The following is a 223185-nucleotide window of genomic DNA, read 5'->3' on the forward strand; positions in this document are numbered from 1 at the left end:
CATCGGAGACGGCGTTGTAATGCGAAAGCGCGGCCTGGTCCGCTCCGGTGGCACCGGCGGCGTGCAGGTTGACCACCAGCCCCGTCGGGCTCTGAACACCTGCGGGCACGTGCACGGTGTAGGTCCGGGGCACGCCCCCGAAGTCGAATTGGGCGGCCTGTGCAGGTGCAGGCCATGCCCACGGGGCGAACGAGGCGAGGAGGCCCACGATGGCAACCATCGCGAGTCGGCGGCAACAGATCAGCACGAGAGGCACCGGCGGATGGTAGGGACGGCAGAATAACTCGAGACGAACGCGAGGTGTCGGGCAGAACTCGACGACCGCCAGTTGCGCTCCCCCTGTCTCACCACGCCGACGCTACGCGCAGTCGTCAGGGTCGGGTCCCACCGTGTGCCTCGGCGGTCGCATTGGGGAGGATCGGCGTGTGACCGAAGCCCGACCCACGATTCCCGCCCTCATCGAGCGCAGCGCGCGCGAGTTCGGCGACCACGACTATGTCGTCACGCCGACCGACCGGCTCACCTACCAAGGCGCTGAACGGCGTTCGGCGGACATCGCGTGCTGGCTGCTCGGTCACGGTGTCGGCAAGGGCACCCGCGTCGGATTGTTCTTCCCCAACGGCATCGACTGGATCGTCTGGTGGCTTGCGGTGTCCCGCATCGGCGCGCTCGCGGTCCCGCTGAGCACGATGTACACCCCGGCGGAGCTCGCCAAGGTGCTCAGGCTGGCCGACGTCGGGCTGCTCGTCGCTCCGACCGAGGTGTTGACCATCGACGTCGCGGAGCGGCTCGAAGCGGCCCTGCCGCAGCTGTCCGGCCAGCGGGCCGGGCTGCTCGCCATGCCCGCGGCCCCCTATCTGCGTGCCATCGTCCTCGAGGGTGGTTCGGATCGCCGTTGGGCGACGCGGTTCGCCGACGAGGCGAACGGCGTGTCGCGCGACGTGCTGGCCGCCGTCGAAGCCGAGGTCTCCCCCGCCGACCTGGCGATCATGGTGCACACGTCGGGGTCCACCGCCGACCCGAAGGGCGTGCTGCACACCCACGGCACGCTGGTCCGGCAGACGTCGACGTGGCCCGCGGCGATCCGATCCGTCACGGGCTCGGGCGCCGAACCCCGGATCCTGTGCGCGATGCCGTTCTTCTGGATCGGTGGGGTGCTCGCCGCGACCGGTGCTCTGCACGAGTGCGTCACCATCCTGGTCATGCCGCGGCTGGACGCTGCGACAGCACTGGACATGGTCGAGCGGGAACGGGCCACCGGCCTCGTCGGGTGGCCCGCCTTCACCCAACGGCTGCGCGACCATCCCAGCTTCGCCGACAGGGACCTCACCAGCGCGCCGATGCTGCGCGAAGGTCCGCTGGACATCGCGATGACCGACGTGCCCGACGGATTTCCCGTGCACCGCACCATGTCCGAGACCGCGGGTGGATTCGCCTTCACCGAACTCGAGATCACCGACGAGGACGGCAATCCCGTGCCCGACGGGACCACCGGCGAACTCCTCATCCGCGGAATCGGCGTGATGGCCGGCTACAACAAGCGCGAGCGCGCGGAGACCTTCGACGAAGCGGGCTGGTACCACACCGGCGACCGGGTCTACCGCCGAACGGGCGACCCGCGCTTGTTCTACGTCGGTCGGACCAGCGAGCTCATCAAGACCTCAGGGGCCAACGTGTCGCCGCTCGAGGTCGAGGCCGTCGTCGAAGGGCTCCCCGCGGTGGCGCAATGCGTGGTCGTCGGCCTCGACGACGCCGAACGGGGCGAAGCGGTCTGCGCCGTCGTCGTAGCGTCGACTACGGAGCTCGACTTTGGCGCGGTGGCCGCTCACGCCCGGGCTCAACTGTCCGCCTACAAGGTTCCGACGCGGTGGGTGTTGGCGACCAGCGACCAGATACCGACGTTGGCGAGCGGCAAGCTGAATCGGAAGGCGTTGCGACAGATGGTCATCGACGGTTCCTTGGATTCGTGAGTCCGCGCTCGCCCACTCGCCCTACAGTCATGACGTGGCGAGTACCAGCCCGGCCGGCGACAAGGTCCAGCTCGTAGCTGACCACGTCGGCGCGACGGTGGCACACCTCGAACGCCGCATCGACGCACGCTTCGGCGAGCGGGGGCTGACCAAGGTGGCGCGCGACCTCGGCCAGCTGGTCGAGCTGGTCGAGAGCGAGGCCGACCGCTCCCGCGACCGCCTTCGCCGCGCGACGCTGACCGCGCGCGTCGTGGGCGTCGCGATCGTCGCGGCCACGGTCGTTCTGCTGATCTTCAGCCTGCGCTCGGCCGTCACCGACGGGCTCGCCAAGACTGCAGACTGGGTGCCCCTGGTCGAAAGTGCCGTCAACGACGTCGTGTTCGCCGCGATCGCAGTGCTGTTCCTCTGGCTCTTGCCCGAGCGCCTGGAGCGACGTTCGTTGCTGCAGTTGCTTCATCGGCTGCGCTCGCTGGCCCACGTCATCGACATGCACCAGTTGTCCAAGGATCCGGAGCAGGTCAGCCCGAATTATGTGGCGACGGCGGAGAGTGTCGGGCACGGGTTGAACGCCGACCAGCTGCACCACTACCTCAGCTACTGTTCGGAACTCCTGAGCCTCACGGCGAAGACTGCGGCGCTGTGTGCCGAACACAGCGCCGACGGCGTCGTCCTGGAGACCGTCTCCACCATCGAGACGCTGACGACCGAACTGTCCAACAAGATCTGGCAGAAGATCTCGCTGCTCCCCCGCGACTAGCCGGCCTACTTGAGCTCGCCGTACTGGCTGGCGATGGTGAATCCGTGCTCGCCGATCGTGCAGCTCACGGTGCCCTGGTATCCCACGCTGCAGGTGGCGTTTCCGTTGTCGATGCGGTGCCCGCCGAGCAGGACGTCGACGTCGCGGGTGAAGGTCGTCGTGTCGGAAGCCACGTAGCGGGCGGGTGCTCCCGAGTCGTCCACGACGGTCTGATTGGTGCCCTCGGGTGCCTCCGCGGTGGCGTCGTCGCAACCGGCGACGGTTCCGTTCGGGCCGATCCCGCAGTTCTGCCCCGAGTCGGTCGTGAAGTAGACCCAACCGGGATCGTCCGGACTGGTGTAGTTGCCGCGGCCGAGCGGATACGTGTCGGGGCCCAGTCGCGTTCGGGTGTCCTCGGCGACCGGTGATCCGTTGAGCGCAGTGATGATTCGGAAGAAGGCGTCCTTCGCCGGTTCCTGCACCGTGGCCTGATCCAGTACGTGAAGCTCGCTGAGCGGGGTCAGGTAGCCGATGGCGACGTTCGGTCCGCGAGCGTAGGCGTAGCCGTCGGCGCCGTCGGCGAGGACGAAGTGCTCGACGACTTCCCCACCGAGCGTGACGGTTCCGTTGCGGGCGTCGGGGCCCAATCGGCGCAGGAACGCGTCGACGAACCCGTCGCTGCCGGTCTCGGCCTTGCCGACGAACACGCGCATGAACGGGATTCCGTCCGGTCCGGTCGGTTCGGGGCTGATCTGGAGGTCGGTGAGACCGAGCACGGCGGCGGAGAAGTCGGTGAGGCCTGTGGTGGCATCGGGACCGGCGAGGGCGGCGCCGACGTCGGCCGGGCACACGGCCGTGCTCTTGACGTCGGGGAGGTGCTCGAAGACCCCGCTCAGGGGGTTCGCTGCCTCGATGCCGCAGTCGGGGCCGGACGCCGTCGGGGTGGGCACAGACGAACTGGTCGCTGGGCCCGACGACGGAGTTGCGCTGCTGCTGGAGCCGGTCGGCGTGGCGGCCTCGGACCCGCAGCCCGAACACAGTGCGGCCAGCAGCCCGGCGATGACGAACGATGTGCCGGTACGGGTGAAGGCGGTCACGAATCGCGTCCCTTCGAGTCTCGATCGATGTTTGCTACGGACAGCGTCCGGCTACGATCTTGAAGGATTCTTGGGGCGTGCGGAGGCTGATCCGCCGGAACGGGTTCGCCCGACGCCGCCCCGCCCGTTAACGCGACACGTGCCCACCGTCCACCGACACGACGCTTCGGCCGGTTATCGTCCGCCGGGCCAAACACATCGGGGGAACGTGATGACCACGACTGAGCACCAGGCGTCGACGACGTCGGTGCGGCTGCCGCCGGGACCCGCGCTGCCCAAGGCCGTCCAGGGTGCGTTGGCGCTGACCGACCGACGGGTCGCTCTGCGGGTCGTGCGCAGGCGCTACGGGTCGGCTTTCTCGCTGAATCTGCCCATCTTCGGGCACATGGTCGTACTGAGCGATCCGAACGACATTCGCCAACTGTTCCGAACCGGTGCCCGCGTCGCCGACACGACCGATGCCAACCTTGGCCGCGTCATGGGGCCGAACTCGTTGTTCGCGCTGTCGGGCGATCGGCATCGGGCGCAACGCAAGCTGCTCACTCCTCCGTTTCATGGGCGGCGGCTCGCCGCCTACGAGGCGATCGTCGAACGCGAGGCGGTCGAGGAGTTCTCGTCGTGGCCCGCCGATGAGGAGTTCGCGACGCTGCCGTCGATGATGCGCATCACGCTCAACGTCATCCTGCGCGCGATGTTCGGTGCCGACGGTGTCGAGTTGGAACGCCTGCGGGAAATGTTGCCCGGCGCAATCAAACTCGGATCGACCCTGTCCTTGGTGCCAGTGCCGCAGTGGGATTGGGGCCGGTGGAGCCCATGGGGCCGCTTCTACCGGAACCGACGGGAATACGACGCGATCGTCGACCGCCTTATCGACAAGGCGCAGGCCGACCCGAACCTCCCCGACCGCGACGACGTTCTGGCGTTGATGTTGCAGAGCGTCCACGAGGACGGTGCACCGATGACGCGCGCCGAGATCGCCGATGAACTGCTCACCATGCTCGCCGCCGGCCACGAGACGACGGCCACGACGCTGGCCTGGGCCGTGGAGCGGCTCGCTCGTCACCCCGAACTGCTCGAGCGGCTCGTCGCCGACCTCGACGCCGGATCCGAAGACCTCCTGCACGCCACCATCCTCGAGGTGCTGCGCACCCGGCCCGTCATCGACGTCACCTTCCGGCAGGTCAAGGCCCCGACGTTGGAGATCGGCCCGTGGACGCTGCCGCAGGGGCAGACCATCGTCGCCAGCATCGGACTGCTGCACGCCGACGAGGCCGTGTTCCCCGATGCCCGCCGCTTCGACCCGGACCGGTTCCTGGCCCGGCCCCCGGACCCCGCGGAGTGGATCCCCTACGGCGGTGGCGTCCGGCGCTGCATCGGCGCCGCCTTCGCGACGATGGAGATGCGCGTCGTATTGCGAACCCTGTTGCGGGACTACGTGATCAGCCCGTCGCGCGCTCGCGACGAAGGCTTCCGATCCCGCGGGGTGGCCATCGCCCCTGCCCGCGGAGCCCGGCTGACCGTCGCGCCAAGACGGCCTTAGGAGATGATCCGACTGAGGTACGGCGCCATGCCGTTGGTGCGCACCGGTGACACCTTGACGGCTGGCGTGGTGGCCTCCAGCATCTGCCCGTTGCCGAGGAACATCGCGACACTCTGGGTGCCGTCGGGCCCGTAGAAGATCAAATCGCCGGGAAGCGCCTGGTCGGGTGCGACCTTCCAGCCGACCTTGTACTGCTCGCCGGACGAGCGTGGCAGCTTGAGCCCGACTCCTGCGAACGCGTAGACGATGAGCCCCGATGCGTCGAAGCCGACGACGTTGGCCGTCGCGTCCGGTGCGGCGATGCTGGGGGCCGCGAGGCCGGGCACCGGGGTGAGGCCGAGGCCAGGGGTGGTCTGGTCGAGTGGCACGACGTCGGGTGCAGGCGTGGGCACGCTGGCCGGTCGCCGTGTTGGACCCGTCGCGTCGCCGCCACCGTAGGTGTAGGGCACTCCGCGTTGGGCGAGGGCGCGAGCGATCACGGCGTCGACGGCCTGTTGGTGGCCGGCCGGCCGGGAAATCGGGTCGGCCATCGCGACACCAGGGGTGGCCGCCATCATGGCAAGCCCGATAACGAGGGCGATCATGCGTTTCACACGACCATTGTGGCGTCGCGTACGGGTGCCGATCCAATTGCGCCCTGGTACAAGGTCAATGAGTTGCCGTACCGTGGCCGAACGGTGACCCGCGGGGCCTGAATTCGGCGTTACGAGTACGACTGGGCCCTCCGCAAGAGCGCCCGCCACCATGCGACCCGCTCCGGGTCGGTTTGGGTGAATGGGGCCATCTGATCGGGATCCGGCGCGGGCGGCATGGGTGCGACGGGCAGCCATCCGTCGACGGGCCGCAGTGACCGGGCCCTCGCCACGAGGTCGCCGGTGAGCAACGCGATGGTGCCCAGCCCGCAGGCGAACGGCAGTTCGGGGAGCGCGCCGGCGAGCGCAAGGCCACCGGCCAGCCCCACGCTCGACTCCCGCGACGACGACACGACGCACGGCAGTCCGCTGAGCTCGGCGACCCGCAGCGCGCGACGGACCCCACCCAACGGGCCGGACCTGAGCACCACGACGTCGGCGGCGTCGGTGAAGGGAACGCTGAGGGGGTCGTGGGCGTGGCGCGCCGACACGTCGAGCGCGATCCTCGTGTCGACCTTGCGGCGGACGGCGGCCAACTCCTCGACCGTGAGGCACGGTTGTTCGACGAATTCGAGCCCACCTGCGGCCTTCTCGAGCGCGGCGATCGCGGCCACGGCGGTGTCGACGTCCCACGCCCCGTCGACGGTGCACCGCACGGCGCCGTCGGGCCCGATCGCGTCGCGCACGGCCTCGACTCTGGCGATGTCGTCACCAAGCGCCCCATGGGCGCCGACGGCGACCTCCACGGTGCGGCCGCGCGCCTCGGAGGCAAGCGCGTGTGCGCGGTCCGCCGCGATCGCGGGCACGGTGACGGCGACTGGAATTCGACCGCGCACCGGGTCTGGCCACCCGACGGTGCCCGCCTCGGTCGCCGCGGTGAGCCAGCGCGCGACGTGACGGTCGTCGTCGCCGAGCGGGCTGAACTCACCCCAGCCCTGCGGACCCTCGATCAGCATGCCTTCGCGCGGGCGGCCATCACCCGCGCCGCTGACCATTGGAATGACAAAGGTCAACGCGCCTTCGAAGTCGGGCAGTGTGCTCACCGTCGGTGAACGCTAGCGGCCGCCGCCCCCGCGGGAATTAGCCGGATGCGTTCAGCGCGGACAGCGCGGCGTCGTAGTCGGGCTCCTGCGCGATCTCGGGTACCAGCTCGGTGTACGCCACGTTGCCATCGGCTCCGATGACCACGACGGCCCGCGCGAGCAGCCCGGCGAACGGCCCGTCGGCGATGGTGACGCCGTAGTCCGTGCCGAACGCGTCGCGGAAGGCCGATGCGGTCGAGACGTTCTCGATGTCCTCTGCGCCACAGAATCGCTTCTGCGCGAACGGCAGATCCTTCGACACGCACAGCACCGACGCGCCGCTTCCGGCCGCCCGCTCGTTGAACGTCCGGATGCTCGTCGCGCAGACCGGGGTGTCGACCGACGGAAAGACGTTCAGGAGCACGGCCTTGCCGCGGAACTGGTCGGCGGTGACCTCGCCAAGGTCGGTGCCGGTCAGCGTGAAGCCGGGGGCGGGCGACCCGACGGCGGGTAGTTCGCCGACGGTGTTGATCGGGTTTCCGCGCATCGTTATCTGTGCCATGGGCACAGTCTGCCAAGGGGGGCGCGGCTGCGCTGCCTCAGGGTGGTTCGGACTCGGATACGGGCCGGGACGCCATCGACATTCGTCACTTCGGCACGTTGCCGGGCGCACGCTGGATATCCTCCGTGCCGTGCCGACCTTCGATCGACGGACATTGCTCAGTGCCATCGCGTTGGGTGTGCTGGCGACGGGTGAAATGCCGCGAGCGGCCGGAGATCCGTTGCGGCCGGTTAGTTCTCGGCGGGTACCGGCACCCAGTGGGCTGCTCGAACGCCTGCCCGGAAATGGTCGCCAGGTGGCGTTCACCGTCGACGACGGCATCAGCACCGAGGTCGTCGCCGCGTTCGCTCGGTTCTGCCGCGACACGGGCACCCGGATGACGTTCTTCGTCAACGGGGTCAACGCGTCGTGGACGGTCAATGCGCCCGCGCTGCGGCCGATGGTGGAGTCGGGCCAGGTCCAGCTCGGCAACCACACCTGGTCGCACCCGTATCTCACCAAGCTCGCCGACCGCGACGTCGCCGACCAGATCCGCCGCAACGCAGAGTTCCTGAAGCGCACCTACGGGGTGGACGGCACCCCGTTCTTCCGCCCGCCGTACGGGCGTCACACGCCCGCTTCCGACCGAGTCGCCACCGACCTCGGGTACCGCACCATCACGAAGTGGACCGACCAAGTCGGAGATGCGAAGCCCGTCACCGAGCGCGAGCTCATCGCCGGAGCTGCCCGCGTGTTTCAGCCACAGAGCATCGTGCTGGCGCACGCGAACCTTCCGACGATCACCCGGTGCTACGGCGCGCTGGCGGAGCTCGTCCGGGCGCGCAACCTGCAGACGGTGACGCTCAACGACGTCTTCCGCTAACCCCGCCCGGCCAGCTGCGCCGCGATGAGGGGCGCGATCCTGTCCGCCATGAAGGCGTGTCCGGCGTCGGTGGGGTGCACGCCGTCCGGCCCGATCAGTTCCGGCCGTCCGACGAACCATCGCTCGGCGATCGGGTCGATGAACGTCGCGCCGACGGCGCGCGCGTCGGCGGAGAGCACGTCGCGAATCGTCGTGACGGACGGGGGTACGTCGGCGGTCGGCCACGGCGGCCCGATCACCAGCAGCGGTGCCGACGGTGCCACGCGGCGGGCCACGTTCAGTGCCCCGAGCGCCGCCCCGAAGTAGGTGGCGGGGTCGACGCCCTGATCGTTGCGGGAGCCGTAGAACACGACGAGGGCGTCGTCGGGCCGGACGACGTTGTTGGCGAGCCCCTCGAAGACGCTGCCGCGGTTGCCGGGGACGACGTAGCCCGCCCCGCCCTCGGCGCCGACGTCAGCCGTGATCGCAACGCCCTGGCGCGCGAGCTGCTGCCAGGCCGTCGTCGTCCAGCCCTTGCTGCCGAGACCGCCTTCACCACCGCCGGTGGTGTAGGAGTCGCCGACGACGGCGATGCGGAACATCGGCGTCTCACGGGTTGCGAGCTGATAGTCGAATGTCCCGTGCTGCGGTGCCCAGGCGATGGTCACCAACAGGCCAAGCGCGACCACGAGCGCGGCTACCCGACTCACTACGACCTCCATCAAGAACAAGTACGAGTACGCCGACGCGACGATTCGTGTTCGAACACAGCATAATTGGCCCGCCTGGACCCCGGTGTCATCCGGCGCGCGCGGAGATGGTCTTGGTTGGCCTTGCGCCCTCGATGGGCGTCGGCTTGGCGTCGGCGGGCTCGTCGACGTCGTCCACGCGTGAGCTCGGCGGTGCTTCTCGGACGTCGACCATCCTGCGCATCCACCGCCGGGCCGGCTCCTCGACGCCATGGTAGAGCAGCGCGGCGGCGAGCACGCTCGCCGTCAGTAGCCCGGCGACGATCCACGGCCCCGCCGTACCGGCCAACGTGAGCTCGAACTGCTGCGCGGCCCAGTTCCACGCGGTGTGCACTAGCTCGTGCACCATGTAGAGGCTGAACGAGATCTGCCCGAGGTAGACGAGCGGCCGGATGGAGAGCAGCGCGGGCAATGTGCCCGCACCCACCGCTAGCGCGATCACCAGCGGCACGAACAGCACGTCCACGACGCCGCCGCCGTCGATCACGTCGGGTATCGGATGCGCGTCGAACCAGTAGAGGATGCCCACGATCGCGCCGCCCAGTACCAGCGCCAACACGCCCGCGCCCACTCGGGTGCGGTCGCTCGGTCGGAGTCGTCGAACCGCCAGGCAGGCGATCGCCCCGGCGGTGAACTGCAAGATGATGCGCGGTAGCCAACTCCACGGCATGTAGAAGTGCCCGGTGGCCAGCAGGAACATGATCGGTGGCAGCGTGACGGCGATGGACAGCAGCACCAGGCTGCGCGCCCGCGTCGCCCGCCCAACGCGGAAGAGCACCAGCACCAGCACGCCGAACATCAGATAGGCGAGCCACTCTGCGCTGATCGACCAGGCCGGTCCGTCCCAGCTCGATCCGTCGAAGTACGGCTGGAACCACAGCTGCACCAGGAAGAGTTGGCGAAGGTAGCTGGTCGCCGTCAGCGTGTCCTCGACGTGCTCGGCGGGCACGTGACCCACGTTGAGCGTGAAGACGATCCACAACGCGGCGAAGTGGAGGGTGACGAGGTACACCGGCCACACGCGCGCCAACCGCAGCCACAGGAAGCGCAGCGTCTCCCGCGTGGACCACGACCGGCCCATCTTGTCGATGTACGTCCACGTCAGGACGAAGCCACTGAGGATGAAGAACAGGTCGACGCCCTGGGCGCCCCGATCGAGCAATGGCGCGAACGCCGCGGTGACGTCAGGGGCGGCTTGATAGAGCAGTGGCCGGAAGTGGAAGAGGACTACCCAGAGGGCGGCGAAGATGCGAAGCCCCGTGAGGGCCTTGATCTCTCCCGTGCGCACAACACTCTTTCCGCGATCACTTCAGTTTCGTTCGCCCCACTGCGTCGGCTCGCCGGGCGGTCCAGGTGTTCGAGACCGAGCAGCCGGCAGCTTTTGCAGGGTAACAGCGTCGGCCTCGCATCGACGCCTCGGGAATGCTGTGTCGTTCCTGCAGAAGGCGGAAATTCGTTTCTTAGCAAAGCATTACTCACTACTCCCACGCGGCTTAGGTTTGGCGAATAACCTGCTGAACAGGTCAGGGGCAATATCGTTGCCGTTGTTGAAGCAACACGGTTGAAAGTGGGCCCGCCATGGCACTCGCCATTCACGAAGCGCAACTCGGCGTCGTGCCTTGCTACGGAAATCCCGCGGTCCGCTGCGGTCGCGCAGACATCAGTGCGCAGAGCCGCCACGTCGCCACCGTGCTGACCATCAATGGCGTCGTCGACGCCGACAACGTCGACGAACTCTTCGCGCGCAGCGGGTGCTTCGCGCTTTCCGGGACGGGATTCGTGCTCGACCTGAGCGGCGTGACGTCGTTCGACGCGGAGGGGGCGCGCCTGGTGAGCCAGGTCGATGCCGCCTGTCGCGCCGCGGGCATCGAGTGGGCGCTGGTGGCCAGTCGCGCGGTCGCCGACCGGCTCGGCGCGGGTGACGGCTTGCATCCGTTCGCCGCCACCGTTCCCGAGGCGCTCCACCGCTTCGCCGACGGCATCTTCGCCCGCCGCAGGCTGCTCCTGCCGCTGCTCACCAAGAGCGCATAGCCGCGGGGCTCGGCTGGGTGGACGGAGCCGTCCGTTCCGGCGAGCGGGCGGCGGCCGAGGTGATGAAACACGAAGGCATGAGTGCCACTCGCTGATTCGCTAGCACCAGATCTCCACACAACCTCCATGCATTCTTCATGCAATGCGGTCGGCGGCGGATCATGCTGGTCGCATGCAAAAGAACAAGATCGGTCCGTTGCTGACCCTGGGCGCGGTGGCCGTGCTCGGCGGCGGCATCTGGTTAGCCAACGTCTCGCAGGAGCCCGAATCACCTGCACCCGCCGCGCCCGTCGCGCAATCCACCACCACGACTGCGGCATCGCCTACTCCCCCGCCGCCGAGCACCCCGCCGCCCGTCGCGTTCCCCGCCAAGGCGAGTTACGTCGGCAAGATCCCGACGGCCGCCGGGGTCATCACGTTGGACGTGGTTATCGACGGCCAGAAGGCCATCGCGTATGCGTGCGACGGCAATGCCGTCGAGGTGTGGCTGCGCGGGAGCGCCACCAACGGCGCGCTCACGCTGGCGAGCAAGGACGAGACCAGTCGGCTCACCGGCCGACTCGACGGGAACTCGATCGCGGGCACCCTGACGATCGGGGCGAAGTCGTGGGACTTCACCGCCGCGCCGGTCGATCCACCGGCCGGGCTCTACGTCTACGAGAAGGACGGCGTCCGCAGCAGCTGGATCGTCGACTCCGGCGGCGGCGTCACCGGTGTGCAGCGCCGCGCAGACGGGTCGACCGGCCCGGCAGCGGGACTGGGGAAGGACGGTACGGCCCTCGTGGACGGGGTGACCGTGACCGCGACCAAGGTCGAGGGTGACGACGATGTCAACTGAAAGAATCGAAACCCGTTCGGCCGGCACGGGTGCCGCCGTCGCAGTGGTGATCGGCGCCTGCGTCGCAGTGGGACTCGGGGTTTTCGGCAAAGTGCATGATCCACAGTTCTTTTCGATCAACGTCGCGGGCTTCTCCAGCGGCCTTGCCGTGAAGACGTGGCTGGCGACGCTGGCGGTAGTGCTCGCGCTGTTCCAGTTCGGGTCCGCCTTCGCGATGTACGGCCTGCTCGGCGGGCGGGCCCCGGCGTGGATCAGTACCGCGCACGTCTGGTCCGGACGGCTCGCCGTGCTGGCCAGTGTGCCGGTGGCGGTGCACTGCCTCTATGCGCTCGGCTTCGAGGCCACCGACAACAGGGTGCTGTTCCACTCCCTGTTCGGCTGCTTCTTCTACGGCGCATTCGTGACGAAGATGCTCCTGCTCACCCGAAAGGGCCTTCCCGCATGGGTGATCCCGATCGCAGGTGGCCTGGTGTTCTTCGGGCTGGTGTTCATCTGGCTCACGTCGGCGCTGTGGTTCTTCCAGACGAGCGGGATCACTTTCTAGATTCGGCGACGCCCCCCAACCCCGCAGCCCACAATCGCACTACAGCCCAACGCAGTACAGCCCAACGCACAGCCCACCCCGAAAGGGTCCTCCATGCACCTCGAAACCTTCCGTTCGCGACGCCGGACGGTCATCGTCGGCGCGAGTCTCGGCGCCGTCACCGCCGTGCTCGCGGCCTGTACCACCTACGGCAAGAAACCGGCCGCCGAGAGCAGCACGTCGGCACCCGCGCAGGGCACCGCATCAACCGCGACCCCAAGCGGCCCAAAGGAGTTGGCCAAGACGGCCGACGTGCCCGTCGGTTCGGGCGTGATCGTCGACGACGTCGTGGTCACCCAACCCGCCGCCGGCGACTTCAAGGGCTTCTCGTCCGTCTGCACCCACGCCGGATGCAACGTGTCCGAGATCGTCGACGGTGTCATCGTGTGCCCGTGCCACGGTAGCAAGTTCAACCTCGACGGATCGGTGGCGAACGGCCCGGCGACCAAACCGCTGGAAGCGAAGGCGGTTGCCGTACAAGGTGATTCGATCGTCGAAGGCTGACGGTGGGGACGCGCTGGCAGAATGCCGACGCACCCCGCGGCGACGACTACGACGCGCGCTGGGCGGCCTTGGCCGCCAACGGGGTCGACGTCCATGGCGAGGCGGACCTGGTCGCGTCGCTGCTGTCCGAGTCCGGCGGCACACGGGTGCTCGACGCCGGGTGCGGAACGGGCCGGGTGGCCATCGAGTTGGCGCGCCGCGGGTTCTCCGTCACCGGTGTGGACGCCGACGCGGGCATGCTGGCCGGGGCGCGCGCGAAGGCTCCGGAACTGCGCTGGCAGGAGGCGGATCTAGCCGACCCGCCGGATGACCTTGGCGACGGTTTCGACGTGGTCGTGCTGGCCGGGAACGTGATGATCTTCGTCGCGCCGGGCACCGAGGCGCGGGTGTTGGTGAACCTCGCCCCGCTGTTGGTCCGCGGCGGCCTACTGGTCGCGGGGTTCCAGCTGCGCTCGGGCCGACTGTCCCTGGACGAGTACGACCGGCTAGCCGCGGACGCCGGGCTTTCGCTCGCGCACCGGTGGGCGACCTGGGACCGGGAACCCTTCGAGGGCGGCGACTACGCGGTGTCGGTGCACCGCAGCGGAGCTCAGCCGTAGAGCTCCACGAACTTCGCGATCGAACGGTCGATGTCGCCCTTGACGGCCCGCGCCGCCGCCATGCCGATGGGTCCGAACAGCGGTGCGCCGCCGAGGTCGATCTTCACGGTGAACTTGGACCCCGACTTGGTCGGCGCCACGGCCATCTTCAGCGCGTACTTCGTGCCGCCCACACCGTCGCCGGTGATCTCGAGAAGCCTCGGCGGATCGACGCGGCGCACCGTCCACGTGACGCGATTGCGCATGCCCTTGGCGCCCGCCACGCCGACGATGGTGGTGCCCTCGGCGAGCTCGGTGGGCAGCTCGCTGCGCCAGCCCTGATGCATCGACAGCCAGTCCCCCAACTCCTCGAGATTCGACGCGTGGTCCCACGCCTGTTGGGGACTGATCGTCAACTCGCGCGACAACTCGACCTTGGCCATCGAACGATGCTATCCGCGCCGGGGGCGTGGCAGGATCGAAGGAGTGGAGCTGCCAAGGCTCGATCCGAACTTGTCCCACCTGGCCGACGTGGTGCCATCGGTGTTCGCGGCGCTGGGCGTGCCCGGCTTCGACGCGCGAATTCCCTTGCGGGGTGGGCTCACCGGCGCGTGTGTGCTGCTGATCGACGGCTTGGGGGCGGAGCTGCTCGACACCTACGCCCAGGAGGCGCCGGTGTTGGCCGGGATGCGCGGTGCGACTCTTCAGGTCGGCTTCCCGTCGACGACGGTCGCGGGACTGGCGGCGATCGGTACCGGCTGTACGTCGGGCGAACACGGGATGGTCGGCTACACGTTCCGCATGCCTGGCGCCGGAGTCGTCAACGCACTGCGCTGGCGGCCACACCCATGGGGTGACGACTTGCGCGACGCCGTGCCGCCCGAGCGCATCCAGGCCCGGCCGACGGCGTTCGAGCGCGCGACCGCGGCCGGAATGGCCGTCACGGTCGTCAATCGCGCCGAGTTCGTCGACTCCGGGATGACCCGTGCCGTGCTGCGCGGCGGCCGCTACGTCGGCGTCCAAGGGCTCGGCGACTTGGCCGCAGGCGTCCGCGCCGCCGTCGCGGCGGGCGGCTTCTGCTACGGCTACCACGGCGACCTCGACCTGCTCGGGCATCTGTACGGGCCGGGGTCGGAGGCCTGGCGCATGCAGCTGCGGCAGGTGGACCGGCTGGTGGAGTCGGTGCTGGACGGGCTCCCGCCGGGCGGACTGCTCGTCGTGGTCGCCGACCACGGCATGGTCGCCGTCGACCCCGCCGAACTCGTGGACGTCGACGGCTCCGCGTCGCTCAAAGCCGGTGTCGACGGCATCGGTGGCGAGGCCCGCGCGCGGCACGTCTACACCGCGGACGGGGCCGTTGCTGACGTCGTCGCCGCGTGGCGCGCGGAGCTTGGCGACCGCGCATGGGTGGTGACGCGCGACGAGGCCATCGACGCGGGGTGGTTCGGCGAGCGTGTCGCCGACCACGTACGCCCACGCATCGGTGACGTCGTCGCCGCCGCGCGGGGTTCCGCCGCGATCGTGCGGCGCACGGTGGAACCCATCGAATCGGCGTTGGTCGGCCAGCACGGGTCGCTGACCACGGCCGAACAACGCATCCCCCTGCTGATCGCGTATGGCTGAGCGGTCGGTTACCGTCTCCGCGTGATCGTGCTGCTTCCGCCGTCGGAGACCAAACGCATCGGCGGCGACGGGCCGCCGCTGCGCGTCGACGAACTGGGCTCCCCTGCGCTTCACCCGTTGCGCGCGGAACTGCTCGGCGAATTGGTGACGCTGGCCGCCGACCGCGAGGGCAGCCGCCGCGCGCTGGGCCTCTCGGCGGCCCAGGACGCGGAGATCGAGCGCAACGCGGCACTGCACGGCGCGCCGACCCTGCCTGCGATCGTCCGCTACACCGGCGTGCTCTACGACGCGCTCGACATCGAATCGGTCAGTGGCGCAGCAGCTTCGCGGGCCCGGGCCAGGCTGGCCATCGGCTCGGCGCTCTTCGGTCTGTTGCGCGCCGACGACGGCGTACCCGGCTACCGGCTTTCCGCCGGGTCGAAGCTACCCGACCGCCCCACGCTGGCCGCCCGTTGGAAGCCGGTGCTGGAACCCGAGCTGGCGCGGCTCGCCGAAGCCGAGCTGATCGTCGATCTCCGCTCGGGCTCCTATGCCGCGCTCGGCCGGGTGCCAGGGGCGGTCGAGGTGGACGTGCTCGCCGAGCACGCCGACGGACGCCGCACCGTGGTCAGCCACTTCAACAAGGCCCACAAGGGTCGGCTCGCGCGGGTGCTCGCCACCAGCCGGGCGGAGCCCGACGATGCGGCGTCCGTCGCGGCCATCGCCCGCCGGGCCGGGATGCGCGTGGAGCGCCGCGGCAACGAACTGACCGTCGTCATCCCCGCTTAGAGGCTCGCCGAAAGTACGGTTGTTTACGGCGCTACTCGAGCGATCTGTACAACAACCGTACCTTCGGCGTTGGACCCCTAAGCACTCGGCGCCGCGGCCTCGATCTCGGGTGCGGGTTCGCCCCAATGATCGAGGTTGACCGCGTCCTGCCACGGTCTGCGACGTACCGGACCGTGCCTGCCCTTGGGCCAGCCGACCACGACGTGGCCCGCCAGCATCCAGTCGTCGGGCACGCCGACGGCAGAGCGGAGCAACTCCTCGCCGCCGTAGGAGGCCCAGCTGGTCAGACACGCGCCGAGGCCCTGCGCGCGGGCGGCAAGCAGGAAGTTCTGCATCGCCGGGAAGATCGAACCCCCAAGCAACATGTCGGAGGCCATGCGTAACCGCTTCTGCGCGAACAGAACGGACGTGAATTCTCCTGCGCGATCATGTAATTCGTATGTCGCCCGGTTGTCGCGGGCCCGCCGGCTGACATCGTCGGCCGCCGGCCGGGTCAACGAGTACGCCACTTCGATGACCTTCAGCGCGCGCGCCGCCGCCTCCGCGACCACCTCCCGCTGTTGCGGTGAGCGCAGCACGACGAAGCGCCATTCCTGGGCGTTGGCTCCCGAGGGCGCCCACGTGGCCGCCTCGAGGCACCGGGCCATCGTCGCGTCGTCGACCGGGCGATCGTCGAACCGCCGGATCGTGCGGGCCGTCGACATCACTTCCCAGACGTCCGTACTTGCTCCCGTCATGCGGGTCCCTTCGTCTTTCGATTCGGTGCCACGCCTGCTGGCGTCACCACCAGCGGATCGTCGTGGACGCCGCCGGTGCCCGCACACACTCCGTCACCGCGGTCGAGCTCCGTGATCACCCTGTTCCCGACGAGGGTTCCGTCGGCCCCGGGCCGCAGTACCCACGCGACCGACAGCGGCACGACCGCATCGGGGACCGCCAGGCAGGGCGACGTGTCGTTGAACGGCGTGCCCACCCACCGCCCCTGCTCGAAGGTGAACTCGAGAGTGCGGCCCTCCGGATGCCGAAGTCCGTGGTTCGCGTTGTCCAACTGGGTGGCCTCGGCGGTGCAACCCGCGGGGGTACACGTCGAGGTGATCGAGTACCACCGCACCGAATCACCTCGAGGGCGGGGCTGTCCGTTGAAGGTCCCGCGCGAACCAAGCACGTCGACGCGGTAGGTCCCGTCCAACGGGAGCGGCGCTGAATCGGTGGACGTTCGTCGCAACGACGCGACGGCGTTCACGTCGCCGGTGATGGCCAGTCCGGCGACCAGTGCCGCGCCCGCGAACGCCACCGCGCGCGCCTTCCCGGTCACCTCCATCGAGCTCAGCTCACCGACGGAGCAGTCAACACGTCGCCCCGGCCGAGTTGTTCGCGCTCCGCGCCCCTGAATAGGACTCCGATGTTGTCTCCCGGATTGGCCTCGTCGATGCTTTTTCGGAAGGCCTCGATGCCGGTCACGGTCAGGCCGAGCCCGCCGTTGACGCGCACCTCGTCGCCGACGCGCAGCTGGCCCGACTCGACGCGTCCGGTGGCCACGATGCCACGACGCTGGATGACGAACACGTCCTCGACGACCATGCGAAACATCGCCCCTCCTTGCGGGTCCCGCCCCGACTAGAGGGTGCCGAACAACTCGATCGAGTTGCCGTCGGGATCGGCGATGAACATCCAGCCCATTCCGGGGACCGGCACGAACTCGGTGGGCGGTTCGACGAGCTCGTATCCGGCCGCCTCGACCTTCGCCGCCACCTCGCGCAGGTTCGTGACGCCGATGGTGAAGTACCGCAACCCAGCCTGAGCGTGTCCCCCGCCCGGGGTCGGTGGCAGTGGCGGAGCCGACGTGAAGGTGACGAGCTTGAGCACGCTCGACCCAAGTGCGTAGCGGCGCTGCGAACCGTCCTCGAAGTCGATGACGCCCTGGAGCTCCAACCCGAGGAAGCCCTCGTAGAAGTCGACCATCGCGTCGAGGTTCGTCGTCACCAGCCCGAGTTCGATACTCGGCGTGAGCAAGTCCAGGGTCACCGTCACCTCGCGTCGTCGGGGCTATCGCCGCTCGCAGCCTAGCGATGCGCGGGACGCGAATGCGAGGTTGCTCACAATATGCTTACCCCGACGTCCACCGGCCCTGATCGGAGAGCCCCCCGTGTCGACCTTCTGGCGGTATCTGCGCGTGCAGGCGTTCGTGTTCGTCTGTGGCTGTGTGGGCCCCATCTTCCTCATCGCTTACTTTGCCTCACAACCGGATCCGACGGTCAAGTGGATGTACTGGGCCGGCCTGTTGGTGACCGCCGCCGACGTGCTCATCGCGTTGTCGCTCACCAAGGCCGCCGAACAGACCCCGAAGCAGCCCCGAGGTCGCGACTAGGCCCGAGCGGGCACCGGCTTCCGTCGGCGCGCAGTCATCTGACAGACTGGACTGCGAGGGGAGTATTCCTTCGCCGCGGTGTCGTCATCACGTTGTCCAAGGTGGGCAGCCGGTGCCGTGGGCCGCAGTTGCGGCGGCAGAGACCTCGGCCGTTTTTTCGACGTCCGGAGGCAGTGCACGTGCAAGTTTCTTCGCTGGAGTGGGCCATCACCCTTGGGGTGACGATGGCAGTCCTTCTATTCGACGTCGTGGTGATCGGGCGTCGACCACACGAGCCATCCAAGCGCGAGCTAGTGACTGCGTTGTCGATCTACATCGGGCTCGCGGTGGCATTCGGGGTGTGGGTGTGGTTCTTCCACGGCAGCCAGTTCGGGGTGGAGTTCTTCGCAGGCTGGCTCACCGAATACAGCTTGTCCGTCGACAACCTGTTCATCTTCTTGATCATCATGGCCAGCTTCAGCGTGCCCAAGAAGTTCCAACAGCAGGCGCTGCTGGTCGGCATCATCCTTGCGCTGATCTTCCGCGGCATCTTCATCGCGCTCGGCGCCGTGGCGATCAACCAGTTCTCCTGGGTCTTCTACATCTTCGGCGCGTTCCTGGTCTACACCGCGATCACGCTGGCCCGCGACACCGAACACGACGACGACGCGGACAACTTCGTGGTCAGGTTCGCCCGCACACACTTGAGCCTCACCGACAAGTGGGATGGCCTCAAACTGTGGATCCGCGAGGACGGCAAGCGGCTGATGACGCCGATGTTCCTCGTCATCGTCGCGTTGGGCACCACCGACCTGCTGTTCGCGCTCGATTCCATTCCCGCGATCTACGGACTCACCCAGCAGCCGTACCTGGTGTTCACCGCGAACGTGTTCGCGCTGATGGGCCTGCGGCAGCTGTACTTCCTGCTCGGCGATCTGCTCAAGCGGCTGGTGTACCTGTCCCAGGGGCTGGCGTTCATCCTGTTCTTCATCGGCGTCAAGCTGGTGCTGCACGCCTTGCACGAGAACGAACTGCCGTTCATCAACGGCGGCGAGCACGTCCCGGTGCCGCAGATCCCGACGCTGTTGAGCCTGGGCGTGATCATCGTGACGCTCGTCATCACGACGGTTGCGAGCCTGTACAAGACCCGCGTCGTCGACAAGCGGGCCGAGCCGAATGCCGTGGCGCCTGATCCCGAATAGCGGCGAGATGTCCGACATGTTCGACTACGACGCGGAATTGCGCCTGTACAACGCACACTTCCGCGCCGCTGCCCGGGTCGGCTCTCGCGACCGCGTGCTCGACATCGGCTGTGGCACAGGCCAGTCCACGCGCGAGGCCGCCCGCGCCGCCGTCGCCGGAAGCGCGGTCGGCGTCGACGTCTCCGCGCCGATGCTCGAACGGGCCCGTCAGCTCAGCGACGACGAGGGACTGACCAACGTCACGTTCCAGCAGGCGGACGCTCAGGTTCACCGCTTTCCGCCAGCACATTTCGACGTCTGCATCAGCAGGTTCGGCACGATGTTCTTCGCCGACCCGGTCGCCGCGTTCACCAACATCGGGAGCGCTCTGCGCCCCGACGCGCGCCTGGTGCTGATGGTCTGGCAAGAGCGCGACCGCAACGAGTGGGCCACGGTCCGCCAGACTCTCACCGCAGTACCAGCTGCACCCGGCGGTCCGAACGCGTTCTCACTCGCCGCCCCGACCGTCACGGAAGGCATCCTGGCGGCGGCCGGCTTCACCGACGTCGGCTTCTCCGACGTGCACGAGTCCGTCTACTACGGCCCGGACAGCGCCATCGCCCTCGATGCCATGCTTCGCCTCCTGAAATACGAAGACCTGCTCGCCAACCTCGACGCCGCGGCGGCCGAGCAAGCACGCACGCGGTTACGCACCACCCTCGACGCCCACGAGTCCGGCGGCGGCGTGTACTTCGACTCGCGCGCCTGGATCGTCACGGCTCGTCGTAGTCACTGACCCGCGTTGGTCGGGTTGCCGATCCGCGCCGGACCCCGCAAGATCCGAACCAATGGACTCCCACTCGGCCCAAACCCTCGCCGGCGTCGACGCGATCGGTCAGGCCCGACTCGTCGCGTCGGGTGAACTCAGCGCCGTCGAACTCCTCGACGCGGCCATCATCCGACTCGAGGCGGCCCGAGGGCTCAACGCCGTCATCGCCGACTTGTTCGAGCGCGGCCGTGCGCAGGCCGCTGCGCTCGACGACTCCGGGGTGCTGCGCACCGGGCGAGCGGGCCCCCTGGCGGGAGTTCCCTTCCTGCTCAAGGACCTCGGCGCGTCGCTGGAAGGGGCACCAGAGGCGATGGGGTCGCGGGCGCTACGCACTCACGTCGCCACCGAATCGGCGTGGATCGTCGACCGCTACCTCGCCGCCGGGCTGGTTCCGTTCGGCAAGACGAACACCCCCGAGTGGGGCAACCACTGCACCACCGAGCCAACGTTGTTCGGCGCCACCGTGAATCCCTGGTCACCCGCGATCACGCCGGGCGGCTCCAGCGGTGGGTCGGCGGCGGCGGTGGCAGCTGGCGTCGTGCCCGCCGCATCCGGCGGTGACGGCACCGGCTCGATCCGGGTGCCCGCGTCGTGCTGCGGCCTGGTCGGGCTGAAGCCGCGGCGCGGCCGAACGTCGTTCGCGCCGAACGCAGGCCACGGCCTCGAGGGACTGGTCAACGAGCACGCGCTGACCCGCACCGTCCGAGACAGCGCCGCACTGCTCGACGCGGTCACCGGGTCAGCGCAAGGCGACCCGTACTCGGCGCCACCGCCCGCCAAGGTGTTCCTCGATGTGATCGCCGAACAGCCTGCGGCGCAACGGATTCTGACCACTTCCGCGTCACCGTTTCCCGGCACACCCACCCATCCCGAGGTTTCGGCCGCCGTCGACGCCGTCGCGAATGTGCTGGCCGGGCTCGGTCACCACGTCGACGCGGGCGCCCCGACGATCGATCCCGACGCCGTCGCCGACGCGATCGCCGTCCTGCACACGGTCAGCAACGCCGAACTTCACGCGTTCGCCACCGCCCACCTGGGCCGTGCGCCCCGCGAGGACGAGTTCGAGCCCAGCACGTGGGTGATGGTTCGCGAGGGGTTCGAGACGACGGGCGTGGCGTACGCCGCGGCGATTGGTGCAGTGCACGCGCAGACCCGCCGGTTCGCCGCGGGGATGACCGACCACGACGTGCTCCTCGTGCCGACTCTGCTCACTCCGCCCCCGCCCTATCGCCTGCTCGATCAGCCCCGCGGCACCACCCGCAGGTTCTTCGACGTCGAGTTCGCCACGACGGGTTGGACCACGCTGGCCAACGTCACGGGATGGGCCGCGATCTCGCTTCCGCTCGGAGTCAGTTCGACCGGCCTACCCATCGGCGTTCAGCTCGTGGCACCGGACGAGACGATCCTGCTGCAGCTCGCGCGCCAACTCGAGTTGGCCACGCCGTGGATTGAGCGGTTGCCGCCCGGCTGGATCGGTAATTAGCTCATCTAGCTGCATAAATGCTTCACGAAGCGGAATGATCCCGACGATGTCGGCGTTCCTGCACGTATGGGACGTACGCGAATGGAGGTCGGCGTGAAGCTCGCACTCGCTGAACTCACTGCCCTCGCGATGGCAGCGGTCGCCCTTCTCGTCATGTTCTCGCCTAGTGCCGCGGCCAGCGGGCTGTGTCCGTACGCCACCGCGCCCGCAGGGCAGTGCCAGACCGACGATGGCCCATCCGGCAACGGCAGCGGCCCCTCCCCGTTCGAGTATCCGGCGGGGTTCCCCGGAGCGCTCTGAGCTCACTCAGTGCCCAGACCGCGCCGCGAATCGGTTGAAACCCTCGTCGGCCAACGCGTGAACCTCGACGTCGCGGTCCGTGGCCGTGATCAGCCTGCTCAGCACGTGGCCCGGCGGTAGTTCGATCGCGCGATCGACGCCCAGCTCTGGCATGAGTCTTGCGATGTCGTACCACCGCACCGGTTTGGTGACGGCCGCGCTCAGGTCGGCGAGCACCGCCCCTGCGTCGTCTCGGATCCGGCGCGCACCGACGTTGGTGAGATAGTCGGCACGCTGCGCACGCAGCGGAATGCCGGAAAGTCGTTCGCGCACCGCAGTTTCGCACGCCCGCTGCACGGGACCGTGTGACGCCACCGCGACGTCCAGCAGTTCGAACCGTCGGGCCCCCGCCTCGCGCGCCGCGTCACGCGCGAGCTCAAGGGCCGCGACCGTCCCGCCGAGCACCAACTGGTCGGCGGCATTGACGTTGGCGATCCAGAGCTCGGAGTCGTCTTTCGCGACGGTCGCGACGAGGTCGGCGACTGCGCGGTTGCTCAGTCCGGTCACTGCGGCCATGCCCCACCGCCCCGGTGGACACGCTCGCGCCATGTACTCGCCGCGCACCCGTACCGCGTCGACCGCCTCGGGGAGGGTCAACACCCCCGCGGTGACGGCGGCGGCGAAGGCGCCGACCGAATGGCCTGCCACCACGTCCACGTGAAGCCCGTAGTCATCCGTCAGCGTGCGGGCGGCGGCGACTCCGCAGATGAGCAGGGCCAGTTGAGCATTCGTTGTCGACGTCAGGCTCGCCACCGTGTCAAGCGCGTCGATCGAGCCGAGGACGCCGACGGCCTCCTCCAGGACGGACCGGGTGGAAACGGAATCTGGAAGTGCGCCAAGCATTCCGGGGTGTTGGGCACCCTGGCCGGGAAACACGAACGCAGTGATCACTAGCGCAGCTGGGATCGGTCGACGAGGCGCGGGCCCGTCGCGGTGCGCAGCAGGACGCGCTCGGACGGTCCGAGAAGTTCGGCGAGCGCGACTCCCCCAAGCGGCAGGTCGAGTTGGCAGTCGACGCGGGCGGGCAGTCGACTCAAACCGTCGTACCAGCAGCCGAGTTCGGCTGCTTGCGGCAGCCGTTGCAGTCTGATCACCAGGTCGAGATCGCTGTCGGCGGTGACGACGGAGACTCCGGACGCCAGGCTGAACCCGGTGCTGCCGCCGGGACCCCACTCGACGCCCGTCGGGTTCAAGACGTCGACGGCACAATGCAGCGCCGCGGCCGCGGGCACGTCGGGCAGCTGACCGATGCGGGTGAGCAGCTCGGCGGGCGCGAGGGTTTCGACGACGTCGTCAGCGCGGATGAGCCCAGGATGGCGCTCGCCGCGGGACGTGCCGCGCACCCCCACCGGGACGAAACCCGGGCGAGTGGCGTCCCGCCGGACCACCACCCACGGAGCCCGCTGTAGCGCCTGCTCCAGCCAGCCCGGGCCGCCGTGGATCAACGACTCCGAAGGTGAGATCCGCAGCAGGTCGTGCGGACGCACGTCCGTCAAGACTTCCACTGCTCGGCCATCATCGCGCGGATCATCCTGGAGGCCTTGCGATTCCGCATCGCTCCGGGCGAGTCGAGCCGGTTCGAGAGGTCCCGCGGCCCGGTGCGTGCGGCCGCGATGGACTCGTGAACCGCGTCGCGGACGACCGTGACGTCAGCAGCCGTCGGGTGGTCGGCGTCCGACACCGTCAACAACCCGTCGCACATCCCGAGTTGAGCCCAGTCCCGCACGTCGAAGCTCAGCGGCAGGATCGTCTTGGCCAGCCGCTCGAGTTCTTCGACGGTGCGCTGCGTGATGCGCGCAGCGGCCGATTCGTGCATCGCATGGATCTGGACACCGGGATCGTCGAGCGCGAGAATTCGTTGCGCCTGCAGGCCGTGTGCGAGGAACCCGCCCGAGAGTGCTGCGCCGACCACGACCGCGACGATCGGATGGCCGGCGTTGCGGGCCCGGTGGTAGGCGTCGACGGTGACCGCGATGGCTTGATGCAGTCCCGCCGTCTCCTCGATGCGCCCGTAGGCCTGGCTCGGAAGATCGACGACGGCGACGATGGCGCGCTTGGTTTCGGCCGCCGCGTCGACGCGCACGACGTCGTCGATGGCGACGGCCAGCGCCCACGCCTCGGTCAGCCCGACCTCGCCGTGCCGGGCCCGGTGGAACGCGTTGCGCGGATCCGGCACCACCGCAAGGAAAGTGGCGTCGGGATCATCGGCTCGCAGCACCGACGGGGCCACCTCCGTCGGCGCGCAGTGTGCCAGGGACTCCAGCCAGGTGCGGCCCCTGGAGTCGTTCGTCGCCGTCGCATCGACGGGCGCGGGCGGCTGCGGCCGAGCGGCAGCGATGCGGGCAGCTAGTGCATCGGGGCGTCGGCTCCGATAGGCGTCCGCTGCGGGGACCCCGGCGGCGACGGCCGCACTGACGGCGGCGCGAAGCTGATCGGTGTCGTCGGGCACCAGTGTGTCCGCCAACCCGGACTCGGTGCGACGTTCGCCGCCGTCGACCGTCCAGATCAAGGCGCGGTCGGACGAGTCGAACTCGTCGACACCTGCCTCCTGCTCGATGACGGCGGGCCCGTTGAGTCCGATCCGGGCTTGCGGGGTGACGATGAGCCGCGTGCACAGGCCGGCCGCGATGCTCATGCCGCCGAAACAGCCGACCTGACCGGCCACCACTCCGATCACCGGCGCAACGCTGCGCAGTTCGAGTACCGCGGAACAGATTTCGCTGACGGCGTTGAGTCCCAGGTTGGCTTCCTGCAGCCGGACCCCTCCGGTCTCGAGCAGCAGCACCGTGGCGGTGGTTCGTCCGTTGCGGGTGTCGACGCCGGCCAGATGCAACGCCTGGCTGATCTTGGCGCCCGACACCTCTCCGGTGCCGCCACCCTGGAAACCCTGCTCGATGGATGCGACCACGACTGGGTGGCCGTCGATGGTCCCCCTGGCGATGACGACGCCGTCATCCGATTGCGGGACGATGCCCTGGGGTTCCAGCCACGGGGATTCGATCCGGTCGAACGGGCCGCAGAGCACCTGCACGTCGTCGGGATCGAGCAGCGTGCGGGCCCGGGCCAGCGCGTCGCCTTCGAGGAAGCTGCGCCGATGCAGCACGGCCTGCCAATCCAGGGTGGTCATGTCCGTTCCTCCGTTGCGGCTTCAGCGGTTTGGCGCAGCCGCAGCGTGACGACGGCGGGTGTCGCACCGAAGTCGTTGAGCTGCCAGCGGCCACCCAGCGGTGTGTGGGCGAAGAATCGCTCAAGCGTTTCGCGCCACACGGTGTCGAAGCCGTCCACGCTGGTGCGCACCCGCACCTCGGCGAGCTCAGGTGTTCCGTCGGCGGCGTCCAACAGCACCTCGAGATCGCCGGATGCGACGACGCCGATGTGGACACGCGTTATCGGTGTCTGACTCGCCGCGAAGTGGAACGTCAAGGTTTGCATGGTCAGGCTCCGTTCGACAGCGGTAGCAGGTCACAGAACAAGGTGGCCGAGAGCAGGTCGGCGCTTCCGCCCATCGACAGCCGGCGCCAGTCGGCGCGCACGCAGAACCACTCGAGCTTGCGCCTACCCGTCGCGGTGGCGCAGCCGCCGGCTTCGAGAATCCCTGTCGCGGAACGGTGCACGAAGTCCAGCGCCCGTGGCCCGCCGCGGTGCAGCACGCAGGTGTCGTCGAGGCTGGCCATGATCGCGATCAGTGCGTTGAGCGCCGCACACTCTTCGCCCTCGCCCCGGCGCCGGCTGGCCCACAACGCCGGCAGTCCGACGTGCACGACATGAGGGAAGCCGCTTCGCGCCTCGCTCAACGCTCCGCCAGTGCCGTACCGCAACCAGGCGCGTTGTCCGTTGGTCATCACCCGGTCTGGTGCTCCGATGTCCGGCACGGCGGCCAGTTCGCCTGCGTACGCGGCTGCGGCATGGATGGTGTCGACCCGGCGAGACGGGACGCAGTAACCCGACGAGGTCACGTTGGCAGCGCCCGCGGCCAGCAGACCGAGCGCCCACAGCGCGCCACGGTGTGTGTTGACGCCACCCGTAACTGAGCGCATTCGGCGCTCCCCCGTGCGGCCGATCACGCCCACCTGGGCGCGCAGGTTGAGTCCGAGCGGATGCTCCCGCGCGGCATCCGCACACTCACGCAACGCACCGCGCAGGGACTCCGCCGACGCCTCCAACAGCGCGACGCTCATGTCCGGATGCGAGCGGTTGCCCCTGGCGTCGACCAGACCTGGCTTCGGGGTGAGCCCGGCCTCGGTGCGGATGGCGCGCACCGCGGCCGCGGCGATCCACGCGGTGGGCAGCGCGGGTGCCGAACGTCGTAGCGGCAGCGTGTCGACATGAATCGCCATGGCACTCACCAATCCTTGAACCGGGCAGGCGGGTCGTACAGTCCGCCCGACCACGCGACGAGGTCGGCGATGCTGCGGGCCGCGAGCAATGAACGGTCGGCCGCCATGGCGCTGATGCCGAGATCCTCTGGGAACGCCACCAATCCGTCGCGACGGAGCCGCTCGGTGCGACGCCCGTCGGCGGTGCGGCCGACGGGTGTCACGCCCGCGATCGCCGCCAACGCCGCGCGGCGATCGTCGAGCGACGGCGCCTTGAAGAGGTACGCGACGCCCTCCTCGGTGACGACATGGGTGACGTCGTCGCCGTAGATCATCACCGGGGGCACGGGCATGCCCGCGTCCTTGCCAACGGAGACGGCGTCGAGCGTCTCGACGAACGTGGGAATGCCGCCCTTGGTGAACGTTTGGGCGATCTGCACCACGAGCTTGCGCCCACGGACGGCCGCGCCCTCGCCGTGGATCATGCTCAGCCAGGCCGGCGACGCGTGCCTGCGGCCGTGGGGATCGTGGCCCATGTTGGGGGCACCGCCGAACCCGGGCAGCCTGCCGTCGGTGACGGTGGACGAGTTGGCGTCGCGGTCGATCTGCAGCGACGAACCGATGAACATGTCGACCGCGTACTGTCCCGCGAGTTGGCACAGCACCCGGTTGGACCGCAGCGAGCCGTCCCGTCCGGTGAAGAACACGTCGGGCCTGGCTGCGGTATAGCGCTCCATCCCCGCCTCGCCGCCGAAGCTGTGGATCGACTCAACCCAGCCGGATTCGATCGCCGGGATCAGCGTCGGATGCGGATTCAGCGTCCAGTGCTTGGCGATCCGCCCCTTGAGGCCCAGCTGATCGCCGTAGGTGGGCAGAATCAATTCGATTGCGGCCGTGTCGAACCCGATGCCGTGGTTGAGCGAGGTCACCTCGTGGCGCTGGTAGACGCCGCGGATGGCGATCATGGCCTTGAGGATCTCGACCGGCCCGATGTGTCGCGGGTCGCGGGTGAACAGTGGTTCCAGGGCGAACGGACGGTCGGCCTCGACCACCAGGTCCACCCAATCGCCGGGGATGTCCACCCGGGGCAGGTCGTCGCGCTCGACGATCCGGTCGGCCTGCACGATCACCACTCCGTCGCGGAACGCCGCGGCCTCGGCGATGGTCGGGGTGTCCTCGGTGTTGGGGCCGGTGTACAGGTTGCCGTCACGGTCGGCGGCCGAGGCGCAGAGCAGCACGACGTCCGGCGCCAGATCGGTGAACATCCTGGCGTACAACTCGACGTAGGTGTGGATCGCGCCGATGCGCACCGTGCCGTCTTCGACGAGTTGGGCGATCCGGACGCTCTGCGGCCCGGCGTAGGCGAGGTCGAGTTTGGTGGCGATGCCGCGCTCGAACAGGTCGAGGTGCTCGGGCCGCGACACCGACGAGATCAGCATGTGGAGATCGTGTATGCGGGTGGGGTCGCATGCGGCCAGCGTGCGGGACAGGAAGTCGGCTTGTTTCTGATTGTCGCCCTCGAGCGCGACGCGATCGCCTGGGTGGATGACGGCCTGCAACAGCTCCGGCAGGCTGCCGGGCTGCACCACCTTGCCGTCGCAGTACGGCGCGCCGTCGGTGATCCGGCCGGCCTTCGCCTGGCGGCGGGTGTCCCACCGCGTGCGGACGGCCGGCGTGCTCATCGGACGGTCTCCGCGGCGGACTCGATGACGGCCGTGACGGCGTCGGGATGGCTGATCAGCGTCAGATGCGAGCCGCCAGGGAACAGGGTGACCGTGGAGTGTGCCCGCTGCGCCATCGCTTCCTCGGACGTGGGCGTGATGATCTGGTCGCCGCTGCTGATGAAGTACCACGACGGGATGGTCTTCCACCCCGCTGCGGTGGCCGGGGTTTCGAAGGCCGCGGTGGAGGCGGCGCGCTGGGTCGCCCACAGCCGGGTCGCGACATCGGCGGGCAGGTCGTTTCCGAAGTGCTCGAGGAAGACGTCCTTGCGCAGGTAGAGGTCGGTCGCCCCGGCTGGTGCGCCTGGGTAGGGCACCTTGTCGAACAGCTGCTCCTCAGGCAGGTGCTTGAGCACCGAGTCGGCGCCGCTCAGGGAGCCGTTCGTCTCGCCGACGTCGGGTGCGGCGGCGTCCACGTAGACGAGGGCCTTGACGTTCGGGCTGCTCGCGGCGGCCTCGGTGATGACGGATCCGCCGTAGGAGTGGCCGACGAGCACCACCGGACCGTCGATCGTGTGAAGGAAGGACGCCACGGTCGCGGCGTCGCTGGTGAGGTCTTCCAAGGGGTTGGCGATGGCCCTGACCTGATAGCCCTTGTGCTCGAGGGCCGTGACCTCGCCGTTCCAACTCGACGCGTCGGCCCATGCGCCGTGCACCAGGACGACGGTGACGTCACTGGCCGGTGTCGCGGGCGCGGCCTCGGCCGGCGAGCAGGTGAGCACCATTGCGACGGTGACGGAGGCCAGGGTGACGAGTCCGGGGCGGAGCCATTTCTTCATGGCGATGACCTTGCTCCTTGGCGGTGCTCGTGTCATTGCCGCTGACGACACCTTGGCGATACCGGCTACCCGGTATCGCGACTAGCTGGGGTCGGGCACGGGGATCCGGGCCGACACCGTCGTCCCGCTGCCGTTCGCGCTGGTGACCTTCAGCCGCCCGGCGACCGCCTCGACCCTGTCCTTGAGTCCCAGCAGCCCGCTGCCACCGCCGGAGCCCGCCCCGCCGACTCCGTCATCGGTCACCTCGAGTCGAAGTTCGTCGTCGTCGCAGTGAGCTCGCACGGTCACCACTGACGCCTCGGCATGCTTGGCGACGTTGGTCAGAGCCTCGGCGATCACGTAATAGGCTGCTACCTCGATGGATTCGGGCAGCCTGCGGTCGACTGCGAGCTCGAGTCCGACGGGCACTGTCGAGCGTCGCGCCAGCGTCTTGATGGCCGGCCCCAGGCCGCCCTTCGACAGGATCGCCGGATGGATGCCTCGAGACAACTCCTGCAACTCGGTGTACAGGTCGGCCATGCCGTTGATGAGATTGTCGACCTGCTTGTGGACGGCGGCGTCGCCTTCGGGGATCGATGACTCCAAGGCCCGCAGTCCGAGGCCCAGCGACACGATGCGCTGCTGTGCGCCGTCGTGTAGGTCGCGTTCGATGCCGCGGCGGGCCTGGTCGGCCGCAGCGACGATGCGTGCTCTGGACGCCTGCAGTTCGGCGCGTGTCTCCGCATTGCCGATGGCGGTGGCCACCAGATCGGCGAAATCGCTTACCCGCGTTTCCGTTTCGGCGGGCATCGGCCCCCGAAGCGCGGAGCCGACGATGAGTGCGCCCCTCGGTTCGCCGTTGACGGTGACGGGGCTGCCAACCCCGGAGTGCAGTCCAAGGTCAAGTAGCCGGTTCGCGACCGGTCCGTCGATGGTGGTGTAGTCGTCGATCCTGGCCGGCTCGCCGGTGTCGCGGATTCGGACGGTCAGGCTGTCGCCTTCCAGCGAGAGTTGCTCTCCGACCGTCAGTTTCGCCTTGCCGGGGCCGTCGTGTGTGGCCAGCACGACGCAGTGATCGCCGGGTTCGAACTTGGTCAGCGTGACGTGCTCGACGTCCAGTCCGCGGGCGAGCTCGGCGACCGCAAGTGGATACACGTCGGTCGGGTCGGCGCCCCGCGCGACCAACGTCGCGACGCGGCGCAACGCCGTCTGCTGGCGGGCCAAGGCGGCGGCCTCGCGGCGGCGTTCCTCCGATTCGGCTGCGCGCACCCTGGCTTGACTGGCGAGCACGCTGGCCAACAACGCCAAGGGAACGAACACGAACAACGCGGGTATCAGGCTGTCGCCGTCCTCGACGTGGAAGTACGTGTAGACCGCCGCGCTGGCCAGCGACGTGGCCAACGCCAACCCGAAGTTCCACCCGGCCGCGATGATCAGCACGCCGAACAGGAAGATCGCCCCGTACGAGTTGTCCGGTGCGGTGCGCTTCAGCAGCAGCACCAGCAGCGACTCGGCTGCGATGAGCCCGACCGCCGTGAGGATGCCCCAGCCGAGGGGGCGCGCCGTCGGGCGCAGCACCAGCGCCAGCAGCCGACTTCGCAGCCGCCGACCGTCCGCGGGCGCCGAACGCTCATTCATTGCACGGGATGCTAGTGCGTACGCAACGTGACACGGATTCCTGCTAGCAGCAATGCCACGCCTTCGAGGTTCTGCCAGTATCGGTCAATGTGCTACCTGGACCGTTTTCCGTGCGCTGTCTGATCGTCGACGACAGCGCCAACTTCCGTGATGCCGCGCGTCTCATGCTCGAGCGCGCGGGCATCGACGTGGTCGGGATGGCCTCCACCGGCGCGGAAGCGCTGGACCGTTACCGCGAGCTGCGGCCGGACGTCACTCTGGTGGACGTCGACCTCGGTGCGGAGAGCGGATTCGACTTGGCTCGAGAACTGCACGACGCGAATTCACCCGCACCGTCGGTGATTCTGATCTCGACGCACTCCGAGCAGGATTTCGCCGACATGATCGCCGACAGCCCGGCGCTCGGTTTCCTGCCGAAGTTCGCGCTCTCCCCCAACGCGATTCGGGACCTGGTCGCCCAGCGCGCGTAGCTGGCGTCAGAGCGCGTCGAGGTACATGATGACGGCCCGCACCCTGCGGTGATCGTCGCCAGTCTCAGGCAGATTGAGCTTCGTCAGGATGCTGCGCACGTGCTTCTCGACGGTGCCCTCGGTGACCCAGATCCGGCGCCCGATCCCTGCGTTGGACAGGCCCTCGGCCATCAGCGTCAACACCTCCCGCTCACGGGCGCTCAGCGCGGCCAGCGGATCGTCGCGCCGCCGCGCCGTTACGAGCTCCTGCACGAGGGCGGGGTCGATCACCGAGGCGCCGTTGGCGATTCGTCCCACGGTGTCGACGAAGTCGGCGACGTCGGTGACGCGGCTCTTGAGCAGGTAGCCGATGGAGTGCCCACCTGCGAGCAGCTCCATCGCGTGTTCGACGTCGACGTGAGCTGACAGCACCAGAATCGCGGTCTCGGGCCACTCGGTCCTGATGGTCTTCGCCGCGTCAAGCCCTTCGGTCTCGTGCGTCGGCGGCATCCGGATGTCGACGATGGCCAGCTGAGGCCGCTCTCCGCGCACCAAATCCAGCAGCGCTTCGGCGTCGCCCGCCTGTCCGACGACGTCGAAACCCGAACGCACCAGAAGGCTCGCCAAGCCCTCTCGCAGGAGGACGTCGTCGTCGGCGACGACCACGCGCACAGCATTCATTCAGTGGATTCTCGCATCCGCACGTCGTGGAATACCGGCGAGCAGGCATCTCGGTATGGGGGATAACCCCCACTCGGAATGGCGGTCAACGCCGTCGACACCGGGGTGGCGACCGGCAAGGCTTACAAGCATGTGCCGATCAGCGGATCAGACGGAGCTAGCGGTCTGCGTTCATCGAGACATCGAGGTGCTTGCAAGCGACCTGCCGGCAATCGTCGAGCAGCTGTGTCAACTGTCCGACCGCGAGTGCCGGACCGCCGGTGGCCCGGTCGTCGACTGCCCGATGCGCGGCTACACCGCAACAATGGACGTGTTCGACGTCGACACCGAACGGGTCTTGGTCACCTGGACGGCGACGTTTCCGGTACCCGACCTGCGGACCGAACTGGTGCAGGCCATGAGGGACGCGGTGTTCCGCGACTTCGTCGACGAGCTTCGTCGCACTGGGTGCGCCGCTGCCAGTTAGCGCCGCGATAAGCGTGAAGCCGGCTAACTGCGGGTGGCGCCCGTGCGAGACTCTTGCGCATGGCCGTGTCAATCGAACGCCCCAAGCTGGAGGGCAACGTCGCCGTCGGGAACGACCGGCAGCTCGGATTCGCTGAGTTCGGCGACCCGCAGGGGCGCGCCATGTTCTGGCTACACGGCACCCCGGGCGCCCGCCGCCAGATCCCGGTCGAGGCGCGCGCGTACGCCGAGCGCAAGCACATCCGGCTCATCGGCGTCGACCGGCCGGGCATCGGCTCGTCGACCCCCCATCAGTATCCGAACGTGCTGGCCTTCGCCGACGACCTGCGGACCATCGCCGACGTGCTTGGCATCGACCAGATGGCCGTCATCGGACTGTCCGGCGGAGGTCCCTACACACTGGCCTGCGCGGCGGCAATGCCAGACCGAGTCGTGGTCGCGGGCGTGCTCGGTGGGGTCGCCCCGACGGTCGGCGAAGAGGGCATTGGCGGCGGCCTGATGGGATTCGGTTCCAAGGTCGCGCCCGCGCTACCGATCATCGGACTTCCGCTGCGGCTGGCCGCCGTCGGCCTCGTCCAGCTACTCCGCCCCATCGCCCCGCTCGGGCTCTACGCCTACGCCTTGATCTCACCCGAGGGCGACCGGCGGCTGCTGGAGCGGCCCGAGTTCGGCGCGATGTTCCTCGACGACCTACTCAACGGGAGCCGCAAGCAGCTGTCCGCACCGTTCGCCGACGTCGCCGTCTTCGCCAAGGACTGGGGTTTCCGGCTCGACGAGGTCAAGGTTCCGGTGCGCTGGTGGCACGGCGACAAGGACCACATCGTCCCGTTCGCACACGGCGAGCACGTCGTATCCCGGCTGCCCGACGCCGAGCTGTACACCCTGCCTGGCGAGAGTCATCTCGGTGGACTTGGTGTGGCCGAGGAGATTCTCGGTTCCCTCGTCGAGCTCTGGGACAGTGTCGACAAAGAGCACTGAGCCGTGATCGTCCCTCCGCGGCCCGTGAAGCCGCCCGTTTCGGCCGTGGATCTCGTCGTGTCGATCCTGGCGATCGTGCTGACCGCGGCGTTCGGCGTCGTCGCCGCCGCGATGGGGGTGTTCCTGCTGGCGTTCCTCGACCACTGCCCGCCGGAGACGTGCAGCGCCGAAGGTGCGGCCACCGCCGTCTGGGGCGCGATCCTGGTGGCCCTGGTGGTCGGTGTGCTCGTCTCGGTGGCGACGATCGTCGCGCTGGTGCGCCGCAAGCCCGGGTGGCCGTGGGCCGTCGGCTCGATGGTGTCGTGCGGGGTGATCTGCGTGCTCGGCCTCGTCGGCTACTTCAGTGCCGTCGGCGCGTGACCAGTCAGCCTCGCCGGCCCAGCACTCCGTCGAGCCAGTCGAACACGTAGCCCTCGAACAGGGTCGCGCCGTACCCCTCGCAGTGTCCGCCGCCGCCCTCGGCCGCGGTGAACGTCTTGAGCCGCTTGGGGCAGGTGAGTTCGTCGTAGAGCACCTGGCTCTGTGAAGCGAAGTCACCCTCGCCCTCCGTGACGAGGGTCGGGCACCGAATGTCTTCCGCCAGCCCGTCGAGGCCGAACTGCAGTTGCCTGCGGATGAAGTCGCCGACCGTCGTGCGGCCCATGGCAGCCATGCGCGACCCGTACCACTCCCGATTGCGCGAACCCTCCAGCAACGTTTCGAGCTGCGCGTCCAGTTCCGGGTCGGCCGCGGCCACCCGGACGAGGAAGTCGTCCCCGAATCCCTTGGCGAGCACTCCGATCCGCGACGCGAAGTTGAACTGGCCAGGGTCGGCAACCAGTGCGGCCACCCGCGGGTCGAACGCTGCCGCGCGGGGGCCGAGATACCCGCCGAACGAGCGACCGATCACCGTGACCGCCTGAGGATGGACGCCGTCCTGAGCCACCAGCCAGTCGAACGCGACGCGGAACGGCACTTCGAAGTCCGGGCGGAACGGCTTGCGGTGCTCGAACAGCATGCCGCCCTGGCCGGGGCCCTCGAACACGAAGAAGTTGTAGCCGCGTGGCAACGCCATGTAACCCGTCGCGACGTAGCCCGCTTCCGCCGTCGAATCGAATCCGCAGGGTGTCAACACAGTTGGCCGTGGAACTCCGTCGTCGGCGGCAGCCCGGAAGAGGTAACCCGTCATCGTGGCGCCGTCGAACGGGAGTTCCACCGTGACGACACGCCATCCCAGCAGGGGCAGCGCCGCGCGGAACGCCAGCCGGTGCTGGCGCCACGCGTGCTGAAGCCGTTCGTCGTCCAAGTCGTGGCGAAGGAAGAAGAACGACTGCCGCCAATACTCGGACGCACGCAACAACGCCTTGCGTGCCGTCACCACCTGGCCGCGAGCCAGCGCCTTGTCGCCCACCGAACGTGCTGTCTCGGCGGTGGCGGACCACTCCCGGTACCACGCGTCGTAGTCCCCCGCCGGGACGCGGCCCGCGGTGGCCAGCGCCTCGCCGAGATCGGCCGCCTCGGCCGCGATGGCGATCAGCGTTCGACTCAGTTGCGCGTCCAGATCCGGGTCTTCGAGCAGCGCCTTCACGAGCAACGACCTCCTATCGCAGGACCTCGATCAAAAGCACCCAGGTGGTCAGCATCGAGATGACGACCGCGGCGATCATTCCCGCCGAAACCCAGTACATGCCGTTGGGGTCGTCGAGCGTCAACAGCACGCCACCGACCACGAAGGGCAGCACGCTGACCTGGTAGAGCAGGACCTCCTGGACGATCTCCCAGCGCGGCCGCGTCGTCTCGCGGCGCATCGCCAGTTTCGCCCACACCGTCCGCGCGGTGATCAACCAGGTGATCGCGGCGAAGGCGATGGTCTCGATGCCGAACCATAGCAGCGGCTGCGGCCGCATCAGGCCCGCGATCGAGACCACGAGGATGAGCACCAGTAACCCGATCGAGGTGGCGGCCCGCGACGGCAACCATGGGAATTTGAGGATCTCGGAGATGTTCGTCGCAATCGCGACCGTGACGAGCCCGGCCAACGCGGCGGACGCGCCTGCCGAGGCAACGAGCAGATCCTTCCACGGCTCGAGCGCTTCGTAGAGCGTCATTGCGACCAACCTTCCACGGTGTTGAGGGGCATTCGTATTCGACCACAGGCTCAGCGGATTCTGGCGTTGGTCGGGTCGTAGATGGCCTTGAGTGTCACCGTGATTGGGTAGCGCGTTCCTCCCACGTTGACCTGATACTCGCCTGCCCCGATCCACTGGGCGGTGACGGGTGAGTCGTCGCTCGACCGCAGGTACGCCAATCCGACGCAGCCGCCCATCGTCTCGCCCCAGGCCGCCGACGTCACCTGGCCGGCGACCACTCCGTCGCGCAGCACGAGCTCGCCGCCCCACAGCATCGGGTCTGCTGATGAAACCGAGAAGCCGACGAGCCGTCGCCGCGGCCCGTCGGCGCGGGCTTTCTCCACTGCTGCGCGGCCGAGGAAGTCGACATCGGTCTTGAGCTTGCAGGCGAACAGCAGTCCGGCCTGGACCGGGTCGTCGTTGGGCGTCAGTTCGCGGCCGAAGGCGCGGTAACCCTTTTCCAGGCGCAGGGATTCGATGGCGTAGTAGCCGCCGCGGGCCACGTCGAACACGGCGCCCGCGGCCATCAGGTCGTCGTAGACGCCGACGGCGAACTCCGCGGGGACGTACAGCTCCCATCCGAGTTCGCCGACGTAGGTGATCCGCGTGGCGCGAACCGTCGAGTAGCCCAACCCAATTCGTTGGCTGGTGCCGAACGGGAACGCCGAATCGCTGAGGTCGGCGTCGGTGAGGGTGCTCAGCAGCTCCCGCGAACGCGGCCCCATCACACCGAACACGGCCAGCGACGACGTGACGTCGACGAGTTCCGCGCGGGTGTCCGCGGGCAGGTTCTTGCGGATGTGGTCCTTGTCGCGCTCGGTGGTGGCCGCGCTGCTGACTATCAAGAATTCGTCGTCGGCGGTCCGGGTCACGGTGACGTCCGACTCGTAGGTGCCGCGCTCGTTGAGCATGCCGCTGTACACCGTCTTGCCGACGTCGACGGCCATGTCGGCCGTGCACAGCCACTGCAGGGCGGACTCGGCGTCGGGGCCGACGAGTAGGTACTTCGAGAACGACGTTTGGTCGAATACCGTGACCGCGGTTCTGGTGGCGGTCTGCTCGGCGGCCGACCACGGTAGCCAGTTCTGCTTGCCCCACGAGTACTCGATGGTCGGCTCCGCGTCGGGTGGGGCGAAGAAGTTGGCGCGTTCCCAGCCCATCCGGCTGCCGAAGTTCGCATTGGCGGCGACGAGCAGGTGGTGTACTGGCGAACGCCGGAACGGTCGCGCAGTCGTGAGTTCCCGGTTGGGCCAAGGCACTTCGTAGTGCAGGCCGAGGATCTCCGACACCCGGTCGTGCAACCATCGGTTGTTGCCGTTGAACGGGGCGAACCTACGGACGTCGACGCTCGTCAGGTCGGTCGTCGCAGCGCCGTTGACGATCCACTCCGCGAGCGCCCGGCCCGCGCCGCCTGCCGATGCGATGCCGACCGAGTTGAAGCCCGCGGCCACGAAGAAGTTCGTGCACTCGGGTGCCTCGCCGAGGATGAACTGATTGTCCGGGGTGAAGCTCTCCGGTCCGTTGTATAACTTCTTCAGGCCGGTGTCCTCCAGGGCGGGGATGCGCAGCAGCGCGTTGTCCATGAGGATTTGGAAGTGCTCCCAATCCTCTTCCAGCAGTTGGAATTCGAAGGGATACGGGATGTCGTCGGGGCCGACCCACGGCTTGGCCTGTGGCTCGAAGCCGCCGACCACCAGTCCGCCGACCTCTTCCTTGAAGTACGTGTATCCGTCGGGGTCGCGCAGGATCGGCATGTCGGTGTGGACGCCGTCGATGGCCTCGGTCACGACATAGAAGTGCTCGGCGGAGTGCAGCGGCACGTTCACGCCCGCCATCGCCCCGACCTGTTTGGCCCATTGGCCGGCGCAGTTCACCACGACTTCCGCCTCGACGTCGCCGGTGTCCGTACGGACCCCCGTCACCCGACCCTTGTCCGTCATCACCCCAATGACCCTGGTGCGTTCGACGATTCGGGCTCCGCGCAGCCGGGCACCCTTGGCGAGGGCGAGCGTCAGGTCCGTCGGGTTGGCCCGCCCGTCGGCGGGCAGCCAGATGGCCCCCACCAGGTCGTCGACCCGCATCACCGGGTAGTGCTGCTGCGCCTGCTCCGGGGTGAGCAGTTCGCACTCGAGGTCGAACGCGGCGGCGTTGGCGGCCGTGCGGCGCAACTGGATCATCCGATCCTCGGTGCGCGCGACCGTCACTCCCCCGCACTGTCGGTAGCCGGCGGTCAGGCCCGTCTCGGCCTCGAGTTCGGTGTACAGCTGCGTCGAGTACTGCACCAGCCGGGTGCCGCTCTCCGACGCCCGCAGCTGACCGACCAGACCCGCAGCGTGCCAAGTAGTCCCGGACGACAGTTGGCCCTGCTCGAGCAGTAGGACGTCGCGATAGCCGAGCTTCGTCAGGTGGTAGGCCACGCTGGTTCCGATGACGCCGCCGCCGACGATGACGACCTGCGCGCGATCCGGAACGGGTGTGGTTGCCATGTCAGTCCTGCGCCCGCACGTCGGCAAGCAGCCGGTCGAAGTCTGGTCCCCTGAATTCCTCGACGGCGTTCTCGTAGCGCTCCATTGCCCACTCCCAGAAGTCGAATTCCAAAGCGCTGGCACCGTTTTGAATGCAGCCCCACAGCGTCCACCCGTACTGCGAGACGGTGCCCTGCAGCCGGGCCCTTGCGAGCTTGTGGCGCAGCGGCCGCCCGTAGTAGGCGCCGACCAGCTCCTCCAGCTGATCCAGGGTCAGCCGGCATTCGCGCCAGACGTTGCCGAGTTCGAAGCACGGGTCGTTGTTGCCCGAGTACTCGTAGTCGATCAACCAGACCCGGTCGCCGTCCTCGACGAAGTTGGCGGCCAACAGGTCGTTGTTGCACGGGACGGTGGTGTCGTCCGCGGCAAGGGCCGCCCGGATGGCGGCGAACTGATCGGCGTAGCTCGAGTAGTCGTCGGGGATGCGGAAACCGTTGTCCTGGAGCACCTTCAGATAGCGGGGTTGCAGTGCGAACATGTCGAAGTCGTCGCGGAATCTGGGACCCGAGTGCAACGTGCGGCATCCGGCGGCCACCTTCGCGATCACCCCTGGCCTGGCAAAGTCCTCGTTGGCGAGCGTCGTGCCAGGGACGAACCCGATCAGCAGGATGCCGAGGTCGGGTCGATAGTCGATGACCGGAGGCCCGACGCCGGCCTCTTCTGCAGCCTTGCTGTTGGCGTACTCGTTGTCGCGGTCGATGCCGAGCAGGCTCGTCGAGGTATCGCAGCAACGCGCGACGTAAACCCCCGCGGACGTCGTGATCTTGACGTTGCGGTTTGTCAGGCCGCCCGAGAGGTCCTCCAGCCGACGGGGTTGCCCCGCGAGCGCGGGGAGCTGATCGAGCACCGCATCGAGCTCTGCGTCGGTGAGCTTGAACGACTGTGTTGCCACGCGCGCTCAGTCGGTATCGGAGCCGACGAGGGCTCGACGCAGCAGATGCATGGCGACGGTCGTCGACCGTTCCCGGATGTCGGAGCGGTTGCCGGGCAACAACAGCGTGCGGGTGGTCGTCTGCCCGTCATCGAGCTTCACGCTGAAACAGACCGTGCCGACCGGCTTCTCGGCACTCCCACCGCCTGGGCCCGCGATTCCGGTGATTGCGATCGCGGTATCCGCGCCGAACCGCTTCAGTGCCCCTGCGGCCATCGCCTCGGCGACCGGCTCCGACACCGCACCATGGACTTCGATCAATTGCGGATCGACGCCGAGCAACTCGGCCTTGGCCTCGTTGGAGTACGACACCACGCCGCCTGCGACGTACGCCGACGAGCCGGGGCGCTCCGTCAAGCGTGCCGCGACCATCCCCGCGGTGCACGACTCCGCCGTGGCGATGGTGCGGCCGGACAGCAAGTCGGCGACCTGGTCGTCGACGAACGCGCCGTCGGTGGAGAAGAGCTCGCGGCCGTGGCGATCGCGGAGCAGCGCGACGAGCTCGTGATACGTCGTCGCGGCGTCGGGCTCGTAGCGCGTGACGATTTCCAGTTCACCCCGGCGAAGGCACGTGGTGATCTCCAGTCGTTCGAATCCAGACACCGCCTGCTCGGCGTCGCGCAGCGTCTCCGCCAATCCGGACTCGGGCGGCCCGAACATGCGGATCGTGTCCTGTCGGTACACGGTGCGGCCGGCGATCGCCTGCTGCACCGCGGCGGTCTCCACTGCCTTGGGCCACATGGGTTGCAGCTCGCGCGGCGGTCCCGGCAGGACGACGACCGTCGGGTTGCCCGGCACCACGACGCCAGGGGCCGTTCCGACCGGGGTGAGCACCTGCGCGCCAACGGGCACCATGGCCTGCTTGCGGTTGGCAGCCATCACGGCGTCGAAGTCAACACCGTCGAACCGTTGCATCAGCCTCTTCAAGATGTTCGCGATGGTGGCTTCGAGCTCCGAGTCCAGCACCAGCTCGCGGCCGCAGAACTGAGCGACCATCGCGACGGTCATGTCGTCGGCGGTCGGGCCCAGTCCCCCACTGGTGACGATCAGGTCCACCCCCTCCGACGCGAGGAAGCGCAGCTGAGCCTCGATGTCCTGGGGGCGGTCGCCGCAGATCGTGATGTGCGCCAGCTCGACACCGAGTTCGAGCAACTGATCGGCGAGCCACGGCCCGTTGCGATCCTGAACTCGGCCGGTCAAGACCTCGGTTCCCGTGACGACGATGCCTGCGCGTGCACTCACGGGATATGACACTACGACGCCACGTGCGACCAGTTCATCCGGTCGGAGCACATGCCCGACGCGACGTCGAATTCGATTGATTCTTCCGACGATCCACGTGTCGTTTGCCAGTTCGCAACGTAGGCGGGCTAGTTTGCGGCCGTGACCACCGGCGCGATGGCTCTGCCCGCCGTGATGGATCCCATGTACTGGCTGGGCGCCGGCGGCCTGTTTGGTTCTGCGGTGTTGCCAGGCGTCATGATCATCGTCTTCATCGAGACGGGCCTGCTGTTCCCGTTCCTGCCCGGCGACACCCTACTGTTCACCGCGGGCCTGATCGCGGCCCAGCCAAACGCGCCCGTGGACGTCTGGACGCTCGCCCCGTGTTCGGCCATCGCGGCGGTCGCCGGAGGCCAGTTGGGCTACGTCATCGGTTGGCGGCTGGGGCCCGCGCTGTTCAAGAAGGAGGACGCGCGGTTCTTCAAGAAGCACTACCTCGAGTCGTCGCACGCGTTCTTCGAAAAACACGGCCGCAAGACCATCGTCATCGGACACTTCGTCGGGGTGGTGCGGACCTTCACCCCCGTCATCGCGGGCGCGTCGGGAATGCGGTATCCGGTGTTCCTGGCCTACGACATCGTCGGTGCGACCGCGTGGGGCGTCGGGTTGACGGTGCTGGGTTACCACCTCGGCGGGGTGTCGTTCGTCAACGCGCATCTCGAGTGGATGGTGTTGGCGATCGCCATCTTGTCCACCCTCCCGGTCGTCGGGTCGGTGTTGCGCGCCATGGCGGTCCGCCGACGCGGTGATGCCGACGCGAGCGACCCGCGCGCCACTTCGGCTGCAGATCGCTAAGGCCAGCCCGGTTTCGCGCGTAGGTTCGCCCATGTGGGAACCGTCCTTGCCGTGTTGATGGCCTGCAGCGGGTTCCTGGTGGCAGTGCTATGGATGGACCTGATGTTCGACGTCCAGGTACTCGCCCATCGCGGCGCGCCGACGCTTCCAGAACCGGTGCTGGCTTCCATCGCGAACTACTACCACCGCGCCACCACGACGGCTCGCCCGATGGGCCACGTTATCGCGGTCGTCATGGCGGTGACGCTGGTGTCGTTGGGGATTCGCGCAGCGGTCGGAGGTGACCCGCCGTGGTTGTTGGGGGTTGCGGCGGTCCTTGCGGTGGGGCCGGTCGCGCTCGCGCTGGCGCGGACGGTGCCCAACGCGGTGCGGCTCGGCAGGCGCACCGACACGGCCGCCGAGCAGACTAGGCTGGCCCGCTCGATCTGCGCCCAGCACCTCGTGTGCCTGATGAGCCTCGCCGCCTTCCTGGCGGTGTGGCTGTTCGCCGCGTGAAGATCGGCAACACGCTAGCTCGGCTGCAGATCGGTGAGGGCCAACCCGGTTTCGACGTCGAACGGGACGGACTCGTGGTCGTGCACGATCAGCCACCGCCCGGCTATCCGCTTGCACACCAGGGTCGCCCGCACGGCCATGCTGACCTCAGTGCCGTCCTTGAGAATGCCGGTGACGTGATAGACGAACGCGCAGTAGCCCAGGTCGCCGTCGGCGTCGACCCGTAGGTCGTGCACCGCGTAGTGCGGGCCCTCCCGGTAGCCGCCGAACCAGGCGCTCATCTGCTCCTCGACGGCATCGTTGCCCGTCGCTTGAAGCGCCCCGAGCACACCGTAGGTCAACACCTCGGGGTGTTCGCGAGCCATGAGCGTCTCCCCGTCGCGAGCCTTGACTGCGGCTATGCGTTCGTCGACGAGGGCCTTGAGTTGGTCGATGGCTGACTGGGTCACGGTGTTCCTTCTCGTGGTGTTACGGATAATGACCAGCGGTGGCAGGAAAACTCATCGCGTCCAGCCTTGAGCCGGGTCACCGAACAGAGGTGCCAAATGGCGCGTGACCGCGACGCAACGGGGCGGGCCCGCAATGCAAGAGCTCGCGACGAGCTTGGTCGTCCGCTCCCCAAGGGGGCTCCCGGTGTGCCCCGCATCCCCGAGGATGCCGTCTTCACCCCGCGGGAGGCGCTCACCGTCGGCCAGGACCTCATCGACCGAGGTCGGGCCTTCCACGCCCATGAAGTGTTCGAGGCGATGTGGAAACAGGCCGATGAACAGGACCGCGTGCTGTGGCGCGCACTCGCGCAACTCGCAGTGGCCATCACGCATCTGCAGCGCGGAAATCGCACGGGCGCCCTGGCGTTGCTGCAGCGCGCGACCGAAGCCATCGGCCCCCTCGGTGCGCGCTACGACGTCGACACCACCGGGCTCGCCGGTTATGCAGACGCGCTGATGGCCGACGTGAGGGCGGGCGTGGACATCGGCGCGGATCGACTACGCCCCCGCGTGTTGATCCGACACCCGTGATCGTCGGGCACGACCCCGCTTAGCGGGAGAGCCAGCCCTTCACGGTCTCCAGCTCGCGTGAGTACGACTCCATGACGTCGTCCTGGAATCGGGATCCGCCGCTGATCGCGTCGTCACCACGCCAGATCACCCGAATTCGGGTCGCCCCGCGCAGGTAGACATCGACTCGGTCGTCGACCCGGCGCTGCCAGCCGACGGCTTCGGTGGCCTGGGCAAGCGTTGCCCGCTCGTTGGGCTCGGTCATCGTTGTCCTCATATCTTTCGGCGTCCCGCGGGGACCTTCGTCGTATCCTGCCCGGTCACGTCACCGGCACGACGACCGGTGGCGTGTTGTACCCGGTGACCCGCACCCAGTTCGCACTGGCGAACGGGCTCGGGACCACGCCTTGAAGTTCGGCCGTCTCGCCAGGGAAGACGGTTATGTAGTTGTCGCTGTACTCGATCGGCAGGATTTCGTCGCCGTCCCGTGTCGAGATGAGCTCCGCGCGTTCGAAGAACGCGATCTTCCTGGTCGCGTTGCGCAGCCTGACGGTGACCACCTGCTGGCCCGCGCCGTTGGTCGACCGCTGCGCGGTGACCCCCAACGGTACGCGGGTCAGATAGTTCAGCGGAGTCATGTCCGCCCAAGTGGCCTGGTTCGCGTCGAAGGCGAAGTCGCCGTTGGGATCTCCGACGTCGTCGTTGCGTTGTGATTGCCAGTACACGTTCTCGCCTATGACGTCGCCGTCATCGCTCAGCAATTGGCACCGCACGAAGAACACCCGCGAGTCCCTGGCCTCCCGAGGCAGCGTCAGCGCCGCGGCGACGCCGCCCGAGGGCACGGTGAGCGGGCCGGTGGTCCTGTCGTCGCGCACCGTGCCCGCCAGGTCGTAGACCCGCACCCGCACCCGCACGTCCCGCGCCTCGCTCGGCGTCTGATTGACGACGGTCACGTTTGCCTGGCTGTGGTCGCCCGTCGCATACGAGTCGAAGACGACCGACAGTGGCCGCAGGCCCTTCTTGGCGCCGTAGTACGCCCCACCCGGACGCAGGTAGTAATCGAAGACGTTGCCGAAGAACGACGGCCAGTGGTTGTTGAGCATCCAGTACAGCGTCATCTTGTGGCCCGCCCACCCGAGCGCGGCGAACGACTCGAACTGCGCACGCGTCGACTCGTAGTGCGACAGTTGCGCCTTGCGTGCGAATTCCTCTGCGCCACTTGACGGTCCGTAGCGCCGATTTATGACGCGCTGGGCGCTGGTCAGGGCGGCGTTGCCGGGATTGGACCCGGAGTGGAAGTACCAGGTGTCGTTGATCGGCCAGAGCTTGTCCGGCGGAATGAACTCCTTCAGGCTGGCAAAGGGCGGGATGTGCTCGTTGTCGCCCTGCTCGGCCGATGCGCCTCGCGCCGCGCGATACTGCCCCGAGAACCAGTAGGTCGGCGGTCGCCAGGTGTACGGGCCCGCCATCTGAATGCCATCCCACAGGCGTTCGCCGTCGGCCGTCGTCGTGTAGGACGACACCGAATCCACGATCGCGTTCTGCCAGTGCAGGTTACCGAGCGCCGAGCGGTAGGCGGCCAACACCGGCGCGGGTGGGCGACCATCGCTGGCGTTGGCCCACACGAATGCCGAGGCGTGCGAACGCAACATCGCGACCTGCGACCGCAGACTCTCCAACGCGACCCGCATGTCCTCGTTGTCCCACTGCGGCCACTTCTCCCACTGGTTGCAGCACATCCAACCGACCATCAGCGGAATGCCGAGCTCGTCGGCTGCCTCGACGAAGCCCTCGGTGGGAATCTTCGACTCCAGCCTCACCATGTTCAGGCCCAGGTCCCTGACGTATCCGAGGATCGCGCGCTCGCGGTCGGGGTCGTATCTGAAGAGCAGATCCGGCGTGTACGTCGCCCCGCGAACCAGGAAGTCGCGGCCGTTCACCTGTAGATAGAAACTTCCACCCCGACCGAGCTCGGGGAATCGTTCGTCGTCGTCGCGGCCCTGGGTGATGGTCCGCACGCCGAAGCGCAGCCCCTTCTCGTCGACGGGTCTGTCGAACTGCAGGAACTGCAGTCGCAGGTCATATAGGTTCGGCGCACCCATCGTGTACGGCCACCAGAGGTCGGGTCGCTGCAGCGTCAGGGAGCCGAAATCATCTGGGCTGAAGGTGATCTCGCGTTGCTCGTCGGGTCGCAGGGTGACGGGCTGTTCGACCTCGACGTCGGGCTTCCCCGGCCGGGTGATGGTGGCCCGCAGCACCCCGCCCACCGGGCGATCCGAGAAGTTGTGCAGGTCGCTGCGGATCGTCAGGCGTGCACTGTCGATGGCCGGCAGCGGCAGTTCGGAGTTCACCGCCGAGTCGCCGATGGCCACCGCGCCGGACATCCGGAGGTAGACGGGCTTCCAGATCCCGGCGTTGCGATCGGGAACGAAGGAATTGCCGTTGAACGGATTCTTGTTGGGGCCCCGGTACCCGAGGTAGTTCCAGTTGATCCAGTCGAACCAGCTGTCGGCGAGTTCGACCCCGTCGACGTCCTGCATGGCCCGTTCGGGCGTCACCTTGACGGCGAGCACGTTGGCGCGCCCCCGCTCGATCCACCGGGACACGTCGAGGTCGTGGTCGACGTACATCCCGACGAGCTGGTCGCTTCCCGCGACGAGGTGCCCGTTCAGCCACACCTCGGCGCGATAGTTGATGCCGGGGAAGTTCAGTTGATAGGCGCTATGTCCCGCGGGGGCGTCGAACGTGGTGCGGTACCACCAGTCCTGTTGGTAGAGGTCCTGGGGCACGCGGTCGAGCAGGTTCGTGCCGTAATACGGGTCCGGGTACGTACCGTCGGCCCGCAGCGCCTCCAACACCGTCGCCGGCATGCTGCGGATCTGGTGCCAGTCCGAGTCGCGGAACCCCGCCGACGAGACGACCGCACCGTCGGCCTCGACGTCGCGCGCCGACGAGAGCGTCCACCCGTTCGCAAGTTCGACCTGGGCGGCCGGGGCCTCGGGCCTTGCGAAGCGCGGCAGGTCTCCACCGCAGAGCAGAAGCAGGAGCAGTAGCGCGAGGACGGTGCCCAAACCCGCGGTTCGGCGCAGCGCGGTCGCTATTGCCCTACCTCCTCCGGTGGTCGTGAAGGCACCATTCTGCCTGTCGCCCCGAAGCGCGCGCTCAGCTGGAGGCGATCCCGGTGATCACGCGGTCGCAGACGGCGAACATCTGTGTCAGGGCCGTCGCTGCGTCATCGGCCCGGGAGACGTAGAGCGCCGCCTCGTCGAGCGCGCCGAGCAGCACGTGCGCCGCGGGCCTCGTCGGCTGGTCGGGAATGACGCCGTCGGCGATCGCCTGCGCCAGCATGGCCTCGATCACGCCAAGCCCGTAACGCATGCCGACCTCGCGCCAGCGGTCCCAACCGAGCACCGCGGGGGCGTCGATGAGCACGATCCGCTGAACCTTCGGCGACGAGCACTCCTCCAGGAACAGCCGGGCGCCGAGGCGCATCGCGTCCAGGTGGGTCTCGGGCGCGGCCGAGGAGATCCGGTTCGCGATCGCGGTGACGAGGTCGCTTTCGACCTGCTCGTACACCGCTGCGAAAAGCCCTGCCTTGTCACCGAATTGGTGGTACAGCGCGCCGCGCGTGACTCCGGCCGCGTCGACGATCGCCTGCGTCGACACGGCTGCGAACCCGGCGGTGGCGAACAGTCTGCGCCCAGCCTCGAGCAACCGCGCCTGTGTCGCCGCGGTGCGCTCCGCCTGGGTCCGGCGGGTTTCGGACTTGCCATTGACTTTCATACAGTCTGCACGTAACTTTCATACCGAGTGTTCGGAAGTTAACCAGGAAGGTTAGTCGAGATGCCAGAGGTCAGGTTGGAACAAGCGACGATCCCCTACCGCGTGTTGGGCCCGGACGACTCGTCGCATCCGCCCGTGCTCTTCGTCCACGGCATCCTCGTCGACCACCGGCTATGGCTCAAGGTGGCAGAGGAACTGGCCCGCAACGGCTTTCGGTGCATCCTGCCGGACTGGCCCCTTGGTTCGCACACGCTGCCCGTGGCCGAGTCGGTGCCGCTGAGTCCCGGACTGGTCGCGGACATGGTCGCTGAGTTCATCGACGCGCTCGAACTGCAAGACGTGACCCTCGTCGGGAACGACACGGGCGGCGGCATCTGCCAGCTCGTCGTCGACCGCCATCCCGAGCACGTCGGCCGGCTGGTGCTGACGAACTGCGATGCGTTCGAGAAGTTCCCACCGTTCCCGTTCAACGTCGTGTTCGCGACGATGCGCGGGCCCCGATCGATCCAGGCCCTGTTGCGGCTCATGAAGGTGCCCGCGTTGCGACGTTCCCCGCTGGGCTACGGGCTGCTGCTGCGGCGTGACGACGCGTTGACGGCATCCTGGGTGCAGCCCAGCGGTACCGATCGGCGGATCGCGGCGAACCTCGCCACGTTGTTGCGCGCCGTCCGCGCAACGGATCTCACCGACGTGGCGACCCGGCTCCCCCGGTTCGCCAAACCCGTCACGCTGGTGTGGGGCATGGCCGACCGGGCCTTCACGCCCGCACTGGGACGCCGGCTCGCCGCGGTGTTCCCGAACGCGACGATGGTGGAAGTGCCTGGTGCGCGCACGTTCGTCGCGCTCGACGCCCCCGGCGCCGTCGTCGACGCCATCGCGACCGTTGGAGCAACCCGCTAGAACAGGTCCCGGTGCGGGACGTCGGTCACCAGGCCGCCGTCCATCACGAACTCGGCGCCGGTCGAGAACGACGACTCGTCGCTGACCAGGAACACCACGAACGACGCGACCTCCTCGACCTGTCCGGGACGGCCGAGCGGTGCGGTGACCATGTCGTCGGGAAAGTGTTTGGTCATCGGCGTGCGGATGAAGCCGGGGTGGATCGAGTTCACCCGGATGTTCGACGGACCGAGCTCGATCGCGGCCGACTTGGCCAGCCCGCGCACCGCCCACTTGGACGCGACGTACGGGTGCACCATGGGCGCACCGCGCAGTCCCTCGATGGACGACACGTTGATGATCGAACCGCCGCCAGCCGCCTTCAGCTGTTCGACGACGGCCTGCATGCCGAGGAACGTGCCGGTCAGGTTGACGTCGATGACCTGTTGGAACTTGACCATGTCGAACTTGCCGATCTTGCCAAGTGCGACGATCCCGGCGTTGTTGACGAGCGCCGTGAGCCGCCCGAAGGCCTCGACGGCGACGTTGACGGCGGCATCCCACTGCTCGGCGTCGGTGACGTCGAGATGGACGTACCGGGCCGCGTCACCGAGCTCGTCGGCGAGGGTCTTGCCCTCCTCGTCGAGGATGTCGCCGATGATCACTTTTCCGCCCTCGGCGACGAGAGCCCGTGCGTGAGCGGCCCCCATCCCCCGCGACCCGCCGCTGATCAGTGTTACTTTTCCGTCCACGCGTCCCATGACGGGTCAGGCTACCGTACGCAGATTTCGAACTAGAACCTGTTCCAATTCTGAGGTGCAGCACGCATACTGCTATGCGTCTCGGCGGAGCCGGACGGAAAAGGGGCAAGCATGGCGATACGTGTCGCGCTCATCGGCACCGGCAACTGCGGCAGGCTCGCGCTGCGCCAGCTGGTGAACGATCCGCGGTTCGAACTGACCGGCGTCTGGGTCTCGTCCGAGGCCAAGGTCGGGACGGACGCGGGCAAACTCGCCGGCCTGGACGTGCACACGGGCATCGCCGCGATAAACGACCTCGACGCCATCGTCGCAGCCAAGCCCGACTGCGTCATCTACTGCGCGATGGGCGATACGCGGCTGCCCGAGGCGATGGCCGACATCCGCCAGCTGCTCGCCGCAGGCATCGACGTGGTCGGTTCGGCGCCCGGGGTATTGCAGTTCCCGTGGCAGGTGATCCCAGACAAGTACATCCAGCGCATCGAAGATGCTGCGCGGGAAGGTGATTCGACCGTCTTCATGACCGGCGTCGATCCCGGTTTCGCCACCGATCTGCTGCCGTTCGCGCTCGCAGGCACCTGCCAGAGCATCAAGCAGGTACGCACGATGGAGATCGCCGACTACGCCACCTACGACGGTGCGACGGTGATGTTCGACGTGATGGGATTCGGAAATCAGTTGGGAGACTTCCCGATTCTGTTCCAGCCGGGTGTGCTGAGCATCGCCTGGGGCACCGCGATCCGGCAGTTGGCGGCTGGCCTCGGCGTCGAGGTCGACGAGATCAGGGATTCCGTCGAACAGGAACCGGCACCGGAGGACTTCGATGTTGCGGTCGGAACCATCAAGAAGGGCACCGTCGCCGCGCTGCGCTTCCAGATCGAGGGTCTGGTCCAGGGTGAGCCCGTCATCGTCGTCGAGCACATCACGCGGCTGCGCGGCGACCTTCGTCCCGACTGGGCGCAGCCCGCGCAGGAAGGCGGCTCGTACCGGGTCGAGATCACCGGGGAACCGTCATACGTCATGGACGTCTCCCCAACGAGCCGCAACGGCGACCACAACTACGCCGCCATCCTTGCCGCGGCGGGTCGGATCGTGAACGCGATCCCGGACGTGCTCGCCGCCGAAACGGGCATCCGGAGCACCCTGGACATGCCGTTGGTGACCGGACGTGGGCTCTACGGATTGCCGTCCTAAAACCGGTTAGCGACGTGCGACGTTCGTCCAGGTCATCTTGACCGCAGTGCCGTCGATCGACGTCTCGATGGCGGCGCGGTCCGACAGCGCACGAATCAGCGGGATGCCCCGCCCACGGGTTCGGGTGTCCGGCTGGGTGTCGGACATGCGCCACTCGCCGCGGTCGGCGACGACGACGGTGATGACTGATTCGGCGGGGTCGTGCCAGGCCTGGAGATCCATGGTGCCCGCATCACACGAGTCGGCGTACGCGTACTCGGCGCTGTTGGCCAACGCTTCGTTGATGGCCAGCACCAGGTCGCTCGATCGAGCTGCGTCGAGGTCGAAGAACTGCTTGAGCCATCCGGCGAATTCGTCACGGGTGCGCGCGGCGAGCTGCGGCGTGGCCGCGACTCCGATGCGCTCGAAGCGCTCGGCGTTGGCGACGTCAGCAGTGGGCATTGGGTCGATCATGACAAAAGCTACGTACCCGGTCGAACGATTGCCTAAGCGTGTCTACCCAGTGAATGCGGCGAGGGCATCGTCGAGCGTCGCGTAGAGCGGGACGATGTCGGCGATTCCCACCAATTTCAGCGGCCGGCTCGTGGCAGGGCCGTCGGCAACCACACAGAATCGGGTGCCGTCATCCTTCGCGTCGTGCGCCGCGACCAGCACGCCCATGCCGGCCGAGGCAAGGAACTCGACATCGGTCAGGTCGACCACGAGCCCCTCGGGTTTGTTGGCCACTGCGGTGCGCAACGCGCCTTCGAGTTCGGGTGCGGTCAGCATGTCGACGACGCCTGCGGCCGTCACGACGACGACTTCGCCGACCCACTTCTCGGTCACCTCGCACGTCGATGCCGACGAAGCGGTCGCACCATCAGCGGATGATTCGCGGTGTTCGTTCAAGGCCCAACTTCCCTCTTTTGGCCGTGTTCGCTGCCTGCGAGCCGGCGTTACTCGCGTGCTCGCCGGGCTGAGGCTGAACCATGCAAACACGAAACTGCTGAGGTCGAACCTATCCGATGGCTGCGTCTTCGCGCCCATCGGCCGCTGCGTTGATCGATTCGACGACGTCGGACCGAGCTGCCCCGCGGGTGGGCGATGTCGGTGACCCGAGGCAAACTGGATTCGAGCGATGACAGCGTCGCCGCCGAATCGGGAGTGAGGCCTTGATGAATGCCCAGGCGACCGTCGCGCGGCTGCTCGCCGAAGTGGCGTCGGGTCCGTCGGGTCCGCAGGTCGGCGCGTACTTCGACCTGGACGGCACGCTCGTCTCGGGTTTCACCGCGACGGTGCACGCGGGTCACCGCATCCGCAACCGTCAGGCGAGCATTGGCGAGGTGCTCGGCGTTGTCGAGGCGTCGCTGCGCTACCGGTTGGGTCGCATGGAGTTCGAACGGTTGATCGTGCGCGCGGCCGGCTACCTCCGCGGCGAGTCGCTGGCTGAACTCGACGAACTCGGGGAATTGCTGTTCCGGCAGCGCATCGAAGCCAGGCTGTTCGCGCCCATGCGGGACGTGGTGCGGGCTCACCAGGACCGTGGTCACACCGTGGTGCTCAGTTCGTCGGCATTGGCAATTCATGTCGAGCCGGTGGCCCGCCACCTGGGCGTCGCGAACGTCATATGCAACCACTTCGAGGTCGACGAGCGCGGCCTGCTCACTGGCGGAATCGTGGATCCGATCGTGTGGGGGCCCGCCAAGGCCGCGGCCGTCGAGCGGTTCAGCACCGCCAAAGGCATTGACCTGCAACGGAGTTACTTCTACGCGGACGGTGATGAGGACGTATCCCTCATGCGCCTGGTCGGCCATCCCCGCCCGGTGAACCCGCGGCCCGGATTGGCCGCCGAGGCCGCCAGTCGGGGCTGGCCGAGCATGCAGGTCAGCGCCGTGGATCGGCGGGGGCCTGCGCTGCGTCGCCGCGCCGGGCGTCGATGATGGCCCGCACCGTACGACGGCAGCGTCCGCACTCTCCGCCCGCCCCACACGCCGCGGCCACCTGCTTCGACGTCGTGGCGCCCCCTGCCACCACGTCGGCGACCATCTGATTGGTGACGCCGACGCACAGGCAGACGTACATCAGTCCGCGCCCGTCGGCTCCGCCTCGTTGACGCGAAGCGTGCTGCGCAGCCTGCCGACGAAGACCGGCGGATATGCGCCGATCCCCGCCTTGCCCATCCACTCCGTGGACAGCTCGGAATCGCGCAGCCAGTGGCGCGCGTGGTTCTCGTCGTCGATCTGGAACAGCATCATGACTTCGCGCGCGTTGTCGAACGCGTCGAAGATCAACAGCGAGCGCACGCCTGCGGCGCGGAGGTCGTCGACCGTCTCGCGTACGTGGGTGATCAGATTCGTGACGTCGTCGACGGTGGTCACCACGGAGACCATGACCTCGGGGGCCGACGGTGTCGACTGCCCAGCGAGGTCCAACCGCTCGACGAGTTCACCAGCGAACACGGCGGGGATGTCGTCCACGCCGACGGCGTCGAACCAGTCGAAGAAGACCCGCGACCGCAGGAGTTCGATGACCGATTCCCTGGTGTGGATGGCGATCAGCACCATGACCCGACCGGGATCGTTGTTCGACGTGTAGACCAGCACGTGGTGGGCGCCCATCGCGGCGAGCGCGTCCTTGCGCCGCTCGAGGAACGGCCACACGCGCTCGGGGTCGGGAACCCGATAGTCCGACGAGAGCACCAGCGATTGGCTGAGCCAGTGCGTCACGTGCTGAGCTCCTTCGCCGACACGACCACGGGTGCCAATCGTATTCGTAAAGAGGCCGCCGAGCGCGGTGTTGTGCGGCGAAAAGTCGACCATTGGCCGACGTCGTTACGTCCGGGTACTAAACTAGAACACGTTTCAATTTCACGTCCCCTCGCTGGCGTCCCATCCAAGGAGCAGGCATGCATACCGTCCTATGCGACCAACTCGGCATCGAGTTTCCGATCTTCGCCTTCACGCACTGCCGGGACGTGGTCGTCGCGGTCAGTAAGGCCGGCGGGTTCGGCGTGCTCGGCGCCGTCGGATTCACGCCCGAGCAGCTGGAAATCGAGCTCAACTGGATCGACGAGCACATCGGCGACCACACGTACGGCGTCGACATCGTCATCCCCAACAAGTACGAGGGCATGGATTCGAACCTGTCCGCCGACGAACTGGGCAAGATGCTGGCCGACATGGTGCCGCAGGAACACCTCGACTTCGCCCGCAAGATCCTCGTCGATCACGGCGTGCCGCTCACCGATGAAGACAACGAGAGCACGTTGCGGCTGCTCGGCTGGACCGAAGCCACCGCCACCCCTCAGGTCGAGGTAGCGCTCAAGCATCCGAAGATGACGCTCATCGCCAATGCGCTCGGCACCCCGCCGAAGGACATGATCGACCACATCCACGCCGAAGGCCGGAAGGTCGCCGCGCTGTGCGGGTCGCCGAGCCAGGCGCGCAAGCACGCGGACGCGGGCGTCGACATCATCATCGCCCAGGGCGGCGAGGCCGGAGGGCACAGCGGCGAGGTCGGCTCGATCGTGCTGTGGCCGCAGGTGGTCAAGGAGGTCGCGCCCGTCCCGGTGCTCGCGGCGGGCGGCATTGGTAGCGGCCAGCAGATCGCGGCCGCCCTGGCGCTGGGTACGCAGGGCGCTTGGACGGGCTCGCAGTGGCTCATGGTCGAGGAGGCCGAGAACACCCCGGTGCAGCAGGCGGCCTACGTCAAGGCGGGCAGCCGGGACACCGTCCGCAGCCGCTCGTTCACCGGCAAGCCGGCCCGCATGCTGCGCAACGACTGGACCGACGCGTGGGAGAACCCGGACAATCCGAAGCCGCTCGGCATGCCGCTGCAGTTCATGGTCTCCGGACTGGCGGTGTCGGCCACTCACAAGTACCCAGACGAGACCGTGGACGTCGCGTTCAATCCCGTCGGGCAGGTGGTCGGCCAGTTCACCAAGGTCGAGAAGACCTCCGCCGTGATCGAGCGGTGGGTCCAGGAGTACCTCGAGGCGACGACGACGCTCAACGAGCTCAACGAGGCTGCCTCCGTCTAAGCGCGAGCAGACGCAAAATCCCCTCATTCCTCGCGAATGAGGGGATTTTGCGTCTGTTTGGCGGCCTTGACGGCTATGTATGATGCTCTACATAGTGCCGACGCCCCGCGAACGAATGGTCATCTCGACCGCGCTGCTCATCAGAGAACGCGGCGCACACTCGACGGCCATCTCCGACGTCCTCGAACACAGCGGCGCGCCACGCGGTTCCGCGTATCACTACTTCCCCGGCGGTCGCACACAGCTCCTGTGCGAAGCCGTCGACTACGCGGCCGAGTACACCGCGGCCCGGGTGGCCAAGGCGGCCGACAGTCTGGCCGCCGTCGACGTCATCATGGACGGCTTTCGTGCGCAGTTGATCGAGTCCGACTACCGCGCGGGCTGCCCGGTCGTGGCCGTGGCCGTAGAGGCGGACAACCAGCCCGTGATCGACAGGGCCGCAGCGGCATTCACCCGCTGGACCGAACTCATCGCCCAGCGGCTCGAGAGCGACGGAGTCACCGGCGAGCGCGCCGAGGAACTGGCCATGTTGCTGATGACGTCGATCGAGGGCGCCATCGTCGTCGCACGCACCGCACGCGACCCGAAGCCGATCGACCTCGTCCACCGACAACTGCGCGCCATCGTGGCGGCGGCAACCGAGCACGGGAGCACTCGCGATGACCGATGAGCACGACGACTGGCACTCGACGGCCTGCATCCTCTGTGAATGCAACTGCGGCATCGTGGTTCAACTCGACGACCGCAAGATCGCCAAGATCCGCGGCGACAAGGCGCATCCCGCGTCGCAGGGTTACACCTGCAACAAGGCGTTGCGGCTCGACCACTACCAGAACAACCGCAACCGGCTGACCTCTCCCCTGCGGCGACGCGACGACGGCACCTACGAGGAGATCGACTGGGACACGGCGATTTCCGAGATCGCCGAGCGGTTCATGGCCATTCGCGACGAGCATGGTGGCGACAAGGTCTTCTACTACGGCGGTGGAGGCCAGGGCAACCACCTGGGCGGTGCGTACAGCGGCGCGTTCCTCAAGGCGCTCGGTTCGCGATACCGGTCCAACGCGCTCGCCCAGGAGAAGACGGGCGAGTACTGGGTCGACGCCCAGTTCTACGGTGGCCACACGCGTGGGGAGTTCGAGCACGCCGAGGTCTCGGTGTTCATCGGCAAGAACCCGTGGATGTCGCAGAGCTTCCCGCGCGCCCGCGTCGTGCTCAACGACATCGCCAAGGACCCCGCCAGGTCGATGATCGTCATCGATCCGGTGATCACGGACACCGCCAAGCTCGCCGACTTTCACCTGCGGGTCCGGCCCGGCACCGACGCTTGGTGCCTCGCGGCGATGGCGGCGGTACTCGTGCAGGAGGACAGGTGCGACGAGGAGTTCCTCGCCGCACACGTCACCGGTGTGGACGGCGTCGTGGCCATGCTGCGGGAGGTCCCGATCTCCGACTACGCGCGGCACTGCGGCGTCGACGAGGGGCTGCTGCGCGCCGCGGCACGCCGAATCGCGAGCGCGGAGAGCGTTTCCGTCTTCGAGGACCTCGGCATTCAGCAAGCGCCGCACAGCACTTTGTGCTCATACCTGAACAAGTTGCTCTGGATCCTCACCGGAAACTTCGCGAAACGCGGTGCCCAGCACCTACATTCGTCGTTCGCGCCGCTGTTCAGCGTCGGCGGGGTCGGACGTACGCCCGTCACCGGAGCGCCGATCATCGCTGGCCTGGTGCCGTCCAACGTCGTGCCCGAAGAGATCCTGACCACCCATCCCGACCGGTTCCGGGCGATGATCGTCGAGAGCAGCAACCCGGCGCATTCGGTGGCCGACTCCGCGCGGGTGCGCGAGGCACTTCGCGCACTGGACCTCCTCGTGGTCATCGACGTGGCGATGACCGAGACGGCGCGGTTGGCGCACTACGTGCTGCCCGCCGCGAGTCAGTTCGAGAAGCCCGAGGCCACCTTCTTCAACCTCGAGTTCCCGCACAACACCTTCCACCTTCGCCATCCGCTCCTCGAACCGCTGCCCGGCACGCTGGCCGAACCGGAGATCTGGGCGCGGCTAGTGCGCGCGCTCGGTGTCGTCGACGACGAGGACCTCCGCCCGCTGCGCCACGCGGCGCGCGAGGGGCTCGATGCCTATGCGATGGCGTTCCTCACCGCAGTCAGCGCGAATCCCGCTCTGGGCCGGGTGCTTCCGTTCGTGCTGTACGAGACACTTGGCCCGACGATGCCCGACGGGCTGGCCGGGGCGGCGGCCTTGTGGGGACTCGCCCAGAAGGCGGCGATGGCGTATCCGGACGCCGTCCGCCGGGCTGGCCATGCCGATGGCAACGCGCTGTTCGAGGCGATCCTGACGGGTCGCTCGGGGGTGACCTTCACCGTGCACGAATACGCCGATGACTTCGCCCTCATCACGCACGCGGACCGCAAGATCGCACTCGACATTCCCGAAATGCTCCAGGAGGCAATGGCCTTGGCCGGCGACCGAACGGAGTTCACAAGCACGGAGTTCCCGCTGGTGCTCTCGGCGGGTGAGCGGCGCGCCTACACGGCCAACGACATCCTTCGCGATCCGTCGTGGCGCAAGCGCGACCAGGACGGCGCACTGCGCATCAGCGTGGAGGATGCGGCCGCCATCGGCGTCGAAGACGGTGACCGGGTGCGCATCACGACCGCGGCGGGCTACGCCGAGGCCGGTGTCGAGGTCAGCGACGCGATGCAGCCCGGCCACGTGTCACTGCCCAACGGGTTCGGCGTCGATCACGTCGAGGCGGACGGGCGGGCGGTCGTGCCTGGGGTTGCGCCGAACGAGCTGACCTCGACGCAGTGGCGCGACGCGTTCGCAGGTACGCCGTGGCACAAGCACGTCCCCGCCCGGATCGAGCCGGTGCCGGTCGCGGTCAGCTGAAGAGCCGCTGCGCGGCGCGCTGCATCACGTCGAGGCGGCTACGGCCGGGATGGTCGGCGGCGATGAAGTGATCGCCGATGAGCAACGAAAAAGCTAGTAGGGCAATGGCTTCCACGTCGTCGGGATCGTCGCACAGTTCGGCGAGGAGCGTCCGCAGGTAGTCCATTCTCCGGTTGTCGACGCGCCGCAGCCTGGCCGCGACTTCTGCGTCGTGGCGGGCCCAGTTCCGGATGGCCAGGTCGACGGGCATCAGCTCGTCGGAGAACGTCAGCAGACCGGCCTTGGTGGCCTTGGTGCGGGCGTCGCCGCCTTCGCGTTCCACGCGGTCGAGTACCTCGTCGGTGCTCCTGGTCTCCCACGTGTCGAGGAGCGCGTCGAGCAGCGCCCGCTTGCCGTCGAATTGGTGATAGAAGCCGCCCCTCGTCACGCCTAGCGTCTGCGCCAGCACGTCGACGCGGACCGCGTCCGGTCCCCCGTCGGCCAGCGCCGCCAACCCAGCATCGATCCACGCCGCTCGCGTGGTCCGGGTTGGGGCGGGCATCGGTTCTCCCTTGGTGGGGGCGGCTCGTGGACGGCCATTGACAATACGACCGAAGCATACATACAGTAGTGTATGGTTCAAGCGACGACACTCCCCAAGCGTGAACACACCCGGATGCCGTGGCGAATTCACGCCATTGCCAACGACTTCCGCGTCGAGGACGTCTGGGCACTTCCGACGCCCGGCGGCCCGGGTGACTTCGACCGGCTGCTCCAGCTGATGGAGTCCTTCGACCCGGCGCAGTCCTCCCCCGTCGTCGGGGCGCTGTTCGCGATTCGGTGGCGACTGGGCAGCCTGCTGGGCCTGGACCGCGCCGACACGGGGTTGGGCACGCGCGTCGCGTCACTGCGCGACCGGCTACCGGATGACCTTCGGACCGACGGCGACCTCGCCATGCGGGACGACCAACCGTTCCGCCTCGTGTACGCGACCGATCGCGAGGCGGCGCTGGAGATCGCCAACGAGACGATGCACGGCGTGCTGCACCTCGGTTGGGTGGCCGATGGCACCGGCGGCTACCGAGGCCAGATGGCGGTGCTCGTCAAGCCGAACGGATTGCGGGGCCGCGCCTACATGGCCGCGATCGCCCCGTTCCGCCACCGCCTCGTCTACCCGATGATGCTGCGGACCATCGGGCGACTGTGGCGGTCCAGTGCCCGGCAGGTGACGGTGCCGGAGGGCGTGCGGGAATCGAGCACGCTGTCGAGGGTCGACTACGCCGACGCCTTCCTCGTCGACCCAAGCGCACATCCGGACTGGACGGCCAGGCGCTGGGCCGAGGCGGTGCTCGACGAAGCGCCTGAGGCGATGCGCGCGCGCCTATCGGCAGGCTGGGTGGCACTTGGCCTGAAGAACGCAGATGACGCCCACGAGACGGTGCTCGGATGGGAGGTGCGGCGCAGTTCCGCCGACACCGTTCTGCTCGGACGGGACTCGCGGATCGGGATGCCCGGCGAGCTGCTGTTCGCACTACGCCCGGAAGGGCTGCTATTCGCGACGTTCGTGCATCACCGCACGCTCGCCACGCACGCGGTGTGGGCGGCGGTGGAACGCACGCACGTGCGCACGGTGCTCGAGCTTCTGCAGCGGGCGACGGCCGCCGATCTCACGGAGTCGGCGGGAGCGGCGGGCTGATAGGCCATGAGTAGTGGCTGGACGGATTCTCTATGGAGGTCCGGTTCAGAGGAGGCTGCTTATGTCGGTGTTGGGGATTGCGCTTGATCCGTCGACGGTGATCGTCGCCGTAGATCCAGGTAAGGCATTCAATCGGGTGTGGATCAGTGACGGCTCGGGGATGCTCGCTGATCCGATGTCGTTGGCCGTCTCGCGAGAAGGCGTTTGCCAGCTGGAGCTGGCGCTGAACAAGCATGGTCCAGATGCGCCGGTGATCGCGATCGAGGCGACGGGCAGTCTGCACCGGCCGTGGGTGACCGAACTGGAACGTCGCCATCCTGGTTCGGTACGGCTGTTCGCTCCGTCGGAGACGAAATCGGCTCGTATTCAGCTGGGTTCGGGCCGGTTCAAGACCGATGATCGTGACTGCGCGGCCTTGACGTACATGGCGCGTCAAGGTGGCGGTCGGCGCTACGGCGAGCAGTCGTCGGTGGAGGCGCTGCGTGCCGCAGTGCGGCATCGTCGTGGGTTGGTCGCTGACCGCAAGGTCGCTCAGCAGCGGTTGCACGACCAGCTCAATGCGCTGTGTCCTGGATTGTCGGCGCCGGCTGGTCATGGGCGCTCCCTGGCGGTGGAAACCCCGACTGGTCTGGCTGTGCTGGCGTGCGCTGCGGCATTCTCGGGACGGGCACCGCAACTGCGGTCGCTGATGTGCCGGGCCCCGGGGCGGTTGACGGCTACTACCGCCGAGTACTGGCTGCAGCGGTGGCGCACCTGTCTGCCGCCGCCGGCAGACGCCGACCAACGCGCTCGGTGGCTGGCGCGCGATCTGGACCGCTATCGCCGTCTGCGCGACGATATCGAGGCCATCGACCTCGAAGTCATGGCATCGCTCGCCGACACCGACGGCCAGATCCTGACGACACTGCCCGGTGTCGCCGCGATCCGCGCGGCGGCATTCGCCGCCCACAGCCTTCCCATCGAACGCTTCCCTGATGCCGAACATCTGTACTCGGCAACGGGTTTGGCCCCGGCGCTCTATCAGTCGGCGACGCTCAATCGGCGCGGTCGTATCTCCCGTCAGGGCCTGGCCGAGCACCGCGACGCTCTGATGGGCATTGCCTGGGGACTCTCGCAGTGCTCAACATCGTTCGTTGAACGAAATGCCGAACTGCGGGCCCGTGGGATGGCACCCATGCAGGCACGGGTAGCCCTGGCTCGCCATGCCTGCCGGCTGGCCTTCCGGCTACTGCGAACTCAACAACCTTTCGATGAACAGCGCTATCGTCGAGGAAGGCTCGGTCGCGAGCGGTGACGGCCATCAGGGCTATGCCGCACGACGGCGCAACCTAGCTTGCCGCCCGCTCGCGCTGGGCCGCCTACGGCGCACATGAAAGCCTGCCGACTCAACGGCGACTATCAGCCTGCCGAACCACCACGGCCCAAAGCCAGACCTCGCGATCAACTCTTCATCGCGCACGAACCGAGGCCAACACCCCGGGCGATGGCGGCTGACAATCAACCACCTTGACTAACCGCGGGAAAGCTAGCGGGCGGCAGCCACGGAAGCGCTGGGGCAGGCGGCGGTGGCGGAGGTGCCAACGCGGGGTCGACGGGTGCGGTGGGCACGTTCGGGCCGGGCGCCTGATCCGGGTACGGCGTGTTCATGCCGCGCTGTGCGAGGCCCATGATCAGCGCTTCCTTGCCGCTGATCTCCTGGTTCTGCACGGCATGCCACAAGTCCTTGAGGTAGCTCGTGTTTGGACCTTCGTTGCCCATGACGCTGGGGTCCATCGTCGCGCCTGGGGGCAGTGCGTCGGGGCTGGCGAGGTGCGGAATGCCATTGGGAGGCGGCGTGGGCACCGCGCCTGCCGCCAGCGGGTCGGCTGCGTCGGGTGCGACGGGTACGTCGGGTGCCGGCGGCGGAGCCACGCCGTTGAGCTGCGCCAACGGGCCAGGAGGGGGCGGCACGACGATGGGACCAGGAGGCGGCGGAGGTACGGGCGGCACGGGATCTGCGGACGCCGACGACGCGACGAAAAGCGCAACGGCGGGTGCAGATGCGCCAACGATGAACGTGGTCAGAAACCTGCGGATGTCGACTGTCAACGCGGTGGCCTCTCCGTGTTACTCCAGGGACTCATGGTACCGCTGGGTCAATCTGTGTTCATTAGAGTTTCGTTACAGATCGCGAAACGGGAACAGGTTCCACTTGGGACTTCAGCAGAGTTTCTCCAACCGGCTCCTTGCAGCCTGGCTGTGGTGTACCAATGCTTTTGAAGCCACTAGACCACGTCGTCATGAGGAGTACCTCAGCCCATGTCACACAGCGCGCAGACGCCCAATCTCCCCCACGGATTCGACTTCACCGATCCCGACATCTACGCCGAACGCCTTCCGGTCGAGGAGTTGGCCGAAATGCGCAAGGTCGCACCGATCTGGTGGAACGAGCAGGCGTTGGACAAGGGCGGCTTCGGTGACGGCGGCTACTGGGTCGTCACCAAGCACAAGGACGTCAAGGAGGTGTCGCGGCGCAGCGACGTCTTCTCCAGCCAGGAGAAGACCGCCCTGCCGCGCTACGCCGAGGGTGCGTCGCGCGACCAGATCAACTCCAGCCGGGGCATCGTGCTGCTCAACATGGACGCACCGCACCACACCCATTTGCGCAAGATCATCTCGCGGGCCTTCACCCCGCGTGCCATCGAGACGCTGCGTGTCGACCTCGCCGCTCGCGCCCGCGACATCGCCGCCAAGGCCGCGGCTGAGGGTTCCGGTGACTTCGTCGAGCAGGTGTCCTGCGAACTCCCGCTACAAGCGATTGCCGGCCTGATGGGTGTGCCGCAGGATGAGCGCAAGAAGCTCTTCCACTGGTCCAATCAGCTTGTCGGCGACCAGGATCCGGAGTTCGCCTCCAACGACGGGATGACCGCTTCGGTCGAACTGATCACCTACGGCATGCAGATGGCAGCCGAACGCACCAAGAACCCAACGGACGACCTGGTCACCAAGCTCATTCAGGCCGACGTCGAGGGGCACAAGCTCACCGACGACGAGTTCGGCTTCTTCGTCATGATCCTGGCGGTGGCAGGCAATGAGACCACCCGCAACTCGATCACCCAGGGCATGATGGCCTTCACCGAATTCCCCGACCAGTGGGAGCTGTTCAAGCGGGAGCGTCCCGGTACGGCGGCCGACGAGATCGTCCGTTGGGCCACCCCGGTCACGTCATTCCAGCGCACTGCGCTCGAGGACACCGAACTGTCGGGCGTACAGATCAAGAAGGGCCAACGCGTCGTCATGATGTACCGCGCCGCGAACTTCGACGAGGACGTCTTCGACGACCCGTATACCTTCAACATCCTGCGCGACCCCAACCCGCACGTCGGTTTCGGCGGCACAGGTGCGCATTACTGCATCGGCACCAGCCTGGCTCGGATGACCATCGACCTGATGTTCAATGCCATCGCCGACGCGATGCCCGACATCACTTCGCTGGCCAAGCCGGAGCGGCTACGGTCCGGCTGGCTCAACGGCATCAAACACTGGCAGGTCGACTACACGGGCGCGGCAGCCGGCCAACCGGCTTAGCTCCGCTTGTAGTCGATGATCGACCGCCAGTAGTCCTCGGGTATCTCGGCGCCGGTGCGCAGCACCATGGCCAATCCCGTCGCCATCGCGATGCCCAGCAGCCCCAGCCACAGTCCGGCCAGAGCGATGACCACCCACAACGCGGTGGTGAGGCCCGGCCACGGTGACACGATCGCAAGCGCGGGGGCGAAGAAGAACCCGAGGCCGACGTACCAGGCGGATCCGGTCCGGTCCGACTTCAGCACGAACGTCAGCCACCGCGGGATCTCCGGCGTGGCCTGCGCTCGCTGACGGGACTCCATCGTCGCCTCCTCGGGTCGCCGGAACTCTCCGGACCACTCAAGCGTGCACCTAAGAGGTAAGCGAGCCAATTACCTGGCAGGTAGTGGATCGGCGCGGCCGGCTGCGCAAGACTGAGCCGGTGACCAGCGTGCACACCCAACACCCGCCGTTCGGCTCGTTGATGAAGCACTGGCGTCAGCGGCGCCGCCTATCGCAACTCGACCTGGCCAACGAGGCCGACGTGTCGTCGCGCCACGTCAGCTTCATCGAGACCGGGAGGTCCGCGCCCAGCCGGGCCATGGTGCTGCGGCTCGCCGCGGCGCTCGACGTGCCGCTGCGCGAGCGCAATCAGCTGTTGATGGCCGCGGGGCTGGCGCCGGTCTACGCCGAACGGTCGCTCGACGACCCGGACATGGCGCCAGTGCGCGACGGCGTCGCCGCGGTGCTGAAGGCCTACGAGCCGTTTCCGTGTCTGGCCGTCGACAGGGGCTGGAACATCGTTGCGGCAAACTCCGGCGCGGGTGTGATGTTGCAGGGTGTCGCCTCGCACCTGCTGGACCCACCCAACGCGCTGCGCATCTCGCTGCACCCGGAGGGGTTGGCGCCGCGCATCCGCAACCTCGGGCAGTGGCGCCATCACGTGATCGGCCGGCTGCGCCGAGAGGTCGTGGTCAGCGGGTCTGTCGAGCTTGCCGCACTGTTGGCCGAAATCGATTCCTACCCAGGTGGATTCGACGACGGCACCGACCTCGGTGGCGTGGTGGTACCCCTCGAGTTGGACGGTCCGGACGGAAGCGTGCTGACGTTCCTGTCCACGGTGACGACGTTCGGCACCGCACTCGACCTGACGGCAGCCGAGTTGAGCATCGAGGCCTTTCTGCCCGCCGACGAGCAGACCGCGGCCGCGCTGCGCTGAGTCGGCAACTGGTAAGACCACTTGACCTCTGACCGTCAGCCTGCCATCGTTGGGTCATGGCGCTGCAACCGGTCAACCGTCGCTCGGTACCCGAGGACGTCTTCGAACAGATCGTCTCGGAGGTACTCAGCGGGGACATGCGACCTGGTGAGGCACTGCCAAGCGAGCGGCGACTCGCCGAGGTGCTCGGCGTGTCGCGCCCTGCCGTGCGTGAGGCGCTCAAGCGGCTGATCGCCGCCGGACTGGTCGAGGTACGCCAAGGTGACGCCACGACCGTGCGCGACTTCCGTCGCCACGCCGGCCTCGACCTGCTCCCCCGGCTGCTGCTGCGCGACGGCCAGGTCGACGTCGCGGTGGTGCGCAGCATTCTGGAGACGCGGTTGCACAATGGCCCGAAGGTCGCCGAACTCGCCGCGCGAAGGGCCGGTTCCGGCGCCGCCGACGCACTCGATACCACCGTCGAGGAGTTGGCCAGCGCGGACGACGCCGTCGAACGCCAGCGGCACGCCCTGACCTTCTGGGACCAGGTGGTCGACGGCGCCGACTCGATCGCCTTCCGGCTGATGTACAACACCCTGCGCGCCACCTACGAGCCCGCGCTCGACGCCCTCGCCGTCATGATGGCCGACGAGGTCGGCCGTCCCGACGCCTACCGTCGCGTCGCCCAGGCGATCCGCTCGGGTGATCCCGAACTCGCCGAACGCGCGGCCCGCGAGCTTCTCGAACCCGCCACCACCGCGCTGCTGACGGCGCTCGACGCCCTGGAGGACAACGCATGACTGCCACACCGACGAGCGCTCGCGCGAGGAGCCAACGGGTGGTGACTCGCGGGGATCGGCGCGACTTCACGCTTTCCGACGCGCTGCGCGAGTTCCTCCGGCACCCATCCCCGTGGATGATCGGGACCGCGCTGGTCGTATCGCTGACGGCCAGGGTCGTCGTCGGAGGCTGGCAGCTGACCGACCTGCTGGTGCCCGTCGCGATGCTCGCGGTGTTCCCCTTCTTCGAGTGGATCGTGCACGTCTTCGTGTTGCATTGGCGGCCAAAGCGATTGGGCGCGGTGACCATCGACCCGCTGCTCGCGCGCAAGCACCGCGAACACCACGTCAACCCGCGCGAGGTTCCGCTGATCTTCATTCCGTGGCGCGCGCTGCTGTGGGTGATACCGGTCTCGGTCGCGATCGCGTTGTTCGCCTTCCCGCGCACCGGACTCGGCCTGACCTACCTGGTGTTCGTGACGGTGCTCGGCCTGGGCTACGAGTGGTGCCACTACCTGATCCACAGCGACTACAAGCCGAAATCCGCGCTGTACCGGTCAGTGTGGACGAATCACCGTCAACACCACTACCGCAACGAGCACTACTGGTTCACCGTGACGACGTCGGGAACCGCCGACCGGGTGCTCGGCACCTATGCCGAACCCAGCTCGGTGGCGGTGTCACCGACGGCGAAGAACCTTCACGCGGTCACGCCTGCACGATGATCGGGTCACCGATGCTCACGGTGTCGTAGTACCAGGCAGCGTTGTCGGGGCTCAGGTTGATGCAACCGTGGCTGACATTCGAATTACCTTGCGACGCAACAGACCACGGAGCGCCGTGCACGTACACCCCGCCCCACGTGACGCGAACGGCGTTGTACACGGTGAGCTTGTAGCCGTCGGGGTCACTGAGCGGAATCCCGATCGTGCGGGAGTCCATGATCACCGGCGACTGCTTCTCAAGGGCGGTGAACGAGCCGATCGGCGTGGGGTTCCTGGACTTCCCCATCGACGCGGGCATCTCGCGAGCCACCTGCCCGTCGATGCTCACCGTGAACGTGTGCGCGTCGAGATCGGCGACCCCCACCACCGCGGCACCGGTCTCGAAGTCGGTCTTGAACCCGCCAACGGACATCGAGATCGTCGAGTGCGCAGGCCAGAAGCCGGACGGCGTCCACTGCACCGTTCGGTCGTCGAGCCAGGCGAAACTACCCGATGGGCTCCGCGCCGAGGTGAATTCGATCGAGCGCTCGGTGCCCGCACGGTCGACGACGGGCCTCGCGAACGTCACCGTGACCGGCATGCCGACGCCGACGACGTGGCCGTCGCCTGGCGAAACGTTCGCGACGGAGAGTGCACCGGGCGTCGCGGCGAGACCGGGTGTTACCGATCCCATCGAGAGCAGCGCTGCCACTGCCCCTACTGCCAGCACGAACCGCATAGCTCTTGGCAAGTGTCCATCCTTCACGCTCGGGTTTGGATACATGCTAATTCGGTTTGTCGCCGCTACGCGTTAGCCCGCGACACGCGCGTCAAGGCCAGGAGCGCGTAACCGAGCCCAAGGATGCCGATGGCGAGCAAACCGAGGTTCGCCACCACCGTGGCGATTCCGACGCTCGCGGGGTCGAGGAAGTAGTACGGCGCCCGCCGGCCCACCCGATTCAGCACCACGAGCGCCACCAGGCCGTAGGCGGCTGGATACGCGAGCCAGGCGAACGGTTGCCACCACCGCAGCACCGCGGAGCCGCTAGCGCCGAGCAGCCAGTCGGCGACGGCCAACACGGGCACGACGACGTGCAACAACAGGTTGGCCGTGGTGTAACCCATGCTGTGCCCGGTCAGGAACAGGTTCCAGATCACGCCTGCCACGACGACGTAGAGCACGACCGCGCCGCGCAGGCCGACGCGGTTCTCCGCCCGCGGTGACAGCAAGGCCCACGTGTAGTACGCCGCCGCGAGCAGATTCGCCTGGTAGGTGAAGGTCACCAGCCGCCACGAAACCCCGGAACGCGAGGTGAGTTCGACCGCCACCACGGCGACCACCACCGAGGTCACCAGCGCGACGCGCAGCGCCGTCCGAAACGCGTTGCGGCCCCGCGAAGTCGAGAGGTCCGGCCCGCTACTGGACAGGTGGCACCGGTGGCACATCGCCGGGAAGGATCGGCGGCGCGGGCTCGATCGGTGGGGCTAGCTCGGCCGGATCGGGATCGTTGACACCCCGGATCCGATCCATGATGCGCGAGCGAATCGACGGCTTCTTCGTAGGCAGCGGCACGGTGTACGCGGGCGGAGCGACTGCGGGCGGCGGGGCCGCGGGACCCGGCAGGGTTGCGGGATCCGGGGGCAGCGCGGCGTCGGGTGAGGGCGCCTCTTCGAGGTACGGCCCTTCGGCGGGCACGTCGGCGGCGGGTGCTTCGACGTCGACCGGCGGCGCCTCGGGCGGCGGAGCAACGGGGGCGGCGGGCGGCGGCGCGGGAATGACGGGTGCGGCGCGGCGCTCCGACTGGCGCACCGCGGGGGCAGCGGGGGCTTCGGGCGCCTCGACGGTACCCGCGGGGGCGACTGAACCCGACTGTTCGCGCGGGCCCAGTTGGAGGCTGATCGCGACCGACACCGACACGACGAAGGTCAGCACCCCGGCCACCAGCATCGTGAGTGCGCCCACCTGCGCAAGGGGGCGGCGTTGCGCCCTGGTCCGGGGCGCACGGGCGGTGGTCACCGGTGAATGGACGAAGGCGGCGAACGGAAGGTCGGAAGCGGAGGTCGATGCCAGCGCAGCGCCGCGGGCCAGCGCGAGTTCGGCCTCTGCCGGGCAGAACACCGGGACCGAAAGGGCCTCCTCGAGCTCCGGCCGGAATTCATCGAAGCCGCCAGCCGACCCGACGACCACCAACGCCTCCGGCTGCCAGTCGGCCTTGGTGAAGACCGTGCTCAGCCAGCTGATGAGGCTTTCCTCGGTGTCGATCGCGTGGTTGAACGCCGTCTGCACCGCACCGTCGCCGGTGTGGACGATCAGCGCGATCACCGTCTCCGGCTCGATCACGCACACCGCAGTGGTCTCGTAGCCGATGACGTCGGCCATGCCGCGCGCGAGGGCTTCGGTGGCCTCCGGGAGGCGAATGGGAACGATGTCGAAGCCCGACTCCGACAGCGATCGGATGAGCTGCGACGCCTGGTCGCCTGCGTCCTCGCTCCAGGTCAGGCCGATGGAGTGAAGGCGGACTCCGCGGGTGGCGGCGATGGCCTCGGTCCGAAGCACCGCCGCGGTGGCCTGCTCGGAGGTGTGGACGGCCCCGTGCTCGACATCGAATGCGTCGCGGTCCATGGTGGCGCCGTCGGCGTCGGAACCTTCGACGAGGACCAGCCCGAAGGACGTGGGAGTCACCGACAAGCCGAGCACTGCGTCCACATACACCCCTTCGCACGGACGAGGGACCACGCACATACACCCGAGCGCACCAGCTGGCATTCTCCGACGCGCGGTCAGCGTGGCATCCACCTTTCGGGTGACCCTACCCGGCGAACACGCCGTGGGCTCGCCGGGGCGGGTCACCCGCCGGTTGCCAGCTCCGGTTGGCCTTGGCCGATTTGTGACCTGTCGTAAACCGATTTCGGCCTGCGCCGGCGGGATGATCGAGGGGTCGGAACGGCGAAGGAGCATCTCATGGTGGCAACCGCACCCCTGCTTGACGTCGGGGTTCACGCACCTGCCCGAGTCAACACCGATGGGATCGTGGCCGTGCACAACCTCGGATTCGGCCGTTCGACGGCCTCCTGCTCGTGCGGATGGGCGGGCCGACGCAGGCATCTCAAGGCCGCCGCCGAGCAGGACGCCTGGGAGCACTCGATGCGGGATGGCTGCGACGTGTCCTGCCCGCTGGTGCTCGCCTGGTAGCGCGAATCCGCTAGCCGCTCAGTATCTCCCGCAGCAACGCAGGCTCGATGTTCCCGCCGGACAGGATCAGCACCGTCGGCCCCGGCGGTAGCGCCGCGTTGCGATAGGCGGCTAGCGTGACCGCCCCGCTGGGTTCGGCGACCAGCCGAGCCTTGAGCGCGAGTTCGCGTACGGCATCGCGAATCTGGTTTTCGGACACCGTGATCAGCTCGTCGAGTACCCGTTGCAGGTGTGCGAACGTGAGCTCGGACGGCTGCGACCGCAGGCCGTCGGCGATGGTGCGGTTGCGGTCGGCGATGGGCCAGTCGACGCGATGACCGACCCGCAACGACTCCACCGTGTCCGCCGCCAACTCCGGCTCGACGCCGTAAACCCTTGCCCGCGGACACAAGGCCTTGATCGCAGTGCCGATGCCGGAGGCCAGCCCGCCGCCGCTGACCGGGACCAGGACGTTGGCGACGTCGGGCAGCTCGTCTGCGATCTCGAGGCCGATCGTGCCCTGTCCCGCGATGACGTCGGGATGGTCGAAGGGCGGCACCAGCACGCCGCCCGTCCGGGCCACCACTTCGTCGGCGACCCGCTCGCGCTGCCCGGCCGCACACAGCACGACTTCGGCACCGTGGGCGCGAGTGGCCGCGACCTTGATCCCAGGCGTCTCCTCGGGCATGACGATCCAGGCGGGCACGCCGAACTTCGCAGCCGCGTAGGCGACGGCCTGGGCGTGATTGCCGCTTGAGTAGGCGACCACTCCCCTTGCCCTGGTGTCCTCGTCGAGTCGCCCGATCGCGTTGAACGCGCCGCGCACCTTGAACGCGCCGATGGCCTGGAGGCTCTCCGGTTTGATCCAGACCTGTCGTTGCGGGTCGGCCCACGGCGCGGGCACTAGTGGTGTGCGCACCACCGACCCGTTGATGCGCTGCGCCGCGGCGCGGATGTCGTCGACCGTGACGAGTTCCACGCTATTTCCGCCGGGCCGTGAAGCTGCTGGAGTTCGACGCCGCCACTTCGAAGCCCCGCACCGCAAGCAGCCCGGTGAAGAACTCCGCGCTCAGCTCGGGCTTCAGGCGAGCGCCGTTCTCCCGACAGAACACCCGGGCCTGCGGCAGCGTCACCGCGGGCGGACCGTCCGGCGGTGGGGCGAAGGCGATGGTGCTGCCGTCCGCCGTGACCGACGAGTACTGGTACTCGAGCAGCGGTTCCCAGCTGTCGCGCAGTCGGACCATCACGGAGCCATCCGCCTCGACGCGGAATTCGGCGCCCCGCTTGAGCAGTGGAACGAGATTGATCCACACCATGATCAACCCGGGGATGAGCAGCAGGAAGAGCGCGTAGGCGTGGGTCTTCTCCAGTTCACCGTCGAAACCGCCCCGGGTCATCGTCTCGACGATCCAGCCCTCGATGAAGATCGCGATGTCGTGCGCCACCTCGCCGAACGTGGCGCGCCCCGTCGCCAAGTCGTACACCGCGGCGCCCGCGCCGCCAACGCCGCCGATGGTCAGCACGGTTCCGAAAAGCAGCAGGCCCCAGCTGGTGCGGGATACGAACGTGCCGAGCAGATGCGCGGGTTTGGTCAGTTCGACCTTCGGTCCGCCCAGCGGCCTGGCCATGCACCAGATGCTGAACCCGATCGCCGCGGCGAGTGCGAGCCATTCGAGCCCGGAGAAGTAGACGGTCTGCGACTTCCACACCGCCACGCCGAGGAACGTCAGCCACAGCACCCAGCGCACGGCGCGCTGCCAACCGGTCAGCCTGCGCTCGCTCGTCTCCTCGGGCTGTTGCCGTGCGCGTGAGGAGCCAGGCTCAAGGGAGCTCACGCACAGGATCCTAAGGTGTCCGACATGAACCAACCCGCGAGCGAACCGTTCGCACTGCCGATCGTGCCGCGCTATGCCGAGGTCGATCAGCAGGGCGTGGTGTTCAACGGTCACTACCTCACCTGGTTCGACGAGGGGTCGACCGCCTTCTTCGACCACATCGGCCTTCCGTATCCGGTGCTGGTGTCGTGGTGTCTCGACGTTCAGGTGGTGCACGCGGAACTCGACTACCTCGCGTCGGTGCGGTGGCGGGACGCGGTCCGCGTTGCGGTCGTGTGCGAGTCGGCGGGGACGACGAGCTTCACCCTGCGATTCGAGGTGCTGCGCCGCGGCGACGACGGGACCGAGGAGACGGCAGTGCGCGGGCGAAACGTGTACGTCGTCGTATCGACCGAGGACTGGACGAAGCGAGCGCTTCCCGACGCGTTCCGCGCTGCACTCACTTCCGTTGCGGGTCAAGGGCGGCCGATCGACGGTACTGTCAGTCCATGAGCCACCAGCACGACCACGGTCCGCAGCGCGACCTACCGCCAGGCATGGCTGAGCAGCTCGATCTGCCGTATTCGGGAATGGTGTCCTTCGGGCATCGACCGTTCCTCACCGAACCCGAGCAGCTCGACTCCTGGCGGCCGGACGTCGCGATCGTGGGCGCGCCGTTCGACGTGGCAACCACCAACCGCCCGGGAGCCCGCTTCGGGCCGCGGGCGATCCGGGCCACCGCGTACGAGCCGGGGACCTACCACATGGATCTCGGACTGGAGATCTTCGACTGGCTCGAAGTAGTCGACTTCGGCGACGCGTTCTGTCCGCACGGGCAGACCGAGGTGTCGCACGCCAACATCAAGGAACGGGTGGCGACCGTCGCGTCGCGCGGCATCGTGCCCGTCGTGCTCGGCGGGGACCACTCGATCACGTGGCCGTCCGCGACCGCGGTGGCGGACGTGCACGGCTACGGCAACGTCGGCATCGTCCACTTCGACGCCCACGCCGACACCGCGGACATCATCGACGGGAACCTGGCCAGCCACGGCACACCGATGCGGCGGCTGATCGAGTCCGGCGCGGTGCCGGGTACGCACTTCGTTCAGGTCGGACTGCGCGGCTACTGGCCGCCGCAGGACACGTTCGAGTGGATGCTCGAGCAGGGCATGGTGTGGCACACCATGCAGGAGATCTGGGAGCGGGGCTTCAAGGCCGTGATGGTCGACGCCGTCGGTGAAGCGCTGGCCAAGGCCGACAAGCTCTACCTTTCAGTCGACATCGACGTGCTCGACCCGGCTCATGCGCCCGGCACGGGAACGCCGGAACCCGGCGGGATCACGAGCGTCGACCTGCTGCGCATGGTCCGTCAACTCTGCTACGAGCACGACGTCGCCGGCGTCGACGTCGTGGAGGTGGCACCTGCCTACGATCACGCCGAACTGACGGTCAACGCCGCGCACCGCGTCGTGTTCGAGGCGCTCGCGGGCATGGCGGCCAGGCGCAGGGATGCGGCGGGTGGTGTCATGGGGCCTCCCGGGCGGCCACCGGTTCCGGGAGGACAATGAAGTCATGAGCGGTGTCCTGTACTTCGACGGAGTGTGCGGAATGTGCACGCGGGCGCGCAACATCCTGGTGCGACTGGATCGGACCGGTGCTCTCGACACCAGACCCTTTCAGGAGGCGACCGCGGCCGAACGGCTCGGCCTCGACCCCTCGCGAATGCTTGAGTCCGCATGGTGGCTGGACTCGTCCGGAGCTGTGTACGGCGGAGCCGAGGCCGTCAATGCCGCGCTGTCTGCCGCGTTGGGTACTCGGCTGCCGCTCTTCGTCTACCGGGTCCCAGGCATCGGGGCACTTCAGGAGCTCGCGTACCGCTGGGTCGCCACGCACCGCTACCGCTTCCCCGGCACCACCCCGTACTGCGAATCACACCCGGTCGCCTGCTGACCGCTCACTTGGGTGCGCGCAGCCGATCGGTGAGCTCGATCCAAGCCGGGTCGTCGGCGCGGTGGTCGCTGACCACCCGGCATTCTCCGGTGACGCCCATCGTCGCGACGTCGGTGCGCTCGGTGTTGCGGTAGAAGACCGCCGTCAAGCCTGCTCGGGTCAGCTTCCTGCCGAAGTGCTCGGCGTGGGAGTCGACATTCGTCCAGCCGAGCCCGACCATCGCCGATGCGACGCCGTCCAGGTAGCTGACCGAATTACCTTGTGGCACAGTGAAAGTCATTTGGAAGGTGGCTTGGTAGGGCGGGCCGTCGGCGGTGTTGCACGAGCGGAAGGCGTAGCCACCCGCGGGATTGCGCAGCCCGGCGGCGTCGGTGAGCTCCAGCACCGCGTCGATCACCTCGGCGCTGGCCCGTTCGTCGGTCAACGGATTCGCCGGATGGGCTCGGGCGTCGGTGGCGCGGGATCGCGAGTGATTGACCACCAGCACGACCACGCCCAGCGTCAAGGCCAGGACCAAGGCCGCGGCCAGCAGGCTCCTCGCCCCGGAGGTTCGGAGCCAGGTCGGTGGCGGGCGGTTGGACGCTCTGGTCAGCCCTTCTTCAGGGTGAACTGAGCGATGTCGGTGTAGCCGTCGCGGAAGAGTTCGGCGCAGCCGGTCAGATACTTCATGTACCGGTCGTAGACCTCTTGGGACTGGACCGCGAGGGCTTCGTCCTTGCGAGCTTCGAGGGTCGCTGCCCAGATGTCGAGTGTGCGCGCGTAGTGCAGCCGCAGCGGCTGGACCTTGGTGACCTCGAAGCCGGCCTCCCGGGCATGGTCCTCGAGGTTCGCCGCGTACGGCAACTCACCGCCCGGGAAGATCTCGTCCATGATGAACTTGAAGAACTTGAGCTTCGTCATGGTCAGCGGCAGGCCGCGGGCCTCGATCTGCTCGCCGCTGGGCTTCATGATGGTGTGCACCATCATCACGCCTTCGGGGGGCAGCGCCGCGTAGGCGAACTTGAAGAAGTCGTCCCAGCGGGCGCGGCCGAAGTGCTCGAACGCGCCGATCGAGACGATCCGGTCGACCTGTTCGTCGAACTGCTCCCAACCCTCCAGCAGTACCCGCTTGTCCCGAGGGCTGTCGGACTTGGCGAACAGTTCCGTGACGTGGGCGTGCTGGTTCTCGCTCAGCGTGAGGCCGACGACGTTGACGTCGTACTTCTCGAGTGCCCGGTTGAGGGTCGCGCCCCAGCCGCAGCCGACGTCGAGCAGGGTCATTCCCGGTTCGAGTCCGAGCTTGCCCAGCGACAGGTCGATCTTGGCGAGTTGGGCTTCTTCGAGCGTCATGTCGTCGCGCTCGAAGAAGGCGCAGCTGTAGGTCTGGGTGGGATCCAGGAAGAGCCGGAAGAACTCGTCGGACAGGTCGTAGTGGGCCTGCACGTCCTCGAAGTTCGGCTTCAGCTGCTGTGTGTCGCTGGTTGTGTCGGGCAAGTCGTAGCCTTTGGCGTTCGGTGATGAGATGGACTGAGGCTCCACACGGGCTGGAGAGCCGACCCCGTACGTCTGCGCAGTTTACGCACAGTACCCGAATTCTGACCGCTACAGCGAATCGATCCGGGGCTGCGCAGGGGTGTGTCACCAACCCGTAATCGGCCCTTGGCGTGCAGGCCAACCCCTTCCTTGTGCCATGTTGCTGAAACTCCTGGGAAATTGCTGAGCAGCGATTTGCTAGCGCTCGATCGGGCGAGGAAAGCCGGCATGGCGATCACTTCCGCACCCTGGCAGCCAGGCTGGTCCACGTCAGCGCCGCAACCGTCAACGCCCCGAGTGCGATCACCCACGGCCAGGGCCCGTTGGCGTGAACCCAGCCGGCCAGCGTGCCTTGAATCCGCGCGGCGACGGCGATGAGCGGGTCATCGGGATTCGCCACGGGTGAGCTCAGTCGGAGTTCGTACCACCCGTAGTAGCCCACGTACGCCCCGACGACCACGAGCAGGGCGCCGCTGATCCGGTTGAGGTGCGGTGCGATCCGCCGGAGCCGGTCGACCAACGCAGAACTCGCCAGCGCGGCGGCCAGTGACAGGGTGCCCACGATCAACGTGAACCCACCGGCATACGCGAGCAGGGCGGCCGCCCCACCCGAGGACTGGGCGGCGCCGATCCCCGTGACGGCGAGGAAAGGCCCGATCGTGCACGACAACGACGCAAGCGCGTAACCGAGCCCATAGAGGAACATCGACCCGAGTCGGGTTGTCGGTGCCCAACGGGTGCTGCCGGCCAAGGGATTTCGAATCGGCGATGCGACGTTGCGGCCGGACAGTAACCACACGCCGAGCGCGACGAGCGCCACCCCGATCGCCAATGTCACGTACGGCAGGTGACGTTGCAGGGTGTTGGCGGCGGATGTCGTGAGCAGTCCGAAGACACCGAACACCGTGACGAAGCCGACCGCCATCGCCGCGGTGGCGGTCAGCGCGCGACCGAGCGCGGACACCTTGCCGGTCGCCTCATCGCGCACGACGAGGGTCAGATACGCGGGCAACATGGCGAACCCGCACGGATTCAGCGCGGCGACGAGGCCGGCGGCGAAGGCGAGCGCAAGGACGTCCGACCGCACGGGGGCGCCGCCCCTACCCGCTCAGGGCGGCCACGCGGTCGGCCAGCTCCTGTTGCGACATGGCCGAAGTCGGGTTGTTCACGAACGTCGACGACCCGTCCGCGCGATAGAACACGTACGCGGGCTGCCACGGCACGTTGTACCTCGCCCAGATCGAGCCGTCGGCGTCGTCGAGGTTGGTGAACCGCAGGTTGTACTTGTCCACGAAGTTCTGCATGGCGCCGACGTCGGAGCGGGCCGCCACGCCGACGAACGTCACGCCGGGATTGGCGGCGGCGACGGCACTCACGGCCGGTGCCTCGGCGTTGCAGAACGGACACCACGGCGTCCAGAACCAGAGCACGGCAGGTTTGCCGGCGAGGCTGGATCCGTTGAACGGGGCCCCTGCGAGCGTGGTTCCGGTGAACTGCATGCGGTCGTCGGCGAGCGCGGTGGGCGGATTGCTGCACACCAGTGCGGCGAGCACCGCAACGATCGCGACGAAGAACGTCGCCCTCGATCCAACTCCGTGACGTGTCATGAGTGGGGCCTCCCTCTGGGTCGTCCGGCACCGGCGGCTGACGGCTCGAACTCGCGCCAGTACACACTCGTCACACGACGGCGGGGGCCGAACGGTTCACCGCGTCGGGGCGGCGTCAGTTCTCCCTTGGCAACAGTTCGGCGGCGAACCGCTGCGTGAACATCGGGAGGTCGGCTGAGCCGGCCGGCCGCACCACGAACTTGGTCAGCCCGGCGGCTACGTACTCGTCGATCTTGCGGTGCAATGCGTCCCAACCGTCGGCCACGAGTTCGCGTGCGTCGACGTCGGGCCGTCGTCGCCGTACGGCGGCCACCAAGTCGTCGGTCAGCCCGTCCTCGCTCACCGCGAGGTTGATGCCGAAGTGGTCGGGCTCGATGGCGCGGCCCGCGTCGGCGGCGGCCTGCTCGATCGCCTCCCGCCCACGGCGCGCTTCGGCGGGGGTCAGGAAGCTGCCCAGCCAACCGTCGGCGAAGCGGCCGATGCGCTCGAATGCGGCCGGCGCGGAACCGCCGAGCCAGATGTCGAGCGGCTTGGCGGGCCGGGGTGCCACGGCGGCCGACGTCACGGTGAAGAAGTCGCCAGAGAACGCCCCGTCCGTTTCGAGGCTGGCTCTCAGCAGGCGAAGCGACTCGTCGAACACCGCGGCGCGCCTGCCGTCGGGCACCGGAAAGAGCTCGCGTTCGGCCACGATGGCCGACCGAAGGCCGAACACGGGGAGCACGCGACGCGGCGCGAGCGCGGCCAGCGACGCGAGTTGCTTGGCGACCAGGACGGGATGGCGTCCCGGCAGCACCACCACCGAGGTCCCGACCTTCAGCCGCCGGGTGCGGGCCAGCGCGTAGGCCATGCCGACGATCGGGTCGACGGCCTTGGCGTACACCAACTCCGACAACCAGAGCGAGTCGATGCCCAGCTGCTCGAGTCGGTCGACGAGGTCACCCAACTCGTCGGGCCCGGTATCTGCGCCGAGGCCGACGCCGAATCGGATCTTCATCGGCGCAGCACCGCCCGCAGCTGGGTGAAGCGGAACAGGCCCGGCCGACCGGCGATGGGTTCGTAGGCGCTGACTTCGTCGGACACGAAGCGGGACCGTTCGGACTCCGGCAGCCGGTCCGTCCACGCGGTCGAGCCGACGGCGCACCAGCGTTCGAAGACCTCCCGCGAGCCGAAGTCCCATTCCCGGTCGACGACGGTGACGTCCTCGACCGTGAGGCCGGCCGATGCGACGAGGTCGCCGAAGCGATTCGGGTCCACGTGCACGAACGGGGCGGTGAAACCGTCGAACCAGGTTGCCCAGGACGGGCTTTGACACACCGACATCGCGGTGGACTCGAGGCTGGGCCGCGCCCCGCCGCACACCATCTGAATCGTCACCAGCCCGCCCGGCTTGACCACCGCGGCGACCTGGCGCAACGCGTCGGCCTGCTGGGGCACCCAGTGGAGTGCGTTGAATGACACCGCAGCGTCGAAGTACTGGGCGAACGGCAGTCGGCGGGCGTCGGCGACGACGAACCACGGCCCGGAGGCGGTCGGGACGGTCGAGGTGTGCGCCGCGGCGATCATGCGCCGCGATGCGTCCACGCCCACCGCCCCTCCTCTGGGTACCAGGTCGGCGATCGTGCGCGTGAGAAACCCGTCGCCGCAACCGATGTCGAGTACCCAGTCATCGGGTGAGAATGCGAGCGTCGCCATCGCCTCGGTGATCATCGTTCGCTGCAGCCCGCTGACCTCGGCGTAGTCGCGTCCACTCCAATCGGTCACTCCGACAGTTAACGCCATAGCCCTTCCCGTCGCGCTGCGCTCCCCCGATAATGAAGCTCCATCGCCACTAACTCCACGACGGGGAGCCCATGACGCTGTCAGTCCGATGGCGTGCGGTGGTGGCCATGGCCGCCGCGGCACTCGTCGTCAGCGCGTGCGCGGGCGAGCCGGGCTCCCCCGGTGAATCGGGTGCCCCTCCCGTGCACGAACTCGATCCGGCCGTCGCCCAGCGGCTCGACACCGCCATCAACGACACGATGAAGGCGACCAACGTGCCTGGCGTGATCGTCGGACTCTGGGGGCCGGACGGTCAGTACATCCGCGCCTTCGGCGTCGCGGACAAGACCACCGGTGCTCCGATGAAGCCCGACTTCTACCACCGAATCGGCAGTGTTACGAAGACGTTCACGGTGACGGCGGTGCTACAGCTGGTGGACCAGGGCAAGCTCGGGCTCGACGATCCGATTTCCAAGTACGTCGACGGAGTTCCCCAGGGCGACGAGATCACGCTGCGTCAACTGGCCAGGATGCAGAGCGGCCTGCACAACTACAGCGCGGTCGAGGAGTTTCAGATGGCCATGTACCGCGATCCGCGGGTTCCTTTCACGCCGCGCCAGCTGGTGGACTTCGCGTTCTCCGAACCCAACGACTTCGCGCCAGGACAGGGTTTCGAGTATTCGAACACCAACACGGTGTTGTTGGGCATGACGGTGGAGAAAGTCACCGGCCAGAGCCTGGCCGACTACGTGCGCGAGCACATCGTCGATCCACTGAAGTTGAGCCACACCAGCTTTCCTGGCGACAACGCGTTTCCCGAGCCGCACGCACAGGGCTACACGGAGGGCGCGGACGGCAATGAGGTCGTTGCGACTGACTGGAACCCATCGTGGGGGTGGGCGGCGGGCGCGATGATCTCGACGCTGGACGACATGCACCTATGGGCCGACGCGCTGGCCGAAGGGACGCTGCTCGACCCCGACACGCAGAAGCAACGGCTCGACACCGTCACCGCCCCGCCGCTACCGCCCCAGGATGGGTACGGCTTGGGCATCTTCGACCTGGCCGGGTGGATCGGGCACAACGGCAGCCTGCCGGGTTATCAGACGGTGGCAGCCCACCTCGCCCCGCGTGACATGACGATGGTCATCATGAGCAACACCGACATCCCCGCCGCTGGTGCTGAGCCCAGCACTGCGCTGGCGAACGCGATAACCAAGGTGGTGTCACCCGAGGCCGTCTATACGCTCAGCCCCGAGGTGCAGGCACCCCCAACGACCACCCGACCTCGCTGAATCCCTCCGATCGAAGGAATGACATGCACGCCTCCGTGACCGTCAACATGGCTGCACCGGCCGAACAGATCTGGGACCTCGTCGCCGACGTCCGAAACACGGGCCGATTCTCGCCGGAGGTGATGGAGGCCGAATGGCTCGACGGAGCAACGGAACCCGCGCTTGACGCCAAGTTCCGCGGGCACGTCAAACGCAACGAGATCGGGCCCGTCTACTGGACCACCTGTCGCGTCACGGCCTGCGAGCCGGGCCGCGAGTTCGGCTTCGCGGTGCTGCTCGGCGACCGGGCCGTCAACAACTGGCACTACCGGTTTGAACCAGTGGCCGACGGCACCGACGTCACCGAGTCGTTCAGGATGAACGAGGGCCTGTTCACCACGATGTTCGGGTTGTTGGGTGGTCAGCTTCGAACACGGCGCAACATCCGCGACATGCGCAAGACGCTGGAACGCATCAAGGCCGTCATCGAAGCCGAATCCAAGTAGCTAACTAACGCTCTGTCGACGGACGCCAGACCTCCGGGCTCATCCAGACTGGCCGGCTTGGCCGTCATGGGGCGAGGGTGACGCGCCGCCGGTTGAATCGCCTCCGGGCCCGCCGGCGCCGCCGGGAGATCCACCGTCGCCGCCGTTGCCTCCCTGGGCAGTGCCGGAAGTCGTGCCTTCCACCTGAGCGCCACCACCCGGGCCACCGGGACCGCCCGGCGGACGCGGAAAGAACGGCGACCTCAAGCCGGCCCCGCCGTTGCCGCCGTCACCGCCAGTCGCATTGCCGGCCTTGCCTGCACTACCGAGCTGGATTCCGCTGTCGGCGTCGCCGCCGGCGCCTCCTGGACCGCCCGAGCCGAAGCCAACAGCGGGTCCACCATCGCCGCCGCGTCCGCCCGTGGCGGTGTAGATAATCTGCCCGGAGGTTCCGACGTGGGCGGTGCCGCCGTCGCCGCCGGCTCCGCCGCTTCCCGCGGTCCCGCCTCCGCCGTCGCCGCCCGCTCCGCCGACGGCGTCGCCGTCAGTGGCTCTCGCGTGGCCGCCGTCGCCGCCATCGCCATGTCGCGATTGAGCGGCCCCGCCATCTCCGCCCGCCCCGGCGATCGCGTCGCCCTGGTTGGATTGCGCGTTGCCGCCGCGGCCGCCGTTGACACCCGAACCGCCGATCCCGCCGTACGCGACGCCGGCATCGGTGATCGCTTCGCCCCCGTCGCCGCCGCGCTGGCCAGCACCGCCGTCGCCGCCGTATGCATTGCCGGCAGTCTGGCACACCTCGCACTGTGCGTTGCCGGCCGGAGGCGAAATTGCGTCGCCGCCGTCAGCGCCTGTCCCCCTCCTGCCCGACCCGATGGCAGAGCCGCCACTGCCGCCGTCTCCGCCGTATGCGTCCCCGCCGACTGAAATGGCGTCGCCGCCGCCGTCGCCGCCGCGAGAAAAGTCGCGGCCGTCGCCACCGCTGCCGCCGATTCCGCCGTTGCCGCCGTCGCCACTGTTCCCGCCGGTCGCCACGCCGAGGTAGGCGAGCGCATTACCGCCGTCACCGCCGTCACCGCCGTGTCCACTGGAGGGACCGCCGAAGAGGCCGCCGTCGCCGCCGCGACCACCATGTCCGGCGGTCTGGTCGCCGGTCACGCTGCTGTCCGCTGCGATCGCGTCGTAGCCCCAGCCGCCGTCGCCGCCGTTTCCCCTGAGAAATGCCCTGCCGCCGTCGCCTGCGGCATGCGCTCCTGTGGCGTCGATATAGCCGTCGCCGCCGTCACCGCCGTGACCGCCAAACAGGCCGCCGTTGCCACCGTCCTGCCCTGGGCCGCCGTCGGCACCGTTGCCGATGAACAGGCCGCCGTTTTGGCCAGGCTGAGCGCCGTCACCGATCAGCGCGCCGCCTGGGCCTATCAGACCCAGAAATGCTGTCGGACCGCCGCCTGCAGGCACCGACGGCAGTGCGAGCAGCGCCGGGCCCGGACCGCCCGTCAATGCCTCGCTGGCGGCTGCCAAGGTCGCTGCGTGGCTGTCCGGTGAGGCAGATGCCGGTGCCGCCCAACTGGTTGGCACAAGGAACAGGCTCGCACCGGACACGCGGGCGCTACCGCGCTCACCCGTCGGCTGATCGTCCGGGTCGGCACCATGACCACGAGGATATCCGCCGCTAGGTGCGAACAACACCAACGGGAAGGCGTCGAGTGCGGCGAGCAAGCTGTTGGGTGTCGCAATCGCAGCCAACACCGGATCGGCCGATGCCGTCGTTGTCGTCACGTTCGCTGCGGAGGCTGCAGGTGTGGCGTGTGGAGACTCTGGGCCAGGGTCGCTCGGGGTCGGCGCACCAAGTACACCGGCGGTCACAGTGGCTGTGATCATCGCGGCACATGGACCGGCCGTCGCAGTCGCTCCCGACTTCCGACGGTGACGGCCAGACGAGATCCGAATTCGCTCAACCGGTTTCCGTTGGGTCGTCACGATTTTCTCCCGTCGGTCCAGCAACCCGAAGGCGCGATAACGCGGTTAGTAGAGGACTCCATTCCGAGGTCCATTAAAGCCGGTAGCCCGCGCCTTTGCTACTGAATCCACGATGGAGCGGAAGATCGTGGCCGCAGCGCTCGAGAGCTTTGGAGAGGCCGTTGCGATGGCAACGACTTCATGAAGAGCTAGCCCTAGCCCGTGGCCAGGCTTCGCGGACGCGCTACGCCAAGTGTGGCAACCTCGACATCGCCTACCGGGACTTCGGAGACGGCCCGGTGGATCTGCTCGTCCTGCCAGGGCCAGCAATCGCCCTCGATTCGATCGACGCCGAACCGTCGCTGTACCGGTTTCACCGCCGGCTCGCGTCCTTCGCGAGAGTGATCCGGTTCGACCTGCGTGCCACGGGGCTTTCGTCGCATGTCGCGCCGACGGCTCCGATGGGGCCTCTCCAGTGGGCGGAGGATGCCATAACGGTGATGGATGCCATCGGCAGCGAACAAGCGACGCTTTTCGGGTCGGGCTCCCAAATCAACGCCCGTTGAGACGCGTAGCCACGCCCTATTTTTCAGGTCCGACTAGTTAGTTGAACCCGATTCCGAAGATGGGGATCCATAGGCCGAACAGCCAGATGCCCCACTGGCCGTTTCCGTCGTTCCACACCGGGTTGGCGTTGTAGCCCCAGTAGTTGATCGACTGCGGCGCCGGGCCGCCGTTCCAGTAGACCGGCGGCGGCGGGCCCCAGCCCCACGGCGGGGCGCCCCAACGGTCATCCCACCGCTCGTTCTGGTTGATGAACTGGGGGCGCGGTCCCTTGTTCCAGTCGTTGTCCCAGTTGCCGTTCCAGTTGTCGTGCCCATTGCCGCGCCCGTTGCCATTTCCGGGCCCGTTGCAGAACGGAAAGCAGTCGTCGTTTCCGTGGCCCGGTTTGAGTGGGATGGGCGCGCCAGGCTGCGCAACGGCGACGCCGCTACCCAGTCCTGCGCCGAGCCCCAGCCCGCCGATGATGGCGACCGTGGCCGCCAGTTTCGATAGCTTCATTGATGTCACTCCGTTCTAGTGACCCCGACCCGATAACAACCCAGTTGTTTCGACGTCGACACGGTCTCCGTTCATTCCCGCAACCCCGTGACGTGACCCTCGTCAATCCTATCGCCGTCGGTCCGGGAGGTGTTACCCAACGTCTTGCGCTGTAAACAAACGTCATTCACCCCCGAGGCGCATGTGGTCGATGTTGCTCGTGTTGCTCACGAGGAAGCCCGGCGGATCTCCGGAAACGGCGCCGGCGTGGTGACGACTTTGGTAGAACAGGTTCTAGTTTCGCCCCCACGAACACGAGGAGTCGGCAATGGGTCAATGGTCACGTGATGAGCTCGAGGAGGCGTTCCAGACCTATCAGCGAGCGGTGATCGAGGTCGGCGAGACGTGGGACTGGTCTGGATACGCCGACCACTTCACCGAGGACGCGAAGTACGTCGAGCACGCCCTTGGCAACATGGAAGGCCGCGAAAACATCCGCGAGTGGATCGTTTCGACGATGAACGCCTTCCCCGGCAGCGAGATGCCGGTCTACCCGGTGGAGTGGTACTCGATCGACACCGACAAGGGCTGGGTCATCTTCAAGAACATCAACACGATGAAGGATCCTGGCGACGGCAGCGTCCACGGGGCGCCGGTGATCACCGTGCTCGAGTACGCGGGCGACGACAAGTGGAGCTTCGAAGAGGACGCCTACAACCCGATGAACTTCATGGTGATGATCCAGCAGTACATACAGCGCTGCCATGAGCTCGGCACCATCTCCGACGACGCGCGGGTGTTCGCCAAGAACATGAATTGGGAACTGGCCTAGCGGAATACGAAGTCGTCGGGCTCGGCCACGCGCGTCCAAGTCCAGTAGTCGACGAGCCGCCACGGGCTCAGCGTGTAGATCTCCCCGTAGGCGTTCTTGTAGAACGAGTGCTTGATCGTGGGCTGTGCCCACACCATCGTGGCCATCTCCGCTTGAGTGCGCCGCACCCAGTCGTCGGTCCTGTCCTGGCGCGGCTCGAGGCTGCGATGCCCGCCGGCGATCAGTGTCTGCAGACACTGGGTGATGTAGCGCATCTGGCACTCGGAGTGAAAGATCAGGCTGCCGCCCGACGCCAGGTTGGTGCCCGGTCCGTACATGCAGAACAGGTTCGGGTAGCCGGGCACGGTGATGCCGAGGTACGCCGTCGGACGTTCCCCCCACCGTTCGCCGAGCGCCTCGCCGTCGCGGCCGACGATGCGCATCGGCCACATCACCTTGTTGGCCTCGAACCCCGTCGCGAACACGAGCACGTCCGCCGGGTGATGGGTCCCGTCCTCGGTGACCACTCCGTCGGGTTCGATGCGGGCGATCGGCGTCCTGACGAGCTCCACGTCATCGCGCACCAGGGTCTTCAGCCAGCTGCCGTTATCCTGCAGCGTGCGCTTGCCGGTCGCGGGATAGTCGGGCACCACCTTCGCGATCAGGTCGGGGTCGTCGCCGACCTGGCTGGTGATCCACTCGGTGAACATCATCCGGGTGATCTCGCTGATGTCGCTGACCGCGCGCTGCTTATCCGGGTAGTCGGGGTCGACGCGGGCGGCGGCGAGACCCTTGTCGCAGCCCGGCCAGAACAGCAGGAAGCGGTACCAGCGACCGTAGAACGGCAGGTGCCGCAGCGCCCACCGCACGCCGGGACCGACCTCGGCGTGGTAGTTCGGGTTCGGAAACATCCACTGCGCGGTGCGTTGGAACACGGTGAGGTGAGCGACCTGGTCGGCGATCGCCGACGCGATCTGGAATCCGCTTGCGCCAGCACCGATCATCGCGACGCGCTTGCCCGTCAGGTCGACCGAGTGGTCCCACTCCGCCGAATGGAACGACGGCCCGGCGAAGTGCTCCTGTCCGTCGACGCTTGGCAGGTGGGGCCGGTTGAGCTGGCCCACCGCGCTGATGATGGCCCGCGCGGTGAGCGTCACCCGCTCGCCGTCGGGGCCGACCGCGTCGACGGTCCAGGTGGCGTCGTCGTCGTTCCACACCGCGCCGACCACTTCGGTCCGCCATCGCACGTGTGGACCGACGCCGTGCTTGTCCATCACGCGCTCGAAGTACGCCGCAAGCTCGGGTTGTTCGGCGAAGTAGTGCGTCCACTCGTCCGCGGGTTCGAAGCTGTAGCAGTAGAAGTGGTTGCCGACGTCCACCCGTGCCCCCGGGTAGGTGTTCTGGTACCAGGTACCGCCGACGCCTGCGTTGCGCTCCAGGATGGTGAACGGGATGCCGGCTTCCTTGAGCCGGATGCCGGCCAGCAGTCCGGATTCGCCACAGCCGATCACGATGACCGGGAAGTCGTCGGCGCGCAGCGCGGACGGGACCGCGTGGGCGTCGCGGCCGTCGAGCTCCATCTCTTCGAGCACCATCGGGACGTACTCGTCTGGCACCGGCTCGCAGACCAGCCACTCCATCATTTCCTTGAGCAGGTCGGCTCCGATGGGTTCGGGTTCCGGACAGCCCCGGTCGCGATAGTCGGCGATCACCTCGAGGGCGATCTTGCGCACGGCGGCCTTGTCCTCCTCGGACATGTAGCCCTGTACCTCGTTGAGGAAGAGTCCTGCGGGTTTGAGGGCACCACGAATCAGTTCCGGGTCGCCGGCCATGTGCACCAGCGAGAGCATCAGCGTCGGAATGCTGACGTCGAGCAATGCCTCGGCGATCTCGGCGTCCGACGTCGTAAACGGTTGCCCTGCATGTGGGTTGCGCACCAGTCGGTGCTATCACGTGGCATCGAAGCGCCGCAGGTCATCGGCGGAATGGATTTGGGCGACTACGGCCCCGACACGAGCCGGCCACCCTAGGCTCACCGAAGTGGCCATTGCGACGATGCACAACGGTGCCCCGCCCCTCGACGTTCCGCTTGGCGAGGTCGACCTCGGGTCGGTGCGGTTCTGGGGCCGCGACGACCCCTATCGCGACGGCGCGTTCCAGACTTTGCGCGCCGAGGCGCCGATCTCGTTTCACCGGGAAATGGTGGTCGAGGGCCGACCCAGCGGCGCGGGGCACTGGGCCCTGACGACGCATGAGGACGTGCTCTACGCCAGCAGGCATCCCGAGCTTTTCAGCTCGGGTGCAGGCATCACGATCGGCGACCAGACTCCCGAGCTCCTGGAGTACTTCGGATCGATGATCGCGATGGACGATCCGCGCCACACCCGGCTGCGCAAGATCGTGTCGCGGGCGTTCACCCCCAGGGTCGTCGCCCGCACGGAGGACTACGTGCGGGAGCGCGCTCACCGGCTGGTGGCGCAGCTGGTCGCCAACAATCCCGATGGCGCGGGTGAGCTCGTCACCGAGCTCGCCGGTCCCCTGCCGCTGCAGATCATCTGCGACATGATGGGCATCCCCGAGGACGACCATCAGCGGATCTTTCATTGGACCAACGTGATTCTCGGGTTCGGCGACCCCGACATCACCGCCGACTTCGAAGAGTTCATGACGGTGTCCATGGAGCTCGGCGCGTACGCGACGGCGCTTGCCGACGATCGTCGGCAACGCCCGGGTGACGACCTGACGACCAGCCTGGTGCACGCCGACGTCGACGGCGAGCGGCTCACGTCGGCGGAAGTGGCGTCGTTCTTCATCCTGTTGGTGGTCGCGGGCAACGAGACCACGCGCAATGCGATCAGCCATGGAGTGCTGGCGCTGAGCCGCTATCCAGAGCAACGCGAGGCGTGGTGGGCGGACTTCGACCCGATCACGCCGACTGCGGTCGAGGAGATCGTGCGGTGGGCGTCGCCGGTGGTCTACATGCGCCGCACGCTTACCGAGGACGTCGAGCTCCGCGGGGTTCGCATGGAGGCGGGTCAGAAGGTGACGCTGTGGTACTGCTCGGCCAACCGCGACGAGTCGAAGTTCGCCTCGCCGTGGACATTCGACGTGCGGCGCAACCCCAATCCCCACTTCGGCTACGGCGGTGGCGGCGCTCACTTCTGCCTTGGCGCCAACCTGGCCCGACGCGAGATCGCCGTGGTGTTCGAGGAACTCCACAGGCAGGTGCCCGACCTGGCCGCCGACGGCGAACCAGACCGGCTCTGGTCGCCGTTCATCCACGGCATCAAACGGCTGCCGGTGACCTGGCGGCCGCGGCGCTAGGCGACCTCGACCGCCTGCGCACTACACAGCTCGCCGAGCTCATCGCGCGTCGGTCCGTCCGGAACCGGCGGACGCCAGCCACGCGCGTAGACGTCGCGCGCGATGGGTTCCACGGCGTGCAGGCTCGCAGGTAGCGCGTCCATCCTGGCGAACGGCTCGACGGCGGTGCGCAGCCGTTCGTCTGCCGCGGCCGCGGCGACCACCAGGTCCGACGGCAGGCGGCGGGTCACGTCGACGTCTCCGCCGCCCCACCTGCGCAACCGGTCGGCGTCCGCGTACCGGTGGTCCTCGAACCATGGTCTGATGTGTTCGGTGCACCATGAGTCGAATTGCATTGCCGCCGAGTCGATGTCGGACCCGTTGTGCTGCAGTGCGTCGACCAGTGCGTGTGCCTGCATCACGGCGAGGGTGACACCACGTCCGGCGAGCGGCGTCGTCGTGCACACCGCGTCGCCGACGGAGATCATCCCGGGGGTGGCGAGTCGACCGTCGGCGCCGCGTTGCCCGCGGTATCCGTTGTAGAGCCGCCCGCCCGGCAGTACCGGGCTGATCGGGGTGGCCCGGTCCGGCTCGGTCCACTCCGACAGTCGGGGTATCGCCCCGATGGCGGCGTCGAACACCGTTGCGTGCCGCAGCTCGCGCAGTCGCCGATCGGTTCCGTCGTGAGCGACGGTGACGGAGAAGGTGCGGTTGTCGTGCAGGAAGGCGATGGCGAAGTAGCCGGAAAACGCGAGTGACAGCCCGATCGGCGAGTTCACGGGACCGGGCGGGGCGTCGGCATGGAATCGGTATTGCCGGTCGACGTAGACGGCTCCGCAGTCGCCACCCTCGGCGGCGCAGCGCACGCCGCGGGTGAGCTTGCTCGCGCGACCGGTCGCGTCGATCACCAGGTCGGCGGTCAGCACACCGCCGCGCGACGTGACACCGCGGACGCGACCGTCGGCGCGCACCAGTCCGTCGACGTTTCCGGTCAGCACCGTGACCCCCGATTCCGCGACCGCGCACCGGCGCATCACCGCGTCGAACGTGGCACGTCTGCACAGCAGGGCGGCGGGTCGCCCGTCCGGTGCCAAGGCGATGACGGCCCCCGCGCCGGTGAGTTGATCGAGCACGTCGGGCATTTCGTCGCCCAGCGTGTCGACGACGGGACCCCGGAGGGTGTGCGCATGGTGGAACTGCATGACACCCTTGCGCACCCACGTTCCACGCGGCGGTGGTCCCGGGTCGCGGTCCACCACGGTGATGCGGTGACCCCGCCGGGCGAGCGCGATCGCACTGAAGAGGCCGGCGGGGCCGGCACCGACGACGATGACGTGCATCCCGCCTCCAATTCGTGTTACTCTACGTGTAATGAATACCTGAAGGGTCACCCAAATGGATCGTGATGTCAAGCGGGACTACCACTCCACGTTACGTACCGCGCAGGCGGCGGAGACGCGTCGCGCCGTGGTCTCGGCGGCGTTGCGATTGTTCGTCGCACACGGCTATGGAGCCACCACCATCGACGCGGTCGCCAAGGCCGCCGGTGTCAGCCGCAAGACCGTGTTCACCGCCGTCGGGGGCAAGGTCGAGCTGCTGAAGACGGCGGTCGACTGGGCCGTCGCGGGTGACGACCGAGCGCAGGCCTTGGCCGAGCGGCCGAGGATGAAAGAGGTGTTCGCGCTCGACGATCCGGCCCGGCTGCTCGCGGGGTGGGCACAGGTGATGGTCGAGATCGACCAACGGGTCGCCGGAGTGTTTCGCGCACTCGAGGTCGCCGCCGAGCTGGACGACGATGCGCACCGGCTACTCGACGAATCCCATCAGCAGCGGCTCGACGGCGCCCGAGCGGTCGTCAAGCGACTGGCCGAACTCGATGCATTGACCACCGCGATGTCGCGGGCGGAGGCCGTGGACGTGGCGTGGCTGTCCACCGACCCCGTGTTGTTCGACCGGTTCGTCCGCGTCCGCGGATGGTCGGTCACACGTTTCGAGGCGTGGCTGAGCCGACTGCTGATCGGACAACTGCTCGCTACTTGACGATCAGCGTGCCCTTCATGTTCGGGTGATAGACGCAGTAGAACGCATACTCGCCGGGCTGCGTCGGGGCGGTGAAGGTCTTCTTCGCGCCACCGTCGACGTGAGTGTCGAACTGGCCCTCAGTCTGCGAGGTCACCGAGTGTTCGGCTGTGTCGTCGTTGACGATCTCGATCGTGGCGCCGGGTGCCACGGTGACGGGATCGCCGAACTTCATCCCGGAGATCGTGATGGTGGCCTCGGCAGCGACCGACGAGCTTGGGCTGCCGGTCGCCGTGGCCGTGCTGGCCTGGCTGGCTTCGGTGCCCGAACTTCCGCAGGCGACCAACGCCGCCATCAGGCACAGCGCACTCAGGAGGGTGAATAACTTCGTCATGCGCGTCCCGTTTCGCTCGTCGTATACCGAGGACACGATTGTCGCGCCACTTCGGTTCGACCGATGCGGGAACGTCAGAAGTAGCCGTTCGCCGGCGGCCACACTCCGTTGAGCACGTAGTTGCCCGACGCATGAGCCTTGTACGCCAACGGATTGTGACTGGCGACGGTGCGCGCGTTGCGCCAGTGTCGGTCGAGGTTCAGCGTGCGTGACGTCGCCGATGCTCCCCCGGTGTCGAAGAGCCGCTGGGCGGCCGAGAGCGCGAGTCGCTCGGCGATCAGCTGGGCCTTGGCGACCTCGATCGCGACGTCGGCCAGCGCCGCGGCGTCGTCGTGGCGGCCGTCGTCGAGCACGGCGTCGATGGCGTCCGCAGCGGTCAGCACCAACGCCTCGGCTGCCGACGCCTCGGCGGCAATCTCACCGACGGCCTCGACCACGAACGGGTCCGCTCGCGCGGTGTCGGCGAGCGAATGTGCGGCGGGACGGGCCAACTCGTGCACGTAGGCCACCGCGTCGTCGAGCACGGCGCGCGCGATGCCCGCCGTCACCGCCGCCAGGTACAGCTGAAGGAACGTGGTGCCATGACCGAGGTGGTTGCCGTCGGACACGGTCGTGACCTCGACCGGATGTACCACGACGTCGGTGAAGCGCGTGCTGCCGCTCGCGGTGAGCCGTTGCCCGAAGCCGTCCCAGTCGTCGTACAGTTCGACGCCGTCGCGGTCCGCAGGCACGATCGCCTGCAGATCCTGGCCTTCGGCGTCGATCGCGGACACGGCGATGCGGTCGGCGAACAGCGTGCCGGTCGAATAGAACTTGAGCCCGTTGAGTCGCAACGTGCCGGTGGCATCGGCGAGCACGGTCGTGCCGGTGCTCGACGGCGACTTGCCCTTCGCGTCGGTGATGGCGTTGCCGAACACCGTCCCAGAGTCGATGATCGGAAACCAGTGCCTCCGTTCGGGTTCGGTGGCGCGATTGCTCAGCAGCCGTTCGGAGAACCCGAAGTGTGCCCGCAGCGCCTGGGCGACGTTCGAGCTGCCACGGGCGATGGCCACGACCGCGGTCAGCACGTCGCGAACGCTGCCGCCGGGGCCCCCGTACGCCACGGGCACCCGCAGTCCGAGCACGCCGGTACGGCGCAGCCGCTCGACCGCCGAGTACTGAAGGATCCGGTCGCGTTCGGCCTCGGCGTCCGCGCGCCGCAGCTCGTCGACCACCTCCGGAAGGCGCGCCAAGCGGTCCTCGGGTGCGCCGCCAAGCGGAGCTTCGGAGAACGCGGGCTCTTCGGTCGGCCTGAGTCCCAGGGTCACGTCGGGTACCTCACCTTCACGAAGTGGCCAGGTAGCGCTGTCGCTCCCAGTCGCTGACCTGTCGGGTGTACTCGGTCCACTCGCTACGGGCGATGGCGACGAAGTCGTGAACCGAGGCCGCCCCGAGGATTTCGGCGATGGTGTCGTCCTGTGCGGCCAGGGCGATGGCCACGCCCAGCGACTCCGGCAACTGCGTACCGGTGCCGTAGAGGTTTCCTTCGGCTCGCTCGGGTGGCCGCCGACGCGCCTCGAGCCCGGCGACCACCGCGGCCAGCGCGGAGGCCACCAACCAGTACGGGTTGGCGTCCGACCCGCCGGTGCGCAGTTCGATCCTGGTGGCCTCCGGCGTGGCCTCGACCAGCGACCGAATCGCGGCGCTGCGGTTGTCGCGGCTCCACGTGACCGTGGCAGGGGCGAAGGAGTCCGGTTCGAAGCGCCGGTACGCGTTGACCGAGTGCGCGCCGAACAGGGTGATGGACGGCAGGTGTTCGAGCAGCCCGGCGATGGCGTGCAGTGCGAGTTGGTTCTCGGAGCCGCCATCCGGTGCGAAGGCGGGAGCGCCGTCGCGCCACAGCGAGATGTGCAGGTGCGCCGAGCTTCCCGAGTGCTCCGCGAAGGGTTTGGGCATGAAGGTCGCGAGCTTGCCGTGCCTGCGGGCGACCTCCTTGGCGGCGTACTTGAGCCGGGCACTGTCGTCGGCGGCCTCGAGCGCGTCGGTGTAGACGAGGTTGGTCTCCACCTGGCCGGGCCCGTACTCGGACTGAATGCCCTCCAACCGCGTGAACGAGCCGAGTGCGTCGTACAGGTCGGTGAGTAGCGGGTCGAGCGCGTTGGCGTTCTCCAGCGAGTAGGCGTGGATGTCGTTCTGGAAGGGCGTGCCGTCGGCGTTGAGTAGGTAGAACTCGAGCTCCACGCCGACCTTCGCGGAATACCCAAGTCCGGCAAGCCGATTCAACACCCGCTTGAGCACTGCCCGCGGATCGAGCAGCGACGGCGTGCGGTCGTGGCGGACGATGTCGGAGATGACGTGCCCGACGCCCGGCCGCCACGGCAACGGCCGGTAGGTGTCCAGGTCCGGCACCGCGTAGACGTCGGGATAGCCGCCGTCCCAGTTCGTCAGTTGGAGTCCATCGATGACGGTCGCGTCGGCGTTCCAGCCCAGCGACGCCTCACAGAACGCGAACCCGCTCCCCTGCGCCCGGTCGAGAAACTGCCGTGCGGGGATCCGCTTGCCCTGCGCGTGCCCGAACGGGTCGCTCCAGGCGACCTCGAGTTCGCGCAGCGTGCCATCGTCGAGCCCACGTAGGAGTTCGCGCCGCGGATCGGGCTCGGCGACACGCCCATTCACGGCCGTGTCGACGACGCTCGTCATGAGCGCTCGGCCTTCGTCGGATCGCTTACGCGGGTGCCGACGACCACCCCAAGCGCGAAGGCGAGCACTAGCAATCCGACGATGCCCCAGCCCAGGGCGCTGGAACCGGCGAGTCCGTCCAGGTTGGTGAGGATGAGGACCAGCGTGATGGCCAGCCCGACCAACCCGAGGGCGGGTGCGATGCGGACTCGCCATTGCGAGTGGCCGCGCCGGTCGCGGGCGAAGAACACCAGCACCGCAACGCTCGTCGCGATCAGGAGCACCACGAAGCCCACCGTGGTGGCTGCGGCGAACCAGGTGTAGAACTCCGTGATCGGGTCGAGCTGGAACACCACGGCTGCCACGATGCTGACGGCGACCACGCCCGAGATCCACAGCGACGCCTGGTGCGGGGAACCGTGCTTCTGATGCGGCAGGCTCAGCGACGCGGGCAGCACGTCGTGGCGGGACAGGGCGAAGACGTAGCGCGATGCCACGTTGTGGAACGACAGGATGCAGGCGAACAGGCTGGTGAAGTAGAGCACCGTGATGACGTCGGCGCCCGCGGTGCGGATGTACGCGTGGGCGGTGTCGGACAGGAAGGTGCCGCCCGAATCCGTCGTCTTGGCGATCGCCTCGTCGTCACCCCAAGCGGAGATCAGGGCCCAGCCGGTCACCGTGTAGAACGCGCCGATGAGGATCAGTGCCGCGTAGGTGGCGCGTGGGATGGTGCGGTCCGGGTCGCGGGCCTCGTCGCGGAAGATCGCGGTGGCCTCGAAGCCGATGTAGCTGAGCAGTGCGAACAGCAGGCCGATGCCCAGCGAACCCGAGAAGATCGCGCTTGGGTTGACGATGCCCGTCGAGAGCCCGTGCTGCCCGCCGCGCGCGACGATCACCAGATCCAGCACCAACACGATGGCGATCTCGGCGGTCAGCAGCACCGCGAGCACCCGGCTGGACAGTTCGATGTTGCGGTAGCCGAGGAACGTCGTGACGGCGAACGCGACTGCCGCGAATGCCCACCACGGCAAGGTGGGTCCGCCGAACAGTGCCACGACGTCGACACCCGCCGGTCCGAGCAGGCCGTACACGCCCGCCTCCAGCGCTACGTAGCTCACCAAGGCGACGAACCCGATGCCGATCCCGGTCGGAAAGCCAAGGGCGGTGCGGACATACGAGAAGAACGCCCCTGCCTCTTCGACGTACGGCGTCAGCGCGGTGAAGCCGACGGCGAACAGGAGCAGGATGATGGTCGAGACGACGAAGGTGGCCGGGAACCCCGCGCCGTTGCCTCCCGCGATGCCCAGCGGTACGACCCCGCCGATGACGCCGAGGGGCGCCGCCGCCGCGACGACCATGAAGACGATGGACGGGACGCCGAGGTTGCCCCGCAGCTTGCGCTCGCGGGCACCGGGCGGGCTTCCCAATGTGTCTGGCGCAGCGACTGTTTCGGACATGCGGGACCGCCCTTCGTGGATGCCGACGATCGGCTATCGGCGACGATAGGGCGGATGCGTCGGCCGACACCACATCTGGAGTCAGCCTGATTGAAAGCGCCAGGTGCCCGCGCGGCGAGCTACAGCGTCGCGGTCAGCGGGCCCGTCATTTGGCAGCTCGACTGGGGCGGATTGCCGACCGACGCGCAACCCCGCCCGGTGGCGACGTAGGTGGCACCGGGTCGGTACGGCTGGAAGTAGATCCGTGCGGTACCCGGACCCTCGTGCTGTATGCACTGCTCGGCGGACTGACTCCCCTGCATCTGCACGCACACGACACTCATCGTCGGGTTGGCGGCCACGTTGCAACCGGCCGGGTCCACCGTGGCCGACACCACGTCGGTGCCCGACAGCTGGACCACCTGCGGCGGGGAGAGCCGGAAATTGCAAGCAGTTGCGGGGTCGGCGTACCCCGGTGCGGGCGGGGTGACCAGCGCGAACGCCACCGCGATGACGAACGCGAGTACCGGGCGACGGGTCATCCGCCGATCGTAGTTCACCGCAGCACCCGTTCGTCGACGATGAACAGGACCAACGTGACGGCCAGGAAACCGGCGGCGAGCCAGATGGCGTGCGCACCCCACGCGCGACTGGCGAAGGCGCCAACCAGCGCACCACCCGCAAACCCGACGATCAGCGTGCCGTAGATCCCGCAGGCGCGGCGCGACGCCGCGGTCCGGTCGACGAAGCCGTCGTACCCCGACTCGATGAAGCGCATCAGGTTGCCGGTCGTGGCGACCGGGAGGTACGCGAGGTCGCCGATGTTGCGGAACAGGCTCATCTGGACCGCGGCGAGGAACGCGATGGGGATCGTCACGTAGTTGTGGGACACGGTCACCGGGACGAAGCCGATGGCGACGAGGGCCAGCACCTGGACCACCATGATCCAGCGCAATGGATGCCCCATGACGCGCTCGACCCGGCCGGACTTGATGTGAGCGGCCAGGGCGACGCCGACCAGGAACGCCAGGATCGGCCACACGTGCGCCAAGGCCGCGGTGACATGGCGCTCGGAGAGGTCGATGGCGAAGAAGATGACGTTGCCGGTCTGGACGTTGGCGAAGACGCCGCCCCGCACGAAGAAGGTGTGCGCGTCCATGAATCCGTTGGTCAGGGTCAACAGCAGCGCGAACCACAGGGTCCGGGTGCGTTCGGAGTCGGTGGCACCGAGCGCTGGGTCGCCCATTGGACCAACCTAGCCGCTGGGCGTCGGGCCGGGCTTAGTCCGCGCCGAGCGCGTTGAGCATCCCTGCCGCCGAACGCGGCCACGGGAATTCCTCGGCCCGCCGCCGTGCGCCGTACCGCCGGAACGGCTCGGGCCTGCTGATCACCCTGGTGACGGCTCTAGCGATCGACTCCGGATCGTTGTCCGCTGAGGCACCGCTGTCGGTGGTCAGCAGTTCGGCAAGGGCGGACGTGTTCGACACCACGGCGGGCGTCCCAGAGGCCAGCGCCTCGAGTGCCGCCAGCCCGAACGTCTCGTGCGGGCCTGGCGCGAGCGCGACGTCGGCCGAGGCGAGGATCGACGCGACGGTGTTACGGCACCCGACGAAGCCGGTGAACGAGACCGGAAGCTTGGCGGCCTGCCGTTCCAGGCGGGCGCGCATCGGACCCTCGCCGACCACGACGAGCTGCGCGTCGACACCGGAATCGCGAAGCGCGGCAACGGCGTCGATGCTGCGATGGGCGTGCTTCTCGATGGACAGCCGGCCGCAGTGCACCAGAAGGGTCTGTTCGGGAGCGGCCCACTGGCTGCGGATCAGACCGGACCGCCGTCGGGGGTGGAACTGTTCGAGGTCGACGCCGAGGGGAACCGTCACCACGTTGGGTGCGTGGATGCGGTCGAACTCCTCGCGGGCGAACGCGGTGGTGCACACGACGGCGTCGTAGTTGGTGGCGGTGCGCCGGTTCGCAGCGTCGGCGACGATGCGCGCGAGCCGTTGCGGAAGCAGTTGTCCGACAAGGCGATCGAGTCGCTCATGGGAGATCATCACCGTCGCCACCGCGTGCCGGCGTCCCCACGGCCCAAGGGATCGGAGGGTGAGCCGATCGGAGACCTCGAGGGCGTCCGGATCGAGTTGCTCGAGTAACGCTCGCACCCGGCGAGGAAGGACGGCGCGGTAGCCGCCGGTGAAGGGAATCTGCTTGGCGGGAAGCGCTATTCGCACCACGCCCGACGGCAGTAGGTGCCGTTCGGCCTCGGCGCCGGGGACCACCAGGTAGACCTCGTGCCCGGCGGCCCGGTACTCGGCGCCGAGTCGGTCTACCGCGGTGCGCAGGCCCCCGGAGCGCGGACCGTAGAAGTTCGCGACTTGGACGACCCGCATGGCTCGAATCAGAACCGTCACGCGTGTGCGGTCAACGACGGGCCGAGAACGACTATCTGAACTGATGGTGAACAGCGCCGGTCGAGCAATTCGACGGGGGTTTCACCGCAGGTCACGCCAGGTACTTGGCGAACCAGTCCTGCAGTCGCTGCCACGCGTCGGCGGCCGCCTTCGGGTCGTAGCGCTCCCCGGTGTCGTTGAAGAACGCATGATCGGCGTCCTGCTCGACGACGAGCTCGTTGACCAGTCCGGCCTTGGTCAGGGCTTGTTCCGCCGCGTCCTTCGACGAGGTGACCCGGGTGTCCTTGGAGCCGTACAAGCCAAGTACCGCAGCACCTTTCGAGCCGCTGAAGTCCGGGTCGTCGGGCAGCGGGCCATAGAAGGGGACGGCGGCCGCCAGCTGCGGCTCACCCGAGGCGAGCAGGCGCCACACCATGCCGCCACCAAAGCAGAACCCGATCGCGGCCACCTTCACGCCGGGGGTGCGGCGCTGCAGTTCGACGATGCCGGACTTGAGGTTGGCCACCGATTCCTCTGGCGGGATGTTGGTGAGCTCGGCCGTCGCTTGCGCCGGATCGGCGAACGTGGCGGTGCCGCCCTTGCCGGAAAGCAGATCGAGCGCCAGTGCGGAGTATCCGATGCCTGCGAGGCGGCCCGCCACGGAGCGCACCCAGTCGTTGAGGCCCTTGTTCTCGTGGATGACGAGCACGGCGCCCTTCGGCTGTTGGGCGGGCGCCCACGCCGCCTGGAGTTCGCCGCCGGGGCCGGCCCATGTGATGGGCTCGGTCGCGACGGTGTTCTCCGATCCCGGTGGCGGTCCAGGCTCGGTGGATGGTGCGCTGCTCGATGGTGCGCTGCTGGTGGCCGATGCGTCGTTCGCGGGCTTGCGTTCCTCGCCGCATGCGGCGATCAGGGCAGTCGCGGCGGCGGTGCCGACGCCCACCAGCGCAAGCCGCCTCAGCGCCTCCCGCCGGGACAACAACCCATCGACGTGATCCGTGGCGATTTCCTCGGCGACGTATCGCTGTAGGGGGGTCATGTTCGCGAGTATGCCCCGGTCTGCTGAACTGCGGTTGGCGACGGCCTGGACACCTGATACTGGTGGGATGCCATGGGAGCCGGATCGCGCGTCACTCGCCGGTCGTATCGCGGTGGTCGCCGGCGCGACCCGCGGCGCCGGGCGTGGCATCGCGGCCGCACTGGGCGAGGCGGGCGCGACCGTCGTGTGCACGGGGCGCACCAGTGAGACCGCACGGCTGAAGTCCGACTACGACCGTCCCGAGACCATCGAAGAGACGGCGCGGTTGGTCACCGACCTCGGCGGGGTCGGCGTCGCGGTTCCGACCGACCACCTCGACGTCGAGCAGGTACGCGCGCTCGCCGACCGACTGCGCAGTGACTACGGACGCATCGACATCCTGGCCAACGACGTGTGGGGCGCCGAGATCCTCAAGGGACCGCCGCGGACGTGGAACCGGCCGATGTGGGAGCACGATCTGGATGACGGCCTGCGCATCCTGCGGTTGGGAATCGACACGCACCTGATCACGTCGCACTGCCTGCTTCCCCTGCTGACCACGCGGCCCGGCGGACTGCTCGTCGAGGTAACGGATGGCACGGCCGAGTACAACGCGTCGCATTACCGGATCTCGGTGTTCTACGACCTGGCGAAGGTGTCGATCAACCGGCTTGCGTACAGCCAGGGCGAGGATCTGGCGCCGTTCGGGTGCACTGCCGTCTCGGTGACTCCTGGCTGGTTGCGTTCGGAGATGATGCTGGACAACTACGGCGTCACCGAGGGTGATTGGCGCTCGGCGATGGATCCGGACCGCCCCGACGGTGGACCCGTCGCCCCGCCGGGGTTCGCCGAGTCGGAGAGCCCACGGTTCGTGGGGCGAGGCGTGGCTGCGATCGCCGCGGACGTCGAGCGGACACGCTGGAACCAGCGCTCGGTGAGTTCGGCCGACCTTGCGCATACCTACGGCTTCACCGACCTCGACGGTCGTGTGCCGGACGTCTGGACCGCTCAGTAGACAATTTTCTGGATCTGTTCACTTTCATTGACAGCGCCGAGCTGCGGACTGTTCCATGGCTAGGTGACCTACGACACGATCATCCGCAACGGCCGCTGGTTCGACGGCACCGGCGCCCCGTCGGCGGTGCGCAACATCGGCATCAGGGACGGTCACGTCGTCGCGGTCTCCCCCGACGAGCTCGACGCGACGGACTGCCCGCAGGTGGTCGATGCGACCGGCAAGTGGGTGCTGCCGGGCATGCTCGACATCCACACGCACTACGACGTCGAGGTACTCGGCGGCCCCGCGCTGACCGAGTCGCTGCGCCATGGGGTGACGACGGTGATGCTCGGCTCCTGTTCGCTGTCGACGATCCACGTCGACGGCACCGAGGCTGGCGACCTGTTCGGCCGGGTCGAGGCCATCCCGCGCGATCACGTTATCGCAGCTGTGGACGCCAACAAGACCTGGACCACGTGCGACCAGTACGTCGACGCGCTCGAGGCACGTCCGCTCGGCCCGAACATCGCGGCGTTCATCGGCCACTCCGACATGCGGACCGCCGTGATGGGACTCGACCGCGCCACGCGCAAGGACGCCCGTCCGACCGGGCGCGAACAGGCCCGCATGGAGCAGATGCTGGCCGAGGCGCTGCGCTCGGGCTTCGTCGGCATGTCGTCCATGCAACTGCTCTTCGACAAGATCGACGGCGAGACGTGCCGGTCGCGGACGCTGCCGTCCACCTATGCGAAACCCCGCGAGCTGCGCAGGCTGAAGTCGCTGCTGCGGCGGGCGGGCCGAATCCTGCAGTCCGGGCCGGACATCGCGAACCCGCTCAACCTCGGCTCCCAGGTCGCTCAGTCGCTGGGGGTGTTCCGCAATCCGCTCAAGACGAGCCTGCTGTCGGCCGCCGACGTCAAGTCCAACCCCTACGCGGTGCTGATGATGGGCCCGCTCGCCCGGCTGGTGAATCGGTTCGGCGCCAACTTCCGGTGGCAGCATCTGCCCGTACCGTTCGAGGTGTACGCCGACGGGATCGACCTGGTGGTGTTCGAGGAGTTCGGGGCGGGGGCGGCCGCGCTGCACCTGCGCGACGAGGTCGAGCGCAACGAGCTCATGCGCGACGAGGGCTACCGCCGCCAGTTCCGCAAGGACTACGAACGCAAGCTCGGCGTCCGCGTGTGGCAGCGCGACTTCTACGACGCCGACATCGTCGGATGTCCGGACGCCGCGGTTGTCGGCAAGACGTTCGGAGAGGTCGCCGATGCCCGTGGACTCCATCCGGTCGACGCGTTCCTCGACTTGGTGCTCGAGCACGGCCGCGAGTTGCGTTGGCGGACCACCATCTCCAACCACCGGCCCGACGTCCTGAAGAAGCTGGCTCGCGATCCAGGAGTCCAGATGGGCTTCTCCGACGCGGGCGCTCACCTGCGCAACATGGCCTTCTACAACATGGGCCTACGCCTGCTGCGCCACGTCAGGGACGCGCAGGAGGCGGGCACGCCGTTCATGACGGTCGAGGCGGCCGTGCACCGGCTCACCGGCGAACTCGCCGACTGGTACCGCCTCGACGCGGGGCACCTGCGGGTCGGCGACCGCGCCGACGTCGTCGTCATCGATCCGGCGCGCCTCGACGACAGCCTGGACGAGTACGCCGAGGCATGCGTCGACCAGTACGGCGGGCTCTCGCGCATGGTCAACCGCAACGACGACACCGTGTCCGCGGTGTTCGTCGGCGGCCGAGCGGTCTTCCTCGACGGACGGCCCACCGACCTCATCGGGCGACGGCGCACCGGACGCTTCCTGCGCGCGGCACACCGGTCGCCCGCACTCCCCACGCAGAAGGAGCAATTGTCCAGTGTCGGTTGAAGATACGGTTCACGGAATGTGGAAGTCGCTGTCGGCGCGGGACTGGGACGGGCTGAAGTCCTACCTGTCGGACGACTGCATCTACCTGGACATGCCGGTCGGGCCCGCCGCGGCCGCGAAGGGTCCCGACGACATCGTCAAGCGCCTCAAGATCGGGCTGGAGCCGCTGGCCTCCTACGAGAACTTCGACGGACTGCTCGTCGACAACGGAGTCGACGCGATGTACGAGCATCACGAGGAATGGCATTGGAAGACGGGCGAATCCGCCGTGCTGAAGTTCGTCACGGTGCATCGCGTGGAGAACGGGAAAATAACGCTCTGGAAGGACTACTGGGACATGGGTGCGCTGGCCAACCACGCTCCCTCTTCGTGGATGGAGGAGTTCGCCACCGCCGACATGTCCTGGATCTACGACGCGACGGGTGAGGTCTAGCCGGGGGCCTATGCTCGCAGCATGAGCAACGCCGCTCTCCCACCAGGACCTCGGCTTCCGGCTTCGTTGCAGGCAGCGTTGATGCTGCGGTTCTGGCCGCGCTTCGTGTCGGGTTGCCGGCGCCGGTACGGCAAGGTGTTCACGCTGCGCATCGCCGGTATCGGCACGCTCGTCTACGTCGACGACCCCGCCGACGTCAAAGCCGTGTTCGCCGGCGATCCGACCGTGTTTCACGCAGGCGAGGCCAATTCCATGCTGGCGGGGCTGCTCGGACCCAGTTCCGTACTCGTCGTCGACGACGAAGCCCATCGAGCAACCCGGCGGCTCATGCTGGCGCCGTTCCACCGCGAGGCCGTCGCGCGACAGACGTCAGTCATGGCCGAGCTCGCGGCGGAGAACATCGCGTCCTGGCCCGTCGGTGTCGAGTTCGCGGTGGCGCCACGGATGTCGCAGCTCACGCTCGAGGTGATCCTGCGGACGGTGATCGGCGCCAGCGATCCCACCCGGCTGGCCGAGCTGCGCGCGATCATGCCGAAACTGCTCACCCTCAGCGCGTGGCAGACGTTGGCGATCGCGAACCCGAAGTTGCAGCAGCGCCGCCCGTGGCGCAAGGTCCGCAACCACATCGCCGAGGCCGATCGACTGCTGTACGCCGAGATCGCGGAAAGGCGTGCCGATCCCAACCTGGGCGAGCGCACCGACGCACTGGCGATGTTGATCCGCTCCAGCGACTCGGACGCGGCGATGTCCGATGCGGAGCTCCGCGACCAGCTCATGACGCTGCTGGTGGCAGGCCACGACACCACCGCGACCGCACTGTCGTGGGCGTTGGAACGGTTGACGCGGCATCCCGACGTGCTGCGCAAGGCCGTTGCGGCGGCGCACGCGAGCGCGGCAGGCGACGCAGCCGGCGACGAGTACCTGGATGCGGTGGGCAAGGAGGTGCTTCGCACCCGGCCCGTCGTATTCGACGTCGGCCGGATACTGACGGCGCCCACCGAGGTGGCCGGATACGCCCTACCCGCAGGGGTGATGATGGCCCCGGGCATCGGCCTGGTTCACGGCAGCGCCGAACTCTATCCGGACCCAAAGCGGTTCGACCCCGACCGCATGCTCGGCGCCACCCTCGGCCCGACCACGTGGATGCCCTTCGGCGGCGGCAACCGGCGGTGCCTCGGAGCCACGTTCGCGTTGGCGGAGCTCAAGGTCGTGCTGCGGGAGGTGCTGCGCCGCGTGGACCTGGCGACGACGACCGCGGCCGACGAGCGTCAGCGCGTCAAGGCGGTGATTCTGGTGCCGCATCGAGGGGCCCGCGTTCGGGTGACGGCGAAGCACGATGTCGAGCCGGTGATCCCGGCGGAGTGTCCCGCCGCGCACCATCAGTCCAACGCGTAGACCCGCCTCGCATTGCGGTGCGCGATCAGGTCGACGACCCTGATCGCGTCGGACTCGCTCCATTCGCCTGCGTCGACGAATCCGGCAAGCACCTCGCGAATGCCGTTGCGCCACAGGTGAGCACCCAGGAAGTGCAGTTCTGGTGGCCCGAACCCGTCGGACGAGTACAGCACCTTGCGAAAGGGGGCGAGTTCGAGAAGCCTGCCGATGAGCCCGGGCGAGCGCGCGCCGAGGTAGTTGATGCTCAGGCCACCGTCGACGTAGACGTTGTTGAACGCCTGAGCCAGGTAGCCGGCCTCGCGCTCGAAGGGGTAGCAGTGCAACAGCATGATCGGCGTGTCACCGGACGCGCGCAGGAAGTCCAGCAGGTGAAGCGGATTCGTGGCATCGAGGTCGCAGTCCCGGTCTCCGAGGCCGACGTGAAACTGCAGTGGCTTGCCGATTCGCAGGGCCTGATGCAGGCCGAAGCGCAGCAGTATCCGGTCGGTGAGCCGGGTACCACCCGTAGCGCGCCACCGGTCGGCGGCCCTACTGACTTCGGCATCGGTTGGTTCGGACAGGTCGCCGATGAAGCCGCCGCGGTACGCGATGATCGACTTCGTGCCGACCGCGGTCGCGGTTCGGTCGTGCAGGAGTCGAACGAAGTCACCTGCGTAGTCGCCGCCGGTGGCGGCCGCCTGCTCGGCGATCGACTCAAGCCGGACGATCTCGCCGACGCGTCCGCCCGAGGTTCGTGACATCGTGTCGAGATCGGCTATGCCGGAACCGAATCCGGTGTCCACCAGCCAGTCGGTGACACCTGCCGCGGAGAGGAACCGGCGGGCCACCTCGCCATCGCCGAGTGTCCTGCGCTGCGCCCAGTACTCGTCGGGCCCGACGTGGCGAGGCAGGTCGAGCAGCGGTGCGCAGTGTGCGCGCACCGCGAAGCCGAGTTGGGTGTCGAACGCGGAGTCGAAGTCGGCAATGGGCTCGGTGTTCGCCTCGTTGAGTCCGTTCTCGAATCGATTGCGGTCACCGGACTCCAACCAGTAGCCGTGCACGTGGTGATCGACCAGCGGCACCGCGGCGACGTGCTCGCCCAACGCCGTCATCTACACACTCCAGGACATCCGGAACTTCTGCGCGAGTTCGTCGGCGGTCAGGTCGCCGTAGTTCTCCTGCTCGTATCGCCGCACGGCGACGATCGCGTCGACGGCGGCGTCGCCAAGCACGTCCCTGACGAGCGCCGACGCGTCGAGGGCATCGATGATCTCGGATTGATCGCTCGGAAGCTGGGTCATGCCAACGGCTTCGCGTTCCCCTTCGCTCAGGAGGGCGGGATTGACGGTGACCTCCGGCGGCAGCGGCAGGTTGCGCTCGATGCCGTCGAGCGCGAGTCCCAGGATGGCGGCCGTGGCGAAGTAGGGATTCGCCGACGGGTCGACGGCCTTGACTTCGACGTTGGCGCCATGAGGATTGGCATCGCCGCCTGCGACGAATCGCACTGCGGCTTCGCGGTTCTCGGTTCCCCAGCAGACGTGCGCTCCCGACCATAAGCCGGGCTGCATCCGCAGCCCCGACAGGATCGAGCCGCTCAGCACGCCCTGCGCGCCGGGCAGCCCGGCAAGCAGTCCAGCGATGGCCGATTCACCCGGCGGCGTCTTGCCCCCGGGTCCGGGGACAGCCGCGAAGATGGGTTCGCCGTCACGCGTGAGCGAGAAGTGTTGATGAGCACCGGATCCGACGTTCCCGGCGAACGGAACCGGCGAGAGACTGACGCGGACACCGTACTTGCGGGCGACCCGACCGACGATGATGCGCATCAGGATCAGCTGATCGGCCGCCGCAACGGGAGCCAGCGGTGCCAGCGATAGTTCGAACTGGTTGACGCCGTACTCGGGATGCAACTGCTCGATCGCGACGCCTGACGTCGCCGCCGCCTCCACCACGTCGCGGACGAATCCCTCGTGTTCGAGCACCCCGGCCAGGCCGTACTGCGCCCACAGTTCGGAGGGCAGTCGCGCCCCGTCGGGCCCGACCAGGACGAACTCCATTTCGTGACCGACGAGCGCTTCGAACCCAGCCGCGTTCATCCGCTCTTCGACGCGGCGCAACGTGCCACGGCTGCAGATCGGGTCGGGTGAGCCGTCCTGGGTGAAGAAATCCCCTGGCGCCCAGGCCAATCCATCACCCAGGACGCACACGGCGGCGGGGTCGATCCGAATCCGTAGATCGCCGACCACGCCAATGGCGTCACCGGTGACGACGCCGGCCTGATCGATCGCGAAGACGTGCCACACGGGGCTTGCGCCAAGGCCGGGGTCCACGAACGCCGCGGCCCGCGCCAGCGGTACCGCCTTGGCGTGGATGAGGCCGGCCGGGTTGACCACGGTGCCGATCAGCGTGGTGACTCCGTCGGCTGCGAGCTGTGCGATGGCCGCCATGGCAGCCATTCTGCATGGCGCCGCCGTGGGTTACAGCGTGATCTTGCAGCTCTGCCCGATGTCCAACGTGCGCAGCATGCGTCCCATGCCGAGCCACATCGCGCAGGACAGGGCGAGGTCGGTGAGCAGCTTGTCATCGAACTCTTCATTGGCGCGGGACCAGAAGTCCTCGTCGTCGCGCAGGCCGGTGTGGTCGCTGGCGAAGCGTTCGGCGAACTCGGCGGCCACACGCTCCTGGGCGCTGTACCCCGGCCAGGTCCGCCACTCGGCGGCGTGGTCGTACAGGTCCTCGTCGACACCGGCGGCGATGCCATCGGAGTCGCGGGTGTTCTGACACACGACGCATTCGTTGTCCAGCGCAATCACCATGCGGGCCAACTCCCGGACCCTCAACGGGAGTCGGTTCTTGGTGTAGACCGCGTTGGTGAAACCCGCCATCGCGATCCCGATGTCGGGTGAGTTCTTCACCCATGCAGCGGCGTCGTCGTCGGCGAAGGGTCCAATTCGGCTCATGGCGCGATCGTACGCCGATCGGGGCAATTCTGGAACACGTTCTAGTTTTGTGTCAGCGGGCGGCAGCGAGCTCCCGACGGTCGTCGGTCCAGTCGCGTTGCACCAGCATGCGGTGCGCGATGCGTTCCAACGCCGCCTCCACCTCGCCGCGATCCGGTCTGCCCTCGAACGTGGGTGACTGAGCGAGCTTGTCGACCATGCACCCGACGATCGCCGCAGACATCGCGTCGACCTCCCTGGCTCCCGCCTGCGTCAGCCACAGCCTTCCACCGGTTCCAAGGGCGAGGCCGTCGGCGATCACGCGGTCGAAGACCGGTTCGATGACCTCGAAGGGCACCCGCAGCCGTTCCGCGATGTCGGTCAGCGTCGCCGAGCCGAACACCTGGTTCTGCCGGTAGATCTGGAGCAGTGCCCACAGTTGGGTGACGTCGAGGTGGCATCCGGGCTGCTGGGCGAGGCTGCGCAGTCGCAGCTCCGGCGAGTCGCGGAACATTCGGCCGACGGCGACCTCGAGGATCTTCTCGGGCGATTCCGTACAGGGCATCCCGAAGCCCTCGCCCAGATCGGCCGCGGAGACGGCGTCCATCTCGCGTAGCGGTGTCTCCTTCAGGAAGAGCGCTACGACGAACCCGACGACCGCGACCGGCACCGCGCACAGGAAGACGGTGCCCAGTGCGTCCGAGTATGCGTCGACGATGGGTGCGGCGACCTCGGGAGGCAGGGCGTGCAGCGACTTCGGTGACTCCGCTGCACCGGGCGGTGCGCCGCTGGCGACGAGCGCCTGAGCGAGGTTGGAGGCGAGGAAGTTGGCGAATAGTGAGCCGAATATCGCTGCGCCGAACGAGCTTCCGATCGTCCGGAAGAACGTGACTCCCGACGTGGCGACACCAAGGTCGGCGAAGCTCGACGTGTTCTGCACCACCAGGACGAGCACCTGCATGCACAGCCCGATACCCGTGCCAAGCGCGAACAGGTACAACGACTGCTGCCACGTCGGCGTCATCGCATTCATGCCGGACAGGAGCAGGAAGGCCACCGCCATGATGGCGGTTCCGGCCACCGGGAAGATCTTGTACCTGCCCGTGCGCCCGACGATGCTGCCGCTGCCGATCGACGTGAGCAGCATGCCCGCCACCATCGGCAGGGTCCGCAGCCCCGATTCCGTCGCGGACACGCCGTCGACGAACTGCATGAAGGTCGGCAGGAAGGTCAGCGCGCCCAGCATCGCGAACCCCACGATGAAGCCGAGGATGCAGCACACGGTGAACACCGGGCTGCGGAACAGCCGGATCGGCAGAATCGGCTCTGCCGCATGGATTTCCACCCACACGAAGATCACCAACGCCACGGTGGAGGCGGCGAACAGGCCGATGATCACTGGCGACGACCATGCGTATTCACCGCCGCCCCAACTGGTCGCAAGCGTCAATCCGGAGGCGGCCAGACCCACGAACAGGATGCCCGCGTAGTCGATCGCCACCCGGGCGCCCTTGGCGAGCGAGGGAATTGCGGCTGCGCCGACGAGCAGCACGACGATGCCGATCGGCACGTTGATCCAGAACGCCCAGCGCCACGTGAGGTGGTCGGTGAAGAAGCCTCCGAGTAGCGGGCCGATGACGGTGGTGACGCCGAACACTGCGCCGAGCGCGCCCTGGTACCGGCCGCGTTCACGTAGCGGGATCACCTCGCCGATCACCGCCATGGCGGTCACCATGATTGCGCCGCCGCCGATGCCTTGCAGTGCCCTGGCGGCCACCAGCATGGTCATCGAGCCGGCCAACCCGCACAGCACCGACCCCGCGAGGAAGAAGAGCACCGAAACTACGAAGACGGCCTTGCGTCCGAACATGTCGCCGAGCTTGCCGACGACTGCAGTGACGATCGTCGACGCCAGTAGGTAGCTCGTCACCACCCATGACTGGTGTCCGGCGCCGCCGAGGTCCGCGACGACGGTCGGTAACGCCGTCGCCACGATCGTCTGGTCCAGCGCAGCGAGGAGCATTCCGAGCAGGACGCCAACGAAGATGAAGTTGCGTCGCTGTGGGCTGATCAGCGCGTTTGCAGATTCGGGATCCGCTGCCGTGTAGTCCGTGGTCCCCAAGGGACGTGTCATTTCTGCCTCCCGACAACGTCAGGTACCCGGTGGGGTCCCGCTCAAATATCGTTAGGCAGGCTAAAAGTGTTACGCGCCGTGAGCTCCCTGAGACCCCGGCGGGCGCGAGACGCACTGCGCCAGGTAGAGCTCCTCGCCGAGCTTGCCCATCAACTCGAGCTGGGTCTCGAGGTAGTCGACGTGCTGCTCCTCGTCGGCGACGATCATCTCGAAGAGGTTGGCCGAGGTGCTGTCCTCCTTGGCGCGGCACATGATGATGGCCGGCTTCAGCCGGGCCAACACCTCGTACTCGATCGTGAGATCGGCCTCGAACTGCTCACGCACGGTCTGGCCGACGCGCAGCGAGAACAATCGTTGATAGTTCGGCAGCCCGTCGAGAATGAGGATTCGGTCGGTGATCGCCTCGGCATGGCGCATTTCATCGAACGATTCCTTGCGGGTGTGCTCCGCCAATTCGGTGAAGCCCCAATTGTCCTGCATCTTGGAATGCAGGAAATACTGATTAATGGCGGTCAGCTCGCTTGTCAGCTGCTCGTTGAGCACCTTGAGGACTTCGGGGTCGCCTTGCATGATCGCTCCTATGAAACCGGTCGGGCCGGTCGAGTGTCAGTGCCGTTCGGGGCTGTCGAACGCCTCTTCAATCTAGTCGACACGACGCCCGGCAGCGACCCAATCCGAAGACGTATGGGCGTGTCTGGCACCCGATTTTGCCTGGTCTTCGGTGAGGCGAACCTTAGTCTGGCCTCGGTTTATGGACTGGCTGCCCTAAGTAAGGTTAGACTGGGCTAACACGTACGCAGTGCCGTGGGACCTCCCCCGGCGCACTGGGATCAGGGGCCAACTGTGGTGAGTGGGTATCGACTCCATTCGCTGCTTCTCGCCGCCGACGCGACGTGCTTGATGCGCGACGATCGCCAATCGGATTCAGCGGAATTGGACAATCGCTTCGTCGCCGAATTCATTGCAAGCGGAATGCGTGGCGCGGAGTCGAATCGTGGCGCGCGGCGGGTGCCCGCAGTATTCGCTTCGTACGCCAATTCGGACGTGCGGGCCTGCTGATGTTCGTCTGCCTCTGCACCGGAGTAACCAGTCAGGTCGTGTCGGACCTGGTGGCCGCCGGTGCGACGACGTCCAAGGAGATCGCCGACGCATGCGGCGCGGGGTCCGACTGCGGGCGTTGCCGACGCACCGTGCGCGCGATCATTGCGTCGACCAGTGTCGTGAACTGCCCGCTGCACGCCACCGGCTAGCCGTCGCGCCGATCGTTGAACGCTGCGAGCGCATCGGCGTTGGCGGCACCGCCCATCAGTTCGGCGAACTGGGCGTACTCGAACGTCAGCGCAGCACTGATGTGACCCCTGGTGGGCTCGACGATGGTCTTCTTCACCGCCATCAGGCTCGAGATCGGGCGAGAGGCAAGCACTTCGGCGTACCGGCCGGCTTCGGACAGCAGCTCCTCGGGTGCACACACTCGCCAGGCAAGGCCCATGCGGAGCGCTTCCTCGGCGTTCACCCATTCCGACGACATCAACATCCACGCCGCGTTCTGCCGACCGATGAGTTGCGGAAGCAGATAGGACGAGGCGGCCTCAGGCGCAACGCCGAGGCTGGTGAAGGGGCACTTCAACCGGGCCGCCGACGACATGAACACCAGGTCGGCGTAGCCGAGGATCGTGGCGCCGATGCCGACGCCCACGCCGTTGACCGCGGCGATCAGCGGCTTCCGGAGGTTGGTGAGCGCCTCGATCATGCCTGGAAAGCCGTACTCCCCCGACGTGAAGTCTGGATCGGTGATGCGCGCCTGCATCTCGACCAGGTCATTGCCCGCGCTGAAGCCCCGCCCCGCGCCGGTCAGCAGCACGACGGCGACCGAAGGGTCCTCGTCGGCGTCGCGGAGCGCAACGGTCGTCGCGTCGTACAGCGCCTCGTTGAACGCGTTCAACGCTTCTGGACGATTGAGGGTCAGCCTGCGCACACCGTTGGTGTCGTCGATCTCAACAAGCACGGCAGCAGCGTAAGCGTCAGCCGTTCGAGTACACGCGCGTGGGGGCGATCAACACCACCGTGCGGCGCTGTTCGGCCATCGTCGCGTCGTATTCGGCCCAGTCGTCGTGGGTGCCACCCGCGGCGCTGAACACCTCGCGCAGCAGCAGTCGCAGCGCGTCCGGGTCGGTCAGCCACGGCTGCGAGTCATCGGGCCCGGCGAGCTCGCCGACGCCCTCGACCGTCGCCCACTGCCAGCCGTTGCGAAAGGTCACCGCGAGCTGCGGACGGGCCCTGAGGTTCGCGAGCTTCACCTTGCCGTACGTCACGAACGCCAACGTCGGCTCACCGGTGGCGGGATGAGGCAACACGCCCGCGTTGACGAGCGACGCCTGGATGGTCCCGTCGGCGCGCAGCGTCGACACGACCGCCAGTCCGCTCTCGCCAGCGGCCAGTGCCGCAGCATCGGAAAGGGTTGTCATCGAAGCGCTTCCACGCCGAAGGGGGTCCGGAAGACATATCGGCTGGTCGGCACGGTGTCCACGTTCTCGTTCGCGCCGAACGCCGAAGTGCTCGCCACCATCTTCGCCATCCGCTCACCGAGGTCGGCATCGTCGGCGGTGCCGAAGAACGCGTGCAGGCTCTGAGTCGCCTCGATGGGAAACAACTCCTCCACGATCGCGGCGAGTTCGGGTGCGCCTGGCGTCAACGCTCGCACTACCGCGTTCTGCGTATAGCCGAACGTCGACTGCGTCGCGATCGCCACGGGCGTGTGATCGACGTGCCAACGGGCGAACCAGGTTTCGACGTCCAGCGTCGCCGGCCTGCGCAGCAGTGCGACGTTGGCGAACCCGGCGGTGCGCTCGCCTAGCCCGGTCTGGGGTGCAGGCAACGGCACGGACTCGGTGACCAGATAGGCAGCCGCGTCGTCGCAGACCTCGCTCAGCCGGGCCAGCGCCTCGGTGACCGCAGCCCCATAGCTCTGCTGAGTCCAGAGGCTGACGAACCCAACGACCGGCGGGTCCAACGTCGTCAGAGTCATGAGCGAGTCGCGCACCGGCTCGTCGCGCACGTTGACCGCAAGCCCGGGCACGTCGAGGTCCAACAGCTCGTCGGCGACGGTGCCGCGCAACGCGGCGCACCATGCGTCGTCGGCGCTCGCGCGCCGCAGGGTGATGATGACCTTCTCCACGGCACGAACCTACTCCCGGATGTGTTCGACTCGACCCATCGGTGCGCCGAACTGGGATACATTCGCTCAACGGGCAATTCGAGCGCGCACTCGTGGAGGAAACCGTGGCCCCACCCAACGACTTCGAAGCAGTCGCCGGCCGGGTTGCCGACCTGGCTCCGGTATTGCGGGAGCCGCTCGACTCGCCGTATGAAATCTCCAACGCGCTCTACGCCGCCCTGCGACACGTGCTGCACGACGTCGGTGGCCAACCTGACCTTCCGGTTCCGTTCATGGAGAAGGTCGAAGAACAGTGGGAAATGGACACCTACGTCACGTGCGAGTGTCTCGGCTGGCGCGGCGCGTGGAACTCCGAGGAGCGCAGGCGCGCGGAGAACGACCTCGGCGCCACGCTGTATTTCGGTCTGCCGTACTACGCGCGGTGGGCGACGGTCGCCGCGAAGGTGCTCATCAACAAGGGGCTCATCACCCCCGACGAACTGTCCGCCAAGATCGACGACGTTCGGGCCCGCATGAAGGCGTCGCACGATGGCTGAGCGCAAGTTCGCGATCGGCGACCGCGTCACGGTGCGAAACGCCACGTCGCTCTTTCACACTCGGACGCAGGCCTTCACTCGCGGGAAGACGGGAACGATCGTCGAATTCCGGCCCGACTGGGTGATCCCCGAGGACGAGGCGTGGGGACGCGACGACGCCGAGCAGGGCGGTCGCTTCGAGCCGTTCTACGTCGTCCGGTTCCGGCAGCAGGACCTCTGGGACAACTACACGGGCTTCGGCGTGGACACGCTCGAAACGGAGGTATCGGAACGCTGGCTCGAGCCGGCGGCGAAGGGATCAGCAGATGACTGAGCACGACCATCCGCACGACCCCATCCAGGGATCGGAGGAACTCAGCGAATTCGAGGTGCTCGAGCGGGCGGTGCGCGAGCTGGCGATCGAGAAGGGGCTGTTCTCCGAAGAGGACCATCGCAGGTTCTCCGAATGGGCCGAGTCGATCGGACCAAGCGGCGGATCGCGGATGGTCGCCAAGGCGTGGACCGATCCGGAGTTCAAGGCCCGGCTGCTCGCCGACGGCACCGAGGCGTCCAAGGAAGTCGGCCTCGACTGGCTCGACCCGACCGGAGTCGGAACCCCAAGCGACTACACGTTCTTCTACGTGCTGGAGAACACGCCGACGGTTCACAACGTGATCGTCTGCACGCTGTGCTCCTGCTATCCCCGCCCGGTGCTCGGGATGTCCCCCGACTGGTACCGCACGCCGAACTACCGCCGCAGGCTCGTCCGGTGGCCGCGTGAGGTGCTTGCCGAGTTCGGGCTGCACTTCGGTCCCGACGTCGACGTGCGAGTGCACGACTCGAACCAGAAGTCCCGATTCATGGTGATGCCGATGCGCCCGGACGGAACCGAGGGGTGGACGGAGGAGCAGTTGGCCGCCATCGTCACGCGCGACACGATGATCGGCGTTGCCGTGCCGCAAGCGGATTGGACGGCCAGCGAACCGCCGACCGGACCGAAGGTCGACGCGTGACCGGTGAGCCCTACGCGGTGTTGCTCGACGCGGTGGGCCCCGCATCCCCTGTGGCGGCCGATCCGCAACCGGACCGCAGGCCCGAGCCGTGGGAGTCCAGCATGCAGGCCACCTGCGAATGTCTGTCGTGGCGGGGCACGTTGGACAACCTCGAACGCCGCCACGCCGAGGACGAGCTCGGCGAGACCACCTATCGCAGCGTCCCCGCGCACGCCAAGTCGGCGGTCGTGACCGCTCACGAACTGATGGACCGCGGGGCCTTCACACCCGACGAACTCCGTGTCCGCATGGATGCGATAAAGGCGCGACTCCGGCGCGCATGAACGCCGACCGCGCCTGCGGTCGCGTAAGAATGGACCGGTGATCAAGGCCCTGGTCCTGCGGCCGACGATGCCCGACGTGGGTGCGATCGTCCGTAGCGTGCTTGGCGTCCTGCTTGTCGCCGCGGCAGCGCTGTATTGGAGCGGCGCGGACAGCGCGATCGCCGCGTCGGGTGCGGCCGCCATCGCCGGGGCGGTTGCGTTGCAGGACAGTCCGCGCGGCCCGTTCCGCCTCGTCGCCTGCGTTTCGCTGGCGATGGGCGCCGCCGTCCTGCTGGGGTCGTTGGCCGGTCCCTACGGTTTGTTGTTCGCGGCCCTGGTGGCGGCGTGGGGTTTCGGCGCCGGGCTGACGTGGGGGGTGAGCGCGAACGCCGGGCTGGTGGCCGCCGCTGCCACGGCGTTGTTGGTCGTCACGCCACCCGCGGAACCGGCCTGGCCCACCGCCGTGGTGTCGGCCACGCTCGCGGTGCTGGGAGGGCTGGCGCAGGCCGCCCTCATCGCGGTCTGGCCCAAGCGGCGCTGGCGAGTGCAGCGCTCCGCGCTGACTCGGGCCTACAACTCGCTGGCCGCCGATGCGCGCGCGCTGGCCGACGACCCGACCGGGCACGTCGACACCCAGCCGTTGGTGTGGCTGCGCGACGCCTTCACGCTGACCGAGGGGCAGGCCGCCCGCCGACCCGTCGCATACCGCACTTGGTACGGGCTGCCCGAACGCATCGCGGCGACCGTGAACGCGATTGCGGGCAAGTCGGCCAAACCTGACGGGTGTGCGCAGGTCCTGGTCGCCGCGTCGGACGTGCTCACCGCAGTCGCGGTGCCGAACGCGGCGGGGCGCCAGGCGGCCGGCTATGCGCTTGGCGCGTTCGACGCCACGGCTGCGACGATAACGGGTCCGGAAGTGCCACTCCTGCAACGTCTTTCAGAACAGCTGAGGGAGGCCGTCGCGCTTCGGTACGGAGAGCTGGCGCCGCCCCCCGACCTCGCAGAACTGCGCAGCGCCGGGCTACCCATCGAGATCCGGCGCATGGGTCCTGCGGTGCGCGCCCAGCTCGGCTGGGAGTCCCCCGTGCTGCGTCACGCGATTCGGCTCTCGGCGGCGGCAGCAGTTGGCGCGTTGATCGCACGGTTCGCTGACCTCGGACACGGCTACTGGATACCTCTGACCGTCGTGATGGTGCTGCGCCCCGAGACCGCGCACACCTACACCCGCTGTGCCGGCCGCATCGCAGGCAACGCGCTCGGGATCGCCGCCGCATCGGCGCTGGTGCTCCTGCTGCATCCCACCGGACTCCTGGCCGCCGGGTTCGCGGTCGTGTTCCTTGCCGTCGCGTACCTGGCGTCCGGGATCGGCTATCTCGCGGTCAGCGCGGCGCTTGCCGCCGCCATCGTGTTCCTCGTCGACATCGGTGGGACCGCCGGACCGGCCACCGTCAGCGACCGGTTGCTGGCGACACTCATCGGCGGTGCGCTTGCGGTGCTCGCGCACGTGGTGTTACCCGACCACGCGGTGGTCCGGCTTCGTCAACGTGCGGGCGAGTTGCTCAAGACCGAGATGGACTATGCGGCAACGGTGATCAAGGCCTTCGTTCACGAGCTGGACCGGCCCACCGAAGCGCTGGCGGCCGCGTGGGAGCGGGCGTACCGCGCGCGGGCGGCGTTCGAGGCGGCCGCGGGAGCGACTCCGACCGACGACCGCGACTTCCGGCGGTGGCTGCGCGCGTACCGTGCCGGGCTCAACGTCGTGACCGCGTCGTGCACCGCGCTCGAGACCAGCCTTCCCGCGCATCCGCCGACCGGGTGGGGCACGGACTTCGTCGCTGCGGTCGACGGTTACGCCGAGGCGCTGTGCGGCGATCCGGCCACCCCCGGTTCGGCGTGGACCCCGGACGTGGGCCAGCTGACCGTCGCGACGGAGCGGGTGCGCGCGGCGTTGCCGTCCGCCGACGCGAAGACCGCACGCATCCTCGTCGGCGAGCTCGGCACCATCACCAATCAACTGGCCTCGATATCCGCCGGATCGGCGCGATCACCGCAGACCTGACGATCATGGGTGGGCCGCAGCGGCTTTCGTGTCGAACCACCGTTCGGCCGGGCCCGACTGACGTAGGCTATGCACCGCCTCGCCATCGCTGAATCGTGTTGGCGGAAGGGAAGGGCCATCATGTCGAAGACATCCAAGAAGTCCGCGCCCAAGAAGAAGGCCGCTGCCAAGAAGACTGCCCCCAAGAAGGCCGCAGCAACGACGAAGGCCGCAGCAGCCCCAGAACCGCTTGCCGCGGAGCCACACCTGGCGCGCGAGCAGCTTCCGATCCCCGATGCCAAGCACGTTGGATTGACGACGTACGACGCGAAGGATCCGAACACCAAGTACCCGCCGATCAAGGAGCTGCGACCGCCCAAGGGGGCGCCCAACGTGCTCATCGTGCTGATCGACGATGTCGGATTCGGCGCGTCGTCGGCCTTTGGCGGCCCGTGTCACACCCCGGTCGCCGAACGGCTGGCCGCGGGTGGGGTGAAGCTGAGCAGATTTCACACCACCGCACTGTGTTCGCCCACCCGGCAGGCGATGCTGACCGGACGCAACCACCATTCCGTCGGAATGGGGGCCATCACCGAGATGGCCACGTCGGCGCCGGGCAACTGCAGCATCCGGCCCAAGGAGAAGGCGCCGATCGCCGAAACCCTCAAGCTCAACGGTTACTCGACGGCGCAGTTCGGCAAGTGCCACGAGGTTCCGGTGTGGGAGGTCTCCCCCGCCGGACCCTTCCACCAGTGGCCGACCGGGTCGGGCTTCGAGTTCTTCTACGGCTTCGTCGGCGGGGAGGCCAACCAGTACTACCCCGGACTCTACGAGGGCACCGCCGCAGTCGAGCCGCCGAAGTCGCCCGAGGAGGGCTACAGCCTTACCGAGGACCTGGCCGATCGCGCCATCACGTGGGTGCGGCAGCAGAAGGCGCTGGTGCCCGACAAGCCGTTCTTTATGTACTTCGCTCCGGGCGCGACCCATGCTCCGCACCAGGTGTCGAAGGAATGGTCGGACAAGTACGCGGGCAAGTTCGACGACGGCTGGGATGTGTTGCGGGAACAGATCATTGCCCGGCAGAAGAAGCTCGGCGTGGTGCCAAAGGACGCCGAGTTGACGAAGCGCCACGACGAGATTCCCGCCTGGGAGGACATGCCCGCCGAGCTCAAGCCGGTGCTGGCTCGCCAGATGGAGATCTACGCCGGGTTCCTGGAGCAGACCGACCACGAGGTCGGCCGGGTGGTCGATGCCATCGACGAGCTCGGGTTCCTCGACGACACGCTGATCTACTACATCATCGGCGACAACGGTGCGTCAGCCGAGGGCACGCTGAACGGCTGCTTCAACGAGATGACCACGCTCAACGGCATGCCTGGCATCGAGACCACCGAGTTCCTGCTGTCCAAGATCGACGACTTCGGCACCCCGGACGCGTACAACCACTACGCGGTCGGTTGGGCGCACGGATTGTGCGCGCCGTATCAGTGGACCAAACAGGTTGCCTCGCACTGGGGTGGCACCCGCAACGGGACCATCGTGCACTGGCCGAAGGGCCCGGTCGGCAAGGGGCAGGTACGCAATCAATTCCACCACGTCATCGACGTCGCACCGACCATCCTGGAGGCGGCGGGCGTGCCCGCGCCGACATCGGTGAACGGCATCGCGCAGGCGCCGTTGGAAGGCGTCAGCATGTTGGGCACACTGCGCGACGGCAAGGCGCCCGAGACCCACGAGGTGCAGTACTTCGAGATGTTTGGCAACCGCGGCATCTACCACCAGGGTTGGACGGCGGTGACCAAGCACCGCACGCCGTGGAAGGCGGACGCCCCGCCACCCTTCGACACCGACGTCTGGGAGTTGTACGGTCCCGACGATTGGACGCAGGCGCACGACCTGGCCGCCGAGAATCCCCAGAAACTCGCTGAGCTGCAACGACTCTGGTTGATCGAGGCGGTCAAGTACGACGTCGTTCCGCTCGACGACCGCGGTTTCGAACGAATCAACCCCGACATCGCGGGCCGCCCGCAGCTGATCCGGGGCAACACCCAGTTGCTGTTCGACAAGATGCGGGTCAGCGAGAACTGCATCCTGACGCTGAAGAACAAGTCCTACACCGTGACCGCGAACGTCGTCGTGCCCGAATCGGGCGCCAACGGCGTGATCGTTACACAGGGCGGCAGTGTCGGTGGCTGGTCGCTGTACGCGCACGAGGGAAAGCTGAAGTACTGCTTCAACTTCTTCGGCATTGAGCACTACATCACGGAATCGAAGAAGCCGATTCCGGCGGGCAAGCACCAGGTGCGGATGGAGTTCACGTACGACGGCGGCGGACTGGCCAAGGGCGGTGACGTCGCGCTCTTCTACGACGGCAAGCCCGTCGGCAAGGGCAGGGTGGAGCAGACGATCCCGATGGGTTACTCGGCCGACGAGGCGTGCGACGTCGGTTCGGACACCGGCTCGCCTGCGTCCCCCGACTACGGCCCGACCGGTAACCGCTTCACGGGATCGATCGAATGGGTGCAGCTCGACATCGGCGAGGACGGCCACGACCACCTCATCACGCCGGAAGAGCGCTTCAACCTGGCGATGGCGCGGCAGTAATCAGTCGCGGGCCCACCGCGGTTGGATGAACACGCCTTCGGCTTCGACGGTGTGACCTTCGGCGTCAGCGATATGACCGACGGCGTAGGTCTTGAACCCCTCGGTGCGGTCGATCCTCGCTTCGACGCGCAACGGCCCCAACGGCGTGGTGCGCAGGTAGCGCATCGTGATGGTGCCCGTCAGCCGGGGCCGGGCTGCGGAGCTGGCCGCCTCGCCAAGCACGTGGTCGAGGATGAGCGCTGCGACGCCGCCGTGCACGTGGCCCGGCGGACCTTCGTAGGCGGCGCCCAAGTAGAAGTCGGCGGACACGCTGCCGTCGGGCGCCTGCTCGACCTTCAGCGGCGGCGCGGTGGGGTTGCGCAGTCCGATCACGGCGTTGCCCCACGGCATCTGGTCACCGTCGGAGCCGAATCTGATGCCGAACGAACCGTCGAGTTGGTTGCTTCGCAAGCGGGCGGTCGCGGCGTCGATGGCAGCCTTGGCCTCCGAGACCGACTCGGCGTCGACCTCGGTGCGGATGGTGGCGTCGATCAGCTCGCGGACCGATTGGGTGAGCGGCTCGTAGACGGCCCGGAGCCTGGCGACCTCGTCGGCGGTGAGGTTCTCCGTGGTGTACTCGAGCACCTCTGCACTAGAACACGTTCTAGCGCGGGTGTCGAATCACTCCGCGGCGCCCGGTACGGGGCCCACCAGCAGGTGTTGGACCACCGGGCCCGCCCACCTGATCAGCTCTTCGTGGCTGAGGTCGGCGACCGCCGGGTTCTTGAGTACGTAGCGCGTGGTGGCCAACCCGATGACGAACGCGCCCATCAGGCCGACGCGCTGCGCCGCGTGATCGGGGGTGATCTTCGCCAGGACCGGCGCGACCTGCGTGGCGAACACCAAACGCATGGTGTCGGCCGCGGTCGGACTGGTCATCGCCGCGCGGAGCAGGGCAACGAAGGTGGTGTCGTCCTCCCACACCGCGAAGAACTTGGGCAGCAGCGCGTCGGCGATGCGGTCGACGTCGACCCCGGTCAGATCGGGCAGGTCGAGGGTGAACTCGGCCGCCGCCGCAAAGAGGTCCTGCTTGCTGCCGAAGTAGCGGATGACGAGTGCAGGATCCACGCCGACGTCTGCGGCCACCGCGCGCAGCGTCGTTCGCTCGTAGCCGTCCGTGCCGAACCGGGCGCGCGCGGCGGCGAGGATGTCCGCGCGGGTCTCCGTGGCGTTGCGAGGCCTCGTAGTTGCCATCCGCCCAGACTAAGTCATCGTCTGTTGACATGGCTAGCACGTAGGCCTAGCGTCTAAGTCACCAGTTGTTGACATAGCCGAGGAGTGCACGATGACGCCAGTCCTGATCATCGGCGCGGGGCCCACCGGATTGACCGCCGCCATCGAACTGTCCCGACTCGGCGTCGACGTCCGCATCGTCGACAAGGCAGGAGCGCCGTCGAGCACCTCGCGTGCGCTCGGCGTGCAGGCCCGCACGATCGAACTTTTGCGACCACGCGGCGTCGCCGCCGAGTTGCTGAGCCTCGGCAACCGGGCCCATCGCACGGCGCTCCACGCCAACGGCGATCACCTGGCGAGCATCGACTTCTCCTGCATGCCAAGCGAATACAACTTCATCCTGATGCTTGCCCAGTCGGAGACCGAGCGGCTGCTCGCCGACCGACTCCGGGACCAGGGCGTCACGGTGGAGCGCGGCGTCGCCTTCGAGTCCCTGACTCAGGACGACACCGGGGTTCGGGTGGTGCTGCGCCACACCGATGGTCGGACGGAACTGGCGGCTGCGTCGTACGTGATCGCGGCCGACGGCTCGCACAGTCCGGTCCGCAAGGCGCTGGGGCTGCCGTTCGAGGGCAGCTCCATCGAGCAGAACTACGTGCTCGGCGACGTCAGCCTCGCCGGCGCAATGCCGGAGGACGAGCTCTCGATCTTCTTGGCCGCCAGGGGTTTCCTTGCGGCGTTCCCGATGGGCGACGGCCGGTTCCGGTTCATGGCCACCGACCCCGACGGCGTCACCGGCGACGACGTGGAGCCGTCACTGGAGGACATTCAGAATCTGTACGACCGGATCGTGCACGTCCCGGCGCGGCTCTACGGATTGAACTGGAGTTCGCGCTTCCGGATCAACAGCAGGCACATGAACACGCTGCGGGCCGGCCGGGTGTTCTTCGGCGGGGATGCTGCCCACGTGCACAGTCCTGCGGGCGGTCAGGGCATGAACACCGGAATCCAGGACATGATCAACCTCGGCTGGAAGCTCGCGATGGTGCTGCGTGGCACGGCCCGCCCCGAGCTCCTCGACACCTACGAGAGCGACCGGCTGCCCGTGATCAAGCAGGTGGTGGCCATCACCGAACGCGCCACGAAGGTGTTCAACTCGACCAACCCGGTCGCACATACGCTGCTGACCCGGCTCGCGCCCCTCGTGTTGTCCAAGTCGGCGGTCCAGGCCAAGGCGGCGCCCCGGCTGGGGCAACTGTCCGCCACGTATCGCGGACGCCCGATCAGCAAGGGCGGCGGCAGGATCGGCTCCTTGCGTGCCGGTGACCGCGTGCCCGACGTCCGGTTGCCCGAGGGTCGGCTCTACGACCTGCTCGACGTGTCGACGCCGACGTTGTTCGTCGTGGGCGACGTGGGCGACGTGGACCGATTCGCACCGGTTGGTCGCGACTGGGCGGACGTGCTGACCGTGCACCACGTGGCGCGGAATCCCGAGCTGGCACCGACGCCGGGTTGGTTGTTGGTGCGGCCCGACGGATACCTGGCCGCGGCGGGTGGCGGATGCGAGCCGGACCGCCTCGTCGACTGGCTGCGTCGGTGGATGACCCAACCGGCTCAGCCGACGAACTCGTCCAGCGCTGCCCGAGCCGTGTCATCGCGGCGACCCAGTTCGAGCTCCATCAACGCGCACTCGGCGGTGGCCGCCACCCACAGCCGCGCCGACTGACGTGGGTGCGTCCGGCCCATGGCCTCGAAGTCGGCAGTCACGATGTCGACGTTGCGGCGATTGCGCGCCGTCACCTCATCGGCGATGGGTCGGTGCCCGCGGGCCTCGAGCAAGAGCGCCTTCACCCCGCGGTCGCGCAGGCAGGCGTCGAGGTACGTCCGCGCCGCCGCCGCCAGCCGCTCGCGGCCCGGGGGCAGGCCGCCGATCACCGACCAGAACTCGGCGGAGAGCGCGTCGTGGAAGCGCCGGTGTACCGCCACCAGGTAGGCCGTGCGGTCCGGAAAGTGATGGAAGAACGTACCTTTCGACACGCCGGCGTCGGCCACGATGGCGTTGACGCTCAAGCCCTCGAGGCCAAGGGTTTCGGCAAGTACGAGCCCGGTCTCGATGAGCTTCGCCCGGGTCTGCTCGGCCGCCATCGTCCGTTGCGTACGTCTCGCCGGTGCCGTCACGGTCGCCCTCCTGCTTGTCAGTGCGTGGTTTCCTCGCTAGTGTAACTGACCGACCGACCGGTCAGTGAAAGGAACGCTGATGCCCACAGTGACGACGTCCCGCGGCACGATCTCCTACTCGGATTCGGCACCCGAGGACGGCGCCGGGCCACCGCTGCTCCTGCTGCACGCGAACCTCCACGACAGCAGCGACTACGCGCCGGTGCAGGACGCTTTGTCCGCGGGCAGACGCGTCATCGCCGTCGACTGGCCGGGACACGGGAACTCCCCCGCTACCGACCCGCCGCTCGGTGCCCCCGATTTCGGCGACGTGGCGGTCGAGTTCGTCGACACGCTCGACCTGACCAACCTCGTCGTCATCGGCAACTCCGTCGGTGGCTACGCCGCGTGTCGGATCGCGTTGGAACGACCCGACCGCGTCGCCGGCCTGGTTCTGGTGAACACCGGCGGGTTCACGCCCCACACGCCGTTCAGCCGTGCGTTCTGCGCGGTGATGGGCAGGCCTGTCGTCATCCGCACGTGCGCGCCCTTCTTCGCGCGCACCTACATGCGACCCAAGACGGCGGCCGATGCGGCCATCGTCTCGCGGGTCAACGCCCGCGCGAAGACTCCGGAGGGCGCGCGCATCGCGGCCGCCCTGTGGCGCAGTTTCTCGGCGCCCGCCCACGACCTGCGGGGCGCCGCCAAGGACATCAAGGCTCCGGTTCTGATCACCTGGGGGGCAAAGGATCTCACCTCACCGGTGCGCTGGGGCAAGGTCGTCGCACAGGCAATCCCCGGTGCGCGATTCACTACGCTGCCCACCGGGCACGTGGTGTTCTCGTCTGAACCGCAGGCGTGGCTGCGGGAAGTGGTGCCGTTCCTGGATTCGGCACAGGCGTCAGACAGGCGTGCCGAGCGGCCGGCGGCCCGCGGCTGACGCGAAGCCCAGCCACGTGTGCCGGTTGCCTGCCCAGCACCACCCGACCTTCGGGGCGTTGCGGTGTGCTGGCCCATCGCGGCCGGTGCCGTTGCTGATCCAGATCGCAGGCGTGCGGGCATCCAGCGAACCGTCCGGCAGGCGACGCCTCGAGCCGATGGTCATGAAGCAGCGCCCACGTTCCAGCACGTCCGGCCGATGCAGCAGCCATTGCAGTCCTTCGCCGAGGGTCAGCGGCGTGCGCTTCGCCACCGCGAGGGCGGGGCCGGCTTCGTTCGGACTCCAATTGAGCATGTCGTCACCCCGGTCGAGCCCGTCGACCACGTAGGCGGGCGTTTGCGGCAATTCGACAACCGCGTCGAACGCGTCGACGTCGGACATGTCGGTGACGACGAAGCCGCGCTTGCCGCGCACCCGCACGAGTGACGCGAACGTCGACGCCGACACTAGGTCCGGCCCAATGACGAACAGCGCGTGGCGATCTCGCATCGGTTCGGCGGTGTCGAGAAGGGCGCGGGCAGTCCATCCCGCGAGTTCGTGAACGCCGAGCGCGACGAGCGTCTCGGCTTGTGTGCGTATGTTTGGCAAAGCAGACGTCGACGTGACCACCAGCGGCCAACGAAGCGCGCGGTGGGGAAAGTTCCTACGATCGTCGACAATCGGCACCGAAAATGGACGGGAAGGGCGACTAGCGATGGCGGTGGCCAAGCTCGACGGTTCGCGGCACGAACTGCCCGCGACGCTCGTCGAGGTCGCCGAGCATCGCCTGCGTGACGCCATCCTGCGCGGCACGCTGCAACCCGGCGAGAAGATCATCGAGGAACAGCTGTGCGCCGATTTCGGCATCAGCAGGGCGCCGCTGCGGGAGGCCTTGCGCCTGCTCGGCCAGCAGGGCCTCGTCGAGCACCTTCCTCGCCGGGGGGCCCGGGTCACCGACTGGTCGACGTCGGACATCCTTCAACTGTTCGCACTGCGCCACGTGCTGGAACGCCACGCGGTGGAGCTGGCGCTCCCCCTTGCCGACCCGGCCTCCGAACTGGGGCCCGTCCGCGTCGCCCTCGACCGAATGCGCGCGGCCGTCGACGAGTTGGAGCGCGACGACGCGCATCGCGTCTTCCACGCCACCGTCGTGGAGTTGGCCGAGAACCGTCAGCTGGACATCGCGCTCGAGCCCATCCTGCTCAAGCTGCAGCTGCCGATGGCGATGAACCTCCGGGAAGAGGCCCGTCACCACCGGGCCGACGACGGGATCGCCCGCCATCACGCGATCCTGACCGCGCTCGAGAGCAACGACGCCGCCACCGTCATCGCGGCCCTCGAAGATCACGGGCACCTGCACTATCTCGGCATCGAGGCGGGCGAGGACGGTCACGCGAGCGATCGCTAACACGATCGACACACAGCCGTACCGAGACCGCCATCATTCTGTCGACAATCGACAGTTATGGCTTACGACGCACACGGACCGTCGATCGGCCCGTCGGTGGCCGAGATCCTCGCGTCGCACGCCGGTGGAACGGGTTCACCGACCAAGACGGCGCTGCGCGTCGCGGACTCGATCGCGGCGCGCGGAGACGATGGCACCTGGCTCTCGACCGTTCCTCGCGACGAACTCCTTGCTGCGGCCGCCGAGATCGAGAATCGGCCTGGGGCACGGACGTTGCCGCTCTACGGAGTGCCGTTCGGCGTCAAGGACAGCATCGACGTCGCGGGCGTTCCGACCACCTTGTCGTGTCCGGACTACGCGTACGTCGCGACGGCGACGGCGCCCGCGGTAGCGCGCCTGCTCGAAGCCGGCGCGCTGTACGTCGGCAAGACCAACCTCGACCAGTTCGCCACCGGACTGAACGGCACCCGGACGCCGTACACCGTGCCGCGCAGCGTCTACGGCGGCGAAATGATCTCCGGCGGATCGAGTTCGGGCTCGGCGCTCGCCGTCGCGCTCGGGCAGGTTCCGTTCGCCGTCGCCACGGACACCGCGGGGTCGGGCCGCGTGCCGGCCGCGCTCAACGGCGTCGTCGGGTACAAGCCGTCGCGAGGCCTGATCAGCACCGTCGGCCTCGTCCCGGCGTGCAAGTCGCTGGACTGCATCAGCGTGATGGCTGGCTGCATCGACGACGTCGACCGGGTGCTCGACGTGATGATCGCCCGTGACGACGACGACGCGTGGTCCCGCGACCCCGGACCGAAATACGGCGGCGGACCCATCCGCGTCGGGCTGCCGCCCGCCGACGAACTCGAGTTCTTCGGCGACGCAGAGCAGCGCGACGCGCACCTGGGCTTCCGGGATCACCTCACCCGACAGGCCACGATCGTCGACGTCTCGCTCGAGCCGTTCCTGGCCGCGGGCGCGCTGCTGTACCAGGGACCGTGGGTGGCCGAACGGCTCGTCGAGTTCGGCGACTTCCTCGCCGAGCACCCCGAGTCGATCCATCCCGTGGTCCGCGAGATCTTCCGTGGCGGCGAGAAGTACACGGCGGTGGACGCCTTCGCGGCGTTGCAACGCCTGCAGGAACTCAAGGCGCAGGTCGACAAGCTGTGGCAGACGATGGACGTACTCGTCGTCCCCACCATCGGCACCACCTTCACCGTCGACGAGGTGCTGGCCCGGCCCATCGACTGCAACACGATGCTCGGCCACTACACCCACTTCGGCAACCTGCTCGACCTGCTTGGCGTGGCCGTTCCGCTCGGCGTCGCCGCCGACGGACGACCCTTCAGCGCAATGCTGCTCGGCGCCGCACGCTCCGACGACACCGTGCTGCACCTGGCCGCGCAGCTCCTCGACGAACCCCGCGCGGTGACCCGCGCCGCACCGTCCTCCACTCCACATCCCGCCGACACGACATCCGAGGAGTCCGTATGAGTCCGTCCGTCGCCATCCCCGCCGAGCCGTCCGCGTTCTCGCTCGAAGCGGGCAAGACCGCGCTGATCGTCATCGACATGCAACGCGACTTCCTGCTGCCCGGCGGATTCGGCTCGAGCCTGGGCAACGACGTCGACCAGCTGTTGAAGGTCGTCCCACCGCTCGCCGCGCTGATCGCCGCCGCCCGCGAGGCCGGGATCCTGGTGATCCACACCCGCGAGGGACACGAGCCCGACCTGTCCGACTGCCCGCCGGCCAAGCTGAGCCGTGGTGCGCCGTCGAAACGCATTGGGGACGAAGGAAAGTACGGTCGCATTCTCATTCGCGGTGAGTACGGGCACGACATCGTCGACGAGCTCGCCCCGATCGAGGGTGAGGTCGTCATCGACAAGCCGGGCAAGGGCGCGTTCTACGCCACCGAGCTGCAGGACGTGCTGACCGCCGCCGGCATCACCCAGCTGCTAGTCACCGGCGTCACCACCGAGGTGTGCGTGCACACCACCACGCGCGAGGCCAACGACCGGGGCTACGAGTGCCTCGTCGTATCCGACTGCGTCGGTTCGTACTTCCCGGAGTTCCAGCGCATCGGCCTCGAGATGATCAAGGCCCAGGGCGGCATCTTCGGATGGGTCGCCGACACTGCCGCGGTCATCCCCGCGCTCCAGCAGATCACCACCAACGCCGCCTGAGAGGACCACCCACCATGTCCCAAGAAGTCACCGATCCGCCCGCCGACCCACCTGCCGAGAAGTCGGAAGACGCTCCGGCGCTTTCCATTCCGTGGTGGACGCGCGGCGACACCAACGCGTTCTTCGGCCTCGGGTTCAACATCCTGGTCAACGTCCTGACGTTGACGGGCCTGATGATCGGCGTTATCGCCGTGCCCGCGGGCGACGTGCTCGGCACCGTCCTGCCCGCGTTGGGCGTGGCGCTCATCCTGGGCAACCTCTACTACACGTTCCTGGCGCGCCGGCTTGCCAAGCGCGAAAACCGCACCGATGTCACGGCTTTGCCCTACGGGCCGAGCGTGCCGCACATGTTCATCGTGATTTTCGTCGTCATGCTGCCGGTGTACTTGAACACCAAGGACCCGCTGCAGGCGTGGACGGCCGGACTGGCGTGGGCCTTCATGATCGGCGTGATCGTGATGATCGGCGCGTTCGTCGGGCCGTACATCCGCAAGCTGACGCCGCGCGCGGCCATGCTCGGCACGTTGGCGGGCATCTCCATCACGTTCATCTCGATGCGGCCCGCCGCGCAGATGTGGGAGGTGGCGTGGATCGGCCTGCCCGTGATGGCGATCATCCTCATCGGCTTCTTCACGAACATGAAGCTGCCGTTCGGCATTCCGGTCGGCTTGGCCGCGCTACTCGTCGGCACGGCCATCGGATGGATCGGCGGGTACATGTCCGCCCCCGACGTCGGGCAGGCGGTGTCCGACATCGCGATCGGCATCCCGGACCTGCGCATGGACATGCTGTTCTCCGGCCTCGCCAACCTGGCGCCGCTGCTGGGAACGGCGATACCGCTCGGTGTCTACAACTTCACCGAGGCGATGAGCAACGTCGAGAGTGCCGCCGCGGCAGGCGACAACTACAACCTGCGTAGCGTCCTGCTCGCGGACGGTGCGGGCGCGGTCGTCGGTTCCGCGTTCGGTTCGCCCTTCCCGCCCGCGGTGTACATCGGCCATCCCGGCTGGAAGGACGCAGGCGGCCGGGCCGGCTACTCGTTGGCCAGTGGCGTGGTCGTCGGAATCTTCTGCTTCCTTGGCCTTTTCGGAGTCCTCGACGCCTTGCTTCCGGTTCCTGCGATCGTGCCGATCCTGCTGTACATCGGCTTGCTGATCGGCGCGCAAGCGTTCCAGGCCGTGCCGAGGCTGCACGCGGTGGCGGTGGTCGCCGCGCTCCTGCCGAACCTCGCCCAGTGGGCCAGTGGGCTGATCGACAACGCGCTGAATGCCGCGGGCACCTCGGCAGACAAGGTCGGGATGGAGGCGCTCAACGGGGCGGGCGTCGTCTACGAGGGGCTTCAAACGCTAGGTGAGGGTGCGGTGCTCGTCGGCCTGATCCTCGGCACGATGGTGACGTTCATCTTGGAGAAGAAGTTCCTGTACGCGGCCATCGCGTCGGTCGTCGGCGCGGCGTTGTCGTTCATCGGACTGATCCACGCGCCGCAGGTGGCGTGGGCCGCGAATCCTCAGGTGGCCCTTGGTTACCTGTTCTTCGCGATCGTCTGTGCCATCTACTACTTCCTGCCGGGTGCGAAGGATCCGGTGGAGGTCGACGAGGCCGACATCGTGGCGGGCCACTAGCCACCCAAACCCCGCCGAGACTGCGGGGAGATCGCGAAAACCTCGAGAATTGCGATCTCCCCGCAGTCTCGGGAGGTGTGTCTGCGGCTCAGTCGGCGACGAATGCGACGTCGGCGCCGGGCGCGAGAACGACGTACATGCGCCGCCACGGGTCGGTGCCGATCAGCTGCCACTGGTGACCCGACCCCTCGGTGTCCTCGGCGAGCAACACGTCGCCGGGATGGAGGGTGAACTCCTCCGCATCCCGCGTCGAGAACCGAAGCGTGCCACCCAGAGTGACCACCAGCTGACGTACGGGTGCGGTGTGCCAGGCCAACGAGCCGCCGCCCGCGGTCTCCTCGACGGTCACGTGCGCCGCCGTCACCGCGGCCGACACCAGATCGTCGTTGCGACCCGTCTGCATGTCGAGGCGTCCGACCTCGACGTGTGAGGCCCCGTCCGGGCCGGTCCACAGCCGGACACAGCGGATCATTCGACCAACTCCCATCTCCTGCAGGTCCTACTGTCACCAGATGGCCATGACAACGGTAATAGTGACGTGCTGCCTTGCCGCGCTGTTCGCGTTCTCCAGTTCGATCAAGCTGCTTGGCGTCAAGCGCTCGTTGGAGATCCGCGATCACCTCGGGATCTCCCCGACGGTGTGGCGGCTGATCGGAGCGCTCGAGCTCGCTGGTGTCGTCGGCGTGCTGGTCGGACTGTGGTGGCCGCCGTTGGGCATCGCCGCTGCCGTCGGACTCGCGCTGCTGTCGGTGGGCGCCGTCGTCAGCCACCTCCGTGCGTCCGACAGCGTGGTCGAGACGGCCCCCGCCGTATTGGGGATCGGCCTGGCCGTGGCGACCGCCGTCCTACTCACTACCTGACACGGAAGAGGCGCACGTCACACGCCGATTCAGAGGTGGCTTAGTTAACCTAACATTTCGTAGTCACTTGTCTACGAAATGTCTTACGATGTGTTCATGGCAGCACGCACGCACAGCGCCGATCCCCGCGCCGAACGGGTGCGCACCCTGTTGCGCGACGCCGCGTTCGACATGGCGCACGAACGGCCCGTCGACGAGATCACCGTCGGTGACCTCGTCGCCCGCGCCGGTGTCAGCAGGCAGGTCTTCTACCAACACTTCGCCGACCGCGACGACGCGGTGGCGACCGCCATCGCCGTGGCATTCGCCGCGGCGGCCGCCGAGCTCGCGGGCGACGCACGTGCTCGCATCATCGGATTGTTCGACTTCGCGGCCAAACACCGCGATGCGTACCGAAACGTAGTGCCAAGCGCGGTGACCCAGCGCGTCGTCGCCTCCTTCCGCGCCGAACTGCTCCCCGCGTGCGAGGAGATCGCCGCGCAGGGCATGTCCATCGTCGGCAGCGTCGCCGACGTCGCCCCCGACGCCGTCAGCCGCTTCCTCGTCGGCGGCTTCCAGGAAGTGCTGCGGTCCTGGATGGAAGATCCGACCGGCGGGCAGGAGCGCAGCGACCCGGGGAATGACCACGCCACCGACCTCCGCGGCCGGGTCACCGGCGCGCTCGACACCGTCGACGCGCTTCTCGGCCTCACCACGAACTGACAGCCCAGAAAGGCCCCACCATGGGAAAGCACCACACACCACTGCCGGACCAGGCCGAGAAACGGCCGTCCCGCAACGACGTTCGCAAGATGGCACTCGTCATGGCGGCGCTGGCGGTGTTCGTCATCGCGATGATCGCCAGCTACTCCGGTGCCTTCGCCAAGCCGACGCTGCACCACCTGAACGTCGCCGTCGCGGGCCCGCAACAGCTCGTCGACGGCATCCGTGGGCAGGAGACGCTCGGCGTCACCCAGGTCGCCGACGCCGCTGGCGCGCATGATGCGGTCTACCAACGCACGGCCGACGCCGCATTCGTCGTGGATGCACCCGGCCACTTGGACGTCTACGTCGCAGGGGGTGGTGGCCGCAGCGTCGCGAACGCCGCCGAAGCCGTCGGCCGCGGAATCGCCGCCAAGGCCGGCCTCACTGCCGACGTCACCGACGTTGCCCCGACCACCGCGGCCGACCCACAGGGCACCGTCGTGTTCTACGCCGTCATTTTCCTGTCGATCGGTGCGTCCGTCGGGGCGACGATCTTCGGCCGCATGATGGGTAGCGTGCGCAAGCCGTCCACGCTGGCGTGGCGCACGTTGAGCCTCGCGGCGTACTCCGCCGTGCTCGCCGGCGGAGTGACGCTGTACGTCGACGTCGTGCTCGGCGCGCTCACCGGCCACACCTGGGCTGTGTTCGGGGCGCTGTTCCTGTACGCGATCGCCGTCGCAGGCGCGGTGACGGGCGTGGCGGCCGCGTTCGGCGACGTCGCCTCCGCGGCGTTGACCGCATTCCTCGTCGTCGTCGGCAACGCGGCCGCCGCGGGCCCCGTAGGCAAGCCGCTGCTGACGGGCTTCTACACGACGCTCAACGCGATCGTGCCGCAAGGCTCGGGTGTCGCACTGCTGCGCAGCGTCGAGTACTTCGGCGGCAACGGGGCCATGACGCCGATCGTCACGTTGGGGAGCTGGGCCGCGGCGGGTTGCGTGCTGGCCGTTGGCGCCACGGCGATCCGATCCGGCACGCTGCGTCGAGTACTGAATTATCGTGCGAGCCATGACGGTAGCCACCCCGCCCACTCCGCCGGACGAGACCGGACCGTACTACGACCTCGGGTCCTATCACCGGTCGATTGATACGCCGTCGCCGCAGGCGCAGGTCTGGTTCGACCGCGGCATGATCTGGGCGTACGCGTTCAACCACGAGGAGTCGATCCGTTGCTTCGACCGGGCGCTGGCGCTCGACCCAGAGTTGGCCATCGCCCGCTGGGGCATCGCGTACGCCATCGGACCCAACTACAACAAGGCGTGGGAGGCGTTCGACCCCGTCGACCGGGCGGCCTCGTTGGCCCGGGCCCGCATGGAACTGGGGCTGGCGGCGACCGGCCGAGCGTCGGTCGTCGAACGCGGTCTGATCGACGCGCTGACGGCCCGCTTCCCCACCGATGATCCTGCCGACGGCGAGGCGCTACTCGCCGGGCATGCCGGGTACGCCGACGCCATGGTGGCGCTCGGTGCGGCGTACCCCGACGACGTCGACGTCCAGGCGCTCGCCGCGGACGCACTCGTCAACGTGACGGCATGGGCGCTGTGGGACACCACGACCGGTGAACCCGCACCGGGCTCACGGGTCGTCGAAGCCAAGCGGATACTCGACGACGCATTGGCCACGCAGGCCGGTCGCGAGCACCCCGGCGTACTGCACCTCTACCTGCACGCCATGGAGATGTCGGCGCATCCGGAAGAGGCGCTGCCCGCCGCGGACCTGCTGCGCGGCCTGGTGCCCGACGCGGGCCACCTGCAACACATGCCCAGCCACATCGACGTGCTGTGCGGCGACTACCGCAGTTCAATCGTGGCGAATCAGATTGCGGTGCAAGCTGATCGACGATTCGTCGAACGGCAGGGCGCACTCAACTTCTATTCGCTGTACCGTGCCCACGACCTACACTTCGTGGTGTACTCCGCGATGTTCGAAGGGAAGTCGGAGGCGGCCCTGGCGGCCGCCGATGAACTCGCCGCGCAGTTGACTCCCGACCTGCTCGCCATCGAGTCGCCGCCGATGGCCGACTGGCTCGAGGCGTTCGTGCCGTTGCGCGTGCACGTGCTGGTGCGGTTCGGCCGCTGGGACGACCTGATCGACGAACCGTTGCCCGACGACCTCGACCTGTACTGCACCACCGCTGCCACGCTCCACTACGGGCGCGGCGTGGCGCACGCCGCGAAGGGCCAACTCCCCCAGGCCAACGCGGAACGCGAGGCGTTCGCGGCGGCGTATGCCCGGATCCCCGACTCGCGCTACCTCTTCAACAACACCAGCCGTGACATCCTCGCGGTCGCCGAAGCGATGCTGGACGGCGAAATCGCCTACCGAGAAGGAAGATTCGACGACGCGTTCGCCAGTTTGCGGCGCGCGATCGAACTCGACGACGCGCTGCCCTACGACGAGCCGTGGGGCTGGATGCAGCCCACCCGCCACGCCTACGGTGCGCTGCTGCTCGAGCAGGGCTGCGTCGAGGAGGCCGCCGCGGTGTACGCCGCCGACCTCGGGCTGGACCCCACGCTGAGTCGGCCGTGTCAACACCCCGCCAACGTATGGAGTCTTCACGGCTATCACGAATGCCTGAAGCGCTTGGGCCGCAACGACGAAGCGGTGATCATCGGCAAGCAACTCGAGCTGGCCGTGGCGCGCGCCGACGTGCCGATTCAAGCGTCGTGTGCGTGCCGACTGGACGTCGAGCCCGACGCTTGCTGCGGTTGACGTGGCGCTAGCCGGCGGCCTGATGGAGTTCGATCGGATTGCCGTCGGGATCCAGAATCTGGATCTGCTTGCCACCAGGACCCGTTTCGACGTCGTTGCGAAGCGTCGTGCCGGCATCACGCAACCGATCGACAAGGGTCGCAAGGTCATCGACGTAAAGGACGATCCGGTTCCAACCACCAGGCTCCTGGCGGCTACCGTCCGGCATCGTCCGTGACCCTGAGCTTCCGGGTCCGCTGAGGATGAGGCGCAGCGCCCCTCGCGAAACGATGGCAATCGGTCCGTTGCGCTGAGCGAGCGTGAACCCGAGGTGTTCGGTGTAAAAGGCGATCGCCCGATCGATGTCAGCGATCTGGTAGCGGACGACGGCATCCGCGTCGCGGGTTGGCTCCCAGGCGGGGGTGGATCCTTGTTGAGTCATACGCGCCTCCTTGCGTGAGTAACTCCACCTGCCAGGATCCTCGCCTCGGACGCCGATCGCCAGGGTCAGCCGAACGCGACTCGCTCCAGCCAGAAGTCGACGAGGGCGGTGTCGCCGGCGACCGCCAAGGCGCTGACCGGCTTGCGCCGGTAGAGCGCGAGCAGCAGCCCGGTGACGGGGCCGCTCACGGTGGCCGTCGCCGGGTCGGCGCCTCGCCGCCACGAGATTGCGTCGCCGGTGAAGTCGAGTAGCCAGGAGTCGCCGGTGTCGGTGGCGTGCAACGCGATGGTGCGCCCCGGACCGAGCAGTTCGCGCATCCACGGGTGCACCTCGAAGTGAAACGGCATGGCGCCCAACTCAAGCCACTCCTCCACTCCATCGACTGCGACGAAGACGGGCAAGACGTAGTCGACACCGAGGGCGAGCGCCGCGTCGGCACGGTGGATGGCCGTCTCGTGCGCGAACCGGCGCGCGTAGAAGGCACTTCCGCCGCCCGGCACGGGGCACCACATGTGCGCATCGAGACCTGCCTCGCGCAGCGTCGCGGCGAGTTCGGCTGCGCCCGACCGCAGTGCCGCGGCCAGCTCGGAGGGGTCGTCGCCCGTCGCCCCGGAGAGGTCGCGCAGCGCGGTATCGGGCGGCGGCTCCTGCGCCCGCGTCGCAACGATGTCGCGTGCCCAGCGCAGCCCGCCGTCGACGTGCCGGGCCAGCTGCGAGACGTTCCAGCCCGGGCAGGACGCCACGGGCACGGTCACGTCGGCGCCATCGAGGTGATCGGCGAACAACCCAGCCTGCGCCACGATCTCGTTGCAGTGCCGGTCGAAGTCGCTCACCCCGGCAACTCTTCCAGCCAGATGTGAACGGTGTCGAGCCTGCGGCGGTTACTGATCGCGCCTGCCCTCTTCGGGTGGCTGCGTAGACTGCGAACCGTGTCGATCAGCGCGGACGACCTCATCCACCTGCGTCGCTGCGTGGACCTTGCCCGTGAGGCACTACTGGCGGGCGACGAACCCTTCGGCTCGCTTCTGATCGACGGCGACGGGGTCATCCGCTTCGAGGACCGCAACCGCGTCAAGGACGGCGACGCCACGCAGCATCCCGAGTTCGCCATCGCGCGCTGGGCAGTGTCGAACCTGGCGCCCGTCCAGCGTGTTCGCGCCACCGTGTACACCTCCGGCGAGCATTGCCCCATGTGTTCCGCCGCGCACGCCTGGGTGGGGCTGGGGCGCATCGTCTACGCGACGTCGTCCGAACAAATGACTGACTGGCGGACTGAATGGGGTGGCCCGGCCTCACCGGTAGCGTCGTTGCCGATTACGGCGGTCGCACCGGGAATCCCAGTGGACGGACCGGCACCCGAATTCGCCGACGAGATGAAGGCACTGTACGAGGCGAAGTTCCGCCCGTGAGTGCGCCGGACTGGGTTCGGCACGCCATCTGGTGGCAGGTCTACCCACTCGGTTTCGTCGGCGCGTTCCCGGCCGACCCCGCGCCGACGGCTGACGAACACCGGTTGCGCCGAGTCACCGCGTGGCTGGACCATGCGCTGGAACTCGGCGCGTCCGGCGTCGCGCTCGGACCGATCTTCGCCTCACTTCGCCACGGCTACGACACCAGCGATCACTACCGCATCGACCCCCGCCTCGGCGATGACGGTGACTTCGACCGACTCGTCGAGGAGGCGCGCGCCCGCGGGCTGCGCATTCTGCTCGACGGCGTGTTCAACCACGTTGGCACGGACTTCCCTCGCTACCGCGAGGCCGTCGACGGCGGGGACGCATCGTGGTTCCGCCAGGGCGGCAACGGTTTCGAGACGTTCGAAGGGCACGACGGCCTTCCCTCGCTCAACCACGACAACCCGGAGGTGATCGACTACGTCGTCGACGTCATGGCGCACTGGTTGCGTCGCGGCGCCGACGGATGGCGGCTCGATGCGGCCTACGCCGTCTCGCCGCGCTTCTGGCGGAAGGTGCTCCCGCGGGTTCGTCACGAGTTTCCCGAGGCCTGGTTCGTCGGTGAGGTCATCCACGGCGACTACGCGGGCATCGTGAAGGCGACGACGTTCGACTCGGTCACGCAGTACGAGCTGTGGAAGGCGATCTGGAGCAGCCTGAACGACGGGAACTTCCACGAACTCGACCACGCGCTACGACGCCACGACGAGTTCGTGGAGACCTTCGTGCCGTTGACGTTCATCGGGAACCACGACGTCACCCGCATCGCCAGTCAGCTCGACGATCCCCGCCACGTCGAACACGCCCTGGTCGTGCTGTTGACCACGGCGGGTACGCCGAGCGTCTATGCGGGCGACGAGTGGGCATACCGCGGCGTGAAGGAGGAGCGCTTCGGTGGGGACGACGCGGTGCGGCCCGAATTCCCTTTGCGCCCAGATGAGTCCGAGCACCTCGGACACGACGCCTTTCGGCTGCATCAGCACCTCATCGGCCTGCGAAGGCGAAACCCGTGGCTGCACACCGCGCGCACCACTTCACTGCGGTTGACCAACGAGCATTACGTGTACCGCACCTCGGCCGGTGACGACGCGCTGGTCGTTGCACTCAACGTCGCCGATGATGCGCTGGACCTGTCGCTGGACGAGCTCGGCGTCGGCGGCGGACGGGTGGTCGCCGGCTCGAGTCTTCCCGCAGAGGACGTCGTGAACCACGTGCATGTCGCCCCCCACGGTTGGTGCGTCGTCGAAACCAGAGCCGCTCCGTAGGATCTCGCAAGAGGGGACGGTCGGCGAGGTCAGCAAGATAGTCTTGCGAACCGATGACGACGTCGGTGGACCCCGCACCCCTTGACCCGCCCGCGCGCACGAAGCGCGAGCGCCGCCGCGTGCTGTCGCGGGTGAGCATCCAGTCCAAGATCCTGGTGATGCTGCTGTTGACGAGCGTGCTCTCGGCGGCGATCGTGGGCGCCATCGGCTACCAGTCCGGACGCAACTCGTTGCGCACGTCGGCGTTCGAGCGGCTGACCGAGATTCGGCAATCGCAGAGTCGCCAGTTGCAGGCGGGTATCGAGGATCTGAAGAACTCCCTGGTGATCTACTCGCGCGGCTCCACCGCCACCCAGGCCGTCGAGGCCTTCACGGCGGGCTTCGACCAGCTGGGCGCGGCCACCATCAGTCCGGCCCAACAGCAGTCGCTCGTCGACTACTACACGAATCAGTTCGCGAAGGCGGAGAACAACGAGACCGGCGAGCAGGTCGACATCGAGGCGCTGCTCCCCGATTCGCCCGCGCAGCGCTACCTTCAGGCCTACTACACCGCGCCGTTCACGGACTGGGACCAGGCCGTCAAGTTCGACGACGCCAGGGATGGCAGCGCCTGGACGGCCGCCAACGCCAGGTTCAACGACTTCTTCCGGGAGATCGTCACGCGTTTCGAGTTCGAGGACGCATTGCTGCTCGACACCCGGGGCAACGTCGTCTACAGCGCCTACAAGGGACCCGAACTCGGGACCAACGTGTTCACCGGTCCATACAAGGGCGGCCTGCTCACCTCCGCGTATCAGCAGGCGCTCGACTCGAACACCGTTGACTACGTCGGGCTCACCGACTTCGGCGACTACGAGCCTGCCGACGAGCCGACCGCGTGGTTCATGTCGCCGGTCGGGCCGCGGGGCAGAATCGAGGGTGTACTGGCACTTGAGTTTCCGATCTCCAAGATCAACCGGCTCATGACGATGGACCGGCGCTGGGAGGAATCGGGCATGGGCAAGACGGGCGAGACGTTCATCGTCGGGCCCGACGATTTGATGAGGTCGGACTCTCGGTTGTTCCTCGAGGATCCCGAGGCCTACAAGCGCGACGTCGTCGACGCCGGGACGCCACCCGACGTCGCCCAGGAAGCCATCAACCGGGGTGGGACGACGCTGGTCCAGCCGGTGCCGACCGACGCCACCAAGTTCGCCCAACGTGGCCAGCGCGGCACCCTCATCGCGCAGGACTACCTCGGCCATGAGACGTTGCAGGCCTATGCCCCCGCCGACATCCCTGGGCTGCGCTGGAACGTGATCGCCAAGATCGACACGTCGGAGGCGTTCGCGCCGGTGTCGGCGTTCACCAGGACGCTGGTGCTGTCGACGGTGGCGATCATCTTCGTGGTCTGCATCGCCGCGATGCTGCTCGCGCGGCTCTTCGTACGCCCCATCCGCCGCCTCGAGGCGGGCGCCCAACAGATCAGCGCTGGTGACTATGGCACCACGCTGCCGGTGTTGTCGCGTGACGAGTTCGGCGATCTGACAGTCGCTTTCAATGACATGAGCCGAAACCTCGCGATCAAGGAGGACCTGCTCAACGAGCAGCGCCAGGAGAACGACCGGCTGCTGCTTTCGCTGATGCCCGAGCAAGTGGTGGCCCGCTACCGCGAGGGCGAGGAGACCATCGCCCAGGACCACCAGGACGTGACGGTGATCTTCGCCGACATCGTCGGACTCGACGAGCTGTCGGCCGACCTGAACTCCGAGGAGTCGCTGGCCATCGTCAACAGGTTGGTGCGCCAGTTCGACGCCGCTGCCGAGGGCCTCGGCATCGAGCGGGTCCGCACGTTGCGCAACGGCTATCTCGCGAGTTGCGGGCTGAACGTGCCGCGCATTGACAACGTCCGGCGGACGGTCGACTTCGCCGTCGAGATGCAAAGAATCATCGATCGGTACAACGGCGAGGCGGGGCAGGCGCTGAAGCTGCGTGCCGGAATCGACACCGGCAAGGTCAGCAGTGGATTGGTGGGAAGGTCAAGCCTCGCCTACGACATGTGGGGCTCCGCAGTCGATCTCGCCTATCAGGTGCAGAGCGGCTCACCGCAGCCTGGCGTCTACGTCACCTCCCGCGTCTACGACGCGATGCGCGATAGCAGGCAGTTCACTGCCGCGGGCGAGGTGACGGTCGGCGCAGACGCGCAACCGATCTGGCGGCTCGCGGAGCGCCAGCCGTGACTGAGGTCGTCGACTCCAGCTGGTTCTACTGGGCCATCGGCGTCGCCATCGGCCTGCCCATCGGGCTGGTGATCCTCACCGAGGTGCGTGCTGCACTCGCGCGTCGCGGGAGTGCGTTCGCCAAGCCGGTTGGCTTGGTGCGCAACTACATTCTTCCGCTGGCCGCACTGCTGCTGCTCCTCGTCAAGGCCACCGAGGTGTCGGCCGAGGCCACCCCGGTGCGCATCGTCTCCACGGTGCTTGGCTTCGTGGTGCTGGTGCTGGTGCTCTCGGGGTTGAACGCGACGCTGTTCCAGGGAGCTCCGGAAGGCTCCTGGCGCAAGCGGATTCCGTCGATCTTCCTCGACGTGGCCCGATTCCTCGTGATCGCGATGGGCCTGGCGATCATCTTCTCCTACATTTGGGGCGTCAAGGTCGGCGGTCTGTTCACCGCGCTCGGCATCTCGTCGATCGTGCTGGGCCTGACGCTGCAGAACTCCGTGGGCCAGATCATCTCCGGCCTGCTGTTGCTCTTCGAGCAGCCATTTCAGATCGGCGACTGGGTCGACACCCCTTCAGCGCGGGGCCGCGTCGTCGAGGTGAACTGGCGCGCCACCCACATCGACACGGGCAGTGGGCTGCAGATCATTCCGAACTCGGTGCTGGCCGGTGCGTCGTTCGCCAACCTGAGCCGACCAGCCGGCGAGCACTCCATCACCGTGGTGACCGAGTTCGCACAAGGTGATCCGCCCGACGACGTGTGCGGTCTGCTCACGCGGGTGGCGAACACGCTGCCGAACCTGCGCGACGGTGCATTGCCGTCGACGGTGCTGGCAGGCACAGGCCAGTACAAGACGTCGATCCCCCTGCGCTCCCCGGCCGACGACTTCCGTACCAGGGCGACCTTTCTGCGGTGGGTCTGGTACGCCGCGCGGCGCGCAGAGTTGCGCCTCGACGGCCAGGAGGACGACTTCGCCTCGGCCGAGCGGCTGGAGAAGGCGGTGCGGATCGTCGCGCCAACCCTGCGGCTCAACCACACCGACCATCAGCAGATGCAATCCGAGGTCCGGCTCACCCGGTACGGCGCAGACGAGGCGATCCAGTTCCCCGGCCAGGTCCCCAAACGCATGACCTTCATCGTCAACGGGCGCGTCCGGTTGATCGCCAGAGGAGAGGACGGCGCATTGATTCCGGTGCGCACTCTCGACGTGGGCGACTTCCTCGGCTCCACCGCGCTGACCCGTGAGCCCGTCACGACGGGCGCCTATGCGCTCGAAGAGGTGACCGTCGTGCAGATCGAACGCGAGGCCGTCGAGGCACTAGTGGCGCGAAAGCCGCTGCTGCTGCAGGAGATCGGCCGCACCATCGAGGAGCGGCAGAGCGAGGTCCTGCGCGCGCTCGCGGCGGCCGCCGAGTAGGCGTCGGATGAAGCGACGCGTACCCCGACCCCGCGAACTGGCGCCATTGGTGGGGTTCCGCACACCTCGGCTGGACCGCAAGGCGGCTAGGCTCGCCGCGGCGCTCACCATCGAGGACCTCCGCAGGCTGGCCAAGCGGCGCACGCCGAAGGCCGCCTTCGACTACACCGAGGGCGCCGCCGAGGACGAACTTTCGCTCGCGCGCGCACGACAGGCGTTCCGCGACATCGAGTTCCACCCGACGATCCTGCGCGACGTGTCTGTAGTGGACACGTCGCGACAGGTGCTAGGTGGCCGCGTCGAGTGGCCGTTCGCCATTGCCCCGACGGGCTTCACGCGGTTGATGCAGACCGAGGGCGAGCTGGCGGGCGCCCGGGCGGCCGCCAGGGCCGGGATACCGTTTTCGCTGTCGACTTTGGGGACCACGTCCATCGAAGAGGTGGCGGCAGTTAATCCGCACGGCCGCAACTGGTTTCAGCTGTACATGTGGAAGGACCGCGAGCGGTCGATGGCGTTGGTCGAACGCGCGGCCGCGGCAGGCTTCGACACGCTGCTGGTGACCGTCGACGTGCCCGTGGCCGGCGCCCGGCTGCGTGACACGCGCAACGGAATGTCGATACCGCCCAAGCTGACGGCGCGCACCGTCCTGGACGCGATACCCCGCCCGCGCTGGTGGTTCGACCTCTTGACCACGGAGCCACTGTCATTCGCGTCGTTGGACCGCTGGCCGGGCACCGTCGCCGAGTACCTGGACACGATGTTCGACCCGACGGTCACGTTCGAGGACTTGGCCTGGATCAAGTCGCAGTGGCCGAACAAGTTGGTGGTCAAGGGGATTCAGACGCTCGACGACGCGCGGGCCGTCGCCGACCTCGGAGTGGACGGGCTGGTGCTGTCCAACCACGGCGGCAGGCAACTGGACCGAGCGCCCATCCCGTTCCACCTGCTGCCGACGGTCGCGCGTGAGCTCGGCGGAACGTGTGAGATTTTGCTGGACACCGGCATCATGTCCGGCGCGGACATCGTCGCCGCCGTGGCGCTTGGCGCCCGGAGCACGTTGGTGGGGCGCGCCTACCTCTACGGCCTGATGGCTGGCGGCGAGGCTGGCGTCGAACGGGCCATCGCCATACTGTCGGCGCAGGTCAGCCGCACGATGCGGCTGCTCGGGGTAACGAGCTTGGACGAACTGAACGCGCGACACGTAACGCAATTGCGTCGGCTCGGGCCCCGCGACTGGTAGCGCGGGCCGAAGCTCATTGATCACTTCATTCACACTGGTCACAGTCCAAATCGGCGCATCCGGGTCCGGTTAGGTCTCTGCGCCGAGTCGGAATCGTTAGCCAACCGCGATGTCACAAGTCGGCGTTGAAACCCGGGGCGAACCACATCGACGTGATTCACTAGCGCTCGCAAAGCAACGGCGATTGCTTAGAAGCACAGGGACGTAAGGGAAAGGCGGATGGTTGCCGTTATGAAGTTAGTCAGAAAGATTCGCGGTACGTGGTTGCGCCGGCTCGCAGTTGGAGTCGTTGCAGCGCTGACCCTGCCCGGGTTGATCGGCTTCGTCGGGGGTACGGCGACTGCTGGTGCGTTCTCCCGACCGGGACTGCCGGTTGAATACCTCGACGTGTTCTCCCAATCGATGAACCGCAACATTCGGGTGCAGTTCCAGGGCGGCGGCCCGCACGCCGTGTACCTGCTCGACGGCCTGCGCGCGCGGGACGACTACAACGGCTGGGACATCGAAACCCCCGCCTTCGAGTGGTACGCCGATTCGGGCCTGTCGACGGTCATGCCGGTCGGTGGACAGTCGAGCTTCTACACCGACTGGTACCAGCCGTCGCAGGGCAACGGGCAGGACTACACCTACAAGTGGGAAACGTTCCTCACCCAGGAGCTGCCCGCCTCTCTCGAGGCCAACCAAGGCGTTTCGCAGAACGGCAACGCCATCGTCGGCATCTCGATGGCCGGCGGCACGGCGCTGACCTACTCGATCTACTACCCGCAGAAGTTCGTCTACGCGGCGTCGCTGTCGGGCTTCCTCAACCCGTCCGAGGGTTGGTGGCCGATGCTGATCGGGCTCGCGATGAACGACGCGGGCGGCTACAACGCCGAGAGCATGTGGGGTCCGTCAGGCGACCCGGCGTGGAAGCGCAACGACCCGATGGTCAACGTCGGTCAGCTGGTCGCGAACAACACCCGCGTCTGGATCTACTGCGGTACCGGTACGCCGTCGGACCTCGACAGCGGAACCTCGGGCGGTAACCTGATGGCGGCGCAGTTCCTCGAAGGGTTCACGCTGCGGACCAATGTCACCTTCCGCGACAACTACATTGCGGCCGGTGGCACGAACGGCGTGTTCAACTTCCCCACACAGGGAACCCACAGCTGGGGCTACTGGGGTCAACAGCTTCAGATGATGAAGCCTGACATCCAGCGAGTGTTGGGTGCCCAGGCCGTCGCCTAGGCCCTAGCAATCCCGCGAGACCAGGGAGCCTGCCGTTACCCCCCGAACGGCAGGCTCCCTTTCGCGTGTCAGCCCTGAACGGTCGGACGGATGGTCAGGTCGCCGATCTCGACCTCGTGCGGTTGCTCGATGACGAACGCCACGGCACGCGCCACCGACTCCGGCGGGAGCCCGAATTCGTCCATGTTCGAACGGATCTGGGCGCGCAGCGTCGGGTCATCGATCGAACCGTCGAGCTCGGTGCTGACGAAGCCCGGCGAGATTGACGTCGTCCGGATCACGCCGTCGGTGGACTCCTGGCGCAGCGCCTCCATCACCGTGCGCACCGCATTCTTGGTGGCGGCGTAGACGCCCATGTCCGGGACGATCTTCAGGCCCGCGGTCGACACCGTCGTCACGAAGTGGCCGTGCCCCTGACGCCGGAAAACCGGTGTGGCCGCGGCGATTCCGTACAAGACGCCGCGCACGTTGACGTCGATCATCGCCGACCACCCCGCGATGTCGCCGTTGGCCAGCGGTCCGATCTTGCTGATGCCCGCGTTGGAGACCAGCACGTCGAGCCGCCCGAACTCGTCGACGGCGTCGGCGACCAGCCGCTCGACGTCCTGCGGCCGGGTGACGTCGGTGGCCCGTGTCAGGACTCGCGCGCCAGTGCCGCGCAATTCGTCGGCGATGGTCTCGAGGCGTTCAGTGCGGCGTGCACCGAGCACCAGCGCAGCGCCGCGCGCAGCAAGTAGCCGAGCCGTTGCCGCCCCGATCCCGCTGCTGGCTCCGGTGATGGCGACGACCATGCCGTCGATCGGATCTGTCATATGGGCTACGACCACTCGGCGTCGGACACTATTCCGCGGCGGGTCCTTCACAGTGAGTTGTCAGTCTCGGAACATAGCGTCGGCGCGGTGAACGGGGACCGCCCATCCAAACCGTCGGTCCGCCGCGCACTCCTGCCCGTGCTGATCGACATCGCGCCACCCCTGGTCGCCTACTACGGGCTACGGGCCTGCGGGACCTCGGAGTACGTCGCGCTGCTCAGTGCCACCGTGCTCTCCGGTGTCAAGGTGACCTACGACGCCGTCAAGGCGCGCCGGTTGGACCCGTTCGCGGCCTACCTGCTGCTGACGTTTGGGCTTAGCCTGGCCGTCGCGTTCGTCACCACCGACCCGAAACTGATCCTGGCGGGCAACACCATCGTCAACGGCGTCGGGAGTCTGGTCTTCCTTGGCAGCTGTGTCGTCGGCACCCCGTTGACGCAGGTCGTCGCTGAGCGCATCCGGCCCGCGGATGACGTGTCAGAACCCGGTGAGGACGCGTTCGCACGGCGACTGCACGTTCTGCTCTCGGCGATGTGGGGTATCGGTCTGTTCGTCGAGGTGGTGGTGCGCCTGGTGGTCATCTCGCGGGTGTCCGTCGACGTCGCCAACGGTGCGGCCACGGCAATCTCGCTCGTCACGCTGACACTGCTGATGACGGCTACGTTCGTGATCGGGAAGCGCGCGAGGGCGCGCTGGGAACAAAGGAGCACCGCCAAGGGTTGAGCGCATCAGATTCAACTTTGGAGGATTGATGACTGAATCCACTAGTACTTCGGGTGCCGTGCCCGTCCTGTTCTTGAGCGAGCCCATCGTGCTGCCAGGGATGGTCGTGCCGATCGAACTGGACGACGCCGCGCGCGCTGCGGTGGACGCAGCCCAGGCCAGCGAGTCCGGCAAGCTCCTTATCGCGCCTCGGCTCGATGACCGCTACCCCACCTACGGCGTGATCGCGTCGATCGTGCAGGTCGGCCGGGTGCCCGGTGGTGGCGCCGCCGCCGTCGTGCGCGGTGAGCGACGCGCCCACATCGGTTCCGGCACCACCGGACCAGGTGCGGCGCTCTGGGTCTTGGTCGATGAAGTGGCCGAGTCGGATTCCGACGACGACACCAAGGCGCTGGCGGCCGAGTACAAGAAACTGCTGCTGGCGATGCTGCAGCGCCGCGAGGCCTGGCAGATCGTCGACGTGGTGAACAAGATCACCGACCCGGCTGCGCTGGCCGACACGGCCGGCTATGCGTCGTACCTGACCGACGTCCAGAGAAGGCAGCTGCTGGAGACCGAAGACGTCGCCGAGCGACTTCGCGCGCTGATCGACTGGACCAGCGACCTGCTCGCCGAAACCGAGGTCAACGACAAGATCGCCGAGGACGTCCGCTCCGGCATGGAGAAGACGCAGAAGGAGTTCCTGCTGCGCCAGCAGCTGAACGCCATCCGCAAGGAGCTAGGCGAAGGCGAACCGGACGGGTCCGACGACTACCGGGCGCGTGTCGAGGCCGCCGACCTACCCGAAAAGGTGCGCGAAGCCGCACTGCGCGAGGTCGGCAAGCTGGAACGCTCCAGCGAGCAGAGCCCCGAGGGCGGCTGGATCCGCACCTGGTTGGACACCGTGCTCGACCTACCGTGGAACGTCGCCACCGAAGATGCGACGGACCTGAAGTCGGCCCGCGAGATCCTCGACGCCGATCATCACGGCCTCGACGACGTGAAGGATCGCATCGTCGAATACCTGGCCGTGCGGGCGCGACGCGCGCAACGCGGCATGGCGGTCGTCGGCGGACGCGGTTCCGGCGCCGTGATGGTGCTCGCCGGGCCGCCCGGCGTCGGCAAGACGTCGCTCGGCGAGTCCGTGGCACGCGCGCTGGGTCGCAAGTTCGTCCGCGTGGCGCTTGGCGGTGTGCGCGACGAGGCCGAGATCCGTGGCCACCGGCGCACCTACGTGGGCGCGCTGCCTGGCCGGATCGTGCGGGCCATCGGCGAGGCCGGCTCGATGAACCCGGTCGTGCTGCTCGACGAGATCGACAAGGTGGGCTCCGACTACCGCGGCGATCCGAGTGCCGCGCTGCTCGAAGTCCTGGACCCGGCGCAGAACCACACGTTCCGCGACCACTACCTTGACCTGGATCTGGACCTGTCGGACGTGGTGTTCCTGGCGACGGCCAACGTCATGGAGAACATCCCGTCGGCGCTGCTGGACCGCATGGAGCTCGTCACCATCGACGGCTACACCGAGGATGACAAGGTCGCCATCGCCCGCGACTACCTGCTGCCCAGGCAGCGCGACCGGGCCGCGCTGACGGCTGAGGAAGTCACGGTCACCGACGATGCGCTGCGCAAGATCGCCGCGGACTACACCCGCGAACCGGGGGTGCGGCAGTTCGAGCGGCTGCTGGCCAAGGCGATGCGCAAGGCGACGACGAAAATAGCGGAAGCCGATGCTCGATCTGATGTCGCCGCCGGAGCGGCTCCGACGCCGCTGGTGATCGACGAACCCGATCTGGTTGCCTACCTTGGCCGTCCACGCTTCACGCCGGAGTCGGCGGAACGCACCGCGGTGCCGGGTGTGGCGACTGGCTTGGCCGTTACCGGGCTTGGTGGCGATGTGCTCTACATCGAGGCCAACGGCAACGAGGGCGAACCGGGCCTGCAGTTGACCGGTCAACTGGGCGACGTGATGAAGGAGTCCGCGCAGATCGCGCTCTCCTACGTGCGAGCCCACGCCGAGCAACTGGGCGTCGACCCGAAGGCGCTGGACCGCCAGATCCACGTCCACGTGCCCGCGGGTGCCGTGCCCAAGGACGGCCCGTCGGCCGGCGTCACGATGGTGACCGCGTTGGTGTCGATGGCCACCGGACGTCAGGTCCGTGCCGACGTCGGGATGACCGGCGAGGTCACCCTGAACGGACGGGTGCTGCCCATCGGCGGCGTCAAGCAGAAGCTGCTCGCTGCCCAACGCGCCGGATTGACAACGGTTTTCATCCCGCAACGCAACGAGCCCGACCTGGACGACGTCCCGGCGGAGGTGCTCGCGGCGCTGGAGGTGAAGCCGATGACCGACGTGGCCGACATCATCGCGCTGGCACTGGAGCCCGCGGCTCAGGCGGCGACCGTCGCGGCCTGACCCGACAATCGATGCGAACGTGACGCCAGAGTCACCCCGGTACCCGGTGGCGACTCTGGCGTCACGTTGGCGAGAGAGGATGCACTGGTGCCACGACGCGGTGAGCCGTTGCGCAAGTTCGGATTCCTGACCATCGGCCGATTCGACGCCGCGAATCCGAGACCAGGGCTCGAGGAGACACTCCAGGTAATCGAACGGGCCGAGTCGTTGGGCTACGACAGCGTCTGGCTGCGCTGCCGTCACCTGCAGCCGGGTATCTCGTCGCCGGTCGCCATCATGGCGGCCGCCAGCCAGCGCACGTCGCGCATCGAACTCGGCACCGCCGTCATCCCGCTCGGTTTGGAGAACCCGTTCCGGTTGGCGGAAGACCTAGCCACCGTCGACCTGCTGTCGGGCGGGCGGATCAACCCAGGGGTGTCCGTTGGCCCGCCGATGCTCTACGACCACTTCAAGGAAGCGCTCTACCCCAACAGCCATGGCGTCGAGGACTTCTCCAAGGAACGCGTACTTCGGCTGCTGCGGTGTCTCCGCGGCGAACCGGTCAGCGACTTCGAGGGCACCGTTGGCATCGAGCAGTTCACCAACCACGTCCAGCCCCATTCCCCCGGCCTGGCCGACCGGACCTGGTACGGCGGCGGGCGCGAGTCGGCGAGCTGGGCCGCCGAACAGGGCATCAACTACTTGACCAGCTCGGTGGTCAGCATCGAGGGCACCGAGTCGCGAGACTTCGCCACCATCCAGGGCGAGCAGACAGACGCCTACCGAGACGCCTTCGCAGCGCGCCACGACCACCCCGAAAGAGCCCGGGTGTCACAGGGTTTGGTGGTGATCCCCACCGACTCGGCGACGCCCGATCAAGCCCGCCGATACCGCGAATACGCGGCGAGCCGGTTCGAACGGACCAAGTCGCCGCAGGGGCCCAGGGGCATGCTGTTCTCCCCCGACTACGTCGGCACGTCCGACGAGCTGGCCGACCAACTGTTCGCGCACGCCGGTTTTCAGCGCGCCAGCGAAGTGGCGTTTGCGTTGCCGTTCACGTTCGGCGAGGACGACTACAAACAGATCATCAGCGACCTTGCCGAGAAGCTCGGGCCTAGACTGGGATGGACCCCGGGAGGGTGACGCCATGACGGATTTCAAGGCCATCAAGAGGCGAGTCGTACACACCGTGCAGCGGCTCGTGGTCAACCCGGTGGGCAGGAAACTGCCGGTGACGATGCTCGAGACCACCGGACGCAAGTCCGGTCAGCCCCGCCACACCGCGGTCGGTGGACGCGTCGTCGACGACCAGTTCTGGATGGTCTCCGAGCACGGCGCGCATTCGCACTACGTGCTCAACATCAAGGCCAACCCGGCCGTGCGGCTCCGCATCGACGGCCAGTGGCGCACCGGTACGGCACACCTGTTGCCCGACGACGATGCCGTCGCTCGTTTGAGCGCACTGCCGGCCATGAACAGCGCCGTGGTCAAGCTCATGGGCAGCGAGCTGCTCACCATCAGGATCGAGCTCGACTGACCGTGGCCTACGACGAGGACCTCGCCAACCGCATCCGGGAGCTGCTGGGCAGCGAACGCGGTGTCGACGAGAAGCGAATGTTCGGCGGCCTGGCCTTTCTCGTCAACGGCAACATGTCGGTGGCCGCCAGCGGGCGGGGCGGCCTGATGGTGCGCGTACCGCCCGACGACACGGAGGAATTGCTCACCCGCGACCACGTCGAACCCATGGTGATGGCGGGCCGTGAGACTCGCGGGTGGTTGCGGGTCGCGACCGACGGGGTCAAGACGAAACGCCAGCTGCGGTCGTGGGTGGTCCGCGGTCTCGACTACGCCAAGAGCCTGCCGCCCAAGTAGTCGCGCGAGTACGCTGATTCGACATGACAGAGTCGTCTGTATTCGTCATCGTCGGCGGCGGACTCGCCGGAGCAAAGGCCGCGGAAGCATTGCGCGACAAAGACTTTGACGGTGAAATAGTGCTGTTCGCCGCCGAGGAGCATCTGCCCTACGAGCGGCCACCGCTGTCCAAGGAGTATCTGGCGGGAAAGAAGACGCTCGACGACTTCACCGTCGATCAGTCCTCCTGGTATCGCGACCATCACGTCGAGTTGAGGCTCGGCACGATGGTGTCGTCGATCGACCCCGGCGCCCACACCGTGACGCTGCCCGACGGCAGCGCGGTGCGCTACGACAAGCTGTTGCTGGCCACCGGCTCGCAGCCGCGCCGGCCACCCATTCCCGGTGCGGACGCCGACGGCGTGTACTACCTGCGGACCATCGACGACGCCGCCGCGCTGAATGCGGTGTTGGTGGCGGGATCTTCGTTGGCGGTCGTCGGCGGCGGATGGATCGGCCTGGAGGTCGCCGCAGGCGCTCGCGAGCGCGGCGTCCACGTCACCGTGGTGGAAATGGCCCGGCTGCCGTTGCAAACCGCCCTCGGTGCGGAGGCCGCCGAGGTGTTCGCCACGCTGCACCGCGAGCACGGCGTCGACCTACGGCTCGGCGCGACCGTCGAGGAGATCACCAACGCAGCCGGCACGGCCACCGGTCTCCGGCTCGGCGACGGATCCACGATCGAGGCCGACGCGGTGCTCATCGCCGTCGGAGCGGCGCCCAACATCGCGCTTGCCGACCACGCCGGGCTGGCGATGGGCCACGGCGGCGTGCTGGTCGATTCGTCGCTACGCACCAGCGACCCGGACATCTTCGCGGTTGGGGACATCGCCGCCGCCGAGCACCCGCTGTTCGGGGTCCGCATCCGCACCGAGCATTGGGCGAATGCGCTCAAACAACCCGCGGTGGCCGTAGCCGGCATGCTCGGCTCCCCCGGCGAATACGACGAGCTGCCCTACTTCTTCACCGATCAGTACGACCTCGGGATGGAGTACGTCGGGCACGCCCCCGAGTACGACAGGGCGGTGTTCCGCGGCCACGTCGACCAGCGCGAGTTCACCGTGTTTTGGCTCGACCGCGACAGCCGGGTGCTCGCGGGCATGAACGTCAACGTCTGGGAAGGCCTCGACGACATCAAGAACCTGATTCGCGCGCGGAAGCCAGTGAACGTCGGTCGGCTGGCGGACGCCAACGTAGCGCTAACCGACCTGGGCTAGCCTGCGGATCGTCAGCGCTACTGCAGCGTGGCCGTACCGTCCGCGCTACTGCAGCGTGGCCGTACCGTCCGCGTGTACTTGCACCTTCGCTCCCGCGATGTCCTCTCGGACCGTGGCGTCGGCGTCGGAGGGTTCGGCTATAACGGCGAGCGTTCGGGCGTCGTCGGGAGTGCGCACGGCGAGGAATGCCTTCTCCGCGGCACCGTCCCGGTTGAACGGCGTCGTCCACGACTCGACGATGCCGACGCCGGACCACTCGACGAGGGCGGCGCGGGTCGGTTCGGCGTCGACGGTCGATTGCACGTCTTCCCAACGGAATTCGTGGCCAGATGGCTCGGTGCCGTAGATGCCGAAACTGTGCTTGGTCAAGTAACCGCCGTTGGCCGTGATGAGGCCGAGCTCACCCGGCGTCGACACCAGCTGCTCCGCCATCGTGGCAATGGAGTGCGACACGTAGTTGTTCCAGGGTCCGCCGGCGAAGGTCAGCCCACCGGTCACGGTCAGTGGTCGCTGGGGGTCGCCGCACGGCAGCCCCAGTTCGTTGGCGGCGACCTGTACCGCTGACGGGAAGCACGAGTAGACGTCGATCAGCGCGACGTCGTCGATGCCCTTGGCCGCAAGCTCCAGTGCGCGGCGGCCGGCGATCCGGATGGCCGGTGATCGATGGAACTCGGCGCGCTCGCTGATCGCGTACGTGTCGTGCGCGTCGGTACCGGCGTACGGGAATACCCAACGGTCGGTGGGAATCTGGAGATGGGTGGCCTTCTCGGCCGACATCAGTACCAGCGCGGCGCCCTGATCGACCATGTTGTTGGAGTTCATCAACTTGGTGTACGGCCAGCTGATCATCCGGTTGTTCGGCCCGGGCTGCGAGATCTCGTCGGCGGATGTCGGATTCCGATTCCATGCGTGTGGATTCCGTTGCGCCACAGCGCTGAACTGCGCCCAGAGCTCGCCGATGCGCCGCTGGTGAGCGGCGGGTGCCTCCCCCGCCGCGATCCGCGCCGCCTGCTCGAACATCGGGTACACATAGGCGGGCCGGTCCAGGTGGATGCGGATCTCGGCTGGGCCTGCCATCGGGACACCGTCGTCGGATCCGGGTGCGATCGGCACGGAGTCATCCTGCTTGGTCCACGCGAGCGTGCCCCCGCGGGCCCGCACGCGGGTTCGGGTGCGCCAGGTTTCGGCACCGGCGATCAGCACGGCGTCAGCACGACCGTGCTGGATGTCCAGACAGGCCTGGTTGACCAACGACTGCGGCACGTTTCCGCCGACGCCCGTATACCGGGTCTCGGCATTGGCGGCGCGGATTCGTTGGGCCAGAAGCAGTCCGGCATCGCGGTACCGCCAGGACAGCAGGTTGACGATGCGCACGGAGTCCACGGCCTCCAGCACCCGGGGATCGGCGGCCTCGCGGGCCGCGGCGACCATCAGGTCGACCGGCTCGGTCTCGGGGTGCTCATCGTGCTGATTCACCTGGCCGTAGCCGACCAGCACCGGCGTTCTGGGATCGATGGGCATAGAGCTAGTTTGCCGGGCCGACGCGGTATATCGACTTGAGGGTCTGGTAGGCCGCAAGCCCCTCGGGCCCGAGCTCGCGCCCCAGGCCGCTGGACTTCACCCCGCCGAACGGCGCCTGCATGTCGAGTTGGTAGTCGTTGACACCGATGGTGCCAGTGCGCACTTCGCGAGCGATGTCGGTGGCGCGATCGGTGTCCGTCGACCAAACGGTGCCGCCCAGCCCGAACTCGCTGTCGTTGGCGATGTCGATGGCCTCCTGATCGGTGCCGTAGGGGATGACGGCCAGCACCGGGCCGAAGATCTCCTCCTGGGCGATGCGAGCCGAATTGTCGACGTCGGCGAACACCGTTGGCGAGACGAACCAGCCCCGGGGCTGGTCGGCCGGAACCGAGCCGCCGGCAACGAGTCTGGCGCCCTCGGCCTTGCCGACGTCGATGTAGTTGAGCACCCGCTCGCGTTGTCGTGAGCTCACCAGGGGCCCGACGATGGTCGAGCGCTCCAACGGATCGCCGACGGTGAGTCCGTCCGCCAGGGCGGCCACCGCGTCGACGACTTCGGCATAACGTGAGCGCGGCGCCAAGATTCGCGAACTCAGATGGCAGGTCTGGCCGTTGTTGACGAACGAGGCCGACCGCAGGCCCCGCATGGTGGCCTCGAGGTCCGCGTCGTCGAGGATGATGGCCGCGGACTTGCCGCCGAGTTCCAGGGTGACCGGGCGCATCAGCCTCCCACAAATCTCGCCGATGATGCGGCCCGCCGCGGTCGACCCGGTGAACGCGACCTTGTCGATGCCGGGATGCGCCACCAGATGTGCGCCCGCGACCGGTCCGCCGGCGACGATGTTGAGCACTCCGGGCGGCAGGCCCGCGTCCTGGGCCGCTTCACCGAAGATCAAGGCGTCCAGAGCCGTTTCGGGTGCCGCCTTGAGCACCATGGTGCATCCCGCGGCGAGGGCGGGTGCGATCTTCATCGCCGCTAGCGCCTGCGGATAGTTCCACGGTGTGATGGCCCCCACCACCCCGACCGGTTCGCGCCGCACGATCGTGTGCCCGATCATGGCGGGCCGGATCTCCTCGATCTCGGTGCGGCCGATCAGGTCCGCGTAATAGCCCAGCAGTGCTGCGGGGAAGATGCCGTTCGCGCCGCGCGACAGTGAGATCGGCATGCCGTTCTCGCGGGTGCACAGTTGATTGGTATCGGCGGCGCGGGCCGTCAGCGCCTCGGCGAACCGGACGAGCACCTCGGCTCGTTCGGCGGCCGGGGTGCGGCGCCACCCGTCCAATGCGGTGCGGGCCGCCGCGACTGCGTCGTCGAGCTCCGATTCCGTTGCGGCCGAACCGTTGCCGAGCGATTCGCCGGTGGCCGCCTCGATCACGGGCTCAACCTCGTCGGCTTTGCGGAACTGTCCGCCGACGAACAACCTTGCGCCAGTGTCGATCAGGGTCGTCACGATGAGCTCCTGGTTTCCTCGTTGGGGTCGGTCCAGCTGAACAGCACGCCGTCGGTGATCAGGCGGTCGGTCTCCTCGACTGCCATGCCCAACAGCTTGTGGCAGATCTCCCGGGTGTGCTCGCCAGGCATCGGAGCGGGCCGCAGCTCTGCGTCGGGGATGTGACGCGACGGTGCGGGCCGTTGCCCGGTGGGCATCGGTGCGTCGAACAATGGATGGACCATGTTCGCGAAGACCTTGCGGTGCCCCAGCTGCGTATCGGCCAACACGTCCACCGCACGGTTCATCGGGCCGGCGGGTACGCCGGCGTCCTGAAGCAACCGAGTGACGACGGCCTTGTCGCGAGTTTCCGTCCACGCCGACACGGCGGCGACGAACTCCGTTCTGTCATTAGGCAATTCGGCCACGCCCATCAGTCTGGACAGTGCGGCACGGTGGTCGTTGGACCGTACCGAGACGACGCACCATTCGTCGTCGCCGACGCACCGAAGCACGGCGTGCACCGCGTCGTCGGCGACGACGGGCAGTTTCCCGGCGCGGGCCGCATCGGTGACGTAGGCCGCAGCGAGTTGGTTGACGGCGACTTCGGCCTGCGAGATATGCACGCGGCCGACGAATCCCGCTGTTTCGCGCTGGATAAGGGCCGCCAGCGCGGCGATCGCAGTGATCCTCGCCGAGACGTGGTCGGGAAAGATCGTCGTCGCATCGTAGAAGCCGGGATCATCGGGATCGTCCGAGGTCCACAGTCGACTGACGCCGGTCGTAGCCCGCACCAGTGGCCCGTAGCCCATCCTGGTGCTCCAGGGCCCCGTCGCGCCAAAGGCGCTGCTCTCGGCCAGCACGATCCGCGGGTTCACGGCCCGAAGCCGATCGTAGGAGAAGCCAAGCGAATCAAGCGTTCCCGGCTTGAAGTTCGCGAACACCGCGTCGGAATCGGCCACCAGCCGGCCGAAGATCGCGGCGCCGTCGGCAGTGCGGAGGTCCAGTCCCAGGCTGTGCTCGTTGCGGTGCGTCAACGCCCACGATCTGCTCATCGGCTGACCGGGCAACGTCTGGCGCAGCCCGTCGGGATAGGCGGCGCTCTCGACCTTGATGACCTCTGCGCCAAGATCTGCGAACAGCCGGCCGAGTTCGCCACCGGCGACGATCACGCCAAGGTCGAGGATGCGCAGGCCGTCGAACGGTCGCCCGGTGCCCGAGTCGGCGGAGAAGCTGGCGTTGGGCGCCGGTCGCGTCGCGTTCCAGACGGGTTCGTCTGCTCCAGGGGCAGGCGCGGGCCGCTCGAATCCCGCGTGCCTGCCGTCGACGACGAACGGCCCCGTCGGGACGGCCAGTCGAGCACCGGTGGCGAGTTCGACCTCGGTCAACGCACCCACGGCGCGAAAGTGGTCCGACGCCAACGCTTCCGCGGGGGTGAGCACCGCGGCGATCGGCACGCCGCGAGCTTGCCCCTCCGCGACCAGGTCGTCCATCGTCTGGGCGGCGACCAGCTCTGCAATGGCTTCGTTGATGTCGTTGGACGCGGCGTAGCGGGCCGCGATCGTCTCGAGTTCCGGATCCGAGAACCGTTCGGGCTCACCGAGCCACGCCCGCATTCCCCGCCACTGACGTGGTGACAGCAGACATATTCGTACGTACCCGTCGCGACAGCTGAACGTCGGATAGAGCTGCTGATTCCTGGGCCGTCCGCGCCACAATTCGCCGGATGCCTTCAGGCCGACGGCGGCCTGGCCCTCGGAGCCGAACGGCGGATCCAACGACTGGACGACGGCCTCGAAGCGGGAGAAGTCGATGAAGTCGCCTGTGCCGTGACGCAGCCGGTGGTAGTAGGCGACGAGTGCGGTCCACGCGGCCTGAACGGCGGCGGTGGCCGACGCGATGCCATCGGGCGGGAGCACCGGCCTGCCCTCGGTGGGCCCGGACCGCGATAGCGCCGTCGACATCGCGTACAGCACCGAGTCGGTGGCCCGCCACGACGCGCACGGCCCTGCCCCGCCGAAGTCGGTCACCGACAGCGCGACGAGCTGGGGGAACCGATCGGCGAGTTCGGCACACGACGTGCCGAACGCCGCGGCCCGGCCTGGGGTTCCCCCGTCGATCACGATGTCGGCACCGCCGGCGAGGTCGATGAACCGGTCGCGGTCGCCGGCATCAGCGGCGTCGAGCGTCGCGCAGCGCTTGTTGGCGTTGCTCAGCGCGAACTGGATCCCTGCGCCCAAAACAGTGGGGCCCGCGGTGCGGTCGGCGGCTCCCCCAGGTGGCTCGATTTTCAGTACGTCGGCGCCCAGGTCGGCAAGCAGTCGGCCGACGCCATCCGACTCGGCCCCGCCCACGTCGAGCACCCGCAGCGAGGCCAAAAGCTGACACCTGTCAAGCATGGGGAACAGTATTGATCACCCGTCGCGCGTCGACGTCCGCGGGTTGACCGTTCTGGATGCCTCAGCGCAGCTGAACTGGGCGCACGCCATTCGCAAGTACACTTGGTCGGTTATGTCTGACGTCAGCGCGGTCGAGGCGCCGCCCCATCCGCTGATCGGTCAGCTGTCGGCTCTGCACCACTACCGCATCTACGTCGACATCGGCGTGGTCGTCGTGGTGCTCGCGGTGACGAACCTCGTCGCACACTTCACCACGCCCTTGGCGAACTTCGCCACCGTTCCCGCTGCGGCCGTCGGGCTGGTGTTGCTCGTCCGGTCACGGGGGCTCGGCTGGAGCGAGCTCGGGCTCGGTCGCGAACACTGGCGGTCCGGTGCGGGCTACGCGTTCGGGGCGGTGGCCCTGGTCGGTTCGGTGATCGCCGTCGGGGTGCTGCTCCCCTGGACCAGGCCGATGTTCATGAACGATCACTACGCCACGCTCTCGGGCGCGCTGATCGCGTCGATGGTCATCATCCCGTTGCAGACCGTGATTCCAGAAGAGCTCGCCTTCCGCGGTGTACTGCACGGCACGCTCGATCGGGCGTGGGGTTTTCGTGGCGTCGCCGCTGCCGGGTCGTTGCTCTTCGGGCTTTGGCACATCGCCACGTCACTAGGTCTGACCAGCAGCAACGTGGGCTTCCTGCGGTTGTTCGGCGGCGGTGTGCTCGGCATGGTGGCGGGAGTCGTGCTCGCCGTTATCGCGACCGGCGCGGCCGGCTTCATCTTCACGTGGTTGCGCAGGCGCAGTGGCAGCCTGATCGCACCGATCGCATTGCACTGGTCGCTCAACGGGCTCGGCGCACTGGCGGCCGCGCTCGTCTGGCACGCGTCGACTTAGCGTGTGACGCGCTTGCGGGCGCGGAAGTCGCGGTTCTTCAGCTTGTTCCCGCACGACGCCATGTCGCACCAGGTTCCGCCGTGGTTGCGGGAGCGGTCGTAGAACGCCCACCGGCAGTCGTCGTTGGCGCACGCCTTGAGGTGGGCCCACGTGCCGTCGCGCTGCGCCGCCTCGACGACGAGCAGCAGCCCGGTCAGGCGGGCCCGCACGGTGTCGCCGACGGGTCCCACGGTCACCCGGCCGTCGTCGCCTACGGACGCCCGAATCGAGACTTCCTCGGCGAGTCGGCGAAGAGGCGCGGTGGCCGCTGCATCGGGCAGGGGTCCGCCGGTGTTGTGAATCACCAACGCGCGCAGCCCTTCTCGCACGCCGACTAGGACGTCGAGGTCATCGGCGGTCAGCGCGTCGTCGGGGGCAAGCAACCCGTTCGAGACCAGCCACGGCTGGGCGTCGGCGAGCGCTACCAGGCGGTCCTGACCCGACTCGCGGTCGAGGGTGTTGATGAAGCCTTGGACACGGCGCAAGGGCCCTGGCGCAGGCTTGGCCTCCAGGTCGCCGAACCACTGATCCGTATGAGACATGCCGACACTCTACGCGCTTCGTGACCATCGTAAAGGCTTGACTGGTCACCGTGACCGGTATAACGTCGACGTTAGTCACGAAATGGCCCTGACATGAAGTGAAGAGGAGGAGATCGAGATGGCATCACCGCATCCGACCTGGCCGGAGTTGGTCGAGTTCGAACTCACCATTCGCGCCAGGCCGTACGAGTCGGGTGTGCAACCGAGCTGGCCCGAACGTTTGCGCGCGAAACTGTTCGCGGCGCGATACGACCGACAGGTGGACGCCGGCGTCACGCCAGTCCCCGGCACCGCGCTCGCCGTGCACCACGCGCGCCTGACCGCACCCTCGGAACGGGCCGAGCTGAGCCGCGCCCTCTGCGTGGCGATGAGCGATGCCGAAACCGGATGGGACGGCATCAATCCACGGGTTCCCGTGCGGGCGGAGGCAATTCACCACGCGACCGGCGTCTTCGAGGACGTGGTCCAGCGGTTGGCGGAGCCGTTCCCCGTGCGGGCCCGCGGCATGGCGCGGCTGCGCATCCTGCTGGCCGACGGCCGCGGCCCGCTCTACCGCTCGGGGTCGGGCAGCCTCAGCGCGGCGATGCGTGGCGTGCTTGCCGCGCTTTGATCGGCCGCCTGATCAGCGCGCCTTGCTCGACCCTCGGCGCACCAGGCCGACGACCCACAGCAGGATCACCGCTCCGAGCAGCGCGGTCAAGAAGGTGAAGAACCGTCTGCCGCCGGCGACGTTGAAGTCCAGCAGCTCCAGTAGGAACCCGCCGAGAAAGCCTCCGATGACGCCGACCAGGATGTTCATCACGATGCCCTGCCCGCTGCCCTTGACGATCTTTCCCGCCAACCAGCCAGCTATGCCACCGATGATGATGTATGCGATCCATCCCACGGCGGTGGGCGGCGCGAAGGCCAGTTGCTGTGTGGTCGCAACGATCATGTCCATGGGGATCTCCTACCCGTCGCCGGCTAGCGCGGTGCTAAGCCACCCTTCGGTATACCCGCGTCGGGTAACGAATTAGACGACTTTAGGGGCACGATCCAACTAAAAGAGCTGCGCCGTGCGCTCAGCCGGCCGGCAACATCTCCGGCGGCGCGTTGGTAACTGGCACGGGAACCCCGACACCGGGCCGCGGCGCCGGCGCGTTCGGATCGGGTGGCGGCGCGTTCGGGTCGGGCGGCGGAGCCTCGGGCGGCGGCGGTGGTGTCCACGGCCGGATCGACTGCGTCAGCGCTGCCGCCGCGCCCTTGTCGACGGGTTGGGTCGCGGTGCCGAGCCAGACCACGAACCAACGCTCGGGGGTGCGCTGACCGCGTGGGGTGCCCACCGGTACCGGCGCGCCGACCACTCCGGCCCAGATCTGTCCGTCGGGCTTGGTGGTATCGGTGAACTTCACCGAGTACGACGAGAATGCCCCTGGCACGCCTGCCGCGTCGAGCGGCCCGGCTTCCTGACTCATTCGCGTGCCCGCGAACGGCATGAAGAACTCGCCCATGTCGGACGCCAGTCGCGCGGCCGCCTTGGCGTTGTCGGTCTCGGCTCCTGCGAACAACTTCAGGTCGAGCCGGCCAAGCAGCACACTGGTGTCAGTCGGGCTCTGCTCGGACCCGGCAGGCGGGAGTTTGGTCAGCAGTGCCTGCCCGTACGACAGCTGGGTCTGGTCGGAGACCTTCCACCCGGCGGGTACCAGGTAGCTGAACCCACCTGGCGCGTTGTTGACGCGGCCCGGCTCCGGCGGTGGCGGCGGGGGCGGAGCGTTCGGATCGAGCGGTGGCGCGTTCGGGTCGGCAGGTGGTGGCGGTGGCGCGTTGGGGTCGGCAGGCGGCGGAACCAACGGTCCCTGGCCTGGAGGCAGCGGTGGCGGAGGTGCGGGCTCCGGCTCGGCGTTGGCCGCTCCGGGCAGCACTAGCGCCGCCGCGGTGGCACACGCCACAGCGGCAGTCGCCAACGATCTGGACAGGTTCTTGCGTCGTCGATTGCTTGCGCCCGGGTGCTGCATGGGGAAGAAACTACCGTGTTACCGCCGTGACGCAAGTGTGAGTTGCTCTTAGAGTGTCAATCTTGGAAATTGCTGTAGGGGAACAACTCTGTGCAAACACGCCAGAATGGTGATTGCTGACACAAAAGAGCCCGAGAGGTCGCGCGGGCGCGATCTCTGGAGGTCTCGCCGGTTGATCGTTCGCGACGCGAACCCCGTTACGGCGTCGCGTAGAGCGCGACCTCCTGCGACTTCACGACGAAGTACACGCGCTCCCCCGGCGCCAAGCTCAAGTCGACCGCCGACTCGGCCGTGACGTCGGCCGCGAGGCCGGGGGCTCCGTCGGGTTGTTCCTCGGATCGCACCCGCACCGCGGGTCCGCGGCTGTCGAGTTCGGCGACCACCAATTCGACCACATTGCGGGGGCTGCCGTGGGGTTGGTCGCGGTACACCGCCACCGCGGACGGCGCGAACACTGCGACCGCCGGGCGGCCCACCGCGAGTGAGCCACCCGCGGTGCCGTGCCACGCCGTGCCCCATTCGGTGACGAGCGTCGCGGAGTCGTCGACGCGGCCGCTGACCAGGTTGACGCCCGCGAATCTGGCGCCGAACCGGCTCCGTGGGGCCGCCAGGATCCCCGCCGAGGTCCCCGACTCCACGACGAGGCCCGACTCGATGACGACGACGCGGTCGGCGAGCGTGACGACGTCGAGCAGGTCGTGAGTGACGAGCAGGGCGGATCGGCCGTCGCGGGCCAGCACCCGGCGCAGCACCTGGCGCATTGCGGTCGCGACCGCGACGTCCAGCCCGGCCATCGGTTCGTCGAGCAGCATCACGTCGGGCTCGGCCGCCAACGCGCGGGCCAGCGCCACGCGCTGCGCCTGGCCGCCCGACAGCTGACGCGGCATCCGGTCGGCGAACTCGGCCGCCTCGACCTCGCCGAGCCAGTGGTGCGCCATCTCGCGAGAGTCCTTGCGGCCGAGTCGCTTTCCGCTGCGAGGTCCGAACGCGACGTTGGCGGCGACGTCGAGGTGCGGAAACAGCAGGGGGTCCTGCATGAGCAGTCCGACGCGTCGGTCGTACGTGGGAACGTCGATGCCCGAGGACGTGTCGGTGAGCACGCGGTCGCCCACCCGGACGGTGCCGTCGTCGGGCCGGAGCAGCCCGGCGATGACGTGCAGCACCGTCGACTTCCCCGCGCCGTTCGGCCCGAGCACGGCCAGCACTTCGCCCGGATCGAGGCTCAATTCGAGGTCGACACTGCGCCTTTCGACCCGGGCCCGGAGTTCAACGCCGGTCATGTCGACTCACCAGCCACCGACGCCACCCGCCTTGAGCCTGCGGCTGCCGAGGCCCACCACCACGACGGCGGCGACGACCACCAGCAGGACCGACAGGGCCACCGCGGCATCGGCGTCGCTCTCGCGTTGCAGGTAGATCTCCAAGGGCAAGGTGCGGGTCACGCCCTCCCGAGAGCCCGCGAACGTCAGCGTCGCGCCGAACTCGCCAAGGGAGCGGGCGAACGCCAACACCGCGCCCGAGGCAAGCCCGGGAGCCAACAGCGGCAGGGAGACTCGTCGCCAGACGGTCGTCGGGCGTGCGCCCAGCGTCGCAGCGACTACTTCGTAGTCGGCGCCCACCGTGCGGGCGGCCCCCTCCATGGCGATCACCAGGAACGGCAACGACACGAACGTCTGGGACAGCACCACCGCCGACGTCGTGAACGCGATGCGGATCCCGGCAGCGTCCAGGTACTGGCCGATCAGCCCTAGCCGACCGAACGCATAGAGCAGTGCGATGCCGCCGACCACCGGCGGCAGCACGAGTGGCAGCAGGATCAGCGGCCGGATCCACCGCACCACTCGGGCGTCGCTTCGGGCCAACACCATGGCCATCGGCACGCCGAGCACGATGCACAGCGCGGTGCTGGCGGCGGCGGTCTTGAGGCTGAGCTCCAGCGCGGTCAACGACGACGTGCTGGTGATCAGCGACCAGAAGCTGGGCCAGTCGACCCTCGTCGCGACGGCGACCAGCGGAAGGATGACGAAGATTGCGCCGATGGCGGCGGGGACGTAGAGCCAGCGGGGCAGTCCGGCCGAGCGGATCAAGGTCGGGCGAGACCCGCCCGCGAGCGGGCGCCGTCCCCCGCGCGGCCTGGGTGAATGCGCCTCACGAGTTGAACCCTAGGGCACCCGGCGGGACGTGTCCGTGGTTATCCGCGTGGCGAGTTTCCCCCCGTAGCTACTGTCCAGTAACATGACGCTCGACTCGCTGGGTTCAGCGTTGAACACGAGGAGGTCGTGGCGATGGACATGCTGCTCACCGGTGGCGACACCGAACTCGGACGCACCATCGCGGAGGGCTTCCGCGATGCCGGCCACACGGTGGTGATCGCGGGCGCCCGTCGCGACGATCTCGACGTCGCCGCCAAGGAGTTGGACGTCGACTCGATCGTCTTCGACAACACCGATGCGGCCAGCCTCGAAGAGGCCCGCAGCCTGTTCCCGCACCACCTCGACGCGATCGTCAACGTGCCCGCTCCGCGTTGGGCGGCAGGCGATCCGCGCGCGTTCACCCTCGCCGACCACGCCGCCGCATGGCGCAACGCGCTCGACGCCACGTTGCTCTCGGCGGTGCTGACGGTCCAGATCCTCGGCGACCACCTGCGCTCCGGCGGTGCGATCGTCAACATCGTGCCCGACAGCCCGCGCGAAGGCAGCCCGGAAGCCGCCATCAAGGCCGCGGTGTCCAACTGGACCGCGGGCCAGGCGGGCCACTTCGGCATCCGCGGCATCACCGTCAACGCGGTAGCGGCGGGCCGTGGCGCCGAGCCCGGTTACGACGGCATCGGTGGCACGGCACCGTCAGTCGCCGCCGAACTCACCCGGCTCGCGTTGTTCCTGACGACGCCGTCCGCCCGCCACATCACCGGCCAGACGCTGCACGTGAGTTCCGGTGCGCTCGCCAACTTCGGCTAACCCCGCGGTTTATTCCCGCTTCGCGCCAAGCGAAACGGACGACCCTCCGCCTTGATCGGTGGTTAGGTCGAAGACGTGACGATTCGACTCGGACTCCAGATCCCCAACTTCTCCTACGGCACCGGCGTCAGCGAGCTCTTCCCCACCGTGATCGCGCAGGCGCAGGAAGCCGAAGCCGCCGGCTATGACTCGGTCTTCGTGATGGACCACTTCTATCAACTGCCCGGACTCGGCACGCCCGATCAGCCGATGCTCGAGGCGTACACGGCGCTCGGGGCGCTCGCCAGCGTGACCGAGAAGGTGCAGCTCGGCACCCTGGTCACCGGGAACTCCTACCGCAATCCGACGTTGCTCGCCAAGGCCATCACCACGCTCGACGTGATCAGTCAGGGCCGCGCCGTGCTCGGCATCGGCACCGGGTGGTACGAACTCGAACACGACTCTCTTGGCTACGAATTCGGGACCTTCACCGATCGGTTCAACAAGCTCGGCGAGGCGCTCGACATCATCCTGCCGATGCTCGAGGGCAAGCGACCGACGGTCAACGGAAAGTACTACCGCACGCAGGAGGCGATGGCCGAACCCCGCTTCCGCGACCACCTTCCGCTGATGATCGGCGGAAGCGGCGAGAAGAAGACCATTCCGTTGGCGGCCAAGTACTTCGACCACCTCAACATCATCGCCGGGTTCGACGAGCTGCCCCACAAGCTGGCCGTCATCCGCGAGAACTGCGAGAAGATCGGACGCGATCCGGCCACGCTCGAGACCAGCGTGCTGGCAATCGCGATCATCGACGAGAACGTCACCGCCGACTTCATCCCCGAGGACTTCAGGCAGCAAGCGGTCTTCGGAAGCCCCGAGCAGGTCGCCGACCAGATCAAGACGAAGGTCTTCGACGCCGGTGTGGACGGCGTGATCCTGAGCCCGGTGACGAGCTTCAACGGCTATCAGCCCGGTGGCGCCACGGCTGTCGCGGAGCTGCTCAAACCGCTGATCACTGCGTGAACAACGGGGGTGGTGGGGCATCTCACCGCGCTCCTGGGAAGCCCGCCGACTAACCTGTTCGTTGTAACAGTTGTCAAAGGTGGGTCTTCCCGCGAGGAGCTGAAATGAGCCATCCCGGCGCCAAGGCATCGGATCGGCACAAGGTCGTCATCATCGGATCGGGCTTCGGTGGTCTGAACGCCGCTCAGGCCCTCAAGCGCACCGACGTCGACGTCAAGCTGATCGCCCGCACGACGCACCACCTGTTCCAGCCGCTGCTCTACCAGGTGGCCACCGGCATCATCTCCGAGGGCGAGATCGCCCCGCCGACGCGGCTGATCCTGCGCAAGCAGGAGAACGCTCAGGTGCTGCTCGGCGACGTCACACACATCGACCTGGAGAATCAGACGGTCGACTCGGTACTGCTTGGCCACACCTACCGCACGCCGTATGACGAGCTGATCCTCGCCGCGGGTGCCGGGCAGTCCTACTTCGGCAACGACCACTTCGCCGAATGGGCACCGGGGATGAAGTCGATCGACGACGCGCTCGAACTACGAGGGCGCATCCTGGGCTCCTTCGAACAGGCCGAGCGGTCGAGTGATCCGGAGCGCCGCAAGAAGCTCTTGACGTTCGTCGTCGTGGGTGCGGGCCCGACGGGCGTTGAAATGGCCGGGCAGATCCAGGAATTGGCCGACCAGACGCTCAAGGGCAGCTTCCGGCACATCGATCCCTCCGAGGCTCACGTCATCCTGCTGGACGCCGCGCCGGCGGTACTACCTCCGATGGGCGAGAAGCTGGGCCTCAAGGCGAAGGCACGCCTGGAGAAGATGGGCGTCGAGATTCAGCTCAACGCCATGGTCACCGACGTCGACCGCAATGGCATCACGGTGAAGGACTCCGACGGCACCATCCGACGGATCGAAGCGTCGTGCAAGGTGTGGTCCGCGGGCGTGTCCGCCAGCCCGCTTGGCCGCGATCTGGCCGAGCAGTCCGACACCGAGATCGATCGCGCGGGGCGCGTGAAGGTGAACCCCGACCTGTCGATTCCGGGTCACCCCAACGTGTTCGTGGTCGGCGACATGGCCTTCGTCGAGGGCGTGCCCGGTATGGCCCAGGGTGCCATCCAGGGCGGCAAGTACGTGGCGAAGATCCTCCAGAACGAGGCAAAGGCACGCGAGCACGGCACCATTCCCAAGCCCCGCGAGCCGTTCAAGTACTTCGACAAGGGCTCGATGGCGACGGTGTCGCGGTTCAACGCGGTAGCGCAAGTGGGCAAGCTCGAGTTCGGCGGCTTCATCGCATGGTTGGCCTGGCTGGGCCTGCACCTCATCTACCTGGTCGGCTTCAAGACCAAGATTGCGACGCTGCTGTCGTGGGCGGTGACGTTCCTGAGCCGCGACCGCGGGCAGCTCACGATCACCGAGCAGCAGGCCTATGCGCGCACCAGGATCGAGCAGCTCGAGGAAGTCGCGGCCTCGGTGCAGGAAACCGAGAAAGCCGCGAGTTAGCGCGGCCTTTCGGAGGGCAGGAGCGAAGCGACCCGGGATTCTGGCACTGCCGTCCGCTTTCCGGCGGATGCTGGTGCACACTGAGGGGCGATGACCGGCAGCTGGAGTGACTGGACCCAGCGACTCTGGCGCTCGGTGCGCAAAGAGGCTTCGGACGCCGTCACCGAACCCGACGCCCACGACGAAGCCGAAGTGGCCGCGATGCTCCGTGAACTGGGTATCGCGTTGCTCGAAGTCGAGCAACCATCCCAATTGGTGGCCGCTCGGCTGCTCACCATCGCTCCGCGGTACACGTCCAAGACGGTGCGGGTGGTGGCGTTGCCGACCGTGCTGGTGATTCAGGTCGGCCGCGTGGGCTACGAGGTGGACACGTCCACTCATGCGACACTGCAACTCGACCTGGCCGGTCGTATCGACCGCATCGCCGAGCTTGCGGCCGTCGGCGGCATCACGCCCCCGGACGCCATCGCGGCGGTTTCGGCGGCTCGAGCGATGCGGCCGCGCTTCGGACCGGTGGCGACCATCGCCGCCTACGCCGTCACCACGGTCGGCTTCGGCATGACCATCGATCCCACCTGGGCGGCGCTGCCCGGGTACCTCTTCCTCGGGCTGGTCGTCGGGGCGGTCGTCATGCTGGGCAGGCCGTTCCCCGCACTGAATCCGGTGCTGCCGACGCTCTGCGCGATGATCGCGACCATCCTCGCGACGCTGTTCGTCGCCGACGCCGCCAACGATGGGCTCGTGCGGGTGATCAGCCCCGCGCTGGTGGCGATCCTGCCGGGCATGGCGTTGACCATCGGCGCGATGGAGCTGGCCAGTTCGGCGATCGTCGCGGGCGCCAGTCGACTCGTGTACGGCGTCGCACAGCTGGGCCTGCTGGTGTTCGGCGTGGGGCTCGGTACCCACGTCGCGGGAACGGTGGATCCGCAGGAGCCGTCACCCCAGATGGGCTCCTGGTCGCTATACGTGGCCGTGGTTCTGGTCGCGATCGGGCTCTACGTCTACTTGTCCGCACCCAAAGGGTCACTGTTGTGGCTGATGGCGGCCATCGCCGTGGCGTTGGTTGGGCAGAAGGTCGGCGGCATGTTTCTGTCACCGTCGCATAGCGGCGCCGTCGGCGCGTTCTTCGTCGCGCCGTTCGCCTTGGTGGCTTCCCGCATAAGGACGTCGCCGCCGGCCATCGTGATGATGCTTGCGTCGTTCTGGGCATTGGTGCCCGGAGCCTTGAGCTTCGTGACCCTGAGCCAGGCGGCCACCGGCGGCCCGGCCGACGTCGACACGTTGGGGTCGACTGTCGCCGCGGTGTTCTCCATCGCGCTGGGCACGCTCGCTGGCTTTAGCGTCTACCACGCAGTCCGCGGTGAGCGCTGAGAGCTCACAGGCGCTCGCCCTGCCACGTCGCAAGGCAGCCGCCCGCGGCCAGCTCGAGTAGCGTGCCCGCGGCCTCGAACGTCGTTTCGGGATAACGCAGTTCGCTGACGCACGCGCGTGGCGCACTCAACTCGTCGTCTGCGACGGCGCCGGTACCCACTTCGATCCGATGCCGCAGCAGCGGTGCGTCGTCGATGTCGGCGAGCAGGGTTCCCGACCAGAAGCCCTTGCGCTCAAAGGATCTGCCGATCTGGATGCGTTCGCGTATCCGCACCCGACCCGTCTCGGCGAGCGTCAGTCGGGTGGTGGTGACGTGGCGCGACTCCCCTGCGACGATCGTGGGCTGGGGGTCGAGATCGAGCTCCCCCGCCACGTCGAGCTCCCAGCACGCCATCGACTGCGCCGTCATGGTTCCCGGCAGCACCATGGTGGCCGCCGCGGTACGCACCCGCAGGCGCGCGCCCGGTTCGACGACGATCCGCACCCAGATGACGTCGCCGCCCAAGGGAGTGGCGGCGGCCGACACCAGATGCACCGTGTCGGCCTCCGTGCGGCGGGCCGCCACGCCGCCGGTGCACTCCAGCAGCGGCGCCCGGTCGGGGCGCGCAACGATCAGGACGTCGGACCGCATCAGCGGCGGTCAGCTCTCGACCGGCACGCGCAGTTGGGCGCGCACCCAGTCCAGCACCGGACCCGTCGTCGGGTCCTCGGTGAGTGAGATCAGCACGAAGGGCCGGTCACCGCGCACCATGGCGGCGTCGCGGCGCATCACGTCGAGGTCGGCGCCGACCATCGGGGCCAGGTCGGTCTTGTTGATCACCAATAGATCTGAGAACGTCACGCCGGGCCCACCCTTACGCGGCACCTTGTCACCGCCTGCCACGTCGACGACGAAGAGCTGAACGTCCACCAGACCGGAGGAGAACGTGGCGGTGAGGTTGTCGCCACCGGATTCGACGAGGATCAGATCGAGGGCGGGGTTGCCCGCGATCAGGTCTTCGATGGCGTCGAGGTTGGCGGTGATGTCGTCGCGGATCGCGGTGTGTGGACACCCGCCGGTCTGGACGGCGGCGATGCGCTCGTCGGGAAGCACTGCGTGCCTGCGCAGGAAGTCGGCGTCCTCGGTGGTGTAGATGTCGTTGGTCAGCACGGCGAGGGACAGTTCGTCGCGCAGCTGCCGGCACAACGCCGCCACCAATGCGGTCTTGCCCGAGCCGACGGGCCCGCCGACGCCGATCCTCAGCGGCTCGCCAGAGTGGCGGATTCGGCGCGGCCGTTCGGTGTGAGTGTGGGGCTCACCGTCGAGCAGATGTGGTGGCATGGGGTGCCTTTCGGGCTATGAGCGTCAGGAGGCGAAGAGCGGCCGCTCGCGTTCGGCGTGGCGCTGGGCCAACACGTCGAGCAGCGGGTCGGAGAGGTCGGCGAGCTCCTTGGTCGCCTCGGCGGCGGTCTGGTCGCACAGCGGCGATAGTTCGAAGGTGAGCGCCGCGACGTCACCGGGATCGAGGGCAAGAAGGCGCTGCGCGGCCGTCGCCGACCCGGTCATCGTGGTGTACACGACCGAAAGCGCGGAATGTTCGGGCAACAGTCCGCTCCGCCTGCCGACCATCCCGGCCGCCACGCCGAGGTGCGGTTTGGCCCCGATCTCGTCCCAGTCCGCGTCGGGCCACACCTTGCGGGCCAGCCGGGCGAGTCCCCTACCCTGTGCCCGCGATGCCGTGCGTGCGGCGGGAGCCGGTGTGCGAGCGTCGGTTTCGCGGTCAGCCTCGGCGACGCTGCACGTGCCCGCGTGAACCGCGCTCGCCACCGAGGCGGTTACCAGGCCGTGGGTGCGGATGCGCCTGCGCAGGAAGGCCCGCAGCGTCGGCAGATCCACCACCAGCCCGCTGGTCACCGCTTCCTCGACACCGCCGGAGTGCACGTGACCGCCCGTCGGCAGCCGCGAGTCGGACAAGGCCAGCAGTGTGGAGAGGTCGGTCAGGCTCGACATCAGAACAGGAAGTATCTCTGCGCCATGGGCAGTTCGGTGGCCGGCTGCTCAGCCCAGACGTCGCCGTCGATCGTGACGGTGAACGTGTCGGGATCGACCTCGATGCGCGGGAGTGCGTCGTTGAGCGGCATCTGAGCTTTACCGATTTGCCGAACATTCTTGACCGCCACCAGCCGTCGGCTGACCGCGAGCCGGTCGGCCAGACCGTCCTCGATGGCCTGCGGTGCCACGAAGTGCACCGACGTGGCCGCCGCCGCAACCGGCGAGGCGCCGAACATCGGTCGCGGCAGCACGGGCTGCGGCGTGGGGATCGACGCGTTCGCGTCCCCCATCGCCGCCCACGCGATCATTCCGCCCTTGACCACCGCGTGCGGGCGCACGCCGAAGAAGGCCGGCTCCCACAGCACCAGGTCCGCAAGCTTGCCGACCTCGACCGACCCGATCTCGTGGTCGAGACCGTGCGCAACGGCCGGGCAGATCGTGTACTTCGCCACGTAGCGGCGAACCCGGTTGTTGTCGGCCGCCCCGTCGCCTTCGAGTGCGCCGCGGCGCCGCTTCATGACGTGTGCGGTCTGCCAGGTGCGCAGCACCACCTCACCGATGCGGCCCATCGCCTGCGCGTCGGAGCCGATCATCGAGATCGCACCGATGTCGTGCAGTAGATCCTCAGCGGCGATCGTCGAAGGCCGGATGCGGCTCTCGGCGAACGCGAGATCCTCTGGGACGCTTGGGTTGAGGTGGTGGCACACCATCAGCATGTCGAGATGCTCGTCGAGCGTGTTGACGGTATGCGGACGGGTCGGATTGGTCGAGCTGGGTAACACGTTCGGGTGCGACACCACGGTGATGATGTCCGGCGCGTGGCCGCCGCCCGCCCCCTCGGTGTGATACGCGTGGATCGACCGGCCCTTGATCGCGGCGAGGGTGTCCTCGACGAAACCCGCTTCGTTCAAGGTGTCGGTGTGGATGTTGGCCTGCACGCCCGCCGCGTCGCTCACGGTCAGGCAGGCGTCGATGGCGGCCGGAGTGGTGCCCCAGTCCTCGTGCAGCTTGAAACCCGCTGCGCCACCGCGCAGTTGCTCCCACATGGACTCGGCGGACACCGTGTTGCCCTTGCCGAGTAGCGCGACGTTCAGCGGCCAGGTGTCCAGCGCCTCGAGCATTCGCGCCAGGTGCCAGGACCCGGGCGTCACGGTGGTGGCCTTGCTGCCCTCGGCGGGACCCGTGCCACCGGCGATGATCGTGGTGATGCCGCCGCCCAACGCCTCTTCCATGATCTGCGGACAGATCAGGTGCACGTGGCAGTCGATGGCGCCCGCGGTGACGATGCGGCCGTTGCCGGCAATCACCTCGGTGGACGGTCCGACCACCAGGTCGGGGTGTACGCCCGACATGATGTCGGGGTTGCCCGCCTTGCCGATCGCCACGATGCGGCCGTCACGAATACCTATGTCGGCCTTGATGATTCCCCAGTGGTCGATGATCACCGCGCCCGTTATGACGGTGTCGGGCGCGCCGTCCGCGCGGGTGGCACGGGACTGGCCCATCGACTCGCGCAGCACCTTGCCGCCACCGAAGACGGCTTCGTCGCCGGCAAGGCCGGGCCCGCCGCTGCGATCCTCGGTGATCTCGATGAACAGGTCGGTGTCGGCGAGCCGGATCCGGTCGCCGGTGGTTGGGCCGAACAGCGCGGTGTAGCGCGCCCGGGACAGTTCGCTCACGAGGCATCCAACTTTCCGGGCGGGGTCAGCGACAGTCCATGAACTTCACGCAATCCGCGTAAGGGCACTAGCGAGACATGTTGTGCCACACCAGGTTCAAACCGAACGGCAGTACCCGCCGGAATGTCGAGCCGGTGGCCGTGGGCAGCGGCCCTGTCGAACTCCAGCGCCGCGTTGGCCTGCGGGAGGTGGACGTGGCTGCCCACCTGAACGGGACGGTCACCGTTGTTGACCACGTTCAGCTCGAGCCGCTCGGCACCTTCGTTGATGACGATGTCACCGTCGCCGAAGACGACTTCTCCAGGAATCATCGGCTCGCCTTAAGGGATCGGGTGGTGGACGGTGACGAGCTTCGTCCCGTCGGGGAACGTGGCTTCGACTTGGACGTCGTAGAGCATTTCGGGAATGCCCTCCATGACGTCTTCCCGCGCGAGCACCGCGCGACCGCTGACCATCAGTTCAGCAACGGTGCGGCCATCGCGCGCCCCCTCCAGCAGGTGGTCGGTGATCACGGCGACTGCCTCGGGGTGGTTGAGCTTCAGCCCGCGCGCCTGCCTGCGCCTGGCGAGTTCGGCGGCGTACGAGATCATCAGCCGGTCCTGCTCGTGGGGGGTCAAGCGCATAGCTGGCGATATTGCCACGGCCAGCGGCAGTCAGCAGCGCACGCGCTCAGGCAGGCGGTTTGGCGTCCGGCATGTTCTGAAGCCGTACCTGGCCGCGCGCCACGAGTTTGTCGTTCTCGTCGGTGATGGTGATGAGCCACAGCTGCTGGCGTCGCCCGCGGTGGATGGGTGTCGACACGGCGGTCACCGTGCCCGTGGAGATGGCCCGCAGGAAGTCGGTGTTGTTGTTGACGCCGACGACGGTGCCACCCCCGCCGTCCGCGGTGAGCCAGACGTGGGCCGAGACGCTGGCGAGGCTCTCGACGATCGAGCAGTACACCCCGCCGTGGACGATGCCCCACGGCTGCAGCAGATGGTCCTTGATGGTCAGCTGCGCCCGACCGCCGTCGGGGGTGACCTCCAGGAAGGTCAGGCCGAGTTCGCCGTCGAAGCCGGCGCCCACGTCCGGTGGCACAGAGGAAGTCACGAATCACTTCTACACGTCGTTGTTCGACCCAGAAGATGCGGGCGGGCCCCGCAGGGTGTGGGGGGCCCGCCCTCGAGTGGACCGGGAGTCTCTGCAGCCCTCAGGACTCCGGCTGGTCCGGTGGTTCGTGGAAGGAAGTGCGTGACATTCCTTGGAAGTACCGCATCAGCATAGGCAAGGCTGCCCTAATTTAGCAAGACCTTACTTCCGCACCCGCGGCTCTGCCCGCGGACGGGAGCGCCGAAGCCGACGAGCGCATCGAGCACCGCCTGGGCGCGGCGCATGCTGGTCACCTCGCTCGACCCGGCGAGCAGTGGCACCTGAGTTGCCGCGCTGACCACCGCAGTCCCGACGATGTGCCACATCGCAGGCACGGTCAACGCGCCCGCGTTGATGTCGAGCAGCTTGTCGAACAGCGGCGTCAGGGCGCGATGACTGCGATGCGCCACCCACGTCGTGAGCGCCGCCTCGCTCGGGAGCGCGACGATCCGATCCCTCGCGGGATGGCAACGCCGCAGCCCCGAGTGGCCGCTGCTGAAGTACGGGTCCTCGGGCAGGACGCGCAGCGTCGGGTCGGAGACGCCGACCCAGTCGATCGCCCCCTCGGAGTCGACGTGCACCCAGAGGTTCTCGAGCCCCGTGTCCCACGCGCGCCCCTCGAGCACCAGCAGTGGCACGACCCGCCCGATGACGACGTGCGACAACGTGGCGGCGAGCTGCTGGGCGACCGCGACGCGGCTGTCGGTCTCGGCGCTGGCGGCGTCGAACATCACCCTCAGCCGATCGGTGGTGAGCACCTCGGACAGCGGCCACCAACGACGGCGGGTGAGGTCGCCCATGACGGCGACGCCATACACCCGCGGACACTCGGGATAGAGCTCGCGCAATCGGCGACTCGACTCGTGCAGCGGCAACATCCGGCTGATCGCCATGCGTGAGATGAGGGGGTCGTCGACGGCCGTCGTCATGAAGCACCTCCAAGTTAGGTTAGCCTTACTATAGTGTGACCGACGGCGAGGGTAACCCCTTGTGACTGGACTCACAACGGCGGAAGAACGGGGTCTGACCGGCTAGTCCGCCGGTGCACGCGAGGCCGGCGAAATCAGGCGCTGCGTTCGGATACGACACACGGTAGTAAGCAAGTAGTACCCTGAATTCAGTGCTCAGGAGAGTGAACGGAACATGGCGAAAATGACGCGACTCGGGGAACTCGAACGCGAGGTGATGGATCACCTGTGGTCCATGCGCGAACCCCAGACCGTGCGCCAGGTGCACGAGGCGCTGGCGGCACGGCGCGACCTTGCCTACACGACGATCATGACCGTGCTTCAACGCCTCGCGAAGAAGAACCTGGTAGTCCAACATCGCGACGATCGTGCGCACCGCTACGCCCCCACCCACGGCCGCGACGAGCTCGTCGCCGGGCTCATGGTCGACGCCCTCGACCAGGTCTCGGACTCCGGTAGTCGGGCGGCCGCACTGGTGAACTTCGTCGAGCGCGTTGGGGCCGACGAAGCCGCAGCACTGCGCCGCGCGTTGGCCGAATTGGAGACCAAACATCGGGATGCCCAGTCGGCTGGCGGTCAGGGCACTGACTGAGGGACACTGACGGTGTGTCCGCGCTGGCCTTCACCCTCGTCGCGCTGATCCTCGTGGGGCCGGTGCCCGCCATGCTGGCGCGAGCGTCGTGGCCCATGCGGGCGCCGCGCGCCGCGATCGTGTTGTGGCAGTCGATCGCACTGGCCGCAGTGCTCTCCGCGTTCAGTGCGGGCATCGCGATCGCGAGCAGGCTCTTCGTCCCTGGTCCCGACGGGCGCCCGACCGCCACCATCAGCAGCGAAATCGCCACGCTGGGGTGGCCCCTGTGGACGCTCTACGTGGTGGTGTTCGCGCTCACCGTGGTTGTCGGTGTCCGACTCGCCGTTGCGGTGATTCAGGTCGCGATCGCCACCCGGCGCCGAAGGGCCCACCACCGGATGCTCGTCGACCTGCTTGGCATCTTCCCCGACTCGACCCCCGAGGTGTGTACCAGGGCGAGTGGCCTGCGCATCCTCGACGTGTCCCAGCCACTCGCCTACTGCCTGCCCGGCGTCCGCAGCCGCGTCGTGGTCAGCGAAGGCACGCTCACCACGCTCTCCGACAGCGAGATCTCCGCGATCCTCAGTCACGAGCAAGCCCACCTGCGCGCGCGTCACGACCTGGTGCTGGAGATGTTCACCGCGGTTCACGCGGCATTTCCGCGCTTCGTCCGCAGCGCCAACGCGCTGGACGCCGTGCGGCTGCTCATCGAGCTACTCGCCGACGACGCCGCCGTCCGCGCGGTCGGTCCCACTCCCCTGGCGCGCGCCTTGGTCGCGTGCGCGTCGGGCCACACGCCGTCGGGCGCGCTGGCCGCAGGCGGCCCGACCACCGTGTTGCGCGTGCGTCGCCTCGGGGGGCGCCCCAACAGCCTGGTGCTCTCAGCGACGGCCTACCTGGCCGCGGCGGCCGTACTGATCGTGCCGACCATCGCCCTCGCCGTACCGTGGTTGACCGAGCTCCAACGCTTGTTCGCCCGATAGCCCTTCCAGCCCAAGACGTCGTTCAAAGTCCAAAGACCGTGTGCCACAACCCAACCGAAAGGCTTCCATGAGCTCGTCTGAAAACACCGTTGGCACCGCTCAGATCGGCGTCACCGGTCTGGCCGTGATGGGCTCGAACATCGCGAGGAACTTCGCGCACCACGGCTACACCGTCGCGCTGCACAACCGTTCCGTCGCCAAGACCGACGCGCTGCTCGAAGCGCACGGTTCGGAGGGCAAGTTCGTGCGCAGCGAGACGATCCCGGAATTCCTTGCCGCACTGGAGAAGCCGCGGCGAGTGCTGATCATGGTGAAGGCGGGCGACCCCACCGACGCCGTCATCAACGAGCTTGCCGACGCGATGGAGGAAGGTGACATCATCATCGACGGCGGCAACGCCCTGTACACCGACACCATCCGCCGCGAGAAGGCCATTCGCGCACGCGGGCTGCACTTCGTCGGCGCGGGCATCTCCGGCGGCGAGGAAGGCGCGCTGAACGGACCGTCGATCATGCCCGGCGGCCCTGCCGAGTCGTACCAATCGCTCGGCCCGCTGCTGGAGGAGATCTCCGCGCACGTCGACGGCGTGCCCTGCTGCACGCACATCGGGCCTGACGGCTCCGGCCACTTCGTCAAGATGGTGCACAACGGCATCGAGTACTCCGACATGCAGCTGATCGGTGAGGCCTACCAACTGCTGCGCGACGCAGTAGGGCTTGGCGCGGCGGAGATCGCCGACGTCTTCACCGAGTGGAACAAGGGCGAACTGGACAGCTACCTCGTCGAGATCACCGCCGAAGTGCTGCGCCAGGTCGACGCCAAGACCGGCAAGCCGCTGGTCGACCTGATCCTCGACGAGGCCGAGCAGAAGGGCACCGGCCGCTGGACCGTCAAGTCGGCGCTTGATCTGGGTGTTCCGATCACGGGCATCGCCGAGGCCGTCTTCGCCCGCGCCCTTTCGGGCTCGGTGACCCAGCGCAAGGCCACCACCGGCCTGGCCTCGGGCACTCTTGGCGCCAAACCGAACAACGCGGAGACGTTCACCGAGGACATCCGGCAGGCCCTTTACGCATCGAAGATCGTCGCGTATGCCCAGGGCTTCAACCAGATCCAGGCCGGCAGCCTCGAATACGACTGGGGCATCACGCCCGGCGACCTGGCCACCATCTGGCGCGGCGGCTGCATCATCCGGGCGAAGTTCCTCAACCGCATCAAGGAGGCGTACGACGAGGACCCGGAGCTGGCCACGCTCCTGGTGGCGCCCTACTTCCGCACCGCGGTCGAGGAAGCCGTCGACGGCTGGCGCCGCGTCGTGGTCACCGCCACGGCGTTGGGCATCCCCATCCCCGGCTTCAGTTCGGCGCTGTCCTACTACGACGCGCTGCGCACCGAACGGCTGCCCGCGGCGCTGACCCAGGGGCTGCGCGACTTCTTCGGCGCGCACACCTACGGGCGCATCGACGCCGACCCGGCCGCTCGCTTCCACACGCTGTGGAGTGGCGATCGCAGCGAAGTCGAGGCATGACGCCGAGACTGCGCACAGATCGCGATCTGACTCCAGAACTCGATCTCCCCGCAGTCTCGGCGAAAAACTAGACTCGAGGTCGATGAGATTTCTTGAGGGGCACACCCCGCCCTACGACCTGACGTACGACGACGTGTTCATCGTGCCGTCGCGTTCCGACGTTGCCTCGCGCTTCGACGTCGACCTGTCCACCGTCGACGGCACCGGGACCACCATCCCGGTCGTCGTCGCCAACATGACCGCGGTGGCGGGCCGGCGGATGGCCGAAACCGTCGCGCGCCGCGGCGGCCTCACCGTACTGCCACAAGACCTTCCGATCTCCGCGGTCAAGGCGACCGTCGACTTCGTCAAGAGCCGCGACCTGGTCGTGGACACGCCGGTGATCCTGACGCCGGACAACTCGGTGTCCGACGCGACCGCGCTGATCCACAAGCGAGCGCACGGCGCCGCGGTGGTCGTGGCCGACGGACGCCCGGTCGGGCTGGTCACCGAAGCGTCCTGTGCGGGCGTCGACCGTTTCGCGCGGGTGCGCGACGTCGCGGTGGGCGACTTCGTCACCGCCCCGGTCGGCACCGATCCACGCAAGGTCTTCGACCTGCTCGAGCACGACCCGATCGACGTCGCGGTCATGACGGGCCCGGACGGGACGCTCGCCGGGGTGCTCACCCGCACCGGCGCGATTCGCGCGGGCATCTACACGCCCGCCGTCGACGCGACGGGACGGCTGCGCATCGCCGCCGCGCTCGGCATCAACGGTGACGTGGCCGCAAGGGCGAGCGCGCTGGCCGAAGCGGGCGTCGACGTCCTCGTCATCGACACCGCACACGGTCACCAGGTCAAGATGCTCGACGCGATCAAGTCCGTCGCCGCGCTCGACCTCGGGTTGCCGCTGGCCGCCGGCAACGTCGTCTCCGCCGACGGCACTCGCGACCTCATCTCCGCGGGCGCGTCGATCGTCAAGGTCGGCGTCGGACCCGGCGCGATGTGCACCACCAGGATGATGACGGGCGTCGGCCGCCCACAGTTCTCGGCTGTCCGCGAATGTGCGTCCGCAGCAAGGGAATTGGGTGGCCACGTGTGGGCCGACGGCGGCGTGCGACACCCCCGCGACGTCGCTCTGGCGCTCGCAGCGGGTGCGGCCAACGTGATGATCGGATCGTGGTTCTCCGGGACCTACGAGTCGCCGGGCGACCTGTTGTACGACCGGGACGACCGGCTGTACAAGGAGAGCTACGGCATGGCGTCCAAACGCGCGGTGGCCGCCAGGACCGCGGGCGACAGCGCCTTCGACCGCGCCCGCAAGGCGCTGTTCGAGGAAGGCATCTCGACGTCCCGGATGGGGCTCGACCCAGCCCGGGGAGGTGTCGAGGACCTACTCGACTACATCACCTCGGGAGTGCGCAGCACCTGCACCTACGTCGGGGCCGCCACCTTGGCCGAGCTGCACGACCGGGTGGTCCTCGGCGTGCAGTCAGCGGCGGGATTCGCCGAGGGGCATCCGCTTCCGACCGGCTGGTGAGCCGACGGACCTGCCACGACCGGTTAACATGAGTACTTCATGATGCAGGCGAGGGAAAGGGATCACGTGCCGTTGGCGCCCGTGACCGCCGCTGCGTCCGATCCGGACGACGCCGAACCGTCCAGTAGTTCGCCGGGCCACGTGCCCGGCGCCCGATCCCCGAGCCTGCGATGAGTGTCACCACGACGTTGCTGAGTCTGCTCGCGTTCGTCCTGCTCACCGCCGGTACTGCGGTCTTCGTCGCGGCCGAGTTCTCCCTGACGGCGCTGGAACGCAGCACTGTCGAAGCGAATGCCCGCACCGGCGGCCGCCGCGACAAGCTGGTGTTGCGGGCCCATCGCACGCTGTCGTTCCAGCTGTCGGGCGCGCAGGTCGGCATCTCGATCACCACGTTGATCACCGGGTACTTGGCCGAGCCGCTGCTCGCAGAGCTGCTACGACCGGCTTTCGCCGCGTTGTCACTGACCAGGAGCTTCGCCGACGGCATCGCGCTGGCGCTGGCCTTGCTGATCGCGACCTCGGTGTCGATGGTGTTCGGCGAACTGGTTGCGCAATACCTCGCGATCGCGAAGCCGCTGGCGACGGCGCGCGTCGTGTCCGGCCCCCAGCTGGTGTTCTCGATGGCGACCACCCCGCTGATCAAGCTGACGAACGGAACCGCCAACTGGATTCTGCGCAGACTCGGCATCGAACCCGCCGAAGAGTTGCGCTCGGCACGCTCGCCGCAGGAATTGGTGTCCCTGGTGCGGAATTCGGCCCGGAGTGGGTCACTCGACGTCGCGACGGCAACGCTCGTCGACCGTTCGCTGCGGTTCGGCACGCGGACGGCCGAGGAACTGATGACGCCCCGTTCGACGATCGAGGTCCTGCAGGCCGACGACACCGTCGACGACCTGGTGACCAAGGCGATGGAGACCGGCTACTCGCGCTTCCCGATCGTCGAGGGCGACTTGGACGAGACCATCGGAATCGTGCACGTCAAACAGGTTTTCGAGATACCGAGAGCCGACCGGCCAAAGACCAGCCTGGCTTCGCTGGCGCAGCCGGTAGCCACGGTGCCCTCCACCCTCGACGGGGACTCGGTGATGACTCAGATCCGGGCGAACGGCCTGCAGACGGCGCTGGTCGTCGACGAGTACGGCGGCACCGCAGGCATGGTGACCGTCGAGGACCTCATCGAGGAGATCGTCGGCGACGTCCGCGACGAGCACGACGACGAGACACCCGACGTCGTCGAGATGCGCAACGGCTGGCAGGTGTCTGGGCTGCTGCGCATCGACGAGGTGGACACGGAGACTCCATTCCGCCCCCACGACGGCGACTACGAGACCATTGGTGGTCTGGTGCTCCAAGAGCTGGGACGCATCCCAGTCGAGGGTGATTCCGTGACGCTGACCGAGTTCGACCCCGACATGCCGCCCGAGGGCTCACCGCGATGGCAGGCGACCGTCGAACGGATGGACGGCCGCCGCATCGACCTCATCAAACTGGTCAGGCTGACCGCTGAAGAGGAGCCGGACGATGGGTGACCTGTTGGGTGTACTGCTCACCGTCGTGTTGCTCGCTGCCAACGCGTTCTTCGTCGCCGCGGAGTTCGCGCTGATCTCGGCACGCCGCGACCGGCTGGAAGCCCTTGCCGAACAAGGCAAGCGCAGTGCGATGACGGTCATCCGAGCCGGTGAGAACCTCTCGCTGATGCTGGCCGGTGCGCAGCTCGGCATCACGATCTGTTCGATCCTGCTCGGCCGCGTCGGCGAGCCGGCGGTCGCGCATCTGTTGGAGAAGCCGTTCGATCTGTTGGGCGTGTCCGACGCGGTGCTGCACACCGTGTCGTTCGTCGTCGCGATCACGGTCGTGGTGGTGCTGCACGTGCTGCTGGGCGAGATGGTGCCCAAGAACATTGCGATCGCCGGGCCGGAATCGGCAGCGATGCTCCTGGTTCCGCCGTACCTGATTTACATCAGGCTGGTGAAGCCGTTCATCGGCTTCTACGACTGGTGCGCCAAGCTCACCCTGCGCGCGTTCGGTGTCGAAGCCAAGGACGAGCTCGAGAACACGGTGTCGACGATCGAACTATCGGAAATGATCGCCGAGTCACTGTCCGAAGGGCTGCTCGACCCCGAAGAGCACACTCGGCTGTCGCGGGCGCTGCAGATCCGCAATCGTGTCGTCAAGGACGTCGCCGTACCGGTCGGCGAGATTCACGCGGTTCCTGCGGCCGCCGACGGAATGGTGCCGACCGTCGCGGCGATCCAGCAGGCGCTCGCCGAAACCGGCTATTCCCGGTTCCCCGTCGTCGACGCCGTCGGTCGATTCACCGGATACGTCCACATCAAGGACGTGCTGCCCCTGGTCGACGATCCCGATGCAGTCGTGGACCCGTCGATGGTGCGACCGCTGCCTCGTGTCGTCGAAACCTTGTCACTGCCCGATGCACTGTCCACGATGCGCCGCACCAACAGTCATTTGGCGCTCGTCACGGCCGGCGAAGACCGGGTCACGGCGATGGTGGCGCTCGAGGACCTGGTCGAGGACCTGGTCGGGACGGTGCGTGACGGAACGCACCGTGTCTGAACCGGTCGTGCTCGAGCAAGCGGCGTGGAGCGCCCGCGAGCAGCGGCATGTGGAACGAGTGGATGCATTCGTGGCGCCGCACCAAGCGCGCGCCGGCCGCGGCGAAGCACACCCGGTGTGGGACTTCCTGTTCACCTATTACAGCCTCAAGCCGCGCCAGTTGCGGCGCTGGCATCCGGGCTTCGGAGTGGCGCTGGCGGGCCCTGCGGCGCGTAGGTTCCTCGATCGCCCCGGTTATGGACTGCGCGGCTCGGCCGTCGAAGTCACCCGCGAGCACCTGTCGGCCCGCGTCGAGACCGTCGCGTACCTGGCCCGGCTGCTCCGCGCCACGGCGAACCGGCCCGCTCGGATGAACTGCTTTGGGCTGCACGAGTGGGCGATGGTCTACCGGGCCCCCGAGGTGCGCCACGCCCAAGTGCCGCTAAGGCTCGGGGCTGCCGGCACCGATGCGGTGGTCGAGTCGATGCCGTTGCGGTGCAGTCACTTCGACGCCTACCGGTTCTTCACGCCTCCCGCGGTTCACCGCAATGCCGAACCGTTGAGCCGAGCCGGGCAGGTCGCCACCGAACAGCCGGGGTGCATTCACGCGAACATGGACCTCTACCGGGCGTGCTACAAACTCGGGCCACTCGTCGGCTCGGACCTGCTCGTGGACTGCCTGGAGTTGGCCGCCGACGCACGCGAGCTCGACATGCGCGCGAGTCCCTACGACCTGTCCGGCCTTGGTTTCGCACCCATCGCCATCGAGACTCAGGCGGGGCGCGCGGCGTACGTCCGTGCGCAGCAGGACATCGCCGATCGCGCGGCCCCGCTGCGGACCGCGCTGGCGGACACGTGCGAAGAGATGCTGGGGTCAACCGAGTGAGCCGCTGCGGCACCCTGCTCGCGGTGCTGACCAGCGCCGTGTTGCTCGTCGGGTGCGATGCGCACCCGCCGGAACGCGCGGAGGCGCCCAGAGGGGCAGCCCTGGCCGGGGACTTCAGCGGTTCCGGGCCAGGCACGCTGGTTGCCGCGGAATCCCTTCCGGACCTCGACCCAGACCTCCGGGCGGCGGCGTCGCTTGCGGCTCGGATCACGTATGTGTCGACGTCCGGCATCAACGACAGCCACCCGCAGGTGTCCGGAACGGTGTTCGTGCCGCCAGGCGACCCGCCGCCCGGCGGCTGGAGAATCGTGGCGTTCGGACACCCCGCGACCGGTATCCAACCCGAGTGCGCGCCATCGGCATCGCCGACGCTGCTGGGCTCGGCACCGGACGTGACCGCGCTGCTCCAAGCCGGCTACGTGGTCACCATGTCCGACTACCAGGGGCTCGGCCTCGCTGGTGCCTATCACCCGTTTCTCGACTCGACGTCCGAGGGCTACGACCTGATCGACTCGGTGCGTGCGACCCGCAAGCTCGTGCCCAAGACGTCCGAGAACTGGGTTGCCTACGGCGTCGGCCAGGGCGGGCAGGCGGCATGGGCGGCCAACGAGTTGACGACGGACTATCGCGGAGGGCTGAACCTGGTGGGCGTCGCGGCGGTGGCCCCGACCGCGGCGCTCGACTGGCTGGCGGACGGCGCAGCCGACGGCACCCTGACCGCCGATCAGCAGCTGACCCTGCAACAGTTCGTTGCCGCCTTGGCGAAGGAATACGACGACTTCGACCCCGACGCCTACCGCCACGGAGTGGTGAAGGACAACTGGGACACGTTCTCGGCCTGCTGGGGTCCCGCATTCCAGGCGCGGGCGGAGCTCACCAAGGCGCTCGGCCCCGACGACCTCCGTCCGGACAGCCCGGACGCGACGCAGGTGCTCCGCGGATACCTGCAGAAGACGTCGCTGCCTCAGGCCCCAACGGCGGCGCCGATGTTGGTGGTGCTCGACGGACCGGACGGCCTGATCCCCCAGGCCGCGACGGAGACCGCCCTGGCCAGGGCCTGCGCCATGGGGGACGTCGTCTCGTCGATTGCGCGCCACGAGGACGGCGACGAAACGGCGGGTCTCGTCGAGTGGATCGGCGATCGCTTCGACGGCGTGCCCGCGCACAACGATTGTCCGAGCGCTCCGGCGAGCGGTGCGCCCAGCTAGTTCACAACTGAATTTGCGATACATGAATAGATGGACGTCCTCCTGACCCACGGCTGGCTCCCCATCGTCGTCCAGGTGGTTACCGCAGGCGTGCTCGTCGCGGCGGTCGGATGGCGGTCGAGGAGTTGGTGGCTGCGCTGGATTCCGCTGTCCCTCGCGGTGGGCGTCGCGCTCGCAGGCGCCGCGTACTGGCTCGTCGACTACCTGGCCCTGGCCGACGATCCGGCCCCGGTGGAGCTGTGGCCGTGGCTCGCGATGACGGGCGTGGCGGCGGTGGTGGCGATAGCGGGCTGGCGCAGCGCCCGCTGGTGGCGCAGAAGCGTTGCCCTGGTGGCAATTCCGATGTGCGCGATGTGCGTGGCGCTCGTCGTCGACGCGTGGACCGGCTACCTGCCGACCGTGAGCTCGGCATGGGACAGGGCCAACGGCGCAGCCCTGCCCACCCAGACAGACGAGGCCGGGGCGATGGACATGCGGCGGCTTCACCGACGACCCGCACAGGGCACGTTGGTGTCCGTCAGGATCGGCGATGACGCGTCCGGATTCAGACATCGTGACGAGCTGGTGTACCTGCCGCCCGCCTGGTTCGCAGGCGACACGACGCCAGCGTTGCCGGTCATAGTGATGGCCGGAGGTGAGTTCGGACACCCCGCGGACTGGCCCACTACGGGTGGCGCGCAGCGCACGGCCGACGCATTCGCCGCCGCCCACGACGGGAATGCACCCGTGCTGGTGTTCACCGATACCAGTGGAGAGTTCAGCAACGACACCGAATGCGTGAACGGAGTGCGTGGAAACGCCGCCGACCACATCACCAAGGACGTCGTGCCCTACGTGATCGCTCATTTCGGGACGAGCCCCGATGCGGCGCACTGGGGCATCGTCGGGTGGTCCTCCGGTGGAACCTGCGCTCTGTTGACGACGGTGATGCACCCCGAACTGTTCAGCGCCTTCGTCGACATCGACGGTGGGCTGGGTCCGAACGCCGGGTCGAAGGAGCAGACCGTCGCCCGTCTGTTCGGTGGTGACGCAACGGCATTCGCCGCATTCGATCCCGCCACGGTGATGACGGCGCACGGTCCGTACACCGGTCCGGCGGGCTGGTTCGCGGTCTCGGGAACCGGACCGGTGGTCCACCGCCCGGCCGGATCGAGTCCGCCGGCCGATCAGAATCCGAGCGACATCGATCCCGAGGATCACGGCGCCGTCGCAAACTACCTATGCGCACTCGCCAGCAGTGACGGCATCCAGTGCGCCGTGGTTCCGCAGGAGGGCGACCACGACTTCGGCTCGGCCGCCCGCGTCTTCGCCGCTGCGCTTCCCTGGCTTGCGGGCCGACTCGGGACGCCGGCAGCGCCCCCGATTCCCCTGCCGGGCGCGTCGACCGCGTCGTGATGGCCCCTGGCCTGGTGGCGCGCGACGATCAGCGCTGTTACCCACGGGTAAGCTTGATCGACGCTTCAGGAGGCAAACATGACCGATCGCGTGACCGTGGGCAATCTGCGAGTCGCCAAGGTGCTCTACGACTTCGTCACCAACGAGGCGCTTCCCGGCACCGGCCTCGACGCCGACAGCTTCTGGGCGGGCGTGGACAAGGTCGTCACCGACCTGACGCCTCAGAACGAGGAGCTCCTGGCCCGCCGCGACGACCTTCAGGCTCAGCTCGACAAGTGGCACCGCGCCCGCGTCATCGGCCCGTTCGACATGGACGAGTACAAGCAGTTCCTCACCGAGATCGGTTACCTGCAGCCCGAGCCGGCAGACTTCACCATCACCACGTCGGGCGTCGACGACGAGATCACCACCACGGCGGGCCCGCAGCTGGTGGTGCCGATCCTCAACGCGCGCTTCGCGTTGAACGCAGCCAACGCGCGCTGGGGCTCGCTCTACGACGCGCTGTACGGCACCGACGTGATCCCCGAGACCGACGGCGCGGAGAAGGGCACCAGCTACAACCGGGTGCGCGGCGACAAGGTGATCGCCTACGCCAGGACGTTCCTCGACGAGGCCGTGCCGCTCGCCTCGGGTTCGTGGTCCGACGTCACCGGGCTGACCATCGCCGATGGTCGACTTGAGCTCGCGACGGGCGACGGAGCGTCCACGGGCCTTGCCGACCCGGAGAAGTTCGTCGGGTACACCGGAGAACTCGGTTCGCCCCAATGGTCGGTGCTGCTGGTCAACAACGGCCTGCACGTCGAGATCCTCGTCGATCCCGACTCCCCCGTCGGCTCGACCGACAAGGCCGGCATCAAGGACGTGGTGCTGGAGTCGGCGATCACCACGATCATGGACTTCGAGGACTCCGTCGCGGCGGTCGACGCCGATGACAAGGTGCTGGGCTACCGCAACTGGCTTGGCCTGAACAGGGGTGACCTCGCCGAGGAGGTCAGCAAGGGCGGCAAGTCGTTCACCCGCGTGCTCAACGAGGACCGCAACTTCACGACCCCAGACGGCGGCGAGCTCGTGCTGCCGGGACGCAGCCTGTTGTTCGTGCGCAACGTCGGGCACCTGATGACCAACGACGCGATCACCGATGCCGACGGCAAGGAGGTTCCGGAGGGCATTCAGGACGCGCTCTTCACCGGCCTCATCGCCGTGCACGGCTTGAAGGTGGACGAGGACAACGGACCGCTGCGCAACAGCCGGACCGGCTCGGTGTACATCGTGAAGCCGAAGATGCACGGCCCCGACGAGGTCGCGTTCACGTGCGAACTGTTCAGTCGCGTCGAGGACGTGCTCGGATTGCCGGAGGCCACCCTCAAGGTCGGCATCATGGACGAGGAACGCCGCACCACGCTCAACCTGAAGGCGTGCATCAAGGCGGCCGCCGACCGGGTGGTCTTTATCAACACCGGCTTCCTGGACCGCACCGGCGACGAGATCCACACGTCGATGGAGGCCGGGCCGATGATCCGCAAGGGCGCGATGAAGAGCCAGCCCTGGATCAAGGCCTACGAGGACGCGAACGTCGACACCGGCCTGGCAGCCGGATTGTCCGGCCGCGCCCAGATCGGCAAGGGCATGTGGGCCATGACGGACCTGATGGCCGACATGGTCGAGCAGAAGATCGCTCAGCCCAAGTCCGGCGCCACCACCGCGTGGGTGCCATCACCGACCGGTGCGACCTTGCACGCCATGCATTACCACCAGGTCGACGTGTTCGAGGTGCAGCGCGAGCTGGCGGGCAAGAAGCGCACCACCGTCGAGGAACTGCTGACCATTCCGCTGTCCAAGGAGCTCGCCTGGGCGCCCGAGGAGATCCGCGAAGAGGTCGACAACAACTGCCAATCCATCCTCGGCTACGTCGTCCGCTGGGTCGATGCGGGCGTCGGGTGCTCGAAGGTGCCCGACATTCACGATGTGGCGCTGATGGAAGACCGTGCCACCCTGCGGATTTCGAGCCAATTGCTGGCCAATTGGCTGCGCCACGGCGTCATCACCTCCGAAGACGTGAAGGCCAGCCTCCGGCGAATGGCCGCGGTGGTCGACCAACAGAACGCCGCGGACTCGGCGTACCTGCCGATGGCGCCCGACCCAGAGGCCAGCATCGCGTTCGAGGCGGCGCAGGAACTGATCCTCTCCGGCGCCGAACAGCCCAACGGGTACACCGAGCCGATCCTGCATCGGCGTCGCCGGGAGTTCAAAGCCCGCCAGCTCGCGCGTGGCTAGACTGCGGCGGCGAGGCCACATGACACTTAGCGAGCGCAGAGGGTAGGGATGGGTAGGCACAGCGTTCCCGATCCCGAGGAATCGGACGAGCAGCTGCCGCCCGGCGACCAGCCGTATCCGGGTGAGCAGCCGTACCAGGTCGAGCAGCCGTATCCATACCAGGGCGAGCAGCCGTATCGCGGTGCGCAGCGCCGCCCCGACGAGTACGCCGACGACTACCGGGCCGAACCCTATCCGGCCGACGCTGGCTACGGGTCCGGCGTCGAGCCGGGCTACGGCGAGCCCGGTTACCCGCAGGCGGGCTACTCGGACGCCGATTACTGGACGGCCGACGTGGAATCGGACTATCCGGAGGCTGACTACGACGAGCCCGAAGCCCCGACCCGGTCGTTTGCCACTACCCCGCCGCCCCGCACGCCGCCTTCCGGCCCGCAGCACGGCGGCGATTGGGAGGGCGGCGAATGGACTGGTAGCCATCGGGCGGTGACCGCCCGCCGCCGCGGGGTCAGCAAGAGCGTCATCGCCGCACTGGTGACCGTCGTCGTGGTGGTCGGGGCCGTCATCGTGTGGCGCTTCTTCGGCGACGCGTTGTCCAGCCGCTCGGAGGCCGCGGCCGCCCGTTGCGTTTCGGGGGACGTCGCGGTCGCGGTCGTCGCCGACCCGTCGATCGCCGAGCACGTTCGCACCCTTGCCGACGAATACAACAAGACGGCCGAACCGGTCGGCGACAAGTGCGTCAAAGTGGCTGTGACGGACGCTGATTCGGGCCAGGTCATCGACGGGTTCGTCGGCGAGTGGCCAGCCGAGTTGGGTGAACGGCCTGCCCTGTGGATACCTGGTAGCTCGGTGTCCCCGGCACGACTCGAAGCCGCCACCGGCCCACAGACCATCAGCACCAGCCGGTCGCTGGTGACCTCCCCAGTGATGCTCGCCGTGCGCCCGGAGTTGAAGAGCGCGCTCGCCCAGCAGAATTGGGGCGCGCTGCCTGGGTTGCAGAGCAATCCGACGGCACTCGACGGGCTCAACCTTCCCGGTTGGGGGGCACTTCGCCTGGCGTTGCCCTTGACCGGTGACGGGGACGCCACCTACGTGGCCGCGGAGGCCATCGCCACGGCAGCCGCGCCTTCGGGCGCTCCCGCGACCGCTGGCGCTGGCGCCGTGACCACCGTGATGGCGGGTCAGCCGAAGCTCGCCGACGGCAAGGCGTCGACGGCGCTCGACGCCCTCCTGCAGGACGGGCCGGCGGCGGGTGCCCTGGTGCACGCCGTCGTCTCCACCGAGCAGCAGATCTATCAGCGCGCCGCGGACCTGTCGGGGGCCAAGGACAAGTTGGCGGCGTGGCAGCCGTCAGGACCCACGGCCCTGGCCGACTACCCCGCCGTGCAGTTGTCGGGCGACTGGCTGTCCCGCGAACAGACCACTGCGGCAAGCGAGTTCGACCGGTTTCTGCGCAAGCCGGAATCGCTCGGCGAACTGGTCAAGGCGGGCTTCCGCGCCGACGCCGACGGTGCCGAGCTACCCAAGAGCGACGTGGTCGCGTTCGGGGACTTGGCTGCGCCGTTGGCGGCTGGTGACAACGGCACCAGGGCCACCATCGCCGACGCCGTGAGCGCTCCGTTGCGCAGTCCGGCGGTGACAATCCTGCTCGACCAGTCGATGACCACCGCCGAAGGCGGAAAGTCGCGCGTGGCCAACGTCGCTGCGGCATTGAACACGCGGCTGCAGACGTTGCCGCCGTCGGCGTCCGTCGGGTTGTGGACGTTCGACGGCGTGGCGGGTCGCTCCGAGGTCGCCGCGGGGCCGCTCGGCGACCCGGTCAACGGCGAACAGCGCTCGGCCGCGCTGTCGGCCAATCTCGAAGGTCAGACGGCATCAAACGGTGGCGCCGTCTCCTTCACGACGCTTCGGCTGCTCTACCCCGACGCCGTCGCGAACTTCCGTGAGGGTCAGGAGAACTCAATCCTGGTCATCACGTCGGGTCCGCACACCGACCAGAGCCTCGACGGCGCCGGTCTCCAGGAGTTCGTCAAGTCAACCTTCGCGCCCGCTCGGCCCGTCGCCATCAACGTCATCGACTTCGGTGGCGACCCCGACCGTGGTACGTGGGAGGCGGTCGCGCAGTCGACCGGGGGCAGCTACCAGAACCTCAACAGTTCGGCCGGACCCGAACTCGCAGCGGCGATCGCCACGGCGATCGGGTAGCGGCCCTAGGCGAAGGCCTCCACGGGCGGGCATGAGCACACCAGGTTGCGGTCGCCGTACGCGCTGTCGATGCGCCGCACCGGCGGCCACACCTTCGGGCGGAAGGACTTGCCCAACGGATAGGCCGCCTGCTCGCGGCTGTACGGATGCGTCCACTCGTCGGTGAGCAGGCATTCCGCGGTGTGCGGCGCCCCGCGCAGCGGGTTGTCTTCTGCAGTCCACAGTCCGGACGCGACGTTGTCGATCTCGGCCCGGATCGCGATCATTGCCTCGCAGAACGCGTCCACCTCGGCGAGGCTCTCGCTCTCGGTAGGCTCCACCATGAGCGTGCCCGGCACGGGGAAGCTCATGGTGGGGGCGTGGAATCCGTAGTCCGCCAAGCGCTTCGCGACGTCGTCGACGGTCACGCCGGTGTTCTTGGTGATGCCGCGAAGGTCGAGGATGCACTCGTGGGCGACCATGCCCCGCTCCCCCGTGTACAGCACCGGGTAGTACTCGTCGAGCCTGCGCGCGATGTAGTTGGCCGAGGCCATCGCCGTCAGCGTGGCCGCGCGCAGCCCTGGCGCGCCCATCATTCGGATGTACGCCCAGGTGATCGGAAGGATCGACGCCGAACCATATGGTGCCGCCGAGACGGTGTAGTCGTCTCCGAGTTCGTCGGCCAGCGGATGACCGGGCAGGTACGGCGCCAGGTGGTCGCGCACGGCCACCGGTCCGACGCCGGGACCGCCTCCGCCGTGGGGGATGCAGAACGTCTTGTGCAGGTTCAGGTGGCTTACGTCGCCCCCAAACTTCCCGGGTCGGGCGAGGCCCACCAACGCGTTCAGGTTGGCCCCGTCGACGTAGACCTGGCCGCCGACGTCGTGCACCGCGGCGCAGATGTCGGCGATGTCGTGCTCGTAGACGCCATGCGTCGACGGATACGTGATCATCAGAGCGGCAACGCGTTCCGCGTGTTCGGCTACCTTGGCCCGCAAGTCGTCGAGGTCGACGTCGCCGTTCTCCCGGCAGGCGACGACCACGACCCGCATGCCAGCCAGTGCCGCCGACGCGGCGTTGGTGCCGTGCGCGCTCGACGGGATCAGGCAGACGTTGCGCTCGGCGTCGCCTCGGCTGCGGTGGTACGCCTGGATGGCGAGCAGTCCGGCGTACTCCCCCTGCGAACCGGCGTTGGGCTGCAGCGACACCGCGTCGTAGCCGGTGAGCTGCGTCAGCCACGACTCGAGGTCGGCGATCAGCTTGCGGAGTCCGGGATTGTCCGACGCCGGTGCGAACGGATGTTGACGGGCGAACTCAGGCCACGTGATCGGCTCCATCTCCGCCGCGGCGTTGAGCTTCATGGTGCACGACCCCAGCGGGATCATGCTGCGATCCAGCGCGATGTCCTTGTCGGCGAGCGAGCGGAGGTAGCGCATCATCTCGGTCTCGGTGCGGTACCGCGTGAAGGCCGGATGGGTCAGGAAGTCGGTTGTGCGCGTGACGATCTCCGGGCCGGCCCACTGATGACCGCCGCGGGTGGCGCCAAAGGCGGACAGCACCGCTTCCACGTGGTGGGCAGTGGTCGCCTCGTCACACGACACCGAGACGTGGTCGTCGTCGACCAGCCAGAGGTTGATGCCAAGCGCCTTAGCCGCCGTGCGCACCTCGTCGGCTCGGCCCGGCACCCGGGCCAGCACCGTATCGAAGAACGAGTCGTGCACCACCTCCACGCCAGCCTCGGCCAGGCCCATCGCGATGCCGACCGCGTGGCCGTGGACGCGGTGGGCGATCGCCGAAAGCCCGTCGGCGCCGTGGTAACTCGCGTACATGGCGGCCATGACCGCCAACAGCACCTGCGCCGTGCAGATGTTGCTGGTCGCCTTGTCGCGACGGATGTGCTGCTCCCGCGTCTGCAGCGCGAGCCGATATGCCGTAGACCCGTCGGCGTCGACGGACACCCCGACCAGTCGGCCCGGCAGTTGACGGGCGTGCTTGGTGTGCACCGCCAGGTAGCCGGCGTGTGGTCCACCGAATCCCATTGGCACACCGAAGCGTTGGGTGCTTCCGAAGGCCACGTCGGCACCGTGCTCACCGGGCGGGGCGACGAGGGTGAGCGCCAATAGGTCCGCGCCGACAGCGACGAGCGCGTTGCGCGCGTGTGCCGCTGCGATGAGTTCCGACCAGTTCACCACGGCGCCGCTGGCACCGGGCAACTGGACGATGACACCGAAGAACTCCCCCTCGGGCAGGCCCTCGCGCAGGTCGGCGGTGACGATCTCGATGCCAAGGGGGGCGGCGCGGGTGGCGAGGATCGCCGCGGTCTGGCGATACACGTCGGAGTCCACGACGAGTCGGTTGGCCGAACCCTTCACGGCGCGGTGCATCAGCGTCATGGCCTCCGCCGCGGCGGTGCCCTCGTCGAGCATCGATGCGTTGGCCACTTCGAGTCCCGTGAGGTCTTCGACCATGGTCTGGAAGTTCAGCAGCGCCTCGAGCCTGCCCTGGCTGATCTCCGGCTGATACGGCGTGTACGCCGTGTACCAGGCCGGGTTCTCGAGGATGTTGCGACGCAACACCGGCGGAGTCAGCGTGTCGAAGTAGCCCTGCCCGATCATGGAGACCGCAACCGTGTTGCTGTCGGCCAACGCGCGCAGTTCGGCCAGCGCGTGTTCCTCGCTAGCGGGCGGAGGCAGCTGCTCGAGGCCGGGCGCCACGCCGTCGACGGTCAGCGTGTCGAGGATGCCAGAGGGCAGCGCCTTGGTCGCCAGCTCGTCCAGCGAGCCGACTCCGATGACCTTGAGCATGGTGTCGATGGCGTCGGCGTCGGGGCCGATGTGCCTGTCGGCGAAGCGGATTTGATGATGATCGCCAGTGAAGTGGGGAGCCTGGGAGTGGGGTGACGTGGCGGACACGATGACCTCTCGGATCGGGGCGCAGAACCGCTAGCGGTTCCTCTCCCTCTGTCGTCGACCCGAACCGGGTGCCTGAGAGATTCGGCGGACCGGCGTGGTGCCGAGAAGCCTTTCCCCATGGGCGGGCGAGTGGGTGCACTCACCGCTTTCCAGAGGCATCGTGGCCCCATGCGGTCCTGGTGCCTGAGAGGTTGATGGAGAGGTATTGCTCCTTCGGCGTCCGTGGCTGGCGGCCACGAAACTCTCCCGCATGGGGGCGGTGCTTTGCCGATTCTACGGGAGCCAAGGCGCGGAGGCGCCCCGGGTGGTCAGCCGATCTTGCGGTCGCGGTGTTTGCGCCGGGAAGCCAACTCGTCCTCGGGCGCCGCGATGGACTCGCCGCCGTCGGCGCGTTCGCCTGGGAAGTCCGCGATGGCGCCGGTGAGCTCACGCATGGCTCCGGACACCGCGATGCCGAACACGCCCTGGCCGCCCTGCAGGAGGTCGACGACCTCTTCGGCGGAGGTGCACTCGTAGACGGTGGTGCCGTCCGAGAACAGCGTGATGTTGGCCAGATCCTTGACGCCGCGTTGGCGCAGGTGGTCGACGGCCACCCGGATGTTGTGCAACGAGATGCCGGTATCCAGCAGTCTTTTGACGATCTTGAGGACGAGGATGTCCTTGAACGAGTACAGCCGCTGGCTGCCCGACCCGGCCGCGCCGCGGATGGACGGCACCACCAGCGAGGTGCGGGCCCAGTAGTCCAGCTGGCGGTAGGTGATACCGGCGATCTGGCAGGCGCTCGGACCGCGGTAGCCGACGAGCTCGTCGGGCACCGAGTCGTCGGGGAACAACCCACCCTGAACGGGTTCGCTAGGTGCTGGGGTGGCGGCGGGCGCTGGCGTTTCGGCCGGAGCCAGATCCAACTGTTCTTGACGTGGCGTGTCGCCCACTGTCTATCCTCTCGCCGAGTCGAACTCGCCCAGTTGCACTACACCCGAAACACAGTGCCGCGCATTTGCTCCAAGCTCGAGTGTGTCGAGCATACGCTTTCCGATCGGCCTGTACCGGCCCGTCGTCATCAAAGTATGGCTGCCCGGGCCACGGATCCCCGAAACCTGGTCCGCGTGTCGACCACGTGGTGGCAGGTTGAGACGCATCCGTGACAAAACGAGCCTTCAGGTGGCCTTGAAGTCGTCCGGCGACACGCTGTCGAGGAACTCCTTGAACTTCTCGACCTCGTCTTCGCGGACGGCGCCGGTGGCCTCCTCGTCGCTCTCGTCGGGGATCAGCAGCCCGGCCTCGGCCAGCACCGCTTCCTCGACGTAGATCGGCACCCCGACGCGCATCGCGATGGCCACTGAGTCCGACGGGCGCGCCGACACCTTGATGTCGCGGTCGAAGATCAGGTCGGCGTAGAAAGTGCCTTCCTGCAAGTCGACGATCCGGACTTCCTTCAACGAATGCCCAAGCGCGGCAATCAGATCTCGGATCAGGTCGTGAGTGAGCGGGCGCGTGGGTTCGACGCCCTGCTGCTCGAGCGCGATCGCGTTGGCCTCCGACTGGCCGATCCAGATCGGCAAATAGCGATCACCGTTGGATTCGCGCAGAAGCAAAACCGGTTGGTTCTGTGGCTGCTCGATGCGAATGCCGACCACACGAACCTCGCCCATCTGTGCCTGCCCTCCGCACCGTCAACCCGTCTAAGCGAGTCTAGTCCTCACCGATCCAGAACGTCGCGTACGGCGGACTTGATCAGCGACGTGTGCAACGCGATGGCGAGCGCCGCCACCTCGCGGGCCAGATCGTCGGCACGGTCACGCGCACCGGCCTTCCCGGCCTTGACCACCGGACCCGCGATCTGCGCGATCAAGTCGGACTGCCGGTCGGCCGCCGATCGGAACGCGCGCAGGTGCCGCGGCTCGACCCCGTATTCCTCGAGAGCCTGCGCACACTGCGCCGTGACCACCGAGTGTTCGTCGAAGAACCCGCCGGGGCCAGGCTTGATGATGCCGGCCTTGACGAGTGCTGCGAGAAGTTCGGGGTCGACGCCGGAGCGCGCCAGCAGGTCCTCTCGGCTCAACCGGACCTGCGCGGGCGCGACGGCCGCCGTGTCGTGCGCGTCTTCGCCCACGCCCTCGGGGCCTACCGGCACCAAACGCGGTACCCCGTAGGCGGATCGGGCTTCGGGCAGCGCGCCGTCGGGCTGAGCGTCGAGTTGGGCCTTGATGACCTTCAGCGGCAGGTAGTGATCCCGCTGCGCAGTCAGCACGAAGCGCAGCCGCGCGCAGTCGTATGCGGTGAACCGTCGATACCCCGACGCCGTGCGCTCGGGCGTGACCAGCCCTTCGGCTTCCAAGAACCTGATCTTCGAGATGGTCACGTCCGGAAAGTCGGGTCGGAGCAGGTCGAGGACGGCCCCGATGGACATCCCGGCCAGCGCGGAGCTGTCGGGGGCCGTCATCTAGGAGTCCGAGCTGCCGTCGTCGGACTTGGGGCCGGTGAGGAACACCAGGCGGAACTTGCCGATCTGCACTTCGTCGCCGTTAGCCAGCACCGCCGAGTCCACCGGTTCGCGGTTGACGTACGTGCCGTTGAGGCTGCCGACGTCGACGACCTGGAACTCGCTGGCCTCTAGCCGGAACTCGGCGTGCCGGCGGCTGACGGTCACGTCGTCGAGGAAGATGTCACTGTCGGGATGGCGACCGGCCGACGTCCTCGGCTGGTCGAGCAGGAACCGCGACCCGGCGTTGGGACCGCGCTTGACGACGAGTAGCGCCGACCCGGTGGGCAGCCCCTCGACCCCGGAAACTGCATTGTCAGAACCCGCCGCTGGCGGTGCGTCGAGTTCGTTGAGGAAGTCGGAGCGGAAGACCGAAGTGGTCTCCACCGTGACGTCGTCAGACGTCTGGTCCGCTCCCGAAGTGGTGTCGTTGTCCGTCACCCGCTGCTCCTCACTGGCTGCTGTGGCGATGTTTGGCCGGCTTGCCGACGCGGCGGCCGACCGGCATGCGTCTCTGTCCGACCGTACCGCGCGGGACGGGGCCCTGTGTCCACCACCGCCGTAATTGTCATTCCTCGACGGCGTCGCGGTAGCCGTCGGGGTCGAGCAGTGCCCCGAGCCCCTCCTCCAACGCGTCGGTGCCGACCTGAAGGTCGATCAGCCAGCCAGCACCGTAGGGATCGGAATTGACCAGCTCTGGTGAGTCTGCCAGATCACTGTTCACGGCAACGACTTTCGCGGTGATCGGGGCGTACAGGTCCGACTGCGACTTGGTCGATTCGACGTTTCCGAACTCGCTGCCTGCGGTCACCTCGGCACCGATCTCCGGCAACTCGACGTACACCACGTCACCAAGGGCGGACTGGGCGTAGTCGGTTATGCCGACGCGAACCGTGTCGGGCCCAGTGCGTCGCACCCACTCGTGGTCCTCGGTGTAGTTCAGGTCGGAGGGGATCTCGCTCACGGGGCTCCTCGGGTCTGTCGGCGCGGAAACGGATCGCAGGGATTGTCGCAGTGAATGAACTCGGTCATTTGACTGGCTGAGCGTATTGGCGTGCTTTCGGTTGCCGCAAGGCGGTCACGTCGACGACGTCAGATTGCTGTGCCGACATCGTGCCCCCGACGCGCTCGATGCTGTCCATCGCGCCGCCGGGTATGTTCATCGCCGCGGCCAACGTCGCTGGATCTCCTATGGCGAGAACCGAATACGGCGGGTTCATCGTGATGCCGTCGACGACGAGCGCTCCTGGTGTGCCCACCACCCACGTGTCGATGCCGACTCTGACCTGCTGCCCGGCCGATCCGACCTGGATGGCCTCCGCACCCGCGGCGCGGAGTTCGTTGATGACGTCGAGCATGGTCTCGGCGGACACGCCCGGGGCGGTGTCGGCGATGGTCAGCGTCACGCCGGGTCCCGTCGCGCCGACCGTGCCGATGAAGATCGAAAGGGCGGCCAGCCTGGCGCGGGCGTTCTCGATCGCGGCCGAGTCGCTGCTACCCGAGGCTTGCAGCGCCGCGAGCGTGCGCTGAAGGTCCGCCACCTCGGTGTTGAGCGCCGCTTCGCGTTGCTGCAGGGAATCGAGCAGCACCAGCAGGTCGGCGGGCCGCGCCGTCTCTAGGGAGTCACCCGATTCCGTCTGACGGACCTGGGTCGCGATGGCCACGCCGAGCACGACGCACAACAGCACCGCCAGCGCACCGAACATCAGCTGGGATCGTCCGCGCCGCACGATTCCCGCGACGCCGCCGGGCTGAAGTTCGCCGATTGGACGGACCGGCTCGTCGGGCGGGAGCTCGTGCTTGCCTTTCGGCGTTTCGGAGTCGCTCAAGGTCATGCCCCGAACAATCTGCGGCGCAGCGCAGCGGCGTTGCCGAAGATGCGGATGCCGAGCACCACGATGATCGCGGTCGAAAGCTGGGTGCCCACTCCGAGCTGGTCGCCGAGGTAGACGATCAGCGCCGCGACCAACACGTTGAACACGAACGAGATGACGAAGACCTTCGAGTCGAAGATGCGCTCGAGGTACGCCCGCAGTCCGCCGAACACCGCGTCCAGCGCGGCCACCACCGCGATCGGGAGGTATGGCTGAATGAAGTCCGGCACGCTGGGATGGAACACCAGCCCCAACACGATTCCAACGACGAGCGCGGCGATTCCGATCATATGAATCCGATCATGACGGTGTCTGCTTTCACGGCGGCCCAGCCTCCTTGGCGAAGTTGACGTCTCGCACCGAGCTGGCCGGGACGGTGAGGTCTTCACCTTCGGTGACGTCGACGCCGACTCCGTACGACGCCTCCAACAGCCGGAGCCGCTGCAGTGCAGAGCTGTTGTCGAAGGCGTCGTGCATGCCGTGCGGCGGGCCGATGGCGAGGACGACGTAGGGGCTGGCGATGGGTTGATTGTCGACGAGCATGCCCCCGCCCGCCTGCCTGATGGTCACGTTCGGCCCGACCCGCACGCCACCGACGGCGATCGCCTCGGCGCCGCTGACCCACAACGAGTTCACGGCGAGCTGCAGGTCACGGTCGAGGATGATCTGGCGACTCCCCGCGACGCGCTGCTTGGTCACGTCGCTGAGGTCGCGGGCCGCGTCGGGTTCGGTGACGGTGAGGCGAAGACCCGGTCCGACGACCGGCGTGGCGGCGGCCGCGAACTCCGCGGCGTCCAGGTCGGCGAGCAATCGCCGACCGCGTTCGTCGCCTTCGAGCCTGCTGCGCCGATCCGATTCGACCGCCGCTGCCAAAGTGTCGCGTCGCGCGGTCGCGTCACGCGTCGACACCTCGGCCGCGTTCACGCCGTCGGCCAGGACGTGCTGAGTTTCCCTGGTCGCCGGCGCACCGGACTGCGCCTGGGCTGCGGCGGTGGCGAAGATGACCGCAACGGCCAGACCTCCGCACAGCTGCCAGGACCAGTCGGCTGCCCGGCTTCGCGGCTTCTCCGCGCGGCGTTTGGCGGCCGCTGCGTACCCAGGGTCGAGATGCTCGGACAACAGCGACCGCAACAGCGATGGCACGGGAATCAGCGTCGGCGCGTTCGCCTCGTGGGCGTTGCGTCCGGCGTCCTGGCCGTAGCCGCCGAGTGCCCGCTCGTCGTCACTCAATGTTGTCTTCCCGGGTCGCTTCGCTCCCGCCCTCCGGCGCTCACCCGCGGGAGCGCAAACACCATCCTCACTTGGATCAGATAGAGCACCCCCGACCACAGATACATCGCGATTCCCCAGATGAGGAACGCCCACCCGCAGGCCAGGATGACGCGGCTCCACAACGCGTCCCACTGGCCGAGCAGGATCAGTGGGAATCCGGACATCAACGCGAACGTCGCGGCCTTACCGATGTAGGCGACCGGCAGCGCGGTCAACCCGCGGCTGCGCAGAATCGGAAGCGTCGCGGCCAGCGTCGCGTCGCGGGCGAGCAGGGTGATGACGATCCACCACGGCACGATGCCCGCGATCGCGAGCGCTATTGGCACGGCGACCATGTAGATGCGGTCGACCGCCGGGTCGAGTAGCGCCCCGAGCTTCGACGACTGGTTGGCGACCAGTCGCGCGATCTTCCCGTCCGCCCAGTCGGAGAACCCGCTGAACATGAGTATGCCTACCGCCCAAGCATTTTCGTGCACCACCAATAGGAGGTACAGGAATACCGGCACCAGGATCAGCCGCAGCGCACTCAGCGCGTTCGGCACCGTCAACACCCGGTCGCCGACCGCGTCGCGCTCCCCCTCCCGAGCACCTTCCCGGGTCGCTTCGCTCCTGCCCTCCGGCGGCTCCATGGGCGTCAACCTAGCGGAAGACTCCAGGCAGACTCAGCGCAGCCATCGTGTCGTCCGCCAGCGGGTTGTCGTGAATCATGTACGTCCAGGTCGAGGTCGGCCGGGCGAGCTTCGAGAGATCCAGCCCTGGTTCGTCTTCCAGCACGTTGGCGGTCTCGAACGTCTGCTGCGCCGCCTCGATGGCGTCGGCAGCCAGCGACGCGAACGCGTCGACCGCCATCCGGTGGAACTCGTCGAGCGGGTTCTGCATCCCAAGCGCACGCAGGTGGATGCTCTCGCGGATGTCGGAAAGGTAGGCCTGATGGTCGGCCCATCCGCGGTCGAGGTGATAGAGCATGATCAGCCGCGCGATCTTCTCGAGCCGCTCCTCACCGACCTCGTCGACTAGTTGTTCGTAGCGCTTGGGGCTGCGTTCGGCGAGTTCCTCCCGCGCCGTCGCAGTGCGCAGCAGGTGCTCGCGGCGCTCGGCGATGATGGCCCGTTGCTGGGCGACAAGCTGGTTGTAGCGCCACGTGTTGGCGTGCACGTCGAGCAGCTTGCCCTCGGCCACGCGCTGCGCGTGTTCGAGCAGCTGCCCGGCCTTCTCGTTGGTGATGCGGCCGTCGTCGTCGGTCTGCAGGGGCAGCTTCTCGGGTTCCAGGTGGGCCACGACGACGTCGTCCTCCCAGCTTGCGAAGAACAGCGACGAGCCAGGGTCGCCTTGGCGCCCGGCACGGCCGCGCAGCTGGTTGTCGAGCCGCTCCGTGTGGTGGCGGCCGGTACCGACGACGTGCAGCCCGCCGAGCTCGGCCACCTCGTCGTGGTCGGCTTCATCGGAGCCACCGAGCCTGATGTCTGTGCCGCGGCCCGCCATCTGCGTGGACACCGTCACGGTGCCGAGCTTTCCGGCCTCGGCGATGACGGCGGCCTCCTCCTCGTCGTTCTTGGCGTTGAGCACGACTGCCGGGACGCCCGCCTTGACGAGCCGTTCGTGAAGCTCCTCCGACTCGGCGACGTCGCGGGTGCCGACGAGTACCGGCTGCCGGGTTTCGTGAACCGACACGATGTGCTCGATGACGGCGTCGTTCTTGGCGGCCGCGGTGATGTAGACGCGGTCCGGCTCGTCCTCGCGGACGTTCGGCGTGTTCGGCGGGATCGGCGACACGCCGAGCTTGTAGAACTGCCGGAGCTGCTCACCCGCGGCCAGCGCGGTTCCGGTCATGCCGCAGACCGTCGGATAGCGGTTGATCAGCGCCTGCACGGTGATGGTGTCGAGCACCTCGCCGGTCTCGGTGGTCTCGATGCCCTCCTTGGCCTCGACCGCGGCCTGCAGTCCGTCCGGCCAGCGCTGAAGCTGCGCGATCCGTCCGCGCGACGCGTTGATCAGGTGCACCTTGCTGTCGCGGACGATGTAGTGCACGTCGCGCTGGAGCAGCACGTGGGCGTGCAGCGCGACGTTGACCTCCGTGAGGGTGCTTCCGACGTGATCTTCGGAGTACAGGTCGATGCCGCCGAGCGCGGCTTCGAGCTTGCGCGCACCGGTGTCCGTGAGGTGCACGTTGCGCCGGTCGGCGTCGGTGTCGTAGTACGTGCCCGCGTTGGTACCCGTGGTCAGGTCGCCGACCAGCCGGATGATCTCCAGCCGGGGCGTCTCCCGGTGCGTGGTGCCCGCCAGCACCAGCGGCACCAACGCCTCGTCGACGAGCACCGAGTCGGCCTCGTCGATCAGCGCGACGTCCGGATCCGGGGAGACGAGGTCGTCGACATCGGTGACCAACTGGTCGCGCAGCACGTCGAACCCGATCTCGTTGACCGAGCCGTACGTGATGTCGCACTCGTAGGCGGCGCGCCGCTCGTCCGCGGTCGAGTCGGCGGTGATCCAGCCGACGGTCAGCCCCATCGCCTCGAGCAGCGGACCCATCCACTCGGCATCGCGACGGGCGAGATAGTCGTTGACGGAGATGACGTGCACGCTGCGGCCGCCGAGCGCGTAACCGCCCGCGGCGATCGCGCCCGCGAGCGTCTTACCCTCGCCCGTCGCCATCTCCACGACGTCGCCGGCAAGCATGCGCAGCGCGCCGAGCAACTGAACGTCGAACGGCCGCAAGCCCGTTGCGCGTTCGGAGGCTTCGCGCGCGATGGCGAGGAACTGGGGGATGTCGGACGATTCGGCAAGGCCGTCGAGCACCAGCAGCTTCGCGGCCTTGCGCAGCTGCTCGTCGTCCAGTGCGGCGGCCTTCTCGTCGAACTCCGACGACGCGCGCACCTGCGTCATCGAGCGCGCCTGATCCCTATCGGTGCTGGCGCCGAGGAGCTTCCAGAATCGATTGCTCAGCCGTTTCGGCGAGCCGGTCTTTGACTTCGGCGCGGTCTTGGGCACGTGTTTACGGTACGCGGCACCAAGGCGGGCTCGAACGAGGTCCAACCACTAAACGCGGATCGGGGTTCGGGGGTCCGCGATGGGTCGACATCTCACCCTTGGCAGGATGCTGCGGTAGCTTCGCCGCAGGGTGGCGTCACTGGACGCCGAGGTACAGGAAGAGTTGTTCGTTGGAATCGGAACCGTTCAAGCCGTCAATCGACTGGGGCCATGAGCTCGCCTCGTCGGCGTGGTGGGTGCTCTGGGTGTTCGGCGTCACGGCCTTCGTCCTGGCCGTGATACTTCTGCTGATCGGACTGTTCACGACGTGGGGCCGACAGTGGATTCGGATCTCGGGGAAGTTCTTCACCGGTCGCGAGTCCTGGTCGGTCTGGCTCCTGCTCTGCGCGTTCCTGTTCTCGACGATTCTCGGCGTGCGTATCACGGTGCTGCTGAGCTACTACTACAACGACCTCTACACGTCGCTTCAGGTCGCCTTCGAGGGCGCGGCCGCCGACAACGGAGCGATCCGGGATTCCGGCATCAACGGGTTCTGGGCCGCGATAATCATCTTCCTGATTCTGGCCACCATTCACACCGTCCGGGTCCTGCTCGATCTGTACGTCACCCAGCGGTTCATGTTGCGCTGGCGGATGTGGCTCACCGATCGGCTGACCGGAGACTGGCTCGACGGCTACGCCTACTACCGGGGTCGGTTCATCGGAGAGCCGATCGACAACCCCGACCAGCGCATCCAACTCGACGTCGACATCTTCACCGCGGGTGTTCAGGGGCAGCCGAACACGCCGAACAACACCTCGGGCGCGACGCTGCTGTTCGGTGCGGTCGACGCCGTGGTGTCGGTCGGCTCGTTCGCGGCGATCCTGTGGAACCTGTCCGGACCGCTCACGCTGCTCGGCGTCACCTTGCCCAAGGCGTTGTTCTGGATCGTCATGGCTTACGTGCTCGTCGCGACCGTCGTCGCGTTCTGGATCGGGCGTCCGCTGATTCGGTTCAGCTTCCTCAACGAGCTGCGCAACGCCGCCTTCCGCTACGCCCTGATCCGGCTGCGGGACGCCGCCGAGGCGGTCGGTTTCTATCGCGGCGAGGACGCGGAACGACAGCAGCTGCGGTCCCGGTTCGGCGGTGTCGTCGCCAACTACCGAGGCTGGCTGCGTCGGATGATGTGGTTCAACGGCTGGAACTTCACCGTGACCCAGGCCATCAACCCGTTGCCGTACATCATCCAGGCTCCTCGGCTCTTCGCGGGTCAGATCACCTTCGGCGGAGTGCAGCAATCGGCGACGGCCTTCTCGCAGATCCACGACGGCCTGTCGTTCTTCCGCAACTCGTATGACTACTTCGCGATCTACCGGGCAGCGATCATCCGCTTACACGGCCTGATCGACGCGAACGACCGGGCCCGCGCGCTTCCGGAGATGTCGCGCGAGGGCTGCCCCGACGGCACCGTGACCCTCACCGACGTCGAGGTGCGCCGCCCGGATGGCAGCCTATTGATCAAGCCGCTCGACGTTCATCTCGACCCAGGCGACACGATGGTGATCACCGGGGTTTCCGGCGTGGGCAAGACCACGCTGCTGCGCAGCCTCGCTCAGATGTGGCCGTTCGCGTCGGGCACGCTGAAGTGCCCGAGCGATCAGACGATGTTCCTGTCGCAGCTGCCGTACGTGCCGCTGGGTGACCTGCGCGCCGTCGTGTCGTACCCGTGCGAGGAGGGCACCATCACCGACGACGACGTGCAGCGGGTGTTGGTGAAAGTCGCACTGCCGCACCTCGTCATCCGGCTCAACGAGGTTCAGGACTGGGCCAAGGTGCTGTCCCCCGGCGAGCAACAGCGGATCGCGTTCGCCCGGATTCTGCTCAACAAGCCCAAGGCGGTGTTCCTCGACGAGTCGACCTCGGCACTCGACGAGGGCCTGGAAATGACGATGTACGAGTTGGTCCGCGCGGAGCTGCCGGACACCATCGTGGTCAGCGTCAGCCACCGCAGCACCGTCGAGCAGCATCACGAACAGGAATTGGAACTGCTCGGAGAGGGTGAATGGCGGCTCGGCCGGGTCGACGAGGAGCCCGTCGGCGTATAGCTTCGCCCGCGCTTGCGCCGGGGTAGCTTCCCGGCATGGAAATGTTCACCCCGTCCTTCGACTGGGGCAACGTGATCGTCGACTCGGTCATCTGGGTCGCGAAGGCGTGGGCCATCAGCGCCTTCCTGATGCTGGCCGTGTTGGCGCTCATCGCCCGGTTCACCACCTGGGGCAGACAGTTCTGGCGTGTCACCGGCGCCTACTTTCAAGGGCGCCAAAGCCTTCCGGTGTGGGGACTGCTGGCGGTGCTACTGCTGTCGGTGATGATCTCCGTGCGCATGGACGTGCTGTTCAGCTACTACCTCAATGACCAGACCTCGGCGATACAGGTCGCGCTCGGCGGTAGAGACGCCGGCGACGAGGCCGTGCAGGCGTCGGGCGAAAGCGGCTTCTACGCCACCCTCGTGCTCTTCGCGCTGCTCCTCATCGCCGACGTGACCCGAGTCGTGCTCGATCAATATCTGATGCAGTACTTCATCATTCGATGGCGGGTGTGGCTCACCGACCGGCTCACCGGCGACTGGCTGACCGACAAGGCGTACTACCGCGGCCGCTACCTGACTGGCTTCGGCGGCCAGCCGATCGACAACCCCGATCAGCGCATCCAGCAGGACATCGACGTCTTCACGACGGGCACGGGGCCGGAGACCAACACCCCGACGGTCGCGACGTCGCAGACGCTGTTGTTCGGGACAGTGAACTCCATGGTGTCGGTGGTGGCGTTCGCCCCGATCCTGTGGAATCTGGCTGGGCCGCTGACGTTCTTCGGTGTCACCGTGCCCAAGGCGCTGTTCTGGATGGTGCTGCTGTACGTAGCCGCGACGACCGTCGTGGCGTTCTGGATCGGCAAGCCGATCATCCGGCTGACCTTCCGCAACGAAGCGACCAACGCAGCCTTTCGCTACGCATTGGTGCGCATCCGCGACGCGGCCGAGGCGGTCGGCTTCTACCGTGGCGAGCGCACCGAACGCGGTGCGCTGTCGATGCGCTTCGAACGAGTCATCGCGAACTATCGCAGGCTGGTACTGCGCGTCGTGGCGTTCACCGGCTGGAACCGCACCATGAACCAGCTCGTCGCGCCGCTTCCGTTGATCATTCAGGCGCCACGAATGTTCTCAGGAGTGTTGACGTACGGCGACGTCATGCAGTCGGTGGCCGCGTTCGGCAACGTGCAGTCCTCACTGAGCTTCTTCCGCTCCGTGTACGACGCATTCGCCGGCTACCGAGCCGCGATCATCCGCTTGGACGGGCTCGTGACGGCGAACGAACAGGCAAGGGCGCTACCGCGATTGGCGGTCGAAGTCACCGACGATGGCGACGTAGAGCTGGTCGACGTGGACGTCACCTCGCCCACCGGCGACCCGCTGATCGACGACCTGGACCTGCGGCTCACCGCAGGGGACTCATTGGTGATCACCGGGCCGTCGGGGACGGGCAAGACGACGCTGTTGCGAAGCCTCGCCCAGATGTGGCCCTACTCGTCGGGGACACTTCGGACGTCGGACGACGCGATGTTCCTTTCCCAACTCCCCTACGCCCCGCTTGGCTCGCTTCGTGGGGTGGTGTGCTACCCATCGGGCCCAGATGCATTCTCCGACGGCGAGATTCGCAGCGCGCTCGAGACGGTGGCGCTCGGCAACCTCGCGGACCGGCTCGACGAGGACGCCGACTGGTCGAAGATCTTGTCGCCCGGCGAGCAGCAGCGCATCGCGTTCGCGCGGGTGCTGCTCGCCAAGCCCGAAGTCGTGTTCCTCGACGAGTCGACCTCCGCGCTCGACGAAGGTCAGGAGTTCGCGCTGTACACCACGTTGCGCCGGGAGCTGCCGCAGTGCGTCGTGGTCAGTGTGACGCACCGTCCGTCCGTCGAACGCCACCATCGGCGCAGGCTCGAACTCCTCGGTGCGGGTGAGTGGCGGTTGAGTCCGCTGGCCGGCGCGCCTGCCTAGCGCAGGCCCGCCGCGTGCGCTCCAGCGCGACGTCCGAAGAACGAGCCCTCGCCGAGCTGGGTGCCGCTCGCGTAGCCCTTTCCGTCGTGGGCGATGTTGGACGCACACGCGCCAGCGGCGTAGAGGCCGGGCACGGTGCTCCCGTCGGGCCGTAGCACCTCACCGTCGATCGACACCGTCAAGCCACCCATGGTGAACCCGGAGTACATCGCAACGCCGAGCGAGAGGTCGAACGCCGCCCACGGCCCCTTGTCCTGTGCGGCAACGTATTCCGGCTGCTTGTGGAAGTCGGGGTCATCGCCGGTGGCGGCGTGCTCGTTGTAGCGGTCCAGCGTCGCGGCCAGGTTTCCCGCGGGTATCCCGAGCGCGGCCTCCATCTCGGCGACCGTCTCCCAGCCGTCGATGAACTTGATCAGCGGCATCTCGGGCATCTGCATGTGCGCCTCGTCGACGATGAGGTAGGCCTGCTGGTCGGGCTGCTCCAGCACGAAGGCCGACGTCCGCGAGTGGTAGGAGTCCTCTGCGACGAAACGCTGGCCCTGGTTGTTGACGATGACGCCGGTCAGCAGGATCTCGGGTGGGTAGGCGGCGGCGGTGATGAACAACCCGTCGAGGTTCTTGGCCATGCCGCCAGCGGACACGCCCAACCGGATGCCGAGCCCGTCGTCGTGGGGGTTGCCGAGGATGTAGGGCGCGACCATGCCGTGGCGCTTGGTCTTTCGCTGATGGCCAAGCGCCGGCGTGTGCTCGGCGACCATGTCGGCGTTCATGGCGAAGCCGCCCGCCGCGATGACGACGGCCTTGGCCCGGATGGTGCCCGTCTCCCCGAAGTTCTTCCACCGCACGCCGACGACGGCGCCGTCTTCGACGACGAGGTTGGTCGCGCCGGTTTCGTATCTGATCTCGACGCCGACCGCCTCGGCTCGCTTCAGGAGCAGCTCGATGACCATGGCCGCGCCGCCCAGTTCGCCGGGCACCGGCACGGAGTGCCCGCGCGGAGCGGGCTTGGCCTGATCGCAGAACGGCCAGACCTTCTCGTTGCCCGTGTACGACAGTCCCTCGGTACCCGGAGGGACGACGACCTTGCCCTTCCAATAGCTCCGCTCGAACTGAAAGCCAAGCGCCTCAATCCAATTGAAGTGTTCGACGCTTTCGTCGCAGTACACGCGGATCTTCTCGAGGTCTGGCTCCTCGGACACCGCGACGAGATACTTGTACATCTCCTCGGGCGTGTCGTCGTGTCCCGTCGCCTGCTGGACCGCGGTGCCGCCGCCGAGATAGAAGTGCCCACCGGCCATCGACGTGGTGCCGCCTGCGGCGGCGGCTCGCTCGAGCACCAACACCCGTGCGCCCGTGGCGGCGGCGCTGACCGCCGCGCACCCGCCCGCGATGCCGAATCCGACGACGACGACGTCGAACTCGTCGCTCTGGTCCGACACGTCGGCGGTGCTGACGACCGCTGGGATCTCACTACTCACACTTGCTCCTGTTTGACGTAGTCGAAGAACTGCTGAATCTCGGGCGGTACGTAGGCCAGTTCGAGGTAGGGCACCCCCGCGTCGGGTGCAGATGCGTAGGCGAAGCGCATCCCACCGGGCATGGTGCCGTGGGTGACGATGGGGGTGCCGTTTCGTTCCGCGTCGGCGCACATCGCGCCGAACGCGTCCTCGTCGGGCGCGGCCCTGCACACGTGGTGCAGCCCTGGGCCCGAGTGCTCGAGGAATTCGGAGTAGAGGCTGACGCCCGACACCGGCGCGATGAGCTCTAGTTGAGTGTCACCCGCGTACGAGAACGAGATGTCGGCGACGAAGTCGGCAGGCACCCCGCGGTGCGTGCACGACTCGGGTCCGAAGTGGATCCCCGGCATCCGGACCCATTTCTTGGCGCCAAGCAGCGCACTGAGGGCGGCCTCCGTGGCGGCCAGGTCTCGCGTCACCCACGCGATCTGGACAGGTGTCTGGGCGTGCATCGCATCGAGGATATCCTCGCCATCCGCCCCTGGCTAGAACGTGTTCTAGTTTTGTTCCCCGCCCAGGTAGGCCGCGATGGTGTTGTCCGCGGCCGACCGTGCGACGGCGGCATCGTCGCCCCAGGTCACCTGCGCTCGGTACCACTCCTCGCCTGCCAGCCGGATGAAGCGCTTGCCGTCCTCGGACGGGACCCACTGGTTCTCGAAATCAGGCGGGATGTCGGCCTTGGTCGCGGTGTGGATCGCGAGGCCGACGAGAGCGAGGTCCCAACCGAGGCCGACCGCGCCGGGGCCGAACTGCGGCCACATGTCGTCGTCGACGTGGGCGATGTGGTCGAGCTCCATTCGGGCGCGATCGTCGCCCTCCTCGATGATGCGTAATTCGATCCAGCTGACCTTGCCGTCGTACTCCCAGGTTGCCGTGAGCCGACGCGGCGGCTCGCACGTCTGAATGGTGCCGCCTGCGTTGCGCTCCAGCTGGTAGGTGCCGCCGACGGTCAGGTCGCCGCTGACGGGCATGAACCATCGTGGCAGCCGCTCGGCATTGGTGCATGCGTCCCAGAGGTCGTCGGCGTCGGTGGGATAGCTCTGGCTGATGGTGATGACCCGGGCCTCACCGGCCTCGAGTGTCCGGCTGCCGAGTGTGCGTCGCACGGAGTTCACCTGGTGTTGGACGTCGATCACGTTGTCGTCATTCCCTTCTGATGTTGTTCGCGGCGGCGTTGACGCTTGCCCCGCGCGAGCTCGGTGCCGAGCGCGTCGAGGTGCGGTGTCCAGAATCGGCGGAAAGCGCCGATCCACTCGTCGGCGTCGCGAAGTCCGCGAGCGTCGACGGCGTACATGCGTCGCTGGCCGTCCGGCCGTACTGACGTGAAACCGTGGTCGCGCAATACCTTCAGGTGCTGCGAGACCGCCGGTTGCGAGATCGCGAACTCGTCGGCGATGGTGGCTCCGATCGCGCCTGCCGCCAGTTCGCCGTCGGCGAGCAGTTCGAGAATGCGTCGCCGAACCGGATCGCCGAGGACGTCGAACGCGTGCACAAGTCAAAGATATAGTTACAGCTTATATAAGTCAATGATTAATCATCAGCCCGGGATCGTCAGCACCTGGGTCAGCAGCCCGACCTGCCCGTCGAACACCGCCGACGCGTCGGTCAGGGTGTCGCTGCCGTACTGGCCGAACACCTCCAGACTGATGGCGCCAACCAGGCCGGCCCACAGCAGTAGGCACTTCATCACCGTCGCGTCGTCCCCGGTGAACCCGAACTCGGCGCGAAGTCTTTCGAAGTCGGAGGACGTGGGTTGTGCCACAACGGCATTCGACACCGGCACGTCGCCCGCGGCGATTCCCTCGGCGACCACGGCGAACATTGCTCCGACCACCCTGGTGCCCGGCCCGACCGTCAGCTCCGCAGGGGCGTGGTAGCCGGGCACGGGACTGCCGTACAGCAGCGCCCAGCAGGCGGGTTCGGTGACCGCCCATTGCCGAGCGGCGCGAGCCATGGCCAGCAGCTGCTCGGTCCACGCTCCCCCGGTCGACCGCCCTGCCAGCTCCACGGCATCGGCCAGCTCGGTGTAGGCGTCGACGAGCAGGAGCGTCAGTAGGTCGTCGCGGCTGGCGACGTAGCGGTACACCGCCGACGACACCATTCCGAGTTCCCTGGCGATGGCCCGCACCGAGAGTCCCGCGGCGCCCGATACGGCGAGGTGCGCCCTGCCCAGCTCGACGATCTGCCGTTCGATGCGATCGCGTGACTCCTGCCGCTTGCCCATGTCGTCGAGTGTCGCACAAAACGAGATCAGTGCTCTTGATTTACCGGCCGAGTCGTGGCACCCTCAGATACGAGAGCAATGCTCTCCAATCCTAAGGAGATTCGATGACCAAGCGATACGACGAGCCCAACCTGGTTGCCAACTGCGCGAACGCGCTGTTCCGCTGGCTCGCGGAGGCAGGCGTCAGCATCGCGGGCACGCGCGCGATCCGAGTCCGCGGACGCAAGACCGGGAAGTTGCGGGGTGTGGTGATCAACCTGCTCACCATCGACGGGCGCGACTACCTGGTCTCCCCAAGAGGTGACACGCAATGGGCCCGCAATGCAAGGGCCGCAGGCGAACTCGAACTGGGCCCGCGCTGGCGCAGCCGCACCGTCCGCATCACCGAACTGGCCGACGACGAAAAGCCGGAACTGCTCAAGCGGTATCTCCGGCGGTGGTTCTGGGAGGTCAAGGGCCATGTCGGCGGTCTGACGCCGGACTCGACCGATGACGAACTGCGCACCGTCGCGCCGACGATTCCCGTGTTCGCGCTTGCGCCGTAGCGCGGCGTCAGGTGCCCTCGCGCAGCATGCGCGCGATGGTCTCGGCGGTCTCGGCGGTGAAATCACCCGACAGCTGCAGTGACTCGCCGTTGATCGGTTGGCCGATGGCCGCCGCGGCCAGCACCACGCCGTCGCGGACGAACGCCACCTGCTTGCCGATCTGCGTACCGGTGTATTGACCGAACTGTGTTCCCGAGCCGGCGTCCATCGCCATCTGCACGCCATAGAACTGGCTCAACGGCAGCTTGAACGACGTCGCGCTGGTGAGCTTCAGTTGCAGGGCCTCGGGGCCGAGGTGATATTCGGCCTTCCGCTCGACGTCGCAGGTGACCAACGGCGCCCCCGGTGGCGACGGCGGTGGCGGCGGGCCCGGGTGGCATTGTTCGGGCCTGGCCACCAGCGCCTGGTCGACGGGTCGCACGGAAAGCGGCGCGATGTAGACGGCAGGCGTGGTGCTCGTCGGCAGTGCGGAGACGCTCCGCGTGGCGGGTCCTGCTCGGGTGTCGACGAAGAGTGGCATGAGCACCGCGGCGAGCGTGGTGCCCACCATTGCGAGAATCCCGATTGACGCCAGTACGGCGATCATGATCTTGCGACGGGACCATCGCCGACTTGTCGTACTCGGCATCGGTGTTGGCGTCCGGACGCTACGCGGGCTTACGCCGGAGGAGGAACAAGTGGCGGAGCGCTGCCGGATGCGGCGTTGAAGACGTCGCCCCTGATCTGCTGATCGGTGGCCTGCCATGACACCGCCGCCGGGAACTGACCCCATGTGCTGTTGAACATTCCGACGATGACGGCACGTCCGTCGTCGGCGAGTACGTACACGGGCCCACCCGAATCACCCTTCTGGCTGACCACTCCGTTCGACATCGTGAACCAGCCGTTGTTGACGGATTCCACAGTGCCACAACTCTCGCCGGTCACCACGCCGAAATGGCAGACCCGTTGCCCAGCAACGGGAACGACCGCGGGATCGACAACGAGAACCCGTCCGCCGGGCAGCACGTCGCTCAGTGGGACGTCGGGTAGCAGGGCGATGGTCTCCCAGTCGGTGATCACGTGGTCGGTGGCGATGGTGGCGCCGTTGGGAATGTTGTCCTGGAACGACGTCTGGTGGCCGATCACGTTGCCCGTCTTGTCGGTGACGAGGCCACTGCCGTGACAATGCCCGGCGCTGAACGCCGTTCGCGTCGACACGTCGACGAATGCGAGCGTGCAGCGGATGGTGTCCTGGCGAATCTCCATGCCGGGGTGGACCACGTCGACGGGGTCGGCGTGGGAGGTGGCCGCCGCAAAGCTCGCGGCGAGCACCGCGGCCGTTGCCACGACGATGGCGCGCAAACACCTCGAGTGCATGGCGCCTCCGATCCTCGGTGGTAGAACGCGGTTCAGCCTACCCAAGGCAAAGGTGGCCCGGGCCGAAAGGCCCGGGCCACCTCATCACGTCCGCTACGGGATCGTTACTACCTGACCCGGATGGATCAGATCCGGGTTGGCGATGCCGCTCGCCTCGGCGATTTGCGGGTACTTGCTGCCGTCGCCGTAGAAGCGTTCGGCGATGGCCCACAACGTGTCGCCGGACACCACCGTGTACGTCCGCGGAGCGGGCGGGGGCGGCGGGGGCGGGGGCTCGGCCGGAGGGGGCGGGGCAGGCGCCTCGGCCGGTGCGGCCTCCTCGACTGCGGCGGGCACTACCTCGGCCTCGACGACGGGCGGAGCCTCGTCGGTGTTCGTGCCCGACGACCACGCCACGCCGTCGAATCCGTACAGCACCAGGTTGCGGTCGTCCTGAAGGACCAACCGAACGTCCTTGGCGCCCTTGGTCTGACTGGCCCACACCGGGTCGTCGGCCGTGTACAGAACGAAGTTGCCGTCCTTCTGCACCTCGGCGCGAACGACCTTCTGTCCATTGGTGCCCGTCGACCACACTGATTCGTCGCCCGAGTAGAGCACCAGGTTGCCGTCCTCTTGGAGGATCAACTTGTACGCCCCGTTCTTGGACGTCAAGGAGTCACCTACCTCGAGCTTCTCACCGTCTTGAAGTCTGTCTCCCACGATTTCGTGCTCCTTTCCACATTGGCCTGACCGAGCTTACTGACGCCGGGAGCGTTCGTGGGTGGTTCGGCTCCGTGCAAGCAAAACGGTTGGCGAACAATCGGTTGCGCGTTGCTAGATGTCCGTGAGCAAGTTACTGGCGAACGTCTACGAGTCGAAGCCGAGCCCGAGCGCATCGAGGGTGCGCAGCAAACGATTGCGTCGGCCAGCCGAGTGATCGGCACGATCGAGCGACCACCGGGTGGCCTGGATCCCGATGCTGGCCAACGGTTCAGGAGGAAATGGTAGCGGCCGACGGCGCACCATTTCGAGCTCGGTGCGCGGGGTCGGCGCGCCGTCGAGAAGGTCCAGACACACGTCGGCGGCGAATCGGGCCGCCGCGACGCCGAGTCCGGTGAAGCCGTTCACGTAGGCCACCTTGCCGTCCCTGGCCAGTCCCCAATGTGCGCAGAACCGGGTGTTCGTGTCGATGGCGCCCGCCCACCGGTGACTGAAGTTCACGTCGTCGAGCTGGGGAAAGGTGAGGAAGAAGTGCGCGGCCAGCCGGCGATACGTCTCCGGCCGATCCTCGTAGGTGGCGTCGACGCGGCCGCCGAAGCGGTAGATCGCGTCGTACCCGCCCCAGACGATGCGGTTGTCCGCACTGAGCCGGTAGTAGTGAAACTGGTTGGCGCAGTCGCCGATTCCCTGCCGATTGCGCCACCCGATGCGGTCCAGTTGAGCGTCGCTGAGCGGATCGGTGGCCAACACGTAGTCGTAGACGGGCACCGTGTGCCAACGGTTGCGCCGTAGCAGGTGACTGAACACGTTGGTCGCGAGGACGGCTTGGCGGGCGGTGACGCCCGCGTCACCGGTGTCGACGGTCAACGCCGCGCCGCCGGAGCCAATCGCCGTCGCGTTGGTGTGCTCGTATATGTGCACCCCCGCGCGCTGGCAGGCGCGGGCGAGTTCGATCGCCAGCTTGCCCGGGTGGACGATCGCGCAACTCTCGGGGTTGAACAGGGCGGCGAGATAGGTCGGCGAATGGACTTCGCTCCGAATCCGGGCTCCGTCGAGGAAGGTGCCCTCCCCCGCGGCGGCCGCCTCCTCGAGCCAGCCGACTTGGTGAGGCTCGGTGGCCACCGAGAGCATCCCGGTGCGCTGCCATTCGACGTCGAGGCCGAGTTCCGCCAGCTCGGCTTGCATGCCGTCGAGGTTCTCCATGCCCATCGCATTGAGTCGTTCGAGCTCGTCGGGCCACCGCGACCTTCCGTTCTCGAGCCCATGGGTCAAGCTGGCGTCGACGAACCCTCCGTTGCGTCCGGAGGCGGCCCAGCCGATCCGGCCCGCCTCGACCAGGGCGATGCGCTTCTCCGGATTGCGTCGCGCGGCGTGCAACGCCGTCCACAGCCCGGTGTAGCCGCCACCGACCACCAGCAGGTCGCAGGAGATCGGAGCGGTCAGTCGCGGATAGTCCGGCCGCTCGATGTCCAGCCACATCGAGCCGAAGGCGCTGTTGGCCAGCGAGCGTTCGATGAGGACGGGATCCACTTCGCCGTCGAACACGGTTTTCACAGTCCGGGACACTACGGCCACTCTCCGCGCCGGCTCAGGAGGCGCTGGTGACGGGCGCTGCGATGTCGGGTTGCACGCGCTCTCGCGGGCCCCAGCCGGGCGGGCCGAAGACGAATCCGAAGCGGTCGCGCCACCGCCGTGCGTGCCGGACGTCGCGGGCGATGGCGACGTACTCGTGCGTCTGCAGCGTCCAGATGTTGAAGGTGTCCACCTGCTTGGTCAGCCCGTAGTTGGGTCGCGACGTCTCGGCCGCGAAGCTTCGAAAGAGTCGGTCCCAGATGATGAAGATGCCGCCGTAGTTCTTGTCGAGGTACTGCTGATCCATGCCGTGGTGCACGCGGTGGTGTGACGGCGTGTTGAAGACGAACTCGATTGGCCGCCATAGCTTGCCGATGCGTTCGGTGTGGATCCAGAACTGGTAGACGAGGTTGATCGAGAAGCTCGCGAACACGATCCATGGCGGCACGCCGACCAGCGGCAAGAGTGCGCGCAGGAACACGTCGCCGCTGATGTTCCACTTCTGCCGCACTGCGGTCGCGAAGTTGAAGTACTGGCTGGAGTGATGCGCCTGGTGCGTCGCCCAGAATATGCGGACCCGATGCGCCATCCGGTGGTACCAGTAGTAGAGGAAGTCGACGCCGAGGATGGCGATCACCCACGTGTACCAGGCCGTCGCCGGCAATTGCCACGGTGCGACGTAGACGTACAGGGCCGCGTACCCAAACAGTGCGATGCCGTTCATCACGGCGTTGATGCCGATCGACCCCACGCCCATCCAGATGCTCGCCCACGCGTCCGGCTTGAGGTAGGCACCCGACGGGGCGCGCTCCCCCTCGACGTGTGCAAGTTTGCGGGCCGATAGCCACTCGATGACGAGGAAGAGAATGAAGAACGGGACGGCGAACGTCACCGGGTCGTGCATCAGCGGAGGCAGCACCTCTGAATGGAGCCAATCCACGTCGAAAACCTCCCACCGGGAGTTTAGCTGCTGGGAATCAGCGGAAACTCAGGACGTCGTTACCCCAGGCGTGGCGCAGCGGGCCGTCGAGGTCGGTGACGACGGTGTCGGCCTTGTCGATCACCAGCGCCGCCCGATCGGTGGTGCGATACGGCCTCCAGTCCGGCTCCCCGGTAGGACCCCGCGGCTCGCCGTGTGCGGCGAAGTTCAGCCACCTTGCTCGGATGCGCTGCGACACTGCGGTGCCCGTGCGTAGCCCGCCCAGCTTGAAGGTCGGATCCTTGGGCCCGGCCAGCAGATTGCCCCATACGTAGGGCAGCTCCGTCGCGTGGGCGCCGCCGAGGCGCAGCAGCCGCAGCATCGGTGTGGCCCAGTCGAACCGGTACACGTAGGCGGGCGCGACGGCGCCGTGGCCTTCGGCGAACCAGAGCGACGGCATGCGGAAGCCGATGTCGCGCGCCACGCCCATCCCCGGCGCCTTTCCGCGGCCTCGGTACGTGGCGCCGAGTTGCGACTCGGTGGGGATCTGCACCCCCGGTTGTTCGGCGGCGATCTCGTTGAACATGGCCCTGATGGCCTCCGGGGTGATGGGCATCAACGGCGACTTCATCCAACGGAACAGCGCCGCTTCGTGCTCGTTGGTGCCGATGATCAGCGGCACCGGGTGGGTGCGGCCCGCCCGCGCGACCTTGACGGGGTAGTCGGGCACGACGTCGCCGTCGACGATCGGCGCGAACGCGAGCGTGCCGGGGGTACGCAGCGGCACCTCGTCGAACAGTTTCCTGGACGCCGCGAGCAGCGCCGCGGTGGGAGCATCGAGCAGCCGCTCGGGCTCGTCGGGCGCGACGTCGACGAGTTCGAGGTAGCGGGCGGCCAGCCCGCGGGACCTGGCCGCGTCGTAGACCGACGTCGCGGGCGAACTCTGTGCGATGGCCGCCGAGAAGAGCCCGGCTGCCGCAGGGCTGGCCAGCAGGGTGGTGACGACGCCGGCGCCCGCGGACTCGCCGAACAACGTCACCTTGTCGGCGGCACCGCCGAACGCCGCGATGTTGTCGCGCACCCAGTGCAGCGCGAACAGCACGTCGCGCAGGCCGAGGTTGGAGTCGAAGGTCGCACGCCCGGTGGTGAGCCCCGAAAGATCCAGGAACCCGAACACACCGAGCCGGTAGTTCACGGTGACGATCACCGCGTCGCCGCCGCTGGCCAGCACGCCGCCGTCGTACAGGGGCTGGGCCGAGGACCCGAGCACGTACGCGCCGCCATGCACCCACACCATCACCGGCTTGCCGTCGCCGGGCCGGGTGTCCGACGAGCACCACACGTTGAGCGTCAGGCAGTCGTCACCCTGGGGTGCGCCGAGGTCGATGGGGATCCGCGGATCCGTGGGCTGCGGGCATACCGGACCCATGGCCGTCGCATCTGCGGGCTCCGCCCACTTCGGCGGTGGCTGCGGGGTGCGCCAGCGAAGCGGCCCCACCGGAGCCACCGCATAGCGGATTCCCTTCCACGCCTTCACCCTTCCGTCGTCGGCACCACGGACGGGCCCGTGCTGGGTGTCTGCGACGGGGTAGGCGACCGCCCGCACGCTGTCTGGCTGGGTCGTCACTTCTTCGCGTGCCCGCCGGCGGCAGCACGGTCGGACCGGGGATCAGTCATGCGGTGCTCCTCGAGGTCGATGGGGCGACAGTCAATCCAGGCTACGCGCGCGGCCCGACAGGCCCTGATCGGCGGATACGCCAATGTTTTCAGCCGCCCGCGCTGGCCTGACCGCGATCCTGGTGGTAGACATGTGGTGCTAAGTGTCACATTTCTACCGTTGGGGGTGGGCATGGATGGGTTGCGTCGCCGAATCGTCGCTGACTTCGAGAAGGCCGCGGGTCGCCACGACGACCCGCAGGTGTACGGCGGCCCGCCGGGTGACCACGGTCTGCTTGGGCCCGACAGCATCTCCTGGGAGATCAACGCCGACCTCGCATCGGTGTCGCAGGCCGGGCTGCCGGCCATCGTGCTCGAGATCCTTCATCCGTCGGTGGTCGCAGGCGTCCAGGACATGTCGAACTATCGGCAGGACCCGTTCCAGCGGGCCAGAGCCACGCTGGGATACGTGCTGACCACCACGTTCGGCAACACCGCCGCGGCCACCGCACTCATCGAACACGTCAAGCACGTGCACTCGTACGTCAACGGCACGAGGCCCGACGGGGTGGCGTACCGCGCGCTCGATCCCGAGCTGATCACGTGGGTGCACACCTGCATCCCCTGGATGATCCTGCGGACGTTCGAGCACACCAACCGGGCGCTGTCGCTCGAGGAGCAGGATCGTTACCTCACAGAGCAAGCCTTGATCGGCCGGATGGGTGGCGGAGACTCGGTGCCCGCGACCGCCGCCGAACTCGACGAGTACGTCGCCGACATGCGGCCCAAGCTGAGCGTCAACGCCCAGACGCGGGACTTCGTCGACTTCCTGCTCACCTCGCCGTTCTTCCCCGACCTGCCCGACGCGCTCGACCGTCGGCTGCACCGGTTCGCGGTGTTCGCCGGGATGAGCCGGGCCCCGCACTGGGCACGCGAGCTCGTCGGCTTCGACCGTCCGTCGCCGCTCACCCGGCTACTGATCGATCCGATGCTGCAGTTGGACGCGCGACGGCTGCGATGGGCGTTCGGGACGCCGCGGTTCGTACGACTCGCCCGGGCACGGGCCGCGGGCGTCGCGCTGACCGAAGCGGCGCCGACGTGATCGACGCGCAGTTCCTCGAGGCCGTCGGCGGCGCCACCGGCGCCGACCGCATCGAAGAGGAGTCCGACCGAACCAGCCAACGCATCCTCGACGCGGCCCTGCAGGAGGCCGCTTCCGTTGGCCTGCAACGCATCACGGTCGAGGACGTGGTCCGTCGGGCCGGTGTCTCGCGGATGACGGCGTACCGCCGGTACCCCAGGCGCGACGATCTGGTGGCGGCGTTGGTGCGTCGCGAGACGCAGCGCTTCCTCGGCGCGGTCGCCGACGCCATCGACGCCGTCGAGGATCCCAACGAGGGCGTTGCGGAAGCGTTCATCGGCGCCGTGCGCTTCGCCCGCGACCATCCGATGCTGAAGCGCGCGGGCCACACCGAACCCGCCCCCATCGCGGACTGGGCCGAGCTGCTCGACATGGGCGCGGCATTCATCGCGAACTACATCCACGGTGACGCTTCTGGCGCGCCGACGCAGCCCGTGCGGTGGGTCGCCGACGTCTTCGCCCGGCTGTTCTTCACCTACGTCTCGGCGCCACCGCGCGACCCGGACTTCGCCGACGACGGCGACCTGCGCCGGTTCGCCCACGAGGTGCTCACGCCGATGGTGGAGCGGGCGCTGCGCTGAGCGGGCGCTACCTTGGTCGGCGTGCGCAAGTGGGTGCTGCTGACAGCTGCCATTCTCACCGAGGTCGCCGCAACGCTGTCGTTGCGCGCGTCGCAGGATCACTCCGCGTGGCTGGTCCTGGTGGTCGTGGGCTACTCGTGTGCGTTCGTCCTCCTGACGATGGTGCTGCGCCTCGGCGTCGCCGTCGGGGTGGCGTATGGAATCTGGGGCGCGATCGGCACCGCGCTGACCGCGGTGCTTGCCGCAGCGATCTTCGGTGACCCGCTGACGTGGCCCATCGCCGTGGGCATCGGGCTCATCATCGCCGGCGTGCTGTTCGTGGAACTCGGATCGCGCCCGGCGCGGGCGGAAGGCACCGCGTGAACATGTGGTTGGCCCTCGCCGGGGCGATCGGGATCGAGGTCTTCGCCACCCTTGGCCTGCGGGCGTCGGACGGGTTCCGGGTCAAGGCGTGGATCGCCCCCGTCGTGCTGGGTTACCTGGCCTCGTTCTACGGCCTGTGGCTGACGCTGCACCTGGGCATGCCGGTGGGCATCGCCTACGGCGTGTGGACCGCATGCGGTGTCGCGCTCGTCGCAGTCGTCGCGCGCTATCTTTTCGACGACCCGCTGACGGTGCGCATGGGCATCGGCATCGGCCTCATCGTGGCGGGCGTGCTCACGATCGAGTTGGCGGGCGTCGCGCGCTGAGCGCTCCGGCCGTCGCGATCACCGCGAGCCCCGCCGCCGGGACGAGCAGCAACCCGACCCGCAGGCTCGTCGCGTCGGCGATCAAACCGACGACGGGGGGCGCCGCGACGAATCCGACCCGCATCAGCCACGCCACCGCGGTCAGTCCGGTCCCCGGCCGCAGCCCCGGCAAGCGGTCGGCGGCGTGCATGGCGGCGGGCACGGTGGTGGCCATGCCGAGCCCAGCGACGGCAAAGCCGGCGATCGTGCCCGGCACGCTCGGATACGCCAGCGCGAGCCCCATCCCGGCGGCGGCGACCAGCCCGCCGACCCGCGCGACGGCTCGCTCACCGAACCGATCAACCAACCGGTCGCCGACGATCCGCCCGATGAACTGGGCCCCGAGCAGCGCGACGTAGCCGGACGCCGCGAGTGCTCCGACGGCGCCAAGCCCGTCACGCAGATACAGGGTGGCCCAACTACTTCCGGCATCCTCGACCACGGCGCCCGCGGTCGCGATGACGACGAGGGCCAGCAGCGCGGCGTAGATCCGCCAACCCGGCCAGCCCGACGTCGACGAGCTGGTGTCCGGATGGTCGTCGTTGTCAGGCCCCTTCAGCAGGAAGGGATACGCGGCCACCGCCACTGCGCCGAACACGACGGCGCTGACTCCGAGGTGCACCGAGCGCGGCACCTGCAGTGCGATGGCGGCCGCGCCCATGGCCCCGCCGAGTACCGCGCCCGCCGACCAGATCGCGTGCAGCGAGTTGATGATCGACCGGCCGTACACGCGCTGCACCCGCAGTCCGTGAGCGTTCTGCGCGACGTCGGTGACGGAGTCGAACGCCCCGCCGACGAACAATGCCGCGGCCAGCAGCAGCGGTGTCGGCGCCGAACCCGCGACGAACACCAGTGCCGCGATGCCGAGCGTGCACACCAGCGTCGTGCGGGCCGACGTCAACCGGCGAACCACCGAGCCCGCGGCCAGGCCGGCGACCAGGGCCCCTGCCGGGAACGCCGCAACGGCGACCCCGTAGGCGGTATTGGACAGCGCGAGATCCGTCTTGAGCTCGGGGAACCGTGGCACCAGGTTGGCGAAGATGGCGCCGTTCGTGAGGAACATCGCGGCCACTGCGAGCCTGGCCCGGCGGGCGCGCGACGATTCGACCGTTCCGCGAGCCATGGCTGCCGACCATACTGTGGTGATGCCAAGCCCCGCCGAGCTGCTGAGCCTGTTTCCACCCCGTTCGCAGCTGGACGCGGACGGCACGCTGATGGTGGGCGGCGCTCGCCTCGACGACGTGGCCGCGGAGTTCGGTACCCCGGCGATCGTCGTGTCGGAGGACGCACTGCGACAGCGCGCCCGCGACTACCTGTCGGCCTTTCGCAGTCGCTGGCCACGCCTCGACGTGGCGTTCGCATCGAAGTCGTTCCCCTGCACCGCCGTTCAGCGCGTCATGGTGGAAGAGGGGCTGCACCTCGACATCGCGGGCGGCGGCGAGCTGCTCGGAGCGGTCAAGGCGGGAGCGGATCCGGCCAGGCTGGTGCTTCACGGCAACGCCAAGTCCGACGAGGAACTCGGGCTCGCCGTCGAGCACGGGGTCGGGCTGGTCGTCGTCGACAATTTCGACGACATCGACCGGCTGGAACGGATCGTGCCCGCGGGCCGTCGGCAACCCTGCTTGGTGCGGGTGATCCCCGGCGTGGAGGCCGACACGCACGCGTCGCAGGCCACCGGCCACCTCGGCTCGAAGTTCGGGCTCGCTCCGGACGACGCGCGACGTGCCATCGCGCGCATCGAGGCCAGCCCGGTCCTCCGCCTCGACGGGGTGCACACCCACGTCGGCAGCCAGCTGCTGCACGTCGACCAGCTGGCCGAGGCCGTCGCCCCCATCGCCGCGCTCGGCACCTTCGACACCTACGACCTCGGCGGCGGACTCGGCGTGCGGTACACCTACGCCGAGCATGCGCCGAGCCTCGAGGAATACGCCGAGGCGATGATCGGGCAGGCGCGCGCGCTGCTGCCCGCCGGGAGCCGCATCATCATCGAGCCGGGTCGCAGCATGGTGGCTGCCACCGCGTGCACGCTCTACCGCGTCACGACGATCAAGCATGGCCAGGTCACGCACGTCGCGGTCGACGGCGGCATGGGTGACAACCTCGAGGTGTCGCTCACCGGCCAGCGGTTCGAAGCGGCGCTCGTCGACCGCGTCCGCGCCGACGGCGAGACCGTCACGGTCGTCGGGCGCCACTGCGAGTCGGGTGATCAGTTGGTCGACGGCGTCGCCCTGCCGAGTCCGGCCATCGGCGACCTGCTTGCGGTGCCCGTCACCGGCGCCTACTGCTACACGATGTCCAACCAGTACAACGGCGCACGCCGGGTTCCGGTGGTCTTCGTGCGCGACGGGCAGGCCCGCCTCGTCGTGCGTCGCGACACCTGGTCGGACCTGTTCGTCCGCGACGTCGACGCCTAGTCGCACATGCCCGCGCCGATACCGGCAAGATTGCGGCCATGACAGACCTGGCCGCTGCGCTGGTCGAACTGGCCCACCGCCACGGCGTCGCCACCGGATACGACGACTGGGTCGGTCACCACCGGGTGGTCGCGGAGTCGACGCTCGTCTCGGTCCTCGCCGCGTTGGGAGTGCCCGCCGCGACCGAAGAGGAAAGGGCTGCAGCGCTTCTCGCGCACGACCGGGACCACTGGCAACGAACCCTCCCACCGACCATCGTCGCGCAGGCCGGGCGCGTGGCCGCGTTCTGGGTGCACGTCACCCACGGCGACCCCGTCGGCGTGTGGATCCGGTTGGAGGACGGCTCGGTGCGGGCCGGGCTCCGGCAGTTGGAGAACAACCATCCGCCGTACGACCTGGACGGCCGGTGGGTCGGCGAGGCCACCTTCGAACTGCCCGCAGACCTGCCGCTCGGCTATCACGAACTTCACGCTCAGGCCGGCTCGGCGGATAACAGCACCACGCTCATCGTGTCCCCCGCCGCCGTCACGATGCCCGCCGCGCTGGGCAGCGCGAGGACGTGGGGGCTGGCCACCCAGCTCTATAGCGTTCGCTCCGAAAGATCTTGGGGCATCGGCGATCTCACCGACCTGACCGATCTTGCCGTGTGGTCGGCTGCGCGTCACGGCGCGGGCTTCATTCTGGTGAACCCGCTGCACGCGGCGGCCCCCGCGGCCCCCATGGAACCGTCGCCGTACCTGCCGACCTCACGGCGGTTCGTCAACCCGATGTACCTGCGCGTGGAGGCGGTCCCGGAGTTCGCCTACGCGCGGCACCGCGGCCAATTGCGCAAGGCGCGCAACGTCACTCAGGCTCATGCCGACGCTTCTGCGCTGATCGACCGCGACTCGGCGTGGAAGGTCAAGCGCGCCGCGTTGAAGAGCGTCCACCGCGTCGAACTGGCCCCTGGCCGGGCGCTGGCGTACGAGGCCTACCGGGCGCGCGAGGGCCGCAGCCTCGACGACTTCGCCACCTGGTGCGCGATGGCCGAACAGCACGGCAACGACTGGCACCAATGGCCCGTCGAGCTGCGCCACCCCGAGGGCGACGCCGTCGCGGCGTTCGCCGCCGAACACGCCGACCTCGTCGACTTCCACCGCTGGCTGCAGTGGCAGACCGACGACCAGCTGACCCGGGCGCAGGCCAGCGCACTGCAGGCCGGGATGCCGCTCGGCGTGATGCACGACCTCGCGGTCGGCGTCGACCCGAACGGCGCCGACGCGTGGGCGTTGCAGGACGTGCTGGCGCTCGGGGTGGCGGCGGGGGCGCCGCCGGACGAATTCAATCAACTGGGGCAGGACTGGTCGCAACCGCCGTGGCGACCCGACCGGCTCGTCGAGCACGGATACGAACCGTTCCGTGCGCTGGTGGCCGCGGTACTCCGACACGCGGGTGGCGTCCGGATCGACCACATCATCGGGCTGTTTCGGCTGTGGTGGATTCCTCAGGGTGCACCGCCCACGGACGGCACCTACGTCCGCTACGACCACGAGGCGATGATCGGCATCGTCGCGCTGGAGGCTCAGCGGGCCGGTGCGGTCGTCGTCGGCGAGGATCTGGGCACCGTCGAACCCTGGGTGCGCGACTACCTGCGTGAACGCGGGTTGCTTGGCACGTCGATCCTGTGGTTCGAGCAGGACCAATGGGGTGACGGCGGACCGTTGCAGGCGCAGTGGTGGCGCGAGTACTGCCTTTCGGCGGTCACGACGCACGACCTTCCGCCGACGGCGGGCTATCTCGCAGGCGAACACGTGCGCATTCGCAAGGAACTGGGCCTGCTCACCCGGTCGGCCGAAGACGAACTCGCGGCCGACCGTGCGGAGCAGGCCGCGTGGCTCGCTGAACTGCGCCGGACCGGCCTGTTGGCGGCCGACGGCGAGCCGACGGTCGACGACGTGGTGCGGGCGCTGTACGCCTATCTCGGCGGTACCGCGTCGCGGTTGCTCGCGCTGGCGCTCCCCGACGCGGTCGGCGACGTTCGCACTCAAAATCAGCCCGGTACCACCGACGAGTACCCGAACTGGCGGGTGCCGTTGGCCGCCCCAGACGGGCGTCGACTCCTGCTCGAGGACGTGTTCGACGATCCGCGCGCGGCGGCGCTGGCAGAGGTGATGCGCAAGGCGGTAACGCCGACGCGGGAGTGACCGAAGTTCACCCAAGGGACTCATCTGCGATATGTTCGCAACGCACCGCGACACCCGGAGGTCACGTGAAGAAGCTAGTCGTACTGGGCGCAGGATCGATTGCCCTCACCGCAGCCGCCCTGCTCAGCCCGGCCGTCGCCGCGTCTGAACCCGCGAGCCCCAATGCGCTCAACGTCGTCGGCGAGCCATATGCCAAGGCGCTGAAGATTCTCAAGAGCCAGAACGTCAAGGCGTTCTTCGGCGGTTCCCACGGCGACGATGTGCCGCAGGCGCTGTGCATCGTCGATCAGCAGAAGATCACCGGCGGTGGCCGGATGTACCTGATGCTCGACTGCACCCAGACCGCCGCCGATGACGCCGCAGCCAGCCAGCCCGCCGTCGGTGCGGCCCCCGGAGCTCCTGGGGCTGCTGTGCCTGGCCAGGGCACGTACGGCGGTCCCATCGGGGTGGCCGTCCCCGTCGGCTGACACGCGCCAACAACCCGCTACCGGCGTTCCCACATAACGTCGTAGACTGCCCCTGTCACTAGCCAATAGGGGGCATGTCATGGTGCGACCGCAGCGGTTCTCAGGAGAAGTCGACCCAGGCCCTGTGCAGATTCAGGCCCGCAAGGTCCACTTCGACCCGTCGGCCAGCCCGTTGCACTGGATCCCGGGGCACCCCGTCGCATCCAACATCGTCAGCTTTCTCAACCTCCTCCTGCCCGCCGCGGAACGCTGGTTCGTCGCCACGTACAACGAGGCGCTCCCGCTGGTGAAGGACCCCAAGCTGGCCGAGGACATGCGCGGGTTCATCGGCCAGGAAGGCACCCACGCCGAGGTTCACGAACGGCTGCTGCACGACTTCGTGGAGCAGCGGGGCATCGACCCGACACCGATGCTCGACCATGTGGAGTACGTCTTCACCAAGGTGCTCGCGCCCTCGACGTCGGACGATCCCAAGATTCGTATGAACCACCTGTGCGACCGGCTGTGGTTCATCGCCGCGATCGAGCACTACACCGCGGTGATGGGTGACTTCGCGCTCAACTGCACCTGGGACGAGTTCGGCGCCGATCCGACGATGGCAGACGTGTTCCGCTGGCACGGCAGTGAAGAGGTCGAGCACCGCAGCGTCGCGCACGACGTCGCCGTCTACTTCCACGACAGCTACTTCGACCGCATCGGGGCCATGGCGATGGCGATGATCGGCATCTACTCGTTCTTCGAGCGCGGGACGAAGTTCCTGATGAAGGTCGATCCGACCGTCGAGCTCAGTTGGTGGAAGATGCAGCGGCTTCGCATGCGCGACTCCAAGTTGGGCCTTCTGCCCAAGTACCGCAAGCTGTTCGGCTCGAACACGCTGATGTACTTCAAGCCCGGATTCACGCCAGACCAGATGGGCTCGACCGCCCAGGCAGTCGCCTACCTCGCCCGGTCCCCCGCCGCCCGCGCGGCACACATGTGATGTCGTTGCGCGACCGTTTCAAGGGCGTGCCGCCGAGCCTGTCGGGCAGGAGCCGCCACGATGTCTTCATCACCCTGCTCGAGGGCGTCGTCTCCGGCGTCTGGCGGGTGAACGCAAACCTCCGCGGCTTGGCCGAACCCCGCGAACGGGACCGCACCGTCACGCTGACGGTCGCGGACCGTCGGGTGGTGGCGCACGACCAGAACGTGGTCGCGCTCACGCTGGTCGCCGCTGATGGCGGACCGCTCGAAACGTGGCACCCTGGTTCGCATCTGGACGTCCACCTGCCCAGCGGTTTGGTTCGCCAGTACTCGCTGTGCGGCGACCCGGCCGATGGCGAGCGCTACCGAATCGCGGTGCGCCGCATACCCGATGGGGGCGGCGGATCGATCGAGGTGCACGACCACCTACACGTCGGCGCGACGGTGACCACCAGCGGGCCACGCAATGCCTTCCCGCTGACGGTGCCCGGATTCGGGTCGCCGGCTCGGCGGTTCCGATTCATCGCGGGCGGCATCGGCATCACCCCGATCCTGCCGATGCTGGGGCTGGCCGAGCGGCTCGGCGTCGACTGGTCGATGGTGTACACCGGCCGCAGCCGGGACAGCTTGCCCTTTCTGGACGAACTGGCCGCGTTCGGCGCACGCGTCGAGATCCGCACCGACGACGTCCACGGGCTGCCGGACGCCGACGAGCTGCTCGGCGACTGCCCGGACGGCGCAGGCGTGTACGCGTGCGGGCCCGCCCCGATGCTGACCGCGATTCGGGCGCGACTCGTCGGGCGCGCCGACGTCGAGCTGCACTTCGAGCGGTTCGCGGCGCCGCCCGTGGTCGACGGTGCGGAGTTCACCGCGACGATCGCGTCCACCGGCCAGTCGGTGCGCGTCGGCACCGACGAGACGCTGCTGACCGCGCTGCGCAAGGCCGGCGTCCATGCCCCGTACTCCTGCCAGCAGGGCTTCTGCGGCACGTGTCGCACGGGTGTGCGCTCCGGGGTTGTCGACCACCGCGACACGCTGCTCACCGACCCGGAACGAGACGCAGGGACGATGCTGATCTGCGTCTCGCGGGCGTCGGACGACGAGCCCCTCGTCCTCGAGCTCTGAGGCACGAGCAGCGAGCTACCATGCCCCCATGCCGCTGGCCGATGGGACGACGTTCGCCGGCTACACCATCGTCCGTCGGCTGGGTTCCGGCGGAATGGGCGAGGTGTATCTGGCTCAGCATCCCCGGCTGCCCCGCCAGGATGCGCTGAAGATCCTGCGCGCCGAGGTGTCCGCGGACGGTGAATACCGCGAGCGGTTCGAACGCGAGGCCGACGTCGCAGCGGCGCTGTGGCACCCGCACATCGTCGGCGTGCACGACCGCGGCGAGTTCGCCGGCCAACTCTGGATCGACATGGATTACGTGGACGGCACGGATGCCGCGCAGCTGCTGCACGACAGGTATCCCAACGGCATGCCTGGCCAGGAGGTGGCCGAGCTGGTCACCGCCGTGGCCGACGCGCTCGACTACGCACACCAGCGCAACCTGCTGCACCGCGACGTCAAGCCCGCCAACATCCTGCTGGCCCACCCCGATTCGCCCGATCAGCGAATCCTGTTGGCCGACTTCGGAATTGCGCGGTGGGTCGATGACCCGAGCGGCCTGACGGCCACCAACATGACGGTAGGCACCGTGTCGTACGCGGCACCGGAGCAGCTGATGGGTGGGCCGCTCGACGGTCGGGCGGATCAATATGCGTTGGCGGCCACCGCGTTTCACTTGTTGACGGGCTCGCCGCCATTCCAGAACTCGAACCCCGCCGTGGTCATCAGCCAGCACCTGAACGCGGCGCCGCCGAACATCGCGGACCGTCGCCCGGAGCTGGCCGCCCTTGACCCGGTGCTGGCCAAGGCGTTGGCCAAGGAGCCCGCCGACCGCTATGAGCGCTGCGCCGACTTCGCCCGGGCGCTGGTCCATCGGATTGGCGCGGAACCGGCTACTGCCACGGACGCCACGACGTTGTCCCCCGCGGCTCCGGCCGCGTCCACCAGGCGATCCCTGATCCGGCCCGGCGTGGTGGTGCCAGCCGTGCTGGCGGTGCTCTTGGTGGCGGCCATCGCATTCGCGCTGCTGGAACTGAACCGTGCCGACGGCGAGCGGGCCGCGCCATCGGCTACGTCGACGACGTCGCGCATCACGCCGCTGCCGCCGCCGCCCGAACCGCCACCATCCCCGCCGCCGACCGTGACCGACACCGTCACCAGCACGACCGCAGCGCCCGCCACCGTCGTCATCGGTGCCAACTGCTCACCCCAGGGCTCGACCGGCACCACCGCCAACGGGTCGACCGCCTACTGCTCGACCCTGCAGGGCACCAGCACCACCATCTGGTCGCTCAATCAGGGCGACGTGCCGAGCCCGACCGTCACCACCGAGGCCACCGACGAGCCGCTGCCGACCGCCGAGGAGTCACCCGTGCGGGTGTGCATGCAGCAGACGGGCCAAACCCGTCGGCAGTGCCGCGAGGACATCCGGCGAAGCAACGGCCTGCCGTGACAATGACGTTCGCGGTCATCGCCCCGGTCGCGGCGGGCGTGACCGCCGACCCGGCGTGGATGGTCCCCTTCGCGCGGCACGTCGAGTCGTGTGGGTTCGAGTCCCTGGTGGCCGTCGAACACACGGTGCTGATGACCAGCTACACCAGCGTCTACCCGTACGACGCGTCCGGACGTGTCGAGCTCTCGCCCGACTCCCCGGTGCCCGATCCGCTGGACCTTTTGGCGTTCCTCGCCGGGCAGACCAGCACGCTTGGGCTGGCGACGGGTGTGTTGGTGCTGCCCAACCACCATCCAGTGGTGCTCGCCAAGCGGGTCGCCACCATCGACGCGTTGTCGGGCGGCCGGTTGCGGCTCGCCGTCGGCATGGGCTGGATGAAGGAGGAGCTCGAGGCGTGCGGCGTGCCCTTCGCAGCGCGGGGCAGGCGGGCCGACGAGCAGCTCGAGGTCATGAGACTGCTCTGGGAACACGGGCCGGACGGGGCCAGCCATCACGGGGAGTTCTTCGGCTTCGACAACGCGGCCTGCCATCCCAAACCCTTGCGGCACATCCCCATTCACATCGGTGGGCACAGCCGGGCGGCCGCCCGGCGAGCGGGTCGGCTCGGCGACGGATTCCAGCCGCTGGGAGTCGGCGGCGCCGAACTGGCCGAATTGGTGGCCGTCATGCGCGAGTCGGCCGAACGCGCCGGGCGCGACGCCGATGCGCTCGAACTGTCCCTCGGACACCTGGTGACGAAGATCGACCCCGACCGCGCTGGCCGGCTGGCCGAACTCGGCGCTACTCGGGTGGTGCTCGCGATGCCTGCCGTCGAGGAGCTCGACGAAGCCAGGGACCTGTTGTCGGCCTGCGCGCAGCGTTTGGGCTTGACCACGTGAACCTCGCCATCGAGGACCGGCTGGCCCTGGCCGACCTGGTTCACCTGTACGCGGCCGCCGTCGACGACCGACGCTTCGAAGCCGTCGTCGAGTTGTTCACCGACACAGCCGAATTGCACCTTCCCGACCCGCCGCGCGACCTCGAGCCGGTGCGGGTTCACCGCGGACGGTCCGGGCTGCGTGCCGCGATGGCCGCGTTGTCTGGCGTTGAACGGACCGAGCACGAGATCGTCGGCGAGGTGTACGCCGCGGCGTCCGAACCCGACTACGCCCTCGGCCGCATCACCGCCGTGGCGCACCACTGGACCCGGCGCGACGGTCAGGTGACCGACCTCGTGTGGCACCTGCGCTACGACGACGAGTACCTGCGTACCCCGGCGGGCTGGCGCATCCACGGTCGGGCGCTGACGATCAACGCGATCGAGACGCGTCCGGTTCTTCGCCTGCGAGCTGCTCCAGAAGCCGATCCAGCAGCGGCACTTGACCCTTCAGCAGCTTCACCCGGGCCTCGGCCACCGGAAACCACGCCACGCGATCGAGCTCCGGGTACTGCCTGACCTTGCCGGAGCCCTTCGGCCACTCGAGCTCGAAGGTGTTGCTGACGCTCTCGCTGACGTCGAGGTCGCCACGCACCGCGAACGCCGTGATCACCTTGCCGCCAGGCTGTTTCACCGGTGCGAAGTCGAGCCGCGGGCCGTCGGGGGCCGCCAGCCCCAGCTCTTCGTGGAACTCCCGCTGTGCGGCGTGCCAAGGGTCCTCGTCCTCGGCGTACTCGCCCTTGGGAATGCTCCACGCGCCGTCGTCCCTTCGCGCCCAGAATGGGCCGCCGGGGTGGCCGATGAGTACCTCGACGACGCCGTCGTCGGTCACCCGGTACAACAGCAGCCCTGCGCTCCGCTTCGGCACGTTCAAACTCCTTGCAGTTCGCTATGTTTCGCGGGGCGTGCGCGCCTGCATCGTCAGGACGCGTACTCGGTCATGGGCTCCGTGAATACCTGGTCGTCGGGGGTGATGATGGTGAGCGCGTTCGGACGGATCTGATACCGGGTGCCGTCGGCCGGATTCACCACGTCGAAGCCGCCCGACGCAGGACGTGCGCCGTCGAGATGAATGCCTGCGTCGTCGCTCAGCCGCACTCCTCGGTAGTAATAGCCGCTCGTGGCCGACTGGCACACGACGAGCGCGGACTGCGCGGTCAGAGCCAATACGGCGGGAGCGTCTCCCGGGTCGCAGCGCGCGCCCGGATGGGCGAGAAAACCCTGCGCGTCGGTACCGGGCAGCACGGGCGGCGGCGCGGTGGTGGTCGGGGCGTCGACCGTGCTGGGCGTGGTGGTGCTTGGCCGGGTCAGGGTGGCCGTCGACGTCGTGCGTGAACTGGCCGTCGTTTCGCTGCGTCCGAACGCCAACCACGCCGCGACGGCGGCCGCGGCGAGCACGGCGACGAGCAGGCAAGAGACGATCGTCAGGAGGCGCCTCGAAGAACCCGCGGCAGGTTCGGCGACGACCTGGCGCGCGACGTACGCCGGGGTCGCGTCGGTGGAGAACTGCTGTGCCTGCGGTGGCGCGCTGAGTGCCGACGCCGACGTGGCGCGCGCCAGTTCGCCTGCCGCAGGGCGCGCCAACGGGTCCTTGGCCATCCCCCACGCGATGACGCCGTCGAAGGCCACCAGGTCGGGGCGCATCGCGCTGGGTTTCGGTGGTGGCGCCATGATGTGCGCGCCCATCAGCCGTGTGAGGTCGCCCGGCGGAAACGGTGGCTGTCCGACGAGGCACTCGTAGGTGACGCAGGCCAACGAGTACACGTCGGCGGGCGGCCCGACGTGGTCGCCGGTGAAGCGTTCGGGCGCCATGTACGCACACGATCCGATGGCGGATCCGGCGCTGGTGAGCCCGGTGTCGCCACCGGCGTGGGCGATGCCGAAGTCCACCAGGTAGGCGAAGTCGTCGCCCGTCATCAGGATGTTCTCGGGTTTCACGTCGCGGTGGGTCAGTCCGCTCGCATGCGCGGCATCGAGTGCCGACCCGATCTGGCCGACGATGTTCGCGGTCCGTCCCGGCGACAGTGGCCCGCGCTCGAGCAGTGACTTGAGGTCCCTGCCATCGACGAACCGCATGTCGATGAACAGCACGCCGTTGATCTCGCCGAAGTCGTGCACGGGAATGACGTGCGGCTCGTGGAGCCGCGCGGCCATGCGCGACTCGCGGCGGAACCGTTCCTGGAAGCTGCGGTCGGCGGCGAGCTCGGGGCGCAGCAGCTTGAGCGCGACGACGCGGTCCTTGGAGGTGTCGTACGCGTGGTACACCTCACCCATGCCGCCCGCGCCGATCAGCGCCCGAAGTTCGTACGGCCCGAACATCTCCCCGATCCGCGAGGCGGTCATGGGGCAATCCTCTCAGGAAAGTCCGACGGCGTACGCGCCGACGTCGGTCGTCGACCAGCCCGGTTGGCTCCCGGACTTCGGATGACGGATGCTGGAGCGGTGACGCGTCCGGGCTCGATCTTCGGGTGGGATCCGTTCCGGTCGTTCGTCGGACTGGCGAACACCGGCGCGTTCGCCGCCCATCTGACGGCGTTCATCACGCTGCGCCAACTGGTGCTCGGCAGGCGGCTGGCGGTCCGGCTCGAGGACGGCGAACTCGCAATGACCATCGTCGAAGCCGACTCCCGGGTCGGGATGCGTGACCTGGCCGTCGGCCAACTCAACGACGTTCGGCTGGTCGCTCGTCAGGTGCGGTGGAACGAGCACCGGTTCGGCGGCGCCACCGTGGTCCTGCACAACGTCCACGTCCGACCTTCCGTGCCGCCGCTGTTGGTGGCCGCCCCTGTCGAGTTGTCGCTCGACGTTCCTGCCCCAGCGCTCGACGAGTTGTTCCGTTGGGCAGCCCCGCGATTGGCCGGCGACGTGGGATCCGACGGCGTGGCCCGGTTGCGCTTGGCGAACCGGCGCAACGCCGGTCACCTGGAAGTGGCTGCGCGGCTCGACGGATCCACGTTGTGGCTCAAACCGCTGGCGCTCGCCCGGCGCAGGCGGCTGCGGCTCCCGGCCCGCACGCCCGAGTATCCGGTCCAACTTCCCCCGCTGCCGCACGGCTTGGCACTGACCGGCGTCGAGTTCGAACCGGGCGTCGTGCGCCTGACGGGGGCCTTGCCCGAATGGCGCATGGAGGTGCCGCGGACCCGACTCGAGGACATGATCGCTCAGCTGAGCGCCGTCGGGAGACCGCTGAACCTGAGCTGGCCGAGCAGGGCCGGATGATCGTTTACTACATTTGCGGTCGTGGCTGACCGCACCCATCTCCTCGGGGCCGCCCACCCCTACCGCCGCTACGTCGCGATCGGAGACAGCCAGAGCGAGGGTCTGTGGGACGGCGACGAGTCCACGGGCATTTACGGCTTCGCCGACCGGCTGGCAGTGCTGGTGGGTTCGCACCACCCCGGCCTCGTGTACGCCAATCTGGCCATCCGGGGTAAACGGATCCGCGACGTCATCGACGAACAGCTGCCGGACGCGGTGGCGATGCAGCCCGATCTGATCACCACTTGCATCGGCATGAACGACGTCACCCGGCCGGGTCGGTCCTTCGACCGCGCGCTCGCCGACCTGGAGTACTTGCACGACAGGCTGGCCGAAACGGGTGCCACGGTGGTCACCACGACGTTCCCGGATCTGGTGCAGATCCTGCCGATCGGCAGGCTGATCGCCGAACGCGTGGTCCAGATCAACGACGTGATCCGCACTGAGGCGGATCGCCACGGTTTTCGGCTGGTCGATCTCTACGGCGCGTCGTCGATGCTCGACCCCGACACGTGGAGCGACGATCGCGTGCACGGTTCGCCGCGGGGGCATGCGCTGTTTGCCGCCGCGGCGGCCGAGGCGCTGGAACTACCTGGTAGCAACCATGATTGGGCACAGGCCCGCCCCGACGTGGTGCGGCCTGGGTTCCGCTCACGGATGTACTCGCAGGCGCTGTGGACGCAGAACCTTTTGATGCCATGGCTCTGGCGCCACTTCCGCGGACGCTCCAGCGGAGAGGGCCGTGGGCCCAAGCGTCCGGTACTCGAGGGGCTCGAAGGTCTTGAGCGCCTGCGTGATCCGTCGGTGGGCTCAGAGACCGAATAGGCCCGACCGCCCGTTCAGATACCCGTCCACGTCGAGTCGAGCTGGTCGGCGACGTCGATGACCTTGGCCTTGACCGACTCGGGGCTGTCGATCTCGCCTGAGACGTGGGCGGCGATGAAGCGCTTGATCTCGGCGTCGACGCCGGCCACGATCCGCAGCAGCTCGGCGCGCAACGACTTCGACGTCACGTGGATCGAGATGTCCGACGGCCGCGGCTTGTGCACGTCGAGGATCAGGAGCAGCGGCTCGGCGGCCAGTGCGGCCGCATGCAGGGCGATCTCGCCGAACACCATGAACCGTGGCTTGTCGATGCGCAGGTCGATGACCATGTCGATCTCGAGCGGGATGCGGATGCCGAACGTGATCTGTTCGCCGACGTGGCGGGTCACGACGGGGGCCTGGACGTTGACTCTCGCGGTGACCTTGGCGATCCCGCCCGGCCCTTGGGCGATCGGGCCGACGGTGAACTCGGCTCCGGCGATGGCTGCGATCGCGTCGCCGACGCGTGCCTCCGTGACGGCGATCTCGAAGAACTTCCGGCCGAAGTCCTCGTACGACATGTATTCGTGCTCACCCATGGTGTTCCTACCGTCTCACGTCCACGTCGTCGGTCTGCGCAACGTGGCCGAAAACTCAGCCTTCGGTGAACAGCCGCAGTCTGGTGATCGCGGTCGGCCGGGTCCGCAATTCGGCGATGAGCA

General features: G+C 68.0%; 230 protein-coding genes, 2 pseudogenes and 1 riboswitch (2 of these 233 only partly in view). Of the genes and pseudogenes, 112 read left to right on the forward strand and 120 right to left on the reverse strand.

The features are described 5' to 3' along the window. On the reverse strand, positions 1–220 hold the 5' portion of the coding sequence (locus SLQ33_RS02740; RefSeq protein WP_413467575.1) for an alpha/beta hydrolase family esterase. It extends 668 nt beyond the left edge of the window; 220 of the gene's 888 nt are visible here — the first part of the coding sequence; it begins with the start codon at positions 218–220; its stop codon lies off the left edge, out of view. Positions 221–425: 205 nt separating this feature from the next. On the opposite strand from SLQ33_RS02740, the gene SLQ33_RS02745 reads away from it, so the two are divergent. Together SLQ33_RS02745 and SLQ33_RS02750 are read left to right on the forward strand one after the other, a co-directional pair. Beyond that, positions 426–1970, forward strand: a complete 1545-nt coding sequence (locus SLQ33_RS02745) for a class I adenylate-forming enzyme family protein (protein ID WP_319452230.1) — start codon at positions 426–428, stop codon at positions 1968–1970. 34 nt (positions 1971–2004) lie between these two features. Then, the gene (locus SLQ33_RS02750) at positions 2005–2727 is read left to right on the forward strand and encodes a hypothetical protein (RefSeq protein ID WP_319452231.1); all 723 of its coding nucleotides are present in this window, start codon (positions 2005–2007) and stop codon (positions 2725–2727) included. A gap of 5 nt (positions 2728–2732) precedes the next feature. Here SLQ33_RS02750 and SLQ33_RS02755 read toward each other — a convergent pair whose 3' ends face one another. Then, the gene (locus SLQ33_RS02755) at positions 2733–3803 is read right to left on the reverse strand and encodes a hypothetical protein (RefSeq protein ID WP_319452232.1); all 1071 of its coding nucleotides are present in this window, start codon (positions 3801–3803) and stop codon (positions 2733–2735) included. A 211-nt stretch (positions 3804–4014) separates the two neighbouring features. Here SLQ33_RS02755 and SLQ33_RS02760 point away from each other — a divergent pair, with 211 nt between their 5' ends. Beyond that, on the forward strand, positions 4015–5343 hold the full coding sequence (locus tag SLQ33_RS02760; protein ID WP_319452233.1) for a cytochrome P450: 1329 nt from the start codon (positions 4015–4017) through the stop codon (positions 5341–5343). Here SLQ33_RS02760 and ripD read toward each other — a convergent pair. The 3 genes from ripD to tpx all read right to left on the reverse strand — a co-directional run bounded on the left by ripD (position 5340) and on the right by tpx (position 7559). Further along, a complete protein-coding gene (gene ripD / locus SLQ33_RS02765; RefSeq protein WP_319452234.1) occupies positions 5340–5936 on the reverse strand; it encodes an NlpC/P60 family peptidoglycan-binding protein RipD in 597 nt (198 codons plus the stop codon). The genes SLQ33_RS02760 and ripD overlap by 4 nt on opposite strands. Positions 5937–6046: 110 nt before the next feature. After that, positions 6047–7018 (reverse strand): o-succinylbenzoate synthase, encoded by a 972-nt coding sequence (locus SLQ33_RS02770; protein ID WP_319452235.1) that lies wholly within the window; start codon positions 7016–7018, stop codon positions 6047–6049. Positions 7019–7055: 37 nt separating this feature from the next. Then, on the reverse strand, positions 7056–7559 hold the full coding sequence (gene tpx / locus SLQ33_RS02775; protein ID WP_319452236.1) for a thiol peroxidase: 504 nt from the start codon (positions 7557–7559) through the stop codon (positions 7056–7058). Between the two features lie 130 nt (positions 7560–7689). Here tpx and SLQ33_RS02780 point away from each other — a divergent pair, with 130 nt between their 5' ends. After that, positions 7690–8421 (forward strand): polysaccharide deacetylase family protein, encoded by a 732-nt coding sequence (locus SLQ33_RS02780; RefSeq protein ID WP_319452237.1) that lies wholly within the window; start codon positions 7690–7692, stop codon positions 8419–8421. On the opposite strand, the gene SLQ33_RS02785 is transcribed toward SLQ33_RS02780, so the two are convergent. Then, a complete protein-coding gene (locus tag SLQ33_RS02785) occupies positions 8418–9122 on the reverse strand; it encodes an Rv0518 family GDSL lipase (RefSeq protein ID WP_413467559.1) in 705 nt (234 codons plus the stop codon). The genes SLQ33_RS02780 and SLQ33_RS02785 overlap by 4 nt on opposite strands. Before the next feature lie 76 nt (positions 9123–9198). Beyond that, a complete protein-coding gene (locus SLQ33_RS02790) occupies positions 9199–10437 on the reverse strand; it encodes an acyltransferase (protein WP_319452239.1) in 1239 nt (412 codons plus the stop codon). A 290-nt stretch (positions 10438–10727) separates the two neighbouring features. Between SLQ33_RS02790 and SLQ33_RS02795 the strand changes: the two genes are divergently transcribed. The 5 genes from SLQ33_RS02795 to SLQ33_RS02815 all read left to right on the forward strand — a co-directional run bounded on the left by SLQ33_RS02795 (position 10728) and on the right by SLQ33_RS02815 (position 13704). Next, a complete protein-coding gene (locus SLQ33_RS02795; protein ID WP_319452240.1) occupies positions 10728–11180 on the forward strand; it encodes an STAS domain-containing protein in 453 nt (150 codons plus the stop codon). 172 nt (positions 11181–11352) lie between these two features. Further along, positions 11353–12018, forward strand: coding sequence for a hypothetical protein (locus SLQ33_RS02800; protein WP_319452241.1), 666 nt, complete (start codon positions 11353–11355; stop codon positions 12016–12018). Then, positions 12008–12562 (forward strand): DUF6529 family protein, encoded by a 555-nt coding sequence (locus SLQ33_RS02805; RefSeq protein ID WP_319452242.1) that lies wholly within the window; start codon positions 12008–12010, stop codon positions 12560–12562. The genes SLQ33_RS02800 and SLQ33_RS02805 overlap by 11 nt, the downstream gene beginning before the upstream one ends. Before the next feature lie 93 nt (positions 12563–12655). Further along, a complete protein-coding gene (locus SLQ33_RS02810) occupies positions 12656–13105 on the forward strand; it encodes a Rieske (2Fe-2S) protein (RefSeq protein ID WP_319452243.1) in 450 nt (149 codons plus the stop codon). Between the two features lie 2 nt (positions 13106–13107). Beyond that, complete coding sequence (locus tag SLQ33_RS02815) at positions 13108–13704, forward strand: class I SAM-dependent methyltransferase (protein WP_319452244.1); 597 nt, start codon at positions 13108–13110, stop codon at positions 13702–13704. Here the strand turns inward: SLQ33_RS02815 and SLQ33_RS02820 are convergent. Continuing rightward, positions 13695–14126 carry an SRPBCC family protein gene (locus SLQ33_RS02820; RefSeq protein WP_319452245.1) on the reverse strand — a complete coding sequence of 144 codons (432 nt, stop codon included), beginning with the start codon at positions 14124–14126 and terminating at the stop codon, positions 13695–13697. The genes SLQ33_RS02815 and SLQ33_RS02820 overlap by 10 nt on opposite strands. A 43-nt stretch (positions 14127–14169) precedes the next feature. Here SLQ33_RS02820 and SLQ33_RS02825 point away from each other — a divergent pair, with 43 nt between their 5' ends. Both SLQ33_RS02825 and yaaA read left to right on the forward strand, forming a co-directional pair. After that, positions 14170–15306: an alkaline phosphatase family protein gene (locus tag SLQ33_RS02825; protein WP_319452246.1), complete on the forward strand. Its 1137-nt coding sequence runs from the start codon at positions 14170–14172 to the stop codon at positions 15304–15306. A gap of 21 nt (positions 15307–15327) precedes the next feature. After that, positions 15328–16074, forward strand: coding sequence for a peroxide stress protein YaaA (gene yaaA, locus SLQ33_RS02830; RefSeq protein ID WP_319452247.1), 747 nt, complete (start codon positions 15328–15330; stop codon positions 16072–16074). A 77-nt stretch (positions 16075–16151) separates the two neighbouring features. Here yaaA and SLQ33_RS02835 read toward each other — a convergent pair whose 3' ends face one another. The 4 genes from SLQ33_RS02835 to SLQ33_RS02850 are packed head-to-tail and all read right to left on the reverse strand — an operon-like array spanning position 16152 to position 18105. Beyond that, a complete protein-coding gene (locus SLQ33_RS02835; protein ID WP_319452248.1) occupies positions 16152–16811 on the reverse strand; it encodes a nitroreductase family protein in 660 nt (219 codons plus the stop codon). Next, positions 16808–17395, reverse strand: coding sequence for a hypothetical protein (locus SLQ33_RS02840; protein WP_319452249.1), 588 nt, complete (start codon positions 17393–17395; stop codon positions 16808–16810). The genes SLQ33_RS02835 and SLQ33_RS02840 overlap by 4 nt, the downstream gene beginning before the upstream one ends. Before the next feature lie 5 nt (positions 17396–17400). Then, a complete protein-coding gene (locus SLQ33_RS02845) occupies positions 17401–17664 on the reverse strand; it encodes an EF-Tu/IF-2/RF-3 family GTPase (protein ID WP_319452250.1) in 264 nt (87 codons plus the stop codon). A gap of 27 nt (positions 17665–17691) precedes the next feature. Next, on the reverse strand, positions 17692–18105 hold the full coding sequence (locus SLQ33_RS02850) for a VOC family protein (RefSeq protein WP_319452251.1): 414 nt from the start codon (positions 18103–18105) through the stop codon (positions 17692–17694). Positions 18106–18220: 115 nt separating this feature from the next. Between SLQ33_RS02850 and SLQ33_RS02855 the strand changes: the two genes are divergently transcribed. The 5 genes from SLQ33_RS02855 (at position 18221) to SLQ33_RS02875 (ending at position 22214) form a co-directional block, all read left to right on the forward strand. Beyond that, complete coding sequence (locus SLQ33_RS02855; RefSeq protein ID WP_319452252.1) at positions 18221–18442, forward strand: hypothetical protein; 222 nt, start codon at positions 18221–18223, stop codon at positions 18440–18442. Positions 18443–18621: 179 nt separating this feature from the next. Further along, the gene (locus SLQ33_RS02860; protein WP_319452253.1) at positions 18622–19623 is read left to right on the forward strand and encodes a TerC family protein; all 1002 of its coding nucleotides are present in this window, start codon (positions 18622–18624) and stop codon (positions 19621–19623) included. A gap of 16 nt (positions 19624–19639) precedes the next feature. After that, complete coding sequence (locus tag SLQ33_RS02865) at positions 19640–20398, forward strand: class I SAM-dependent methyltransferase (protein WP_319452254.1); 759 nt, start codon at positions 19640–19642, stop codon at positions 20396–20398. A 52-nt stretch (positions 20399–20450) separates the two neighbouring features. Further along, the gene (locus SLQ33_RS02870; protein WP_319452255.1) at positions 20451–21914 is read left to right on the forward strand and encodes an amidase; all 1464 of its coding nucleotides are present in this window, start codon (positions 20451–20453) and stop codon (positions 21912–21914) included. A gap of 93 nt (positions 21915–22007) precedes the next feature. Beyond that, entirely contained in the window at positions 22008–22214 is a 207-nt protein-coding gene (locus SLQ33_RS02875; protein WP_319452256.1) for a hypothetical protein, read from the forward strand. Between the two features lie 6 nt (positions 22215–22220). Here SLQ33_RS02875 and SLQ33_RS02880 read toward each other — a convergent pair whose 3' ends face one another. From SLQ33_RS02880 to SLQ33_RS02915, 8 genes are all read right to left on the reverse strand, one after another. Next, positions 22221–23144, reverse strand: a complete 924-nt coding sequence (locus tag SLQ33_RS02880; protein WP_319452257.1) for an ACP S-malonyltransferase — start codon at positions 23142–23144, stop codon at positions 22221–22223. Beyond that, entirely contained in the window at positions 23144–23758 is a 615-nt protein-coding gene (locus tag SLQ33_RS02885; protein WP_319452258.1) for a malonate decarboxylase holo-ACP synthase, read from the reverse strand. The genes SLQ33_RS02880 and SLQ33_RS02885 overlap by 1 nt, the downstream gene beginning before the upstream one ends. Next, positions 23746–25380: a biotin-independent malonate decarboxylase subunit beta gene (mdcD, locus tag SLQ33_RS02890; protein WP_319452259.1), complete on the reverse strand. Its 1635-nt coding sequence runs from the start codon at positions 25378–25380 to the stop codon at positions 23746–23748. Before mdcD ends, SLQ33_RS02885 begins: the two co-directional genes overlap by 13 nt. Then, positions 25377–25685 (reverse strand): malonate decarboxylase acyl carrier protein, encoded by a 309-nt coding sequence (mdcC, locus tag SLQ33_RS02895; protein WP_319452260.1) that lies wholly within the window; start codon positions 25683–25685, stop codon positions 25377–25379. The genes mdcD and mdcC overlap by 4 nt, the downstream gene beginning before the upstream one ends. Positions 25686–25687: 2 nt before the next feature. Then, positions 25688–26590, reverse strand: coding sequence for a triphosphoribosyl-dephospho-CoA synthase MdcB (gene mdcB, locus SLQ33_RS02900; RefSeq protein ID WP_319452261.1), 903 nt, complete (start codon positions 26588–26590; stop codon positions 25688–25690). Positions 26591–26595: 5 nt separating this feature from the next. After that, the gene (gene mdcA / locus SLQ33_RS02905; protein ID WP_319452262.1) at positions 26596–28251 is read right to left on the reverse strand and encodes a malonate decarboxylase subunit alpha; all 1656 of its coding nucleotides are present in this window, start codon (positions 28249–28251) and stop codon (positions 26596–26598) included. Continuing rightward, positions 28248–29069, reverse strand: a complete 822-nt coding sequence (locus SLQ33_RS02910) for an alpha/beta hydrolase (protein ID WP_319452263.1) — start codon at positions 29067–29069, stop codon at positions 28248–28250. Before SLQ33_RS02910 ends, mdcA begins: the two co-directional genes overlap by 4 nt. 81 nt (positions 29070–29150) lie before the next feature. Next, the gene (locus SLQ33_RS02915; protein ID WP_319452264.1) at positions 29151–30686 is read right to left on the reverse strand and encodes an ATP-binding protein; all 1536 of its coding nucleotides are present in this window, start codon (positions 30684–30686) and stop codon (positions 29151–29153) included. 110 nt (positions 30687–30796) lie between these two features. On the opposite strand from SLQ33_RS02915, the gene SLQ33_RS02920 reads away from it, so the two are divergent. Continuing rightward, positions 30797–31156: a response regulator transcription factor gene (locus SLQ33_RS02920; protein ID WP_319452265.1), complete on the forward strand. Its 360-nt coding sequence runs from the start codon at positions 30797–30799 to the stop codon at positions 31154–31156. A gap of 6 nt (positions 31157–31162) precedes the next feature. Here the strand turns inward: SLQ33_RS02920 and SLQ33_RS02925 are convergent, their stop codons facing one another. Continuing rightward, complete coding sequence (locus SLQ33_RS02925) at positions 31163–31816, reverse strand: response regulator transcription factor (protein WP_319452266.1); 654 nt, start codon at positions 31814–31816, stop codon at positions 31163–31165. A gap of 130 nt (positions 31817–31946) precedes the next feature. Here SLQ33_RS02925 and SLQ33_RS02930 point away from each other — a divergent pair, with 130 nt between their 5' ends. From SLQ33_RS02930 to SLQ33_RS02940, 3 genes are read left to right on the forward strand one after another with little or no spacing between them, the layout of a single operon-like run. Then, positions 31947–32282 carry a hypothetical protein gene (locus tag SLQ33_RS02930; RefSeq protein ID WP_319452267.1) on the forward strand — a complete coding sequence of 112 codons (336 nt, stop codon included), beginning with the start codon at positions 31947–31949 and terminating at the stop codon, positions 32280–32282. Positions 32283–32341: 59 nt separating this feature from the next. After that, positions 32342–33259, forward strand: coding sequence for an alpha/beta hydrolase (locus SLQ33_RS02935; protein ID WP_319452268.1), 918 nt, complete (start codon positions 32342–32344; stop codon positions 33257–33259). A gap of 3 nt (positions 33260–33262) precedes the next feature. Beyond that, complete coding sequence (locus SLQ33_RS02940) at positions 33263–33619, forward strand: hypothetical protein (RefSeq protein ID WP_319452269.1); 357 nt, start codon at positions 33263–33265, stop codon at positions 33617–33619. A gap of 4 nt (positions 33620–33623) precedes the next feature. Here SLQ33_RS02940 and SLQ33_RS02945 read toward each other — a convergent pair whose 3' ends face one another. Genes SLQ33_RS02945 through SLQ33_RS02965 form a run of 5 tightly spaced genes read right to left on the reverse strand, consistent with a single transcriptional unit; the run spans position 33624 to position 40065 of the window. After that, on the reverse strand, positions 33624–34826 hold the full coding sequence (locus tag SLQ33_RS02945; RefSeq protein ID WP_319452270.1) for an alpha/beta fold hydrolase: 1203 nt from the start codon (positions 34824–34826) through the stop codon (positions 33624–33626). 13 nt (positions 34827–34839) lie between these two features. Beyond that, on the reverse strand, positions 34840–35346 hold the full coding sequence (locus SLQ33_RS02950; RefSeq protein ID WP_319452271.1) for a hypothetical protein: 507 nt from the start codon (positions 35344–35346) through the stop codon (positions 34840–34842). 50 nt (positions 35347–35396) lie between these two features. Then, entirely contained in the window at positions 35397–37853 is a 2457-nt protein-coding gene (locus SLQ33_RS02955) for an FAD-dependent oxidoreductase (RefSeq protein ID WP_319452272.1), read from the reverse strand. 1 nt (position 37854) lies between these two features. Next, positions 37855–38784 carry a choline/ethanolamine kinase family protein gene (locus SLQ33_RS02960; RefSeq protein ID WP_319452273.1) on the reverse strand — a complete coding sequence of 310 codons (930 nt, stop codon included), beginning with the start codon at positions 38782–38784 and terminating at the stop codon, positions 37855–37857. A 6-nt stretch (positions 38785–38790) separates the two neighbouring features. Next, the gene (locus SLQ33_RS02965) at positions 38791–40065 is read right to left on the reverse strand and encodes a competence/damage-inducible protein A (RefSeq protein ID WP_319452274.1); all 1275 of its coding nucleotides are present in this window, start codon (positions 40063–40065) and stop codon (positions 38791–38793) included. Between the two features lie 156 nt (positions 40066–40221). On the opposite strand from SLQ33_RS02965, the gene SLQ33_RS02970 reads away from it, so the two are divergent. Both SLQ33_RS02970 and SLQ33_RS02975 read left to right on the forward strand, forming a co-directional pair. Beyond that, positions 40222–40899 (forward strand): DedA family protein, encoded by a 678-nt coding sequence (locus tag SLQ33_RS02970; protein WP_319452551.1) that lies wholly within the window; start codon positions 40222–40224, stop codon positions 40897–40899. A 57-nt stretch (positions 40900–40956) separates the two neighbouring features. Then, complete coding sequence (locus SLQ33_RS02975) at positions 40957–41394, forward strand: hypothetical protein (RefSeq protein WP_319452552.1); 438 nt, start codon at positions 40957–40959, stop codon at positions 41392–41394. Positions 41395–41408: 14 nt separating this feature from the next. Here SLQ33_RS02975 and SLQ33_RS02980 read toward each other — a convergent pair whose 3' ends face one another. Next, a complete protein-coding gene (locus SLQ33_RS02980; RefSeq protein WP_319452275.1) occupies positions 41409–41843 on the reverse strand; it encodes an SgcJ/EcaC family oxidoreductase in 435 nt (144 codons plus the stop codon). Positions 41844–41939: 96 nt separating this feature from the next. On the opposite strand from SLQ33_RS02980, the gene SLQ33_RS02985 reads away from it, so the two are divergent. Further along, positions 41940–42413, forward strand: a complete 474-nt coding sequence (locus SLQ33_RS02985) for a DUF309 domain-containing protein (protein ID WP_319452276.1) — start codon at positions 41940–41942, stop codon at positions 42411–42413. 19 nt (positions 42414–42432) lie between these two features. Here SLQ33_RS02985 and SLQ33_RS02990 read toward each other — a convergent pair whose 3' ends face one another. From SLQ33_RS02990 to SLQ33_RS03000, 3 genes are all read right to left on the reverse strand, one after another. Then, positions 42433–42657, reverse strand: coding sequence for a hypothetical protein (locus tag SLQ33_RS02990; RefSeq protein WP_319452277.1), 225 nt, complete (start codon positions 42655–42657; stop codon positions 42433–42435). A gap of 55 nt (positions 42658–42712) precedes the next feature. Beyond that, the gene (locus tag SLQ33_RS02995; protein ID WP_319452278.1) at positions 42713–45463 is read right to left on the reverse strand and encodes a glycosyl hydrolase 2 galactose-binding domain-containing protein; all 2751 of its coding nucleotides are present in this window, start codon (positions 45461–45463) and stop codon (positions 42713–42715) included. A 91-nt stretch (positions 45464–45554) separates the two neighbouring features. Further along, a complete protein-coding gene (locus SLQ33_RS03000; protein WP_319452279.1) occupies positions 45555–46175 on the reverse strand; it encodes a TetR/AcrR family transcriptional regulator in 621 nt (206 codons plus the stop codon). A 60-nt stretch (positions 46176–46235) separates the two neighbouring features. Here SLQ33_RS03000 and SLQ33_RS03005 point away from each other — a divergent pair, with 60 nt between their 5' ends. Next, the gene (locus SLQ33_RS03005; RefSeq protein ID WP_319452280.1) at positions 46236–47075 is read left to right on the forward strand and encodes an alpha/beta hydrolase; all 840 of its coding nucleotides are present in this window, start codon (positions 46236–46238) and stop codon (positions 47073–47075) included. Here the strand turns inward: SLQ33_RS03005 and SLQ33_RS03010 are convergent. Beyond that, positions 47072–47815, reverse strand: a complete 744-nt coding sequence (locus SLQ33_RS03010) for a glucose 1-dehydrogenase (protein WP_319452281.1) — start codon at positions 47813–47815, stop codon at positions 47072–47074. The genes SLQ33_RS03005 and SLQ33_RS03010 overlap by 4 nt on opposite strands. A gap of 111 nt (positions 47816–47926) precedes the next feature. Here SLQ33_RS03010 and SLQ33_RS03015 point away from each other — a divergent pair, with 111 nt between their 5' ends. Beyond that, a complete protein-coding gene (locus tag SLQ33_RS03015; RefSeq protein WP_319452282.1) occupies positions 47927–49006 on the forward strand; it encodes a diacylglycerol kinase in 1080 nt (359 codons plus the stop codon). A gap of 6 nt (positions 49007–49012) precedes the next feature. On the opposite strand, the gene SLQ33_RS03020 is transcribed toward SLQ33_RS03015, so the two are convergent. Next, positions 49013–49447, reverse strand: coding sequence for an ATP-binding protein (locus tag SLQ33_RS03020; protein WP_319452283.1), 435 nt, complete (start codon positions 49445–49447; stop codon positions 49013–49015). Positions 49448–49501: 54 nt separating this feature from the next. Further along, complete coding sequence (locus SLQ33_RS03025) at positions 49502–49831, reverse strand: STAS domain-containing protein (RefSeq protein ID WP_319452284.1); 330 nt, start codon at positions 49829–49831, stop codon at positions 49502–49504. 329 nt (positions 49832–50160) lie between these two features. Between SLQ33_RS03025 and SLQ33_RS03030 the strand changes: the two genes are divergently transcribed. Continuing rightward, positions 50161–50925, forward strand: a complete 765-nt coding sequence (locus tag SLQ33_RS03030) for an HAD-IB family hydrolase (protein ID WP_319452285.1) — start codon at positions 50161–50163, stop codon at positions 50923–50925. Here SLQ33_RS03030 and SLQ33_RS03035 read toward each other — a convergent pair. Together SLQ33_RS03035 and SLQ33_RS03040 are read right to left on the reverse strand one after the other, a co-directional pair. After that, positions 50870–51067 (reverse strand): bacterioferritin-associated ferredoxin, encoded by a 198-nt coding sequence (locus tag SLQ33_RS03035; RefSeq protein ID WP_319452286.1) that lies wholly within the window; start codon positions 51065–51067, stop codon positions 50870–50872. The genes SLQ33_RS03030 and SLQ33_RS03035 overlap by 56 nt on opposite strands. After that, positions 51067–51711, reverse strand: a complete 645-nt coding sequence (locus SLQ33_RS03040) for a fatty-acid--CoA ligase (protein ID WP_319452287.1) — start codon at positions 51709–51711, stop codon at positions 51067–51069. The genes SLQ33_RS03035 and SLQ33_RS03040 overlap by 1 nt, the downstream gene beginning before the upstream one ends. Before the next feature lie 179 nt (positions 51712–51890). Between SLQ33_RS03040 and SLQ33_RS03045 the strand changes: the two genes are divergently transcribed. The 3 genes from SLQ33_RS03045 to SLQ33_RS03055 all read left to right on the forward strand — a co-directional run bounded on the left by SLQ33_RS03045 (position 51891) and on the right by SLQ33_RS03055 (position 55933). Next, positions 51891–53024, forward strand: coding sequence for a nitronate monooxygenase family protein (locus tag SLQ33_RS03045; protein ID WP_319452288.1), 1134 nt, complete (start codon positions 51891–51893; stop codon positions 53022–53024). Positions 53025–53106: 82 nt separating this feature from the next. Then, on the forward strand, positions 53107–53694 hold the full coding sequence (locus SLQ33_RS03050; RefSeq protein ID WP_413467576.1) for a TetR/AcrR family transcriptional regulator: 588 nt from the start codon (positions 53107–53109) through the stop codon (positions 53692–53694). Beyond that, a complete protein-coding gene (locus SLQ33_RS03055; protein ID WP_319452290.1) occupies positions 53684–55933 on the forward strand; it encodes a molybdopterin-dependent oxidoreductase in 2250 nt (749 codons plus the stop codon). Before SLQ33_RS03050 ends, SLQ33_RS03055 begins: the two co-directional genes overlap by 11 nt. Here the strand turns inward: SLQ33_RS03055 and SLQ33_RS03060 are convergent. Further along, complete coding sequence (locus SLQ33_RS03060) at positions 55926–56474, reverse strand: TetR/AcrR family transcriptional regulator (protein ID WP_319452291.1); 549 nt, start codon at positions 56472–56474, stop codon at positions 55926–55928. The two genes, SLQ33_RS03055 and SLQ33_RS03060, sit on opposite strands and share 8 nt — an antisense overlap. 72 nt (positions 56475–56546) lie before the next feature. Here SLQ33_RS03060 and SLQ33_RS03065 point away from each other — a divergent pair, with 72 nt between their 5' ends. Continuing rightward, positions 56547–57608, forward strand: a complete 1062-nt coding sequence (locus SLQ33_RS03065; RefSeq protein WP_319452292.1) for a DUF2867 domain-containing protein — start codon at positions 56547–56549, stop codon at positions 57606–57608. 61 nt (positions 57609–57669) lie between these two features. Further along, positions 57670–58902, forward strand: a complete 1233-nt coding sequence (locus tag SLQ33_RS03070; RefSeq protein WP_319452293.1) for an IS110 family transposase — start codon at positions 57670–57672, stop codon at positions 58900–58902. Between the two features lie 203 nt (positions 58903–59105). Here SLQ33_RS03070 and SLQ33_RS03075 read toward each other — a convergent pair whose 3' ends face one another. Further along, a complete protein-coding gene (locus SLQ33_RS03075; protein WP_319452294.1) occupies positions 59106–59696 on the reverse strand; it encodes a hypothetical protein in 591 nt (196 codons plus the stop codon). 210 nt (positions 59697–59906) lie between these two features. Between SLQ33_RS03075 and SLQ33_RS03080 the strand changes: the two genes are divergently transcribed. Further along, positions 59907–61175 carry a cytochrome P450 gene (locus SLQ33_RS03080; RefSeq protein WP_319452295.1) on the forward strand — a complete coding sequence of 423 codons (1269 nt, stop codon included), beginning with the start codon at positions 59907–59909 and terminating at the stop codon, positions 61173–61175. Here SLQ33_RS03080 and SLQ33_RS03085 read toward each other — a convergent pair. Beyond that, positions 61172–61477, reverse strand: a complete 306-nt coding sequence (locus SLQ33_RS03085) for a hypothetical protein (RefSeq protein WP_319452296.1) — start codon at positions 61475–61477, stop codon at positions 61172–61174. The genes SLQ33_RS03080 and SLQ33_RS03085 overlap by 4 nt on opposite strands. Before the next feature lie 161 nt (positions 61478–61638). Here SLQ33_RS03085 and SLQ33_RS03090 point away from each other — a divergent pair, with 161 nt between their 5' ends. The 3 genes from SLQ33_RS03090 to SLQ33_RS03100 are packed head-to-tail and all read left to right on the forward strand — an operon-like array spanning position 61639 to position 63856. Then, a complete protein-coding gene (locus SLQ33_RS03090; RefSeq protein ID WP_319452553.1) occupies positions 61639–62373 on the forward strand; it encodes a helix-turn-helix transcriptional regulator in 735 nt (244 codons plus the stop codon). Positions 62374–62429: 56 nt separating this feature from the next. Further along, positions 62430–63152 carry a FadR/GntR family transcriptional regulator gene (locus tag SLQ33_RS03095; protein ID WP_319452297.1) on the forward strand — a complete coding sequence of 241 codons (723 nt, stop codon included), beginning with the start codon at positions 62430–62432 and terminating at the stop codon, positions 63150–63152. Further along, positions 63149–63856: a sterol desaturase family protein gene (locus SLQ33_RS03100; protein ID WP_319452298.1), complete on the forward strand. Its 708-nt coding sequence runs from the start codon at positions 63149–63151 to the stop codon at positions 63854–63856. The genes SLQ33_RS03095 and SLQ33_RS03100 overlap by 4 nt, the downstream gene beginning before the upstream one ends. Here the strand turns inward: SLQ33_RS03100 and SLQ33_RS03105 are convergent. The 3 genes from SLQ33_RS03105 to SLQ33_RS03115 form a co-directional block, all read right to left on the reverse strand. Then, positions 63840–64574, reverse strand: coding sequence for a L,D-transpeptidase (locus tag SLQ33_RS03105; protein ID WP_413467577.1), 735 nt, complete (start codon positions 64572–64574; stop codon positions 63840–63842). The genes SLQ33_RS03100 and SLQ33_RS03105 overlap by 17 nt on opposite strands. A 65-nt stretch (positions 64575–64639) precedes the next feature. Further along, on the reverse strand, positions 64640–65281 hold the full coding sequence (locus tag SLQ33_RS03110) for a Pr6Pr family membrane protein (protein WP_319452299.1): 642 nt from the start codon (positions 65279–65281) through the stop codon (positions 64640–64642). Beyond that, a complete protein-coding gene (locus SLQ33_RS03115) occupies positions 65253–66542 on the reverse strand; it encodes a hypothetical protein (RefSeq protein WP_319452300.1) in 1290 nt (429 codons plus the stop codon). The genes SLQ33_RS03110 and SLQ33_RS03115 overlap by 29 nt, the downstream gene beginning before the upstream one ends. Before the next feature lie 255 nt (positions 66543–66797). Here SLQ33_RS03115 and SLQ33_RS03120 point away from each other — a divergent pair, with 255 nt between their 5' ends. Beyond that, positions 66798–67028 carry a hypothetical protein gene (locus SLQ33_RS03120; protein WP_319452301.1) on the forward strand — a complete coding sequence of 77 codons (231 nt, stop codon included), beginning with the start codon at positions 66798–66800 and terminating at the stop codon, positions 67026–67028. Between the two features lie 10 nt (positions 67029–67038). Here SLQ33_RS03120 and SLQ33_RS03125 read toward each other — a convergent pair whose 3' ends face one another. Both SLQ33_RS03125 and SLQ33_RS03130 read right to left on the reverse strand, forming a co-directional pair. Further along, positions 67039–67986, reverse strand: coding sequence for a threonine/serine dehydratase (locus SLQ33_RS03125; protein WP_319452302.1), 948 nt, complete (start codon positions 67984–67986; stop codon positions 67039–67041). A 1-nt stretch (position 67987) separates the two neighbouring features. Then, positions 67988–68842: a hypothetical protein gene (locus tag SLQ33_RS03130; RefSeq protein WP_319452303.1), complete on the reverse strand. Its 855-nt coding sequence runs from the start codon at positions 68840–68842 to the stop codon at positions 67988–67990. 24 nt (positions 68843–68866) lie between these two features. Here SLQ33_RS03130 and SLQ33_RS03135 point away from each other — a divergent pair, with 24 nt between their 5' ends. The 3 genes from SLQ33_RS03135 to SLQ33_RS03145 are packed head-to-tail and all read left to right on the forward strand — an operon-like array spanning position 68867 to position 70771. Further along, positions 68867–69334, forward strand: coding sequence for a thioesterase family protein (locus SLQ33_RS03135; protein WP_319452304.1), 468 nt, complete (start codon positions 68867–68869; stop codon positions 69332–69334). Next, positions 69331–70389 carry an agmatinase gene (gene speB, locus SLQ33_RS03140; protein WP_319452305.1) on the forward strand — a complete coding sequence of 353 codons (1059 nt, stop codon included), beginning with the start codon at positions 69331–69333 and terminating at the stop codon, positions 70387–70389. The genes SLQ33_RS03135 and speB overlap by 4 nt, the downstream gene beginning before the upstream one ends. 4 nt (positions 70390–70393) lie before the next feature. Then, complete coding sequence (locus tag SLQ33_RS03145) at positions 70394–70771, forward strand: DUF393 domain-containing protein (protein ID WP_319452306.1); 378 nt, start codon at positions 70394–70396, stop codon at positions 70769–70771. Between the two features lie 4 nt (positions 70772–70775). On the opposite strand, the gene SLQ33_RS03150 is transcribed toward SLQ33_RS03145, so the two are convergent. From SLQ33_RS03150 to SLQ33_RS03175, 6 genes are all read right to left on the reverse strand, one after another. Then, positions 70776–71276, reverse strand: coding sequence for a hypothetical protein (locus SLQ33_RS03150; RefSeq protein ID WP_319452307.1), 501 nt, complete (start codon positions 71274–71276; stop codon positions 70776–70778). An 83-nt stretch (positions 71277–71359) separates the two neighbouring features. Next, complete coding sequence (locus SLQ33_RS03155) at positions 71360–72244, reverse strand: cyclopropane mycolic acid synthase family methyltransferase (RefSeq protein ID WP_319452308.1); 885 nt, start codon at positions 72242–72244, stop codon at positions 71360–71362. A gap of 274 nt (positions 72245–72518) precedes the next feature. Then, the gene (locus tag SLQ33_RS03160) at positions 72519–73370 is read right to left on the reverse strand and encodes a cytochrome c biogenesis CcdA family protein (RefSeq protein ID WP_319452309.1); all 852 of its coding nucleotides are present in this window, start codon (positions 73368–73370) and stop codon (positions 72519–72521) included. A 13-nt stretch (positions 73371–73383) separates the two neighbouring features. After that, positions 73384–73890 carry a redoxin domain-containing protein gene (locus tag SLQ33_RS03165; RefSeq protein ID WP_319452310.1) on the reverse strand — a complete coding sequence of 169 codons (507 nt, stop codon included), beginning with the start codon at positions 73888–73890 and terminating at the stop codon, positions 73384–73386. Between the two features lie 115 nt (positions 73891–74005). Further along, positions 74006–74884: a TIGR03854 family LLM class F420-dependent oxidoreductase gene (locus SLQ33_RS03170; protein WP_319452311.1), complete on the reverse strand. Its 879-nt coding sequence runs from the start codon at positions 74882–74884 to the stop codon at positions 74006–74008. Next, positions 74881–75651: a class I SAM-dependent methyltransferase gene (locus SLQ33_RS03175; RefSeq protein WP_319452312.1), complete on the reverse strand. Its 771-nt coding sequence runs from the start codon at positions 75649–75651 to the stop codon at positions 74881–74883. The genes SLQ33_RS03170 and SLQ33_RS03175 overlap by 4 nt, the downstream gene beginning before the upstream one ends. A 125-nt stretch (positions 75652–75776) precedes the next feature. Between SLQ33_RS03175 and SLQ33_RS03180 the strand changes: the two genes are divergently transcribed. Together SLQ33_RS03180 and SLQ33_RS03185 are read left to right on the forward strand one after the other, a co-directional pair. Then, complete coding sequence (locus tag SLQ33_RS03180) at positions 75777–76943, forward strand: serine hydrolase domain-containing protein (protein WP_319452555.1); 1167 nt, start codon at positions 75777–75779, stop codon at positions 76941–76943. A gap of 23 nt (positions 76944–76966) precedes the next feature. Beyond that, positions 76967–77428 (forward strand): SRPBCC family protein, encoded by a 462-nt coding sequence (locus tag SLQ33_RS03185; protein ID WP_319452313.1) that lies wholly within the window; start codon positions 76967–76969, stop codon positions 77426–77428. 39 nt (positions 77429–77467) lie between these two features. On the opposite strand, the gene SLQ33_RS03190 is transcribed toward SLQ33_RS03185, so the two are convergent. After that, positions 77468–79183 carry a GTP-binding protein gene (locus tag SLQ33_RS03190; protein ID WP_319452314.1) on the reverse strand — a complete coding sequence of 572 codons (1716 nt, stop codon included), beginning with the start codon at positions 79181–79183 and terminating at the stop codon, positions 77468–77470. Positions 79184–79545: 362 nt separating this feature from the next. Here SLQ33_RS03190 and SLQ33_RS03195 point away from each other — a divergent pair. Then, positions 79546–79899, forward strand: a pseudogene (locus SLQ33_RS03195) (alpha/beta fold hydrolase); the annotation flags it as partial. Positions 79900–79966: 67 nt separating this feature from the next. On the opposite strand, the gene SLQ33_RS03200 reads toward SLQ33_RS03195, so the two are convergent. Next, positions 79967–80425: a hypothetical protein gene (locus tag SLQ33_RS03200; RefSeq protein WP_319452315.1), complete on the reverse strand. Its 459-nt coding sequence runs from the start codon at positions 80423–80425 to the stop codon at positions 79967–79969. Between the two features lie 307 nt (positions 80426–80732). On the opposite strand from SLQ33_RS03200, the gene SLQ33_RS03205 reads away from it, so the two are divergent. Beyond that, complete coding sequence (locus SLQ33_RS03205; RefSeq protein ID WP_319452316.1) at positions 80733–81236, forward strand: nuclear transport factor 2 family protein; 504 nt, start codon at positions 80733–80735, stop codon at positions 81234–81236. Here the strand turns inward: SLQ33_RS03205 and SLQ33_RS03210 are convergent. Next, entirely contained in the window at positions 81233–83152 is a 1920-nt protein-coding gene (locus tag SLQ33_RS03210; protein ID WP_319452317.1) for a flavin-containing monooxygenase, read from the reverse strand. The two genes, SLQ33_RS03205 and SLQ33_RS03210, sit on opposite strands and share 4 nt — an antisense overlap. Positions 83153–83270: 118 nt before the next feature. On the opposite strand from SLQ33_RS03210, the gene SLQ33_RS03215 reads away from it, so the two are divergent. Continuing rightward, positions 83271–84539 (forward strand): cytochrome P450, encoded by a 1269-nt coding sequence (locus SLQ33_RS03215; protein WP_319452556.1) that lies wholly within the window; start codon positions 83271–83273, stop codon positions 84537–84539. On the opposite strand, the gene SLQ33_RS03220 is transcribed toward SLQ33_RS03215, so the two are convergent. Then, complete coding sequence (locus SLQ33_RS03220) at positions 84536–85858, reverse strand: NAD(P)/FAD-dependent oxidoreductase (protein ID WP_319452318.1); 1323 nt, start codon at positions 85856–85858, stop codon at positions 84536–84538. The two genes, SLQ33_RS03215 and SLQ33_RS03220, sit on opposite strands and share 4 nt — an antisense overlap. Positions 85859–85913: 55 nt before the next feature. Here SLQ33_RS03220 and SLQ33_RS03225 point away from each other — a divergent pair, with 55 nt between their 5' ends. After that, positions 85914–86558 carry a helix-turn-helix domain-containing protein gene (locus SLQ33_RS03225; RefSeq protein ID WP_319452319.1) on the forward strand — a complete coding sequence of 215 codons (645 nt, stop codon included), beginning with the start codon at positions 85914–85916 and terminating at the stop codon, positions 86556–86558. Here the strand turns inward: SLQ33_RS03225 and SLQ33_RS03230 are convergent. The 8 genes from SLQ33_RS03230 to SLQ33_RS03265 all read right to left on the reverse strand — a co-directional run bounded on the left by SLQ33_RS03230 (position 86551) and on the right by SLQ33_RS03265 (position 94451). Continuing rightward, positions 86551–86931: a cupredoxin domain-containing protein gene (locus SLQ33_RS03230; RefSeq protein ID WP_319452320.1), complete on the reverse strand. Its 381-nt coding sequence runs from the start codon at positions 86929–86931 to the stop codon at positions 86551–86553. The genes SLQ33_RS03225 and SLQ33_RS03230 overlap by 8 nt on opposite strands. Before the next feature lie 74 nt (positions 86932–87005). Then, the gene (locus SLQ33_RS03235; RefSeq protein ID WP_319452321.1) at positions 87006–88238 is read right to left on the reverse strand and encodes an acyl-CoA dehydrogenase family protein; all 1233 of its coding nucleotides are present in this window, start codon (positions 88236–88238) and stop codon (positions 87006–87008) included. Between the two features lie 16 nt (positions 88239–88254). Continuing rightward, positions 88255–89610, reverse strand: coding sequence for a glutamine synthetase family protein (locus SLQ33_RS03240; protein ID WP_319452322.1), 1356 nt, complete (start codon positions 89608–89610; stop codon positions 88255–88257). Continuing rightward, positions 89607–91046, reverse strand: a complete 1440-nt coding sequence (locus SLQ33_RS03245; protein WP_319452323.1) for an APC family permease — start codon at positions 91044–91046, stop codon at positions 89607–89609. The genes SLQ33_RS03240 and SLQ33_RS03245 overlap by 4 nt, the downstream gene beginning before the upstream one ends. Positions 91047–91165: 119 nt before the next feature. Then, positions 91166–91567, reverse strand: a complete 402-nt coding sequence (locus SLQ33_RS03250) for a hypothetical protein (RefSeq protein WP_319452324.1) — start codon at positions 91565–91567, stop codon at positions 91166–91168. A gap of 14 nt (positions 91568–91581) precedes the next feature. Continuing rightward, complete coding sequence (locus SLQ33_RS03255; protein WP_319452325.1) at positions 91582–92271, reverse strand: YoaK family protein; 690 nt, start codon at positions 92269–92271, stop codon at positions 91582–91584. 34 nt (positions 92272–92305) lie between these two features. After that, complete coding sequence (locus SLQ33_RS03260; protein ID WP_319452326.1) at positions 92306–93412, reverse strand: glycosyltransferase; 1107 nt, start codon at positions 93410–93412, stop codon at positions 92306–92308. 112 nt (positions 93413–93524) lie between these two features. Then, complete coding sequence (locus SLQ33_RS03265) at positions 93525–94451, reverse strand: dienelactone hydrolase family protein (RefSeq protein WP_319452327.1); 927 nt, start codon at positions 94449–94451, stop codon at positions 93525–93527. Between the two features lie 67 nt (positions 94452–94518). Between SLQ33_RS03265 and SLQ33_RS03270 the strand changes: the two genes are divergently transcribed. The 4 genes from SLQ33_RS03270 to SLQ33_RS03285 all read left to right on the forward strand — a co-directional run bounded on the left by SLQ33_RS03270 (position 94519) and on the right by SLQ33_RS03285 (position 99124). Then, entirely contained in the window at positions 94519–95445 is a 927-nt protein-coding gene (locus SLQ33_RS03270) for an SDR family oxidoreductase (protein WP_319452328.1), read from the forward strand. Positions 95446–95508: 63 nt separating this feature from the next. Beyond that, the gene (locus SLQ33_RS03275; protein WP_319452329.1) at positions 95509–97296 is read left to right on the forward strand and encodes an N-acyl-D-amino-acid deacylase family protein; all 1788 of its coding nucleotides are present in this window, start codon (positions 95509–95511) and stop codon (positions 97294–97296) included. After that, entirely contained in the window at positions 97286–97729 is a 444-nt protein-coding gene (locus tag SLQ33_RS03280) for a nuclear transport factor 2 family protein (protein WP_319452330.1), read from the forward strand. Before SLQ33_RS03275 ends, SLQ33_RS03280 begins: the two co-directional genes overlap by 11 nt. Positions 97730–97750: 21 nt before the next feature. After that, positions 97751–99124 (forward strand): cytochrome P450, encoded by a 1374-nt coding sequence (locus SLQ33_RS03285; RefSeq protein WP_319452331.1) that lies wholly within the window; start codon positions 97751–97753, stop codon positions 99122–99124. On the opposite strand, the gene SLQ33_RS03290 is transcribed toward SLQ33_RS03285, so the two are convergent. The 5 genes from SLQ33_RS03290 to bfr all read right to left on the reverse strand — a co-directional run bounded on the left by SLQ33_RS03290 (position 99109) and on the right by bfr (position 104743). Then, entirely contained in the window at positions 99109–100215 is a 1107-nt protein-coding gene (locus SLQ33_RS03290) for an amidohydrolase family protein (protein ID WP_319452332.1), read from the reverse strand. The two genes, SLQ33_RS03285 and SLQ33_RS03290, sit on opposite strands and share 16 nt — an antisense overlap. Further along, positions 100216–101556: a glutamine synthetase family protein gene (locus SLQ33_RS03295; protein ID WP_319452333.1), complete on the reverse strand. Its 1341-nt coding sequence runs from the start codon at positions 101554–101556 to the stop codon at positions 100216–100218. Between the two features lie 21 nt (positions 101557–101577). Then, positions 101578–102060, reverse strand: coding sequence for a carboxymuconolactone decarboxylase family protein (locus SLQ33_RS03300; RefSeq protein WP_319452334.1), 483 nt, complete (start codon positions 102058–102060; stop codon positions 101578–101580). A 52-nt stretch (positions 102061–102112) separates the two neighbouring features. Next, entirely contained in the window at positions 102113–104173 is a 2061-nt protein-coding gene (locus SLQ33_RS03305) for a DHA2 family efflux MFS transporter permease subunit (RefSeq protein WP_319452335.1), read from the reverse strand. Between the two features lie 69 nt (positions 104174–104242). Continuing rightward, entirely contained in the window at positions 104243–104743 is a 501-nt protein-coding gene (gene bfr / locus SLQ33_RS03310; protein ID WP_319452336.1) for a bacterioferritin, read from the reverse strand. A gap of 488 nt (positions 104744–105231) precedes the next feature. Between bfr and SLQ33_RS03315 the strand changes: the two genes are divergently transcribed. Then, a complete protein-coding gene (locus SLQ33_RS03315) occupies positions 105232–105423 on the forward strand; it encodes a bacterioferritin-associated ferredoxin (protein WP_319452337.1) in 192 nt (63 codons plus the stop codon). On the opposite strand, the gene SLQ33_RS03320 is transcribed toward SLQ33_RS03315, so the two are convergent. Genes SLQ33_RS03320 through SLQ33_RS03330 form a run of 3 tightly spaced genes read right to left on the reverse strand, consistent with a single transcriptional unit; the run spans position 105420 to position 107348 of the window. Next, positions 105420–106178 carry an enoyl-CoA hydratase/isomerase family protein gene (locus tag SLQ33_RS03320; RefSeq protein ID WP_319452338.1) on the reverse strand — a complete coding sequence of 253 codons (759 nt, stop codon included), beginning with the start codon at positions 106176–106178 and terminating at the stop codon, positions 105420–105422. The genes SLQ33_RS03315 and SLQ33_RS03320 overlap by 4 nt on opposite strands. A gap of 16 nt (positions 106179–106194) precedes the next feature. Continuing rightward, positions 106195–106638, reverse strand: a complete 444-nt coding sequence (locus tag SLQ33_RS03325) for a TIGR03618 family F420-dependent PPOX class oxidoreductase (protein WP_319452339.1) — start codon at positions 106636–106638, stop codon at positions 106195–106197. Further along, positions 106635–107348: an EthD domain-containing protein gene (locus tag SLQ33_RS03330; RefSeq protein ID WP_319452340.1), complete on the reverse strand. Its 714-nt coding sequence runs from the start codon at positions 107346–107348 to the stop codon at positions 106635–106637. Before SLQ33_RS03330 ends, SLQ33_RS03325 begins: the two co-directional genes overlap by 4 nt. Positions 107349–107452: 104 nt before the next feature. On the opposite strand from SLQ33_RS03330, the gene SLQ33_RS03335 reads away from it, so the two are divergent. The 6 genes from SLQ33_RS03335 to SLQ33_RS03360 all read left to right on the forward strand — a co-directional run bounded on the left by SLQ33_RS03335 (position 107453) and on the right by SLQ33_RS03360 (position 113820). Beyond that, on the forward strand, positions 107453–107884 hold the full coding sequence (locus tag SLQ33_RS03335) for an SH3-like domain-containing protein (RefSeq protein WP_319452341.1): 432 nt from the start codon (positions 107453–107455) through the stop codon (positions 107882–107884). Next, entirely contained in the window at positions 107877–108197 is a 321-nt protein-coding gene (locus SLQ33_RS03340; RefSeq protein ID WP_319452342.1) for an SH3-like domain-containing protein, read from the forward strand. Before SLQ33_RS03335 ends, SLQ33_RS03340 begins: the two co-directional genes overlap by 8 nt. After that, positions 108190–108876, forward strand: coding sequence for a thiocyanate hydrolase subunit gamma (scnC, locus tag SLQ33_RS03345; protein WP_319452343.1), 687 nt, complete (start codon positions 108190–108192; stop codon positions 108874–108876). The genes SLQ33_RS03340 and scnC overlap by 8 nt, the downstream gene beginning before the upstream one ends. Next, positions 108873–109199 (forward strand): ScnB, encoded by a 327-nt coding sequence (locus tag SLQ33_RS03350; protein ID WP_413467561.1) that lies wholly within the window; start codon positions 108873–108875, stop codon positions 109197–109199. The genes scnC and SLQ33_RS03350 overlap by 4 nt, the downstream gene beginning before the upstream one ends. A gap of 37 nt (positions 109200–109236) precedes the next feature. Then, on the forward strand, positions 109237–111237 hold the full coding sequence (locus tag SLQ33_RS03355; protein ID WP_319452344.1) for an FUSC family protein: 2001 nt from the start codon (positions 109237–109239) through the stop codon (positions 111235–111237). Between the two features lie 120 nt (positions 111238–111357). Next, positions 111358–113820: an arylsulfatase gene (locus SLQ33_RS03360; RefSeq protein ID WP_319452345.1), complete on the forward strand. Its 2463-nt coding sequence runs from the start codon at positions 111358–111360 to the stop codon at positions 113818–113820. Here the strand turns inward: SLQ33_RS03360 and SLQ33_RS03365 are convergent, their stop codons facing one another. Both SLQ33_RS03365 and SLQ33_RS03370 read right to left on the reverse strand, forming a co-directional pair. Then, a complete protein-coding gene (locus SLQ33_RS03365; RefSeq protein WP_319452346.1) occupies positions 113821–114444 on the reverse strand; it encodes a PaaI family thioesterase in 624 nt (207 codons plus the stop codon). It abuts the gene before it with no gap. A gap of 36 nt (positions 114445–114480) precedes the next feature. Beyond that, positions 114481–115053 (reverse strand): TetR/AcrR family transcriptional regulator, encoded by a 573-nt coding sequence (locus SLQ33_RS03370; RefSeq protein ID WP_319452347.1) that lies wholly within the window; start codon positions 115051–115053, stop codon positions 114481–114483. A gap of 91 nt (positions 115054–115144) precedes the next feature. Between SLQ33_RS03370 and SLQ33_RS03375 the strand changes: the two genes are divergently transcribed. Continuing rightward, positions 115145–116758: an FAD-dependent oxidoreductase gene (locus SLQ33_RS03375; protein WP_319452348.1), complete on the forward strand. Its 1614-nt coding sequence runs from the start codon at positions 115145–115147 to the stop codon at positions 116756–116758. Here SLQ33_RS03375 and SLQ33_RS03380 read toward each other — a convergent pair. Next, positions 116647–117210: a TetR/AcrR family transcriptional regulator gene (locus SLQ33_RS03380; RefSeq protein ID WP_319452349.1), complete on the reverse strand. Its 564-nt coding sequence runs from the start codon at positions 117208–117210 to the stop codon at positions 116647–116649. The two genes, SLQ33_RS03375 and SLQ33_RS03380, sit on opposite strands and share 112 nt — an antisense overlap. 79 nt (positions 117211–117289) lie before the next feature. Between SLQ33_RS03380 and SLQ33_RS03385 the strand changes: the two genes are divergently transcribed. Next, entirely contained in the window at positions 117290–118129 is an 840-nt protein-coding gene (locus tag SLQ33_RS03385; RefSeq protein WP_319452350.1) for an alpha/beta fold hydrolase, read from the forward strand. Here SLQ33_RS03385 and SLQ33_RS03390 read toward each other — a convergent pair. Beyond that, a complete protein-coding gene (locus SLQ33_RS03390) occupies positions 118091–118717 on the reverse strand; it encodes a DUF5701 family protein (RefSeq protein ID WP_319452351.1) in 627 nt (208 codons plus the stop codon). The genes SLQ33_RS03385 and SLQ33_RS03390 overlap by 39 nt on opposite strands. A gap of 106 nt (positions 118718–118823) precedes the next feature. Between SLQ33_RS03390 and SLQ33_RS03395 the strand changes: the two genes are divergently transcribed. Genes SLQ33_RS03395 through SLQ33_RS03410 form a run of 4 tightly spaced genes read left to right on the forward strand, consistent with a single transcriptional unit; the run spans position 118824 to position 123306 of the window. After that, entirely contained in the window at positions 118824–119516 is a 693-nt protein-coding gene (locus SLQ33_RS03395) for a GntR family transcriptional regulator (protein ID WP_319452352.1), read from the forward strand. Positions 119517–119573: 57 nt separating this feature from the next. After that, the gene (locus SLQ33_RS03400) at positions 119574–120995 is read left to right on the forward strand and encodes an allophanate hydrolase (protein WP_319452353.1); all 1422 of its coding nucleotides are present in this window, start codon (positions 119574–119576) and stop codon (positions 120993–120995) included. Beyond that, entirely contained in the window at positions 120992–121684 is a 693-nt protein-coding gene (locus SLQ33_RS03405; RefSeq protein WP_319452354.1) for a cysteine hydrolase, read from the forward strand. Before SLQ33_RS03400 ends, SLQ33_RS03405 begins: the two co-directional genes overlap by 4 nt. 14 nt (positions 121685–121698) lie before the next feature. Beyond that, the gene (locus tag SLQ33_RS03410; protein ID WP_319452355.1) at positions 121699–123306 is read left to right on the forward strand and encodes a regulator; all 1608 of its coding nucleotides are present in this window, start codon (positions 121699–121701) and stop codon (positions 123304–123306) included. A gap of 88 nt (positions 123307–123394) precedes the next feature. Here the strand turns inward: SLQ33_RS03410 and SLQ33_RS03415 are convergent, their stop codons facing one another. Further along, on the reverse strand, positions 123395–123778 hold the full coding sequence (locus SLQ33_RS03415; protein ID WP_319452356.1) for a hypothetical protein: 384 nt from the start codon (positions 123776–123778) through the stop codon (positions 123395–123397). A 40-nt stretch (positions 123779–123818) separates the two neighbouring features. Between SLQ33_RS03415 and SLQ33_RS03420 the strand changes: the two genes are divergently transcribed. From SLQ33_RS03420 to SLQ33_RS03435, 4 genes are all read left to right on the forward strand, one after another. Then, on the forward strand, positions 123819–124166 hold the full coding sequence (locus SLQ33_RS03420) for a DoxX family protein (protein WP_319452357.1): 348 nt from the start codon (positions 123819–123821) through the stop codon (positions 124164–124166). 96 nt (positions 124167–124262) lie between these two features. After that, positions 124263–124868, forward strand: coding sequence for a helix-turn-helix domain-containing protein (locus tag SLQ33_RS03425; protein WP_319452358.1), 606 nt, complete (start codon positions 124263–124265; stop codon positions 124866–124868). Between the two features lie 20 nt (positions 124869–124888). After that, entirely contained in the window at positions 124889–125995 is a 1107-nt protein-coding gene (locus SLQ33_RS03430; protein ID WP_319452359.1) for a hypothetical protein, read from the forward strand. Next, on the forward strand, positions 125916–127619 hold the full coding sequence (locus SLQ33_RS03435) for a tetratricopeptide repeat protein (RefSeq protein WP_319452360.1): 1704 nt from the start codon (positions 125916–125918) through the stop codon (positions 127617–127619). Before SLQ33_RS03430 ends, SLQ33_RS03435 begins: the two co-directional genes overlap by 80 nt. 7 nt (positions 127620–127626) lie before the next feature. Here the strand turns inward: SLQ33_RS03435 and SLQ33_RS03440 are convergent, their stop codons facing one another. Beyond that, entirely contained in the window at positions 127627–128040 is a 414-nt protein-coding gene (locus SLQ33_RS03440; RefSeq protein WP_319452361.1) for a VOC family protein, read from the reverse strand. A 65-nt stretch (positions 128041–128105) separates the two neighbouring features. Further along, the gene (locus tag SLQ33_RS03445) at positions 128106–128873 is read right to left on the reverse strand and encodes a maleylpyruvate isomerase family mycothiol-dependent enzyme (protein ID WP_319452362.1); all 768 of its coding nucleotides are present in this window, start codon (positions 128871–128873) and stop codon (positions 128106–128108) included. A gap of 96 nt (positions 128874–128969) precedes the next feature. On the opposite strand from SLQ33_RS03445, the gene SLQ33_RS03450 reads away from it, so the two are divergent. The 6 genes from SLQ33_RS03450 to SLQ33_RS03475 all read left to right on the forward strand — a co-directional run bounded on the left by SLQ33_RS03450 (position 128970) and on the right by SLQ33_RS03475 (position 136842). After that, positions 128970–129449, forward strand: a complete 480-nt coding sequence (locus tag SLQ33_RS03450) for a nucleoside deaminase (protein WP_319452363.1) — start codon at positions 128970–128972, stop codon at positions 129447–129449. Beyond that, entirely contained in the window at positions 129446–130759 is a 1314-nt protein-coding gene (locus SLQ33_RS03455) for an alpha-amylase family protein (protein ID WP_319452364.1), read from the forward strand. Before SLQ33_RS03450 ends, SLQ33_RS03455 begins: the two co-directional genes overlap by 4 nt. 53 nt (positions 130760–130812) lie before the next feature. Beyond that, positions 130813–132978, forward strand: a complete 2166-nt coding sequence (locus SLQ33_RS03460) for an adenylate/guanylate cyclase domain-containing protein (protein ID WP_319452365.1) — start codon at positions 130813–130815, stop codon at positions 132976–132978. Further along, positions 132975–134375 (forward strand): mechanosensitive ion channel domain-containing protein, encoded by a 1401-nt coding sequence (locus tag SLQ33_RS03465; protein WP_319452366.1) that lies wholly within the window; start codon positions 132975–132977, stop codon positions 134373–134375. The genes SLQ33_RS03460 and SLQ33_RS03465 overlap by 4 nt, the downstream gene beginning before the upstream one ends. 7 nt (positions 134376–134382) lie before the next feature. After that, complete coding sequence (locus SLQ33_RS03470; protein WP_319452367.1) at positions 134383–135615, forward strand: alpha-hydroxy acid oxidase; 1233 nt, start codon at positions 134383–134385, stop codon at positions 135613–135615. A gap of 231 nt (positions 135616–135846) precedes the next feature. Next, positions 135847–136842: an alpha/beta hydrolase family protein gene (locus tag SLQ33_RS03475; RefSeq protein WP_319452368.1), complete on the forward strand. Its 996-nt coding sequence runs from the start codon at positions 135847–135849 to the stop codon at positions 136840–136842. Positions 136843–136910: 68 nt separating this feature from the next. Here SLQ33_RS03475 and SLQ33_RS03480 read toward each other — a convergent pair whose 3' ends face one another. Continuing rightward, a complete protein-coding gene (locus SLQ33_RS03480) occupies positions 136911–137654 on the reverse strand; it encodes an SDR family oxidoreductase (RefSeq protein WP_319452369.1) in 744 nt (247 codons plus the stop codon). An 87-nt stretch (positions 137655–137741) separates the two neighbouring features. Between SLQ33_RS03480 and SLQ33_RS03485 the strand changes: the two genes are divergently transcribed. From SLQ33_RS03485 to SLQ33_RS03510, 6 genes are all read left to right on the forward strand, one after another. Next, positions 137742–138377 carry a VC0807 family protein gene (locus tag SLQ33_RS03485; RefSeq protein WP_319452370.1) on the forward strand — a complete coding sequence of 212 codons (636 nt, stop codon included), beginning with the start codon at positions 137742–137744 and terminating at the stop codon, positions 138375–138377. Positions 138378–138405: 28 nt separating this feature from the next. Continuing rightward, positions 138406–140772 (forward strand): endopeptidase La, encoded by a 2367-nt coding sequence (lon, locus tag SLQ33_RS03490; protein ID WP_319452371.1) that lies wholly within the window; start codon positions 138406–138408, stop codon positions 140770–140772. An 87-nt stretch (positions 140773–140859) separates the two neighbouring features. After that, positions 140860–141894 (forward strand): LLM class flavin-dependent oxidoreductase, encoded by a 1035-nt coding sequence (locus tag SLQ33_RS03495; protein WP_319452372.1) that lies wholly within the window; start codon positions 140860–140862, stop codon positions 141892–141894. A 4-nt stretch (positions 141895–141898) separates the two neighbouring features. Next, positions 141899–142288 carry a nitroreductase/quinone reductase family protein gene (locus SLQ33_RS03500; protein WP_319452373.1) on the forward strand — a complete coding sequence of 130 codons (390 nt, stop codon included), beginning with the start codon at positions 141899–141901 and terminating at the stop codon, positions 142286–142288. 2 nt (positions 142289–142290) lie between these two features. Further along, entirely contained in the window at positions 142291–142623 is a 333-nt protein-coding gene (locus SLQ33_RS03505; protein ID WP_319452374.1) for a TfoX/Sxy family protein, read from the forward strand. Between the two features lie 23 nt (positions 142624–142646). Beyond that, positions 142647–143876 (forward strand): NAD(P)/FAD-dependent oxidoreductase, encoded by a 1230-nt coding sequence (locus tag SLQ33_RS03510; protein WP_319452375.1) that lies wholly within the window; start codon positions 142647–142649, stop codon positions 143874–143876. A 45-nt stretch (positions 143877–143921) separates the two neighbouring features. Here SLQ33_RS03510 and SLQ33_RS03515 read toward each other — a convergent pair whose 3' ends face one another. From SLQ33_RS03515 to SLQ33_RS03525, 3 genes are read right to left on the reverse strand one after another with little or no spacing between them, the layout of a single operon-like run. After that, positions 143922–145397, reverse strand: coding sequence for an acetyl-CoA acetyltransferase (locus tag SLQ33_RS03515; RefSeq protein ID WP_319452376.1), 1476 nt, complete (start codon positions 145395–145397; stop codon positions 143922–143924). A 4-nt stretch (positions 145398–145401) separates the two neighbouring features. After that, on the reverse strand, positions 145402–146847 hold the full coding sequence (locus SLQ33_RS03520; RefSeq protein ID WP_413467562.1) for an aldehyde dehydrogenase: 1446 nt from the start codon (positions 146845–146847) through the stop codon (positions 145402–145404). After that, positions 146844–149225, reverse strand: coding sequence for a CoA transferase (locus SLQ33_RS03525; protein WP_319452377.1), 2382 nt, complete (start codon positions 149223–149225; stop codon positions 146844–146846). The genes SLQ33_RS03520 and SLQ33_RS03525 overlap by 4 nt, the downstream gene beginning before the upstream one ends. A gap of 112 nt (positions 149226–149337) precedes the next feature. Between SLQ33_RS03525 and SLQ33_RS03530 the strand changes: the two genes are divergently transcribed. After that, on the forward strand, positions 149338–150102 hold the full coding sequence (locus SLQ33_RS03530) for a CPBP family intramembrane glutamic endopeptidase (RefSeq protein ID WP_319452378.1): 765 nt from the start codon (positions 149338–149340) through the stop codon (positions 150100–150102). Here SLQ33_RS03530 and SLQ33_RS03535 read toward each other — a convergent pair. Further along, on the reverse strand, positions 150099–150683 hold the full coding sequence (locus SLQ33_RS03535) for a CGNR zinc finger domain-containing protein (RefSeq protein ID WP_319452379.1): 585 nt from the start codon (positions 150681–150683) through the stop codon (positions 150099–150101). The two genes, SLQ33_RS03530 and SLQ33_RS03535, sit on opposite strands and share 4 nt — an antisense overlap. A gap of 118 nt (positions 150684–150801) precedes the next feature. Between SLQ33_RS03535 and SLQ33_RS03540 the strand changes: the two genes are divergently transcribed. Next, positions 150802–151293 carry a hypothetical protein gene (locus tag SLQ33_RS03540; RefSeq protein ID WP_319452380.1) on the forward strand — a complete coding sequence of 164 codons (492 nt, stop codon included), beginning with the start codon at positions 150802–150804 and terminating at the stop codon, positions 151291–151293. Between the two features lie 12 nt (positions 151294–151305). Here SLQ33_RS03540 and SLQ33_RS03545 read toward each other — a convergent pair whose 3' ends face one another. The 4 genes from SLQ33_RS03545 to SLQ33_RS03565 all read right to left on the reverse strand — a co-directional run bounded on the left by SLQ33_RS03545 (position 151306) and on the right by SLQ33_RS03565 (position 154764). Beyond that, positions 151306–151623, reverse strand: a complete 318-nt coding sequence (locus SLQ33_RS03545; RefSeq protein ID WP_319452381.1) for a GlsB/YeaQ/YmgE family stress response membrane protein — start codon at positions 151621–151623, stop codon at positions 151306–151308. A gap of 121 nt (positions 151624–151744) precedes the next feature. Further along, positions 151745–152677 carry an APA family fibronectin-binding glycoprotein gene (locus tag SLQ33_RS03550; RefSeq protein WP_319452382.1) on the reverse strand — a complete coding sequence of 311 codons (933 nt, stop codon included), beginning with the start codon at positions 152675–152677 and terminating at the stop codon, positions 151745–151747. Positions 152678–152874: 197 nt separating this feature from the next. Further along, complete coding sequence (locus tag SLQ33_RS33550) at positions 152875–153957, reverse strand: sulfate/molybdate ABC transporter ATP-binding protein (protein ID WP_413467563.1); 1083 nt, start codon at positions 153955–153957, stop codon at positions 152875–152877. Between the two features lie 6 nt (positions 153958–153963). Beyond that, positions 153964–154764, reverse strand: coding sequence for an ABC transporter permease (locus tag SLQ33_RS03565; RefSeq protein ID WP_319452383.1), 801 nt, complete (start codon positions 154762–154764; stop codon positions 153964–153966). Positions 154765–154962: 198 nt separating this feature from the next. Here SLQ33_RS03565 and SLQ33_RS03570 point away from each other — a divergent pair, with 198 nt between their 5' ends. From SLQ33_RS03570 to SLQ33_RS03585, 4 genes are all read left to right on the forward strand, one after another. Then, on the forward strand, positions 154963–155634 hold the full coding sequence (locus SLQ33_RS03570) for an SDR family oxidoreductase (protein WP_319452560.1): 672 nt from the start codon (positions 154963–154965) through the stop codon (positions 155632–155634). 75 nt (positions 155635–155709) lie between these two features. Then, entirely contained in the window at positions 155710–156639 is a 930-nt protein-coding gene (locus SLQ33_RS03575; RefSeq protein ID WP_319452384.1) for an LLM class F420-dependent oxidoreductase, read from the forward strand. A gap of 104 nt (positions 156640–156743) precedes the next feature. Then, positions 156744–158129 carry an NAD(P)/FAD-dependent oxidoreductase gene (locus tag SLQ33_RS03580; protein WP_319452385.1) on the forward strand — a complete coding sequence of 462 codons (1386 nt, stop codon included), beginning with the start codon at positions 156744–156746 and terminating at the stop codon, positions 158127–158129. A 90-nt stretch (positions 158130–158219) separates the two neighbouring features. Next, positions 158220–159500, forward strand: coding sequence for a threonine/serine ThrE exporter family protein (locus SLQ33_RS03585; RefSeq protein ID WP_319452386.1), 1281 nt, complete (start codon positions 158220–158222; stop codon positions 159498–159500). A 4-nt stretch (positions 159501–159504) separates the two neighbouring features. On the opposite strand, the gene SLQ33_RS03590 is transcribed toward SLQ33_RS03585, so the two are convergent. From SLQ33_RS03590 to SLQ33_RS03625, 8 genes are all read right to left on the reverse strand, one after another. Continuing rightward, entirely contained in the window at positions 159505–160131 is a 627-nt protein-coding gene (locus SLQ33_RS03590) for an urease accessory protein UreD (protein ID WP_319452387.1), read from the reverse strand. Positions 160132–160140: 9 nt separating this feature from the next. After that, positions 160141–160821, reverse strand: coding sequence for an urease accessory protein UreG (gene ureG, locus SLQ33_RS03595; RefSeq protein WP_319452388.1), 681 nt, complete (start codon positions 160819–160821; stop codon positions 160141–160143). 24 nt (positions 160822–160845) lie between these two features. Then, positions 160846–161481 (reverse strand): urease accessory protein UreF, encoded by a 636-nt coding sequence (locus tag SLQ33_RS03600; RefSeq protein WP_319452561.1) that lies wholly within the window; start codon positions 161479–161481, stop codon positions 160846–160848. An 8-nt stretch (positions 161482–161489) separates the two neighbouring features. After that, a complete protein-coding gene (locus SLQ33_RS03605) occupies positions 161490–163211 on the reverse strand; it encodes an urease subunit alpha (protein WP_319452389.1) in 1722 nt (573 codons plus the stop codon). Then, a complete protein-coding gene (locus SLQ33_RS03610; protein ID WP_319452390.1) occupies positions 163208–163522 on the reverse strand; it encodes an urease subunit beta in 315 nt (104 codons plus the stop codon). The genes SLQ33_RS03605 and SLQ33_RS03610 overlap by 4 nt, the downstream gene beginning before the upstream one ends. Before the next feature lie 9 nt (positions 163523–163531). After that, on the reverse strand, positions 163532–163834 hold the full coding sequence (locus SLQ33_RS03615) for an urease subunit gamma (RefSeq protein WP_319452391.1): 303 nt from the start codon (positions 163832–163834) through the stop codon (positions 163532–163534). 46 nt (positions 163835–163880) lie between these two features. Next, complete coding sequence (locus SLQ33_RS03620; protein WP_319452392.1) at positions 163881–164300, reverse strand: PaaI family thioesterase; 420 nt, start codon at positions 164298–164300, stop codon at positions 163881–163883. 185 nt (positions 164301–164485) lie between these two features. Then, on the reverse strand, positions 164486–165268 hold the full coding sequence (locus SLQ33_RS03625) for an iron reductase (RefSeq protein ID WP_319452393.1): 783 nt from the start codon (positions 165266–165268) through the stop codon (positions 164486–164488). 214 nt (positions 165269–165482) lie between these two features. On the opposite strand from SLQ33_RS03625, the gene SLQ33_RS03630 reads away from it, so the two are divergent. The 11 genes from SLQ33_RS03630 (at position 165483) to SLQ33_RS03680 (ending at position 180423) form a co-directional block, all read left to right on the forward strand. Next, on the forward strand, positions 165483–165899 hold the full coding sequence (locus tag SLQ33_RS03630) for a BlaI/MecI/CopY family transcriptional regulator (protein ID WP_319452394.1): 417 nt from the start codon (positions 165483–165485) through the stop codon (positions 165897–165899). A 14-nt stretch (positions 165900–165913) separates the two neighbouring features. Then, complete coding sequence (locus SLQ33_RS03635; protein ID WP_319452395.1) at positions 165914–166861, forward strand: M56 family metallopeptidase; 948 nt, start codon at positions 165914–165916, stop codon at positions 166859–166861. Positions 166862–166928: 67 nt separating this feature from the next. Then, the gene (gene gndA / locus SLQ33_RS03640) at positions 166929–168386 is read left to right on the forward strand and encodes an NADP-dependent phosphogluconate dehydrogenase (RefSeq protein WP_319452396.1); all 1458 of its coding nucleotides are present in this window, start codon (positions 166929–166931) and stop codon (positions 168384–168386) included. 82 nt (positions 168387–168468) lie between these two features. Beyond that, positions 168469–169905: a GuaB1 family IMP dehydrogenase-related protein gene (locus tag SLQ33_RS03645; protein WP_319452397.1), complete on the forward strand. Its 1437-nt coding sequence runs from the start codon at positions 168469–168471 to the stop codon at positions 169903–169905. 170 nt (positions 169906–170075) lie between these two features. After that, a complete protein-coding gene (locus tag SLQ33_RS03650; RefSeq protein WP_319452398.1) occupies positions 170076–171434 on the forward strand; it encodes a hemolysin family protein in 1359 nt (452 codons plus the stop codon). Continuing rightward, positions 171427–172479, forward strand: a complete 1053-nt coding sequence (locus tag SLQ33_RS03655) for a hemolysin family protein (RefSeq protein ID WP_319452399.1) — start codon at positions 171427–171429, stop codon at positions 172477–172479. The genes SLQ33_RS03650 and SLQ33_RS03655 overlap by 8 nt, the downstream gene beginning before the upstream one ends. Then, positions 172472–173344: a 3-methyladenine DNA glycosylase gene (locus SLQ33_RS03660; RefSeq protein WP_319452400.1), complete on the forward strand. Its 873-nt coding sequence runs from the start codon at positions 172472–172474 to the stop codon at positions 173342–173344. The genes SLQ33_RS03655 and SLQ33_RS03660 overlap by 8 nt, the downstream gene beginning before the upstream one ends. Further along, complete coding sequence (locus SLQ33_RS03665; RefSeq protein WP_319452401.1) at positions 173341–174552, forward strand: lipase family protein; 1212 nt, start codon at positions 173341–173343, stop codon at positions 174550–174552. The genes SLQ33_RS03660 and SLQ33_RS03665 overlap by 4 nt, the downstream gene beginning before the upstream one ends. Before the next feature lie 30 nt (positions 174553–174582). Beyond that, a complete protein-coding gene (locus SLQ33_RS03670) occupies positions 174583–175947 on the forward strand; it encodes an alpha/beta hydrolase (protein WP_319452402.1) in 1365 nt (454 codons plus the stop codon). Positions 175948–176025: 78 nt separating this feature from the next. Further along, entirely contained in the window at positions 176026–178221 is a 2196-nt protein-coding gene (locus tag SLQ33_RS03675) for a malate synthase G (protein ID WP_319452403.1), read from the forward strand. Positions 178222–178269: 48 nt separating this feature from the next. Then, positions 178270–180423 carry a hypothetical protein gene (locus tag SLQ33_RS03680; protein ID WP_319452404.1) on the forward strand — a complete coding sequence of 718 codons (2154 nt, stop codon included), beginning with the start codon at positions 178270–178272 and terminating at the stop codon, positions 180421–180423. Positions 180424–180428: 5 nt separating this feature from the next. On the opposite strand, the gene gcvP is transcribed toward SLQ33_RS03680, so the two are convergent. The 11 genes from gcvP to secA2 form a co-directional block, all read right to left on the reverse strand. Further along, positions 180429–183257: an aminomethyl-transferring glycine dehydrogenase gene (gcvP, locus tag SLQ33_RS03685; protein WP_319452562.1), complete on the reverse strand. Its 2829-nt coding sequence runs from the start codon at positions 183255–183257 to the stop codon at positions 180429–180431. A gap of 218 nt (positions 183258–183475) precedes the next feature. After that, positions 183476–183573: riboswitch (glycine riboswitch) on the reverse strand. Positions 183574–183622: 49 nt separating this feature from the next. Next, entirely contained in the window at positions 183623–184246 is a 624-nt protein-coding gene (locus SLQ33_RS03690) for a MerR family transcriptional regulator (protein ID WP_319452405.1), read from the reverse strand. A 225-nt stretch (positions 184247–184471) separates the two neighbouring features. Beyond that, positions 184472–184966 (reverse strand): bifunctional nuclease family protein, encoded by a 495-nt coding sequence (locus SLQ33_RS03695; RefSeq protein WP_319452406.1) that lies wholly within the window; start codon positions 184964–184966, stop codon positions 184472–184474. Positions 184967–185013: 47 nt separating this feature from the next. After that, a complete protein-coding gene (locus tag SLQ33_RS03700) occupies positions 185014–185757 on the reverse strand; it encodes a MerR family transcriptional regulator (protein WP_319452407.1) in 744 nt (247 codons plus the stop codon). Next, positions 185758–186237 (reverse strand): glycogen accumulation regulator GarA, encoded by a 480-nt coding sequence (gene garA, locus SLQ33_RS03705; protein WP_319452408.1) that lies wholly within the window; start codon positions 186235–186237, stop codon positions 185758–185760. Positions 186238–186364: 127 nt separating this feature from the next. Then, positions 186365–186760 carry a glycine cleavage system protein GcvH gene (gene gcvH, locus SLQ33_RS03710; protein WP_319452409.1) on the reverse strand — a complete coding sequence of 132 codons (396 nt, stop codon included), beginning with the start codon at positions 186758–186760 and terminating at the stop codon, positions 186365–186367. A 64-nt stretch (positions 186761–186824) separates the two neighbouring features. After that, positions 186825–187631 (reverse strand): DUF881 domain-containing protein, encoded by an 807-nt coding sequence (locus SLQ33_RS03715; protein WP_319452410.1) that lies wholly within the window; start codon positions 187629–187631, stop codon positions 186825–186827. Continuing rightward, positions 187628–187960, reverse strand: coding sequence for a small basic family protein (locus SLQ33_RS03720; protein ID WP_319452411.1), 333 nt, complete (start codon positions 187958–187960; stop codon positions 187628–187630). The genes SLQ33_RS03715 and SLQ33_RS03720 overlap by 4 nt, the downstream gene beginning before the upstream one ends. A gap of 28 nt (positions 187961–187988) precedes the next feature. Further along, on the reverse strand, positions 187989–188900 hold the full coding sequence (locus SLQ33_RS03725; protein ID WP_319452412.1) for a DUF881 domain-containing protein: 912 nt from the start codon (positions 188898–188900) through the stop codon (positions 187989–187991). Next, positions 188897–189571, reverse strand: coding sequence for a CDP-alcohol phosphatidyltransferase family protein (locus tag SLQ33_RS03730; protein ID WP_319452413.1), 675 nt, complete (start codon positions 189569–189571; stop codon positions 188897–188899). Before SLQ33_RS03730 ends, SLQ33_RS03725 begins: the two co-directional genes overlap by 4 nt. A 10-nt stretch (positions 189572–189581) precedes the next feature. Then, positions 189582–191930: an accessory Sec system translocase SecA2 gene (gene secA2, locus SLQ33_RS03735; protein ID WP_319452414.1), complete on the reverse strand. Its 2349-nt coding sequence runs from the start codon at positions 191928–191930 to the stop codon at positions 189582–189584. Positions 191931–192100: 170 nt separating this feature from the next. Here secA2 and SLQ33_RS03740 point away from each other — a divergent pair, with 170 nt between their 5' ends. Together SLQ33_RS03740 and SLQ33_RS03745 are read left to right on the forward strand one after the other, a co-directional pair. Further along, entirely contained in the window at positions 192101–194014 is a 1914-nt protein-coding gene (locus SLQ33_RS03740) for an ABC transporter ATP-binding protein/permease (protein WP_319452415.1), read from the forward strand. 35 nt (positions 194015–194049) lie between these two features. Then, on the forward strand, positions 194050–195960 hold the full coding sequence (locus SLQ33_RS03745; protein ID WP_319452416.1) for an ABC transporter ATP-binding protein/permease: 1911 nt from the start codon (positions 194050–194052) through the stop codon (positions 195958–195960). Here SLQ33_RS03745 and SLQ33_RS03750 read toward each other — a convergent pair. The 5 genes from SLQ33_RS03750 to SLQ33_RS03770 are packed head-to-tail and all read right to left on the reverse strand — an operon-like array spanning position 195957 to position 199701. Beyond that, entirely contained in the window at positions 195957–197438 is a 1482-nt protein-coding gene (locus SLQ33_RS03750; RefSeq protein ID WP_319452417.1) for an FAD-binding protein, read from the reverse strand. The two genes, SLQ33_RS03745 and SLQ33_RS03750, sit on opposite strands and share 4 nt — an antisense overlap. Beyond that, positions 197435–197929, reverse strand: coding sequence for a VOC family protein (locus SLQ33_RS03755; RefSeq protein ID WP_319452418.1), 495 nt, complete (start codon positions 197927–197929; stop codon positions 197435–197437). The genes SLQ33_RS03750 and SLQ33_RS03755 overlap by 4 nt, the downstream gene beginning before the upstream one ends. Positions 197930–197974: 45 nt before the next feature. Beyond that, on the reverse strand, positions 197975–198613 hold the full coding sequence (locus SLQ33_RS03760; protein ID WP_319452419.1) for an SRPBCC family protein: 639 nt from the start codon (positions 198611–198613) through the stop codon (positions 197975–197977). After that, positions 198610–198969 carry a metalloregulator ArsR/SmtB family transcription factor gene (locus SLQ33_RS03765; protein ID WP_319452420.1) on the reverse strand — a complete coding sequence of 120 codons (360 nt, stop codon included), beginning with the start codon at positions 198967–198969 and terminating at the stop codon, positions 198610–198612. Before SLQ33_RS03765 ends, SLQ33_RS03760 begins: the two co-directional genes overlap by 4 nt. A 45-nt stretch (positions 198970–199014) precedes the next feature. Continuing rightward, positions 199015–199701: a TetR/AcrR family transcriptional regulator gene (locus SLQ33_RS03770; RefSeq protein ID WP_319452421.1), complete on the reverse strand. Its 687-nt coding sequence runs from the start codon at positions 199699–199701 to the stop codon at positions 199015–199017. A gap of 104 nt (positions 199702–199805) precedes the next feature. Between SLQ33_RS03770 and SLQ33_RS03775 the strand changes: the two genes are divergently transcribed. After that, positions 199806–200246 carry a nitroreductase family deazaflavin-dependent oxidoreductase gene (locus SLQ33_RS03775; RefSeq protein WP_319452422.1) on the forward strand — a complete coding sequence of 147 codons (441 nt, stop codon included), beginning with the start codon at positions 199806–199808 and terminating at the stop codon, positions 200244–200246. Between the two features lie 7 nt (positions 200247–200253). On the opposite strand, the gene SLQ33_RS03780 is transcribed toward SLQ33_RS03775, so the two are convergent. The 6 genes from SLQ33_RS03780 to SLQ33_RS03805 form a co-directional block, all read right to left on the reverse strand. Then, positions 200254–200832, reverse strand: coding sequence for a SecDF P1 head subdomain-containing protein (locus tag SLQ33_RS03780; protein ID WP_319452423.1), 579 nt, complete (start codon positions 200830–200832; stop codon positions 200254–200256). Positions 200833–200903: 71 nt separating this feature from the next. After that, positions 200904–201605 carry a hypothetical protein gene (locus SLQ33_RS03785; protein WP_319452424.1) on the reverse strand — a complete coding sequence of 234 codons (702 nt, stop codon included), beginning with the start codon at positions 201603–201605 and terminating at the stop codon, positions 200904–200906. 93 nt (positions 201606–201698) lie between these two features. Further along, on the reverse strand, positions 201699–202304 hold the full coding sequence (locus SLQ33_RS03790) for a LysM peptidoglycan-binding domain-containing protein (RefSeq protein ID WP_319452425.1): 606 nt from the start codon (positions 202302–202304) through the stop codon (positions 201699–201701). Between the two features lie 147 nt (positions 202305–202451). Next, positions 202452–203858: an FAD-dependent oxidoreductase gene (locus tag SLQ33_RS03795; protein WP_319452426.1), complete on the reverse strand. Its 1407-nt coding sequence runs from the start codon at positions 203856–203858 to the stop codon at positions 202452–202454. A gap of 34 nt (positions 203859–203892) precedes the next feature. Further along, complete coding sequence (locus SLQ33_RS03800) at positions 203893–204780, reverse strand: sterol desaturase family protein (protein WP_413467578.1); 888 nt, start codon at positions 204778–204780, stop codon at positions 203893–203895. A gap of 73 nt (positions 204781–204853) precedes the next feature. Then, complete coding sequence (locus tag SLQ33_RS03805) at positions 204854–206422, reverse strand: carboxylesterase/lipase family protein (RefSeq protein ID WP_319452428.1); 1569 nt, start codon at positions 206420–206422, stop codon at positions 204854–204856. A 222-nt stretch (positions 206423–206644) separates the two neighbouring features. On the opposite strand from SLQ33_RS03805, the gene SLQ33_RS03810 reads away from it, so the two are divergent. The 4 genes from SLQ33_RS03810 to SLQ33_RS03825 are packed head-to-tail and all read left to right on the forward strand — an operon-like array spanning position 206645 to position 208862. Further along, a complete protein-coding gene (locus SLQ33_RS03810; protein WP_319452429.1) occupies positions 206645–207553 on the forward strand; it encodes an oxygenase MpaB family protein in 909 nt (302 codons plus the stop codon). Next, entirely contained in the window at positions 207550–208173 is a 624-nt protein-coding gene (locus SLQ33_RS03815; RefSeq protein ID WP_319452430.1) for a TetR/AcrR family transcriptional regulator, read from the forward strand. The genes SLQ33_RS03810 and SLQ33_RS03815 overlap by 4 nt, the downstream gene beginning before the upstream one ends. A gap of 21 nt (positions 208174–208194) precedes the next feature. Next, a complete protein-coding gene (locus SLQ33_RS03820; protein WP_319452431.1) occupies positions 208195–208536 on the forward strand; it encodes a DMT family transporter in 342 nt (113 codons plus the stop codon). A 2-nt stretch (positions 208537–208538) separates the two neighbouring features. Continuing rightward, positions 208539–208862, forward strand: a complete 324-nt coding sequence (locus SLQ33_RS03825; RefSeq protein WP_319452563.1) for a DMT family transporter — start codon at positions 208539–208541, stop codon at positions 208860–208862. Here the strand turns inward: SLQ33_RS03825 and SLQ33_RS03830 are convergent. Next, entirely contained in the window at positions 208831–210024 is a 1194-nt protein-coding gene (locus SLQ33_RS03830; RefSeq protein ID WP_319452432.1) for an MFS transporter, read from the reverse strand. The genes SLQ33_RS03825 and SLQ33_RS03830 overlap by 32 nt on opposite strands. A gap of 22 nt (positions 210025–210046) precedes the next feature. Between SLQ33_RS03830 and lysA the strand changes: the two genes are divergently transcribed. From lysA to SLQ33_RS03870, 8 genes and pseudogenes are all read left to right on the forward strand, one after another. Beyond that, entirely contained in the window at positions 210047–211315 is a 1269-nt protein-coding gene (gene lysA / locus SLQ33_RS03835; protein ID WP_319452433.1) for a diaminopimelate decarboxylase, read from the forward strand. 38 nt (positions 211316–211353) lie between these two features. Further along, a complete protein-coding gene (malQ, locus tag SLQ33_RS03840) occupies positions 211354–213498 on the forward strand; it encodes a 4-alpha-glucanotransferase (protein WP_319452434.1) in 2145 nt (714 codons plus the stop codon). A 65-nt stretch (positions 213499–213563) separates the two neighbouring features. After that, positions 213564–213965, forward strand: a complete 402-nt coding sequence (locus tag SLQ33_RS03845) for a hypothetical protein (protein ID WP_319452435.1) — start codon at positions 213564–213566, stop codon at positions 213963–213965. A 79-nt stretch (positions 213966–214044) separates the two neighbouring features. Continuing rightward, complete coding sequence (locus SLQ33_RS03850) at positions 214045–214944, forward strand: metal-dependent hydrolase (RefSeq protein WP_319452436.1); 900 nt, start codon at positions 214045–214047, stop codon at positions 214942–214944. After that, the gene (locus tag SLQ33_RS03855) at positions 214944–216050 is read left to right on the forward strand and encodes a PDR/VanB family oxidoreductase (RefSeq protein ID WP_319452437.1); all 1107 of its coding nucleotides are present in this window, start codon (positions 214944–214946) and stop codon (positions 216048–216050) included. The genes SLQ33_RS03850 and SLQ33_RS03855 overlap by 1 nt, the downstream gene beginning before the upstream one ends. 28 nt (positions 216051–216078) lie before the next feature. Then, positions 216079–217485, forward strand: coding sequence for a serine/threonine-protein kinase (locus SLQ33_RS03860; RefSeq protein ID WP_319452438.1), 1407 nt, complete (start codon positions 216079–216081; stop codon positions 217483–217485). Positions 217486–217487: 2 nt separating this feature from the next. Continuing rightward, positions 217488–218363, forward strand: coding sequence for an LLM class F420-dependent oxidoreductase (locus tag SLQ33_RS03865; RefSeq protein WP_319452564.1), 876 nt, complete (start codon positions 217488–217490; stop codon positions 218361–218363). Further along, positions 218360–218752, forward strand: a pseudogene (locus tag SLQ33_RS03870) (nuclear transport factor 2 family protein); the annotation flags it as partial. The gene SLQ33_RS03865 and the pseudogene SLQ33_RS03870, both read left to right, overlap by 4 nt. Positions 218753–218774: 22 nt before the next feature. Here SLQ33_RS03870 and SLQ33_RS03875 read toward each other — a convergent pair. Together SLQ33_RS03875 and SLQ33_RS03880 are read right to left on the reverse strand one after the other, a co-directional pair. Further along, positions 218775–219269 carry an NUDIX domain-containing protein gene (locus SLQ33_RS03875; RefSeq protein ID WP_319452439.1) on the reverse strand — a complete coding sequence of 165 codons (495 nt, stop codon included), beginning with the start codon at positions 219267–219269 and terminating at the stop codon, positions 218775–218777. A 53-nt stretch (positions 219270–219322) separates the two neighbouring features. After that, positions 219323–220744, reverse strand: a complete 1422-nt coding sequence (locus SLQ33_RS03880) for a serine/threonine-protein kinase (RefSeq protein WP_319452440.1) — start codon at positions 220742–220744, stop codon at positions 219323–219325. A 99-nt stretch (positions 220745–220843) separates the two neighbouring features. Here SLQ33_RS03880 and SLQ33_RS03885 point away from each other — a divergent pair, with 99 nt between their 5' ends. Further along, positions 220844–221620, forward strand: coding sequence for a hypothetical protein (locus SLQ33_RS03885; protein WP_319452441.1), 777 nt, complete (start codon positions 220844–220846; stop codon positions 221618–221620). A 21-nt stretch (positions 221621–221641) separates the two neighbouring features. After that, positions 221642–222484 (forward strand): SGNH/GDSL hydrolase family protein, encoded by an 843-nt coding sequence (locus SLQ33_RS03890; RefSeq protein WP_319452442.1) that lies wholly within the window; start codon positions 221642–221644, stop codon positions 222482–222484. A gap of 14 nt (positions 222485–222498) precedes the next feature. On the opposite strand, the gene SLQ33_RS03895 is transcribed toward SLQ33_RS03890, so the two are convergent. Next, entirely contained in the window at positions 222499–223062 is a 564-nt protein-coding gene (locus tag SLQ33_RS03895) for a hypothetical protein (protein ID WP_319452443.1), read from the reverse strand. A gap of 55 nt (positions 223063–223117) precedes the next feature. After that, positions 223118–223185: the 3' end of a ketosteroid isomerase family protein gene (locus SLQ33_RS03900; protein WP_319452444.1), read on the reverse strand. It continues 736 nt past the right edge of the window; 68 of the gene's 804 nt are visible here — the last part of the coding sequence; its start codon lies beyond the right edge, outside the window — the gene reads right to left on this strand; the stop codon is at positions 223118–223120.

The sequence above is a fragment of the Mycobacterium sp. RTGN6 genome (assembly GCF_033804605.1).
Lineage (GTDB): Bacteria > Actinomycetota > Actinomycetes > Mycobacteriales > Mycobacteriaceae > Mycobacterium.

What these genes read in the sequence shown, in the direction of transcription:
- SLQ33_RS02760 (WP_319452233.1), top strand. Translation starts at nt 4,015, where the DNA reads ATGACCACGACTGAGCACCAGGCGTCGACGACGTCGGTGCGGCTGCCG.
- SLQ33_RS03650 (WP_319452398.1), top strand. Translation starts at nt 170,076, where the DNA reads ATGAGTGTCACCACGACGTTGCTGAGTCTGCTCGCGTTCGTCCTGCTC.
- SLQ33_RS02845 (WP_319452250.1), bottom strand. Translation starts at nt 17,664, where the DNA reads ATGTTTCGCATGGTCGTCGAGGACGTGTTCGTCATCCAGCGTCGTGGC.
- lysA (WP_319452433.1), top strand. Translation starts at nt 210,047, where the DNA reads ATGCCAAGCCCCGCCGAGCTGCTGAGCCTGTTTCCACCCCGTTCGCAG.
- SLQ33_RS02835 (WP_319452248.1), bottom strand. Translation starts at nt 16,811, where the DNA reads ATGACGGGAGCAAGTACGGACGTCTGGGAAGTGATGTCGACGGCCCGC.
- SLQ33_RS03880 (WP_319452440.1), bottom strand. Translation starts at nt 220,744, where the DNA reads ATGACCGCCTCGCGGATCGGGGAGATGTTCGGGCCGTACGAACTTCGG.
- SLQ33_RS03295 (WP_319452333.1), bottom strand. Translation starts at nt 101,556, where the DNA reads ATGGCTGCCATGGCGGCCATCGCACAGCTCGCAGCCGACGGAGTCACC.
- SLQ33_RS03230 (WP_319452320.1), bottom strand. Translation starts at nt 86,931, where the DNA reads ATGACGAAGTTATTCACCCTCCTGAGTGCGCTGTGCCTGATGGCGGCG.
- SLQ33_RS03780 (WP_319452423.1), bottom strand. Translation starts at nt 200,832, where the DNA reads ATGATCGCCGTACTGGCGTCAATCGGGATTCTCGCAATGGTGGGCACC.
- SLQ33_RS03475 (WP_319452368.1), top strand. Translation starts at nt 135,847, where the DNA reads ATGAAGTTAGTCAGAAAGATTCGCGGTACGTGGTTGCGCCGGCTCGCA.
- SLQ33_RS33550 (WP_413467563.1), bottom strand. Translation starts at nt 153,957, where the DNA reads ATGACCGGCGTTGAACTCCGGGCCCGGGTCGAAAGGCGCAGTGTCGAC.
- SLQ33_RS03260 (WP_319452326.1), bottom strand. Translation starts at nt 93,412, where the DNA reads ATGCGGGTCGTCCAAGTCGCGAACTTCTACGGTCCGCGCTCCGGGGGC.
- SLQ33_RS02810 (WP_319452243.1), top strand. Translation starts at nt 12,656, where the DNA reads ATGCACCTCGAAACCTTCCGTTCGCGACGCCGGACGGTCATCGTCGGC.
- SLQ33_RS03430 (WP_319452359.1), top strand. Translation starts at nt 124,889, where the DNA reads ATGGGAAAGCACCACACACCACTGCCGGACCAGGCCGAGAAACGGCCG.
- SLQ33_RS02985 (WP_319452276.1), top strand. Translation starts at nt 41,940, where the DNA reads ATGGCGCGTGACCGCGACGCAACGGGGCGGGCCCGCAATGCAAGAGCT.
- mdcA (WP_319452262.1), bottom strand. Translation starts at nt 28,251, where the DNA reads ATGAGCACGCCGGCCGTCCGCACGCGGTGGGACACCCGCCGCCAGGCG.
- scnC (WP_319452343.1), top strand. Translation starts at nt 108,190, where the DNA reads ATGACTGAGCACGACCATCCGCACGACCCCATCCAGGGATCGGAGGAA.
- SLQ33_RS03415 (WP_319452356.1), bottom strand. Translation starts at nt 123,778, where the DNA reads ATGATCCGCTGTGTCCGGCTGTGGACCGGCCCGGACGGGGCCTCACAC.
- ureG (WP_319452388.1), bottom strand. Translation starts at nt 160,821, where the DNA reads ATGCCACCACATCTGCTCGACGGTGAGCCCCACACTCACACCGAACGG.
- SLQ33_RS03265 (WP_319452327.1), bottom strand. Translation starts at nt 94,451, where the DNA reads ATGACCCCCCTACAGCGATACGTCGCCGAGGAAATCGCCACGGATCAC.
- SLQ33_RS03775 (WP_319452422.1), top strand. Translation starts at nt 199,806, where the DNA reads ATGACCAAGCGATACGACGAGCCCAACCTGGTTGCCAACTGCGCGAAC.
- SLQ33_RS02990 (WP_319452277.1), bottom strand. Translation starts at nt 42,657, where the DNA reads ATGACCGAGCCCAACGAGCGGGCAACGCTTGCCCAGGCCACCGAAGCC.
- SLQ33_RS03825 (WP_319452563.1), top strand. Translation starts at nt 208,539, where the DNA reads ATGTGGTTGGCCCTCGCCGGGGCGATCGGGATCGAGGTCTTCGCCACC.
- SLQ33_RS03770 (WP_319452421.1), bottom strand. Translation starts at nt 199,701, where the DNA reads ATGGGCAAGCGGCAGGAGTCACGCGATCGCATCGAACGGCAGATCGTC.
- SLQ33_RS03545 (WP_319452381.1), bottom strand. Translation starts at nt 151,623, where the DNA reads ATGGACATGATCGTTGCGACCACACAGCAACTGGCCTTCGCGCCGCCC.
- mdcD (WP_319452259.1), bottom strand. Translation starts at nt 25,380, where the DNA reads ATGACCACCCTGGATTGGCAGGCCGTGCTGCATCGGCGCAGCTTCCTC.
- SLQ33_RS03375 (WP_319452348.1), top strand. Translation starts at nt 115,145, where the DNA reads ATGACGCCAGTCCTGATCATCGGCGCGGGGCCCACCGGATTGACCGCC.
- SLQ33_RS03625 (WP_319452393.1), bottom strand. Translation starts at nt 165,268, where the DNA reads ATGACGACGGCCGTCGACGACCCCCTCATCTCACGCATGGCGATCAGC.
- mdcC (WP_319452260.1), bottom strand. Translation starts at nt 25,685, where the DNA reads ATGCAAACCTTGACGTTCCACTTCGCGGCGAGTCAGACACCGATAACG.
- SLQ33_RS03590 (WP_319452387.1), bottom strand. Translation starts at nt 160,131, where the DNA reads ATGCGGTCCGACGTCCTGATCGTTGCGCGCCCCGACCGGGCGCCGCTG.
- SLQ33_RS03315 (WP_319452337.1), top strand. Translation starts at nt 105,232, where the DNA reads ATGTTCGTCTGCCTCTGCACCGGAGTAACCAGTCAGGTCGTGTCGGAC.
- SLQ33_RS02840 (WP_319452249.1), bottom strand. Translation starts at nt 17,395, where the DNA reads ATGGAGGTGACCGGGAAGGCGCGCGCGGTGGCGTTCGCGGGCGCGGCA.
- SLQ33_RS03360 (WP_319452345.1), top strand. Translation starts at nt 111,358, where the DNA reads ATGTCGAAGACATCCAAGAAGTCCGCGCCCAAGAAGAAGGCCGCTGCC.
- SLQ33_RS03470 (WP_319452367.1), top strand. Translation starts at nt 134,383, where the DNA reads ATGAAGCGACGCGTACCCCGACCCCGCGAACTGGCGCCATTGGTGGGG.
- SLQ33_RS03290 (WP_319452332.1), bottom strand. Translation starts at nt 100,215, where the DNA reads ATGACGGCGTTGGGCGAGCACGTCGCCGCGGTGCCGCTGGTCGATCAC.
- SLQ33_RS03070 (WP_319452293.1), top strand. Translation starts at nt 57,670, where the DNA reads ATGTCGGTGTTGGGGATTGCGCTTGATCCGTCGACGGTGATCGTCGCC.
- SLQ33_RS03460 (WP_319452365.1), top strand. Translation starts at nt 130,813, where the DNA reads ATGACGACGTCGGTGGACCCCGCACCCCTTGACCCGCCCGCGCGCACG.
- SLQ33_RS03630 (WP_319452394.1), top strand. Translation starts at nt 165,483, where the DNA reads ATGGCGAAAATGACGCGACTCGGGGAACTCGAACGCGAGGTGATGGAT.
- SLQ33_RS03050 (WP_413467576.1), top strand. Translation starts at nt 53,107, where the DNA reads ATGCTCTACATAGTGCCGACGCCCCGCGAACGAATGGTCATCTCGACC.
- mdcB (WP_319452261.1), bottom strand. Translation starts at nt 26,590, where the DNA reads ATGGCGATTCATGTCGACACGCTGCCGCTACGACGTTCGGCACCCGCG.
- SLQ33_RS03400 (WP_319452353.1), top strand. Translation starts at nt 119,574, where the DNA reads ATGGCTTACGACGCACACGGACCGTCGATCGGCCCGTCGGTGGCCGAG.
- SLQ33_RS03480 (WP_319452369.1), bottom strand. Translation starts at nt 137,654, where the DNA reads ATGACAGATCCGATCGACGGCATGGTCGTCGCCATCACCGGAGCCAGC.
- SLQ33_RS02795 (WP_319452240.1), top strand. Translation starts at nt 10,728, where the DNA reads ATGGCACTCGCCATTCACGAAGCGCAACTCGGCGTCGTGCCTTGCTAC.
- SLQ33_RS03285 (WP_319452331.1), top strand. Translation starts at nt 97,751, where the DNA reads ATGAGCAACGCCGCTCTCCCACCAGGACCTCGGCTTCCGGCTTCGTTG.
- SLQ33_RS03060 (WP_319452291.1), bottom strand. Translation starts at nt 56,474, where the DNA reads ATGCCCGCCCCAACCCGGACCACGCGAGCGGCGTGGATCGATGCTGGG.
- SLQ33_RS03675 (WP_319452403.1), top strand. Translation starts at nt 176,026, where the DNA reads ATGACCGATCGCGTGACCGTGGGCAATCTGCGAGTCGCCAAGGTGCTC.
- SLQ33_RS02975 (WP_319452552.1), top strand. Translation starts at nt 40,957, where the DNA reads ATGGCCTGCAGCGGGTTCCTGGTGGCAGTGCTATGGATGGACCTGATG.
- SLQ33_RS03895 (WP_319452443.1), bottom strand. Translation starts at nt 223,062, where the DNA reads ATGGGTGAGCACGAATACATGTCGTACGAGGACTTCGGCCGGAAGTTC.
- SLQ33_RS03090 (WP_319452553.1), top strand. Translation starts at nt 61,639, where the DNA reads ATGAAGCACTGGCGTCAGCGGCGCCGCCTATCGCAACTCGACCTGGCC.
- SLQ33_RS03420 (WP_319452357.1), top strand. Translation starts at nt 123,819, where the DNA reads ATGGCCATGACAACGGTAATAGTGACGTGCTGCCTTGCCGCGCTGTTC.
- SLQ33_RS03010 (WP_319452281.1), bottom strand. Translation starts at nt 47,815, where the DNA reads ATGGGACGCGTGGACGGAAAAGTAACACTGATCAGCGGCGGGTCGCGG.
- SLQ33_RS03440 (WP_319452361.1), bottom strand. Translation starts at nt 128,040, where the DNA reads ATGACTCAACAAGGATCCACCCCCGCCTGGGAGCCAACCCGCGACGCG.
- SLQ33_RS03535 (WP_319452379.1), bottom strand. Translation starts at nt 150,683, where the DNA reads ATGTCTCATACGGATCAGTGGTTCGGCGACCTGGAGGCCAAGCCTGCG.
- SLQ33_RS02820 (WP_319452245.1), bottom strand. Translation starts at nt 14,126, where the DNA reads ATGGCCAAGGTCGAGTTGTCGCGCGAGTTGACGATCAGTCCCCAACAG.
- SLQ33_RS03405 (WP_319452354.1), top strand. Translation starts at nt 120,992, where the DNA reads ATGAGTCCGTCCGTCGCCATCCCCGCCGAGCCGTCCGCGTTCTCGCTC.
- SLQ33_RS03015 (WP_319452282.1), top strand. Translation starts at nt 47,927, where the DNA reads ATGGCGATACGTGTCGCGCTCATCGGCACCGGCAACTGCGGCAGGCTC.
- SLQ33_RS03800 (WP_413467578.1), bottom strand. Translation starts at nt 204,780, where the DNA reads ATGCACGACCCGGTGACGTTCGCCGTCCCGTTCTTCATTCTCTTCCTC.
- SLQ33_RS03585 (WP_319452386.1), top strand. Translation starts at nt 158,220, where the DNA reads ATGACCGGCAGCTGGAGTGACTGGACCCAGCGACTCTGGCGCTCGGTG.
- SLQ33_RS03785 (WP_319452424.1), bottom strand. Translation starts at nt 201,605, where the DNA reads ATGCACTCGAGGTGTTTGCGCGCCATCGTCGTGGCAACGGCCGCGGTG.
- SLQ33_RS03085 (WP_319452296.1), bottom strand. Translation starts at nt 61,477, where the DNA reads ATGGAGTCCCGTCAGCGAGCGCAGGCCACGCCGGAGATCCCGCGGTGG.
- SLQ33_RS03250 (WP_319452324.1), bottom strand. Translation starts at nt 91,567, where the DNA reads ATGACCCGTCGCCCGGTACTCGCGTTCGTCATCGCGGTGGCGTTCGCG.
- SLQ33_RS03005 (WP_319452280.1), top strand. Translation starts at nt 46,236, where the DNA reads ATGCCAGAGGTCAGGTTGGAACAAGCGACGATCCCCTACCGCGTGTTG.
- SLQ33_RS02925 (WP_319452266.1), bottom strand. Translation starts at nt 31,816, where the DNA reads ATGAATGCTGTGCGCGTGGTCGTCGCCGACGACGACGTCCTCCTGCGA.
- SLQ33_RS03245 (WP_319452323.1), bottom strand. Translation starts at nt 91,046, where the DNA reads ATGTCCGAAACAGTCGCTGCGCCAGACACATTGGGAAGCCCGCCCGGT.
- malQ (WP_319452434.1), top strand. Translation starts at nt 211,354, where the DNA reads ATGACAGACCTGGCCGCTGCGCTGGTCGAACTGGCCCACCGCCACGGC.
- SLQ33_RS03095 (WP_319452297.1), top strand. Translation starts at nt 62,430, where the DNA reads ATGGCGCTGCAACCGGTCAACCGTCGCTCGGTACCCGAGGACGTCTTC.
- SLQ33_RS03030 (WP_319452285.1), top strand. Translation starts at nt 50,161, where the DNA reads ATGAATGCCCAGGCGACCGTCGCGCGGCTGCTCGCCGAAGTGGCGTCG.
- SLQ33_RS03035 (WP_319452286.1), bottom strand. Translation starts at nt 51,067, where the DNA reads ATGTACGTCTGCCTGTGCGTCGGCGTCACCAATCAGATGGTCGCCGAC.
- SLQ33_RS03720 (WP_319452411.1), bottom strand. Translation starts at nt 187,960, where the DNA reads ATGATCGGAATCGCCGCGCTCGTCGTTGGAATCGTGTTGGGGCTGGTG.
- SLQ33_RS03570 (WP_319452560.1), top strand. Translation starts at nt 154,963, where the DNA reads ATGGACATGCTGCTCACCGGTGGCGACACCGAACTCGGACGCACCATC.
- SLQ33_RS03110 (WP_319452299.1), bottom strand. Translation starts at nt 65,281, where the DNA reads ATGTGCCACCGGTGCCACCTGTCCAGTAGCGGGCCGGACCTCTCGACT.
- SLQ33_RS03300 (WP_319452334.1), bottom strand. Translation starts at nt 102,060, where the DNA reads ATGAGCCGAATTGGACCCTTCGCCGACGACGACGCCGCTGCATGGGTG.
- SLQ33_RS03080 (WP_319452295.1), top strand. Translation starts at nt 59,907, where the DNA reads ATGTCACACAGCGCGCAGACGCCCAATCTCCCCCACGGATTCGACTTC.
- SLQ33_RS03865 (WP_319452564.1), top strand. Translation starts at nt 217,488, where the DNA reads ATGACGTTCGCGGTCATCGCCCCGGTCGCGGCGGGCGTGACCGCCGAC.
- SLQ33_RS03225 (WP_319452319.1), top strand. Translation starts at nt 85,914, where the DNA reads ATGGATCGTGATGTCAAGCGGGACTACCACTCCACGTTACGTACCGCG.
- SLQ33_RS02910 (WP_319452263.1), bottom strand. Translation starts at nt 29,069, where the DNA reads ATGAAGAAATGGCTCCGCCCCGGACTCGTCACCCTGGCCTCCGTCACC.
- SLQ33_RS03055 (WP_319452290.1), top strand. Translation starts at nt 53,684, where the DNA reads ATGACCGATGAGCACGACGACTGGCACTCGACGGCCTGCATCCTCTGT.
- SLQ33_RS03395 (WP_319452352.1), top strand. Translation starts at nt 118,824, where the DNA reads ATGGCGGTGGCCAAGCTCGACGGTTCGCGGCACGAACTGCCCGCGACG.
- SLQ33_RS03855 (WP_319452437.1), top strand. Translation starts at nt 214,944, where the DNA reads ATGTCGTTGCGCGACCGTTTCAAGGGCGTGCCGCCGAGCCTGTCGGGC.
- SLQ33_RS03655 (WP_319452399.1), top strand. Translation starts at nt 171,427, where the DNA reads ATGGGTGACCTGTTGGGTGTACTGCTCACCGTCGTGTTGCTCGCTGCC.
- SLQ33_RS03220 (WP_319452318.1), bottom strand. Translation starts at nt 85,858, where the DNA reads ATGCACGTCATCGTCGTCGGTGCCGGCCCCGCCGGCCTCTTCAGTGCG.
- SLQ33_RS03580 (WP_319452385.1), top strand. Translation starts at nt 156,744, where the DNA reads ATGAGCCATCCCGGCGCCAAGGCATCGGATCGGCACAAGGTCGTCATC.
- SLQ33_RS03270 (WP_319452328.1), top strand. Translation starts at nt 94,519, where the DNA reads ATGCCATGGGAGCCGGATCGCGCGTCACTCGCCGGTCGTATCGCGGTG.
- SLQ33_RS02955 (WP_319452272.1), bottom strand. Translation starts at nt 37,853, where the DNA reads ATGGCAACCACACCCGTTCCGGATCGCGCGCAGGTCGTCATCGTCGGC.
- SLQ33_RS03550 (WP_319452382.1), bottom strand. Translation starts at nt 152,677, where the DNA reads ATGCAGCACCCGGGCGCAAGCAATCGACGACGCAAGAACCTGTCCAGA.
- SLQ33_RS03145 (WP_319452306.1), top strand. Translation starts at nt 70,394, where the DNA reads ATGAGCGGTGTCCTGTACTTCGACGGAGTGTGCGGAATGTGCACGCGG.
- SLQ33_RS03045 (WP_319452288.1), top strand. Translation starts at nt 51,891, where the DNA reads ATGCATACCGTCCTATGCGACCAACTCGGCATCGAGTTTCCGATCTTC.
- SLQ33_RS02915 (WP_319452264.1), bottom strand. Translation starts at nt 30,686, where the DNA reads ATGAATGAGCGTTCGGCGCCCGCGGACGGTCGGCGGCTGCGAAGTCGG.
- SLQ33_RS03340 (WP_319452342.1), top strand. Translation starts at nt 107,877, where the DNA reads ATGGCTGAGCGCAAGTTCGCGATCGGCGACCGCGTCACGGTGCGAAAC.
- SLQ33_RS03510 (WP_319452375.1), top strand. Translation starts at nt 142,647, where the DNA reads ATGACAGAGTCGTCTGTATTCGTCATCGTCGGCGGCGGACTCGCCGGA.
- SLQ33_RS03185 (WP_319452313.1), top strand. Translation starts at nt 76,967, where the DNA reads ATGCACGCCTCCGTGACCGTCAACATGGCTGCACCGGCCGAACAGATC.
- SLQ33_RS03700 (WP_319452407.1), bottom strand. Translation starts at nt 185,757, where the DNA reads ATGACGGCCCCCGACAGCTCCGCGCTGGCCGGGATGTCCATCGGGGCC.
- SLQ33_RS03615 (WP_319452391.1), bottom strand. Translation starts at nt 163,834, where the DNA reads ATGCGCTTGACCCCCCACGAGCAGGACCGGCTGATGATCTCGTACGCC.
- SLQ33_RS03850 (WP_319452436.1), top strand. Translation starts at nt 214,045, where the DNA reads ATGGTGCGACCGCAGCGGTTCTCAGGAGAAGTCGACCCAGGCCCTGTG.
- SLQ33_RS03000 (WP_319452279.1), bottom strand. Translation starts at nt 46,175, where the DNA reads ATGAAAGTCAATGGCAAGTCCGAAACCCGCCGGACCCAGGCGGAGCGC.
- SLQ33_RS03215 (WP_319452556.1), top strand. Translation starts at nt 83,271, where the DNA reads ATGCACAACGGTGCCCCGCCCCTCGACGTTCCGCTTGGCGAGGTCGAC.
- SLQ33_RS03325 (WP_319452339.1), bottom strand. Translation starts at nt 106,638, where the DNA reads ATGACAACCCTTTCCGATGCTGCGGCACTGGCCGCTGGCGAGAGCGGA.
- bfr (WP_319452336.1), bottom strand. Translation starts at nt 104,743, where the DNA reads ATGCAAGGCGACCCCGAAGTCCTCAAGGTGCTCAACGAGCAGCTGACA.
- SLQ33_RS03680 (WP_319452404.1), top strand. Translation starts at nt 178,270, where the DNA reads ATGGGTAGGCACAGCGTTCCCGATCCCGAGGAATCGGACGAGCAGCTG.
- SLQ33_RS03670 (WP_319452402.1), top strand. Translation starts at nt 174,583, where the DNA reads ATGGACGTCCTCCTGACCCACGGCTGGCTCCCCATCGTCGTCCAGGTG.
- SLQ33_RS03540 (WP_319452380.1), top strand. Translation starts at nt 150,802, where the DNA reads ATGGCATCACCGCATCCGACCTGGCCGGAGTTGGTCGAGTTCGAACTC.
- SLQ33_RS03515 (WP_319452376.1), bottom strand. Translation starts at nt 145,397, where the DNA reads ATGCCCATCGATCCCAGAACGCCGGTGCTGGTCGGCTACGGCCAGGTG.
- SLQ33_RS03425 (WP_319452358.1), top strand. Translation starts at nt 124,263, where the DNA reads ATGGCAGCACGCACGCACAGCGCCGATCCCCGCGCCGAACGGGTGCGC.
- SLQ33_RS02800 (WP_319452241.1), top strand. Translation starts at nt 11,353, where the DNA reads ATGCAAAAGAACAAGATCGGTCCGTTGCTGACCCTGGGCGCGGTGGCC.
- SLQ33_RS03610 (WP_319452390.1), bottom strand. Translation starts at nt 163,522, where the DNA reads ATGATTCCTGGAGAAGTCGTCTTCGGCGACGGTGACATCGTCATCAAC.
- SLQ33_RS03135 (WP_319452304.1), top strand. Translation starts at nt 68,867, where the DNA reads ATGAACCAACCCGCGAGCGAACCGTTCGCACTGCCGATCGTGCCGCGC.
- SLQ33_RS03755 (WP_319452418.1), bottom strand. Translation starts at nt 197,929, where the DNA reads ATGCACGCCCAGACACCTGTCCAGATCGCGTGGGTGACGCGAGACCTG.
- SLQ33_RS03500 (WP_319452373.1), top strand. Translation starts at nt 141,899, where the DNA reads ATGACGGATTTCAAGGCCATCAAGAGGCGAGTCGTACACACCGTGCAG.
- SLQ33_RS03695 (WP_319452406.1), bottom strand. Translation starts at nt 184,966, where the DNA reads ATGGGCGAGGTTCGTGTGGTCGGCATTCGCATCGAGCAGCCACAGAAC.
- SLQ33_RS03240 (WP_319452322.1), bottom strand. Translation starts at nt 89,610, where the DNA reads ATGACGAGCGTCGTCGACACGGCCGTGAATGGGCGTGTCGCCGAGCCC.
- SLQ33_RS03180 (WP_319452555.1), top strand. Translation starts at nt 75,777, where the DNA reads ATGGCCGCCGCGGCACTCGTCGTCAGCGCGTGCGCGGGCGAGCCGGGC.
- SLQ33_RS02935 (WP_319452268.1), top strand. Translation starts at nt 32,342, where the DNA reads ATGGCCGTGTCAATCGAACGCCCCAAGCTGGAGGGCAACGTCGCCGTC.
- SLQ33_RS02870 (WP_319452255.1), top strand. Translation starts at nt 20,451, where the DNA reads ATGGACTCCCACTCGGCCCAAACCCTCGCCGGCGTCGACGCGATCGGT.
- SLQ33_RS03645 (WP_319452397.1), top strand. Translation starts at nt 168,469, where the DNA reads ATGAGATTTCTTGAGGGGCACACCCCGCCCTACGACCTGACGTACGAC.
- SLQ33_RS03165 (WP_319452310.1), bottom strand. Translation starts at nt 73,890, where the DNA reads ATGACACGTCACGGAGTTGGATCGAGGGCGACGTTCTTCGTCGCGATC.
- SLQ33_RS03385 (WP_319452350.1), top strand. Translation starts at nt 117,290, where the DNA reads ATGCCCACAGTGACGACGTCCCGCGGCACGATCTCCTACTCGGATTCG.
- tpx (WP_319452236.1), bottom strand. Translation starts at nt 7,559, where the DNA reads ATGGCACAGATAACGATGCGCGGAAACCCGATCAACACCGTCGGCGAA.
- SLQ33_RS02970 (WP_319452551.1), top strand. Translation starts at nt 40,222, where the DNA reads ATGGCTCTGCCCGCCGTGATGGATCCCATGTACTGGCTGGGCGCCGGC.
- lon (WP_319452371.1), top strand. Translation starts at nt 138,406, where the DNA reads ATGACTGAATCCACTAGTACTTCGGGTGCCGTGCCCGTCCTGTTCTTG.
- SLQ33_RS03170 (WP_319452311.1), bottom strand. Translation starts at nt 74,884, where the DNA reads ATGAAGATCCGATTCGGCGTCGGCCTCGGCGCAGATACCGGGCCCGAC.
- SLQ33_RS03525 (WP_319452377.1), bottom strand. Translation starts at nt 149,225, where the DNA reads ATGCTTGACAGGTGTCAGCTTTTGGCCTCGCTGCGGGTGCTCGACGTG.
- SLQ33_RS03105 (WP_413467577.1), bottom strand. Translation starts at nt 64,574, where the DNA reads ATGCGGTTCGTGCTGGCAGTAGGGGCAGTGGCAGCGCTGCTCTCGATG.
- SLQ33_RS03205 (WP_319452316.1), top strand. Translation starts at nt 80,733, where the DNA reads ATGGGTCAATGGTCACGTGATGAGCTCGAGGAGGCGTTCCAGACCTAT.
- SLQ33_RS03020 (WP_319452283.1), bottom strand. Translation starts at nt 49,447, where the DNA reads ATGCCCACTGCTGACGTCGCCAACGCCGAGCGCTTCGAGCGCATCGGA.
- SLQ33_RS03370 (WP_319452347.1), bottom strand. Translation starts at nt 115,053, where the DNA reads ATGGCAACTACGAGGCCTCGCAACGCCACGGAGACCCGCGCGGACATC.
- SLQ33_RS03830 (WP_319452432.1), bottom strand. Translation starts at nt 210,024, where the DNA reads ATGGCTCGCGGAACGGTCGAATCGTCGCGCGCCCGCCGGGCCAGGCTC.
- SLQ33_RS03530 (WP_319452378.1), top strand. Translation starts at nt 149,338, where the DNA reads ATGTCTGACGTCAGCGCGGTCGAGGCGCCGCCCCATCCGCTGATCGGT.
- SLQ33_RS03435 (WP_319452360.1), top strand. Translation starts at nt 125,916, where the DNA reads ATGACGGTAGCCACCCCGCCCACTCCGCCGGACGAGACCGGACCGTAC.
- SLQ33_RS03715 (WP_319452410.1), bottom strand. Translation starts at nt 187,631, where the DNA reads ATGACCTTGAGCGACTCCGAAACGCCGAAAGGCAAGCACGAGCTCCCG.
- SLQ33_RS03745 (WP_319452416.1), top strand. Translation starts at nt 194,050, where the DNA reads ATGGAAATGTTCACCCCGTCCTTCGACTGGGGCAACGTGATCGTCGAC.
- SLQ33_RS03810 (WP_319452429.1), top strand. Translation starts at nt 206,645, where the DNA reads ATGGATGGGTTGCGTCGCCGAATCGTCGCTGACTTCGAGAAGGCCGCG.
- SLQ33_RS02930 (WP_319452267.1), top strand. Translation starts at nt 31,947, where the DNA reads ATGTGCCGATCAGCGGATCAGACGGAGCTAGCGGTCTGCGTTCATCGA.
- SLQ33_RS03305 (WP_319452335.1), bottom strand. Translation starts at nt 104,173, where the DNA reads ATGACACGTCCCTTGGGGACCACGGACTACACGGCAGCGGATCCCGAA.
- SLQ33_RS03410 (WP_319452355.1), top strand. Translation starts at nt 121,699, where the DNA reads ATGTCCCAAGAAGTCACCGATCCGCCCGCCGACCCACCTGCCGAGAAG.
- SLQ33_RS03200 (WP_319452315.1), bottom strand. Translation starts at nt 80,425, where the DNA reads ATGAAGCTATCGAAACTGGCGGCCACGGTCGCCATCATCGGCGGGCTG.
- SLQ33_RS03255 (WP_319452325.1), bottom strand. Translation starts at nt 92,271, where the DNA reads ATGGGCGACCCAGCGCTCGGTGCCACCGACTCCGAACGCACCCGGACC.
- SLQ33_RS03860 (WP_319452438.1), top strand. Translation starts at nt 216,079, where the DNA reads ATGCCGCTGGCCGATGGGACGACGTTCGCCGGCTACACCATCGTCCGT.
- SLQ33_RS02785 (WP_413467559.1), bottom strand. Translation starts at nt 9,122, where the DNA reads ATGGAGGTCGTAGTGAGTCGGGTAGCCGCGCTCGTGGTCGCGCTTGGC.
- SLQ33_RS03065 (WP_319452292.1), top strand. Translation starts at nt 56,547, where the DNA reads ATGGTTCAAGCGACGACACTCCCCAAGCGTGAACACACCCGGATGCCG.
- SLQ33_RS02950 (WP_319452271.1), bottom strand. Translation starts at nt 35,346, where the DNA reads ATGACGCTCTACGAAGCGCTCGAGCCGTGGAAGGATCTGCTCGTTGCC.
- SLQ33_RS03730 (WP_319452413.1), bottom strand. Translation starts at nt 189,571, where the DNA reads ATGGAGCCGCCGGAGGGCAGGAGCGAAGCGACCCGGGAAGGTGCTCGG.
- SLQ33_RS02805 (WP_319452242.1), top strand. Translation starts at nt 12,008, where the DNA reads ATGTCAACTGAAAGAATCGAAACCCGTTCGGCCGGCACGGGTGCCGCC.
- SLQ33_RS03100 (WP_319452298.1), top strand. Translation starts at nt 63,149, where the DNA reads ATGACTGCCACACCGACGAGCGCTCGCGCGAGGAGCCAACGGGTGGTG.
- SLQ33_RS03120 (WP_319452301.1), top strand. Translation starts at nt 66,798, where the DNA reads ATGGTGGCAACCGCACCCCTGCTTGACGTCGGGGTTCACGCACCTGCC.
- speB (WP_319452305.1), top strand. Translation starts at nt 69,331, where the DNA reads ATGAGCCACCAGCACGACCACGGTCCGCAGCGCGACCTACCGCCAGGC.
- SLQ33_RS02865 (WP_319452254.1), top strand. Translation starts at nt 19,640, where the DNA reads ATGTTCGACTACGACGCGGAATTGCGCCTGTACAACGCACACTTCCGC.
- gndA (WP_319452396.1), top strand. Translation starts at nt 166,929, where the DNA reads ATGAGCTCGTCTGAAAACACCGTTGGCACCGCTCAGATCGGCGTCACC.